The 230,686-nt window shown below is 55.9% G+C and carries 209 protein-coding genes, 3 tRNA genes and 1 other annotated feature (2 of these 213 cut by a window edge); of the genes, 125 read left to right on the top strand and 87 right to left on the bottom strand.

Annotated features, from left to right (window positions below):
- The 10 genes from hpaB to PGR10_RS18060 all read right to left on the bottom strand — a co-directional run.
- Window positions 1–17, bottom strand: partial view of a 4-hydroxyphenylacetate 3-monooxygenase, oxygenase component gene (gene hpaB, locus PGR10_RS18015; RefSeq protein ID WP_002887473.1) — the 5' end (the start) only. Its footprint begins 1,546 nt before the window's first position; only the first 17 of its 1,563 coding nucleotides appear in the window; it begins with the start codon at window positions 15–17; its stop codon lies off the left edge, out of view.
- Window positions 18–242: 225 nt separating this feature from the next.
- A complete protein-coding gene (hpaA, locus tag PGR10_RS18020; RefSeq protein WP_004182836.1) occupies window positions 243–1,133 on the bottom strand; it encodes a 4-hydroxyphenylacetate catabolism regulatory protein HpaA in 891 nt (296 codons plus the stop codon).
- Window positions 1,134–1,142: 9 nt separating this feature from the next.
- Window positions 1,143–2,501, bottom strand: coding sequence for a 4-hydroxyphenylacetate permease (gene hpaX, locus PGR10_RS18025; protein WP_430923886.1), 1,359 nt, complete (start codon window positions 2,499–2,501; stop codon window positions 1,143–1,145).
- A gap of 21 nt (window positions 2,502–2,522) precedes the next feature.
- Complete coding sequence (gene hpaI / locus PGR10_RS18030) at window positions 2,523–3,320, bottom strand: 4-hydroxy-2-oxoheptanedioate aldolase (RefSeq protein WP_430923887.1); 798 nt, start codon at window positions 3,318–3,320, stop codon at window positions 2,523–2,525.
- Between the two features lie 10 nt (window positions 3,321–3,330).
- Complete coding sequence (gene hpaH / locus PGR10_RS18035; protein ID WP_002887487.1) at window positions 3,331–4,134, bottom strand: 2-oxo-hept-4-ene-1,7-dioate hydratase; 804 nt, start codon at window positions 4,132–4,134, stop codon at window positions 3,331–3,333.
- Window positions 4,135–4,271: 137 nt separating this feature from the next.
- Entirely contained in the window at window positions 4,272–4,652 is a 381-nt protein-coding gene (locus tag PGR10_RS18040) for a 5-carboxymethyl-2-hydroxymuconate Delta-isomerase (RefSeq protein WP_015368431.1), read from the bottom strand.
- Window positions 4,653–4,661: 9 nt separating this feature from the next.
- Window positions 4,662–5,519 (bottom strand): 3,4-dihydroxyphenylacetate 2,3-dioxygenase, encoded by an 858-nt coding sequence (gene hpaD, locus PGR10_RS18045; RefSeq protein ID WP_009485358.1) that lies wholly within the window; start codon window positions 5,517–5,519, stop codon window positions 4,662–4,664.
- A gap of 1 nt (window position 5,520) precedes the next feature.
- Window positions 5,521–6,987, bottom strand: coding sequence for a 5-carboxymethyl-2-hydroxymuconate semialdehyde dehydrogenase (gene hpaE / locus PGR10_RS18050; RefSeq protein WP_009485357.1), 1,467 nt, complete (start codon window positions 6,985–6,987; stop codon window positions 5,521–5,523).
- Window positions 6,984–7,748 carry a fumarylacetoacetate hydrolase family protein gene (locus tag PGR10_RS18055; protein ID WP_009485356.1) on the bottom strand — a complete coding sequence of 255 codons (765 nt, stop codon included), beginning with the start codon at window positions 7,746–7,748 and terminating at the stop codon, window positions 6,984–6,986. Before PGR10_RS18055 ends, hpaE begins: the two co-directional genes overlap by 4 nt.
- Window positions 7,745–8,377 (bottom strand): fumarylacetoacetate hydrolase family protein, encoded by a 633-nt coding sequence (locus tag PGR10_RS18060; RefSeq protein WP_213317812.1) that lies wholly within the window; start codon window positions 8,375–8,377, stop codon window positions 7,745–7,747. The genes PGR10_RS18055 and PGR10_RS18060 overlap by 4 nt, the downstream gene beginning before the upstream one ends.
- A gap of 287 nt (window positions 8,378–8,664) precedes the next feature.
- Here PGR10_RS18060 and hpaR point away from each other — a divergent pair, with 287 nt between their 5' ends.
- On the top strand, window positions 8,665–9,105 hold the full coding sequence (gene hpaR / locus PGR10_RS18065; protein ID WP_045395485.1) for a homoprotocatechuate degradation operon regulator HpaR: 441 nt from the start codon (window positions 8,665–8,667) through the stop codon (window positions 9,103–9,105).
- Between the two features lie 3 nt (window positions 9,106–9,108).
- On the opposite strand, the gene PGR10_RS18070 is transcribed toward hpaR, so the two are convergent.
- The 4 genes from PGR10_RS18070 to PGR10_RS18085 are packed head-to-tail and all read right to left on the bottom strand — an operon-like array spanning window position 9,109 to window position 12,665.
- Complete coding sequence (locus PGR10_RS18070) at window positions 9,109–10,371, bottom strand: FAD-dependent oxidoreductase (RefSeq protein WP_430923888.1); 1,263 nt, start codon at window positions 10,369–10,371, stop codon at window positions 9,109–9,111.
- Window positions 10,352–10,615: a (2Fe-2S)-binding protein gene (locus tag PGR10_RS18075; protein ID WP_213317814.1), complete on the bottom strand. Its 264-nt coding sequence runs from the start codon at window positions 10,613–10,615 to the stop codon at window positions 10,352–10,354. Before PGR10_RS18075 ends, PGR10_RS18070 begins: the two co-directional genes overlap by 20 nt.
- Window positions 10,612–11,721, bottom strand: a complete 1,110-nt coding sequence (locus tag PGR10_RS18080) for an NAD(P)/FAD-dependent oxidoreductase (protein ID WP_430923889.1) — start codon at window positions 11,719–11,721, stop codon at window positions 10,612–10,614. Before PGR10_RS18080 ends, PGR10_RS18075 begins: the two co-directional genes overlap by 4 nt.
- Window positions 11,718–12,665 (bottom strand): 4-hydroxyproline epimerase, encoded by a 948-nt coding sequence (locus tag PGR10_RS18085; protein ID WP_430923890.1) that lies wholly within the window; start codon window positions 12,663–12,665, stop codon window positions 11,718–11,720. Before PGR10_RS18085 ends, PGR10_RS18080 begins: the two co-directional genes overlap by 4 nt.
- Before the next feature lie 310 nt (window positions 12,666–12,975).
- Here PGR10_RS18085 and PGR10_RS18090 point away from each other — a divergent pair, with 310 nt between their 5' ends.
- From PGR10_RS18090 to PGR10_RS18110, 5 genes are all read left to right on the top strand, one after another.
- Entirely contained in the window at window positions 12,976–13,800 is an 825-nt protein-coding gene (locus PGR10_RS18090; RefSeq protein WP_087858240.1) for an AraC family transcriptional regulator, read from the top strand.
- A gap of 151 nt (window positions 13,801–13,951) precedes the next feature.
- On the top strand, window positions 13,952–14,872 hold the full coding sequence (locus tag PGR10_RS18095; RefSeq protein WP_008807565.1) for a dihydrodipicolinate synthase family protein: 921 nt from the start codon (window positions 13,952–13,954) through the stop codon (window positions 14,870–14,872).
- A 14-nt stretch (window positions 14,873–14,886) separates the two neighbouring features.
- On the top strand, window positions 14,887–16,491 hold the full coding sequence (locus tag PGR10_RS18100) for an aldehyde dehydrogenase (NADP(+)) (protein ID WP_430923892.1): 1,605 nt from the start codon (window positions 14,887–14,889) through the stop codon (window positions 16,489–16,491).
- A 15-nt stretch (window positions 16,492–16,506) separates the two neighbouring features.
- On the top strand, window positions 16,507–18,108 hold the full coding sequence (locus PGR10_RS18105) for an APC family permease (RefSeq protein ID WP_430923894.1): 1,602 nt from the start codon (window positions 16,507–16,509) through the stop codon (window positions 18,106–18,108).
- 11 nt (window positions 18,109–18,119) lie between these two features.
- The gene (locus tag PGR10_RS18110; protein WP_411325762.1) at window positions 18,120–19,136 is read left to right on the top strand and encodes an Ldh family oxidoreductase; all 1,017 of its coding nucleotides are present in this window, start codon (window positions 18,120–18,122) and stop codon (window positions 19,134–19,136) included.
- Between the two features lie 112 nt (window positions 19,137–19,248).
- Here the strand turns inward: PGR10_RS18110 and PGR10_RS18115 are convergent, their stop codons facing one another.
- Window positions 19,249–20,469 (bottom strand): amino acid deaminase, encoded by a 1,221-nt coding sequence (locus PGR10_RS18115; protein WP_430923895.1) that lies wholly within the window; start codon window positions 20,467–20,469, stop codon window positions 19,249–19,251.
- A gap of 43 nt (window positions 20,470–20,512) precedes the next feature.
- A complete protein-coding gene (locus PGR10_RS18120) occupies window positions 20,513–20,692 on the bottom strand; it encodes a hypothetical protein (RefSeq protein WP_430923896.1) in 180 nt (59 codons plus the stop codon).
- Here PGR10_RS18120 and PGR10_RS18125 point away from each other — a divergent pair.
- The 5 genes from PGR10_RS18125 (at window position 20,670) to PGR10_RS18145 (ending at window position 25,653) form a co-directional block, all read left to right on the top strand.
- The gene (locus tag PGR10_RS18125; protein WP_271031598.1) at window positions 20,670–22,109 is read left to right on the top strand and encodes an N-acyl-D-amino-acid deacylase family protein; all 1,440 of its coding nucleotides are present in this window, start codon (window positions 20,670–20,672) and stop codon (window positions 22,107–22,109) included. The two genes, PGR10_RS18120 and PGR10_RS18125, sit on opposite strands and share 23 nt — an antisense overlap.
- Before the next feature lie 10 nt (window positions 22,110–22,119).
- Window positions 22,120–22,512 (top strand): RidA family protein, encoded by a 393-nt coding sequence (locus tag PGR10_RS18130; protein ID WP_015368415.1) that lies wholly within the window; start codon window positions 22,120–22,122, stop codon window positions 22,510–22,512.
- Between the two features lie 185 nt (window positions 22,513–22,697).
- Complete coding sequence (locus PGR10_RS18135; protein WP_015368414.1) at window positions 22,698–24,185, top strand: sodium:solute symporter family protein; 1,488 nt, start codon at window positions 22,698–22,700, stop codon at window positions 24,183–24,185.
- 9 nt (window positions 24,186–24,194) lie between these two features.
- Window positions 24,195–25,067, top strand: a complete 873-nt coding sequence (locus PGR10_RS18140) for a 2-dehydro-3-deoxygalactonokinase (protein ID WP_430923897.1) — start codon at window positions 24,195–24,197, stop codon at window positions 25,065–25,067.
- Complete coding sequence (locus tag PGR10_RS18145; protein WP_032713256.1) at window positions 25,054–25,653, top strand: 2-dehydro-3-deoxy-6-phosphogalactonate aldolase; 600 nt, start codon at window positions 25,054–25,056, stop codon at window positions 25,651–25,653. Before PGR10_RS18140 ends, PGR10_RS18145 begins: the two co-directional genes overlap by 14 nt.
- Here the strand turns inward: PGR10_RS18145 and PGR10_RS18150 are convergent.
- Window positions 25,650–26,513 (bottom strand): MurR/RpiR family transcriptional regulator, encoded by an 864-nt coding sequence (locus tag PGR10_RS18150; RefSeq protein WP_430923898.1) that lies wholly within the window; start codon window positions 26,511–26,513, stop codon window positions 25,650–25,652. The two genes, PGR10_RS18145 and PGR10_RS18150, sit on opposite strands and share 4 nt — an antisense overlap.
- An 81-nt stretch (window positions 26,514–26,594) precedes the next feature.
- Complete coding sequence (locus tag PGR10_RS18155; protein ID WP_430923899.1) at window positions 26,595–27,128, bottom strand: GNAT family N-acetyltransferase; 534 nt, start codon at window positions 27,126–27,128, stop codon at window positions 26,595–26,597.
- Between the two features lie 32 nt (window positions 27,129–27,160).
- Here PGR10_RS18155 and PGR10_RS18160 point away from each other — a divergent pair, with 32 nt between their 5' ends.
- Window positions 27,161–27,976, top strand: a complete 816-nt coding sequence (locus tag PGR10_RS18160) for a GNAT family N-acetyltransferase (protein WP_213317825.1) — start codon at window positions 27,161–27,163, stop codon at window positions 27,974–27,976.
- Between the two features lie 27 nt (window positions 27,977–28,003).
- On the opposite strand, the gene opgB is transcribed toward PGR10_RS18160, so the two are convergent.
- The 6 genes from opgB to PGR10_RS18190 form a co-directional block, all read right to left on the bottom strand.
- A complete protein-coding gene (gene opgB, locus PGR10_RS18165) occupies window positions 28,004–30,295 on the bottom strand; it encodes a phosphatidylglycerol--membrane-oligosaccharide glycerophosphotransferase (protein WP_213317826.1) in 2,292 nt (763 codons plus the stop codon).
- Between the two features lie 256 nt (window positions 30,296–30,551).
- The gene (locus tag PGR10_RS18170) at window positions 30,552–31,043 is read right to left on the bottom strand and encodes a DUF2501 domain-containing protein (RefSeq protein WP_430923900.1); all 492 of its coding nucleotides are present in this window, start codon (window positions 31,041–31,043) and stop codon (window positions 30,552–30,554) included.
- A 65-nt stretch (window positions 31,044–31,108) separates the two neighbouring features.
- On the bottom strand, window positions 31,109–31,846 hold the full coding sequence (gene dnaC, locus PGR10_RS18175; RefSeq protein ID WP_026612409.1) for a DNA replication protein DnaC: 738 nt from the start codon (window positions 31,844–31,846) through the stop codon (window positions 31,109–31,111).
- 2 nt (window positions 31,847–31,848) lie between these two features.
- A complete protein-coding gene (gene dnaT, locus PGR10_RS18180) occupies window positions 31,849–32,388 on the bottom strand; it encodes a primosomal protein DnaT (protein WP_087858226.1) in 540 nt (179 codons plus the stop codon).
- An 85-nt stretch (window positions 32,389–32,473) separates the two neighbouring features.
- Window positions 32,474–32,947 carry a threonine/serine exporter gene (locus PGR10_RS18185; protein ID WP_348854255.1) on the bottom strand — a complete coding sequence of 158 codons (474 nt, stop codon included), beginning with the start codon at window positions 32,945–32,947 and terminating at the stop codon, window positions 32,474–32,476.
- On the bottom strand, window positions 32,938–33,714 hold the full coding sequence (locus tag PGR10_RS18190) for a threonine/serine ThrE exporter family protein (RefSeq protein ID WP_087858225.1): 777 nt from the start codon (window positions 33,712–33,714) through the stop codon (window positions 32,938–32,940). The genes PGR10_RS18185 and PGR10_RS18190 overlap by 10 nt, the downstream gene beginning before the upstream one ends.
- Window positions 33,715–33,984: 270 nt before the next feature.
- On the opposite strand from PGR10_RS18190, the gene pobA reads away from it, so the two are divergent.
- From pobA to bglJ, 4 genes are all read left to right on the top strand, one after another.
- Entirely contained in the window at window positions 33,985–35,169 is a 1,185-nt protein-coding gene (gene pobA / locus PGR10_RS18195) for a 4-hydroxybenzoate 3-monooxygenase (protein ID WP_213794989.1), read from the top strand.
- 24 nt (window positions 35,170–35,193) lie between these two features.
- On the top strand, window positions 35,194–36,063 hold the full coding sequence (locus PGR10_RS18200; protein ID WP_087858223.1) for a helix-turn-helix domain-containing protein: 870 nt from the start codon (window positions 35,194–35,196) through the stop codon (window positions 36,061–36,063).
- Between the two features lie 259 nt (window positions 36,064–36,322).
- Window positions 36,323–37,045: a helix-turn-helix transcriptional regulator gene (locus tag PGR10_RS18205; RefSeq protein ID WP_271031590.1), complete on the top strand. Its 723-nt coding sequence runs from the start codon at window positions 36,323–36,325 to the stop codon at window positions 37,043–37,045.
- Entirely contained in the window at window positions 37,006–37,686 is a 681-nt protein-coding gene (bglJ, locus tag PGR10_RS18210; RefSeq protein ID WP_228306553.1) for a DNA-binding transcriptional activator BglJ, read from the top strand. Before PGR10_RS18205 ends, bglJ begins: the two co-directional genes overlap by 40 nt.
- A gap of 8 nt (window positions 37,687–37,694) precedes the next feature.
- Here bglJ and PGR10_RS18215 read toward each other — a convergent pair whose 3' ends face one another.
- On the bottom strand, window positions 37,695–38,153 hold the full coding sequence (locus PGR10_RS18215) for a YbaK/EbsC family protein (protein ID WP_087858220.1): 459 nt from the start codon (window positions 38,151–38,153) through the stop codon (window positions 37,695–37,697).
- Window positions 38,154–38,489: 336 nt separating this feature from the next.
- Between PGR10_RS18215 and PGR10_RS18220 the strand changes: the two genes are divergently transcribed.
- On the top strand, window positions 38,490–39,833 hold the full coding sequence (locus tag PGR10_RS18220; RefSeq protein ID WP_113374547.1) for a PTS sugar transporter subunit IIC: 1,344 nt from the start codon (window positions 38,490–38,492) through the stop codon (window positions 39,831–39,833).
- 37 nt (window positions 39,834–39,870) lie between these two features.
- On the opposite strand, the gene fhuF is transcribed toward PGR10_RS18220, so the two are convergent.
- Both fhuF and PGR10_RS18230 read right to left on the bottom strand, forming a co-directional pair.
- Complete coding sequence (fhuF, locus tag PGR10_RS18225; protein ID WP_087858218.1) at window positions 39,871–40,659, bottom strand: siderophore-iron reductase FhuF; 789 nt, start codon at window positions 40,657–40,659, stop codon at window positions 39,871–39,873.
- A 112-nt stretch (window positions 40,660–40,771) separates the two neighbouring features.
- On the bottom strand, window positions 40,772–41,818 hold the full coding sequence (locus PGR10_RS18230) for a GGDEF domain-containing protein (protein ID WP_113374549.1): 1,047 nt from the start codon (window positions 41,816–41,818) through the stop codon (window positions 40,772–40,774).
- A 265-nt stretch (window positions 41,819–42,083) separates the two neighbouring features.
- On the opposite strand from PGR10_RS18230, the gene PGR10_RS18235 reads away from it, so the two are divergent.
- Window positions 42,084–42,323: a DUF1435 domain-containing protein gene (locus tag PGR10_RS18235; RefSeq protein ID WP_123273287.1), complete on the top strand. Its 240-nt coding sequence runs from the start codon at window positions 42,084–42,086 to the stop codon at window positions 42,321–42,323.
- A gap of 21 nt (window positions 42,324–42,344) precedes the next feature.
- Here the strand turns inward: PGR10_RS18235 and PGR10_RS18240 are convergent.
- The 4 genes from PGR10_RS18240 to rsmC all read right to left on the bottom strand — a co-directional run bounded on the left by PGR10_RS18240 (window position 42,345) and on the right by rsmC (window position 43,864).
- Window positions 42,345–42,431 (bottom strand) — tRNA-Leu (locus tag PGR10_RS18240).
- Between the two features lie 29 nt (window positions 42,432–42,460).
- Window positions 42,461–42,547: transfer RNA gene (locus PGR10_RS18245), tRNA-Leu, on the bottom strand.
- A gap of 28 nt (window positions 42,548–42,575) precedes the next feature.
- Window positions 42,576–42,662 (bottom strand) — tRNA-Leu (locus PGR10_RS18250).
- Between the two features lie 173 nt (window positions 42,663–42,835).
- Window positions 42,836–43,864 (bottom strand): 16S rRNA (guanine(1207)-N(2))-methyltransferase RsmC, encoded by a 1,029-nt coding sequence (gene rsmC, locus PGR10_RS18255; protein WP_087858215.1) that lies wholly within the window; start codon window positions 43,862–43,864, stop codon window positions 42,836–42,838.
- Window positions 43,865–43,966: 102 nt separating this feature from the next.
- Between rsmC and PGR10_RS18260 the strand changes: the two genes are divergently transcribed.
- The 12 genes from PGR10_RS18260 (at window position 43,967) to deoD (ending at window position 55,106) form a co-directional block, all read left to right on the top strand.
- Complete coding sequence (locus PGR10_RS18260) at window positions 43,967–44,380, top strand: DNA polymerase III subunit psi (RefSeq protein WP_213193284.1); 414 nt, start codon at window positions 43,967–43,969, stop codon at window positions 44,378–44,380.
- A complete protein-coding gene (rimI, locus tag PGR10_RS18265; RefSeq protein ID WP_430923901.1) occupies window positions 44,349–44,795 on the top strand; it encodes a ribosomal protein S18-alanine N-acetyltransferase in 447 nt (148 codons plus the stop codon). The genes PGR10_RS18260 and rimI overlap by 32 nt, the downstream gene beginning before the upstream one ends.
- 14 nt (window positions 44,796–44,809) lie before the next feature.
- Window positions 44,810–45,487: a pyrimidine 5'-nucleotidase gene (gene yjjG, locus PGR10_RS18270; RefSeq protein ID WP_416725122.1), complete on the top strand. Its 678-nt coding sequence runs from the start codon at window positions 44,810–44,812 to the stop codon at window positions 45,485–45,487.
- Between the two features lie 91 nt (window positions 45,488–45,578).
- Window positions 45,579–47,168 carry a peptide chain release factor 3 gene (gene prfC / locus PGR10_RS18275; RefSeq protein ID WP_045395922.1) on the top strand — a complete coding sequence of 530 codons (1,590 nt, stop codon included), beginning with the start codon at window positions 45,579–45,581 and terminating at the stop codon, window positions 47,166–47,168.
- A gap of 217 nt (window positions 47,169–47,385) precedes the next feature.
- Complete coding sequence (osmY, locus tag PGR10_RS18280) at window positions 47,386–47,997, top strand: molecular chaperone OsmY (RefSeq protein ID WP_020079668.1); 612 nt, start codon at window positions 47,386–47,388, stop codon at window positions 47,995–47,997.
- Window positions 47,998–48,120: 123 nt separating this feature from the next.
- Window positions 48,121–48,282, top strand: a complete 162-nt coding sequence (locus PGR10_RS18285; protein WP_015368384.1) for a DUF1328 domain-containing protein — start codon at window positions 48,121–48,123, stop codon at window positions 48,280–48,282.
- 151 nt (window positions 48,283–48,433) lie between these two features.
- A complete protein-coding gene (locus PGR10_RS18290) occupies window positions 48,434–49,507 on the top strand; it encodes a patatin-like phospholipase family protein (RefSeq protein WP_087858213.1) in 1,074 nt (357 codons plus the stop codon).
- Window positions 49,504–50,289, top strand: coding sequence for a TatD family hydrolase (locus PGR10_RS18295; RefSeq protein WP_213795019.1), 786 nt, complete (start codon window positions 49,504–49,506; stop codon window positions 50,287–50,289). Before PGR10_RS18290 ends, PGR10_RS18295 begins: the two co-directional genes overlap by 4 nt.
- A gap of 408 nt (window positions 50,290–50,697) precedes the next feature.
- Complete coding sequence (deoC, locus tag PGR10_RS18300; RefSeq protein WP_015368381.1) at window positions 50,698–51,477, top strand: deoxyribose-phosphate aldolase; 780 nt, start codon at window positions 50,698–50,700, stop codon at window positions 51,475–51,477.
- Between the two features lie 113 nt (window positions 51,478–51,590).
- Entirely contained in the window at window positions 51,591–52,913 is a 1,323-nt protein-coding gene (gene deoA, locus PGR10_RS18305) for a thymidine phosphorylase (protein WP_430923902.1), read from the top strand.
- A gap of 52 nt (window positions 52,914–52,965) precedes the next feature.
- Window positions 52,966–54,189, top strand: coding sequence for a phosphopentomutase (gene deoB / locus PGR10_RS18310; RefSeq protein ID WP_045395913.1), 1,224 nt, complete (start codon window positions 52,966–52,968; stop codon window positions 54,187–54,189).
- Window positions 54,190–54,386: 197 nt separating this feature from the next.
- A complete protein-coding gene (gene deoD / locus PGR10_RS18315) occupies window positions 54,387–55,106 on the top strand; it encodes a purine-nucleoside phosphorylase (protein WP_002887789.1) in 720 nt (239 codons plus the stop codon).
- 79 nt (window positions 55,107–55,185) lie between these two features.
- Here the strand turns inward: deoD and lplA are convergent, their stop codons facing one another.
- Together lplA and PGR10_RS18325 are read right to left on the bottom strand one after the other, a co-directional pair.
- Entirely contained in the window at window positions 55,186–56,202 is a 1,017-nt protein-coding gene (gene lplA / locus PGR10_RS18320) for a lipoate--protein ligase LplA (protein ID WP_213795017.1), read from the bottom strand.
- 17 nt (window positions 56,203–56,219) lie between these two features.
- Window positions 56,220–56,852: a YtjB family periplasmic protein gene (locus tag PGR10_RS18325; protein ID WP_015368377.1), complete on the bottom strand. Its 633-nt coding sequence runs from the start codon at window positions 56,850–56,852 to the stop codon at window positions 56,220–56,222.
- A 104-nt stretch (window positions 56,853–56,956) separates the two neighbouring features.
- Between PGR10_RS18325 and serB the strand changes: the two genes are divergently transcribed.
- The 3 genes from serB to nadR all read left to right on the top strand — a co-directional run bounded on the left by serB (window position 56,957) and on the right by nadR (window position 60,620).
- On the top strand, window positions 56,957–57,928 hold the full coding sequence (gene serB, locus PGR10_RS18330) for a phosphoserine phosphatase (protein WP_430923903.1): 972 nt from the start codon (window positions 56,957–56,959) through the stop codon (window positions 57,926–57,928).
- 9 nt (window positions 57,929–57,937) lie between these two features.
- Window positions 57,938–59,320 (top strand): DNA repair protein RadA, encoded by a 1,383-nt coding sequence (radA, locus tag PGR10_RS18335; protein WP_015368375.1) that lies wholly within the window; start codon window positions 57,938–57,940, stop codon window positions 59,318–59,320.
- Window positions 59,321–59,387: 67 nt separating this feature from the next.
- Window positions 59,388–60,620, top strand: coding sequence for a multifunctional transcriptional regulator/nicotinamide-nucleotide adenylyltransferase/ribosylnicotinamide kinase NadR (gene nadR, locus PGR10_RS18340; protein ID WP_020079664.1), 1,233 nt, complete (start codon window positions 59,388–59,390; stop codon window positions 60,618–60,620).
- A 97-nt stretch (window positions 60,621–60,717) separates the two neighbouring features.
- Here the strand turns inward: nadR and ettA are convergent, their stop codons facing one another.
- Window positions 60,718–62,385: an energy-dependent translational throttle protein EttA gene (ettA, locus tag PGR10_RS18345; protein WP_015704325.1), complete on the bottom strand. Its 1,668-nt coding sequence runs from the start codon at window positions 62,383–62,385 to the stop codon at window positions 60,718–60,720.
- A 219-nt stretch (window positions 62,386–62,604) separates the two neighbouring features.
- Between ettA and sltY the strand changes: the two genes are divergently transcribed.
- On the top strand, window positions 62,605–64,542 hold the full coding sequence (sltY, locus tag PGR10_RS18350; protein WP_430923904.1) for a murein transglycosylase: 1,938 nt from the start codon (window positions 62,605–62,607) through the stop codon (window positions 64,540–64,542).
- 87 nt (window positions 64,543–64,629) lie between these two features.
- A complete protein-coding gene (gene trpR, locus PGR10_RS18355) occupies window positions 64,630–64,956 on the top strand; it encodes a trp operon repressor (protein ID WP_015368371.1) in 327 nt (108 codons plus the stop codon).
- Here trpR and yjjX read toward each other — a convergent pair.
- Window positions 64,943–65,458, bottom strand: a complete 516-nt coding sequence (gene yjjX / locus PGR10_RS18360) for an inosine/xanthosine triphosphatase (RefSeq protein ID WP_113374555.1) — start codon at window positions 65,456–65,458, stop codon at window positions 64,943–64,945. The genes trpR and yjjX overlap by 14 nt on opposite strands.
- A 113-nt stretch (window positions 65,459–65,571) precedes the next feature.
- Here yjjX and gpmB point away from each other — a divergent pair, with 113 nt between their 5' ends.
- A complete protein-coding gene (gene gpmB / locus PGR10_RS18365) occupies window positions 65,572–66,219 on the top strand; it encodes a 2,3-diphosphoglycerate-dependent phosphoglycerate mutase GpmB (protein WP_015368369.1) in 648 nt (215 codons plus the stop codon).
- Here gpmB and robA read toward each other — a convergent pair.
- Window positions 66,216–67,085: an MDR efflux pump AcrAB transcriptional activator RobA gene (gene robA, locus PGR10_RS18370; RefSeq protein WP_087858208.1), complete on the bottom strand. Its 870-nt coding sequence runs from the start codon at window positions 67,083–67,085 to the stop codon at window positions 66,216–66,218. The two genes, gpmB and robA, sit on opposite strands and share 4 nt — an antisense overlap.
- A gap of 208 nt (window positions 67,086–67,293) precedes the next feature.
- Here robA and creA point away from each other — a divergent pair, with 208 nt between their 5' ends.
- The 4 genes from creA (at window position 67,294) to creD (ending at window position 71,311) form a co-directional block, all read left to right on the top strand.
- Window positions 67,294–67,767: a protein CreA gene (creA, locus tag PGR10_RS18375; RefSeq protein ID WP_045378970.1), complete on the top strand. Its 474-nt coding sequence runs from the start codon at window positions 67,294–67,296 to the stop codon at window positions 67,765–67,767.
- A 12-nt stretch (window positions 67,768–67,779) separates the two neighbouring features.
- Window positions 67,780–68,469, top strand: coding sequence for a two-component system response regulator CreB (creB, locus tag PGR10_RS18380; protein ID WP_213317874.1), 690 nt, complete (start codon window positions 67,780–67,782; stop codon window positions 68,467–68,469).
- Entirely contained in the window at window positions 68,469–69,893 is a 1,425-nt protein-coding gene (gene creC, locus PGR10_RS18385; protein WP_213795013.1) for a two-component system sensor histidine kinase CreC, read from the top strand. The genes creB and creC overlap by 1 nt, the downstream gene beginning before the upstream one ends.
- A gap of 62 nt (window positions 69,894–69,955) precedes the next feature.
- The gene (gene creD, locus PGR10_RS18390) at window positions 69,956–71,311 is read left to right on the top strand and encodes a cell envelope integrity protein CreD (protein ID WP_271031583.1); all 1,356 of its coding nucleotides are present in this window, start codon (window positions 69,956–69,958) and stop codon (window positions 71,309–71,311) included.
- Window positions 71,312–71,374: 63 nt separating this feature from the next.
- Here the strand turns inward: creD and arcA are convergent, their stop codons facing one another.
- Window positions 71,375–72,091, bottom strand: a complete 717-nt coding sequence (gene arcA / locus PGR10_RS18395) for a two-component system response regulator ArcA (RefSeq protein WP_002887843.1) — start codon at window positions 72,089–72,091, stop codon at window positions 71,375–71,377.
- Window positions 72,092–72,186: 95 nt separating this feature from the next.
- On the opposite strand from arcA, the gene yjjY reads away from it, so the two are divergent.
- From yjjY to PGR10_RS18430, 7 genes are all read left to right on the top strand, one after another.
- Window positions 72,187–72,327 carry a protein YjjY gene (gene yjjY, locus PGR10_RS18400; RefSeq protein ID WP_001541509.1) on the top strand — a complete coding sequence of 47 codons (141 nt, stop codon included), beginning with the start codon at window positions 72,187–72,189 and terminating at the stop codon, window positions 72,325–72,327.
- A gap of 395 nt (window positions 72,328–72,722) precedes the next feature.
- Window positions 72,723–73,409: a tRNA/rRNA methyltransferase gene (locus PGR10_RS18405; RefSeq protein WP_430923905.1), complete on the top strand. Its 687-nt coding sequence runs from the start codon at window positions 72,723–72,725 to the stop codon at window positions 73,407–73,409.
- 210 nt (window positions 73,410–73,619) lie between these two features.
- The gene (gene thrL / locus PGR10_RS18410; protein WP_004222578.1) at window positions 73,620–73,688 is read left to right on the top strand and encodes a thr operon leader peptide; all 69 of its coding nucleotides are present in this window, start codon (window positions 73,620–73,622) and stop codon (window positions 73,686–73,688) included.
- Window positions 73,627–73,745, top strand: a sequence feature (Thr leader region). (Overlaps the previous gene by 62 nt.)
- Before the next feature lie 25 nt (window positions 73,746–73,770).
- Window positions 73,771–76,233 carry a bifunctional aspartate kinase/homoserine dehydrogenase I gene (thrA, locus tag PGR10_RS18415; RefSeq protein WP_430923906.1) on the top strand — a complete coding sequence of 821 codons (2,463 nt, stop codon included), beginning with the start codon at window positions 73,771–73,773 and terminating at the stop codon, window positions 76,231–76,233.
- Between the two features lies 1 nt (window position 76,234).
- Window positions 76,235–77,164, top strand: coding sequence for a homoserine kinase (thrB, locus tag PGR10_RS18420; RefSeq protein ID WP_430923907.1), 930 nt, complete (start codon window positions 76,235–76,237; stop codon window positions 77,162–77,164).
- Window positions 77,165–77,167: 3 nt separating this feature from the next.
- Window positions 77,168–78,448: a threonine synthase gene (gene thrC, locus PGR10_RS18425; RefSeq protein WP_430923908.1), complete on the top strand. Its 1,281-nt coding sequence runs from the start codon at window positions 77,168–77,170 to the stop codon at window positions 78,446–78,448.
- A gap of 194 nt (window positions 78,449–78,642) precedes the next feature.
- The gene (locus PGR10_RS18430) at window positions 78,643–78,942 is read left to right on the top strand and encodes a DUF2502 domain-containing protein (protein ID WP_087858200.1); all 300 of its coding nucleotides are present in this window, start codon (window positions 78,643–78,645) and stop codon (window positions 78,940–78,942) included.
- Window positions 78,943–78,981: 39 nt separating this feature from the next.
- Here the strand turns inward: PGR10_RS18430 and yaaA are convergent, their stop codons facing one another.
- Window positions 78,982–79,755: a peroxide stress protein YaaA gene (yaaA, locus tag PGR10_RS18435; RefSeq protein WP_430923909.1), complete on the bottom strand. Its 774-nt coding sequence runs from the start codon at window positions 79,753–79,755 to the stop codon at window positions 78,982–78,984.
- Window positions 79,756–79,832: 77 nt separating this feature from the next.
- On the bottom strand, window positions 79,833–81,263 hold the full coding sequence (locus PGR10_RS18440; RefSeq protein ID WP_213317881.1) for an alanine/glycine:cation symporter family protein: 1,431 nt from the start codon (window positions 81,261–81,263) through the stop codon (window positions 79,833–79,835).
- A 202-nt stretch (window positions 81,264–81,465) separates the two neighbouring features.
- Here PGR10_RS18440 and tal point away from each other — a divergent pair, with 202 nt between their 5' ends.
- The 3 genes from tal to PGR10_RS18455 all read left to right on the top strand — a co-directional run bounded on the left by tal (window position 81,466) and on the right by PGR10_RS18455 (window position 84,535).
- Window positions 81,466–82,419 (top strand): transaldolase, encoded by a 954-nt coding sequence (gene tal, locus PGR10_RS18445; RefSeq protein WP_015368356.1) that lies wholly within the window; start codon window positions 81,466–81,468, stop codon window positions 82,417–82,419.
- 110 nt (window positions 82,420–82,529) lie between these two features.
- Window positions 82,530–83,099 carry a molybdopterin adenylyltransferase gene (mog, locus tag PGR10_RS18450; RefSeq protein WP_430923910.1) on the top strand — a complete coding sequence of 190 codons (570 nt, stop codon included), beginning with the start codon at window positions 82,530–82,532 and terminating at the stop codon, window positions 83,097–83,099.
- 131 nt (window positions 83,100–83,230) lie between these two features.
- Window positions 83,231–84,535, top strand: coding sequence for an MFS transporter (locus PGR10_RS18455; RefSeq protein WP_087858197.1), 1,305 nt, complete (start codon window positions 83,231–83,233; stop codon window positions 84,533–84,535).
- Window positions 84,536–84,575: 40 nt separating this feature from the next.
- On the opposite strand, the gene satP is transcribed toward PGR10_RS18455, so the two are convergent.
- Entirely contained in the window at window positions 84,576–85,142 is a 567-nt protein-coding gene (gene satP, locus PGR10_RS18460; protein ID WP_430923912.1) for an acetate uptake transporter, read from the bottom strand.
- Between the two features lie 442 nt (window positions 85,143–85,584).
- Between satP and dnaK the strand changes: the two genes are divergently transcribed.
- The 4 genes from dnaK (at window position 85,585) to PGR10_RS18480 (ending at window position 90,314) form a co-directional block, all read left to right on the top strand.
- Entirely contained in the window at window positions 85,585–87,501 is a 1,917-nt protein-coding gene (gene dnaK, locus PGR10_RS18465; protein WP_045395850.1) for a molecular chaperone DnaK, read from the top strand.
- An 87-nt stretch (window positions 87,502–87,588) separates the two neighbouring features.
- Window positions 87,589–88,731 (top strand): molecular chaperone DnaJ, encoded by a 1,143-nt coding sequence (dnaJ, locus tag PGR10_RS18470; RefSeq protein ID WP_020079653.1) that lies wholly within the window; start codon window positions 87,589–87,591, stop codon window positions 88,729–88,731.
- 168 nt (window positions 88,732–88,899) lie between these two features.
- Window positions 88,900–89,844 (top strand): LysR family transcriptional regulator, encoded by a 945-nt coding sequence (locus tag PGR10_RS18475; RefSeq protein ID WP_430923913.1) that lies wholly within the window; start codon window positions 88,900–88,902, stop codon window positions 89,842–89,844.
- A 125-nt stretch (window positions 89,845–89,969) separates the two neighbouring features.
- Window positions 89,970–90,314, top strand: coding sequence for a phage holin family protein (locus PGR10_RS18480; protein ID WP_087858195.1), 345 nt, complete (start codon window positions 89,970–89,972; stop codon window positions 90,312–90,314).
- 60 nt (window positions 90,315–90,374) lie between these two features.
- Here PGR10_RS18480 and PGR10_RS18485 read toward each other — a convergent pair whose 3' ends face one another.
- Window positions 90,375–90,908 (bottom strand): glycoside hydrolase family 108 protein, encoded by a 534-nt coding sequence (locus PGR10_RS18485; RefSeq protein ID WP_087858194.1) that lies wholly within the window; start codon window positions 90,906–90,908, stop codon window positions 90,375–90,377.
- A 15-nt stretch (window positions 90,909–90,923) separates the two neighbouring features.
- Window positions 90,924–91,367: a winged helix-turn-helix domain-containing protein gene (locus tag PGR10_RS18490; RefSeq protein ID WP_087858193.1), complete on the bottom strand. Its 444-nt coding sequence runs from the start codon at window positions 91,365–91,367 to the stop codon at window positions 90,924–90,926.
- 390 nt (window positions 91,368–91,757) lie between these two features.
- On the opposite strand from PGR10_RS18490, the gene PGR10_RS18495 reads away from it, so the two are divergent.
- The 14 genes from PGR10_RS18495 (at window position 91,758) to nhaR (ending at window position 108,543) form a co-directional block, all read left to right on the top strand.
- Window positions 91,758–93,869, top strand: a complete 2,112-nt coding sequence (locus PGR10_RS18495) for a glycosyl hydrolase family 18 protein (protein WP_430923914.1) — start codon at window positions 91,758–91,760, stop codon at window positions 93,867–93,869.
- Between the two features lie 90 nt (window positions 93,870–93,959).
- Window positions 93,960–97,043: a chitinase gene (locus PGR10_RS18500; RefSeq protein WP_430923915.1), complete on the top strand. Its 3,084-nt coding sequence runs from the start codon at window positions 93,960–93,962 to the stop codon at window positions 97,041–97,043.
- Window positions 97,044–97,362: 319 nt separating this feature from the next.
- A complete protein-coding gene (locus tag PGR10_RS18505; protein ID WP_087858190.1) occupies window positions 97,363–98,055 on the top strand; it encodes a winged helix-turn-helix transcriptional regulator in 693 nt (230 codons plus the stop codon).
- A gap of 316 nt (window positions 98,056–98,371) precedes the next feature.
- Window positions 98,372–98,914, top strand: a complete 543-nt coding sequence (locus PGR10_RS18510; protein ID WP_087858189.1) for a fimbrial protein BcfA — start codon at window positions 98,372–98,374, stop codon at window positions 98,912–98,914.
- A gap of 71 nt (window positions 98,915–98,985) precedes the next feature.
- Window positions 98,986–99,672: a fimbria/pilus periplasmic chaperone gene (locus tag PGR10_RS18515; RefSeq protein WP_183269095.1), complete on the top strand. Its 687-nt coding sequence runs from the start codon at window positions 98,986–98,988 to the stop codon at window positions 99,670–99,672.
- A 7-nt stretch (window positions 99,673–99,679) separates the two neighbouring features.
- Window positions 99,680–102,283: a fimbrial biogenesis usher protein gene (locus PGR10_RS18520; protein WP_430923966.1), complete on the top strand. Its 2,604-nt coding sequence runs from the start codon at window positions 99,680–99,682 to the stop codon at window positions 102,281–102,283.
- Window positions 102,284–103,291 (top strand): fimbrial protein BcfD, encoded by a 1,008-nt coding sequence (locus PGR10_RS18525; RefSeq protein ID WP_430923916.1) that lies wholly within the window; start codon window positions 102,284–102,286, stop codon window positions 103,289–103,291. It abuts the gene before it with no gap.
- The gene (locus PGR10_RS18530; protein WP_087858186.1) at window positions 103,291–103,827 is read left to right on the top strand and encodes a fimbrial protein BcfE; all 537 of its coding nucleotides are present in this window, start codon (window positions 103,291–103,293) and stop codon (window positions 103,825–103,827) included. Before PGR10_RS18525 ends, PGR10_RS18530 begins: the two co-directional genes overlap by 1 nt.
- 10 nt (window positions 103,828–103,837) lie before the next feature.
- Entirely contained in the window at window positions 103,838–104,356 is a 519-nt protein-coding gene (locus PGR10_RS18535; protein ID WP_113374579.1) for a fimbrial protein BcfF, read from the top strand.
- Window positions 104,349–105,050, top strand: a complete 702-nt coding sequence (locus tag PGR10_RS18540) for a pili/flagellar-assembly chaperone (RefSeq protein ID WP_430923917.1) — start codon at window positions 104,349–104,351, stop codon at window positions 105,048–105,050. Before PGR10_RS18535 ends, PGR10_RS18540 begins: the two co-directional genes overlap by 8 nt.
- A 55-nt stretch (window positions 105,051–105,105) precedes the next feature.
- Window positions 105,106–105,945: a DsbA family protein gene (locus PGR10_RS18545; RefSeq protein WP_430923918.1), complete on the top strand. Its 840-nt coding sequence runs from the start codon at window positions 105,106–105,108 to the stop codon at window positions 105,943–105,945.
- A gap of 60 nt (window positions 105,946–106,005) precedes the next feature.
- On the top strand, window positions 106,006–106,296 hold the full coding sequence (locus tag PGR10_RS18550) for a hypothetical protein (RefSeq protein WP_087858183.1): 291 nt from the start codon (window positions 106,006–106,008) through the stop codon (window positions 106,294–106,296).
- 121 nt (window positions 106,297–106,417) lie between these two features.
- Window positions 106,418–107,593, top strand: a complete 1,176-nt coding sequence (gene nhaA / locus PGR10_RS18555) for a Na+/H+ antiporter NhaA (protein WP_087858182.1) — start codon at window positions 106,418–106,420, stop codon at window positions 107,591–107,593.
- 50 nt (window positions 107,594–107,643) lie between these two features.
- On the top strand, window positions 107,644–108,543 hold the full coding sequence (nhaR, locus tag PGR10_RS18560) for a transcriptional activator NhaR (protein WP_045395806.1): 900 nt from the start codon (window positions 107,644–107,646) through the stop codon (window positions 108,541–108,543).
- 72 nt (window positions 108,544–108,615) lie between these two features.
- On the opposite strand, the gene rpsT is transcribed toward nhaR, so the two are convergent.
- On the bottom strand, window positions 108,616–108,879 hold the full coding sequence (rpsT, locus tag PGR10_RS18565) for a 30S ribosomal protein S20 (RefSeq protein WP_001518655.1): 264 nt from the start codon (window positions 108,877–108,879) through the stop codon (window positions 108,616–108,618).
- A 330-nt stretch (window positions 108,880–109,209) separates the two neighbouring features.
- Here rpsT and ribF point away from each other — a divergent pair, with 330 nt between their 5' ends.
- The 6 genes from ribF to rihC all read left to right on the top strand — a co-directional run bounded on the left by ribF (window position 109,210) and on the right by rihC (window position 116,015).
- Complete coding sequence (gene ribF, locus PGR10_RS18570; protein ID WP_087858180.1) at window positions 109,210–110,148, top strand: bifunctional riboflavin kinase/FAD synthetase; 939 nt, start codon at window positions 109,210–109,212, stop codon at window positions 110,146–110,148.
- A 45-nt stretch (window positions 110,149–110,193) separates the two neighbouring features.
- Complete coding sequence (ileS, locus tag PGR10_RS18575) at window positions 110,194–113,010, top strand: isoleucine--tRNA ligase (RefSeq protein WP_087858179.1); 2,817 nt, start codon at window positions 110,194–110,196, stop codon at window positions 113,008–113,010.
- The gene (gene lspA / locus PGR10_RS18580) at window positions 113,010–113,507 is read left to right on the top strand and encodes a signal peptidase II (RefSeq protein ID WP_087858178.1); all 498 of its coding nucleotides are present in this window, start codon (window positions 113,010–113,012) and stop codon (window positions 113,505–113,507) included. The genes ileS and lspA overlap by 1 nt, the downstream gene beginning before the upstream one ends.
- Before the next feature lie 124 nt (window positions 113,508–113,631).
- The gene (fkpB, locus tag PGR10_RS18585; RefSeq protein ID WP_047043962.1) at window positions 113,632–114,081 is read left to right on the top strand and encodes an FKBP-type peptidyl-prolyl cis-trans isomerase; all 450 of its coding nucleotides are present in this window, start codon (window positions 113,632–113,634) and stop codon (window positions 114,079–114,081) included.
- Between the two features lies 1 nt (window position 114,082).
- Complete coding sequence (gene ispH, locus PGR10_RS18590) at window positions 114,083–115,033, top strand: 4-hydroxy-3-methylbut-2-enyl diphosphate reductase (protein ID WP_015368325.1); 951 nt, start codon at window positions 114,083–114,085, stop codon at window positions 115,031–115,033.
- Between the two features lie 67 nt (window positions 115,034–115,100).
- Window positions 115,101–116,015 carry a ribonucleoside hydrolase RihC gene (rihC, locus tag PGR10_RS18595; protein WP_348854267.1) on the top strand — a complete coding sequence of 305 codons (915 nt, stop codon included), beginning with the start codon at window positions 115,101–115,103 and terminating at the stop codon, window positions 116,013–116,015.
- A gap of 3 nt (window positions 116,016–116,018) precedes the next feature.
- On the opposite strand, the gene PGR10_RS18600 is transcribed toward rihC, so the two are convergent.
- Complete coding sequence (locus PGR10_RS18600) at window positions 116,019–116,957, bottom strand: LysR family transcriptional regulator (RefSeq protein ID WP_087858176.1); 939 nt, start codon at window positions 116,955–116,957, stop codon at window positions 116,019–116,021.
- Window positions 116,958–117,229: 272 nt separating this feature from the next.
- On the opposite strand from PGR10_RS18600, the gene PGR10_RS18605 reads away from it, so the two are divergent.
- The 4 genes from PGR10_RS18605 to PGR10_RS18620 all read left to right on the top strand — a co-directional run bounded on the left by PGR10_RS18605 (window position 117,230) and on the right by PGR10_RS18620 (window position 123,449).
- A complete protein-coding gene (locus PGR10_RS18605) occupies window positions 117,230–118,285 on the top strand; it encodes a 4-oxalomesaconate tautomerase (protein ID WP_430923919.1) in 1,056 nt (351 codons plus the stop codon).
- 44 nt (window positions 118,286–118,329) lie between these two features.
- Window positions 118,330–119,763 carry an anion permease gene (locus tag PGR10_RS18610; protein ID WP_113374572.1) on the top strand — a complete coding sequence of 478 codons (1,434 nt, stop codon included), beginning with the start codon at window positions 118,330–118,332 and terminating at the stop codon, window positions 119,761–119,763.
- A gap of 83 nt (window positions 119,764–119,846) precedes the next feature.
- The gene (locus PGR10_RS18615; protein ID WP_348854270.1) at window positions 119,847–121,106 is read left to right on the top strand and encodes an SLC13 family permease; all 1,260 of its coding nucleotides are present in this window, start codon (window positions 119,847–119,849) and stop codon (window positions 121,104–121,106) included.
- Window positions 121,107–121,163: 57 nt separating this feature from the next.
- Complete coding sequence (locus PGR10_RS18620; protein ID WP_087858172.1) at window positions 121,164–123,449, top strand: hydratase; 2,286 nt, start codon at window positions 121,164–121,166, stop codon at window positions 123,447–123,449.
- Window positions 123,450–123,496: 47 nt separating this feature from the next.
- On the opposite strand, the gene PGR10_RS18625 is transcribed toward PGR10_RS18620, so the two are convergent.
- Entirely contained in the window at window positions 123,497–124,429 is a 933-nt protein-coding gene (locus tag PGR10_RS18625; RefSeq protein WP_087858171.1) for a LysR family transcriptional regulator, read from the bottom strand.
- Window positions 124,430–124,521: 92 nt separating this feature from the next.
- Between PGR10_RS18625 and PGR10_RS18630 the strand changes: the two genes are divergently transcribed.
- The gene (locus tag PGR10_RS18630; protein WP_430923920.1) at window positions 124,522–125,151 is read left to right on the top strand and encodes an alanyl-tRNA editing protein; all 630 of its coding nucleotides are present in this window, start codon (window positions 124,522–124,524) and stop codon (window positions 125,149–125,151) included.
- A 5-nt stretch (window positions 125,152–125,156) separates the two neighbouring features.
- On the opposite strand, the gene citB is transcribed toward PGR10_RS18630, so the two are convergent.
- The 6 genes from citB to citS form a co-directional block, all read right to left on the bottom strand.
- Window positions 125,157–125,861 carry a citrate response regulator transcription factor CitB gene (gene citB, locus PGR10_RS18635; RefSeq protein ID WP_087858169.1) on the bottom strand — a complete coding sequence of 235 codons (705 nt, stop codon included), beginning with the start codon at window positions 125,859–125,861 and terminating at the stop codon, window positions 125,157–125,159.
- A complete protein-coding gene (citA, locus tag PGR10_RS18640; RefSeq protein WP_430923967.1) occupies window positions 125,854–127,482 on the bottom strand; it encodes a citrate sensor histidine kinase CitA in 1,629 nt (542 codons plus the stop codon). Before citA ends, citB begins: the two co-directional genes overlap by 8 nt.
- Before the next feature lie 169 nt (window positions 127,483–127,651).
- Window positions 127,652–128,953, bottom strand: coding sequence for an oxaloacetate decarboxylase subunit beta (locus PGR10_RS18645; protein WP_290346594.1), 1,302 nt, complete (start codon window positions 128,951–128,953; stop codon window positions 127,652–127,654).
- A 15-nt stretch (window positions 128,954–128,968) separates the two neighbouring features.
- The gene (gene oadA / locus PGR10_RS18650; RefSeq protein WP_430923921.1) at window positions 128,969–130,735 is read right to left on the bottom strand and encodes a sodium-extruding oxaloacetate decarboxylase subunit alpha; all 1,767 of its coding nucleotides are present in this window, start codon (window positions 130,733–130,735) and stop codon (window positions 128,969–128,971) included.
- Between the two features lie 15 nt (window positions 130,736–130,750).
- Window positions 130,751–130,999 carry an oxaloacetate decarboxylase subunit gamma gene (locus PGR10_RS18655; protein ID WP_411326075.1) on the bottom strand — a complete coding sequence of 83 codons (249 nt, stop codon included), beginning with the start codon at window positions 130,997–130,999 and terminating at the stop codon, window positions 130,751–130,753.
- A 157-nt stretch (window positions 131,000–131,156) separates the two neighbouring features.
- Entirely contained in the window at window positions 131,157–132,497 is a 1,341-nt protein-coding gene (gene citS / locus PGR10_RS18660) for a citrate/sodium symporter CitS (RefSeq protein WP_430923922.1), read from the bottom strand.
- Between the two features lie 256 nt (window positions 132,498–132,753).
- On the opposite strand from citS, the gene citC reads away from it, so the two are divergent.
- The 9 genes from citC to PGR10_RS18705 all read left to right on the top strand — a co-directional run bounded on the left by citC (window position 132,754) and on the right by PGR10_RS18705 (window position 143,733).
- Complete coding sequence (gene citC / locus PGR10_RS18665) at window positions 132,754–133,782, top strand: [citrate (pro-3S)-lyase] ligase (RefSeq protein ID WP_430923923.1); 1,029 nt, start codon at window positions 132,754–132,756, stop codon at window positions 133,780–133,782.
- Window positions 133,783–133,812: 30 nt separating this feature from the next.
- Window positions 133,813–134,106: a citrate lyase acyl carrier protein gene (gene citD, locus PGR10_RS18670; protein WP_012542888.1), complete on the top strand. Its 294-nt coding sequence runs from the start codon at window positions 133,813–133,815 to the stop codon at window positions 134,104–134,106.
- On the top strand, window positions 134,103–134,972 hold the full coding sequence (gene citE / locus PGR10_RS18675; RefSeq protein WP_430923924.1) for a citrate (pro-3S)-lyase subunit beta: 870 nt from the start codon (window positions 134,103–134,105) through the stop codon (window positions 134,970–134,972). Before citD ends, citE begins: the two co-directional genes overlap by 4 nt.
- Window positions 134,973–134,982: 10 nt before the next feature.
- Complete coding sequence (gene citF, locus PGR10_RS18680; protein WP_430923925.1) at window positions 134,983–136,509, top strand: citrate lyase subunit alpha; 1,527 nt, start codon at window positions 134,983–134,985, stop codon at window positions 136,507–136,509.
- 19 nt (window positions 136,510–136,528) lie between these two features.
- Window positions 136,529–137,437 carry a triphosphoribosyl-dephospho-CoA synthase CitG gene (citG, locus tag PGR10_RS18685; protein ID WP_087860921.1) on the top strand — a complete coding sequence of 303 codons (909 nt, stop codon included), beginning with the start codon at window positions 136,529–136,531 and terminating at the stop codon, window positions 137,435–137,437.
- A 225-nt stretch (window positions 137,438–137,662) separates the two neighbouring features.
- Complete coding sequence (gene dapB, locus PGR10_RS18690; RefSeq protein WP_087860920.1) at window positions 137,663–138,484, top strand: 4-hydroxy-tetrahydrodipicolinate reductase; 822 nt, start codon at window positions 137,663–137,665, stop codon at window positions 138,482–138,484.
- 456 nt (window positions 138,485–138,940) lie between these two features.
- Window positions 138,941–140,089 (top strand): glutamine-hydrolyzing carbamoyl-phosphate synthase small subunit, encoded by a 1,149-nt coding sequence (gene carA / locus PGR10_RS18695; protein ID WP_430923926.1) that lies wholly within the window; start codon window positions 138,941–138,943, stop codon window positions 140,087–140,089.
- A 17-nt stretch (window positions 140,090–140,106) separates the two neighbouring features.
- Window positions 140,107–143,331 carry a carbamoyl-phosphate synthase large subunit gene (gene carB, locus PGR10_RS18700; RefSeq protein WP_087860917.1) on the top strand — a complete coding sequence of 1,075 codons (3,225 nt, stop codon included), beginning with the start codon at window positions 140,107–140,109 and terminating at the stop codon, window positions 143,329–143,331.
- Between the two features lie 168 nt (window positions 143,332–143,499).
- Window positions 143,500–143,733 carry a YgdI/YgdR family lipoprotein gene (locus PGR10_RS18705; RefSeq protein WP_015704368.1) on the top strand — a complete coding sequence of 78 codons (234 nt, stop codon included), beginning with the start codon at window positions 143,500–143,502 and terminating at the stop codon, window positions 143,731–143,733.
- A gap of 50 nt (window positions 143,734–143,783) precedes the next feature.
- Here PGR10_RS18705 and PGR10_RS18710 read toward each other — a convergent pair whose 3' ends face one another.
- On the bottom strand, window positions 143,784–146,672 hold the full coding sequence (locus PGR10_RS18710) for an autotransporter outer membrane beta-barrel domain-containing protein (RefSeq protein ID WP_430923927.1): 2,889 nt from the start codon (window positions 146,670–146,672) through the stop codon (window positions 143,784–143,786).
- A gap of 375 nt (window positions 146,673–147,047) precedes the next feature.
- Here PGR10_RS18710 and kefF point away from each other — a divergent pair, with 375 nt between their 5' ends.
- From kefF to folA, 3 genes are all read left to right on the top strand, one after another.
- Complete coding sequence (gene kefF, locus PGR10_RS18715) at window positions 147,048–147,581, top strand: glutathione-regulated potassium-efflux system oxidoreductase KefF (protein WP_087860915.1); 534 nt, start codon at window positions 147,048–147,050, stop codon at window positions 147,579–147,581.
- A complete protein-coding gene (gene kefC / locus PGR10_RS18720; protein ID WP_015368295.1) occupies window positions 147,574–149,439 on the top strand; it encodes a glutathione-regulated potassium-efflux system protein KefC in 1,866 nt (621 codons plus the stop codon). The genes kefF and kefC overlap by 8 nt, the downstream gene beginning before the upstream one ends.
- A 197-nt stretch (window positions 149,440–149,636) precedes the next feature.
- Window positions 149,637–150,116, top strand: a complete 480-nt coding sequence (gene folA, locus PGR10_RS18725) for a type 3 dihydrofolate reductase (RefSeq protein ID WP_015368294.1) — start codon at window positions 149,637–149,639, stop codon at window positions 150,114–150,116.
- 125 nt (window positions 150,117–150,241) lie between these two features.
- Here the strand turns inward: folA and apaH are convergent, their stop codons facing one another.
- The 6 genes from apaH to lptD form a co-directional block, all read right to left on the bottom strand.
- Window positions 150,242–151,090, bottom strand: coding sequence for a bis(5'-nucleosyl)-tetraphosphatase (symmetrical) ApaH (apaH, locus tag PGR10_RS18730; RefSeq protein WP_015368293.1), 849 nt, complete (start codon window positions 151,088–151,090; stop codon window positions 150,242–150,244).
- Window positions 151,091–151,094: 4 nt separating this feature from the next.
- Window positions 151,095–151,472, bottom strand: a complete 378-nt coding sequence (gene apaG, locus PGR10_RS18735) for a Co2+/Mg2+ efflux protein ApaG (protein ID WP_087860914.1) — start codon at window positions 151,470–151,472, stop codon at window positions 151,095–151,097.
- A 2-nt stretch (window positions 151,473–151,474) separates the two neighbouring features.
- The gene (gene rsmA, locus PGR10_RS18740; protein ID WP_015368291.1) at window positions 151,475–152,296 is read right to left on the bottom strand and encodes a 16S rRNA (adenine(1518)-N(6)/adenine(1519)-N(6))-dimethyltransferase RsmA; all 822 of its coding nucleotides are present in this window, start codon (window positions 152,294–152,296) and stop codon (window positions 151,475–151,477) included.
- A complete protein-coding gene (gene pdxA / locus PGR10_RS18745) occupies window positions 152,293–153,273 on the bottom strand; it encodes a 4-hydroxythreonine-4-phosphate dehydrogenase PdxA (RefSeq protein WP_113374396.1) in 981 nt (326 codons plus the stop codon). Before pdxA ends, rsmA begins: the two co-directional genes overlap by 4 nt.
- A 112-nt stretch (window positions 153,274–153,385) precedes the next feature.
- Entirely contained in the window at window positions 153,386–154,672 is a 1,287-nt protein-coding gene (gene surA, locus PGR10_RS18750; RefSeq protein ID WP_045397288.1) for a peptidylprolyl isomerase SurA, read from the bottom strand.
- A gap of 54 nt (window positions 154,673–154,726) precedes the next feature.
- The gene (lptD, locus tag PGR10_RS18755; protein ID WP_032713339.1) at window positions 154,727–157,072 is read right to left on the bottom strand and encodes an LPS assembly protein LptD; all 2,346 of its coding nucleotides are present in this window, start codon (window positions 157,070–157,072) and stop codon (window positions 154,727–154,729) included.
- 241 nt (window positions 157,073–157,313) lie between these two features.
- On the opposite strand from lptD, the gene djlA reads away from it, so the two are divergent.
- Entirely contained in the window at window positions 157,314–158,141 is an 828-nt protein-coding gene (gene djlA, locus PGR10_RS18760; RefSeq protein WP_015704375.1) for a co-chaperone DjlA, read from the top strand.
- A 32-nt stretch (window positions 158,142–158,173) separates the two neighbouring features.
- Here djlA and PGR10_RS18765 read toward each other — a convergent pair whose 3' ends face one another.
- On the bottom strand, window positions 158,174–158,872 hold the full coding sequence (locus PGR10_RS18765) for a response regulator (protein ID WP_045397296.1): 699 nt from the start codon (window positions 158,870–158,872) through the stop codon (window positions 158,174–158,176).
- On the bottom strand, window positions 158,862–160,487 hold the full coding sequence (locus PGR10_RS18770) for an ATP-binding protein (RefSeq protein ID WP_213317247.1): 1,626 nt from the start codon (window positions 160,485–160,487) through the stop codon (window positions 158,862–158,864). The genes PGR10_RS18765 and PGR10_RS18770 overlap by 11 nt, the downstream gene beginning before the upstream one ends.
- Before the next feature lie 275 nt (window positions 160,488–160,762).
- Here PGR10_RS18770 and PGR10_RS18775 point away from each other — a divergent pair, with 275 nt between their 5' ends.
- Together PGR10_RS18775 and citX are read left to right on the top strand one after the other, a co-directional pair.
- Window positions 160,763–162,127 carry a 2-hydroxycarboxylate transporter family protein gene (locus PGR10_RS18775; RefSeq protein WP_015368284.1) on the top strand — a complete coding sequence of 455 codons (1,365 nt, stop codon included), beginning with the start codon at window positions 160,763–160,765 and terminating at the stop codon, window positions 162,125–162,127.
- Between the two features lie 169 nt (window positions 162,128–162,296).
- Window positions 162,297–162,836 (top strand): citrate lyase holo-[acyl-carrier protein] synthase, encoded by a 540-nt coding sequence (gene citX / locus PGR10_RS18780; RefSeq protein ID WP_430923928.1) that lies wholly within the window; start codon window positions 162,297–162,299, stop codon window positions 162,834–162,836.
- Between the two features lie 62 nt (window positions 162,837–162,898).
- Here the strand turns inward: citX and rluA are convergent, their stop codons facing one another.
- The 6 genes from rluA to araB form a co-directional block, all read right to left on the bottom strand.
- A complete protein-coding gene (gene rluA, locus PGR10_RS18785) occupies window positions 162,899–163,558 on the bottom strand; it encodes a bifunctional tRNA pseudouridine(32) synthase/23S rRNA pseudouridine(746) synthase RluA (RefSeq protein ID WP_002888348.1) in 660 nt (219 codons plus the stop codon).
- A gap of 12 nt (window positions 163,559–163,570) precedes the next feature.
- Window positions 163,571–166,477: an RNA polymerase-associated protein RapA gene (rapA, locus tag PGR10_RS18790; RefSeq protein WP_087860909.1), complete on the bottom strand. Its 2,907-nt coding sequence runs from the start codon at window positions 166,475–166,477 to the stop codon at window positions 163,571–163,573.
- Window positions 166,478–166,608: 131 nt separating this feature from the next.
- Window positions 166,609–168,966 carry a DNA polymerase II gene (gene polB / locus PGR10_RS18795; RefSeq protein ID WP_430923929.1) on the bottom strand — a complete coding sequence of 786 codons (2,358 nt, stop codon included), beginning with the start codon at window positions 168,964–168,966 and terminating at the stop codon, window positions 166,609–166,611.
- 79 nt (window positions 168,967–169,045) lie between these two features.
- Window positions 169,046–169,741 carry an L-ribulose-5-phosphate 4-epimerase gene (araD, locus tag PGR10_RS18800; protein ID WP_045376414.1) on the bottom strand — a complete coding sequence of 232 codons (696 nt, stop codon included), beginning with the start codon at window positions 169,739–169,741 and terminating at the stop codon, window positions 169,046–169,048.
- Between the two features lie 53 nt (window positions 169,742–169,794).
- Window positions 169,795–171,297 (bottom strand): L-arabinose isomerase, encoded by a 1,503-nt coding sequence (gene araA / locus PGR10_RS18805; RefSeq protein ID WP_047037966.1) that lies wholly within the window; start codon window positions 171,295–171,297, stop codon window positions 169,795–169,797.
- 10 nt (window positions 171,298–171,307) lie between these two features.
- Complete coding sequence (gene araB / locus PGR10_RS18810) at window positions 171,308–173,017, bottom strand: ribulokinase (protein ID WP_113374403.1); 1,710 nt, start codon at window positions 173,015–173,017, stop codon at window positions 171,308–171,310.
- Between the two features lie 336 nt (window positions 173,018–173,353).
- On the opposite strand from araB, the gene araC reads away from it, so the two are divergent.
- Both araC and PGR10_RS18820 read left to right on the top strand, forming a co-directional pair.
- Complete coding sequence (araC, locus tag PGR10_RS18815; RefSeq protein WP_015368277.1) at window positions 173,354–174,199, top strand: arabinose operon transcriptional regulator AraC; 846 nt, start codon at window positions 173,354–173,356, stop codon at window positions 174,197–174,199.
- Window positions 174,200–174,327: 128 nt separating this feature from the next.
- A complete protein-coding gene (locus tag PGR10_RS18820) occupies window positions 174,328–175,095 on the top strand; it encodes a DedA family protein (RefSeq protein WP_047042724.1) in 768 nt (255 codons plus the stop codon).
- Here PGR10_RS18820 and thiQ read toward each other — a convergent pair.
- The 4 genes from thiQ to sgrR form a co-directional block, all read right to left on the bottom strand.
- Window positions 175,082–175,783, bottom strand: coding sequence for a thiamine ABC transporter ATP-binding protein ThiQ (gene thiQ / locus PGR10_RS18825; protein ID WP_430923930.1), 702 nt, complete (start codon window positions 175,781–175,783; stop codon window positions 175,082–175,084). The genes PGR10_RS18820 and thiQ overlap by 14 nt on opposite strands.
- On the bottom strand, window positions 175,767–177,377 hold the full coding sequence (gene thiP, locus PGR10_RS18830; protein WP_430923932.1) for a thiamine/thiamine pyrophosphate ABC transporter permease ThiP: 1,611 nt from the start codon (window positions 177,375–177,377) through the stop codon (window positions 175,767–175,769). Before thiP ends, thiQ begins: the two co-directional genes overlap by 17 nt.
- On the bottom strand, window positions 177,353–178,336 hold the full coding sequence (gene thiB, locus PGR10_RS18835; RefSeq protein WP_430923933.1) for a thiamine ABC transporter substrate binding subunit: 984 nt from the start codon (window positions 178,334–178,336) through the stop codon (window positions 177,353–177,355). The genes thiP and thiB overlap by 25 nt, the downstream gene beginning before the upstream one ends.
- Before the next feature lie 288 nt (window positions 178,337–178,624).
- Window positions 178,625–180,280: an HTH-type transcriptional regulator SgrR gene (gene sgrR / locus PGR10_RS18840; RefSeq protein WP_316425190.1), complete on the bottom strand. Its 1,656-nt coding sequence runs from the start codon at window positions 180,278–180,280 to the stop codon at window positions 178,625–178,627.
- An 87-nt stretch (window positions 180,281–180,367) separates the two neighbouring features.
- Here sgrR and sgrT point away from each other — a divergent pair, with 87 nt between their 5' ends.
- Together sgrT and PGR10_RS18850 are read left to right on the top strand one after the other, a co-directional pair.
- Window positions 180,368–180,520: a glucose uptake inhibitor SgrT gene (gene sgrT / locus PGR10_RS18845; RefSeq protein WP_015704385.1), complete on the top strand. Its 153-nt coding sequence runs from the start codon at window positions 180,368–180,370 to the stop codon at window positions 180,518–180,520.
- A gap of 162 nt (window positions 180,521–180,682) precedes the next feature.
- Entirely contained in the window at window positions 180,683–181,867 is a 1,185-nt protein-coding gene (locus tag PGR10_RS18850) for a sugar efflux transporter (RefSeq protein ID WP_087860901.1), read from the top strand.
- A gap of 44 nt (window positions 181,868–181,911) precedes the next feature.
- Here the strand turns inward: PGR10_RS18850 and PGR10_RS18855 are convergent, their stop codons facing one another.
- Window positions 181,912–183,222: an MFS transporter gene (locus PGR10_RS18855; protein WP_213794610.1), complete on the bottom strand. Its 1,311-nt coding sequence runs from the start codon at window positions 183,220–183,222 to the stop codon at window positions 181,912–181,914.
- A 230-nt stretch (window positions 183,223–183,452) separates the two neighbouring features.
- On the opposite strand from PGR10_RS18855, the gene PGR10_RS18860 reads away from it, so the two are divergent.
- Window positions 183,453–184,349: a LysR family transcriptional regulator gene (locus PGR10_RS18860; RefSeq protein ID WP_087860899.1), complete on the top strand. Its 897-nt coding sequence runs from the start codon at window positions 183,453–183,455 to the stop codon at window positions 184,347–184,349.
- A gap of 37 nt (window positions 184,350–184,386) precedes the next feature.
- Here PGR10_RS18860 and aroD read toward each other — a convergent pair whose 3' ends face one another.
- The 9 genes from aroD to leuL form a co-directional block, all read right to left on the bottom strand.
- The gene (gene aroD / locus PGR10_RS18865) at window positions 184,387–185,142 is read right to left on the bottom strand and encodes a type I 3-dehydroquinate dehydratase (RefSeq protein WP_213794609.1); all 756 of its coding nucleotides are present in this window, start codon (window positions 185,140–185,142) and stop codon (window positions 184,387–184,389) included.
- A 29-nt stretch (window positions 185,143–185,171) separates the two neighbouring features.
- Window positions 185,172–186,386: an MFS transporter gene (locus tag PGR10_RS18870; RefSeq protein WP_430923934.1), complete on the bottom strand. Its 1,215-nt coding sequence runs from the start codon at window positions 186,384–186,386 to the stop codon at window positions 185,172–185,174.
- Between the two features lie 10 nt (window positions 186,387–186,396).
- Window positions 186,397–187,260: a shikimate dehydrogenase gene (locus PGR10_RS18875; RefSeq protein WP_045376448.1), complete on the bottom strand. Its 864-nt coding sequence runs from the start codon at window positions 187,258–187,260 to the stop codon at window positions 186,397–186,399.
- A gap of 11 nt (window positions 187,261–187,271) precedes the next feature.
- Window positions 187,272–189,305 carry an FAD-dependent oxidoreductase gene (locus tag PGR10_RS18880; RefSeq protein ID WP_430923935.1) on the bottom strand — a complete coding sequence of 678 codons (2,034 nt, stop codon included), beginning with the start codon at window positions 189,303–189,305 and terminating at the stop codon, window positions 187,272–187,274.
- Window positions 189,306–189,674: 369 nt separating this feature from the next.
- The gene (leuD, locus tag PGR10_RS18885; protein ID WP_087860895.1) at window positions 189,675–190,280 is read right to left on the bottom strand and encodes a 3-isopropylmalate dehydratase small subunit; all 606 of its coding nucleotides are present in this window, start codon (window positions 190,278–190,280) and stop codon (window positions 189,675–189,677) included.
- 10 nt (window positions 190,281–190,290) lie between these two features.
- Window positions 190,291–191,691 carry a 3-isopropylmalate dehydratase large subunit gene (leuC, locus tag PGR10_RS18890; protein WP_047065212.1) on the bottom strand — a complete coding sequence of 467 codons (1,401 nt, stop codon included), beginning with the start codon at window positions 191,689–191,691 and terminating at the stop codon, window positions 190,291–190,293.
- A gap of 2 nt (window positions 191,692–191,693) precedes the next feature.
- Window positions 191,694–192,785: a 3-isopropylmalate dehydrogenase gene (gene leuB, locus PGR10_RS18895; protein ID WP_015368262.1), complete on the bottom strand. Its 1,092-nt coding sequence runs from the start codon at window positions 192,783–192,785 to the stop codon at window positions 191,694–191,696.
- A complete protein-coding gene (leuA, locus tag PGR10_RS18900) occupies window positions 192,785–194,356 on the bottom strand; it encodes a 2-isopropylmalate synthase (RefSeq protein WP_087860894.1) in 1,572 nt (523 codons plus the stop codon). Before leuA ends, leuB begins: the two co-directional genes overlap by 1 nt.
- A gap of 93 nt (window positions 194,357–194,449) precedes the next feature.
- Window positions 194,450–194,536, bottom strand: coding sequence for a leu operon leader peptide (gene leuL, locus PGR10_RS18905; protein ID WP_020079614.1), 87 nt, complete (start codon window positions 194,534–194,536; stop codon window positions 194,450–194,452).
- Window positions 194,537–195,140: 604 nt separating this feature from the next.
- Here leuL and leuO point away from each other — a divergent pair.
- The 23 genes from leuO (at window position 195,141) to mutT (ending at window position 222,471) form a co-directional block, all read left to right on the top strand.
- Entirely contained in the window at window positions 195,141–196,109 is a 969-nt protein-coding gene (gene leuO, locus PGR10_RS18910) for a transcriptional regulator LeuO (RefSeq protein ID WP_015704394.1), read from the top strand.
- Window positions 196,110–196,499: 390 nt separating this feature from the next.
- Complete coding sequence (ilvI, locus tag PGR10_RS18915; RefSeq protein ID WP_087860893.1) at window positions 196,500–198,224, top strand: acetolactate synthase 3 large subunit; 1,725 nt, start codon at window positions 196,500–196,502, stop codon at window positions 198,222–198,224.
- A gap of 2 nt (window positions 198,225–198,226) precedes the next feature.
- Window positions 198,227–198,718: an acetolactate synthase small subunit gene (ilvN, locus tag PGR10_RS18920; RefSeq protein ID WP_015368257.1), complete on the top strand. Its 492-nt coding sequence runs from the start codon at window positions 198,227–198,229 to the stop codon at window positions 198,716–198,718.
- A 197-nt stretch (window positions 198,719–198,915) separates the two neighbouring features.
- A complete protein-coding gene (gene cra, locus PGR10_RS18925; protein WP_087860892.1) occupies window positions 198,916–199,920 on the top strand; it encodes a catabolite repressor/activator in 1,005 nt (334 codons plus the stop codon).
- A 638-nt stretch (window positions 199,921–200,558) separates the two neighbouring features.
- Entirely contained in the window at window positions 200,559–201,017 is a 459-nt protein-coding gene (gene mraZ, locus PGR10_RS18930) for a division/cell wall cluster transcriptional repressor MraZ (protein WP_015368255.1), read from the top strand.
- A gap of 1 nt (window position 201,018) precedes the next feature.
- The gene (gene rsmH / locus PGR10_RS18935; RefSeq protein WP_113374413.1) at window positions 201,019–201,960 is read left to right on the top strand and encodes a 16S rRNA (cytosine(1402)-N(4))-methyltransferase RsmH; all 942 of its coding nucleotides are present in this window, start codon (window positions 201,019–201,021) and stop codon (window positions 201,958–201,960) included.
- Window positions 201,957–202,322: a cell division protein FtsL gene (ftsL, locus tag PGR10_RS18940; RefSeq protein WP_015704398.1), complete on the top strand. Its 366-nt coding sequence runs from the start codon at window positions 201,957–201,959 to the stop codon at window positions 202,320–202,322. Before rsmH ends, ftsL begins: the two co-directional genes overlap by 4 nt.
- 15 nt (window positions 202,323–202,337) lie before the next feature.
- Entirely contained in the window at window positions 202,338–204,104 is a 1,767-nt protein-coding gene (locus tag PGR10_RS18945; RefSeq protein WP_087860891.1) for a peptidoglycan glycosyltransferase FtsI, read from the top strand.
- Complete coding sequence (gene murE, locus PGR10_RS18950) at window positions 204,091–205,578, top strand: UDP-N-acetylmuramoyl-L-alanyl-D-glutamate--2,6-diaminopimelate ligase (protein WP_430923936.1); 1,488 nt, start codon at window positions 204,091–204,093, stop codon at window positions 205,576–205,578. Before PGR10_RS18945 ends, murE begins: the two co-directional genes overlap by 14 nt.
- Window positions 205,575–206,933: a UDP-N-acetylmuramoyl-tripeptide--D-alanyl-D-alanine ligase gene (murF, locus tag PGR10_RS18955; RefSeq protein WP_087860889.1), complete on the top strand. Its 1,359-nt coding sequence runs from the start codon at window positions 205,575–205,577 to the stop codon at window positions 206,931–206,933. Before murE ends, murF begins: the two co-directional genes overlap by 4 nt.
- A complete protein-coding gene (gene mraY, locus PGR10_RS18960) occupies window positions 206,927–208,009 on the top strand; it encodes a phospho-N-acetylmuramoyl-pentapeptide-transferase (RefSeq protein ID WP_087860888.1) in 1,083 nt (360 codons plus the stop codon). Before murF ends, mraY begins: the two co-directional genes overlap by 7 nt.
- A gap of 2 nt (window positions 208,010–208,011) precedes the next feature.
- Window positions 208,012–209,328 carry a UDP-N-acetylmuramoyl-L-alanine--D-glutamate ligase gene (murD, locus tag PGR10_RS18965; protein WP_087860887.1) on the top strand — a complete coding sequence of 439 codons (1,317 nt, stop codon included), beginning with the start codon at window positions 208,012–208,014 and terminating at the stop codon, window positions 209,326–209,328.
- Window positions 209,328–210,602, top strand: a complete 1,275-nt coding sequence (ftsW, locus tag PGR10_RS18970) for a cell division protein FtsW (protein ID WP_015368247.1) — start codon at window positions 209,328–209,330, stop codon at window positions 210,600–210,602. The genes murD and ftsW overlap by 1 nt, the downstream gene beginning before the upstream one ends.
- Window positions 210,599–211,669 (top strand): undecaprenyldiphospho-muramoylpentapeptide beta-N-acetylglucosaminyltransferase, encoded by a 1,071-nt coding sequence (gene murG / locus PGR10_RS18975; RefSeq protein WP_113374414.1) that lies wholly within the window; start codon window positions 210,599–210,601, stop codon window positions 211,667–211,669. Before ftsW ends, murG begins: the two co-directional genes overlap by 4 nt.
- Before the next feature lie 47 nt (window positions 211,670–211,716).
- A complete protein-coding gene (murC, locus tag PGR10_RS18980; RefSeq protein ID WP_020079611.1) occupies window positions 211,717–213,192 on the top strand; it encodes a UDP-N-acetylmuramate--L-alanine ligase in 1,476 nt (491 codons plus the stop codon).
- Entirely contained in the window at window positions 213,185–214,105 is a 921-nt protein-coding gene (locus PGR10_RS18985; protein ID WP_045390016.1) for a D-alanine--D-alanine ligase, read from the top strand. Before murC ends, PGR10_RS18985 begins: the two co-directional genes overlap by 8 nt.
- 1 nt (window position 214,106) lies before the next feature.
- Entirely contained in the window at window positions 214,107–214,940 is an 834-nt protein-coding gene (gene ftsQ, locus PGR10_RS18990) for a cell division protein FtsQ (RefSeq protein WP_087860884.1), read from the top strand.
- Window positions 214,937–216,199, top strand: a complete 1,263-nt coding sequence (gene ftsA, locus PGR10_RS18995; RefSeq protein ID WP_002888625.1) for a cell division protein FtsA — start codon at window positions 214,937–214,939, stop codon at window positions 216,197–216,199. The genes ftsQ and ftsA overlap by 4 nt, the downstream gene beginning before the upstream one ends.
- A 62-nt stretch (window positions 216,200–216,261) precedes the next feature.
- Window positions 216,262–217,413, top strand: coding sequence for a cell division protein FtsZ (ftsZ, locus tag PGR10_RS19000; RefSeq protein ID WP_004857884.1), 1,152 nt, complete (start codon window positions 216,262–216,264; stop codon window positions 217,411–217,413).
- Between the two features lie 100 nt (window positions 217,414–217,513).
- Entirely contained in the window at window positions 217,514–218,431 is a 918-nt protein-coding gene (lpxC, locus tag PGR10_RS19005) for a UDP-3-O-acyl-N-acetylglucosamine deacetylase (RefSeq protein ID WP_015368241.1), read from the top strand.
- Window positions 218,432–218,753: 322 nt separating this feature from the next.
- Window positions 218,754–219,251: a secA translation cis-regulator SecM gene (gene secM / locus PGR10_RS19010; RefSeq protein WP_015368240.1), complete on the top strand. Its 498-nt coding sequence runs from the start codon at window positions 218,754–218,756 to the stop codon at window positions 219,249–219,251.
- A gap of 61 nt (window positions 219,252–219,312) precedes the next feature.
- Window positions 219,313–222,018 carry a preprotein translocase subunit SecA gene (gene secA / locus PGR10_RS19015; RefSeq protein WP_032709883.1) on the top strand — a complete coding sequence of 902 codons (2,706 nt, stop codon included), beginning with the start codon at window positions 219,313–219,315 and terminating at the stop codon, window positions 222,016–222,018.
- A 60-nt stretch (window positions 222,019–222,078) separates the two neighbouring features.
- Window positions 222,079–222,471, top strand: coding sequence for an 8-oxo-dGTP diphosphatase MutT (gene mutT / locus PGR10_RS19020; protein WP_087860883.1), 393 nt, complete (start codon window positions 222,079–222,081; stop codon window positions 222,469–222,471).
- A gap of 67 nt (window positions 222,472–222,538) precedes the next feature.
- On the opposite strand, the gene yacG is transcribed toward mutT, so the two are convergent.
- Genes yacG through coaE form a run of 3 tightly spaced genes read right to left on the bottom strand, consistent with a single transcriptional unit; the run spans window position 222,539 to window position 224,106 of the window.
- Window positions 222,539–222,733 carry a DNA gyrase inhibitor YacG gene (gene yacG / locus PGR10_RS19025; protein WP_015368237.1) on the bottom strand — a complete coding sequence of 65 codons (195 nt, stop codon included), beginning with the start codon at window positions 222,731–222,733 and terminating at the stop codon, window positions 222,539–222,541.
- 9 nt (window positions 222,734–222,742) lie between these two features.
- Window positions 222,743–223,486 carry a cell division protein ZapD gene (gene zapD, locus PGR10_RS19030; RefSeq protein ID WP_087860882.1) on the bottom strand — a complete coding sequence of 248 codons (744 nt, stop codon included), beginning with the start codon at window positions 223,484–223,486 and terminating at the stop codon, window positions 222,743–222,745.
- A complete protein-coding gene (gene coaE, locus PGR10_RS19035; protein ID WP_087860881.1) occupies window positions 223,486–224,106 on the bottom strand; it encodes a dephospho-CoA kinase in 621 nt (206 codons plus the stop codon). The genes zapD and coaE overlap by 1 nt, the downstream gene beginning before the upstream one ends.
- A 337-nt stretch (window positions 224,107–224,443) precedes the next feature.
- Here coaE and PGR10_RS19040 point away from each other — a divergent pair, with 337 nt between their 5' ends.
- Window positions 224,444–225,487 carry a GMP reductase gene (locus PGR10_RS19040; RefSeq protein WP_015368234.1) on the top strand — a complete coding sequence of 348 codons (1,044 nt, stop codon included), beginning with the start codon at window positions 224,444–224,446 and terminating at the stop codon, window positions 225,485–225,487.
- Window positions 225,488–225,517: 30 nt separating this feature from the next.
- Here the strand turns inward: PGR10_RS19040 and hofC are convergent, their stop codons facing one another.
- The 4 genes from hofC to nadC form a co-directional block, all read right to left on the bottom strand.
- Window positions 225,518–226,723 carry a protein transport protein HofC gene (hofC, locus tag PGR10_RS19045; RefSeq protein WP_430923938.1) on the bottom strand — a complete coding sequence of 402 codons (1,206 nt, stop codon included), beginning with the start codon at window positions 226,721–226,723 and terminating at the stop codon, window positions 225,518–225,520.
- Window positions 226,713–228,098: a type II secretion system protein GspE gene (gspE, locus tag PGR10_RS19050; protein WP_430923939.1), complete on the bottom strand. Its 1,386-nt coding sequence runs from the start codon at window positions 228,096–228,098 to the stop codon at window positions 226,713–226,715. The genes hofC and gspE overlap by 11 nt, the downstream gene beginning before the upstream one ends.
- Before the next feature lie 10 nt (window positions 228,099–228,108).
- Window positions 228,109–228,540: a prepilin peptidase-dependent pilin gene (gene ppdD / locus PGR10_RS19055; protein WP_430923940.1), complete on the bottom strand. Its 432-nt coding sequence runs from the start codon at window positions 228,538–228,540 to the stop codon at window positions 228,109–228,111.
- 180 nt (window positions 228,541–228,720) lie between these two features.
- Window positions 228,721–229,614 (bottom strand): carboxylating nicotinate-nucleotide diphosphorylase, encoded by an 894-nt coding sequence (nadC, locus tag PGR10_RS19060; protein WP_430923941.1) that lies wholly within the window; start codon window positions 229,612–229,614, stop codon window positions 228,721–228,723.
- A 137-nt stretch (window positions 229,615–229,751) separates the two neighbouring features.
- On the opposite strand from nadC, the gene ampD reads away from it, so the two are divergent.
- Complete coding sequence (gene ampD / locus PGR10_RS19065) at window positions 229,752–230,315, top strand: 1,6-anhydro-N-acetylmuramyl-L-alanine amidase AmpD (RefSeq protein ID WP_430923942.1); 564 nt, start codon at window positions 229,752–229,754, stop codon at window positions 230,313–230,315.
- On the top strand, window positions 230,312–230,686 hold the 5' portion of the coding sequence (gene ampE / locus PGR10_RS19070; RefSeq protein ID WP_087860876.1) for a beta-lactamase regulator AmpE. Its footprint extends 480 nt past the window's final position; 375 of the gene's 855 nt are visible here — the first part of the coding sequence; its start codon is at window positions 230,312–230,314; its stop codon lies off the right edge, out of view. The genes ampD and ampE overlap by 4 nt, the downstream gene beginning before the upstream one ends.

Below are 230,686 nucleotides of genomic sequence, written 5' to 3' on the forward strand. Positions count from 1 at the left end.
AAATCTTCAGGTTTCATAGGGGCCTCTTCAGTATTTATCGGAATAATAATGTTAAATATATGTTTTGTTTTTGTTGTTTAATTGAAGCGGTTATTGCGCTTGTCGTGAAGGGACGTTTGCGACAACGGCGGGTACTTTTCAGGCGGGAGTAAATTTTGTGATCTCTGCAGCTTTTGGCGGGTGGCGCGGCGCTAACTGGCCCTATGGACCGTAGCCCCGGCAAGCGCAGCGCCACCGGGGAATTACGACACCGGTACTTTTTGCGCCCGGTAGCTGCTGGGTGAGCAGCCGACCTGGCGGCTAAAAAAGCGCGCAAAATAAGCGGGATCTTTAAACCCCAGCTGCCAGGCTATCTCATTGACCGCGCTATCGGAAAACAGCAGCAGCCGCTTAGCCTCGCGTAGCTGGCGGTCGAATATCAGCCGCTTCGGCGGGCGGTTGGCGAAGCGGCGGCAGATGTCGGTCAACCGCGATTCGGTCAGATGCAGTTCGTTGGCGTAATCCGGTACAGTCCAGTGCTGATGAAAGTGGCTGTCGATCATCTGGTTAAAGCGCTGGAATAATTTCAGCTCGCCGCGCATCCCGCTGGCGGCATGATCGTCGAGCCTGGCGTTGCGCAGCAGCAGGGTAAATACCGCCTGCGCCAGCAGCGCCAGGGTATGCTCGCGCCCCGGCAGCTGAGCGGTGGATTCACGGCGAATCAGCTGCCAGTAGTGCGCCAGCGCCGCCAGCTCGTCAGGTTTATCCGCCAGCGACAGGCAGATCCCCGGCAGGCCGAAGGTCTCCCGCGTGCCGGGATAAAGCACCTCCAGCAGCGGCCAGATGAGTTCTTCGTGCACCGTCAACACGTGACCATCGCTATCGGACTCGGTAATAAAGGCGTGCGGCACCGAAGGCGGCGTTATCACAAACAGCGGCGCCTGCACCGAATAGCGGTGGTCATCAAGCTGTAGCTCAATCTGTCCGGTATCAAGAAAGTGCATCTGAAAATAACGGTCGTGGCGATGCGCCTGCATGTCGCGGCCAAAAAAGGCCGCCATGCGGGCAAACGACTGATAGTGCACCTCTTCGGTGCCCAGACTCTCGTCGTAATCTTTATTGATGTCGATGTTGGCGATTGAATGCTGGCACATACCCGCTCCTTAGTGGCCTTTTTGCGCCGCTAAGCCCGGCTCGGCGGCAGCGTCCTCACGCTGGCTCATCGGAATGCGGGTGAGCACCAGCGCGCCGACAATCAGCAGCCCGGCGACAAACCACAGCCCGGAGCTAAAGCTGCCGGTGGTATCGCGCAAAATGCCGATCAACAGCGGGCTGACGGCAGAGCCGACGTTGCCGATGGCGTTGATCACCGCCAGCGCTACCGCGCGCGACTGCAGGCTGATCACCCGATCCGGGGTGGTCCAGAAAATGGCCATCGCGGTAAAGGAGCCCACCGAAGCCATAATAATGCCGATCAGCTGGATCAGACTGTGGTGCGTTGCCGAAGCCAGCAGCCAACCCGCCGCGGCGAACAGGTAGGGCAGGATGGTATGCATCTTGCGCTCTTTTCGGCGGTCGGATCGGCGGCTCCACCAGATCATGCCGAAAATGGTGCAGAACTGCGGGATCGCCGCCAGCAGGCCAATCATGATGTTGCTACTGCCGGTGTTGAAGCTCTGCAGGATCTGCGGCGTCCAGATATTAATGGCGCTGAGGGTATTGGTCAGGCAGAAGTAGGCGAGGGTATACATCAGCACCGCTGGCGTCAGTACTTCGCGCAGCGTGGAACGCGGCGAAGCCGGGACGATCGCCGCATGTTCCCGCTCGCGATCGATCATCGCCTTCAGCGCCTGTTTCTCTTCATTATCCAGCCAGTTGGCTTTATCCGGCGTGTCGTTGAGGAAGAACCAGGTGACGACGCCGAGCACCACCGACGGCAGGCCTTCCAGCAGAAACAGCCACTGCCAGCCCTTCAGGTTCCACAGGCCGTCGAGCGCCAGAATATAGCCGGAAAGTATCGAGCCGAGCATCATGGTCACCGGCATGGCGATCATAAACAGGGCGTTGGCGCGGGCGCGATGGTAGGCCGGGAACCACCAGGTCAGATAGACGAGGATCCCCGGCAGAAAACCGGCCTCGGCGATGCCGACCAGCATGCGCAGGATGTATAGCGTATGCGGGCTGGTGGCGAACATGGTACAGGTCGAGGCGATCCCCCAGACCACCATGATCCCGGCGATCCAACGGCGCGCGCCAACTTTCGCCAGCATGATATTGCTGGGGATCCCGCACAGCACGTAGGTGACGTAGAACAGCGTCGCCGCCAGACCGAACATGGTGGAGGTCAGGCCGAGATCTTTACCCATCGTCAGGCCGGCGAAGCCGATATTAATTCGATCCAAAAATGAGAAAACAAAGAGAACAAACAGGAAGGTAATCAGGCGGCGGAACAGCTTTTTGATCACCCGGTTTTCTACTTCAATAGCTTTATTATCATTGTGTTGCAGGGTAGAGGTAGTCATGTTGCGCTCCACATTATCCGTTCAATAGACGGATTTATTGTTATCGGTTGTGGTGGTTGCGGTGTGGGTAAAACGGGCCGCCAGCGCTTCTGCGCCGCGGGCCAGCAGGGTGGTATCGACGCCGACGGCGACGAACAGCGCGCCCAGTTCAAGATAGCGTTTCGCCAGCTGTTCATTGGCCATCAGGATCCCCGGCGCCTTACCGGCCTGACGGATTTGCTGGATGGCATCTTCAATGGCGGCCTGCACTTCCGGGTGTTGTGGGTTGCCGCCGTAGCCCATATCAGCGCTCAGATCCGCCGGGCCGATAAACACGCCATCCACCCCTTCGACATCGAGGATCTGCGGCAGATTTTTCAGCGCTTCGCGGGTCTCAATCTGCACCAGTACGCACATGGCGTCATTGGCCCGGTGGATATAATCCGGGACGCGATTCCAGCGCGAGGCGCGGGCCAGCGCGCTGCCGACACCGCGGATGCCGGCAGGCGGGTAGCGGGTGGCTTTTACCGCCAGCCGCGCCTCGTCGGCATTCTGCACCATCGGCACCAGCAGGGTTTGCGCGCCGACATCCAGCAGCTGTTTGATTTGTACCGGATCGTTCCACGACGGACGCACCACCGGCTGGCTGGGGTAGGGCGCAATGGCCTGAAGCTGGGTCAGCACCGTTTGTACATTGTTGGGCGCGTGTTCGCCGTCGATTAGCAGCCAGTCGAAGCCCGCGCCGGCCAGCAGTTCGGCGCTGTAGCTGCTGCACAGCCCAAGCCACAGGCCGATTTGCGGACGCCCGGCCTTGAGCGCCTCTTTAAATGCGTTGTTCATGTTGCTCTCCTCAAACAAAGCGGCAGCTGATGGCGCCCATGTTGCCGTAGTCGACGTGGAAGGTATCGCCCTTGCGCGCCGGGACCGGGCGGGTGAAGGAGCCGCCGAGGATGATTTGCCCGGCCTCGAGCTGGACATCGTACGGCGCCAGTTTGTTGGCCAGCCAGGCCACGCCGTTGGCCGGATGATTGAGCACGCCCGCGGCGACGCCGGTCTCTTCAATCACGCCGTTGCGATACAGCAGGGCGGAGATCCAGCGCAGGTCGAGCTCGTCTGGTTTAATCGGCCGGCCGCCGAGGATCACCCCGGCGTTGGCGGCGTTGTCGGAGATAGTGTCGAACACTTTGCGCGGGCGCTGGGTTTCCGGGTCGATGTTGTGGCAACGCGCGTCGATAAGTTCCAGCGCCGGGATGACGTAGTCGGTGGCGTTGTAAACATCAAACAGCGTGCAGTTCGGGCCGCGCAGCGGTTTGGCCAGCACGAAGGCTAGCTCGACTTCAATACGCGGCACGATAAAGCGGTCGGTGGGAATATCGCTGCCGTCGTGAAAGAACATATCGTCGAGCAGCGCGCCGTAGTCCGGTTCGCTGATCTGCGAACTGGCCTGCATCGCTTTAGAGGTCAGGCCAATCTTATGACCTTTGAGCACGCGGCCTTCGGCGATCTTCATCTCGACCCACTCGCGCTGGACGGCGTAGGCGTCCTCAATGGTGATTGACGGATAATCCAGCGAGATCGCGCGGATCTGTTCACGCTGTTTTTCGGCCTGGTTCAGCCGCTGGGCAATCAGGGTACGGGTCTGTTTATCGAGCATAGAGATTCCTGTGGCATTACCGGAAATGTGCACAATCGAGTAGCCCGGGCGAGGCGTTTACGCCGACCCCGGGGTGGCCCGGAGCAAACCCCGGCGTCGCGTTGCTCGGCCGGGCTACCTGCTTGAGCCTCGATGTATTATTTAAATAACGCGTGCACGTTGTTTTGTTTGTAGTTCAGCGTCGGGTCGAGCTCTTCCATGGCGAACGACAGTGCCAGATAGCGGCTCTCCATCAGCGCGGCAAAGTGGGCTTTGATCAGCGCGAACAGCATTTCGCCCACCTCCTGACGGCTCTCAAGGCTGCGCCCGGCGCCGATCTTCAGGGTCATATGCACGAAGGCGTAATCATGCTTGCCGTCGGCCATCTGCCAGGTATCGAGCCAGTGGGCGCGGCTACGAATACCGCCAATCGGAAAGATGCCGGTGGCGGCCAGCGCCTCGTTGACTTTGGCGAACAGGCCCGGTAAATCGGCCTGTTCGCGGATATTGTCGCTACACTCGGCGATAAAATGCGGCATACGGCCTCCTTACGCCTGCGCCGGCAGCGGGAACACGGCGTTCACCTGGCCGGTACCGGAACTGGCGAATAGCTCGGTGATAAACTCCACCTTGCCGTCGTATTTATCCCAACCCAGAAGGCCGAGCAGCATCACCGTGTCGTGCATGTTGCCTTCGCCGTAGCAGTAGTCGGCGTACTCCGGCAGCATGGTGCAGAACTCTTTGAATTTGCCCTCGCGCCACAGCTTCACCACGCGCTCATCCATCTGATGATCAAACTCGCGGGTATAGCTGTTCATCCCCTCTTCGGCGCGCTGGTCGTCGATAAAGCGATGCGACAGCGAACCGCTGGCCAGCACCGCTACGGTGCCGTCATATTTGTCGATGGCCTTGAGGATGGCCTCGCCCAGCTTGCGGCTGTCGGCAAAATCGTGAACGGTACAGAAGGCGGAAATGGACACCACTTTGAAATGCTTATCGCTATTCATGTAGCGCATCGGCACCAGGGTGCCGTACTCCAGCTTCAGGCTCGGAATATTGTGCGCTTTGGCGCGTACGCCAAGCTTGACGGCCTCGTCGGCAATCAGGTGGCCCAGCTCCGGGTTGCCGTCGTAGTCGTAGGTCATGTCGCGAATAAAATGAGGCAGTTCGTTACTGGTGTAGACGCCCTGAAAATGGTCGGCACAGTTGATGTGGTAGGCGCTGTTGACCAGCCAGTGGGTATCGAACACGATGATGGTATCGACGCCCATTTCACGGCAGCGCTTGCCAATTTCTTTATGCCCGTCGATCGCGCCCTGACGGCAGCCGTGGTTTTTCCCCGGCAGCTCAGATAGATACATCGACGGCACGTGAGTGATTTTTGCTGCTAACGCTAACTTACCCATATCAGACTCCCCATTTCGGGATCGGATGGTCGCCCATCGAGATGCAGACGTTCTTCATTTCGGCGAACACTTCAAAGCTGTACTCGCCACCTTCGCGGCCGGTGCCGGAGGCCTTCACGCCGCCGAACGGCTGACGCAGGTCGCGCACGTTCTGGGTGTTGACGAACACCATTCCGGCTTCAATACCGCGCGCCAGGCGCAGCACTTTGCTGACGTCCTGGGTCCAGATGTACGACGCCAGACCGTATTCCACATCGTTGGCCAGACGCAGCCCTTCCGCTTCGTCTTTGAACGGCAGCAGGCAGGCGACCGGGCCAAAAATCTCTTCCTGGGCGACGCGCATGCGGTTGTCGACATCCGCCAGTACCGTCGGGCGCAGGAAGTTGCCGGATTTCAGATGCGCCGGCAGGTCGGACGGTTTATCCGCGCCGCCGGCCAGCAGGGTGGCGCCCTCTTCGATGCCGAGGCGAATGTAGCCGGACACTTTTTCCCAGTGCTGCTTGCTAATCAGCGCGCCGACCTGGGTATTCGGATCGGTCGGATCGCCTACGCGCAGGCGGTTGGCGCGCTCGGCGAAACGCTTAACGAACTCCGGATAAATACTCTGCTGAATGAAAATGCGCGAACCGGCGGTGCAGCGTTCGCCGTTGATCGAGAAGATAGTGAACAGCGCGGCGTCGAGCGCGCGCTCAATATCGGCGTCTTCAAAAATCAGCACCGGCGATTTTCCGCCGAGCTCCATGGAGTACTTTTTCAGGCCGGCGTTCTTCATGATGTTGCGCCCGGTAGCGGTGCCGCCGGTGAAGGAGACGGCGCGCACATCATGATGGCGTACCAGCGCGTCGCCAGCGGTGGCGCCATAGCCCTGCACCACGTTGAGCACGCCTGCCGGGATCCCGGCCTCCAGCGCCAGCTCGCCCAGACGATCGGCGGTCAGCGGCGACAGTTCGGACATTTTCAGCACCGCGGTATTCCCCAGCGCCAGGCACGGCGCCACCTTCCAGGTGGCGGTCATAAACGGCACATTCCACGGCGACACCAGTGCGCAGACGCCAACCGGCTGCACGAGGGTGTAGTTAAGCATCTTGTCGTCGACCGGATAGGTCTTGCCGTTCATCTGCTGGCACACTTCGGCGAAAAATTCGAAGTTATGCGACGCCCGCGGGATCAGCACGTTTTTGGTCTGGTGGATCGGCAGGCCGGTATCGGCGGTTTCCATCGCCGCGATCTCCGGGACGTTCTGATCGATCAGATCCCCCAGGCGGCGCATCAGGCGCGCGCGCTCTTTCATCGGCAGGTTAGCCCACTTCGGGAAGGCCTCTTTCGCCGCCGCTACCGCCTGGTTGATTTCGGCTTCACCGCCGGAGGCGACTTCAGCCAGTACCTCGCCGGTGGCCGGGTTGGTGGTATGAAAATAGTCTGCGCCGGCAACGTTTTTACCGTTGATCCAATGGTTAATCTTTTTCATGACAGTGTCTCCTCATACGCTTGCTGGCTGATGATATGGTTGACCAGGCGGCCCACGCCCTCGACTTCAACGATCACCTCGTCGCCCGGCACCACATCGGATAGCCCTTTCGGCGTGCCGGTGGCGATCATGTCGCCCGGTTGCAGGGTCATAAATTCGCTTAAATAAGCGATGAGAAACGGGATGCTGAAGATCAGATCGGCGGTGGTGCCCTGCTGGCGCAGTTCGCCGTTGACCCAGGTGCGCAGGGCCAGATTATGCGGGTCCGGGATCGCCTCTTTGGCGACGATCCACGGGCCGATCGGCGTCAGGGTATCGCGGCTTTTCACCCGCAGGTTCGGGCGGTAGTAGTTTTCCAGATAGTCGCGGATCGCGTAGTCGTTGCACACGGTATAGCCAGCGACATAATCCATAGCCTCGGCTTCGCTGACGCGGCGCGCGGTTTTCCCGATCACCACCACCAGTTCGGCTTCGTAGTGCATGTATTCGACGTTATCCGGGCGTACCGACTGCTGCTGGTGGCCAATAAAGGTGTTCGGCGCTTTGATGAACACCAAAGGTTCGGTTGGCGGTTTAAACTCCAGCTCGCTGGCGTGATCGGCGTAATTCAGCCCCAGCGCGAACAGCGTGCCGTCGGCGGGCGGCAGCCAGCGGAATTCACCTTCTTTCAATACCGTGCCATCGGGCAGGCGCACCTGGTCGCGTTCATCGACCAGCACGTCGCGTACCTGTCCTTGCCATTCAATGCGTGCCTGTTTCATGCCAGCTCTCCTTCTGCGACAACCGGGTTTTCGAGCGCCGGGAAACCGTCGGCGAGAATACGTACGCGGTCGCCGGGGCGCAGCGTAACGCGAGAGTGGGGCGTGCCGATAAGGATCGCGTCGCCGGGATTGAGGGTGGCGAACTCGCTCAAGGCGCTAAGCAGCTGTGCGGCGTTACGCTGCAGATCGCCGGTATGCCAGCTATCCGCCTCGCGGCCGTTGATTTCGGTGATGATGGTCAGGTTATCGACGTTGCGCACCGCCGACAGCGCGCCGATGGGGCAGAAGCCATCGCGGCATTTGGCTTTTATCGCCGGGCGATAAAAACTCTCTTCCGGAAGGCTAACGTCGTTAGCCAGCGCGTAGCCGGCGATATAGTTCGCCGCCTCTTCCGTCGCCACTTTACGTGCGGTTTTGCCGACAATCAGCGCCACCGTCGCGCCGCTTTGTACGGTCTCGCCCTGCGGATGGGGAATGGCTTCGCCATCGCCAATCACAGTATTACGGGGTTTGATGAACCAGACCGCGGTTTTCGGCGGCGTCTTGTAGGGGGCCTGTTGAAACGCTTCGCGCCAGGCGTCGAGCTGGCTGCGATGATTGAGCGCAACGGCGAAGATGGTACCTTTCATTCACCACTCCTCTGGTACTGATTTTGGATTCGAAGGGATTTCATTAATATGTTAATGATCATCTTTTATTCTTTGCGCGCCGGTTTGGCAAATAGAAGTGAATGTTTTGTGATCGGATTAACACAATATTTACATGTTTTTTATTTATATTTTATATATCAATTACATATATTTATTTTTGATAGCGACTGGTACTTTTCAGGTGCAGAAACCGGTTGTACATGGCAGGATTAGGGCTAATTATTAAATTGTTAATAAGTTTTGGTTAGCGTTGTTGAGGGGATACCATGCATGATTCATTAACCATTGCGCTGCTGCAGGCGCGAGAAGCGGCGATGGGCCATTTCCGGCCGATCGTTAAACGCCACAATCTGACCGAACAGCAGTGGCGTATTGTGCGTATCCTTGCGGAAAACCCATCGATGGATTTTCACGACCTGGCCTGGCGCGCCTGCATTTTGCGCCCCAGCCTGACCGGGATTCTGACGCGCATGGAGCGCGACGGTTTAGTGCTGCGCTTAAAACCGGTCAACGATCAGCGCAAGCTCTACCTGTCGCTGACGCCCGCAGGGCTGGCGCTGTATGAGAGCGCCCAGGCGCAGGTGGAAGAGGCCTACCGGCAGATAGAAGCGCAGTTTACGGCGGAGAAGATGCGCCAGTTGACCACGCTGCTGGAGGAGTTTATTGCGCTTGGCGTCCCTGCCGCGCGCGGTGATGAAGAAGAGTAGCGGTTAAGGCTCGGCGCTCGGCCGGGCGAGGGCAATAAGCGTTTCCGCGCGGGCGGGGGCCAGCGGTTCTCTTGGCTGCGGTAGCGGCCAGCCGTACAACCAGCGGGCGCTGGCGGCGCAGGTGCGCCCCTGACAGGCGCCCATTCCGCAGCGCAGGCTAAGTTTGGCCTGCGGCCAGCCTCCGGCGGCGTCAACGTCGCCGCAGCGTACATCTTCGCATCGGCACAGCAGGCTTTCCGGCGTCGCGGCGTTTTTCAAGGACTCCCTCAGCCGGAAGGTACGGTTGATTGCTTCGGCGAAGCGCTGCCAGCGGGCGCGACGGGCAAAAATCGCCTGCGCTTGATGGCTGGCCCCGGCGGTGGCAAAACCGGCGATTTCGCCCTCCAACAGCGCCAGCTCGCTGCCGCCGAAACCGGTGCACTCGCCGGCGGCGTAGATATCCGCGATGCTGGTCTGCTGCCAGCGGTTAACCTGTATCGCCTCCTGCGCCGTGGCGCAGCCGAACAGCAGCGCCGTCTCGATATTGGGTATCAGCCCGTAGCCGATAGCCAGCCGATCGCAGGCGATAGTCCGCTCGACGCCGCGCTGGCGTAACGTAATCGCTTCCAGCCGCGTTGTGCCGTGAGCGCGGATCGCCTGCGCGTTGCTGAGATAGCCTTTCGGGGCCAGCGTCGCTAACTGGCGCAGCTTCTGCGGCCAGCGCCACAGCCCGCTGGCGAAGCGCAGCAGCGCCGGGAGCGGCGCTTGCTCAATGATATTCGTCACTTCGCCTCCGGCCTTGTTCACCGTATCCGCCACCGCCAGCAGTAGCGGACCGCTGCCGGCAATCACCACTTTTTCTCCCTTCAGTGACAGGCCCTGTTTGATTTGCGCCTGCAGGCCGCCCGCGCCGGTTACGCCGGGTAAGGTCCAGCCGGGAAAGGGCAGCGACAGCTCGCGCGCGCCGCAGCAGAGGATCAGTTTCTGCCAGTGAACCACGCCGCCGCCGTCGGCGGTTTCAAACAGCACGCTGTGCGCGGAGGGGCGGGCAATCAGCCGCGCGCCGTTCACCACCAGGATGGCGGCAGATGCGGCGATGGCGTGGCGGTAGCGCCGGGCCAGGTCGGGTAGCGTCGCCTGCGGACCGGCACGCCAGATTTGCCCGCCAGGGGCGGGGTTATCGTCGAGGATGATGACCTGTTTATCGCAGGCGGCGGCGGAGAGCGCGGCCGCCATCCCTGCGGGGCCGGCGCCGAGGATTAAAATGTCACAGCGCAGCGTTTGCATAGCGGCTCCTTTCTATTTGCATACCGGCCCGGCACAAGGTCTGGCAGGCCAGCACCCGTAGGCCATCGACGGCGATCCGGCACTCCTGGCAGACGCCCATACCGCAAAATGGCGCGCGGAGCTCGCCGTTAACCGCCTGGCGGGTGGTAGGATCGCCAGTCAACGCCAGCGCCGCCGCCACGCTGATCCCTTCCGGCACCGTCAGAGGCTGGCCATCGACGGTGATGTTGAGAGTGGCATTCATGCAATCGCCTCCTGTTGAGATAAACGAGCCGGGAGCCAGGCGTCGGGAGCCAATGGGCTGCGTTCATCGAGGATCTGCGCCGCCAGCAGTTCTGCCGTGGCTGGGGCGGTGGTGACGCCCAGCCCTTCATGGCCCAGCGCTAACCATACGCCACGGCGGGTGGGGTGTGGGCCGATCAGCGGATTACCATCCTGCGAGGCGGCGCGCAGGCCGCTCCAGCAGCGGATGATATTCAATGTCGCCAGCGCCGGTACGAAATGGCGGGCGCGATCGAGCATCTGCGCCAGCAGGGGCAGATCCAACTCGCGCTCGCGATTATCAAACTGACGCGAAGAGCCAATCAGCAGCTGGCCGGTCGGTCGCGGCTGAAGATTAAACGCCACCGAGGTGCCGCCGCCGTGGGCGCTGGCGCCGTAACCCAGCTCAACCAGCTGGTGATGCACCCGCGGCCCGTAGCGATCGGTAATCGCCAGTTGGCCTTTTTTCGGTCTCAGCCAGTTTTCCGCTAACAGCACATTGGCTTCAAGGCCGCAGGCCACCACGACCGCCCGCGCCTGTAGCCGTTGGCCGCTGGCGAGCAGCACCTGTGGCTCTTCAATCGTCTGTGCGCTATCGCGCAGGCAGGTGAGATGGTCTCCGGCATCGGCTATCAGCCAGCGGGCGACGTTCGGCGCGTAGACGATACCATCGCCTGGCACCCATAGCCCGCCGGCCAGCCCGCCGCGAAGCAGCGGCTCGCGCCCGGCGATCTGCTGCGGGGTCTGGAGTTCGCTGTGGACCTGATAGCCAGCCAGCCGCCGCTGTTTGTCGTCAGCAACGGCCATCTCTTCTTCGCTTTCCGCCAGCCACAGCGTGCCGCAACCGCGCCAGGCGCAATTGTCGGGCATCCGCGGCGTGATAGCGCGCCAGCGTTCCAGCGACCACGCCGACAAGGTAAGCTCGGCGGGGTCGTCATCCATGCACACCAGATGGCCCATACCGGCCGCCGTGGCGCCGGGCTGACCGTTATCGATGAGCGTCACGCTCTGCCCCCGCTTCGCCAGCTGCCACGCGCAGGCGGCGCCGATGATCCCGGCGCCGATCACGATGACATCACACTGCTTCACGGCGCGATCCCCCAGCAGAAGGGATCGTCAGGGTTGAGGATCAATTGGTTATCGCCGCACACCCAGGCTTCGCCGCGGATCGTTGGGATGATGCCTTCAGCGGTACGCTGGTAGCTGGCGGTAAACTGGCTGCCGATGATGCTGGCCTGCCGCCAGATTTCCCCCGGCTGCAGCTTGCCATCCTGCGCCAGACAGGCCAGCTTGGCGCTGGTGCCGGTACCGCATGGCGAGCGATCCCAGGCCTTTCCCGGACAGAGCACGAAGCTGCGGCTGTCGGCGGTATCGTCATCGGCGAAGAGTTCAATATGGTCGATAACGCCGCCGTCGTCGCCGCGGATCCCCGCCGTCTCCAATCCCTCGCGCACCGCCCAGGCGTAGTCGGTGAGCTGTGGAATATGTTCGGGGGTAATGGCGAATGGATGGTCGTTAATCAGGAAAAACCAGTTACCGCCCCAGGCAATATCGCCGATGACGGGACCCAGCACGGTCTCAACGCGGATCTGTTTTTTCCAGCGGCGGGCCGGGACGTTTTGCACCGATACGCTGCCATCGTCGTGCAACGTGGCGCTTACGTCGCCGACCGGCGTTTCAATCAGATGTACGCCGGGTTGGAGACGTCCAAGCCAGGCCAACGAGGCGATAAGCCCGATGGTGCCGTGGCCGCACATATTCAGAAAACCGGCGTTGTTGAAGAAAATCACGCCAGCGGCGGCCGCTGCCGAGACCGGTTTGCACAGCAGCGCGCCGACCAGTACGTCATTGCCGCGCGGTTCGAGAATGGCCGCCTGACGCCAATGGTCGAAGTCGCGGGCGAAGCGGTCGCGGCGCTCCGCCATGCTGCCGTCGCCGAGGTCGGGGAAGCCGTCAACGATCAGGCGGGTCGGTTCGCCGCCGGTATGTGAATCGATAGCTCTCAGCGTAATAGGGGGGCGTGGCGCGGTCATCAGACTCTCCGGAAGTTAACAACATGTTTCATCATGCTGGCGCAACCTTTCCCCGCCTGCTTGAGCGCTTTCGTCAGAGAAAATGACGAAATCTGCATAGTAATGAGAGCGGTATATTTCTATTTCACATAGTTATTTCTTATTAATCATTTGCTTAATGCTGTGGTAAACCGAAAGTGACCATTGCGCCAGTGGCTAAATCAGGGGAAGGCGTAAAGCGGATCCAGGATCGCAAATCCAGCGCTTGCTGCTTGTGGTGTTAACGGAAAGTGAATAAATATCCTTCGGTCACTTACCATGAGGAGGCCTTATGATCGGTGTTTCTGATGCGGCGCCGCCGCGCGCGGTTAACCAACCTGAGCTGGCCGTCGATGAGCTAAGCCAGATCTGCGAAGGGCTGGCGCGCCAGCGGCCGGAAAATATGCCGGCGCTGCTGAATGCGCTGGCGCTGATTGCGCCCCTGCTCAATGCTATTCCTAATGTGGTATTTTTTATCAAAGATAGCCAAGCGCGTTATCTGCTGGCGAACCTGACGCTGGCCCGCCGCTGTGGTTTCAAAAGCGTCTCCTCGCTGCTGGGCAAAACCTCCGCCGATGTCTTTCCTTCCGCGCTGGGCCAGGGTTACACCGAGCAGGATCTTCGGGTGTTGCGGGAAGGCGTGACCCTGCGCGATCAGCTGGAAATGCATCTCTACAATGGCCGCGAGCGCGGCTGGTGCCTGACGCAGAAATTGGCGCTACGCGATATCAGCGGCCAGGTGATCGGCATGGCCGGGATCTCGCACGATCTGCAGGAGGCCCACGCCCGCCACCCGGCGTGGCAGCGGCTGGCGATCGTCGACGATCATATTCGCCGCCACTATCACCGGCCGATCGCCATGGAAGAGTTAACCGCCTTAAGCGGAATGTCGATTGCGCAGATCGAACGCTACTGCAAGCGGATCTTTCATCTCACCCCGCGGCAGATGATCCACAAAGTGCGGCTGGAAAAAGCCACCGAACTGCTGGCCGGCGATACGCCGATTACCGATATCGCCTTGCAGTGCGGGTATACCGATCACAGCGCATTCAGCCGCCAGTTCAAGGCCATGACCGGCTCGACGCCGCGTGATTTTCGCCTCACGCTGCTCGGATAAACGCTGGCTCACACTTTTGCCGACTGTGCTAATTTCGTCATCGTATTGAGGGAAAACCGACAAGCCGCCGGTTCCGCGACACGTCAATCTGTCAGTGAATATTCACCATTCATTCACTTTGACTTAACAAAACGACGACAAGGAACCGAGCATGAGCAAAAAAGCGATTCACTGGAGCGGCGTATTCCCGGCGGTCAGCACGCAGTTTCGTAGCGATTACTCCCTCGATTTAGACGCTACTCACGCGGTGATGAAAAACCTGGTTAAAGACGGCGTTTCCGGGCTGGTGGTGTGCGGCAGCGTAGGTGAAAACACCTCGCTGAGCACCGATGAAAAACTGCAGATTATCGAGGTGGCGAAGGATGCCGCCGGCGGCAAAATTCCGGTCATCGCCGGGGTGGCCGAGTTCACCACCGCCTTTGCCCAGAAAATGGCGAAAGAGGCGGAGCGCGTCGGCGTTGACGGGATCATGGTGATGCCGGCGCTGGTCTACTCCTCAAAACCGCATGAAACCGCGGCCCACTTCCGCAGCGTGGCGAGCGCTACCGACCTGCCGATTATGGTCTACAACAACCCGCCGATTTACAAAAACGACGTGACGCCGGACATTCTCGCCACCCTGACCGACTGCGACAATATCGTCTGCTTTAAAGACTCCTCCGGCGATACCCGCCGCTTTATCGACCTGCGTAACACCGTTGGCGACCGCTTTGTGCTGTTTGCCGGGCTGGATGATGTGGTGGTGGAAAGCATCGCCGTCGGCGCGGAAGGCTGGATCTCCGGGATGTCCAACGCCTTCCCGCGTGAAGGGGAAACGCTGTTCCGCCTGGCGCGCCAGCAGCGTTACGAAGAGGCGATGGCGCTGTACCGCTGGTTCATGCCGCTGCTGCATCTCGATGCGCGTCCGGATCTGGTGCAGTGCATCAAGCTGTGTGAAGAGTTACTGGGTCGCGGTAGCGCCATCACCCGTCCGCCGCGTCTGGCGCTGGAAGGCGAAACGCGCCAGCAGGTGGTGGCGATTGTTGAACAGGCGCTGGCGACTCGTCCGACGCTGCCGGATGTCGGCCTCTGAGCTCAGGAGTCAATATGAATGCATCTCAGACCACGGCGGGACGGCAGTTTATTGCCGGACACCGTATTGCCAGCGGTGAGGCGACGCTATTGAGCCTGCGGGCGGTGGACGGCGAAGCCACCGGCCACCGCTTTTATCCGGCTTCACGCGAGGAAGCCGCTCAGGCCGCAGAAGCCGCGCAGCAGGCCTTTGCCGTCTATTCACAAACCACGCCGCAGCAGCGGGCGCGCTTTCTCAACGCCATTGCTGATGAACTGGATGCGCTGGGCGAGGCGTTTTTTGCTATCGCCGGGCAGGAGACCGCGCTGCCGCTGGCGCGGCTGCAGGGAGAACGGGCGCGCACCAGCGGCCAGCTGCGGATGTTTGCTGGCGTGATCCAGCGCGGCGATAACTTCGCCGCCCGTATTGATACCGCCTTAGCCGATCGCCAGCCGCTGCCGCGCCCGGATCTGCGCCAGTATCAGCAGGCGTTAGGACCGGTGGCGGTGTTCGGCGCCAGCAACTTTCCGTTGGCCTTTTCCACCGCCGGCGGCGATACCGCTTCGGCGCTGGCGGCTGGCTGCCCTGTGGTGGTGAAGGCCCATCCGGGCCATATGGCCACCGCCGAGCTGACTGCTGAAGCGATCGTCCGGGCGGTAGTGCGGTGCGGTTTACCCGGCGGCGTATTCAATATGATTTTCGGGACCGATATCGGCGCCGAATTAGTCCGCCATCCGGCGATTCAGGCCGTTGGCTTTACCGGTTCTCTGGCCGGTGGTAAGGCGCTGTATCAGCTGGCGCAGCAGCGCCCGCAGCCAATCCCGCTGTTTGCTGAAATGTCGGCGATTAACCCATTGATTATTCTGCCACAGGCGCTGCAGACGCGGGCCGAGGCGCTGGCGAACGAGCTGGTGGCGTCATTCACCCTCGGCGGCGGCCAGTTCTGTACCCGTCCGGGGCTGATTCTGGCGCTGCGCGGCGCCGGGCTGGAACGCTTTAAGTCGGCGCTGTGCGAGGCGGTAGCGGGCTCTTCGCCGCAGGTGTTGCTCAATGCGCCGACCCTTCAGCACTACCGCCAGGGCGTTGCGGCGCTTGCGGCGCACCCGCGTATCGAGAAGCTGGCGAGCGGCATCGCCGCCGGCGCCGGGCAGGCGCAAACCCTGCTGTGGCAGGCTCAGGTCGAGGATCTGCTGGCGAAGGATACGCTGCTGCAGACCGAAGTTTTCGGCCCGCTATCGCTACTGGTGGAAGTGGACGACGTGGCCCAACTGCAGGCGGTGGTGAAAGCGCTGCAGGGGCAGCTCACCGCGACGCTGCATGCTGAGGCGGATGATGGCCCGCTGGCGGCGAGCCTGCTACCGCTGCTTTGCGAAAAGGCCGGACGGGTGCTGTTTAACGGTTATCCCACCGGCGTGGAAGTGTGCGATGCGATGGTCCACGGCGGCCCGTGGCCGGCGACCACCGACGCCCGCGGGACTTCGGTCGGCAGCCGGGCGATTGAGCGCTTTCTGCGCCCGGTCTGTCTGCAGAACGCGCCAGCCGCCCTGTTACCGCCGGCGCTGCAGGATGCGAACCCTTTGAACCTGCTGCGCCTGGTCAACGGCCAGTGGACCCGGGAAGCGATTTCCTCCTCTCATTGACGCAAGGGCATCACCATGACCATTCACTCTACGCATAACAGTCAAACCCGCGTTGCAGAGTCGGGTAAGTTTAAAAAACAGTTGACCCTAACCGATCTCACCTTTATCGGCCTGGGGGCGATTTTCGGCTCCGGATGGTTATTCGCCGCCAGCCACGTCGCATCCATCGCCGGTCCGGCCGGGATCGCGTCGTGGGTGATCGGCGGCTTTGCGGTATTGCTACTGGGGATTGTGTACTGCGAGCTGGGGGCGGCGCTGCCGCGCGCCGGCGGCATTATTCGCTACCCGGTCTTTTCCCATGGTGAGCTGATGGGCTATCTGCTGGGATTCATCACCCTGATCGCGTTCTCCAGCCTGATTTCGATTGAAATTGTCGCCGCCCGGCAATATGCCGCGGCCTGGTTTCCGGCGTTGACCCAGCCGGGCTCCAGTTCGCCGACGCTGCTGGGGTGGGTGGTGCAGTTCCTGCTGCTCTGTTTCTTCTTTGCGCTGAACTACTACAGCGTCAAGACCTTCGCCCGATCGAACAACTTCATCAGCGTGCTCAAGTTTCTGGTGCCGCTGCTGGTGGTGGTGACGCTGTTCACCTTCTTTAAACCGGAGAATCTGCACGCTCAGGGTATTGCGCCATTTGGCATGTCCGGGGTGGAAGCGGCGATCAGCGCGGGCGGAATTATCTTCGCTTATCTGGGATTGACGCCGATTATCTCGGTAGCCAGCGAAGTACAAAAGCCGCAGCGGACTATCCCTATTGCGTTGATTTTATCAGTGGTGCTGTCGACGATTATCTACGTGCTGCTGCAGCTGGCGTTCCTTGGCAGTATCCCCACCGAGATGCTGAACGGCGGTTGGGCCGAGGTGAGCAAACAGTTCTCGCTACCGTATCGCGATATCGCTATTACCCTCGGCATGGGCTGGCTGGCCTTTATGGTGATAAGCGATGCGATCATCTCCCCGAGCGGCACCGGCAATATCTATATGAACGCGACGCCGCGGGTGATCTACGGCTGGGCGAAGGCGGGTACCTTCTTTAAAGCCTTTACCCATATTGATAAAGCGTCCGGTATTCCGCGCCCGGCGCTATGGCTGACTTTTGGACTGTCGATTTTCTGGACGCTGCCGTTCCCCTCCTGGGAACAGCTCATTAGCGTGGTGTCGGCTGCCCTGGTGCTGAGCTACGCCATCGCCCCGGTGACTGCCGCCGGGCTGCGCCGCAACGCGCCGGATCTACCGCGGCCGTTCCGCGTGCGCGCCTTCGGCATCATCGGCCCGATATCGTTTATGATCTCGGCGCTGATAGTCTACTGGTCCGGCTGGAATACGCTCTCGTGGTTACTGGGGCTGCAAATCGTGATGTTTGTCGTCTACGTGATGTGCAAAGGTAAGGTGCCGGAACATACCGTGAGCCTGGCGCAGCAGGTTAAGTCTTCGCTGTGGCTGATCGTTTTTTATGCGTTGATTATCCTCTTTTCCTGGCTGGGCAGCTTCGGCGGGCTTAATGTTATCGGTCACCCCTGGGATACGGTGCTGGTGGCGGCGATGTCGTTGGGGATTTACTACTGGGGCGCGCGCAGCTGCCTGCCGCAGGCTAACTTTAGCGGAGACGAAGAAGAGTAAAGGAGAACAGTATGGAGTCGGTAACTCTATCGTTACCTGAAGCTTATGACCTGGCGCTGGAGGTACTCAGCGCCAATGGATTTAGCGCCGACCACGCGGCGGCCATTGCACGTAATGTGGCCGCCGGGGAGCGCGACGGCTGCGCTTCCCACGGCCTGTGGCGGCTGTTGGGCATTGTCGATACCTTGCGTAAAGGTAAGGTATCGCCTGATGCCGAGCCGCAAATCCACGATCAGGCGCCGGCGATTGCGCGGGCGGACGCCGGCGGCGCTTTTTCGCTGCTGGCCTACGAGCGCGCGCTGCCGTTACTGCTGGAGAAGGCGCGGCACAACGGCATTGCGGCGTTGGCGATTAATCGCTGCGTCCATTTTTCCGCGCTGTTTGCCGATATTGAGCCGTTGACCGAGGCAGGGCTGGTGGGGCTGGCCTGTACGCCAAGCCACGCCTGGGTAGCCCCGGCGGGCGGCACGCGTCCGCTGTTCGGCACCAACCCTATCGCTTTTGGCTGGCCGCGGCGGGATAAGCCGCCGTTTATTGTTGATATGGCGACCAGCGCCGCGGCGCGCGGCGAGATCCAACTGCATCAGCGCGCCGGTAAAGCGCTACCGCAAGGGTGGGGAATCGACAGTCAGGGACAGCCAACGACCGATGCCGCGGAGGTGCTGAACGGCGCGATGTTAACTTTCGGCGGCCATAAGGGCTCGGCGCTGGCGGCAATGGTCGAGCTGCTGGCTGGGCCGCTTATCGGCGATATGACCAGCGCCGAATCGCTGGCGTGGGATAACGGCGCGGGCGGTCTCCCCTACGGCGGTGAGCTTATCCTGGCGCTGGATCCGCAGCGCTTTCTCGGCGCGCAGGCACCAGAGCAGCTGGCGCGCGCCGAAACGTTGTTCAATGCGATGCAGGATCAGGGGGCGCGGCTGCCGGGCGAGCGGCGTTTCGCCTGCCGCCAGCAGAGTGAGCGGCAGGGGGTCGCCATCAGCCGTTCATTGCATGATGAGATTTGCGCCTTGCGCCAGGGCGGGTAAGGCGCGAAGACCCGGGACATTCCCCGGCTTGCGCTACGCTTAGCCGGGCTACCGAACGTCGCGGGTTGTGTAGCTCGGGTAAGGCGCGAAGCGCCGCTACCCGGGATGCCTGTCAAAATAGCGTGTCGAGCTCGTCCAGCACGTTGTAGTCGTCATCGACCAGCAGCAACGTCTTCCACTTATCAAAGGTCAGACACGGGTGCGAGGTGCCGAACAGCAGAATATCGCCGACCTGCACATCGCTGCCAGGCGCCAGGCGCAGCATGCAGTGTTGATCCATGATGCCGATACTGACGATCGACTCCGCGCGCAGCGCTAACTGCTGGCCGTTACGATAATGGGCGATCGGCTGCGGCAGCCCGGCGTCGAAAGCGCAGTCGCGCTTGCCGAAATTCACCACCGCGCGATCCGCCTCCGGTACCGATTGCACCATCGCCATCAGCTCCAGCGCTGAAGTGAGATCGCCGGCGAGATCGCAGGCAATTGGATCGCGGGCGATCAGCTCTTGTTGTGCGAGATCGTAGATCCCGCGATCGTGGGTGATATAACAGCCAGGGCGGATGACGATACGGCAGCGGCGCGGTTTTGCCGCCGCCAGCCAGATGTTGCACACCACGTCATACCAGACGGTGCCCGCGCCGGTGAGAATAAATTCGCCGTCAACCAGCGGCTCCATGCGGCAGGCAAGCGCCGCGGCCTGCTGTAATAGCGCTTCCACCTGCGGCTGCGGATCGTCGCCGTGCAGCACCCCTTCATACAATTCCAGCCCGCGTAGCCGTAACCCCGGCAGATCGCTTACCCGCTGCGCCAGCGCCAGCGCGTCATCGACGCTACGACAGCCGCAGCGCCCGCCCGGCACGCCAAGTTCAATCAGCACATCCAGCGTTTGTCCTTGGGCGGCGAAAAACGCGGAAAGGGCGCGCACGTTGGCCTCGCTATCGACGCAGCAGATAAAATCCACTGCCCGATAGTGGGCTTTTAGCTGCGCGACCACCTGCATATTGGCCTTGCCGACCAGCTGATTGACCATCAGGACGCGTTGGATGCCGCTGGCCATCGCCGCGCTGGCCTGCCAGGCGCTGCCCACGCCGATCCCCCACGCTCCCGCTCGCTGCTGCGCCTGAAATATCCATGGCGTCATTGTCGTTTTACCATGCGGCGCCAGCGACACGCCGCGGGCGTCGGCATAGCGCTGCATCCATGAAATATTGTTTTCCAGCGCCGGCTTTTTTAACAGCGCGGCGGGCAGACAGACCTCTTCCGCCAGCAGATTAGCCGGTGCGGACATGAGGGCGGATTTGTGCGGGATGAGCGGTGCTGAATGGTATTTCATAACACTATCCTTTCAGGGTTTATAATCGGTTAATCGCTGGGTATCAGTTATAACTATTTGATAAATATATTTTTAATATAAAAATGTTATTCTGTTTGAATAAAAGTATCACAAAATGATCTGGGTTTTGCGTAGTTTTCCACTGTTTTTTACGCTTGTAAATGGTTAACTTATCGGCATGTCGAAAGGGAGTAATTGCTATGAAAGTTGACTGGCTTTTCAAAAACGTCACGGTGATCGACGGGAGCGGCGGGCCGCAATACCGTGCCGATGTGGCGGTGAAGGGCGACCGAATAATCGCTATCGCCCCGGCGCTGGACGTCGCGGCGGAGCAGGAAATTGAAGGCCAGGGGCGGGTACTGGCGCCGGGCTTTATTGATGTGCATACCCATGATGATATCAACGTTATCCGCATGCCGGAGTACTTGCCGAAGCTCAGCCAGGGGGTGACGACGGTGATCGTCGGCAACTGCGGGATTAGCGCGGCGACCGCTACCATGCGCGGCGAAGTGCCGGACCCGATGAATCTCCTCGGCGAGCTGCAGCACTTTATCTATCCCACCGTGGAGGCTTATGCCCATGCGGTGGAAGCGGCGCGGCCGTCGCTGAATGTCGGCACGCTAATCGGTCACACCGCGCTGCGCAATAACCATATGGACGATCTGTTTCGTCCGGCGAACGAGACGGAAATCGCCGGCATGCGCGTACAGCTACGCGATGCGCTGCGCCAGGGGGCGTTAGGTCTCAGTACCGGGCTGGCCTATGCCAGCGCCTTCCAGTCGACTACCGAAGAGGTGATGGCGCTGGCGGAAGAGCTGGCAGCCGGGAAGGGCGTCTATACCACCCATTTACGCTCGGAGTTCGAGCCGATTCTCGAGGCGCTGGACGAAGCCTTCCGCATCGGCCGCCACGGCAACGTGCCGGTGGTGGTTTCGCACCACAAGTGCGCCGGGGCGAAAAACTGGGGGCGTACCAAAGAGACGCTGGCGTTTTTCGATGAGATGCGCCAGCAGCAGGATATCGCCTGCGACTGTTATCCCTACTCCGCCAGCTCGTCGACGCTGGATATGAAACAGGTGACCGACGAGTTTGATATCGTGATCACCTGGTCCGAAGCGCAGCCGGAACAGGCCGGGAAAACGTTGCAGCAGATCGCCGATGAGTGGCAGGTGAGCCTGCACGACGCCGCGGCGCGGCTGATGCCGGCGGGCGCTATCTACTACAACATGGATGAGCAGGACGTACGGCGAGTGATGCGCTATCCGGTCACCATGATTGGCTCTGACGGGCTACCGAACGATCCGATGCCGCATCCGCGCCTGTGGGGCGCCTTCCCGCGGGTACTCGGCCACTATAGCCGCGACGAGCAGCTATTCCCGCTGACTACCGCGGTACACAAGATGACCGGGCTGTCGGCGGCGCGCTTCCAGTTGGCGGATCGCGGGCTGGTGAAAATTGGCTACTTCGCCGACCTGGTGCTGTTTGACCCGCAGACGGTGCGCGATGTCGCCAGTTTCTCCGACCCGAAACGACCGGCGGACGGCATTGAGGCGGTGATGGTCAACGGCGTGATGAGCTACGGCAGTGATAAGAAAATTACCGGGCGGGCAGGGCGTTTCCTGCGCCGTCGGATGGACTAAGGAGTTGAGTATGAGTATCAAACGTTATGGCGTAGAAGGCGGTACCGGCACCGGCGGTCAGCATCTGCCGTTTGCCCGCGCGGTGGAAGCCGGCGGCTGGCTATATGTCTCCGGGCAGACGCCGATGAAAAATGGCGAAGTCGTAGAAGGCGGCATCGTCGAACAATCGCGGCTGGCGATCCAGAACTGCGTCGACATCATGAGCGAAGCCGGCTACGGCCTGGCGGACGTGGTACACGTCAAAGTGATCCTCACCGACGCGCGCTATTTCCAGTCGTTCAATAAGGTATTTCGCGAGTTCTTTGGCGATAATCCACCAGCGCGCATTTGCTGCGTGGCGGACCTGGTGGTGGATTGCAAAGTTGAAGTGGATGTGACCTGTTTTAACGCTGCGCGACAATAACGCTCGAAACCTAAAAATAAATCCCTCCCTTCCGGGAGGGAGCATCAAAAAAGTGTGATATCGGCACCAGAGTGAATAAATAAATCGGTGCCACTGGGTTCGCTATGCCTTTTTTCAGGCATGGTTCCTGTTAACTCATAATATTCAGCGGCACGAATATTATTTATTACGTCTGGATGTGAGCCATGAATAATATGTCATTTATGATTTGGTTTTCCGTTTATGCCTGCGCGATGATTACCTTAGGTTGGTACGTTTCGCGCAAACAGAAAACCGGCGAAGACTTTTTACTTGGCGGCCGTTCGCTGCCGATGATCCTCACTCTCGGCTCGACGGTCGGCACCATGGTGGGCACCGGCTCCAGCGTCGGCGCCGTCGGCTTTGGCTACAGCAACGGCTGGGCCGGGATGCTTTACGGCCTCGGCGGCGCGGTGGGGATTCTGCTGGTGGCATGGTTATTCGCTCCGGTACGCAAACTTCGCTTCATGACCATGAGTGAAGAAATGTCGTATTACACCGGCGGCAGTAAAATAATTAAAAACCTCGTCGCGATACTTATTTTTATTGCTTCTATCGGCTGGCTGGGGGCGCATATATTAGGTGGCGGATTATATCTGGCGTGGGCCAGCGGCATTGATATTAATGTCGCAAAAATTATTATTGCGCTGGCTTTTGTGGTTTATGTCGGTATTGGCGGCTATTCCGCGGTGGTGTGGATCGATACCATTCAATCGATTGTACTGTTCGTCGGCTTTATTTTAATGGCGGTGCTGGCGGTTCATCACGTTGGCGGCTGGAGCCATATTCAGCAGGCCGTCGATCCGGCGGCGCAAAGCTTGTTCGCGGTCGATAAATTAGGCGTGTTGCCGGCGCTATCATTGGCGATGGTGATCGGCGTCGGCGTGCTGGCGACGCCTTCTTATCGCCAGCGTATTTACTCGGCGAAGACCGTCTCCTCGGTGCGCCAGTCCTTTACCATTACCGGCCTGCTGTATCTGGGCTTCTCCTTCCTGCCGGCGATCATCGGTATGGCGGTATGGACCATGAACCCGCAGTTGGAAAACAGCGGCTTCGCTTTCTTGTTTGCCACTCAGGTGCTGCCGCCGGTGCTGGCGATGGCGATCCTGATTGCCGGGATGTCGGCCAATATGTCTTCCGGTAGCTCTGATGCCATCGCCGCGGTGTCCATTATGCTGCGCGACCTCTACACCCTGGTGACCGGCCATATGCCCGCGCCGGAGAAAGCGATTCGCCTGTCGCGGATCTTCCTGGTTCTGGTGATTGCGCTGGCGCTGCTGTTTGCGCTGACCTCCAACGACATCATCAGCTATATCACCAAAATGATCTCGATGATTATGTCCGGCATGTTTATCTGCACCATGCTTGGCCGCTTCTGGAAACGTTTTAACTGGCAGGGCGCGGTCGCCGCGCTGGCCGGCGGCGCCGGGGCATCGGTTGCGGTGCTGGTAGATAGCGACTGGTTGGCTTTCTGGGGCAACCCGTGTATTCCGGCGGTACTGACGAGCCTGGTGGCTTCGGTTGTGGTGACGTTACTGACCCCGGCCAGCAGCATGAGCCGCGAGCAGGCGCTGGAGATGATTACCCGCGAGCGTGAAAGCCGCCCAACGCCGCCGCCGCTGCCGATTGGCAAACGTCATACCTCACGCGGGTAAGGGGCAATCATGAACGAGTATATTGCCGTCGATTGGGGCTCTACGCAGCTGCGGGCATGGCGGATGCGTGATGGCGAATGCATCGACAAGCTGAAGCTGCCCAGCGGCGTCACGCGTCTGAACGGGCAGCGCGCCGAAGCGGTATTTCAGCAGCAGTTGGCGCCGTGGCGCGGCGACCCCGCGCTGCCGGTGGTGATGGCGGGGATGATCGGCAGCGATGCCGGTTGGCAACCGGTGCCTTATCTGGCCTGCCCGCTGGCGCTGGAGGCGCTCAACGGTCAGTTACATGAGGTGGCGGAAAACGTGTGGATCGTGCCGGGGCTGAAAGTGGCGCAGGCCGCAGATTACGATGTGATGCGCGGTGAAGAAACGCAGCTGCTGGGCGCCTGGCAACGGATGCCCGCGGAGTGTTACGTGATGCCCGGCACCCACTGTAAATGGGTGCAGGTGCAGAACGGCGTGGTGCGCCAGTTCGCCACGGCGATGACCGGCGAACTGCATCACCTGCTGCTTAATCATTCGCTGCTCGGTCAGCAACTGCCTGTACAACAACCTGATGACGCCGCTTTCGCTCTCGGTATGGAAAAAGGGCTAAATCAGCCGGCGTTATTGTCCGGGCTTTTTAGCGCCCGCGCCGCGCGGGTGTTAGGGGCGCTGGCGGCGACTTCGGTGAGCGATTATCTCTCCGGGCTGTTGATTGGCGCGGAGGTGGCGACCTTTGGCGAGCGCTATCGCGCCAGCCGCGTGGTGCTGGTTGGTGAGCACTCGCTTAGTGCCCGTTATCAGCAGGCGATGGCGGCGCGAGGGTTGACCGTTTCCTGTTGCTCCGGCGAGGCGGCGTTTCTTTCGGGTATAGCGAGGATGATTGATGGACAAGGTTAAACTGGTGGCGATTTTACGCGGTATTCAGCCCGGTGAGGCGGCGGAGCATATCGCCGCGCTTATCGATGCAGGTTTTCGCTATATTGAAATTCCGCTTAACTCGCCGGACTGGCAGCAGAGTATTCCGGCGATGGTGCGCCAGTTTGGCGAACGGTCGGTGATTGGCGCGGGGACGGTGCTGAAGGTTGAGCAGGTTGATTTTCTGGCTGAAGCCGGGGCGAAGCTTATCGTGACGCCCAATACGGCCCCGGCGGTGATCCGCCGCGCGGTAGAAAAGGGGATGCTGGTGTGCGCCGGCTGTGCCACAGCCTCTGAGGCGTTTAGCGCGCTGGATGCCGGGGCGCAATGGCTGAAAATCTTTCCGTCATCGGCATTCGGCCCGGACTATATCCGCGCGCTGAAAGCGGTGTTGCCGCCGGAGGTGCCGGTGCTGGCGGTCGGCGGCGTGACGCCGGAAAACCTGCACAGCTGGCGTCAGGCGGGCTGCGCGGGGGCGGGGTTAGGCAGCGATCTCTACCGCGCCGGGCAGCCGTTGGCGCGTACCCGCCAGCAGGCGCAACGCTTTATCGCCGCCTGCGGCGATTAATCGCCGAGCGGCAGTCGGTCGACGCCGTCGCGGTGGTCGTCGAGCGCCAGCTTAATGCGGCGCAGACGGTCTTTCGCCTGCGGTTTATTGGCCATCGCCAGCTCGGTGGCCAGCACATCCACCATCGCCAGCATCGCATAGCGTGAAGCGCTGGGCTTAAAGATATAGTCGTTTTCGCTCACCAGCAGCGGCAGCAATAAATCTGCCTGCGCCGCCAGCGGCGTTTCCGGCGGGGTAATGGCGACAATTTTCGCCCCGTATTGCCGGGCGATGGCGGCGCTTTCAATCATCTCTTTGGTATAGCCGCCGAGCGACAGCACAATCACCACATCTTTCGCCGTCACCGCCGAACTCATCATGCGTACCAGAAGGCCGTCGCTCTGGCTGACTACCGGCAACCCGAGGCGGAACAGGCGATACTGGATCTCCTGCGCGCAGATGGTCGAACCGCCGCCCATACCCAGCGCAAGCACCTGACGGGCGTCGCTAATCCATTCCACCGCGCGTTTCAGCGCCGCAAGATCCAGCGCCCGGCGGTTGGTTTCCAGCACGCTGATGATTGATTCATAAATTCCCTGTACGCCTTCCAGATCCGGCACATCGAGAATAAAGCGCTGACCAATGGCCAGCGACTGGGCGAGCTTCATTTTCAGTTCGCGTACGTCTTTACAGCCCAGCGCACGCGCAAAGCGCGTCACCGATGCCTGGCTGGTGTCGGTCAGGCGCGCCAGTTCGGCAATCGGCATTGCCGCCGCGGCGGCGACGTCGTCGAGAATAAACTGCGCAATTCGCTTTTCGGTCGCGGTCAGCGCCATAAAGCGGTCGGTGATGCAGGAGATGATATCGATCGAGTAGGCCATTCCGGGTATCAGGTTATGTATTGGGAATGGTACTTTGTACCATATACCGGTGACAAAATCAGCGCGGCGCCTCTCGCGGCGCTAAAAATCAAGGCGCATCGCGCAGCGGGTTTCCGCCGTCAGGCCATGCTCCGTTTCCAGCGCGCGTTTCGCCGCCAGCCCTTCGGGTAGGCGCAGTTCATTGAGGATGGTGAAGCCCAGTCGGGTATAAAAGGGCGCGTTCCACGGCACCTCGCGAAAGGTGGTGAGCGTCACCGCCGGGAAGCCGTCGCGGCGGGCGTTGTCGATAGTTTGGCTAAGCAGGGCGCGGCCAATACCCTGGCCCTGCCACTGCTGGTGGACGGAGATTTCTACAATAAATAGGGCATCGTCCAGCGGCTCGCTCAGCAGGAAACCAACGGGCCTGTCGTCAGCAAGCGCCAGCAGGCTATGGCCGGTTTCCAGGTATTGCCGGTGCTGTTCAACGCTCATTACCGGGCTTTCCGCCAGCCAGGCGAAAGCGGGAATGCGCGCAAAGGATTGTGCCGCCGAACACTCCAGCGCGGGCAGCAGCGGCAGATCGCCTTCTTCGGTCAGGCGAAAAGTGAAAGTGGGGTTTATAGTGTTAGTTTTCATCGCCTCAGCATAGCAGCCTCAGGGAGAAATGCATGGAGTTCACCGCCGTTCCTGCCGTCCAGTTTAGCGGCGCGCAGTTGACTACGATTTTGAATGACTGCTTTGCCGATTATCTGGTGCCGGTATCGATGTCGGTAGATCTGTTTGTACAGCGCTTTAGCGCCGAAGGGTTAAACCTGTTGCAGTCTAAGGTGTGGCTGGCAGGAGATGAACCGGCGGCTATCGGGCTCATCGCCCGCCGCGGGCGCGATGCGCGACTGGCGGCTTTTGCTATTCATCCCGGATTTCGCGGCAAAGGACGAGGGCGACAATTGATGACCTCGCTTATCGCCGATTTACGGGTTCAGGGCGTACAGCGAATGTGGCTGGAGGTAATCCGCGATAACCACCGGGCGGTGGCGCTGTATCAGTCATTGGGCTTTGCGGTGCGTCACGGGCTGTGCGGCTATCTCAGCGAGACGCAAGCGGAGCCGCGTGAGTCTCCCCTGGAGGATTACGATTTGCTGAGTCTGCTGCGTCATGCAAGCCTGGAGCAGGAAGGGCAACTGCCGTGGCTGCTGGATCCACTGACCTTTATTACCTTGCCATGTCGGGCGTTGACGCTGCAGCAGCAGGCCTTCGCCGTGCTGGCAACCACTGCCAGCAAGCCGCAGCTGCAGTTTTTATGGCTGACGCCGGCGGCGCGCGGACGCGGGCTGGGGCGGGAAATGCTGATCGCGCTGGCTCAACAGTTTCCGGGATTAAGCACTTCGGTGACCATCCCGGAAACCTTCACGCCGCTGTTTAAATCGGCGGGTTATGCGCCGCTGGCGCTGCAGCAGTACGAGATGTGCCTGCGCTTGAACTAGCCCGGCGCAGACGCCGGGCCGTAGGTGTTAACCTTCGCGACCGACGATTTTAATATCCACCATGCCAATGCCCAACTGGCGCGGCGCGTGGCCGACAATATTGCCTTCGTTGGTGGACTGCGGCTCCGGCGGAGTGATAGTTAAGGTGTTGCTGCGCGCCGGATTGTCGAAATGCAGCGTCGTCGTAGTCACTTCATTGGCTAAAGTAAGTACTTGCTCACTTTTCCCGACGCGCACCGGTATTGGCTGGTTGGCGTTCGGGCCGAAGGCCTTGGCGGTGATCACCAGATCGAATTTTTCCGGCAGCGGTTCTTTATATTCAATCTTCACTTCGTCACCGAGCTGGGCGTTGGACCAGCGTCCCCACAGCTCAGGCCGCGAGATGCCGCTGAACTGTTTGACCTCCTCCGGCGCGCCGGCGACATTAAACACAAAGCTATCGGCTTTATAGCGAATATCATTATCGACAATTTTCAACGTATCGACGTTGCCTTTGTAGCGCTCCATATCGATAACGGTATCTTTGAAGGCGGTTTTGCCCTGCCATTGCGGCTTGTCGACGTGCTGTACCTGCTGTTCGCCGCCCAGCTGACCTTGCGAGACGCACCAGTCGGTGGACAGCGCCAGTTCCGGCCGCCACAGTTGGCCCATCTTGTAGCAGCGGTCGACCCATACGAAATTGTCGCGTGGGGCGAAGTCCGCCAACTGGAAGCGCAGCGGCGCGGAATACTCGCTTTCCGGAATCGGCTCGACGCGCTGATCCGAGACCCGTAGCAGCAGCGGCAGACGGAAATGGCTACCGGAGAATGAGATCATGTTCTTCTGCGAGTCGATGCTGAAGCTCTTAATCTCCTTCGGGAAATTCCACAGACGAATGACGTCCGGTTTCCATGCCAGCACCTTCTCTTTCATGTTCATGAAGATAGTGGAGAGCGATTCTGCGGAAAGGCTGCTGCGGCCAAGGCCGATATAGTTATCGCCGCCGAGAATATCCAGCACCGTCGCGCCGTTATCCATGGTATTACGCTTCACGGCCAGCACATCCTGCTGAGGCTGGTCGCCGCGCAGGATAAAGAACAGATTACTGCGATCCTGTTTGTTCAGATAATCCCAGGCGCTGTTTTTCATCGCCAGATGATCGGACGAGACCACGATGACCGTATTTTTGAAGTACGGCGAGGCCTTAATCTTTTCAATTAGCGCGGCGATGTGCTCCTGGCTACAGGCCACGGCGCTGAAGGAGAGATTCTTTTTGCCATCCATGTCATAGCGTTTACGCTCGCAGGTGCGCGAAATAAAGCCGTCAGGATGGTGGGTATCGACGGTGAGGGCGAACAGCGAAAAGCGTTTGCCGGATTGGGAGAGCTCTTCGAACTTTTTCCACGTTTCGTCGAGCACGGTGTCGTCGTAGAAGCCCCAGTCGTTGCGGTAGGACGGGTCGGCCACCGTCGTTTTCAGCTCTTCCGCACCGTACAGGTGATCGAAACCGTGGGATTTGAGGAAAACGTCTTTACCGGCGAAGCGCAGGTTGGCGCCCTGTACAAAGTAGTTTTCGTAACCGGAATTTTTCAGGATATCGCCGAGACAGATATTTTGCGGGAAGAAGCTGGATACCGCCGCGGAAGCGTTGCCTTCGAACGGCGCGAACAGCGGAATACCACACTGGGAAGCGACCATACCGGCGATGGTGTAATCGGTGCCGGGAAGCTGTGCGGTATTGCTGAAATCCAGTCCTTCGCTTTTGATTTTACCCAGTTCCGGCGTGAGCTCCGGGAAAGCCTCGTTATTGAAATAGGTGCGCTCCAGGCTCTCGCCGTAGATATAGACCAGATTCAGCTGCGGATTGTTGATGCTTTTCGACGGCTCTTTGTAGTAAGCCGTGAAGTCCGGATCGCCGTCGCGGGACTGCGATTTCACGAGTTCGGTGATTTGGCGGAACGCCGGGCTGGCGTCGACGGAGGCCAGCGCCAGTACCAGCGCTATCAGGCTGTAGCCAAAGTGATGCGGATGGTGGCGGCGACGGCGTAATATCCAACCGAGGGCGCCAAATACGGCGACCAGCGCCAGCACCAGACCGATACCCGGCAGAATATATTTACTGACGCCCGCGCCGGTCAGGCTGTTGGTCAGGGTATAGAGTACCGCGTCGTTAATACCGTCGCCGGTGAAGTAGTCGCTGGCGTAGAGGGTGATATTGAGCACAACAAACAGCCCCAGCACCGCAAGAGTGGCAGAGAACCACCAGGTATTGCGACCGGCTTTCCAGGCATAGATCACCACCGAGGCGAGAAACAAGGCGATGGATAACAACTCTGACACAGCTAACCCTCATGTGCGCCAGCGGCGGGCTGGCCGGATAGATCGATTTTCACGCTACACTGTAATGGCAGCGTCTTTCTGCTGCAATTGTAGTGTCATGAAAGTGTGCTGTGATTCAGAATTGGTTTAGAAAGCGTCTTTTTTGTACGATGTCTCATCCTGTCGTCACGGGGAAAACAGGAGCAGAAAAGTAAAAATAGCGATTGCGGCCGCGCTGGCGACGCTAAAGCGCCAAACGCGGCATCGGCGGGGAAAATTAAGACAGGAAGTTAACGCCCTGTTTCAGTACCAGGTCACAGGCCTTAGTCTTCACTCTTTCAGCCAGCGGGCTGCTGCCCAGGGTGTTCAGATTCAACTGCTGGCCGTTATTACTGCTCAGCAATCCCTGTAGCCCTTCCAGATAACCGGTATCCTGTTTCTGTTTCTCCGGCGTGCTCAGGCCAAGCTTATCCAGTACCTGGTTTTTCACGTTGTCGGCGTTGGTGACCGAGGTCAGTTTTTTTTGCGCGCAATAAGAGAGAACGCCGGCGGCATTGTTCATGCTGCTGGAGGTGAGCGCCTGGTTGCCGCCGTTGAGCAGGCTGGTTAAGGACGACATCGACATACCGCCGCCGCTTTGCTGGGAACTGCTGCTGAGCTGGCTGGCGGCGCTATTGAGTGAGTCCTGCCAGGAGGCGGCGTAGGTGGGGGCCGCCATCAACGCGCCGGCTGCGATAGCGGCGCAAAAAGCTGTCTGCAAAGATTTCATAAACGTACTCTTCGTCGTTACTTAAGAATCTCTTCAGTATAACGCCGCTTGAGCTCGGAAATCTCTCAATACTCTTTACCGGTAACGCGATCGCGGTAGCTATCCCAGGTGAAGTTTACCCACAGGCTATTACCAAGGCGCATGCGATCCATGACGCGTTCGCCGAGCAGTTTGTTCATTTCATCCATGGTACTGTTGGTCAGCATGCCGGTCGGGCGTTTCGAGGAGGAGCGACGATCGACAATCTGGTTGATAATCACTTTCTCGTAGCGCGATTCGGTTTGCATACCGATTTCGTCGATAACCAGCAGATCGACCCGGCTCAGGTCGCTTAGCAATTGCTCTTCGCTGGTTTCCCGATTACCAAAGGTATCTTTCATCGCCGACATAATATCGGCGACGGTGATGATTAATACCGATTTACCGCGCAGCAGCAGCTCGTTGCAGATAGCGGCGGCAAGATGATTTTTACCGGTGCCCGGCTTGCCGGAGAAGATAAAGCTCGCAATATTGCCGTCAAACTCTTCAACGTACTGGCGGGCGCGGGATAGGGCTATCATCTGCCCGTCGTTTTCGACCCGGTAATTATCAAATGAACAGTTCTGATGTAATGGACGGATCCCGGAGCGATTAAAGGTGCGCTGCATTTTCATCGCCCGATTTTCCCGCTCCAGCGCCTCTGAACGCAGCTTACCTTGCTCTTTTTGCCAGGCCAACAGCTCTTCGCCGGTTTTAAACGCCGGTTGCACGTGGGCTGGCATCATTTTTTGCAGGCGCTTCATGAGATCGCCAACGTTTTTCATGCTCATCCTCGGAAACCTCGCGGGATCTGGTTATCGGGTTCGCTAATGGTGTTCACATCGCGCTTCGGCTGCCCGCCGTTGCTGGCGCGGCCGATTTGCACGCTACGCGCCAGCTTTTGCTGCCACTGCACGTGGTGGAAAACTTTGCCTTCCGCCTGCCAGTAGGCGACAAAGGCAGCCAGTTCTTCAGGGGTGACCGGCTGCGTCAGGGCGATGCCCCACAGCGCCGCCAGACGCTGAAAATCGGTATCCGGCTGCCAGCCGGCATACATGGCGAATTTCCCCATCGGCACGGCGACGGGCGCGGCGCTCGGCTCGTCAAAGAACTGCGCATCCAGCGCGATATCGCTGGTGGGGCGCGCCAGTTTCGCTTCCAGTTCCAGCAACTGCGCCAGGCGCTCCGGCGTCAGCGCGTAAAACGCCGGGGCGTTATTGGCAAACACGGCGACGGCGCCGCTGGCTGATTTTTGCAGCCTGGCCGCGTGGTTCTCGACGAAATCGTCAAGACCGCAAAAGTCGGTGGTTAAAATTCGTGAAGACATAACGCTATCTCAACTCTGAACAGCAAAGAGTGGGGGAATTGCTGACATAGTAGCATAGTGCGAGGCCAGGAAGCAGCGCTGCCGGTTATACGCGCGGGCGTTTGCGATAGAGCCACAAACCGGGAATAGATAGCCCGATAGAGAGCGCCCCGACGATGGAGGAGGCTTTTAAAAAGTTGCTCAACAGCATAATCATCATCTCTTCGGAGTAACCAAAATGGCTGATTTTAACGGCCGAGATCATCGCCGTATAAGCCGAAATCCCAGGGAACATCGGGATCACTGCGGCGACGGTAAATATCTTCGGGTGCGCCAGATACCAGCGCGACCATTGAATGCCGATACTGCCAACCAGTAACGCGGCGAGAAAGGTCGCCCATTCTATATTGAAGCCTGCGCTCATCATTATCATCCGCGAGCCGTGGCCGATAGCCCCCAGTAACGCGCACCAGCGCAGCGCGCGCTGTGGAACGTTGAAGACCATCGCAAAGCCGACGGCAGGGATGGCCGCCAGCGCCATATCCTGCGCCAGGTCGAAAAGATAAGAGATTATGCCCATCCGCGTAGCCCCCACACGGTCATTGCCATCACCACCCCAATACAGGTCGCCAGCGTCAGCAGGCTGGCGATCGCCCAGCGGGCCAGCCCGGTATTAATATGGCCCTTAAACATATCGGCCACGGCGTTAATTAACGGAAAGCCGGGAACCAGCAACAGCACGCTGGCGGCCATGGCGATAGTCGGCGTGTCGCTAAAGGCCGGCAGACGCAGCATCAGCCCGGAAATCGTGGTAGCGACGAAGGCGGTAATGCAGAAATTAATCTGCGGATGCATGGAACGGTGGGTCAGCAGCTGGCGAATATACATGGCGACGGTGCTGGCAAAGAAGGTCACCACCGCGCCATCCCAGCCGCCGTTGTTCAATTTACAAAAGCAGGCGCAGGAGAGGCCAACCATCAATACCAGCAGCCAACGCGGGTAGCGCAAGGGTTTGATCTGCGAAAAGCGCTTCTCGACATCTTTGTAATCCAACAGCTTATGTTCGGCCATGATCACGATATGCTGTACCTCCGTCACCACGTGCATGTTAATTCCGCGATCGCTGTTTTTGCGGGTGGAAGTCAGGCATTCACCATTTTTAATCGTGGTGAGCACAATCGCGTTAGAGGAGATGGCGCTCTCAACGCTATCCATACCTAACGCTCGCCCGAGGCGGGTAGAAAGCTCCTCAACCAGCGCGCTTTCCGCACCGTGCTGGAGTAAGTAAAGGGCACACTGGATGCACAACCGGGTGACGGCGCGCTGCTCTGATTTATCTGCCTGCATAAGTACCTGCTGTCCGCGTCTCTATTAATACTTGTACCTGAACTCCATCCCGTTGTGCGGCGTGCCGGATCAAACAATGTGCAAAAATTGCTCCATCAATGGCGTTGGCTGAAATTTGAACCGCGCCACACTTTCACCACTTCGTTGGAAAGTGCAATTTTTACCGCCATTCATCCCTTCTTTTTCCCGTTTGAGTTATCAAAAATGCATCTGTGAACTTTTAATAAACAAAAAACAAACAAATAATTAACTTTCGAGAGCGAGTTCCCTATGAGAACACAGGTTGCCATTATTGGCGCGGGCCCTTCGGGGCTGCTGTTAGGCCAACTGCTGCATAACGCTGGTATTCATACCGTCATCCTTGAGCGTCAGAGTGCGGAATATGTGCTGGGGCGCATCCGCGCGGGGATACTTGAAAACGGTACCGTCGAACTACTGCGTGAAGCGGGGGTAGCGAAGCGCATGGACGCGGAAGGGCTGGTTCATCATGGCGTGGAGTTTTTATTTGAAGGCCAGCGGGTACCGGTACCGCTCAGCGAGTTGACCGGCGGTAAAAGCGTGATGGTTTACGGTCAGACTGAAGTCACCCGTGACCTGATGGCGGCAAGACGCGACAGCGGCGCGGCGATTATCTATGGCGTTAGCGAGGTGGCAATCGAGGATGTTAAGAGCGACCGGCCGGTAGTCTCCTACGTGAGCGGCGGCGAAAAGTGTCGACTGGAGTGTGACTTTATTGCCGGTTGCGATGGTTTCCACGGCGTTTCGCGGCAAAGTATTCCACGTGACATTCTCAAAGAGTATGAAAGCGTGTGGCCGTTTGGTTGGTTAGGTTTGCTGGCGGATACACCGCCGGTGAATCCGGAGCTGATTTACGCTCATCACGAACGCGGATTTGTATTGTGTAGTCAGCGCTCACTCACCCGCAGCCGCTATTACCTGCAGGTGCCGCTAAGCGATAGCGTCTCGGCGTGGTCTGATGAACGCTTCTGGGATGAGCTAAAACGCCGCCTGCCGGAGGATCTTGCAAATAAGTTAGTAACTGGTCACTCACTTGAGAAGAGCATTGCGCCGCTGCGCAGTTATGTCGTTGAGCCGATGCAGTACGGCAGACTGTTTCTGGTCGGCGACGCCGCGCATATCGTGCCGCCAACCGGCGCAAAGGGGCTGAATCTGGCGGCGTCGGATGTCAATTATTTATGGCGGATCCTGCGCGAATATTATCACCATGGCCGCGCGGATCTTATTGCCAGCTATTCGCGCTTTGCTCTCGACCGCGTGTGGAAAGGAGAAAGATTCAGTTGGTTTATGACTCGCCTGTTGCACGACTTTCCTGAACAGAATGAATTCGATAAAAAAATGCAGGCCGCCGACCGCCGCTACTATCTGGGTTCTCGAGCCGGGCTAACGACCATTGCCGAAAATTATGTGGGGCTGCCGATGGAGCGCGTCACGTAACGACAAACGAAAACTGGAGAGACCATGTTAACCGCGAACACGATTCCCGTTTTTACCCTGTATGGCGAAGAGCGCGGTTGGCCGACGCCGGATCTGCTGCATTGCGAATCCATTTTGCAGCGCAGCAGCCTTTATGAGTGGCATATCCGCGTACATCAACATGCCGAAATGGTGCAGCTTTTATATCTGCATAAGGGGCGCGCTGAAATTGAAATCGAAGGCGTCACCAGGGTGATGACCGAAGCCTGTATACAGGTCGTGCCGGCATTATGTATTCATGGCTTTCGTTTCTCGCCCGGCACGCAAGGGTTTGTCCTGTCGCTGTCGCAGCCGTTGCTGAGCCGCTTTGAAAGCCAGTTTGGGCGCACGCTTGATGTGCTATCGCAGCCGCAGTGCGTGGCGGTGAAACGCTCCCGCGGCCATATTCGTTCGTTGTTTACCGCCTTACGTGAAGAATATTGCGAAGAGCATGATGCGCGCGAAATGATGCTCCATTCGCTGCTGGGAGCGCTATTAGTATGGTTAAACCGCCAGTGCCGGCCGACACCCGTGACAGAAGACAAAGCCGAACGTAAGCGCAGCGTCATGCGCCATTTTTCCCGTCTGATTGAAAGCCACTACCGGGAACATCTGCCGCTGGCTGAATATGCAAAGCTAGTGGGGCTTTCCGCAACGCATTTAAATTATTTGTGTCGTGAATTTCATGGCTGCAGCGCATTAGGCGTATTACATCAACGTTTAATGTTGGAAGCGCGGCGTAACCTGCAATATACCAGCATGACTATCACCCAACTTTCTGATTATTTGGGGTTTACTGATGCTGCTTATTTTTCGAGATTCTTTCGACGATATAGTGGGGTCTCACCGAAAGCATTTAGGAAAGAAATTAAATAAATTATTTATTTAATTCTTAAGGTAATTTTTCTAATGAGGCTTTTAATTTTTTCTAATTTATTGATGGCATCATTTTGTGTTAGGGTAAATCGTTGGTGAGAGTAATGCAAAAATATCCCTCACGGTTATGGAATTAACTTCAGGGCATACGTCATGCCCACCAGGGACGATAAAGATTCAATTGGCGAAATAATATTATAGTAGCCATTCATCCGTTATTTATTTCGGGTGTGAATCTTTGACAGGAGGTGGAGGTTTTATGTTGCCAGGACAAGGTAAATTTGGCGTCATCATTAGTAGAATACCGGTTATGCAATCGGGTTTGAAGGCTATTTTAAGGGAGCATCTCCCTGATTACGATCTGAGTTTCTGTGCTTCACAGGATGAACTCACGCTGCTTCAGCTTCGCCGCGCCGTGCTGGTTCTCGTCGACCTCTCCGGTCACATTGAACGCCCGCGAGATATTTGTGAGCATTATTATTCGTTAATGAATCAATACCGGGATATTCACTGGATCTTTATGGTTGGTCACTCCTGCTTCCCACTGGCAGTTGAGTTTCTGATGCGGCCGGAAAGTTCTCTGATTTCTGATAGCGAGCCGGTCAAACGTTTCATTGAGGTTATCCGAGCTGGTAAAGCTTCTGCCGAAAGAATTAGCCAGACACTCTTTTCACCCGAGATGGACAACTTAGGTGATGATGCTAGCGATACGGTCATCTTAACCTTTTCAGAGCGCAAAGTGTTGCGGCTACTGGCAAAAGGGTGGGGAATTAACCAGATTGCTGCCTTGTTGAAAAAAAGCAATAAAACGATAAGCGCGCAGAAAAATAGCGCCATGCGCCGACTTTCGTTACGCAGTAATGCAGAAATGTATGCCTGGATCAATAGCGCTCAAGGAATGAAGGAACTGAATCTGTATTCAGCCTATGGAGATAACACGGAATGGAAAAAAATCTCACAACACGATGTGTCGCTATCGTAGAAAAATGCGCAATGACTGAGATGGCGCTTCGTTATATTTTAGATAATGAAGCAGGCAAAAAATATAGCATTCATTTTTATAAAGATACTCAGGCCTTAAAGCGTGAATTCGCTTCCAAAAACTTTATCGCCGTTATTTTTTCTCTTTCCGGTAGCCGACGTATTCGTCTGGAAAGCCTGCTTTTTTTACATGAAATAGCGCAAACGCGACCCGAAATACAGCGAATTGTACTGGCGGATAATACGGCGGAAATGCGTCTGATCAGTCATCTGACACCTTCAAGCCCGCAAACTATTCTGAATAAATCATCTTGCCTTACTCGTCTGCAGGAACGTTTACTGCAGCTGATCGAGCAGGCGCCATTGGATAAAGAAAGCATTCTGGAGCGCAGCTACAGCTCCTGTGGGCAAATTCTTAGCCCGACGGAGCATACGATACTGCGTTATATGACCTATGGCTATTCATTGCCCGAAATTGCCACCCAGCTTGATAGAAATATCAAAACTATTCGCGCACATAAATTTAACGCGATGACCAAACTGGGCGTTAACTCTGATATTGGCCTGCTTAGCGCGGCGGACATTCTGCTGTGTCTGCCGGCGAATAACGACGATGGGCCAGGAATGTGCCTGGCGCAATAACCGGCAAGTTACAGGCAGACGTCCACCCAATCGGCTTCTGTCAGTTGTGCCATGCGCTCAGGCGAAATTCGTACCGCACTATGAATTGCCCCTGCTGCCGGTAGAACTTCGGCATACTGCTTGAGTGAAACATCGCAATAGACCGGCAGAGGGTTTTCCAGGCCAAACGGACAGACGCCGCCAACGGGGTGGCCGGTTAGCGTAACGACTTCATCACTGCTGAGCATCCGCGCTTTTGCCCCGAAGGCGTCTTTCAGCTTCTTATTATCAAGGCGAGCATCGCCTTTAGCGACGATCAATATAACCCGTTCTTTTACCTTTAAGGATAAAGTCTTAGCGATTTGCCCCGGCTCGACACGATGCGCGGCGGCGGCAAGCGCAACGGTCGCCGTACTTTGATTCAACTCGATGATTTCAATATCGGGGGCATGCTCAGCAAAAAACTGCCTCACGGACTGCAGACTCATGGGGTTCTCCTGGTAGTTATCCGCTTAAATCTGTCACAAGGCCGGAAATCTGTAAATATTGTCGATGGATAATCAGGAATTATTCTGATTTCTGGATCTTCTTCACAATCGCCGCAACCGGTTACTGTAACCGGTTGCAGGTTCGCGCTCGTCGATGAATACTGACATGGTAACTCCCTGTACCAAAGATAACTAACAGCCGCGCATGAGATGCTCCTGCTGGCATTATGGCAACCGTCAGTCCCGGTCAGCCACAATCCGTCTGCAGTTAATTTCAGCATAGCGGCAAGATTACCGTTGTTGGTCCTGTTTCGATAGCCTGTCAGGAGGGCTGCTATGTCTGCAAACCATGCTGCGTTTAATCTGATATTTCGCTTTGTAGAGAACTATATAAGTCCCGTTGCCGGGCGCATTTCATCGCAGCGCCACGTCATGGCTATTCGTGACGGATTTATCTCGGCCATGCCGTTTATGATTGTAGGCTCCTTTCTCTTGGTCTTCGCCTATCCGCCGTTTTCACCGGATACCACCTGGGGCTTCGCCCGCGCCTGGCTGGATTTGGCCAAAGAGTTCGAAGGACGCATTCTGACGCCTTTTGATATGACCATGGGCATCATGTCTATTTATATCTGCGCGGCGATTTCCTACAACCTGGGCAAACATTATGAAAAGGCGTACCAGCTCGATCCTTTCATGTGCGCCATGCTGTCGATCATGGCCTTTCTACTGATCGCTGCGCCAAAAACCAATGGCAGTCTGCCGGTTGATAGCCTGGGAGGTACCGGGATCTTTACCGCGATCCTGGTGGCGATTTACTGTGTTGAGATGATGCGTTTCTTAAGGGCGCACAACATCGGGATCCGCCTGCCGGATCAAGTGCCGCCGATGATCAAAAACTCTTTCGATCTGTTGATCCCGGTTCTGGTGGTGGTACTGACGCTCTATCCTCTGAGCTTGTTTATCCAGCATCATTTCGACCTGCTGATCCCGCAGGCCATTATGGCTATCTTTAAGCCGCTGGTATCCGCCGCGGATTCATTACCGGCTATTCTGCTGGCAGTGTTGATTGGCCACCTGCTGTGGTTCGCAGGGATTCACGGGGCGGCGATTGTTTCCGGTATGCTGCAGATGTTCTGGCTCACTAATCTGGGGATGAACCAGCAGGCTCTGGCGCAGGGCGCGCCGCTGCCGCATATTTTCATGGAAGCATTCTGGACGTTCTTTATTGTCGTAGGCGGTTCTGGCGCCACGATGGGCTTGGTGTTCTGTTATCTACGCAGTCGTTCTGCGCATTTGCGCTCTATTGGTCGTTTAAGCGTGGTGCCAAGCCTGTTTAACATTAACGAGCCGGTTATCTTCGGTACGCCTATCGTCATGAACCCGGTATTCTTTATTCCGTTCCTGCTGGCGCCGATGGTTAACGCGGTGATTGCCTGGGCGGCCATGAAGTTGGATCTGATAGGCCGAGTTATCTCTGTCGTACCGTGGACGGCGCCGGCGCCGATTGGCGGCGCATGGGCTCTGGGATGGGATTTCCGCGCGGCGATCCTGGTCGTTATTCTTGCCTGCGTATCGGCAATCATCTACTTCCCGTTCTTTAAGGTGTACGAAAAGCAACTGCTGGCGCAGGAAGCTGAAGAGGCGCAGCGCGCCGAGCAGGAGAACGAGCAGACCGCATAAAATAACAACGGGCGGCATATTGCCGCCCGTCAGATGATTACTTTAACGTGCAGTCGCCGCATTGCTGAACGTCCGGCAGGCGATAACGTTGACAGCAAGTTCGGCGTACCAGTAGCCCTTCGCGCACGACTACCGTCCGCCACAGCGGATTATCCTCGCCACTGGCCTGTTGTTTTGCAAAAAAACAGTGTTGACGTAGCGCGTTAACCTGCTCGTCGCCAAGCAGATTTTTCATTTCACCAAGATACCAGTTAATCAAATAGCCGGTATTGCTCCAGATAAGCTTACCGTTAATGTCGCCGGTAGCTTCCAGCGCTTCCACCACCGGCTTCAGGGCTTTATTGACCAACATATCCATACGCGCTTGCGCGGAAAGCATTAGCGCATCATGGTCGGCATGCACGTCAATCCAGAAGCAAGCCGCGCGCCCGCTTTCATGGAACTCAACGCGAAAATGCTCCGGTTCAAGGCTAATAGCTTGTTCTTCTGTTAGTAACGCCAGCATCAGCGGCGGTACCAGCAGGCCGATATACCACTGCGCCCACAGTGACAGCAGGGGTTTTTGTTCACGCGGCTGGCCGGGCTGATGGCGATAAATATGATCGGAATAGGTGGCCAACAACGAAATGAGGGTAGTGGGTTGCGACCATTCCGCGAGGGTCAGGGTAAGCGGCGGCGCTTCTTCATCCAGACGCAGGAAATCCAGCAGATGCGGGCGTACCGCCGCGATCTTTTCCCGTATCGCATTCGCCAAAGCGTGCTCGACGGGCGCAAGCGGCGCACGCCAAATAATATCATCGCTGAAGGAGAAGGTACGGTAAGCCATCAGATTTCCAGATACAAATCTAAATGATAATGATTGCTGATACTAGTTGTTCACCGCAGGGAGCGCAAGCGATTTGTCAGCGCTGCGTATCCCTCGCGGCGGGCTGGAAGCATTAGTTGACGAGAATGATATTACGCCCCTGATTTTTGGCTTCATATAGCGCGCTATCGGCGCGTTTTATCGCACTGTCGATATCGCCATCCACCAGCGGGGTCATACCGATACTGATGGTGACATTGGTAGCGACGCTCTCGTTAAAACGATGCGCGATTTTTAAATCGTAAACCCGCTGGCGAATGCGTTCTGCCGTCTGGAAGGCGGTTTCCGCCGTGCTACTGGTCAGCACGACCATGAACTCTTCACCGCCAAAGCGAGCGACGATATCGCGTGAGCGCACGGAATTACGAATCGCCGCCGATACCTGGATTAACGCCTGGTCGCCCATCATATGGCCATAGTTATCGTTGTAGGCTTTGAAATGGTCAATATCCAACAGCAGGATGAAATGTTCGCGCGAATCCACTGCCAGGATGTTATCCATCCGGTTTTGCAAGCCGCGACGGTTATAAAGACCGGTCAAAGGATCAAGCATACTGAGATCGTTCAGGGTGTTACGCTCTTGCAGCAATTTATCCATTAGCCCTTGGGTAAAATTATCGCTGCGCTTTTGCATAATGTTTTGCAACGTAATCCCGGCAACAGGCAGGACAAAGCAGTAAAACATCCGCAGCCATTGCTCACCGCCAGCCAGCGCCAGACACACCATAAAAGTCGGTAGAGAATGTAGAGTAAAGGCGATGATATTGTTAGAAAAAGCGATAGTTCCAATAAACAGGATGCTTAATAAGGCAATAACCAGAAAGTTAAAATGCGGAGGGGGTAACAATGAGGATTTTATTACGATGTGCCAGGCCCATAGCACGCCAAATAACAGAGAAATAACAGGAATATTTATTTTCTGTTTTGGGAATTTCCAATTCCATAACAATAAGCCCAGGCTGGCCGCACAGATCAGAGCACTCGGCAATGTGACGGTGACAATGGTAAACAGCGGGCTGAACAGCGCCAGAGCAGCAGAAACACAATTAAGTAATAAAAAAAGTCGTAAGGAATACTGATATTTTTGCTCATAATGAGCCCGCCAGGTTTGTGCAGTCATATAGGTACTATCATTATTAGTAGTTAAGTTTCAAGATGATGGCTGCCAAAGGGGGAAAATATAAAACAATGCATAATATAAGGATATCTGCGCAAATGATCAGACAATTTAATATATAGATTTAATTTGCTTAATTTATCATCCCAATGAATGTATGTCATTACCCCTGAGTGCAAGAGTAATAAAAGTTGAACGCCCTGAGATGACAAATGATAAAAATTATCATATGGTATTGGTTATCATTATCGTTGTAAGAGGCAAAACCATGTTGCAGCGAGCTTTAGGGAGTGGTTGGGGAATTCTGCTGCCGGGCGTTCTGGTGATGGTGTTAGGCATGATTGGTCTGCCGGTGGAAGCCTGGCGCGTGATGATTGCTTTGGGGTTATTACTATCGGCGGCTATGATCTGGCACCGTCAGTTGCGTCATTTCGTACTGTTGCCGTCAAGCGTAGCGTTGGTTAGTGGAATAATGCTGATAATGTTGAATTTGAAGCTGATGGGATAAAACAGAGAAGGGTAAGAATATTGGTGCGAGGGGGGGGACTTGAACCCCCACGTCCGTAAGGACACTAACACCTGAAGCTAGCGCGTCTACCAATTCCGCCACCTTCGCACAGTATTCTTAATCTGATATCGCCTCGTTGGTGCGAGGGGGGGGACTTGAACCCCCACGTCCGTAAGAACACTAACACCTGAAGCTAGCGCGTCTACCAATTCCGCCACCTTCGCACAGTGCGAGCGATATCAACGTGGATTATGGTGCGAGGGGGGGGACTTGAACCCCCACGTCCGTAAGGACACTAACACCTGAAGCTAGCGCGTCTACCAATTCCGCCACCTTCGCATACCATCGACACTATAAAAAGTATCGTTACCACGGAGGCGCATTCTAGTGGTTTTCGGCGACACGTCAATAGTTAATTATGCAGGTTTTATCGATTGCTGCAAAAATCGGCTATTCAGAGCGAAGGAAAGTTCCGGCGGCGCATTGGGAGCGCCGCCGGCAAGGATCAATGATTATTTCTTCGCCTGGCGAGTCATCACCGTGCGGTAAACTTTGAAACGGCCGGTTTGGGCGATCACTTCGTGGAAGCCAAACGTCTCATCCAGGACCTGCGGATACGGCAGGAAGGCGTTGGCGACGATACGCAGCTCGCCGCCGCTGTTCAGATGGCGGACCGCGCCGCGGATCAGCGCCTGCGCCGCTTCCAGGCTGGTTTGCAGGCCGTCGTGGAATGGCGGATTTGAGATGATCATGTCAAAACGGCCGCTGACCTCAGAGAAGACGTTGCTGGCAAAGACCTCGCCTTCAAAACCATTCGCGGCAAGCGTCGCGCGGCTGGCTTCAACCGCCGGTGCGCTGACGTCGCATAGCGTCAGGCGTACCTTCGGCGAATGGCTGGCCAGTACCGCGGCCAGCACCCCAGCGCCGCAGCCGACATCAAGCACTTTACCTTTGGTATGCGGTTGCAGGGTTGACAGCAGCAGTTGGCTGCCAACATCAAGGCCGTCGCGGCTGAACACGCCCGGCAGCGTTTTAATGGTCAGGTTATCAAGCGCGTACTCGTTCCAGTACTGTTCGGCGTTGAAGGAGGGCTGTTTTTCCAGACGGCCGTGGTAGAGACCGCAGCGGCGGGCGCTATCCACTTTATTCAGCGGCGCGTATTCGGCGAGCATTTGCTCGGCGCTACGTACGCCGCTGCGGTTTTCGCCGATCACGAAAATATCGATCCCTACCGGCAGCAAAGAGAGCAGGTTCATCAGTTGGAACTGCGCTTCCGGCTTGTTCTTCGGCCAGTAGTAGATCAGGGTGTCGCAATCGGCGACGTCGGCGGCCTCGGCCACTAAGCTAAAGCGAACGTTGTCGCCCATCTGGCGATTCAGGACCTGCCAGTGGTGGAATTGTTGGGTGTGAGCGCGGCTGGCCGCGGTATCCAGACGTGCAGGCAGGTCATCCTGCAGGTCACCGGCAAACAGAACGCGGGCGGACTCGAAATCATCACTGTGGCGCAGCAAGACTTCACTTGCCGGGGTAAAAGCTGACATGAAACACTCCTTCAATAAGACTGGCGCCGATTATAGTAGTTTGTTGGCGCAGATACGACGGATTTGCTATATTGCGCGCTTGTTTAACAGGAGTGTTTCGCTATGACTTCCCGACGAGACTGGCAATTACAGCAACTGGGAATTACCCAGTGGTCGCTGCGTCGCCCGGGGGCGTTGCAGGGCGAAATCGCTATCTCGCTTCCTGAACATATTCGTCTGGTGATGGTGGCGGAAACCCCGCCGTCGCTGACTGAACCGCTCATTAGCGATATTCTGCGCGCGCTCTCGATTCGCGCCGATCAGGTACTGCAGCTTACGCCGGACCGGGTAGCGATGCTGCCGCAAAATAGCCGCTGCAACAGCTGGCGACTGGGCTGCGAGACGCCGCTGTCGCTGGTGGGCGCCCAGGTCTCGACGCCCGTTTTTGATGAACTTCAGAGCAGCGCGCCGGCTCGCATCGCGCTCTGGCAACAAATCTGCGCACATGAACACGATTTCTACCCTCAGCACGGCTGATTTATCCAAAGCCTGGCAAATCGAAAAACGCGCCCACGCTTTTCCGTGGAGCGAACAAACCTTTGCCAGCAATCAGGGTGAACGTTATCTGAATTACCAACTGGCAGTGGATGGAGAAATGGCGGCATTTGCCATTACTCAGATTGTCCTTGATGAAGCGACGCTTTTTAACATCGCCGTCGACCCCGACTACCAGCGCCGCGGCCTGGGACGGGAACTGCTGGAACATGTTATTGATGAAGTAGAAAAACTCGGCGTCGTCACGCTGTGGCTGGAGGTGCGGGCATCGAATGTCGCCGCCATCGCGCTCTACGAAAGCTTAGGCTTTAACGAGGCGACTATCCGCCGCAATTACTACCCTACGGCCGACGGGCGTGAAGACGCAATTATCATGGCTCTGCCAATCAGTATGTAAGACAAGGTGAAACGATGAAATGGGACTGGATTTTCTTTGATGCCGATGAAACGTTGTTTACGTTTGACTCTTTCAGCGGTTTACAGCGGATGTTTCTCGACTATAGCGTGACATTTACCGCCAAAGATTTTCAGGACTATCAGGCCGTTAATAAGCCGCTGTGGGTGGATTATCAAAACGGCGCCATCACCTCGCTACAATTACAGCATCAGCGTTTTGATAGCTGGGCGGAACGGTTGAACGTCCCCCCGGGCGAACTGAACGACGCTTTCATGAATGCGATGGCAGAAATCTGCGCGCCGCTGCCGGGCGCCGTATCGTTGCTGGATGCGCTGCAGGGCAAGGTAAAAATGGGCATCATCACCAACGGTTTTACCTCGTTGCAGCAGACTCGTCTGGAGCGTACCGGCCTGCGCGATCATTTTGATTTGCTGATTATTTCTGAGGAAGTCGGCGTCGCGAAGCCGGATGCGCGTATCTTCGACTATGCGCTGGCGCAGGCGGGTAATCCGTCGCGCGACAGGGTATTGATGGTCGGCGATACCGCCGAGTCGGATATCCGCGGCGGCGTCAATGCCGGGCTTGCCACCTGTTGGCTGAATGCGCACCAGCAAACGCTGCCGGCAGACCTGCAGCCCGACTGGACGGTGACCTCTTTAAGCGAACTGGAGCAACTCCTGTGTAAACACTAATTGCCTCCCCCCCATTGATGGGTAAAATAGCCGCAATTTTTCGTATTCCACATGCGCGGCCCGTTGCCGCGTTTACTTAGAAGATTGAATTATGACGTTGTCTCCTTATCTGCAAGAGGTGGCCAAACGCCGCACTTTTGCCATTATTTCTCACCCGGATGCCGGTAAGACCACCATCACTGAAAAAGTGCTGCTGTTCGGACAGGCGATTCAGACCGCCGGTACCGTGAAGGGCCGCGGCTCCAGCCAGCATGCTAAATCCGACTGGATGGAGATGGAAAAGCAGCGTGGGATCTCAATTACCACCTCGGTGATGCAGTTCCCGTACCATGACTGCCTGGTTAACCTGCTGGATACCCCGGGGCACGAAGACTTCTCCGAAGATACCTACCGTACCCTGACGGCGGTTGACTGCTGTCTGATGGTTATCGATGCGGCGAAAGGCGTCGAAGATCGTACCCGCAAGCTGATGGAAGTTACCCGTCTGCGCGATACGCCGATCCTCACCTTTATGAACAAACTCGACCGTGATATCCGCGATCCGATGGAATTGCTGGATGAAGTCGAAAATGAGCTGAAAATCGGCTGTGCGCCGATTACCTGGCCTATCGGCTGCGGCAAGCTGTTTAAAGGGGTTTATCATCTTTATAAAGATGAAACTTACCTCTATCAGACCGGTAAAGGACACACCATTCAGGAAGTGCGCGTTGTTAAGGGGCTGAATAACCCTGAGCTGGATGCCGCGGTGGGCGACGATCTGGCGCAGCAGCTGCGCGATGAACTGGAACTGGTACAGGGCGCTTCGAACGAGTTCGATAAAGATCTGTTCCTGGCGGGCGAAATTACTCCGGTGTTCTTCGGCACCGCATTAGGCAACTTCGGCGTGGATCATATGCTGGATGGCCTGGTGGAATGGGCGCCAGCGCCGATGCCGCGTAACACTGATACCCGTGAAGTGACGGCCGCAGAAGAGAAATTCACCGGCTTCGTGTTTAAGATTCAGGCCAACATGGACCCGAAACACCGCGACCGCGTGGCCTTTATGCGCGTGGTATCCGGCAAATACGAGAAAGGCATGAAGCTGCGTCAGGTGCGTATCGGCAAGGACGTGGTGATTTCCGACGCGCTGACCTTTATGGCGGGCGACCGTTCGCACGTTGAAGAAGCCTACCCGGGCGATATCATTGGTCTGCATAACCACGGCACCATTCAGATTGGCGACACCTTTACCCAGGGCGAAATGATGAAGTTCACCGGTATTCCGAACTTCGCGCCGGAACTGTTCCGTCGTATTCGCCTCAAGGATCCGCTGAAGCAGAAACAGCTGCTGAAAGGGCTGGTACAGCTCTCTGAAGAGGGCGCGGTACAGGTCTTCCGCCCTATCGCTAATAACGATCTGATCGTTGGCGCCGTCGGCGTGCTGCAGTTTGACGTGGTAGTAGCGCGTCTGAAAAGTGAATACAACGTTGAAGCGATTTACGAATCTGTCAACGTGGCCACCGCGCGTTGGGTTGAATCAACAGACGTGAAGAAATTCGAAGAGTTCAAGCGTAAGAACGAAGTTCAACTGGCGCTGGATGGCGGCGATAATCTGACCTATATCGCCCCGACGATGGTGAACCTGAACCTGACGCAAGAGCGTTATCCTGATGTGGTGTTCCGCAAAACGCGCGAACACTAATACCTCTCTGGAGCGCGGCGATGCTGCGCTCCAGCCTGTTTTGCTCGTCTTCCTCCTTACCATAGAAAGTTCTTAAATCTGCGCAAATCGTAGCTTTTTTATTCAAACCCTCCGCCGCATCTCCGCTCATCTACTATATTTATTAAGCACTTTTCAGAAACTTGGCTGAATAAATAGCCATTTGTTTTACCAAAGCAGACATCGTGAGGGCATACCAATGACCAGACTAAAGAGCGCCAGGCTATTGCTGCCTCTCTTCTTAGGCTCAGCGTTGATAAGCGCCTCGACCTATGCGGAAACCACCGCAACCGATAGCGCGAAGGCCGCCGCGACCAGCGCGGGAGAAAGCGTCGATAAATCGATCAACAAGGTTGGCGATTTTATGGATGACAGCACGATCACCGCCCGTGTCAAAGCGGCGCTGATCGATGACAAAAGTATCCGTAGCACCGATATCTCGGTGAAAACGGAAAACAAAGTCGTGACCTTAAGCGGGACTGTTGAGAGCGCTGAGCAAAAATCACAGGCCGTTAGCGCGGCGAAAGGCGTCGAAGGGGTGAGTTCGGTAAGCGACAAGCTGACCGTGGCAGGTGAAAAATCGGCAAGCCTGAAGGGCTATGCAGGCGACACCGCTATCACCAGCGAAGTCAAAGCCAAACTGCTCGCGGACGATATCGTTCCGTCGCGTAAGGTGACGGTGGAAACCAGCAACGGAGTAGTACACCTCTCCGGAACCCTGGAATCGAGCAAGCAGGTCGATCGTGCGGCAGACATTGCCAAAGCGGTAACCGGTGTTAAGAGCGTGAAGAACGATCTTAAAGTGCAGTAAGGGTATTCATTAAAAGATATTCGCCAGCGGCGATACCGCTGAGCGAGTTGTACGCAGGGTTGATGTATGCGCGGCCTGAGCGCGCAGAAAAGCGACCGTTAATCATATGGTAAGGAGAACAGTATGTTTAGATGGGGCATTATTTTTCTGATCATCGCGTTGATTGCCGCCGCATTGGGTTTTGGTGGTCTGGCGGGTACCGCGGCGTGGGCGGCTAAAATCGTCTTTGTTGTCGGTATTATCATTTTCCTGGTCAGCCTGTTTACCGGGCGAAAACGACCCTAGAGGCCATGTGCCGAAAGGCGTGAATCAATAACCGCGCAGTGATGACATAACGTCTTACATAAAGCCAGTCAATGTGACTGGCTTTTGCGGTTTCAGGGGACGACAATTTGCGTTACTTTAATGATACAAAATAGACAAACAGGAAAGCAGGGTGGGGCAGCGCATTCCCGTGACGCTGGGCAATATCGCCCCGTTAGCGGTAAAACCCTTCCGTCCGGGCAAACTTGCTCTGGTGTGCGAAGGCGGTGGTCAGCGAGGTATTTTCACAGCCGGGGTTCTGGACGAATTCATGCGCGCCGGATTTAACCCTTTCGACCTGATGCTTGGTACTTCCGCTGGCGCGCAAAACATCTCCGCTTATATCTGTAATCAGCAGGGCTACGCCCGTAAAGTCATTACGCGTTATACCACCTCGCGGCAGTTTTTCGACCCGATGCGCTTCGTACGCGGCGGCAATCTTATCGATCTCGATTGGCTGGTCGATTCCACTGCACAACAAATGCCGCTGGCGATGAACTATGCCGAGGAGCAGTTCGCGCTGGGTAAAGAGCTGTGGATGTGCGCCTGCCGCGGTGACGATTACACGGCAAACTATTTTTCCCCCACCCGTCAGACCTGGCTTGATCTGATCCGCGCCTCCAGCGCCATTCCCGGTTTTTACCGTAGCGGTGTCCTGCTGGATGGCGTGAACTACCTCGATGGCGGCGTCAGCGATGCGATCCCGGTGCAGGAAGCGGCGCGGCGCGGCGCGCAGACTATCGTGGTGATCCGTACCGTCCCTTCGCAGATGTTCTACACTCCGCAGTGGTTTAAACGAATGGAACGTTGGCTTGGGGAGAGCAGTCTGCAGCCTTTTGTGAACCTGGTGCAGCACCACGAAACCACCTATCGCGCGACGCAGCAGTTTATTGAAAAACCGCCGGGTAAACTGCGGATATTCGAAATCTATCCGCAACGGCCGCTGCGCAGTATGGCGCTTGGCAGCCGTCTGCCGGCGCTGCTGGAAGATTATAAAACCGGGCGCCAGTGCGGCCGCTACTTCCTCGCCACGGTAGGGAAGCTGCTGACCGAACAACCGCCGCTGTTACGCCATGCGCCGCGTGTGGCAAGGCCGACCCCGGTGGTGGTGCCGCCGCTGCCGGTGGCGAATGAAGCGCCGCAACAGGCGATTATCACCGCGCCGCAGGCCAATGACCCCAGCTTTAATAACGAGGATCTGGCGTGACGTTACGCTTTATTGATACCCACTGTCACTTCGATTTTCCCCCGTTTGAAGATGATGAACCCGCGAGTATCGCGAGGGCGGCGCAGCTGGGCGTTGGGCGTATTATCGTGCCGTCAATATCCGCCGGGCGCTTTGCTCGCGTGCTGGCGCTGGCGGAGCAACACGAGCCGCTGTATGCCGCGCTAGGGATGCATCCTATTGTTATCGAACAGCATGATGACCGCGGGTTAGCGCAACTGGAAAGTTATCTTGCACAGCGTCATCCAAAACTCGTGGCCATCGGAGAGATTGGTCTCGATCTCTACCGCGACGATCCACAATTCGACCGCCAGCAGGCGCTGCTGGAAGCGCAGCTGCGGCTGGCGAAGCGTTACGATTTACCGGTGATCCTGCATTCGCGGCGCACGCACGATAAGCTGGCGATGATGCTAAAAAAACATAACCTGCCGCGTGCCGGGGTGGTGCATGGTTTTTCCGGCAGTCTGCAGCAGGCGGAGCGTTTTGTACAACTGGGCTATAAGATTGGCGTTGGCGGCACCATTACTTATCCCCGCGCCAGCAAAACTCGCGATGTCATGGCGCGCCTGCCGCTTTCTTCACTGCTGCTGGAAACCGATGCTCCGGATATGCCGCTGAATGGTTTTCAGGGGCAGCCAAACCGTCCGGAACAGGCGGCCCGCGTCTTTGACGCGTTATGTGAACTGCGCGCGGAACCGGCGCAGGAAATTGAAGCGGCACTACTGGCGAATACCAAAAGCCTCTTTACCGCGCTCACTCTCTAACGGCCCACCTTCTGGGCAAAGTCGTCCCCGGCTCTGGCAGGGTGTGATAATCCCATCATTTTTTGTAAATCTAAAATCTATTACATTTCAATTAGAAAGTATATTTGTGGCCAGTGGTTGCACAATTTGTGCGCCATAACGTCGAGATAATTCGTTTTGATATGTTAGAATAATAACATCGATAAGAACTTAGGTTTGCCGATTATGCTTAAACAGGACATGACCGGTAGATTGGCGGTAATCGATGGTTAATTGTGAGTTATGTCGCATTACAGTAGTGCAAATTAGTAATTAGTTTTCATTAACTGTGATGAATGTCGAAGTGTAATGGCGAGCGGTTGTTACAATAGTAACAGGCTCGCAAGGTGAACAAACTATTGAACCGGCAATACGCCGTCGGAGTATGAAATGACTGATTTGAAAGCAAGCAGCCTGCGCGCGTTGAAACTGATGGATCTGACCACCCTGAATGATGACGACACCAATGAGAAGGTGATCGCGCTGTGTCATCAGGCGAAAACCCCGGTGGGTAATACCGCCGCTGTCTGTATCTACCCGCGTTTTATCCCGATTGCCCGTAAGACGCTGAACGAACAAGGAACGCCGGACATCCGTATCGCGACGGTGACTAACTTCCCGCATGGTAATGACGATATTGATATCGCGCTGGCGGAAACCCGCGCGGCAATCGCCTATGGCGCGGATGAAGTGGATGTGGTTTTCCCGTACCGCGCGCTGATCGCTGGTAACGAGCAGGTTGGTTTTGATCTGGTGAAAGCCTGTAAAGAAGCTTGTGCGGCGGCGAATGTGCTGCTGAAAGTGATCATCGAAACCGGCGAACTGAAAGAAGAAGCGTTGATTCGTAAAGCGTCTGAAATCTCTATTAAAGCGGGCGCGGATTTCATCAAAACTTCGACCGGTAAAGTGCCGGTAAATGCGACGCCGGAAAGCGCGCGCATCATGATGGAAGTCATCCGCGATATGGGCGTTGAGAAAACCGTTGGCTTCAAACCTGCCGGCGGCGTGCGCAGCGCGGAAGACGCGCAGCAGTTCCTGGCGATTGCCGATGAACTGTTCGGCGCCGATTGGGCTGATTCCCGTCACTACCGTTTCGGCGCATCAAGCCTGTTGGCTAGCCTGCTGAAAGCCCTGGGTCACGGCGACGGTAAGAGCGCCAGCAGCTACTAATCCCTTGATATGCCGGATGGTGCTTCGCTTATCCGGCCTACGAATTGATGCCTGTAGGCCGGATAAGGCGCTCGCGCCGCCATCCGGCGATTTATACCATTTGGGAGGTTACCGTGTTTCTCGCACAAGAAATTATTCGTAAAAAACGTGATGGTCATGCATTAAGCGATGAGGAGATTCGCTTTTTCATCAACGGCATCCGCGATAATACTATCTCTGAAGGACAGATCGCCGCGCTGGCGATGACCATCTTCTTCCATGATATGTCTATGCCGGAACGTGTTTCGCTGACCATGGCGATGCGGGATTCAGGAACCGTTCTCGACTGGAAAAGCCTTAACCTCAACGGCCCAATCGTCGATAAACACTCGACCGGCGGCGTGGGTGACGTCACCTCGCTGATGCTGGGGCCAATGGTTGCCGCCTGCGGCGGTTACGTACCGATGATCTCCGGGCGCGGTCTCGGCCATACCGGCGGTACGCTTGATAAACTGGAAGCGATCCCGGGCTTCGATATCTTCCCGGACGACGCGCGTTTCCGCGAAATTATTAAAGATGTCGGCGTGGCGATCATCGGGCAGACCAGCTCGCTCGCCCCGGCTGACAAACGTTTCTATGCCACCCGCGATATTACCGCGACGGTGGATTCCATCCCGCTGATTACCGCGTCTATTCTGGCCAAGAAACTGGCGGAAGGTCTGGATGCGCTGGTGATGGACGTCAAAGTCGGCAGCGGCGCCTTTATGCCGACGTATGAGCTTTCTGAAGCGCTTGCCGAAGCGATCGTTGGCGTCTCCAACGGCGCCGGCGTGCGCACGACCGCGCTGTTAACTGATATGAACCAGGTGCTGGCCTCCAGTGCGGGTAACGCCGTTGAAGTTCGCGAAGCGGTGCAGTTCCTGACCGGTGAATATCGTAACCCACGCCTGTACGACGTCACCATGGCGCTGTGTGTGGAAATGCTGATTTCCGGCAAGCTGGCGGCGGATAACGCCGAGGCGCGCGCGAAATTGCAGGCGGTGCTGGATAACGGTAAAGCGGCCGAAGTCTTTGGCCGTATGGTGGCGGCGCAGAAGGGGCCGAACGACTTTGTCGAAAACTATGCGAAATACCTGCCGACGGCAATGCTGAGCAAAGCCGTCTATGCTGAAGGCGCCGGATTTGTCTCTGAAATGGATACCCGCGCGCTGGGGATGGCGGTGGTGTCGATGGGCGGTGGTCGTCGTCAGGCTTCCGATACTATTGACTACAGCGTTGGCTTTACCGATATGGCGCGCCTTGGCGATAAAGTCGATGGCGAACGTCCGCTGGCGGTGATTCATGCGAAAGATGAATCCAGCTGGCAGGAAGCGGCCAAAGCCGTGAAAGCGGCAATTAAACTGGACGCTCAAGCCCCAGAAATTACACCGACGGTCTATCGCCGAATCACCAAGTAGCGATATACTGATCTGATCGCTTTTTTGCAGCGCATGATGTATGGAGAACAAGATGAAACGTGCATTTATTATGGTGCTGGACTCCTTTGGGATTGGCGCAACGGAAGATGCTGACCGCTTTGGCGATGTGGGCGCCGATACCATGGGCCACATTGCGGAAGCCTGCGCCAAAGGTGAAGCTGACAATGGTCGTAAAGGCCCGCTGAATTTACCTAACCTGACCCGTCTGGGCCTGGTGAAAGCGCATGAAGGTTCTACCGGTAAAATTGCCGCCGGTATGGACGGTAATGCCGAAGTCGTTGGCGCCTATGCCTGGGCGCATGAACTCTCTTCTGGTAAAGATACGCCGTCTGGCCACTGGGAAATCGCCGGCGTGCCGGTGCTGTTTGACTGGGGCTACTTCAGCGATCACGAGAACAGCTTCCCGCAGGAACTGCTGGATAAACTGGTTAAGCGCGCGAACCTGCCGGGCTACCTCGGCAACTGCCACTCATCCGGTACCGTGATTCTGGATCAACTGGGTGAAGAGCATATGAAAACCGGGAAACCGATTTTCTATACCTCTGCTGACTCGGTGTTCCAGATAGCCTGTCACGAAGAGACTTTCGGTCTCGACAAGCTGTATGAGCTGTGCGAAATCGCCCGTGAAGAACTGACCGAAGGCGGCTATAACATTGGCCGCGTGATTGCGCGTCCGTTTGTTGGCGACAAAGCCGGTAACTTCCAGCGTACCGGTAACCGTCACGACCTGGCGGTCGAACCGCCGGCGCCGACCGTGCTGCAAAAGCTGGTCGACGAGAAAAACGGTCACGTGGTTTCCGTGGGTAAAATCGCCGACATCTACGCCAACTGCGGTATCACTAAGAAAGTGAAAGCCACCGGGCTGGACGCGCTGTTCGACGCGACCATCAAAGAGATGAAGGAAGCGGGCGACGAGACTATCGTCTTCACTAACTTCGTCGACTTTGACTCCTCCTGGGGTCACCGTCGTGACGTCGCTGGCTACGCAGCGGGTCTGGAACTGTTTGACCGCCGTCTGCCGGAGCTGATGGAGCTGGTTGGGGAAGACGACATTCTGATCCTCACCGCCGACCACGGCTGCGACCCGACCTGGACCGGTACCGACCACACTCGCGAGCACATTCCGGTGCTGGTGTACGGTCCGAAAGTGAAGCCGGGTTCGTTAGGCCACCGCGAAACTTTCGCGGATATCGGCCAGACGCTGGCGACATACTTTGGTACGTCGCCGATGGCGTACGGTAAAAACATGCTGTAATACCCGTTGTCTTTCGCGCTGTAGATGCGTTGACTTCATTCGCTCACCCCGGTCACATAGTTAATCTATGCTCCCGGGGATTCACGAATTCGTCGCCTTCCTACAACGCGAAATCCTTAGGGTATTTGAATACGTTTTGTAGGCCTGACAAGGCGTAGCCGCCATCAGGCTCGAACAATTTATATAAGGATAAAACGATGGCTACCCCACACATTAACGCAGAAATGGGCGATTTCGCTGACGTAGTTTTGATGCCGGGCGACCCGCTGCGCGCGAAGCACATTGCAGAAACCTTCCTCGAAGACGTGCGTGAAGTAAACAACGTGCGCGGCATGCTGGGCTTCACCGGTACCTACAAAGGCCGCAAAATCTCCGTGATGGGCCACGGTATGGGTATCCCATCCTGCTCTATCTACACCAAAGAGCTGATCACCGATTTCGGCGTGAAAAAAATCATCCGTGTCGGCTCCTGCGGCGCGGTACGTGAAGATGTCAAACTGCGTGATGTGGTTATCGGCATGGGCGCGTGCACCGACTCTAAAGTCAACCGTCTGCGCTTCAAAGACCATGACTTCGCGGCGATTGCCGATTTCGGCATGGTACGTAACGCGGTAGACGCAGCCAAAGCGCTGGGCGTTGACGCGCGCGTCGGCAACATCTTCTCCGCTGACCTGTTCTATACGCCGGACCCGTCTATGTTCGACGTGATGGAAAAATACGGCATTCTGGGCGTGGAAATGGAAGCGGCCGGCATTTATGGCGTCGCGGCGGAGTTCGGCGCGAAAGCGCTGACCATCTGCACCGTTTCCGATCATATCCGTACCCATGAGCAGACCACTGCCGCTGAGCGTCAGACGACCTTCAACGATATGATCAAAATCGCGCTGGAATCCGTACTACTGGGCGATAAAGAGTAAGACCTGTTGTGCCGGGTGGCGGCTTCGCCTGACCCGGCCTACGGTTTCCCTGGCCCGCTAAGCGCAGCGGGCTTTTTTATCAGCGCACCGCGCCGGCCATCCACGCCGACAGTTCTTTCAGTTCCGCTTCCTGCTCCGGGAAATCTGCGAGTAGCGCCTCACACTGCTGCTGTAATATTTCCGCCCGATACTGACAACCGACTAATCGTGCCGCCAGCGCCTCGAGCGGCGCCGGGTTCAGGCTATCGGTAAAAGCCTGCGCGCGGGTGATATGGCCCTTCTCGACGTCAAAATGCAGCTCGACGCCGCCCCAGCGAAAGCGCTCATCCAGCAGGTGAGAGAAAGCGGGCGCCTGACCGAAGTTCCACTCCCAACTGCTCTGGCGGGCGAAGGTCTCGGCAAAATTCGGCAGATCCGGCGTGTTGTCCGGCGAAATGACTTCCGCCGCTACCCGTTCGCCGTAATGGTTGAAGAATGCCTCCTGAATGGCTTCGCAAATCTGCTGGTGGGTAATGCCCGGTAGGAGTTCAACCAGGTTCGCCACGCGCCCGCGTACCGAGGTAATGCCCTTGGCCTGCAGCTTTTTTTTGTCCGGATTAAGATAGTTGGCGAGACGGCTTAAGTCGGCGTTTAGCAGCAGAGTGCCGTGATGAAAACCGCGGTCCATCGTTTCGCGATAGGCGGAGCCAGAAACCTTGCGATCGCCGTTGTCGGTTTTGACCACCAGATCGTTGCGCCCGGAGGCCTCCGCGGTCACGCCAAGCGAATTCAACGCCGCCAGCACGATAGCGGTAGAAACGGTTTTGTCGTATTCCGGTTTGCCCGCCATAAAGGTAAAGCAGGTATTGCCGAGGTCGTGGAATACCGCGCCGCCGCCGCTGCTGCGCCGGGCCAGCCGCACGTTATCTTCTTCCATGCGCCGGGTATTGCACTCCTTCCAGGGGTTCTGCGCGCGGCCAATCACCACGGTGTCGGCGTTGCGCCACAGAAACAGCACCCGTTGGGTGGCCGGCATCTGGCGGAAAATACACTCTTCTACCGCCAGGTTAAACCAGGGGTCGTAGGAGTCGGAGAGCAACAGGCGGAGCGTCGGCATAGGATATCCTTGTCTGGTTAATCTTTATCTTCGTCCTGGACGGGCTTATTCGCGGTGAGCAGGAAGGGCGATTGCTGCCAGCGGGTACGTTTACCCTGCAGCAATGTGCGGGTCAGCACCACGCCGATTGCCAGCGACAACAGCAGCATCAGGCGTAAGATATTGGTGGTATTATCCACCTGTTTCGCCTCAGTGGCCAACGTGTGGGTATCCAGCGTCAGGCGCAGATAGCCGACCGGGCCGTTTTTGCCGAGGATCGGCTCGACGATTTGCTGGTTAAAGTAGCCGCCGGCTTTTTTGCCATCCAACGCCAGGCGGTCGCGCACGTCGACGCTTTCGCCGGAGCGAGCCACCAGATCGCCCTGTTCATCATATACTCCGGCATCGAGCACCCGGCTTTTATCCGTCAGCTGTTCCAGCAGGCGGGTAATGCGCTTTTCGTCGGGCGTTTCGCTACGCATCAGCGGCGCCAGGTTCAGCGTAACCTGCTGCGCCAGCGTTCGCGCCAGCTCTTCCAGCTGCGGATTACGCTGCTTTTGGCTATTCTGACTGAACCATGAGGCGCCTTGCATCAGCGCGACGAGAAGCGCGAGACAGATCAGAACAATGACGGCGCGATGCAGTCGGAATTTCAGTTTTGCTCGTACCATATTCCACCTTTGAAAATTTGCAGCTTAATGTTGCCAGAAGCGCTGGTTACAAGGTAGCCTCATGCGTTATTTTCCTCGCCTGAATGAAGAGATGTGGAGCCGTAATGCCTAACAGTTTGACCTGGTGCGACCTGCCCGAAGATGTTTCCTTGTGGCCTGGGTTGCCGCTTTCCCTGAGCGGCGACGAGGTCATGCCGCTGGATTATCACGCCGGGCGCAGCGGCTGGCTGCTGTATGGTCGCGGTCTCGATAAACGTCGGCTGACGGCGTGGCAGCGCGAGCTCGGCGCGGCGCTGGTCATCGTCTCTTCCTGGGTCGTGGAGGATTATCAGGTGATTCGCCTGGCGGGTTCGCTGACGCAGCGCGCCACGCGTCTGGCCCACGAGGCCGGGCTGGACGTCGCGCCGCTGGGAAAAATCCCGCATCTACGCACGCCGGGCCTGTTGGTGATGGATATGGACTCCACGGCGATTCAGATCGAATGTATCGATGAAATCGCTAAGCTTGCCGGCACCGGCGAGCTGGTCTCGGAAGTGACCGAACGCGCGATGCGCGGCGAGCTCGACTTCACCGCCAGCCTGCGCCAGCGCGTCGCCACTCTGAAAGACGCCGACGCGAACATCCTGTTGCAGGTGCGGGAAGCGCTGCCGCTGATGCCGGGGCTGACGCAACTGGTGCTGAAGCTGGAAACGCTGGGCTGGAAGGTGGCCATCGCCTCCGGCGGCTTTACCTTCTTTGCCGAATACCTGCGCGATAAGCTGCATCTCGACGCGGTATTCGCCAACGAGCTGGAAATTATAGACGGGAAGCTCACCGGCAACGTTATCGGCGACATTGTCGATGCCAAATATAAAGCCAACACTCTACGTAAACTGGCGGAAAAATATGAAATTCCGTCGGCGCAAACCGTGGCGATTGGCGATGGCGCCAACGATCTGCCGATGATCAAGGCGGCAGGTCTCGGCATTGCCTATCATGCGAAACCAAAAGTCAATGAACAGGCGGAAGTCACCATCCGCCATGCTGACCTGATGGGGGTATTCTGTATTCTCTCTGGCAGCATGAATCAAAAGTAAGAGGTTAACGTGGCGAAAGCTCCAAAACGCGCATTTGTCTGTAATGAATGTGGTGCGGATTATCCGCGCTGGCAGGGGCAGTGCAGCGCCTGTCATGCCTGGAACACCATCACCGAGATGCGCATCGCCGCCTCGCCGCAGGTGGCGAGAAACGAGCGTCTGTCAGGTTACGCTGGTAATGCCGGCGTGTCGAAGGTACAGAAGCTGTCGGAGATAAGCCTGGAGGCGCTGCCGCGTTTCTCCACCGGATTTAAAGAGTTCGACCGCGTGCTCGGCGGCGGCGTGGTTCCGGGTAGCGCGATTCTAATCGGCGGCAACCCCGGCGCCGGGAAATCGACGCTGCTGCTGCAAACCCTCTGCAAGCTGGCCGAAGGGATGAAAACGCTGTACGTCACCGGGGAAGAATCCCTGCAGCAGGTAGCGATGCGCGCGCATCGTCTCGGGCTGCCGACGGCGAACCTGAATATGCTCTCGGAGACCAGCATCGAGCAAATCTGCCAGATCGCCGATGAAGAAAAGCCGCAGCTGATGGTCATCGACTCCATCCAGGTGATGCATATGGCTGATGTCCAGTCGTCGCCGGGGAGCGTGGCCCAGGTACGTGAAACCGCGGCTTATCTGACGCGCTTTGCCAAAACTCGCGGCGTGGCGATCGTGATGGTCGGCCACGTCACCAAAGATGGCTCGCTGGCCGGGCCGAAAGTACTGGAACACTGTATTGACTGCTCGGTGCTGCTGGACGGTGATGCCGATTCCCGTTTCCGCACGTTGCGCAGCCATAAAAACCGCTTTGGCGCGGTCAACGAACTCGGCGTCTTCGCGATGACCGAGCAAGGCCTGCGCGAAGTCAGCAACCCCTCCGCCATTTTCCTCAGCCGCGGCGATGAAGTCACCTCCGGCAGCTCGGTCATGGTGGTATGGGAAGGCACCCGCCCGCTGCTGGTTGAGATCCAGGCATTGGTCGATCACTCGATGATGTCTAATCCGCGTCGCGTAGCGGTAGGCCTGGAACAGAACCGTCTGGCGATCCTGCTGGCGGTGCTGCACCGCCATGGCGGCCTGCAGATGGCCGATCAGGACGTCTTCGTTAACGTGGTTGGCGGGGTTAAGGTCACTGAAACCAGCGCCGATCTGGCGCTGCTGCTGGCGATGGTTTCGAGCCTGCGCGATCGCCCGTTGCCGCAGGATCTGGTGGTCTTTGGCGAAGTCGGATTAGCCGGTGAAATTCGCCCGGTGCCAAGCGGCCAGGAACGTATTTCCGAGGCGGCGAAGCACGGGTTCCGTCGCGCCATCGTCCCGGCGGCCAATGTGCCCAAAAAAGCGCCAGAAGGGATGCAAATCTTTGGCGTGAAAAAACTGGCCGATGCGCTGAGCGTTTTTGACGACTTATAATGATACCCGTCATACTTCAGGGTATGACGGGTATCAAACCCGAGTTTGCAGGAGGCACGCATAAACTATGTCGTCATTCGACTATCTGAAAAACGCCATTAAGCAAAAGGGTTGTACGCTGCAGCAGGTGGCGGAAGCCAGCGGGATGACCAAAGGTTATCTCAGTCAGCTATTAAACGCGAAAATCAAAAGCCCGAGCGCCCAGAAGCTTGAAGCGTTACACCGCTTCCTCGGCCTTGAATTCCCGCGCAAACAGAAAAGCGTCGGGGTGGTTTTTGGTAAATTTTATCCGCTGCATACCGGGCATATTTACCTGATTCAGCGCGCCTGTAGCCAGGTCGATGAGCTTCATATCATCATGGGCTATGACGACACTCGCGACCGCGAGCTGTTCGAAGAGAGCGCCATGTCGCAACAGCCGACGGTTCCCGATCGTCTGCGCTGGCTGCTGCAAACCTTTAAATATCAAAAAAACATTCGCATCCACGCCTTCAACGAAGAAGGGATGGAGCCGTACCCGCACGGTTGGGACGTCTGGAGCCGCGGGATCCGCGCCTTCATGAGTGAAAAGGGAATCGAGCCAAACTGGATTTATACCTCAGAAGAGGCCGATGCGCCGCAGTATCTGGAACATCTGGGGATCGAAACCGTGCTTATCGATCCGAAGCGAACCTTCATGAGTATCAGCGGCGGCCAGATCCGCGAAAACCCGTTCCGCTATTGGGAATATATTCCGACCGAAGTAAAACCGTTCTTTGTGCGTACGGTGGCGATCCTCGGCGGCGAGTCGAGCGGTAAATCGACGCTGGTGAATAAGCTCGCCAATATCTTCAATACCACCAGCGCCTGGGAATATGGCCGCGATTACGTCTTTTCACACCTCGGCGGCGATGAAATGGCGTTGCAGTATTCCGATTACGATAAAATCGCGCTGGGGCACGCACAGTACATTGATTTCGCGGTGAAATACGCCAATAAAGTGGCGTTTATCGATACTGACTTCGTCAGCACTCAGGCCTTCTGCCTGAAGTACGAAGGCCGCGAACATCCGTTCGTGCAGGCGTTAATCGATGAATACCGCTTTGATCTGGTGATCCTGCTGGAGAACAACACGCCGTGGGTGGCCGATGGGCTGCGTAGCCTCGGTAGTTCGGTAGATCGCAAAGAGTTTCAGACGCTGCTGGTATCGCTGTTGAAAGAAAACGACATTGAGTTCGTGCACGTGGAAGAGTCGGACTACGACGCCCGGTTCCTGCGCTGCGTTGAGCTGGTGAAGCAGTTGATGGGCGAGCAGGGGTAGGCTTTTTGCCGGATGGCGGCGTAAACGCCTTATCCGGCCTACAAGTGCTACACGCCTGGTAGGCCGGATAAGCGTAGCGCCACCCGGCACTTACAGATTACTTGGCAATGCGTTTGTACTTGATACGCTTCGGTTCCAGCGCATCGGCGCCGAGGGTGCGTTTCTTGTACTCTTCGTACTCGGTAAAGTTACCTTCGAAGAACTCAACCTTACCTTCATCCTGGTAATCCAGAATGTGGGTCGCGATACGGTCAAGGAACCAACGGTCGTGCGAGATAACCATGGCGCAGCCCGGGAACTCCAGCAGGGCGTTTTCTAGCGCGCGCAGGGTTTCGATATCCAGGTCGTTGGTTGGTTCATCGAGCAGCAGTACGTTACCGCCGACCTGCAGCAGCTTCGCCAGGTGCAGACGCCCACGCTCACCGCCGGACAGCTCGCCAACGCGTTTGCCCTGGTCGACGCCTTTGAAGTTAAAGCGGCCAACGTAGGCGCGGCTCGGCATCTCGGTGTTGCCGATCTTCATGATATCCAGGCCGCCGGACACTTCTTCCCAAACGGTCTTGCTGTTGTCCATCGCGTCGCGGAACTGATCGACGGAAGCAAGTTTAACGGTTTCACCCAGCGTGATGGTGCCGGAATCAGGCTGTTCCTGGCCTGACATCATGCGGAACAGGGTGGATTTACCTGCGCCGTTCGGACCGATGATACCAACGATAGCGCCTTTCGGTACGGAGAAGCTCAGATCGTCAATCAGTACGCGGTCGCCGTAAGATTTGCGCAGATTGCTGACTTCCAGAACTTTATCGCCCAGACGCGCTCCTGGCGGAATGAACAGTTCGTTGGTCTCGTTACGTTTCTGGTATTCGACGTTGTTAAGCTCTTCAAAGCGCGCCAGACGGGCTTTGCCTTTAGACTGACGGCCTTTCGCGCCCTGACGAACCCACTCGAGTTCTTTCTCGATAGATTTGCGGCGTGCGGCTTCCTGAGAAGCTTCCTGCGCCAGACGCTGATCTTTTTGCTCCAGCCAGGAGGAGTAGTTGCCTTCCCACGGAATACCTTCACCGCGGTCAAGTTCGAGGATCCAACCAGCGACGTTATCGAGGAAGTAACGGTCGTGGGTAATCGCCACCACGGTGCCTTCGAAATCGTGCAGGAAGCGTTCCAGCCAGGCGACGGATTCGGCGTCGAGGTGGTTAGTCGGTTCGTCGAGCAGCAGCATGTCTGGTTTTTCCAGCAGCAGGCGGCATAGCGCGACGCGGCGGCGTTCACCACCGGAAAGAGTGGCGATTTTCGCATCCCAGTCCGGCAGGCGCAGGGCATCGGCCGCACGCTCCAGCTGTACGTTCAGGTTATGGCCGTCGTGCGCCTGGATGATCTCTTCGAACTTGCCCTGTTGCGCGGCAAGCTTATCGAAGTCGGCATCCGGCTCGGCGTATTTGGCATAAACTTCGTCCAGGCCTTTCAGCGCGTTAACCACTTCGGCGACCGCTTCTTCAACGGATTCGCGCACGGTGTGCTCCGGATTCAGCTGCGGCTCCTGCGGCAGGTAGCCAATTTTGATACCGGGCTGCGGGCGCGCTTCACCTTCGATCTCGGTGTCGATACCGGCCATGATGCGCAGCAGGGTAGATTTACCGGCGCCGTTCAGACCGAGAACACCGATTTTCGCGCCAGGGAAGAAACTGAGGGAGATATTTTTCAAAATATGACGTTTCGGCGGAACCACTTTGCCGACACGATGCATGGTATAAACGAATTGAGCCACGTTGGACTTCGCCTCTTTCTATTCTGATAGATAGTTCAAAGGCGAAGTGTAGCCTTTTTCGCGCGGTAATCCCAGCGAGGCGACAGGATTCACAGAAGCGTAAAAAAATGTTCAGGACATGGCATGTTTTCAGTTGTCTGATTAGCATAACTAAGCAATACCTGAATTTTTTGAAGCGGCACGATGCCGCGGTGATGCACCAAACTAGAGGAAGAGCTTGTGGAAAAAGCCAAAACTACGGCATGGCGTCTTCTGGCTGCCGGCGTGAGTCTGCTGACGCTAAGCCAGCTGGCACATGCGGATTCACTGGATGAACAGCGCAGCCGCTATGCTCAAATTAAACAAGCGTGGGACAACCGCCAGATGGATGTCGTCAACCAGTTGATGCCCACGCTCAGCAGCTATCCGCTGTATCCCTACCTGCAATATCGACAAATCACCGATGACCTGATGAACCAGCCGCCGCTGGTGGTCACTAATTTCATTGCGGCGAATCCGACGCTACCGGCGGCGCGTTCGTTGAAATCTCGCTTTGTTAATGAGCTGGCGCGGCGCACCGACTGGCGCGGCTTGCTGGCGTTCAGCCCGGATAAACCGGCGACAACCGAAGCGCAGTGTAACTACTACTACGCCAAACTCAGCGTCGGCCAATCGCAGGAAGCCTGGAGCGGGGCGAAAGAGCTGTGGCTGACCGGCAAGAGCCAGCCAAATGCCTGCGATCCGCTGTTCAGCGCGTGGCGCGATTCCGGGCAGCAGGATCCGCTGGCCTATCTCGAACGAATCCGCCTGGCGATGAAGGCCGGTAATACCAGCCTGGTCCGCGTGCTTGCTCAACAGATGCCCTCAAACTATCAGAGCATCGCTTCGGCGGTGGTGGCGTTAGCCAACGATCCCAATAGCGTGATGACCTTTGCCCGTACCACCGGGGCCACTGACTTTACCCGCCAGATGGCGGCGGTCGCTTTTGCCAGCGTCGCGCGTCAGGATGTGGAAAATGCCCGTCTGATGATCCCGTCGCTGGTGCAGGCGCAGCAGTTGAATGAGGATCAAACCCAGGAGCTGCGCGATATTGTCGCCTGGCGCCTGATGGGCACCGATGTGACCGAAGCGCAGGCGGAGTGGCGCGATGACGCGATCATGCGTTCACAATCGACTTCGCTGGTGGAACGCCGGGTTCGTATGGCGCTGGGTAGCGGCGATCGTCATGGGCTGAACACCTGGCTGGCGCGTCTGCCGATGGAGGCGAAAGAGAAAGACGAGTGGCGCTACTGGCAGGCGGATCTGCTGCTGGAGCGCGGACGCGATGACGAAGCGAAAACGATCCTGCATTCGCTGATGCAGCAACGCGGCTTCTATCCGATGGTTGCCGCTCAACGTCTGGGCGAAGAGTACACCTTCCGCATTGATAAAGCCTCCGGCACTATCGATCCGGCGCTGGCCTCCGGCCCTGAGATGGCGCGCGTTCGTGAGCTGATGTACTGGAACATGGACAACACCGCGCGCAGCGAATGGGCGAATCTGGTAAGCAGCCGGACCAAATCGCAGCAGGCGCAGCTGGCGCGTTACGCTTTTGATCAACACTGGTGGGATCTCAGCGTACAGGCGACGATCGCCGGTAAATTGTGGGATCAGCTGGAAGAGCGCTTCCCGCTGGCGTACAACGATCTATTCGCGCGTTACATTAGCGGCAAAGATATTCCGCAGAGCTACGCGATGGCGATTGCGCGTCAGGAGAGCGCCTGGAACCCGAAAGTGCGTTCACCGGTCGGCGCCAGCGGCTTGATGCAGATTATGCCAGGCACCGCGACGCATACCGTTAGCATGTTCAGCATTCCTGGTTATAGCAGCCCATCGCAACTGCTGGATCCGGAAACCAATATCAACATCGGCACCAGATACCTGCAGTACGTCTACCAGCAGTTTGGTAATAACCGTATTTACGCTTCCGCCGCCTATAACGCCGGGCCAGGACGCGTACGCACCTGGCAGGGCAATAGCGCCGGGCGCATCGATGCGGTGGCATTTATCGAGAGTATTCCGTTCTCGGAAACCCGCGGGTACGTAAAAAACGTCCTCTCTTACGATGCCTATTACCGCTACTTTATGGGCAAGCAGGATAACTTGCTGAGCGACGCCGAATGGCAACAGCGTTACTGATCGTCCGGAAGTATGTTATTCTTTGTACTCGTTGAAGAGTACATTCGACGGGCAGCCTGGCTGCCCGTCTCAACATGGCGACGTAACATGACCCAACAATCTCCCTATTCAGCGGCCGTGGCCGAACAACGTCATCAGGAGTGGCTGCGCTTCGTGGCGTTGTTGCAGCAGGCCTACGCCGAGGATCTTCACCTGCCGTTACTGCAGTTGATGCTGACGCCCGACGAGCGCGAAGCGCTGGGTACCCGGGTGCGCATTATTGAAGAGCTGCTGCGCGGCGAGATGAGCCAGCGCGAACTGAAAAACGAACTCGGCGCCGGTATCGCTACGATTACTCGCGGCTCAAATAGCCTGAAATCGGCGCCGGTAGAGCTACGGCAGTGGCTGGAACAGACGCTGCTTAACGATAAATAGCGTTATGGAATGGGCTTAGCGCCAGCACTACCGCCTGATGGTAAACGCTGCTGCGCGTCAGTTTGCCGCCGGTAAAGACGCCGATAGCGCCCTCTTTGCGGCCGATCTGGTCGATCCCGGTATGCTGCGACATGACCGGCCCCAGCGCTTCCCCGGCGCGAACCTGCGCAAGGATCGCCTCCGGCAGCGGCAGGGTTGCCGAGCGCGCTTCGCCGCGCTGCTGGCGGCTCTCAATCACTACCCAACTGAAGGTGCTGCCTTCATCGATCCCGGCTTCTATCGCCACCCAAAAATCAGCCTCCGGCTGCGCGAGCCTGGCATTAGCGACGCGATTTCGTGCGCCAGCCCGCGTTTCCTCGCTGCCGAAGGGTTGTTCCGGCACGCCGCTCTCGACGGCGACGGACTCAATATGGCAGGATCCTTCGCCGAAGATCTCGTTAAAAGCCTGCAGAATTGCCTGAATTTTGGCGGGATTAGTGGTAGCTGAGACAACATGGTGCATAATCAAAACAACTCAGAATTAATTAACGTCATCGCAGTATACTCTAAATCACTCTGGCGGCAGCCGATCGCGCAGCTCGTCGAATGATGAAGGGTTCAGAACGGAAAATAAGCATGTTACAGGTATACCTTGTTCGCCATGGTGAAACGCAGTGGAACGCCGAGCGACGTATTCAAGGCCAGTCCGATAGTCCGCTGACCGCTCACGGCGAGCGCCAGGCATGGCAGGTGGGTGAGCGCGCCAGAACGCTGGGGATTACCCATATTATCGCCAGCGACCTCGGCCGTACCCGCCGCACCGCAGAAATTATCGCTGAAGCCTGCGGCTGCGGCGTCGTTACCGATCCGCGCCTGCGCGAGCTGGATATGGGGGTGCTTGAAAAGCGCCATATCGACTCGCTTAGCGAAGAAGAAGAGGGCTGGCGTCGCCAGCTGGTCAACGGTACGCCGGATGGCCGCATTCCGCAGGGCGAATCCATGCAGGAGCTGAGCGAGCGTATGCGCGCGGCGCTATCATCCTGCCTGGAATTACCGCCAGGAAGCCGACCGTTGCTGGTGAGTCATGGGATGGCGCTGGGCTGTCTGGTGAGCACGATCCTCGGGCTGCCTGCCTATGCCGAGCGCCGTCTGCGCCTGCGCAACTGTTCGATTTCACGCGTTGATTACCAGCAGAGCCCGTGGCTGGCGTCAGGGTGGGTCGTGGAGACCGCGGGGGACGTTTCGCATCTCGATGCCCCCGCGATGGATGAACTGCAGCGTTAACGACGAATCGGAATCAGGTACTCGCAGCGCAGCTGAATTGGCGTAGCCTGGTTCCGGCTTTCATCTTCCGGATAGAAGCGCTCGATATCGAGCCCTTTGCGGCGGGTGAGGTTCAGCATCGGCATACAGGTGCCGTACACCGTCAGGATAAACTCCTGTAGCCCGGTGCCTAATCCTTCGTAAGTGAACATCACATACTCGCCGCCTTCCAGAATCACCGGATGAGAGTTATGCAGGTGCCCGTTCGCCATCTCCGGCGTCAGCGCGGTGGTGTAGAACACCTCCTGTTCGTCATCTTTTTCCAGACTTGGACGCGGTTCATGCAGGCCGTACAGCGTCGGCGGAATGCTGGGCGCGTTGCCGAGGAATTCACGCCAGAACTGAACGCGCATCTGGTTACGGAATTCAGAAATCTCTTCCAGCTTACAGGTATAGCTTTGAGTCACGCCGACCAGTTGCGTGGTGCTCAGGGTGACAAACTCATGCTTCGGCATCGTAAACTCACCGAGGCGCAGCGGCGGACGCATACCAAACGAGCTCCAGTCCGGAGAACGGCGATAGAGCGCTGGGGTCAAATTAAACTGTTTTTTAAAGGCGCGGGTGAACGTCTGTTGGGAATCGAAGCGATACTGCAGCGCGATGTCGAGGATCGGGCGTGCGGTCAGCCGTAGCGCAACAGCGGATTTGGAAAGACGGCGTGCGCGAATATAGGCACCGATAGCTTGACCCGTGACGTCTTTAAACATACGTTGCAAATGCCACTTGGAATAACCTGCCTTCGCCGCCACATTATCCAACGAGAGGGGCTGATCCAGGTGACCTTCCAGCCAGCTCAGGAGATCGCGAATAATCCCAGCTTGATCCATAAAATGTCCCCATCCTTTAAACTCAGGTACCTATATTAAGGTAGCGGATAATAGCATTTTTTGATGTTTTAGCATTCAGTGTTTTTTTTGCTTATAAATGCGATTATCTGGTGGATATCGTTGGTAATTTTGTAAAGCTGTGATCTTTAAACCTTTTCCATAGCGTTTGTGATTATCACGCAGCGGAATTTTAAGAAATGGTAACAATATGAAATACAAGAAGTTAGTGGCAGGTTTGTTCTTACTGGCCGCAGGCCAACTGGCGCACGCCGAGCAAATCGGTTCCGTCGATACGGTATTTAAATGGCTGGGACCGGATCATAAAATCGTGGTCGAAGCCTTCGACGACCCCGATGTACAAAACGTCACCTGCTATATCAGCCGGGCAAAAACCGGCGGCATTAAAGGCGGGTTAGGGCTGGCGGAAGATACCTCTGACGCCGCCATCTCCTGTCAGCAGGTCGGGCCGATTGAGCTGACGGACAAAATCAAAAACGGCAAAAGCCAGGGCGATGTCGTGTTCCAGAAACGTACCTCGCTGGTGTTCAAAAAACTGCAGGTCGTTCGCTTCTACGACGCTAAACGCAATGCGCTGGTGTATCTGACCTATTCGGATAAAGTGGTCGACGGCTCGCCGAAGAATGCCATCAGCGCCGTGCCGATCATGCCGTGGAGTAAATAAACGGGAGTCACAATGCAACAGCCACGGATTTGGTTAGTTGAGGATGAACGGAGTATCGCCGATACCCTTGTTTACATGCTGCAACAGGAAGGATTTGACGTGACCGTCTTCGAGCGCGGGTTGCCCGCGCTTGATGCGGCGCTGCATCAGAGCCCGGATTTAGCGATCCTCGACGTCGGCTTGCCGGATATTAGCGGCTTTGAACTATGCCGACGACTGCTGGCGCGCCATCCGGCATTGCCGTTACTGTTTCTGACCGCACGCAGCGAAGAGGTTGATAAGCTGCTGGGGCTGGAAATTGGCGCTGACGACTACATCGCCAAACCGTTTTCGCCGCGCGAAGTCTGCGCGCGGGTGAGAACCGTGCTGCGGCGACTGCAGAAGTTTGCCGTGCCTTCGCCGGTGGTGCGCGTAGGCGAGTTTGTGTTGGATGAGCTGGCGATGGCAATTAGCTGGTGTGGCCAACCGCTGAACCTGACGCGTTACGAATTCCTGCTGTTGAAAACCCTAATCAACGCCCCCGGCCGCGTGTTCTCCCGCCAGCAGTTGATGGAGCGAGTGTGGAGCGATGCTTACGAGAGTATCGATCGCACCGTCGATACTCATATCAAGACCCTGCGCGCCAAGCTACGGGCGGTGAACCCCGATATTAACCCGATTAATACGCATCGCGGTCTGGGCTATAGCCTGGGAGGCTATTGATGCGTATCGGGATGCGTCTGCTGCTGGGGTATTTCTTGATTGTCGCCATTGCCGCGTGGTTTGTGCTCTCTATCTTCGTACAGGAAGTCAAACCGGGCGTACGTCGGGCAACGGAAGGCACGCTTAACGATACCGCAACGCTACTGGCGGCTCTGGCCCGTGAGGATCTGCTTTCGGTAAATCCACAGCAGGGGAGACTGGCGCAGGCCTTTCAGTCGCTTAATCAGCAGCCCATCAACGCCAACATCAGCGGCATCAGGAAAATGCGCAATGAGTATCGCGTCTATCTGACGGATGCGCAGGGGAAAGTGGTGTTCGATTCCAGCGGGCAGGCGGTGGGCCAGGATTATTCACGCTGGAATGACGTTTGGCTAACCCTGCGAGGCCAGTACGGCGCCCGTAGCTCGCGCAGCGACCCCGAGGATGATAATAGCTCAGTCATGTACATTGCCGCGCCGGTGATGGATAACGGCCGTATCATCGGCGTGGTGAGCGTCGGTAAACCTAATCTGGCGATGACGCCGGTGATTAAACGCAGCGAACGGCGGATCCTGTGGGCCGGTGGCGCGCTGCTGGGGATTGCTTTACTGATTGGCGGCGGGATTGTCTGGTGGATTAACTTCTCCATTGGCAAACTGGTACGTTACGCCGATTCGGTGACTGCCGATCGTCCGCTACCTCTGCCGAACGTCGGCAGTAGCGAGTTAAGCAAGCTGGCGCAGGCACTGGAGAGCATGCGCGTGAAGCTAGAAGGTAAAAACGCGATCGAAAACTATGTCTACGATCTCACCCATGAACTCAAAAGCCCGCTGGCGGCAATTCGCGGCGCGGCGGAGATCCTGCGCGAGGGGCCGCCGCCTGAGATCGCTGCGCGTTTCACCGCAAATATTCTTGCGCAGAATACGCGCATGCAGCTGTTGGTGGAAAAGTTGCTGCTGCAGGCGCGGCTGGAGAATCGGCTGGAGATAACGCCGCAGTTGGTTTCGGTTGATGCGCTTTTCCAACGTCTGGCGGAAGACCGGGACATTGCGCTGGCGGCGAAAGCCATCACCCTGCGCTGGCAGAAGAGCGGAGTAACGGTGAATGGCGATGGCGAACTACTGGCGCAGGCGTTGGGCAATCTTATCGACAATGCGATTGACTTTACCCCTCATGGCGGTGAAATCGCTCTGGCGGTGGAGATGTGCCACGAAGAAGCGCTGCTAAGCGTGACGGACAACGGTCGCGGTATTCCTGACTTTGCGCTGACGCGCGTCTTTGAACGCTTTTACTCGCTGCCGCGGGAAGACGGCCACAAGAGCAGCGGTCTGGGACTGGCGTTTGTTCGTGAGGTGGCGCGCCTGCATCAGGGCGATATCAGCCTGCGTAATCGCCCTGAAGGCGGCGTTGTCGCGACGCTACAACTTCACCGTCCCTTCACATAGCTTCAAATACACTGCACATAGCCACCCTACAGTGAACCCATCACCATTGGGAGAAGAAGGCTATGATGAAATCACCGTTATTCTGGAAAATTAGTACGCTGTTGGGCTGTATTTTGCTGTTGTCCGTACCGCTGATGATGGTCAGAGTGCTTATCGCCGAGCGCGCGGACTATCGCAGCGATGTAGTGGATGCGATAGAGCGCAGTACCAGCGGTTCACAAAAGCTGACCGGGCCGCTGGTTGCCATCCCGGTGACCGAGACGCTGACCCGCATGGAGAATCAAAAAGAGGTCGAATATCAGCGTAGTTGGATCTACTACTGGCTACCGGAATCGCTGGCGGTCAACGGCGTGCAAAATGTGGAGTCGAGAAAAGTCGGCATATACAGTGGGCAGGTCTGGCATAACGCTCTGCAAATTCAGGCGCAGTTCGATCCCGCGCGGCTTAAGGAATTGAAAAAGGCGAATACCGCTTTAGGGAAACCTTTTTTAGTGCTTAGCGTGAGCGATGCCCGCGGCATTGGCGTCATCAACGCGCCGGTAATTGATGGTACGACGCTGACCGTTGAACCAGGGGTGGGGTTGAACGGCGGCGGTATGGGCATTCATATGCCGATGCCCGCGTTAACCGCAGACAATAAACCGCTGAATATTGCATTTTCCCTCGGCCTTAACGGTACCGGCGACTTCTCCGTTGTACCGCTGGGACGTAACAGCGAGCTGCAGTTAACCAGTAACTGGCCGCATCCTGGCTTCCTTGGCAACTTCCTGCCTACAAAACGTGAAGTGAGCGCTTCGGGTTATATTGCCCACTGGCAAAGCAGTTGGTTTGCCAACAATATGGGCAACTATTTCACCGATGACACCGATATTGAGTGGTCGCGTTTACCCGCCTTTAGCGTGGAGGTGATGTCGCAGGCCGATCAATATCAGCTGACTGACCGGGCGACCAAATATGCCATCCTGCTAATCGCATTGACTTTTATGGCCTTTTTCGTCTTCGAAAGCCTGACACATCGTCGTCTGCATCCGATGCAGTATCTGCTGATAGGGTTATCGCTGGTGATGTTCTACCTGGTGTTGCTGGCGCTTTCTGAGCATATTGGCTTTACCCAAGCCTGGACAGTTGCCAGCTTGATTGGCGCGGTGATTAACGGTGTTTATTTACAGGCGGTATTGAAAGGGTGGCGTAATAGCCTGCTGTTCGTAATGGCGTTACTGCTGCTGGATGGCGTGATGTGGCTGTTACTGCGCTCAGAAGATAGCGCGCTGCTGCTTGGCTCCGGGGTGTTACTGCTGGCGTTGTGCGCGCTAATGTTCCTGACTCGCCGCGTGGACTGGTACGCCTTATCACTACCGCAGAGCAAGCCGGAAAAGCCGCAAAGCAAGGATGACGACACGTTTCGTATCTGGAAGTAAAATAGCTATAAAAAACGGCGCCAGAAGGCGCCGTTTTGCATTATGACAGCAGGAAAAGCGAAATTATTCCTGCAGGTCGCCACAGAAACGGTAACCTTCACCGTGAATTGTAGCGATGATTTCCGGGGTATCCGGCGTGGATTCGAAATGCTTACGAATGCGACGAATGGTCACGTCCACGGTACGGTCATGCGGCTTCAGCTCGCGACCGGTCATTTTCTTCAGCAGCTCTGCGCGTGACTGGATTTTGCCCGGGTTTTCGCAGAAGTGCAGCATCGCGCGGAATTCACTGCGCGGCAGCTTGTACTGCTCGCCGTTTGGGCTCACCAGCGAACGGCTGTTGATATCCAGTTCCCAACCGTTGAACTTGTAGCTCTCAACGCTGCGACGCTCTTCGCTCACGGTACCGAGGTTCATGGTACGGGAGAGCAGGTTGCGCGCGCGGATAGTCAGTTCACGCGGGTTAAACGGTTTAGTGATATAGTCATCGGCGCCGATTTCGAGGCCAAGAATTTTATCAACTTCGTTGTCGCGGCCGGTAAGGAACATCAGCGCGACGTCAGCCTGTTCACGCAGTTCACGCGCGAGCAGAAGACCATTTTTACCTGGCAGGTTGATATCCATGATCACCAGGTTGATATCATTTTCAGACAGGATCTGATGCATTTCCGCGCCATCGGTCGCTTCGAATACATCATAACCTTCTGCTTCGAAAATACTTTTTAACGTGTTGCGTGTTACCAACTCGTCTTCAACGATAAGAATGTGCGGGGTCTGCATGTTTGCTACCTAAATTGCCAACTAAATCGAAACAGGAAGTACCAAAGTCCCTGACCTGCCTGGTACATGCCACAAATTAACATGTCCGGCGTAACATGACTAAAGTACGTAATTGCGTTCTTGATGCACTTTCCATCAACGTCAACAACATCATTAGCTTGGTCGTGGGTACTTTCCCTCTGGACCCGACGGTGTCAAAAACGGCTGTCATCCTAACCATTTTAACAGCAACATAACAGGCTAAGAGAGGCCGAACACCCAATAAAACTACGCTTCGTTGACATATATCAAGTTCAATTGTAGCACGTTAACAGTCTTGTGAAATCATTGCATCGATTTGCGAATTATCGTCACATTTCTTACACAGCTCAATTAGTTGCAGCTATGAATTAATAAATGCAATGAATCCAAAGTCTGTGGACGAATGAAAACTGAAATATCATTGCCAAACATATGGATAAATGCGTTCTGTTAACATACTCCGTATTGGTGTCCAATGTGAACAGTTTAGTTTTTTTTAAGAGTAATAAAGCCCATTTTTAGTGATTTTTGTTGCAAATTTGTAAATTTTCGCCGCGTAAAATGAGGGTGACCGCAGATTAGCGCCGCGTAAGAGGATAAGAGAAGCACAATGCGTTTATCGATTATTTTGGTGGCCCCCGCGAGGGCGGAAAACGTTGGCGCGGCGGCGCGGGCGATGAAAACCATGGGATTCAGCGAATTGCGGATTGTCGATAGCGAGGCGCATCTGCAGCCCGCCGCGCGCTGGGTGGCGCATGGTTCGGGAGATATTTTAGATAATATAAAAACCTATCCGACGCTTGAGCAGGCTTTGCACGATGTCGACTTTACCATCGCTACCACCGCCCGTAACCGCGCGCGTTTTCACTACTACGCCACGCCGCAGGAGTTACTGCCGCTGCTGGAAGAAAAAGCACAATGGATGACGCATACGGCGCTGGTCTTTGGCCGTGAGGATTCCGGATTAACTAACGATGAACTGGCGCTGGCCGATGTGCTTACCGGCGTGCCGATGGTTGCCGATTATCCCTCCCTGAATCTTGGGCAATCGGTGATGGTATATTGCTATCAACTGAGCTCACTACAGCAGCAGAGTGCTGTTCAGGCGCCTGAAACCGACGAAAAACAATTGCAGGCGCTACGCCAGCGGACGCTTTCGCTACTTGGACGGTTGGGGGTGGAGGACGACATCAAACTGGCCGACTGGCTACAGCAGCGTATTGGCCTTTTACAGCAGCGCGACACCGCCATGTTGCATCGATTGCTGCATGATATTGAAAAAAATCTACCTGAATAAAATCCTGCGATAAGTTTTTTTTATAGTTGAATATACTGATTTCAACGGCAACCGTCCGGCAATGTGGCGGAATTATCGGGGCGTTGTGGCGTAATGACGGTGTTGGCTAAAAAGTCGCCATTTTAGAAATTCGTTGACTTAAGCAGGCAGATACTTTAACCAATATAGACAGGACACAAGACAGATAAAAATACAGAGTACACAACATCCATGAATCGCATCGGCATGATTACCACCATTATCACCACCACCATTACCACAGGTAACGGTGCGGGCTGACGCGTACAGGAAACAACAGAAAAAAGCCCGCACCTGAACAGTGCGGGCTTTTTTTTTGACAAGAGATCAAGGGGTAAGAACCATGCGAGTGTTGAAGTTCGGCGGTACATCAGTGGCAAATGCAGAACGTTTTCTGCGGGTTGCCGATATCCTGGAGAGCAATGCCAGGCAGGGGCAGGTTGCGACCGTGCTGTCTGCCCCGGCGAAAATCACCAACCATCTGGTCGCGATGATTGAAAAAACCATCAGCGGTCAGGACGCTCTGACCAATATCGCCGACGCCGAACGTATCTTTGCCGACCTGCTGCAGGGGCTGGCCGACATTCAGCCTGGCTTTCCGCTCGCACAACTGAAAACTTTCGTAGACCAGGAATTCGCGCAGATTAAACACGTGCTGCACGGTATCAGTCTGTTGGGCCAGTGCCCGGACGGCGTTAACGCCTCGCTGATCTGCCGCGGTGAAAAGCTCTCTATCGCTATCATGGCGGCGCTGCTGGAAGCGCGCGGTCACAAGGTCAGCGTGATTAATCCGGTCGAAAAACTGCTGGCCGTCGGCCACTACCTTGAATCCACTGTCGATATTGCTGAATCCACTCGCCGTATCGCCGCCAGCCAAATCCCGGCAGACCACATGGTGCTGATGGCCGGCTTTACCGCCGGCAACGAAAAGGGTGAACTGGTGGTGCTGGGGCGTAATGGCTCTGATTACTCCGCTGCCGTGCTGGCCGCCTGTATGCGCGCCGACTGCTGCGAAATCTGGACCGACGTCGATGGCGTCTATACCTGCGACCCGCGTCAGGTACCGGATGCGCGGCTGCTGAAATCCATGTCGTATCAGGAAGCGATGGAACTCTCCTATTTCGGCGCTAAGGTGCTGCATCCGCGCACTATCGCCCCTATCGCCCAGTTCCAGATCCCATGCCTGATTAAAAATACCGGTAATCCACAGGCGCCGGGGACGCTCATCGGCGCCAGCCTTGATGAAGACGGCCTGCCGGTAAAAGGGATCTCGAACCTCAACAATATGGCTATGTTCAACGTTTCCGGTCCGGGAATGAAAGGCATGGTCGGCATGGCTGCGCGCGTTTTCGCCACCATGTCTCGCGCCGGTATCTCTGTGGTGTTGATTACCCAATCTTCATCGGAATACAGCATCAGCTTCTGCGTGCCGCAAAGTGATTGCGCGCGGGCGAAGCGGGTGATGGAAGAAGAATTCTATCTCGAATTGAAAGAAGGACTGCTGGAGCCGCTGTCAATCATGGAGCGCCTGGCAATCATTTCCGTCGTGGGAGATGGGATGCGCACGCTGCGCGGCATCTCGGCGAAATTTTTCGCCGCGCTGGCGCGCGCCAATATTAATATCGTGGCGATTGCCCAGGGGTCTTCCGAGCGTTCAATCTCGGTGGTCGTCAGCAATGATGACGCGACCACTGGCGTGCGCGTCACGCATCAAATGCTGTTTAACACCGACCAGGTCATTGAAGTCTTCGTGATCGGCGTCGGCGGCGTGGGCGGCGCGTTAATCGAACAGATTAAACGCCAGCAGAGCTGGTTAAAGGGCAAGCATATCGATCTGCGCGTATGCGGCGTCGCCAATTCGCAGGCGCTGCTGACCAACGTCCATGGCTTGAATCTGGAAAACTGGCGTAGCGAACTCGCGGAAGCGAAAGAGCCCTTTAATCTGGGCCGTTTAATCCGCCTGGTGAAAGAGTATCACCTGCTGAACCCGGTTATCGTCGATTGTACCTCCAGCCAGGCGGTGGCCGATCAGTACGCTGACTTCCTGCGTGAAGGTTTCCATGTGGTGACGCCGAATAAAAAGGCCAATACCTCTTCGCTGGATTACTACCACCAGTTACGCCACGCCGCCAGCAGCTCACGACGTAAGTTTCTCTATGACACCAACGTTGGCGCGGGTCTGCCGGTCATTGAAAACCTGCAGAACCTGCTGAATGCCGGCGATGAACTGCTGCACTTCTCCGGTATCCTGTCTGGTTCGCTTTCATTCATTTTTGGTAAGCTGGATGAGGGTATGGGCCTCTCCGAAGCCACTAAACTGGCGCGCGAGATGGGCTATACCGAACCGGATCCGCGCGACGATCTTTCCGGCGTGGATGTGGCGCGCAAGCTGCTGATCCTTGCCCGCGAAACCGGGCGCGAGCTGGAGCTCTCGGATATTATCGTTGAGCCTGCGCTGCCTGCCGACTTCGACGCCAGCGGCGATCTCGAAAGCTTTATGGCGCGCCTGCCGACGCTTGACGATCAATTCGCCTCGCGGGTTGCTAAAGCGCGCGACGAGGGTAAAGTCTTACGTTACGTCGGCAATATTGAAGAAGATGGCGTCTGCCGGGTGAAAATCGCTGAAGTGGACGGTAACGATCCGCTGTATAAGGTGAAAAACGGCGAGAACGCGCTGGCGTTTTACAGCCACTATTATCAGCCGCTGCCGCTGGTGCTGCGCGGCTATGGCGCGGGTAACGACGTCACCGCGGCTGGCGTGTTCGCCGACCTGTTGCGTACCCTGTCATGGAAGTTAGGAGTTTAAGATGGTCAAAGTATACGCCCCGGCTTCCAGTGCCAATATGAGCGTCGGGTTTGATGTGCTGGGAGCCGCGGTGACGCCGGTCGACGGCACGTTGCTTGGGGATAACGTCTCGGTAGAGGCGGCGGCAGAGTTCAGCCTGCGTAACGTAGGCCGCTTCGCCGGCAAATTACCCTCGGCGGCGCAGGAAAATATCGTTTATCAATGCTGGGAAGCCTTTTGCCGCGAGATCGGTAAAACGGTTCCGGTGGCGATGACCCTAGAAAAAAATATGCCGATTGGCTCGGGTCTTGGCTCCAGCGCCTGTTCGGTGGTCGCCGCGCTGGTGGCGATGAACGAACACTGCGGTAAGCCGCTGAATGAAAATCGGATGCTGGCGCTGATGGGCGAGATGGAAGGGCGCATCTCCGGCAGCGTTCACTATGATAACGTGGCGCCATGCTATCTTGGCGGTATGCAACTGATGATTGAAGAGCAAGGCATCATCAGCCAGCAGATCCCGGGCTTTGATGAATGGTTGTGGGTGCTGGCCTATCCGGGCATTAAGGTCTCTACCGCCGAAGCGCGCGCGATTCTTCCGGCGCAGTATCGCCGTCAGGATTGCATCGCCCACGGTCGCCATCTGGCAGGGTTTATTCACGCCTGCTATAGCCGTCAGCCGCAGCTGGCGGCAAAGTTAATGAAAGATGTTATTGCCGAACCGTACCGTACCAAACTGCTGCCGGGCTTCAGCGAAGCGCGTCAGGCGGCGATGGAAATCGGCGCGCAGGCTTGCGGTATTTCCGGCTCCGGCCCGACGCTGTTCGCGTTGTGCGATAAACCGGACACCGCGCAGCGCGTCGCCGACTGGCTGGCCGCGCATTATCTGCAAAATCAGGAAGGCTTCGTTCATATTTGCCGGCTGGACACGGCGGGCGCTCGAGTAGTGGGATAAGTGATGAAACTGTATAACTTAAAAGATCATAACGAACAGGTCAGCTTTGCGCAGGCCGTGACGCAAGGGCTTGGCAAACAACAGGGGCTGTTCTTTCCGCACGATCTGCCGGAATTCAACCTGACCGAAATCGACGAAATGCTGGAACAGGATTTCGTAACCCGCAGCGCGAAAATCCTGTCGGCCTTTATTGGCGACGAGATCCCGCAGAATGAACTGCAATCCCGCGTTGCCGCGGCGTTCGCCTTCCCGGCGCCGGTCGCTCAAGTACAGGATGATATCGGCTGTCTGGAGCTGTTCCATGGCCCTACGCTGGCGTTTAAAGACTTTGGCGGCCGTTTTATGGCCCAGATGCTGACGCATATTGCGGGCGATAAGCCGGTGACGATTCTGACCGCGACCTCCGGCGACACCGGCGCTGCCGTGGCGCACGCCTTCTACGGTCTGCCAAACGTCAAAGTGGTGATTCTCTACCCGCGCGGTAAGATCAGCCCGCTGCAGGAGAAGCTGTTCTGTACCCTGGGCGGCAACATTGAAACCGTGGCGATTGACGGCGATTTCGACGCCTGTCAGGCGCTGGTTAAGCAGGCGTTTGATGATGAAGAGCTGAAGGTTGCGCTCGGTCTCAACTCCGCCAACTCTATTAACATCAGCCGCCTGCTGGCGCAGATCTGCTACTACTTCGAGGCGGTCGCGCAGCTGCCGCAGGAAGCCCGTAATCAGCTGGTGGTGTCGGTGCCAAGCGGCAACTTCGGCGATCTTACCGCCGGCCTGCTGGCGAAATCGCTGGGGCTGCCGATTAAGCGTTTTATTGCCGCTACCAACGCCAATGACACCGTGCCGCGCTTCCTGCAGGATGGCAACTGGGCGCCGAAGGCGACGCAGGCGACCCTGTCTAACGCGATGGACGTCAGCCAACCGAACAACTGGCCGCGCGTGGAAGAGCTGTTCCGCCGCAAAATCTGGCGTCTTAATGAGCTGGGATACGCCGCGGTTGATGATGAAACCACCAAAGCAACCATGCGTGAACTGAAGTCCATCGGCTACACCTCTGAACCGCATGCGGCAATTGCTTATCGCGCGCTGCGCGACCAACTGCAGCCGGGCGAGTACGGGTTGTTCCTTGGTACCGCGCATCCGGCTAAATTCAAAGAGAGCGTAGAAGAGATTCTGCAGGAGACGCTGCCGTTGCCGAAAGAACTGGCCGACCGCGCCGACCTGCCGCTGCTGTCGCATAATCTACCGGCCGATTTCGCCGCGCTGCGTAAGCTGATGATGGGCTAGTATTGCTATTCTACCGTTCGTTGAACCGGGCTCCGCGCCCGGTTTTTTTACGCCCGAAAATGGAGAAATTGTGTATAACCGACCAATAAATGCGGAAGGGAATAAATTCGGATTGCGGAGAATAAACAGGATAGTTTTGCGGGGTTAATATTTCGTTATCGACCCATAATGGGGGCGAATAGAAGAGGTTACTTATGACGATGCTGAAACCTGTTTTGCTGGCGCTTTCTCTGCTGCTGGTCGCTCCTGCGTTGGTTCATGCAGATGAAATTACCCTGATCCCGGCAGTGAAGCTGCAAATCGGCGACCGGGATGATTATGGCCGCTACTGGGACGGCGATCGCTGGCGCGATCATGGCTGGTGGGCGAGCCATTATGACTGGCGCGACGATCGCTGGCGCCCGCATGATGATTATCGCCGCCACGATCGTGATGACGATGACGATCAAGGCCATCATGGTCATGGCCACGAGCGGCATCACCACGACGACTGATCGTTCTTGCCCCCGGCGCCAGGCTGGGGGCATTCAGGCTTACTGCTCGTGGCGTTTAAACACCAGTTCACCTTTCTCCGATGCCTGCGCATCAAAGAAATAGCCTTCGCTATCAAACTCCTGCAGCTGTTCCGGACGGGTTAAACGATTTTCTATGATGTAGCGGCTCATCAGGCCGCGCGCTTTTTTGGCATAGAAGCTGATCACCTTGAATTTGCCGTTTTTCTCATCGAGGAATACCGGCTTAATCAACTGTCCCTGCAATTTCTTCGGTTTTACCGATTTAAAATACTCATCGGACGCCAGATTGATAACGATATCGTCGCCCTGCGCCTGCAGCGCCTGATTGATCTTATCGGTAATGACATCGCCCCAGAAATGATACAAATCCTTGCCCTGCGAATTTTCCAGCTTAATGCCCATCTCCAGACGGTAGGGCTGCATCAGATCCAGCGGGCGCAATACGCCGTAAAGCCCGGAAAGCATACGCAGATGCTGCTGGGCGAAATCGAAATCCGCTTCGCTAAAGGTTTCGGCCTGCAGGCCGGTATAAACGTCGCCTTTGAACGCCAGTATCGCCTGACGGGCATTCTGCGGGGTAAAGTCCGGATGCCAGTCGTGAAAACGGGTGGCATTGAGGTCGGCCAGCTTATCGCTGATGCTCATCAGCTTACCGATTTGCGGCGCCGTCAGCTGACGGGCGATACCGATAAGCTGTTGAGAATACTCCAGGAGTTCGGGCTGGGTATAGCGAGTCGTTGCCAGCGGGCTTTGATAATCGAGCGTTTTTGCAGGTGAAATCAGAATCAGCATATCCAGTCCTTGCAGGGAATTTCGACGAATTTTAACAAAAAAAGCGCATGGTGGGATCGATTGCTGCGATTACCGCGCTATTCGCGCGGTATCTCATCCCAGGCGCCGGGCGCCAGATGTTGCTGAATTTCCGGATAGCGAGCGGGGTCGAAGACCGGCTGCACGCCGAGTTTACGCTGGCGCAGATAATCGCTGGCGAGGATGCGTACCGTTGGCGAAAGCAGCAAAATCGCCGTTAAGTTAGTGATGGCCATTAACGCCATAATAATATCCGCCAGCTGCCAGACCACCGGCAAACTCACCAGGGTGCCTGCCATCACCATTAATACGGTGATAACCCGGAGCGTCCAGATATGCAGCGGCTTATTGAGCCGCAGGAAGATCAGATTATTTTCGGCATAAATATAATTGGCGACAATCGAACTGAAAGCGAAAAGCAGCAGCACCGTGGCGACCAGACCCGGCCCCCAGCTACCAATGAGATCGCCCATCGCGTGCTGCATGGTTTGAATACCGCTGACCACATTATCGCGGTTTTCGCGCGGCGCCAGCAGGATAATTACCGCGCTGGCTGTACAGATAACAATGGTATCTATAAAGACGCCAATCATCTGTACGATGCCCTGCGCCGCCGGATGCGGAGGCCATGAGGCCGCGGCTGCGGCGGCGTTTGGCGTTGAACCCATCCCCGCTTCGTTGGAAAACATCCCGCGCTGAAACCCGCCGGTAAGCGCCTGGCTAATGGTATAGCCCACCGCGCCCGCCGCCGCTTCCTGCCAGCCGAAAGCGCAGCGGAAGATGGTTTCAAAAACCGCCGGCAGGGCAGCGAAGTGCCAGAGGCCAATCAACAGGCTGGCGCCGACCCACAGCAGGGCCATCAGCGGGACAAACCACTGCATCAATTGCGCCACGCCGCGTAAACCGCGGACGATAATCAACAGCGTCGCGGCTGCCAGCGCGGCGCCGACGGCGACCATCGGTAAATCGAAAGCATAGGCCATAGCGTGCGCCACCGAGTTAGCCTGCACGGTATTGAAGATAACCCCATAGGCCAGCAGCAGCAGGATCGAGAAGACCACGCCCATCCAGCGCATCTCAAGTCCGCGGGCCATATACCACGCCGGGCCGCCGCGGAACTGGCCTGCGCTATCGCGCTCTTTGTACAGCTGGGCAAGCGAGCATTCGGCGAAGCTACTGGCCATGCCGAGTAGTGCGGAGACCCACATCCAGAACACGGCGCCGGGGCCGCCAGCGGCAATCGCTAACGCCACGCCTGCCAGGTTACCGCTGCCGACGCGAGCCGCCAGGCTGGTGCACAGCGCCTGAAAAGACGTTAATCCGCCGGGCTGCGGACGAAGGCTTTTTTTAAGACTTTTGCCAAACTGGCGAATATAACGGAACTGAATAAACTCCGTTCGCCAGGTGAACCAAATACCGGCGCCCAGTAACAGATAAATCATTACCGAGCCCCAGAGTATTTCATTGATAAACGAGAGAAAATCAGGCATTAAACGTCCTCTTGTCCATGCCGGCGCGCGGTGTAAGCGCTACCACTCCGGTGACAATCCTTTAGCATTCAGATAATTAATATGTCGAGTTTATCACACTCTGCGCTCTTGCATTGTCGGCGGTTGCGCTGACCCTATGGCGTGTTATCATCTTGGCAGACCGGTTACATCCCCTTAACTGCTGTTTAAGAGAAACACTATCATGACGGATAAATTGACTTCTCTGCGTCAGTACACCACTGTCGTAGCTGACACCGGAGATATCGCGGCAATGAAGCTGTATCAGCCTCAGGATGCCACCACCAACCCTTCTTTGATCCTCGGCGCGGCTCAGATCCCTGAGTACCGTAAGCTGATTGACGACGCTGTTGCCTGGGCTCGCGGCCAGAGCAGCGATCGCGCGCAGCAGATTATCGATGCTTCCGACAAACTGGCGGTGAACATCGGTCTCGAAATCCTTAAACTGATCCCGGGCCGTATTTCTACCGAAGTTGATGCCCGTCTGTCCTACGACACCGACGCCTCTATCGCGAAAGCGAAACGCCTGATCAAACTGTATAACGATGCCGGTATTGGCAACGATCGCATCCTGATCAAACTGGCTTCGACCTGGCAGGGCATTCGCGCCGCTGAGCAGCTGGAAAAAGAAGGCATCAACTGTAACCTGACCCTGCTGTTCTCCTTCGCTCAGGCTCGCGCTTGCGCTGAAGCGGGCGTCTTCCTGATTTCTCCGTTCGTTGGTCGTATCCTCGACTGGTACAAAGCGAACACGGATAAGAAAGAGTACGCGCCGGCAGAAGATCCGGGCGTGGTTTCCGTTAGCGAAATCTACGAGTACTACAAGCAGCACGGCTATGAAACCGTCGTGATGGGCGCAAGCTTCCGTAACGTTGGCGAAATCCTTGAGCTGGCCGGTTGCGACCGTCTGACCATCGCCCCTGCGCTGCTGAAAGAGCTGGCGGAAAGCGAAGGCGCTGTCGAACGTAAACTGGCGTTCAGCGGCGAAGTGAAAGCGCGTCCGGAACGCATTACTGAATCCCAGTTCCTGTGGCAGCACAACCAGGATCCGATGGCGGTAGACAAACTGGCGGAAGGTATCCGTAAGTTTGCCATCGACCAGGAAAAACTGGAAAAAATGATCGGCGACCTGCTGTAATCATCCCAGCGTGACCGGGCTACCGGTCACGCTACTTCTTTTGAATCCTGTCTGTAATTCTCTCCAGCGTGTATCATTCCGCTTAATTGCACTATTTGAACGGAATGAATATGAATAAATTACGCATCGGCTTAGTTTCTATTTCTGACCGCGCCTCCAGCGGCGTTTACCAGGACAAAGGTATTCCTGCGTTGGAAGAGTGGCTGTCGCGTGCGCTGACAACGCCCTTTGAACTACAGACACGCCTGATCCCTGATGAACAGCCCATCATTGAACAAACGCTGTGCGAGCTGGTTGACGAGATGGGCTGTCATCTGGTGTTAACCACCGGCGGCACCGGCCCGGCGCGCCGTGATGTGACTCCGGACGCAACTTTAGCGATTGCCGATCGCGTCATGCCCGGTTTCGGCGAGCAAATGCGTCAGGTTAGCCTACACTTTGTGCCGACGGCTATCCTATCCCGGCAGGTTGGCGTCATCCGCAAGCAGGCGCTGATCCTCAACCTGCCTGGCCAACCGAAAGCGATTCAGGAGACTCTTGAAGGAGTTAAAGACGCGGAAGGTAAGGTGCTGGTGCATGGTGTTTTTGCAAGTGTACCTTATTGTGTACAGTTGCTTGAGGGGCCGTATGTGGAGACGGAAGCCAGCGTTGTAGCAGCTTTTCGCCCGAAAAGCGCATGACGTGAAACTTTATCCTGAATTTAATGCATTGCTGATATAACCTGCATTGCCGGTGGTGTGCTGTTTTATTTACGGTATAGTGTTTTTTACTTTACACATTGCGTAATATTACTGCGGACGAAGCGCCAGTTATGTCACAACACACCCGAGCACTGAATCGACAGGATTATAAAACTCTGACGCTGGCCGCCCTCGGCGGGGCGCTGGAGTTTTATGACTTCATTATCTTTGTCTTCTTCGCCGCCGTCGTCGGCGAACTGTTCTTCCCCGCCGATATTCCGGAATGGCTACGTCAGGTACAGACCTTCGGTATTTTCGCCGCGGGTTATCTGGCGCGTCCTCTTGGCGGCATTATCATGGCCCATTTTGGCGACCTGGTCGGCCGCAAGAAAATGTTTACGCTTAGCATTCTGCTCATGGCGCTGCCGACGCTGGCGATCGGTCTGCTGCCGACTTATGCCTCTATGGGCATCGTTGCGCCGCTGCTATTACTGCTCATGCGTATTTTACAAGGGGCGGCGATTGGCGGCGAAGTGCCGGGCGCCTGGGTCTTTGTAGCCGAACATGTCCCGGAAAAACGCATCGGTATCGCCTGCGGCACCCTGACCGCGGGGTTGACCGTTGGGATCCTGTTAGGTTCGGTGGTGGCGACGCTTATCAACACCAGCATGACGCCGCAGGGTATCCACGACGGCGGCTGGCGTATTCCTTTCCTGCTGGGCGGCGTTTTTGGCCTGGTGGCGATGTACCTGCGTCGTTGGCTACAGGAGACGCCGATATTTCTTGAGATGCAACAGCGCAAAGCGCTGGCGCAGGAGTTGCCGGTGAAGGCGGTGGCGCTTAAGCACCAGAAGGCCGTCATCGTTTCGATGTTGCTCACCTGGCTGCTTTCCGCCGGCGTGGTGGTAGTGATCCTGATGTCGCCGGTCTGGCTGCAAAAACATTATGGCTTTGCGCCGGCGATTACCCTGCAGGCCAATAGCATCGCCACGATTATGCTGTGTATCGGCTGTTTACTCGCCGGTCTGGCGGCAGACCGATTCGGCGCCAGCCGCACTTTTATTGTCGGTAGTCTGCTGTTGGCGGCCGCCAGTTGGGCCTTTTACCACCTTTCCGGCGCCAGCCCGCAGCGATTGTTCCTGCTGTATGGCACGGTTGGATTGTGCGTCGGCGTGGTGGGGGCGGTACCTTACGTAATGGTGCGCGCCTTCCCGGCGGAAGTGCGTTTCACCGGCATCTCGTTTTCCTACAATCTGTCATACGCCATTTTCGGCGGCCTGACGCCGATTGCCGTCACCATGTTGATGGGGGTCTCGCCGATGGCGCCGGCCTGGTACGTACTGGCGCTGTCTCTGATGGGGCTGGGTTTAGGTATTTGGCTGCGTCAGGGGTTGACGACGCAGGCGGTTTTACCGCAAGGAGAACTGCAGCGTTAAATTTAACGCCGCCGCCCGGTTTGCGGGCGGCGGCAGGCCATTAGCGTGGTTCGCCAATCGGCAGAACGGTGCGCCCGAACTGCTCGTTCAACACTTCACCCATCGCCAGGTAAATAGCGCTCGCGCCGCATACCAGGCCAATCCAGCCGGCAATTTTAACAATGCCTTCGTTATCGACCAGGTGGCCAATCGCCAGCAGCGCGAACAGCACCGTCAGGCTCAGGAAGACGAACTGCAGCATGCGCGCGGCTTTCAGCGTGCCGAAGAACATGAACAACGTAAAGATACCCCACAGGCCAAGATACATGCCCAGGAAATGCGGGTTCGGCGCATCAGCCAGACCCATTTTCGGCATCAGGAGGATCGCGGCCAACGTCAGCCAGAAGGAGCCGTAGGACGTAAAAGCGGTTAAACCAAAGGTGTTGCCTTTTTTATACTCGAGCAGGCCGGCAAAAATTTGCGCAATGCCGCCGTAAAAAATGCCCATCGCCAGGATAGCTACATCGAATGCGAAAAGGCCGCTATTCGCCAGGTTAAGCAGAATAGTGGTCATGCCAAAGCCCATAAGGCCCAGCGGTGCCGGATTAGCCAACTTAGTGTTGCCCATAATTCCTCAAAATAATGATTAGAAAGGGAAGCATTACCCCGCCACTTGCGGTGGGGCGCGGCATAATAATGAGGCGCGTGGTTACTGTCTATGATCTGGCGGGGTATTTTTCAGCAATTTACCTTACGCCGCGATAATCGCGAACTCTTCGCCGAACATGTGCGATATCCGATGAATATGTTCTTATTTACTATTTATGTTTTGTATGAGTTATGGCGACTATTTTGCCCGGCTGGCGTGTTGTTTACTCTCGCGTCTGTGTTTTGCCATAAAAATTTTTTTTGGCTTGCCCCTTGATGAAAACCAGGGCGACCCCATCTTGTAGTCAACCGCAGTGAAGAACCTGAAAAAAAATGATGTCAGGGCAGTTGAAACCGCACGTTTCGCCCTTATTACAGGTTCACAACCACATGTTGATCGAATTTTTAGTGGAGACGTTTAGATGGGTAAAATTATTGGTATCGACCTGGGTACTACCAACTCTTGTGTAGCGATTATGGATGGCACTACCGCTCGCGTGCTGGAGAACGCCGAAGGCGATCGCACCACGCCTTCTATTATTGCCTATACCCAGGATGGTGAAACTCTGGTTGGTCAGCCGGCTAAACGTCAGGCAGTGACAAACCCGCAAAACACCCTGTTTGCGATTAAACGCCTGATTGGTCGCCGCTTCCAGGATGAAGAAGTTCAGCGTGACGTTTCCATCATGCCGTACAAAATCGTTGCCGCAGATAATGGCGACGCCTGGCTTGATGTGAAAGGCACCAAAACCGCACCGCCGCAGATTTCTGCTGAAGTGCTGAAGAAAATGAAGAAAACCGCTGAAGATTACCTGGGTGAGCCGGTAACTGAAGCTGTTATCACCGTACCTGCGTATTTCAACGATGCTCAGCGTCAGGCAACCAAAGATGCCGGCCGTATCGCGGGTCTGGAAGTCAAACGTATCATCAACGAACCGACTGCCGCTGCGCTGGCTTACGGTCTGGATAAAGAAGTCGGCAACCGTACTATCGCGGTATACGACCTCGGTGGCGGTACCTTCGATATCTCTATTATCGAAATCGACGAAGTTGACGGCGAAAAAACCTTCGAAGTTCTGGCAACCAACGGTGATACCCACCTGGGTGGTGAAGACTTCGATACTCGTCTGATCAACTACCTCGTTGACGAGTTTAAGAAAGAGCAGGGCATTGACCTGCGCAACGACCCGCTGGCGATGCAGCGTCTGAAAGAAGCCGCAGAAAAAGCGAAAATTGAGCTGTCTTCCGCTCAGCAGACCGACGTTAACCTGCCGTATATCACCGCAGACGCGACCGGTCCGAAACACATGAACATTAAAGTGACTCGCGCGAAACTGGAAAGCCTGGTTGAAGATCTGGTTAACCGTTCCATCGAGCCGCTGAAAGTTGCCCTGCAGGATGCCGGTCTGTCCGTTTCCGATATCAACGACGTGATCCTCGTTGGTGGTCAGACTCGTATGCCGATGGTGCAGAAGAAAGTTGCTGAGTTCTTTGGTAAAGAACCGCGTAAAGACGTTAACCCGGATGAAGCTGTGGCTATCGGCGCAGCGGTTCAGGGTGGTGTACTGACTGGTGAAGTTAAAGACGTTCTGCTGCTGGACGTTACCCCGCTGTCGCTGGGTATCGAAACCATGGGCGGCGTGATGACCGCGCTTATCAGCAAAAACACCACGATCCCGACCAAGCACAGCCAGGTGTTCTCTACTGCGGAAGACAACCAGTCCGCGGTAACCATCCATGTGCTGCAGGGTGAGCGTAAACGCGCTTCTGATAACAAATCTCTGGGTCAGTTCAACCTGGATGGTATTAACCCAGCGCCGCGCGGTATGCCGCAGATCGAAGTAACCTTCGATATCGATGCTGACGGTATCCTGCACGTTTCCGCGAAAGATAAAAACAGCGGTAAAGAGCAGAAGATCACCATCAAGGCTTCTTCCGGTCTGAATGAAGAAGAAATTCAGAAAATGGTTCGCGAAGCGGAAGCTAACGCTGAATCTGACCGTAAGTTCGAAGAGCTGGTTCAGACCCGTAACCAGGGCGACCATCTGCTGCACAGCACTCGTAAGCAGGTTGAAGAAGCAGGCGACAAACTGCCGGCTGATGACAAAACTGCAATCGAGTCTGCGCTGACCGCACTGGAAGCTTCCCTGAAAGGTGAAGACAAAGCGGACATCGAAGCGAAGATGCAGGCGCTGGCCCAGGCTTCCCAGAAGCTGATGGAAATCGCTCAGCAGCAGCACGCTCAGCAGCAGGCTGGCGGCGCTGACGCTCAAGAGAACAGCGCGAAGGACGACGATGTTGTCGACGCTGAGTTCGAAGAAGTGAAAGACAAAAAATAATCGCCCTTTGAACGGGTAAAACACTGGCACGGGCGAAGAGGTTTCCTCTCCGCCCGTGCACGCATGTTAAGGGGCTGAAAAACACCAATGGCAAAGCAAGATTATTACGAGATTTTGGGCGTTTCCAAAACAGCGGAAGAGCGTGAAATCAAAAAGGCGTATAAGCGCCTGGCCATGAAGTATCACCCGGACCGTAACCAGGGTGACAAAGAGGCCGAAGCCAAATTTAAAGAAATCAAAGAAGCGTATGAAGTCCTGACTGATGCCCAGAAACGTGCAGCCTACGATCAGTACGGCCACGCCGCGTTTGAACAAGGCGGCATGGGCGGCGGCGGTTTCGGCGGCGGCTTCGGCGGCGGCGCGGATTTCAGCGATATCTTTGGCGACGTGTTCGGCGATATCTTCGGCGGCGGTCGTGGCCGTCAACGCGCGGCGCGCGGTGCAGATTTACGTTACAACATGGAATTAACGCTGGAAGAAGCGGTCCGTGGCGTCACTAAAGAAATCCGCATCCCGACGCTGGAAGAGTGCGATGTTTGCCACGGCAGCGGCGCCAAATCCGGTACTCAGCCGCAGACCTGTCCGACCTGTCATGGTTCCGGTCAGGTTCAGATGCGCCAGGGATTCTTTGCCGTTCAGCAAACCTGTCCGCACTGTCAGGGGCGCGGTACGCTTATCAAAGATCCATGCAACAAGTGTCACGGTCACGGTCGCGTTGAAAAAACCAAAACACTGTCGGTGAAAATCCCGGCTGGCGTCGATACCGGCGATCGCATTCGTCTGGCTGGCGAGGGTGAAGCTGGCGAGCATGGCGCTCCGGCGGGCGATCTGTACGTTCAGGTTCAGGTCAAACAGCACGCGATCTTCGAGCGTGAAGGGAATAATCTGTACTGCGAAGTACCGATCAACTTCACCATGGCTGCGCTTGGCGGCGAGATTGAAGTACCGACGCTGGATGGCCGCGTTAACCTGAAAGTGCCTGGCGAAACGCAAACCGGCAAACTGTTCCGCATGCGCGGCAAGGGCGTGAAGTCCGTACGCGGCGGCGCTCAGGGCGATCTGCTGTGTCGCGTGGTGGTGGAAACGCCGGTGGGTCTTAACGATAAGCAGAAGCAATTGTTGAAAGAGCTGCAGGAAACTTTCGGTGGTCCGACGGGTGAGAAAAACAGCCCGCGTTCCAAAAGCTTCTTCGATGGCGTAAAAAAATTCTTCGATGATTTAACGCGTTAATTGCGTTAAATTACGTTATTAGCACAAGCCTGAACATCCTGTTCAGGCTTTTTTCTGCCCTAGCCTCAGCCTTGAATAGAGACGCTATACTTTGTTTAGCATGTCCGGGTTTGATTTATTTTGAGTATTATCTATATTGCTTTTTTCGATAAAAGAGGCTGACAGTGGATGGGATCGAAAGGTGCCAATAAGGGCTTTGATTATAATTTAATCAAGGTTCTTGACGCTGTCATTTCGGCAGGTAATGCCGCGAAGGCGGCGAAAAAATTGGCCATTACTCCTGCCGCGGTCTCTCTGGCATTAAGACGACTACAAAACTTCTATCATCAGGAGCTGTTTGTCAGAAGTAAAGATGGTTTACTGCCAACAGCGAAAGCACTCGAGATCCACCATAGTTTTCGCCAGGCCATGTTGCTTGTCGATAATACCTTTCTGACAGAAAACAAGGATGATGATACCCGGATTACGATCCTTGGTAGCGACTTCATCGAAAGTTATTACCTTTCCCAACTGTACGGCAGCGCGCTTTTTGAACAGGGCGTGATCAATCATTTTTCATCCCGCAATATTAGCCGCGATAAAGCTAAAGAGCTTCTACTGACGGCACAATGCGATTTATCGATTGGTTCTGAGCCGTTGGTTGAACCTGGGCTCGATAATCAAATGATTGATAGCTTCAGAAATTTCGTCTGTATTTGTGCCAAGGGCCATTTGTTCAGCGAACTGTCGCAGCTTTCTTTACATCAGTTCTACTCTTCCCGCCATGCCATGTATCAACCCGGCATTTCTTCTCCTTCCATCATCACTGATAACGGATTATTTAAAGATGATGTTTATTATGACGGTTCACGTACCATGGGCTATTGCAGCGATTCTATCACCGGACTGGTTGGCATGGTAGAAAGAACCGCGTTGATTGCATTATTGCCTTTAAAGCTGGCGCTATTTTATAAAAATCAGCGTAAATACGATATAAATTTTATCCAACCGCCACCTGAATTGATGTTTAAGTCCGTGCAGGTTTATGCTTCATGGAGCAAAAATAGTAGAAATATTTCAGCGATAAATGAAACAGTTTCCATGTTACATACGCTGTCATCATTCAGACGGTAAGTTCCATCATCTTACCGTCATTAATATGATGTGGTTAGTCTTGATATTCTTTGATTACCTTTCCCCAGTTACGCCACTTACACTCCTGATGAATCTTTTTTTACTTTAGTTATGCAGGAGCGATTATGTCTATACCTAATCATTTAGAAACAACGGAAGTTGTATTACTGGAAGTAGAGATACTTCTGACCATTATTTCTATCGGCGCCTGGGGGGGATTCGTCAGTTTCCTTCTCCGTAAAAATAAGGAAGACAGTGGCGAAGCACATCAGGGAATTATGAACTGCCTGACCCAGGTAGTGATATCTTGTTTTACCAGTTTTCTCCTTAGCGCTATCGCTATCGAAAAAGGATTTAGCTTTAATATGGTGCTGTTAGCCGCAGGATTAGGCGGTGTTTTTGCCGGTCCAATTTTAAAAATACTGGGTGAGAAAGTAAAAAATACGCTTGGCGGTACTAAGCTCAAGTAGTATTACTACGTAATAAAAGGCTCATCCTTGAGTCTTTTATTACAGATTAGTGCGCCTCAACTATGTCACCCGGTTTTTAAGCCAGCCGTAAATGAACTCTTCATTTTGTCGATGATTCTCGCTGATCTCCAGGTAATAAGCCCCTTGGCTGCAGTTTAGCGCTTTGACTAACACCTGTTCTCCTTCTTTACCTCGTCGCGTTAAATAGCAATTCAGCGCATTCAGGGTTCGCGGGCCAATGTTGCCATCTGTTTTTATATCCGGGTAGTATTGCTGCTCGCGATTCATCACGTTAAGCCAGCGCTGTAGCCACATACAGGGGTGGTGAGGACCAATATTCACTGCCGCGTCGCACAGCTCAAATGCTACTGACCAGGAGAGTTGCGATACCTGCTCAAAGCCGGGTTTGATCCAGTAATCGGTCTCCAGAATCGCATAGGCCTCGTTGTGAGAAAGTTCGCTCATCTTTCCCTGGTAACCGTGCGCTCGCGCCGTTGCTTCTGTGATGCCCCAGTTAGTCTCGCCGCCTTTATCCTTAGGATTGGCGCTATAGCCGCCTTCCAGTCCGAGGATTCCATCAATAATTGGATTCATTTTATTCTCCCTGAATTAATGAATGTGCATGTACATCATTGTACCTAGCGTGACGGAAAAGACGGTGGTTAGCGCCGCCAGCGTTTTACGGAAAAACTGCTTTCTGACTTTTGGTTTCCTGGGTTCGACTTTTTCAATGGTAATGTCTTTGTTGACCTGCAGCCCCTGGCGCGGGATGGTAATGAAAAGATCGTTTATACCGAGTGCTTTGAGATCTCGTCTGATTAAATACAGTATCTGCGTTAGATTGGCATCATTCACAAAATGACTTCTGCTACCCCATAACTCATTGGTGATTTTCTGCCGTTCGATAATCTCCAGATGAGCGTTTTCAATAATGAAACTAAGACATTTAGAACGCATTGCCGTCATTCGAATAACTTGCGAATTTGAGCTCGTTCTTAGTTCATATTTCTGTTCGTTGTAGATGCAGTTGTTATTGATGAGATAAGTTTTCATAACGTCTTCCTTTAGATTTGCACATCCTGATTGTCGTCGATGAATATATTGCACAAGAAATGGCTTAATCCATTTTTTGTCATCGGTTTTATTGTAGTGTTGTTTGTTGGGGAGACCTCTGTCACATAATCTCATGTAAGTTAAATGACAATTAATTACTACCTAAATTATATTTAATATGCTGTTTGTTTTTTATTCTTCAGGTAGGTTTGATGGCCTCTCAGACCCGATGATGTCGTGCTGATGTTCCTCATTGAGGTCTCAGTGAAATAATTATTTGGCGTTGATTAATTGCTGATGCTTTGTGATTAGCCAATTTTTCATGAGTCATGGATTATTGGTCTCGCAGAACGAACTGCGATAAATTTTAAACTTAAAAGGAAATTTAAAATGGCTACCAGCAAACTGATTAAAGGCGATACTCTTACCGAAACCAGCAACGCCGCTGATGGTTTTAACCCAGCAACTGAAGTTAGCAACTATAGCTATACATCAGCTCGTGTCGCAAAGCCGGTCTATAACAAATATAAAGCAGCAACCACTAAGCCGAAGGTATTTGGCTATTATACCGACTGGTCTCAGTATGATGGTCGCCTGCAAGGGGACGATTCTAAAGATAACCGCGGTCGCGGCTACGACCTGACCAATATCTCACCGACCGCTTACGATAAAATTATTGTCGGCTTCGTTGGCGTGACTGGTTTCCATAAAATTGATGGCCAGTATCGCGACGTGGTGGCCGAAGGCGCTGAGCAGTGCGGCAAAGTCAAATATGAACCAACCTTCCTGGATCCGTGGGGCGACTTCCAGTCCTACATTAACGTTGGTCACAGCGTCAGCGGCTGGGATGTCGATCCGAAAACCGTAACCCAGGAGAATACCAAAGGCCTGCTCGGCGGCCTGCGCGACCTGCAGGCGAAAGCCAAACAGCAGGGCCACAACCTGGTGCTGTCCATGAGCATCGGCGGCTGGACCATGAGTAACGGCTTCCATGAAACCGCGGCATCTGATTCCGCACGTAAAACCTTCGCTAAAGGCGTGGTGAAGCTGTTCAAACAGTTCCCGATGTTCAGCGAAGTGGATATCGACTGGGAATACCCGAATGCCGAAGGCGCGGGCAACCCTTGCGGCCCGGAAGATGGCGAAAACTACGCCCTGCTGATTGGCGAACTGCGTAAGCAGCTGGATTCCGCCAACCTGAGCAACGTGAAAATCTCCATTGCCAGCTCCGCGGTGGTGAAGACTTTCGATTATTCCAACGTCAAAGCGCTGATTAATGCTGGCCTGTACGGCATCAACCTGATGACCTATGACTTCTTCGGCACTCCGTGGGCGGAAACCGTTGCTCATCACACTAACCTGAAGGCGCTGGAAGAGGGCGGCTGGGGTGTAAACACTATTGTGGAACATCTGCTGTCTGAAGGTTTCCCGGCTGAAAATATCAACATTGGTTATGCCGGCTATACCCGTAACGGCCGTAACGTTGAGCTGGAGTCGCTGTCTCCGCTGAAAGGTACCTATAACCCGGGTAACGGGGATACCACGGGTACTTTCGAGTCCGGCACTAATGAATGGTATGACGTGATCTACAACTACCTGGATCTGGAAAACCAGAAGGGCCGTAACGGCTTCAACGTTTATACCGATCAGGTTGCTGACGCTGACTATCTCTACAACCCAGAATCCAAACTGTTTATGTCGCTGGATACGCCGCGCACCGTGAAAGCCAAAGGCGAATACGCGGCGAAGCTGGGTCTGGGCGGCATGTTCACCTGGACTATCGACCAGGACAACGGCGTGTTGGTCAATGCGGCGCGTGAAGGGCTGGGTTATGAAATTGAGTCAGAAACTATCGATATGGATCCGTTCTACTTCGACGGCATCAACGTTGAAAAAGATGAATCTGCTGAAGACGATAAGAAAACGGACGTCAACCATGCGCCGAAAGCGGCTATTGAGCTGCTGGTAGTGGGCGGTTCTACCGTTCAGCTGTCCGGCGCCGGTTCTTCCGATGAAGATAAAGACGAGTTGACCTTTAGCTGGGGCGTACCGTCTGAAATTAACGTCGCGGATAAAACGGCGGAAGTGATTGAGTTCGTCGTGCCTGAGGTAAGTGCGAAGACGGCGTTCCAGTTCACTCTTTTCGTACGTGACTGCTACAACGAACCTTCAACTCAACAGCGTTTTGTACTGACTGCGGTTCCGGCTGCTGCCCAGGTTGAACCAACACCGGCTGATGAAGAAGATGAAACCGACGTGATTCCGGTTCCCGACGAGGATACCAAACCGGCTGAAGATGACTCCTCTTCCGATGAGGCGGCTGACCATGATGCGCCATATGCGCTGTGGGATGCTAACACCGTATACGGCGCAAGCTGGGGTACCTTCGAAATTGTTAGCTGGAATGGTCACAACTACCAGGTGAAATGGTGGTCCCAGGGCGAACAGCCTGACCTGAACTGCGGTCAGAGCGGCACATGGACTGACTTAGGCGCCTACTAATACATCTCTCTTTTAATGGCGTATTGGGCTCTATAGCAAAGCCCCGGTTTACCGGGGCTTTTTTCCACCAGGGAATGAGGAATCGAGTTGATGACCGTTGTAATTAAAAATAGCCAGATTGATGTGAATAGTTGGTACCAGAAAGTCACGTTAACCTTCACAAACGAAAGTAATCGAACTGTTGATCTGAACCAGGCGGCGATTAGCTTTACTGCCTCCGGACATCCGGATCCGTGGGGGAATACGGGAGGCACGCTGAAAGGGGATCGTTCATTAACGTTGCGTGACACCGCCCAGGGAACCCTGGAATTCAATGAAATCATTATAAACAACAGCAGCGAGCTGCTACTGCCGGCTGGGGAAAGCGGTACTCTATTCTTTAGCCTGGCGGCCACCCAGGTACCGGTAAAATTATCTACCTTCGCTCTGACTCTGGCGGCTTCCGATAGCGATGACGCCGTTGATGAGCTTGAACCAGTCCCTGAAGCGCCCGCCGATGATTCAGCTGATGAGGCTGAACCAGAATCTGAAACGCCTGCGGATGATTCAGCTGATGAGGTTGAACCAGTCCCTGAAGCGCCTGCGGATGATTCAGCTGATGAGGTTGAACCAGAACCTGAAACGCCCGCCGCCGACGCGATTACCGGTACAGGACTGACCCTGGTTTCCGGAGAGGTGAACGCGTCCAGCTGGTATCAACGCATGGCCCTGACGTTGACGAATCAGTATTCGCAGTCTGTCGATATTAATCAGCTGAAATTAGGCTTCACCGCGACAGCGCATCCCGATCCGTACAGCCCATTTAGCGGTACCATGCTGGGTAACCAGGCGGTTACGCTGGCCAGCGACGGTGGCTGGCCGACAGAAAAAAATACCATCACCATCAATAACGACGGCGAGTATCTGTTGGCTGCTGGCAAATCGGCGGTACTGGAGTTTTATCTTTCGGCCACACAAACGCCCGTCGTGCTGAGTGACCTGACGGCGACGCTGGCGCATGACCCGGGACGCCAGGGACAAATTATTGTTCAATTCCCGGCGCAGGCGCAGAGCACCTCGCTGAAGCCGGAAATTGAGCTGCGGTACTCTGATGGCCGTCAGCAGCGCTTCGCCGGGGAATGGGGCGCGACGCTAACCATCGGCGATCTGAGCGCCGGCAGCTACGGTATTACGGTACTGGAACTGTGTAACGACGAGATGAGAATTTCGCCCGTGACAGAAAGCTATACGCTGGAACTTGCTTCAGGTAACGCCGTTGAGCGCTGTCAGATTGCTTATCAGCCAGCGGTGACCTTTGCCGCGATCGAGTTGCTGCTGGCGGACGATGAACTGGAAGGCGCGGAAGTCGTTGTTGAGCTATGGTCGGAGGCGGGCGTGTGCGAAAGAACACTGACGCTGATGGCGAATCAACCGCAGCGCGTTACCCAGCTCCTGGCGAATCATCAATATGCTATCTGCCTGCAGCCGACGACCATGAACAACCAGTTGCTCACGACCGCAGCGCAGCCTGCAACCATTGTGCCGAAGGTCGGCATGACGATGCAGGTGAACGTAGCATTACAAAAAACGCCCGTTGCGAGCGACACCTTTGTTGAGGTCGCGGTAACGGTATTAGGCTTACCACAGGGGACGGCCACGCAGCGCTATCGTTTCTGCTGCGGCGGCTATCAGTATAGTTTCGTGCTGGAAAGCGATACTCGTCAGCAGAAACTGCCGCTGCGTTTATCTGCCGGGGAATATAGCGTACAGGTAGCGGATGTATATATCGCCGGTACGCCTTGGCGTTGCGACGTCAGCGCGCCATTGCGTTTACTACAAAGCGTCAATAACGTCGCGCTTGAGTTTATCCAGGGCGTTCCGCTGCAGGTAAAAGGCTGGCCGAATTATCTGGCGCACGGCGGCGTGACGGTAAATGCGGCAGAGACGACCGATCTGTATCGCAATGTGCCTTGCAGCGCGCTGTTTAAATACGATGGGTTTGATGGCGGCGGCGATCCGATTCCGGCGGCGGAAGTGGACAGCAATGGCGATGGTTTCCTGGATTATGCTTCGCTACCGATCCACAAAACCGTGCCGCTGGTTCGCGAGATAGAAGCCGAAGCGGGTCGCGCGGTGATGCCGGTGATGGTGGTCTATACCGCCAATGCCAGCGGCGGCAGCGCGGTATCGGATCTGCAGGATGAGCAGCGTTTACGCAACCACTTTGGTAACTTCATTACCCAGTGCCTGGCGGCACAATCCTGGAAAGATGACCAGCATCCGGTTCCGGCAACCTTCGTCCTGAATCCGGACTTCCTGGGCGCTATGCAGCAGGAGCCTTATGGCTATACCGCGTTGCGTAAAGCCAATAGCGTGCAGGTGAATGTACAACTGGCGGCGGCGATCAATGCGCTCCCTGCGATTCCAGGTTTCAGCGCGCCGGCGCTGCCGACCTTCAGCAACGATTTGTATGGCTACGTACAGGCGATTAACTATATCGTTCGCCAGTTCGCGCCTGATATCGCTTTTGGCTGGCAGACCAACGTTTGGGCGACGGGCACGGCAGATTGGCTGCTGCGCGCCAACGCCGCACCGTGTGAACAAGGGGCGGCGATTGCTGAATTCATTAATGAACTGGGCGTATACAGCGGCGATTATGCGCCAGACTTTATCGCATTTGATAAATTCGAACGCGACTGCTTCAGCCCGGATGCCCTGGCCCACTACGGCTGGAACGCCAGCTGCTGGTTTAACTATCTGGGCATGGTGAAGGAGGCCGCCAGAGCGTTGCAAAAACCGGCGATGCTGTGGCAGATACCCGGCGGCCATATGCCGACGGTTGCGGAAGGGACCAGTAAAATCGCTGCGGCGCATTTTGCATCCGGCGGTACGTTCTTCATGGGGGACTCGCGGATTGGCAGCGATATCAACGCCATTACCCCGGCGCTGTTAAATACCGCGGTGAACAGCACGACGTATGGTGTTGCGACGGTGGGGGATTTTCTGCGCCAGGATGAGGGATACGATTGGAGCCAGGTGCAGGCGCTAAATCTGCCGGACTATAACGTTTTTGCCGTGCTGTGGGGCGGCGGTTCGACGGTCAGTATCACCACTATTCATTCCAATGGTGAAGATGGCGGTTGGCTGGCGGAGAAAATGGCGGAGTACTACGCGGCCCCGCGATATTTTAGTTAATTGATCTTTATTTCATGTAGCGTAAAGGCGGTGATTCAGTGGAGGTACTATTCTGGATCGCCGCCTTTTCTCTTTCTTGTTATATCATAAGAAATAATTTCATTTGTTATAGTGTGTAATGTTAAAAATGCTTAATAACATTTTGAGATCTTTGTTGGTTATTTGTTTGAGGATTATCTTATTTGATTAATGATTGATTATTTGTGCTTTCATTATACATTTATTCTATATTTAGTATTTATTTATTATTAATTGCAGGCTAACTAATGTGCGTATATCTTTATTTCTCATATGATTATGGATGTTTAATGAAGATATAATGAAATTAAATGGTTTCGAAAATGATAATGAGAATGCCTTGCACTCATATATTTTCTCCCAGCAGGCTAAACCTCATGCGGCGATTGATGCTTTATTTTCTGCACTCTTGCCCTTCGGCAAGCCTTTCGTCGTGCAACCGGGTGAAGAGTTTTCGCTGTATACGAAACAAAGTAGCCGCATTGTGTTGCTGGAGTCCGGTATCTTCTCAATTTGCCGCAGCGACAGAGGGCTGAATGTGTTGTCGGTTTTTGCCCCGTCAATCGCAGGACTGATTGATAGCTACGGTCTGACTTACGATGTTCCCACTCGCCCGGAACATTTTTTGATTGCGGAAACAGAATGCTGTGGTCGCGCGGTTTCGCTAGCGGATTTTATTAAGGTGACGGACGAATGCAATCTTTGGCACGATGTGGCTCGTTTTCTCGCCTATCGTCTGATGGTGATGAACGTTCGCGATCGGGAACTGGTTGGCGTTGACTCTTATCTCAAGGTTCGTGCGTTATTAATCGAAATTGCCGCCTACAGCGACGAATATCGCCAGAGCATTAATGTCCTGAATTTTATTCAACGACGAACCGGAATATCACGAAGCCGCACCATGAAGTTACTTTCTGAATTGAGGAAGGGCGGTTATATCAATATAGATGGTGGGCGTTTGTTAGGGGTTAAGAAACTACCGTTGGCTTACTAATTGCCGCTTTAAATAACAAAGTAAATAAATTATTTGCTGTAAAAACATGTAGTTAAGATGAGTCCTATAAAAACAGCCATTGTAGATTGCAACTCCCTGGCCAATTTATAATAATTAAATAACGGCAGAAATTTACTTCCCATTAGCGCTTATAAATCAGTGCAGGGCTTGCTATTCATTGAATATAGTATTTCTGTACGCTACAACTTTTAACGTTTTTTGCGCCCGGTACCAGCAAGAGATCTCTGTGAAGAGGGCTCGGTACTAAAATTCGTTATTAATTCTATTTTCGACTTGTGTATTTAAAAGGTTATTTATGAAAAAACATCTTTTAGCGATGGCAATAACCGCCATGGCGGCGGGCGGTATGACCTGCGCAGCTAATGCGGATACTTCGACGGTTTCCGGCGGTACGGTGAATTTTACGGGGCAGGTTGTGAATGCTGCATGCTCCGTTTCTGCTGACTCTATCGATCAGACCGTAATCCTGAGCCAGGTTCGCACCAGCAAACTGACGGCATCTGGAATGGTTGCCAATCAAAAAGAAGATTTCTCAATCAAACTGGAGGACTGCGACACCACGGTCAGCCAGAACGCGGCGGTTATTTTTAATGGTCAGCAGGACAGTACGCTCGCGGGTTCGCTGGCGAATACCGCTGGCGCGGGTGCGGCGACTAACGTTGCGCTGCAGTTATACGGCCCGGATGGACAGGTTCTGAATATCGGCGATACCTCCGGCACCATCACCCTGATTGATGGCGAAAACACCGTACCGCTGAGCGTGGATTATGTCGCTACCGGCGCGGCCACTGCAGGTAACGTTGCGGCGACCGCGACCTTCAGCATGGTCTATTCCTGATTGGTATCCGCATCTCCTCCGTTGCTGGCAGCGGAGGGATGCATTTCATCTCCTCCCTGGTTATCAAAAGAATGAGTACGCGAATTACCCCGATTTTATTTTCGTTATTGCTGCTGGCGGCGCTGGGAATGACTCAGTTGGCTCATGCTGGCGGTATCGCGCTGGGTTCGACCCGGGTTATTTATCCGCAGGGTGATAAGCAGGTCTCTCTGCCGGTAATTAACTCATCCAGCAATAATGTATTTTTAATTCAGTCGTGGGTGTCGAACGCCGATGGCGGTAGAAGCGCCGATTTTGTCGTGACGCCGCCGCTGTTCGTCATTCAGCCGGGAAAAGAAAACCTGCTGCGTATTATGTACGTTGGCCCTTCGTTGCCGGAAGATCGCGAAAGCGTGTTTTATCTCAACAGCAAAGCCATTCCCTCGGTTAATAAAAGCAAGTTGGCGGCGAATTCGCTGCAAATCGCCACGCAAAGCGTTATTAAACTGTTTATTCGCCCTAAACATTTGCCCATTGCCTCGGTGGACGCGCCGGCGATGTTACGCTGTCAGCGTGCCGGCGAGCGTCTGAGCATCGCCAATCCTTCACCGTATTATGTTTCGCTGGTTGATATTCATGTTGGCGGGCAGAAATTGGCCAATGCGATGGTGCCGCCGAAAAGCGAGATAACCTTGCACGGCGGGGCAGGACAGGTGACTTTCCAGTCGATTAACGATTTCGGCGCCACTACGCCGCAGCAAACCTGTCTGAGCCAGTAAGATTGTGTTGAAACTCGATGTCGCCGCTCGCCAGTTGACGGTGGGTAGACTGCCTGCGCTTATCAGCCTGGCTCTAATCTCGGCAAATGCGTTTATGCTGCCGCGCGGCTGGGCCGAAAACTATTTTAACCCTGCCTTTTTATCTGACGATCCGTCGAAAATCGCTGACCTTTCGCATTTTGAGGGTAACGGTCAGGCGCCGGGGGTTTATCGGGTCGATGTCTACCTTAATGGCGCATTATTGACGACGCGCGATATCGCTTTTCGCGCCAACAACCAGGCCGCCGATGGCTCAGGTCTGCGCGCCTGCGTAACGCCTGAAATGCTCAACGGCATGAACGTGAATCTCAGCGCCTTTCCACCGTTGGCGAAGGCCGGTGCCGGCGACTGCGTCGATCTTACGGCGGCTATCCCGGCAGCCTCTACCGCTTTTGACTTTAGTCAGCAGCGGCTAAATATCAGCATTCCGCAGGCGGCGCTGAACAACCAGGCTCGGGGCTATATTCCGCCACAAAACTGGGATGAAGGTATTAATGCATTGTTGCTCAACTATACGTTTACCGGCGCGAATAGCCGGGACCGTAGCGCTGGCGGCACCAATAGCGACAACGACTTCCTCGGCCTCAATAGCGGATTAAATCTCGGCGCCTGGCGTTTGCGTGATTACTCGACATGGAACTACAACAGCGATAATCAGCAACATAAAAGCGACTGGCAGCACATCAGTACCTATGTGGAGCGTGATGTGGCGGCGCTAAAAGGCGAATTGACGGCGGGCGATAGTTATACCCCTTCTGGCGTTTTCGATAGCCTGCCGTTTCGTGGGCTCCAGCTGGCGTCTGATGACAATATGCTACCGGACAGCATGAAAGGCTTCGCGCCGACTATCCACGGCATCGCCAAAAGCAATGCCCAGGTGACGATTCGCCAGAATGGCTACACCATCGACCAGCGCTATGTATCGCCTGGCGCCTTCACCATTGACGACCTCTATCCGACCTCCTCCAGCGGCGATCTCAACGTTGAGATCAAGGAGTCCGACGGCAGCGTCTCCAGCTATAGCGTGCCATATGCCGCCGTACCGGTTCTGCAACGCGAGGGGCGGGTGAAATATGCCGCCACCGCGGCGAGCTATCGCGGCGATAGCAGCCAGAAGCGGGAGATGAGTTTCGGCCAGGCGACCCTGATGTGGGGGTTGCCGCACGGCTTTACGCTGTACGGCGGAACGCAGTTTTCCTCCGATTACCGTGCGCTGGCGCTGGGAACTGGAGCTAATTTCGGTGACTGGGGGGCGATTTCCGTCGATCTTACGCAAGCCTACAGTACGCTGGCGGATGACAGCGAACACCAGGGGCAATCGCTGCGCTTTTTATATGCTAAATCGTTAAACAACCTGGGCACCCATTTTCAACTGTTGGGCTATCGCTATTCGACCTCTGGTTTTTATACGCTCGATGATACCGCGTGGAAGCAGATGTCCGGCAATAGCGGCCAGCAGGAGGATGACAGCGATCGCGATGTCGGCGATGACTACAACCTGTATTACACCAAACGCGGCAAGGTACAGATCAACCTCTCTCAGCAGTTCGGTCATTTTGGCTCACTGTACGTCACCGGTAGCCAACAGAGCTATTGGCACACCGATGAAACCAATAAATTACTGCAAATTGGCTACAGCGACACGCTGGCCGGGGTCTCGTGGAGCCTGTCATATAGCAGCAGCCGCGCCCCCGGCGAGGAGGAACGCGATCGGACGCTGGCGCTCAATATCTCACTACCGCTCAGCCAGTGGCTTAGCCACGGCGACGATATTACCCAGCGGCGTCATAACGTTTATGCGACGTTCTCCACCAGTAGCGACGGGCACGGCGGCGTGACGCAGAATAGCGGTATCAGCGGCACGTTGTTGGATCAAAACAACCTGAGCTACAGCGTGCAGCAGGGCTATCAGAATCAGGGAGTTGGTGCGAGCGGCTCCGCCAGCCTCGAATACGACGGGGCAAAGGGCAACCTGAATGTCGGCTACAACAACAGCAACCATGGCGATTATCGGCAACTGAACTATGGCCTCAGCGGCGGCATGGTCGCGCATGCCCATGGTCTCACCCTCAGCCAGCCGTTGGGCGATACCAATGTCCTTATCGCCGTGCCGGGGGCTGGCGACGTCAATATTGAAGATCAGCCGGGGATCCACACCGATGGCCGCGGCTACGCGGTGGTGCCGTACGCCACTACTTACCGCCAGAACCGCATGGCGTTGGACGTCAATTCGCTAAAAGAAGATGTCGATATTGATGATGCGGTGATCAATGTGGTTCCCACCCAAGGAGCAATGGTGCTGGCGAACTTTACCGCACGGGTCGGCGAGCGCGCGCTGTTGACGCTAAACCATGACGGAAAACCGCTACCGTTCGGCGCCACGGTCTCTATTGCAGGCGTGGCTGAAGAAGGCATCGTTGGCGACGACGGCGAAGTATATCTCTCCGGTCTTAGCCCGCAGGGCACGCTGAAAGCGCAGTGGGGGCCACGGCCAGGCCAACAATGCCTCACCCATTATCATCTCCCTGACGTGAGCCAACCGCTGGCGCGTCAGCATCTGGAATGTCGCTAAATGAAGCTTGTCTCTTTTCTTTTTCTGTTAATGGGGTTGTTGCTGGCACGCGGTGGTCTGGCGGCCGTTTGCCAGAATACCAATGGCTCGCCTGCGACGGTCGATTATGACCTGACGACGACGCTGACGGCGGCGCAGAATCAGGCCGGTTCGACCACGCAGCTCAGCAAAAACCAGGATGTAAACGTACAGGCGATTTGTCCCGCCGGTTCTTCGGATTCCGGGCGGACGTATCGTTCGTATGTCGCTTCTTCATCGATAGTGGAAACCAACGGCGACTGGAAATATATGCAGCTGGATGGCACCTATCTTGAAGGGGCGATGCGCATCGAAGACTCGGCGGCCGGGGTGTTTTATCCTCCAATGGATTATGTCTATATGGGCTATGACGCCAACGTCAACAATGGCTCACCGTTTCCGGTACATGATTCAAATCTGGTTTTTCAACTTAAGGTTGTGAAGCCATTTATTGGCACGGTAAATATCGAGCCGAAGACCATGTTTAACGTCTATGTCACCACCACCGGGAACGATCCGCTGAGTACCGTGGTATACAGCATTGTCTACAGCGGCAGCGTGACCGTGCCGCAAAGCTGCGAGATTAATGCCGGGCAAACTATCCTCGTTGATTTTGGCTCGCTGTACAGCGGCGGTTTCAATCGCGCCGGAGAAAAACCAACCGGCGTCCGCAATAAAAGATTCACCGTGCCGGTGAAGTGCAGTGGGGTGGATTCACAGGTTAACCTGAGCCTGCGGCTGATAGCCACCGCCGATAGTCACTTAAGCCAGGCCATCGCCACCGATAATCCTGATGTTGGCGTGGTGGTCGAAAGCAGCGACGGCACGGTATTAACGCCCAATGACGCCAGCAGCATCGAGCCTTTTACTACCGATCAAAACGGACAGGCGACCCTTTCCCTGCAAGCGTATCCGGTCAGCACCACCGGCCAGACGCCGACGGAAGGCGCTTTTACCGCGTTGGCTAACTTACGGGTGGATTTCGATTAATGCGCCTGTTTCAGTACTTCATCTTACTTATCCTGCTGTGCGGTAACGGCTGCTACGCCGACGATAGCGGTTACAACCTGGAATTTACCGGCACGATTGTCGCGCAAACCTGCGATGTCGAAATTTCCAGCCTTAGCCAGAGTATCGATTTAGGTCAGTTCTCGGTGGCAGATTTTCCCGCCACCGGTACGACGACGAAATTTAAACCGTTCAACATCAACCTGAAGAACTGCTCGCGCGGCATTACCGGCAGCAAAATCTGGTTTACCGGCACTGCCGACAGCGACAATCCGGCGCTGCTGGCGCTGAGCGACACCGGGATGGGTAGCGAAAAAATGCTGGCAGGCGGCGTTGGCGTGGAGATCCTTGATGAGGATCAGGATGCCGTCAGCATCAATAACACCAGTTCGGTGGTCTATCCGCTGAAAACGGGCCGCAACACCTTATCGTTTTATATTCGCTACAAATCTACCCGGCCAACCGTGACCTCCGGAAATGCGACGGCGGTGATGTATTTCGATCTGCAATATGAATAGGCGCGCGGCAATGATCAAACCACTGTTTTTCTGCTGTGGACTCCTTCTGGCGGTGAACGGCGCGCTGGCCCATGACGGTAGGGTCTATGTGACGGGCACGATTACCGACAACACCTGTACGCTGTCGCCGGATTCCGAGAATATTCAGGTCGATATGGGAACCGTCAGCAACCGCCAGTTTTATCAAGCGGGGGCCGGCGCGGAGTGGCAGCCATTTTCGATCACCCTACAAAATTGCGGCAGCACCGCCAGCGGCGTGACGGTGAGCTTTAGCGGTACCAGCGACTCGCAAAGCGGCGATCTTTTCGCTTTGGATAGCGGGGCGAACGCGGCCTCCGGTATCGGGATTGCGTTATACGACAAGAACAAACAACAGGTAGCGCCGGGGGCGCAAAGCGATGTGCTCGCGCTAACTGCGGGCGCCGCGTCCGAACGTTTACAGTTTTATGCCCGCTATGTGGCTGATGGCGCTCCGGTGGCGCCGGGTGTAGCCGATGCTTCCGCGACTTTTGTGCTGAGTTATGAATAGACGACTTTTCTGCTGGTTTTGGCTCTGGCTGTTGCCCTTTGGGATAGGCCATGCGGGCGTGGTGATTGGCGGCACGCGTTTTATTTATCACGCTGAGCGGACGACGCTGAGCGTTCCGCTGCGCAACACCTCGGAGAGTGACTGGCTGGTGGACAGCCACGTGCTGAGCGGTGGACGCTGGCCAGGCGCCGATGATTTGTCGACCCGTAAAACACCATTCGTGGTCACGCCGCCGCTCTTCTTATTACGCGCGAGCCAGGAGAACACGCTGCGCGTCGCGTGGAGCGGCGAGGCGCTGGCGCAGGATCGTGAAAGTTTGTTCACCCTGAGTATTGCCGCTATTCCATCGGGAAAAACCGGCGCCAATAGCGTGCAGATGGCTTTTCGCTCGGCGTTAAAGCTGATTTATCGGCCTGCAGGGCTAACCGGCGATCCGCAGCAGGCTTATCGCCAACTGGCCTGGAACTTAACGGCGGATGGGCTGACGGTACGCAATGCTGGACCCTACTACATCACTCTCTTTTCCACCCGCGTCAACGGTAAGCCTATAGACGCCGCGGGGGTGGTCGCGCCGTTTTCTACCCGCCGTACATCGTGGTGTCGGCAGGCGAAAAGCTGCGCCGTGCGCTGGCAAAGCCTCAACGATGCCGGGGGCGTAATGCCGGCGGTCACGGTAACGGCGCAACGGCGATGACGATTTTACTCTGCCCCTGCGGGCATCCCCTGAACTTAATAATGAGAACTCAATAATGCGCAAACTTTCCTGTAAATCGGCGGTGTGTATGGCGGTTGGCGGCGTCATCTCTTTTTCCGCGTTGGCCGTAGATACACAACCTGTTGCCAGCGATATTGGACCGAGCGCTGAGGCGTATATCGTCAGCCATCCGGATAAAGTCGGCGAAGCGGTGGCGACGTATCTGGCGGATCATCCGGAATTCCTTATCGCCGCCAGCGAAACGCTACATCAGCGTCAGCAGGTGGCCCAGAAGCAGGCTTATGCGCAACTGGCGCTGCAGTACCGCTCTGAGTTGCTGAGCGATAGCTCTCCCTCTGTTGGCCCGGCGGATGCTAAAGCGGCGGTGGTGATGTTTTTTGACTACCAGTGTTCCTGGTGCAGCAAGATGTCGCCCGTGGTGGAAGAGCTGGTGAAATCGAATCCTGATACGCGTTTTATCTTTAAAGAGTTTCCTATCTTTTCATCCCGCTGGCCGGTGTCAGGTTTGGCGGCGAGGATCGGCGAACAGGTGTGGTTGAACGATGGCGGCGCGAAGTATTTGGCCTGGCATAATGCCCTGTACGCCACCGGCAAAGTGGAGGGGCAGCTAACCGAGAAGGAGGTTTACGCGCTGGCGTCGCATTATCTCACCCAGCCGCAAATGACGGCGGTAAAAACCGCCCAGCAGAGCGGGGCGGTGCATGACGCGCTGCTAAGTAATCAGGCGCTGGCTCAACATATGAATTTTTCCGGTACTCCGGCTTTTGTGGTGATGCCACAGGCTACCGCCCCGGATGCCGGGCGTATCTCGGTCGTGCCGGGCAGTACGTCGCAGGATGCGTTGCAGATGGCGATTCAGAAAGCTAAAGGTTAAGTCTCAGCGACCGGGGCGCGGACCCCGGTTACCTGCTTCCTCCGAACGAGGGTTTCGCGTATGCAGTCCAGGCACAGATGGTTAGTGTTGGCGGCCGTTCCACTGTTCGCCATCGGCGGCGTTCAGGCGCACTCTGCCGGTAATATCCAATTTTTTGGCAATGTTGTTACTGAAAGCTGCTGGAACGAAACGGAAAGTAGCGAGATTTTGTGCCAGCGCGCCGATCGTATCGAACGCCACGTGATCGTGGAAAATATCACGACATCGCTGGCCTCGGCTTACGCGACGGTAGAGAAAAGCTATCTCGATGCTGACAAGCAGCTCACCCTGCTACGGGTGGTCTATGATTAATGAGAGGATAAGATAGCTCGGAAAAAATGAGTGTAATGGCAATTTAAATCTGATTTTTTCGATGTGTTGTCGGCTGTATCATACTTTTATCGAGTTATTGACCAACAAGGTGAGAGTAAAAGTGAAACATCTGCAACGATTTTTCAGTAGCGATGCTTCCGGGGGCATTATCTTAATCTGCGCCGCCGCGCTGGCGATGATTATGGCCAATAGCGGCGTCACCAGCGGTCTGTATCATGCCTTTTTGGAGACGCCGGTGCAGCTGCGCGTTGGCGCGCTGGAAATTAACAAAAACATGCTGTTGTGGATCAACGATGCGCTAATGGCGGTGTTTTTCCTGTTAATTGGCCTGGAAGTGAAGCGTGAGATGATCCAGGGGGCGCTTGCCAGCCGCCGTCAGGCGGTGTTCCCGGTGGTCGCCGCGATTGGCGGCATGGTGGTGCCGGCGCTTATCTATTTAGCTTTCAATGCCCAGGATCCCGTTGCGCGGGAAGGGTGGGCGATCCCGGCGGCGACTGATATCGCCTTTGCGCTTGGCGTTTTGGCGCTATTAGGCAACCGTGTACCAACAGCGCTGAAAATTTTCCTGATGGCGCTGGCTATCATTGATGACCTCGGGGCGATCGTGATTATCGCGCTCTTTTATACCAACGATCTGTCGGTGCTATCGCTGGCGGTCGCCGCTGGCGCGATTGTGGTACTGGCGGCGCTCAATCTCAGCGGCGTACGGCGCACCGGTATCTATATCCTGGTTGGCGCGGTGCTATGGACGGCGGTACTGAAATCCGGCGTACATGCGACCCTGGCGGGGGTTATCGTCGGTTTTATGATTCCTTTGAAGGAGCAGAATGGCAAATCGCCGGCGAAACAGCTTGAGCATGTGCTGCATCCGTGGGTCGCGTTTCTTATCCTACCGCTGTTTGCTTTTGCCAATGCCGGGGTTTCGCTGCAGGGCGTTACCTTCGCGGGGCTGACCTCGCTGCTGCCGCTTGGGATCATTGCCGGACTGTTTATCGGTAAGCCGCTCGGAATTAGCCTGTTCTGCTGGCTGGCGCTGAAGTTTAAGTGGGCCTCGTTGCCGCCGGGAACCCGCTTCCCGCAGATTATGGCGGTCGGCGTACTGTGCGGAATCGGCTTCACCATGTCGATTTTCATCGCCACGCTCGCTTTTAGCAGCGTGGATCCCGGATTGATCAACTGGGCTAAGCTGGGCATTCTGATAGGGTCTATCCTGTCTGCCGTCATCGGCTACATGATTCTGCGTAAGCGCGTAACGGATCTTACTCACAGCGTGTAACTTCATCGGGAGGGCCTGTGGGCCCTTCCGGACATATCAGGGAGGGATGTATGTCGCACATCAATTACAACCATCTGTACTATTTCTGGCACGTCTACCGTGAGGGCTCGGTCGTCGGCGCCGCCGAGGCGCTCTATTTGACGCCGCAGACGATCACCGGGCAGATAAAAGCGCTTGAAGAGCGCTTACAGGGGAAGCTCTTTAAACGCAAAGGACGCGGCCTGGAACCCAGCGAGCTGGGAGAGTTGGTGTTTCGCTACGCGGATCGCATGTTCACCCTGAGCCAGGAGATGCTCGATATCGTCAACTACCGCAAAGAGTCGAACCTGCTATTTGATGTCGGCGTCGCCGACGCGCTTTCCAAGCGATTAGTGAGCGGCGTTCTGGATGCGGCGGTAGTTGAAGATGAGCAAATTCACCTGCGCTGCTTTGAATCCACCCACGAGATGCTGCTGGAGCAACTGAGCCAGCATAAGCTGGATATGATTATCTCGGATTGCCCGATTGACTCCACCCAGCAAGAGGGGCTGTTTTCGGTGAAAATCGGCGAGTGCGGGGTGAGCTTCTGGTGTATGAATCCGCCGCCGGAAAAAGCGTTTCCCGCCTGTCTTGAGGAGCGTCGCCTGCTCATTCCCGGTCGCCGTTCAATGCTCGGGCGCAAGCTGCTGAACTGGTTTAATTCGCAGGGGCTGCAGGTGGAAATTCTCGGCGAGTTCGACGATGCGGCGCTTATGAAAGCCTTCGGCGCGGCGCATAATGCCATTTTTGTGGCGCCAACCCTCTATGCTCACGATTTCTATGCCGATGAGTCGATTGTCGAAATTGGCCGCATGGAGAACGTCATGGAGGAGTATCACGCTATTTTTGCCGAGCGAATGATTCAGCATCCAGCGGTACAGCGTATCTGCAATCGCGATTATTCATCGCTGTTTGCGCAACCGCAAAGTTAAGTACCGGCAAACAACAGACATAAAAAAACCCGCTTTCGCGGGTTTCTTTAACAAAGTTCAGCAAGCGGGCGATTAAGCCAGTTTGTTGATCTGTGCAGTCAGGTTTGCTTTATGACGCGCAGCTTTGTTTTTGTGGATCAGACCTTTAGCAGCCTGACGGTCCACGATTGGTTGCATTTCGTTAAATGCTTTCAGTGCAGCAGCTTTGTCGCCAGCTTCGATAGCTGCGTATACTTTCTTGATGAAAGTACGCATCATAGAGCGACGGCTTGCGTTGTGCTTGCGAGCCTTTTCAGACTGAACGGCGCGCTTCTTAGCTGATTTGATATTAGCCAAGGTCCAACTCCCAAATGTGTTCTATATGGACAATTCAAAGGCCGAGGAATATGCCCGTTTAGCCTTCTTTTGTCAATGGATTTGTGCAAATAAGCGCCGTTTAAGATAACGAGGCTTCATTACGTAGTGATGGCGCAAGATTCTACCAGCTTGTTGTAGTCGAATACAGTCTTTCCACCATAAAAATCGACGGCCGCGTATAGTTTTTCCTGCATTCTTACGCTGAGTGAATGAATTAGCAGGATCTTTCGTAATCGAGGTGCAATCGCTGGTTAACGTCGCCTGTTGTACAAGGTATACTCGGACGATTTTCACTGTTTTGAGCCAGACATGAAGCTGATACGCGGCATACATAATCTCAGTCAGGCCCCGCACGGGTGCGTGCTGACCATTGGAAATTTCGACGGCGTGCATCGCGGGCATCAGGCGCTGCTGCAGCGCCTGCGCGCAGAGGGCCGCCGGCTCGGTCTGCCGGTTGTGGTGATGATTTTTGAGCCGCAGCCGCTGGAGCTGTTTGCCGCCGATAAAGCGCCGGCGCGGATCACGCGGCTGCGTGAAAAACTGGGCTATCTGGCGGAAAGCGGCGTCGACTACGTGCTGTGTGTTCGTTTTGACCGGCGTTTCGCAGCGCTGACGGCGCAAGATTTTATTAGCGAGCTGCTGGTGCGCCAGCTGGGCGTACAGTTCCTTGCCGTGGGTGATGATTTCCGCTTTGGCGCTGGTCGTCAGGGGGATTTCTTGTTATTACAGAAGGCCGGGGCGGAGTACGGTTTTGACGTCACCAGCACCCAAACCTTCTGCGAAGGCGGCGTACGTATCAGCAGCACCGCGGTGCGTCAGGCGCTGGCGGACGATGACCTCGCGCAGGCGGAAAACCTGCTGGGGCATCCGTTTACCATTTCTGGCCGCGTCGTGCACGGCGATGAGCTGGGGCGCACCATAGGTTTCCCGACGGCGAACTTACCGCTGCGTCGTCAGGTTTCCCCGGTTAAAGGGGTCTTTGCGGTAGAAGTGGCAGGGCTCGGCGATAAGCCATTACCCGGCGTCGCCAACATTGGCACGCGTCCAACGGTCTCCGGCGTGCGACAGCAGCTGGAAGTTCACCTCCTGGACGTTGTAATGGACCTCTACGGTCGCCATATAGATGTAATACTGCGTAAAAAAATACGTAACGAGCAGCGTTTTGCGTCGCTGGATGAGCTAAAAGCGCAAATCGCACGAGATGAGTTAACGGCCCGCGAGTTCTTTGGGCTCACCAGGCAGGGATAATCCTACTGGTATTTATCAAACCGAAATAACGGAACCGAGAATCTGATGAGTGACTATAAATCCACCCTGAATTTGCCGGAAACAGGGTTCCCGATGCGTGGCGATCTCGCCAAACGCGAACCGGGAATGCTGGCGCGTTGGACCGATGATGACCTGTACGGCATCATCCGTGCGGCGAAAAAAGGCAAAAAAACCTTCATTCTGCATGATGGCCCTCCTTATGCGAATGGCAGCATTCATATTGGTCACTCGGTTAACAAGATTCTGAAAGACATTATCGTTAAGTCCAAAGGACTGACGGGCTTTGACTCGCCGTACGTTCCGGGTTGGGACTGCCACGGTTTGCCGATCGAACTGAAAGTCGAGCAACAATACGGTAAGCCGGGTGAGAAATTCACCGCTGCAGAATTCCGCGCCAAGTGCCGTGAATATGCCGCCGAGCAGATCGACGGCCAGCGTAAAGACTTTATCCGCCTGGGCGTACTGGGCGACTGGTCGCGTCCGTACCTGACCATGGACTTCAAAACTGAAGCCAATATCATCCGCGCGCTGGGTAAAATCATCGGCAACGGTCACCTGCATAAAGGCGCTAAGCCGGTGCACTGGTGCGTGGACTGCCGTTCCGCGCTGGCGGAAGCGGAAGTTGAGTATTATGACAAAACGTCTCCGTCTATCGATGTGGCGTTCCACGCGGTAGATAAAGCCGCGGTTTTGGCCAAATTCGGCGTAGCCGACGTCACTGGCCCGGTTTCGCTGGTTATCTGGACCACGACGCCGTGGACCCTGCCGGCTAACCGCGCCATCTCTCTGTCGCCTGAGTTCGACTATGCGCTGGTGCAGGTTGACGGCCAGGCGCTGATCCTGGCGAAAGACCTGGTGGAAAGCGTGATGCAGCGCATTGGCGTGGCGGATTACACCATCCTGGCGGCGGTGCAGGGTTCCGAGCTTGAACTGATGCGCTTTAAGCATCCGTTCCTCGATTTTGACGTGCCGGCTATCCTTGGCGACCACGTGACGCTGGACGCGGGTACCGGTGCGGTGCATACCGCCGGCGGCCACGGTCCGGACGACTACACGATCAGCCAGAAATACGGTCTGGAAATCGCCAATCCGGTTGGCCCGGACGGCTCTTACCTGCCAGGTACTTATCCGTCTCTGGACGGTATTAACGTCTTCAAAGCCAACGACATCATCGTTGAGATGCTGCGCGATAGCGGCGCGCTGCTGCACGTGGAAAAAATGCAGCACAGCTATCCGTGCTGCTGGCGCCACAAATCGCCGATCATCTTCCGCGCTACCCCGCAGTGGTTCGTCAGCATGGATCAGAAAGGCCTGCGTGCCCAGTCTCTGAAAGAGATCAAAGGTGTACAGTGGATCCCGGACTGGGGCCAGGCGCGTATCGAATCGATGGTGGCCAACCGTCCTGACTGGTGTATCTCCCGTCAGCGTACCTGGGGCGTGCCGATGTCGCTGTTCGTGCATAAAGAAACCCACGAGCTGCACCCGCGTACCCTCGAACTGATGGAAGAAGTGGCGAAACGCGTTGAAGTCGACGGCATCCAGGCGTGGTGGGATCTCGATTCCCGCGACATCCTTGGCGATGACGCTGACAGCTACGAAAAAGTGCCGGATACCCTCGACGTGTGGTTTGACTCCGGGTCTACCCACTCTTCTGTGGTTGATGTGCGTCCGGAATTCGCCGGTCACGCCGCGGACATGTATCTGGAAGGCTCCGATCAGCATCGCGGCTGGTTCATGTCTTCACTGATGATCTCCACGGCGATGAAAGGCAAAGCGCCATATCGTCAGGTACTGACCCACGGCTTCACCGTCGACGGCCAGGGCCGCAAAATGTCCAAGTCTATCGGTAACACCGTTAGCCCGCAGGACGTGATGAACAAACTGGGCGCCGATATTCTGCGCCTGTGGGTGGCTTCCACCGACTATACCGGCGAAATGGCGGTCTCCGATGAGATCCTCAAACGCGCCGCGGACAGCTATCGTCGTATCCGTAATACCGCGCGCTTCCTGCTGGCGAACCTTAACGGTTTCGATCCGGCAAAAGATATGGTTAAACCGGAAGAGATGGTCGTTCTGGACCGCTGGGCGGTCGGCTGCGCGCAGGCGGCTCAGGAAGATATTCTCAAAGCCTACGAATCCTACGACTTCCACGAAGTGGTGCAGCGCCTGATGCGCTTCTGCTCCATCGAAATGGGCTCGTTCTATCTCGACATCATCAAAGACCGCCAGTACACCGCGAAAGCGGACAGCGTGGCGCGTCGCAGCTGCCAGACCGCGTTGTTCCACATCGTGGAAGCGCTGGTGCGCTGGATGGCGCCGATCATGTCCTTCACCGCGGACGAAATCTGGGGCTATCTGCCGGGCGAGCGTGAAAAATACGTCTTCACCGGCGAGTGGTATGAAGGCCTGTTCGGCCTGGCCGACGACGAAGCGATGAACGACGGTTTCTGGGATGAACTGCTGAAAGTGCGCGGCGAAGTCAACAAGGTGATTGAGCAGGCGCGTGCGGATAAGAAAGTCGGCGGTTCTCTGGAAGCGGCGGTTACGCTGTATGCCGATGCTGACCTGGCGGCCAAGCTCAACGCGCTGGGCGAAGAATTACGATTTGTCCTGTTGACCTCCGGCGCTAACGTTGCCGATTATGCACAGGCGCCGGCTGATGCCTGGCAGAGCGATCTGCTGAAAGGGCTGAAAGTGGTCCTGAGCAAAGCCGAGGGCGAGAAGTGCCCACGCTGCTGGCATTACACCAGCGATGTCGGCAAGGTGGCGGAACACGCAGAAATCTGCGGTCGCTGTGTCAGTAACGTCGCCGGTGACGGCGAGCAACGTAAATTCGCCTGATGAGTAAATCGATCTGTTCAACGGGGCTACGCTGGCTGTGGGTCGTCGTAGCCGTGCTGATTATCGATCTGGGCAGCAAATTCCTGATCCTCCAGAACTTCGCTCTGGGGGAGACGGTTTCGCTGTTCCCGTCGCTTAATCTGCATTATGCGCGCAACTACGGCGCGGCCTTTAGCTTCCTCGCCGACAGCGGCGGCTGGCAGCGCTGGTTCTTCGCCGGGATTGCCGTCGGCATCTGCGTGGTGCTGGCGGTGCTGATGTACCGTTCGAAGGCGACGCAAAAGCTGAACAATATTGCCTACGCGCTGATTATTGGCGGCGCGCTGGGTAACCTGTTCGATCGTCTGTGGCACGGCTTTGTCGTCGATATGATCGACTTCTACGTCGGCGACTGGCATTTCGCCACCTTCAACCTTGCCGATAGCGCTATCTGCATCGGCGCGGCGCTGATCGTGCTGGAAGGCTTCTTGCCATCCAGCGATAAAAAAGCATCATAAAAAATTGCCGGATAAGACGCTAAAGCGTCTTATCCGGCCTACAGTATACATCGGCCTTTGTTTGCCCGGTAAGCGCAGCGCCACCGGGCAAACAAGCGGCGGTAATGTAAAAGAGCAAACCTGCATGTCTAACTCTGTACAGAGCAACAGCGCGGTGCTGGTGCACTTCACGCTGAAACTGGATGACGGCTCCACCGCCGAATCCACGCGCGGTAACGGTAAACCGGCGCTGTTTCGTCTTGGCGATGCCTCGCTTTCCGAAGGGCTGGAGCAGCATCTGCTAGGGCTGAAAGCCGGCGATAAAACCACGTTCTCGCTGGAACCTGATGCCGCGTTCGGGGTACCGACGCCGGACCTGATCCAGTATTTCTCTCGCCGCGAGTTTATCGACGCCGGCGAGCCGGAAATTGGCGCAATTATGCTCTTTACCGCAATGGATGGCAGCGAAATGCCCGGCGTGATCCGCGAAGTGAACGGCGATTCCATCACCGTCGACTTCAACCATCCGCTGGCCGGGCGCACCGTTCATTTTGATATTGAAGTGCTGGAAGTCGATCCGGCGCTGGAGGGGTAAGATGCAGATCCTGTTGGCTAACCCGCGCGGTTTTTGCGCCGGCGTTGACCGCGCTATCAGCATTGTAGAAAACGCGCTGACGTTGTACGGCGCGCCAATCTACGTTCGTCACGAAGTCGTCCATAACCGCTACGTCGTCGATAGCCTGCGCCAGCGTGGGGCGATTTTTATCGAACAGATTAGCGAAGTGCCGGACGGCGCGATCCTGATTTTCTCCGCCCACGGCGTTTCGCAGGCTGTACGCAACGAAGCGAAGAGTCGTGACCTGACGGTTTTCGACGCCACCTGTCCGCTGGTGACCAAAGTCCATATGGAAGTCGCCCGCGCCAGCCGCCGCGGCGAAGAGTCGATTCTGATTGGCCACGCCGGGCACCCGGAAGTTGAAGGCACCATGGGCCAGTACAATAACCCGGAAGGGGGTATGTACCTGGTGGAGTCGCCGGAAGACGTGCTGACGCTGGAAGTGAAAAACGATGCCCGACTGTCGTTCATGACCCAGACCACGCTCTCGGTCGATGATACGTCTGACGTTATCGACGCGCTGCGCGAGCGCTTCCCGAAAATCGTCGGCCCGCGTAAAGACGATATCTGCTACGCCACCACCAACCGTCAGGAAGCCGTACGCGCGCTGGCGGAGCAGGCTGACGTGGTGCTGGTGGTCGGTTCGAAAAACTCCTCTAACTCCAATCGCCTGGCTGAACTGGCGCAGCGGATGGGGAAAGCGGCCTATCTCATCGACGATGCCACTGATATCCAGGAACAATGGGTTAAGTCTGCGGCCTGCGTTGGCGTAACGGCGGGCGCGTCGGCCCCGGATATCCTGGTGCAGAACGTAATTGCCCGCCTGCAGGAGCTGGGCGGCGGCGAAGCGGTGCCGTTGGAAGGCCGTGAAGAGAATATCGTTTTCGAAGTGCCGAAAGAGCTGCGTGTGGATGTCCGTGAAGTAGAGTAAGTTCTTTCCCCCAGCAGTATGAGAAGATGCCAGACTTAACGTCTGGCATTTTTTTTGGGAGAAAACCATGCGCTTACCGATTATTCTCGACACCGATCCGGGTATTGACGACGCGGCGGCGATTGCTGCCGCGCTCTTCTCGCCGCAGCTGGATCTGCAACTAATGACGACGGTCGCGGGCAATGTCTCGGTAGAGAAGACGACCCGCAACGCGCTGCAGTTACTGCATTTCTGGAATGCAGATGTCCCGCTGGCGCAAGGGGCATCGATGCCGCTGGTGCGTCCGCTGCGCGATGCCGCCTCGGTGCATGGCGAATCCGGCATGGAGGGCTATGATTTCGTCGAACATAACCGCCAGCCGCTGGCTAAACCGGCTTTTCAGGCGATTCGCGATGCGCTGATGCACGCAGCGGAACCCGTGACCCTGGTGGCCATTGGCCCGCTAACCAATATTGCCCTACTGATTACGCAGTATCCTGAGTGCCTGTTTAATATTCGTCGACTGGTGCTGATGGGCGGCTCGGCCGGGCGCGGTAACTTCACCCCCAACGCCGAGTTCAATATCGCCATCGATCCGGAAGCCGCCGCGAAAGTCTTCCAGAGTGGGTTGGACATTGTGATGTGCGGGCTGGATGTCACCAATAAGGCGATGCTGAGCGCGGACTATCTGGCAACCCTACCGACGCTCAATCAAACCGGTAAAATGCTTCATGCGCTATTTAGCCACTATCGTAGCGGCAGCATGAGTAGCGGCCTGAGAATGCACGATCTCTGCGCTATCGCGTGGTTGGTTCGCCCGGATCTATTTACGCTCAAACCCTGCTTTGTGGCGGTGGAGACGCAGGGGAGCTGGACGGCTGGCACCACCGTGGTGGATATTGAAGGACGTCTGGGACAGTCGGCCAACGCGCAGGTAGCGCTGGATTTAGATGTCGCGGGTTTTCAACGTTGGGCGGCGGAAGTTTTCGCTCTCGCGCCGTGACCGTTATAGCTGCTGGTGTGAATCGACCACATTGCACCATAACTCGCTCGCTTCATCCGTCCACATGAGTAGCAATAATGAAGCGAAGCGTTCAGCCGCAGCGGAAAGCGGGCGGTTTTTAACGCGAATCATGCCAAGCGTGCGTCTGATGACCGGTTCAACCAGCGGCACGCTGACGACTGCGCTGTTGGCGTGATGCGGCATGGCCAGGCAGGGCAGAGCCGATATGCCAAGCCCCGCCTCGACCAGCCCCAGAGAAGTGGATAAATGTCTGACTTCGTAAAACCAATCCAATTTCCATGGTTTATCCTGCAGGCAACTTTCAATAAGTTGCCGATTACCGCTTGAGCGTCTGACGCCAATTAATCTCTGCGAGACGAGCTCGCGCCATTCCACTAATTTTTTACCGGCCAGCGGATGATCCTGTCGGCAAGCCAGGACGAAGGGTTCGTTGACCAGCGGGCTAAATTCGATATCGGGATGTGTGATGAAGTTCATATTTATTCCAAAATCGACTTCGCCTTTTCTCACCGAAGCCATGCAATTTTCTATACCTTGTTCATAAATTCGAACTTTGATGTGCGGGTAGCGCTGATTAAATTGAACGATGGCGCGAGGTAAAAAATAAAATACCGCCGTCGGGATACAAGAAAGCGTTACCGTATCATGCACATTAGAAGTCAGGTTGCTGAGATTAAAAATGGCGGCATCGAGGCTGGCAATCAGTGACTTTGCCTTGGGAAGGAGTATTTGTCCTGCCTGGGTGAGCATGATTTTTCGGGTGGTTCGCTCGAACAGGGGGGTATTAAGGTTACTTTCTATTTTCTGTATTTTTCGAGTTAGTGCGGGTTGCGTCAGGTTAAGTACTTCAGCGGCTTTGCTAAACGACCCCAGTTCGGCAACAGTGACGAAGGCTTTCATTCCGGATAGTTCATTGTTCATTGTTACTCCGTAATCTGAAATAAATATATTAATATGCAGAATGACCTTGTTAATTATTATTGTGCCGATAGCTATTATTAATGCTTTGTAGGTATAAGTCTTATTTTTATATTTTATCAATCACTATCCGCCTTGCAAGTAGAATCAGATGATAAACGGCTGTGCGAGCAAATGAATAATAAAGTAAATAAAAAACTTTAAATGCATTAAGTGCATTAAATTCACGCCCCGTTTATTTGTTCTTTTTCTTCTATATTTGTAAGGAGGGTATTATGAAACAAATTCCGTGTGTTCTCATGCGGGGAGGAACATCAAAAGGGGCTTTCCTTTTAGCGGAGGATCTACCTGAAGATATTCAAAAACGCGATGAAGCATTATTAACCATCATGGGTTCTGGTCATGAACTGGAAATTGATGGTATTGGCGGCGGTAGCCCGCAAACCAGTAAAGTGGCGATTGTCAGTCGCTCGGCCAGCCCACAAGCTGACATTGACTATTTATTTGTGCAGGTCATTGTCAATGAACGACGGGTTGATACCACGCCGAATTGCGGCAATATGCTGTGCGCGGTAGGTGGATTTGCTATCGAAAAAGGGCTTATCGCGGCGAATTCCCCGATAACACGGGTGCGTATCCGAAACGTCAATACCAACACCTTTGTCGATGCTGACATTCAAACGCCGGACGGCCTGGTCGTTTATGACGGGGATACCCATATTGACGGCGTTCCCGGGCATGCAGCCCCTGTTGCGCTGACGTTTTTAAACGCCGCCGGGGCGAAATCTGGCCAGCTTTTTCCAACCGGCAACCGGGTTGATTTTTTTGATGATATTCGCGTCACGTGTATCGATATGGCGATGCCAATGGTCATTATTCCAGCGCATAGCTTGGGTAAAACCGGATATGAATCGGCCGCTGAATTAGATAAGGACAGCGCATTTTTCCAGCGCCTTGAGTCTATACGTCAACAAGCCGGCGCGGCAATGGGGTTTGGCGATGTATCCAACATGGTTATCCCTAAACCAGTACTGGTTGCTCCACCGCAACACGGCGGGACAATGAGCGTGCGTTATTTCATGCCCCACAGCTGCCATAAGTCGCTAGCGATTACGGGCGCTATCGGCCTGGCGAGTTCGTGTGTTATTGCCGACACCGTGGTTAACGAGCTTACGCGAATGTCGGGTGAAGGGTTAATTAACGTTGAACACCCAAGCGGCAGCATTGAGGTGAACTTAAGTAACGCTAATGGAAATCCTGAAAATATTCGCGCATCGGTTATTCGTACCGCGCGTAAGATTCTTTCTGGCATGGTTTATCTCCCTGAATAATTTTATTACTGCTCTTATATTATTCATTCAGGTAAGGGATCAAAATGGATAAAAAAACAGTATGCAAGCTATTAGTGCTTGTAGCCATCCCATTGCTTATTAGTTTATTCCCGGCCCCGGCTGGGCTGACTAAACTGGCATGGGTGCTATCAGGAATTTATCTGGCAGCAATCGTCGGTTTGGTGATTAAACCCTTTTCAGAACCAGTAATATTGTTAGTGGCGGTTGCCACATCAATGGTCGTTATTGGTAATTTAGGTGATGGCGTAATAAAATCATCGAGCGTATTAAGTGGCTATGCGTCGGGGACGACCTGGCTGGTTTTCTCAGCGTTTACCTTAAGTGCCGCCTTTGTTATTACTGGTTTAGGTAAACGGATTGCTTATATTCTTATCGGCAAGATAGGGAGTACCACGCTTGGCTTAGGCTATGTTACCGCCTTTCTTGATCTCATCCTTTCCCCGGCGACACCGTCGAATACGGCTCGCGCCGGCGGTATCGTGTTACCTATCATCAATAGCGTGGCCGTTGCGTTAGGCTCGGAACCGGAGCATACGGCAAAACGTGTTGGCCATTATTTGATGATTAACGTCTATATGGTCACCAAAACGACCAGTTATATGTTCTTTACCGCCATGGCTGGGAATATACTGGCGCTCAAAATGATTGAAGATATTTGTCATATCAAACTGAGCTGGGGCGGATGGGCATTAGCCGGAATATTACCTGGCATTATTATGCTATTACTGACACCGCTCATTACCTATAAGTTATATCCACCTGAATTAAAAAAAGTTGATAATAAAGCGATTGCAAAGGAAGGTCTTGAGTCTTTAGGACCGATGACCTTGCGCGAAAAGATGCTCTCCTGCCTGTTTGTCATGGCATTGGCAGGTTGGGTGTTTAGTAAATCGCTTGGCGTCAACGAATCAACGGTAGCGATTTGCGTCATGGCGTTGATGCTGGTGTTAAAAATCGTCAGCTGGGATGATGTTATAAAAAATAAAGGGGGCTGGAATACCCTTATTTGGTACGGCGGTATCATTGGTTTAAGTTCTTTGCTTTCTAAAGTTGGTTTTTTCTTGTGGTTGGCCGGGTTACTGAAGGATAACATTTCATTTGGCAGTCATAGCACGCTGGCTTTCGTTGTCATCGTCGCACTGAGCATACTGGTTCGTTATTTCTTTGCCTCGGGTAGCGCCTATATTGTGGCGATGGTTCCGGTCTTTGCCATGCTGGCGAATGTTTCCGGCGCGCCGGTTATGTTAACTGCGTTAGCTCTTCTGTTTAGTAATTCCTATGGCGGCATGGTCACCCATTATGGTGGCGCGGCTGGCCCGGTTATATTTGGGGTTGGTTATAATGATATTAAATCCTGGTGGATTGTTGGCGGCATATTAGCACTGTTGACTTTTATCCTACATATCACCGTAGGAGTCTGGTGGTGGGAATTATTAATGTACTGGAAAGTTATTTAACTATAACTTGAAATTTATAAAACGCTGCATCACCTGCTTAGACTAATTATTGAACCCACACACTGAAGAGGTGTTATATATTTATGTCACCAGTAGCAATTACATTGTCACTGTTGTTATTTTCAATTGTGATGTTTGTTTGGGAAAAAATTCCTTTAGCCGCTACGGCTATGATCGTCTGTATTACTTTAGTCGTAACAGGCGTTTTTGATGTAAAAACGGCTTTCGCGGGGTTTATTAACCAGAACGTCATTTTGTTTGTCGCCATGTTTGTGGTCGGCGGCGCCTTATTTGAAACTGGCGTCACGGACAAAATTGGCGGAATAGTGACCCGTTACGCCCGCTCGGAGCGGCAACTAATCGTTATTATTATGTTGGTGTGCGGGGCCCTCTCCGGTTTTTTGTCGAATACGGGAACGGCTGCGGTACTGATTCCTGTAGTCATCGGCGCCGCTATTAAGTCGGGCTATGCGCAATCTCGTTTGCTAATGCCATTAGCGTTCGCTTCGGCGCTGGGAGGAAACTTATCGCTTATTGGTTCACCGGGTAATCTGATCGCCCAGTCGGCGCTGGAGCAAGTTGGGCAACGCTTCGGTTTTTTCGAGTATGCCAAACTGGGCATCCCCATGCTGCTTTGCGGGATCATCTACTTTTTGACCATCGGTTATAAACTACTGCCAGCGCAATCTGTCAATCTCAAAGACAAAGCTGAAAAAAGTAGCAAAAATGATTGTCCTAAATATAAGCAGGTGATTGCTGTTTTAGTGTTGGTATTTACCGTACTGGGGATGATTTTTGAGAATGTTATTGGCTTGCCGATTGCGATTATCGGTTCAATTGGCGCGTTATTTTTGGTTATTACGCGAGTGATCACAGAAAAACAGGCCTACCAGTCAATTGACTCCCAGACGATTTTTCTTTTTGGCGGCACATTAGCTTTAGCAAAAGCGCTCGAAACCACCGGCGCGGGTGCAATCATGGCCCGCTCAATTATCGATCTGCTTGGTCAACAGGCTTCACCGTTCTTATTATTAAGTGCCGTTTTAATAATTTCCTGCATATTAACCAATTTTATGTCGAATACCGCAACGGCGGCTTTACTTATTCCCATTGGCTTGTCTATTGCACATTCAATGGGCGCTGACCCGCGAGCGGTGCTGATGGCTATAGTCATTGGCTGTTCATGTGCTTATGCGACTCCGGTTGGGACGCCGGCGAATATGATGATTTTTTCCGCCGGGGGATATCGGTTTATGGATTATGTCAGAGTCGGATTACCGCTGATTATTATATCTGTGGTGGTGAGCTTTATTTTACTACCGATATTTTTTCCTTTTTATTAGTAACAAGACGGATAAAAGCATCGCCTAATTATTTAATCTATCTTAAGGACACACGTCATGATTAAATTACACGATCGTGGGATATATTTATCCCATCAGCATGGGATTATCCCAGAACAGGAATGCGCCACTCCTGTTGCCAAAGAGATTGCGCGGAAGGGAACCATCGCCTGGTCAATATTGTCATCGCATAATACTTCTGGCGATGAACGGAAATTAAAAATTAAATATGATTCCATGACCTCCCATGATATCACCTTCGTGGGCATCATCCAGACGGCCAAGGCCTCTGGAATGACGCGCTTTCCCTTGCCGTATGTTTTAACCAATTGCCACAATTCACTTTGTGCAGTGGGCGGAACCATTAACAGCGACGATCATATTTTTGGTCTTACATCAGCACAGAAATATGGCGGCATTTATGTACCGCCGCATATTTCGGTTATTCACCAGTACATGCGGGAGATGATGGCCGGCGGCGGCCAAATGATACTGGGCTCGGATAGCCATACGCGTTATGGCGCGCTGGGGACGATGGCCGTCGGCGAAGGGGGCGGTGAGCTAGTTAAACAACTATTGGGAAGCACCTGGGATATTGATTACCCCGAAGTTGTCGCCGTTTATCTAACCGGTAAACCTGCCGCTGGCGTTGGCCCTCAGGATATTGCGCTGGCATTAATTGGCGCGGTATTCAAAAACGGTTTTGTGAAGAACAAAGTGATGGAATTCGTTGGTCCCGGCGTGGCCAGTATGTCGACCGACTACAGAAACAGTATTGACGTCATGACTACTGAGACCACCTGTCTGACTTCTATCTGGCAGACCGATGAAGAGACGCGGCATTTTTTACGGCTTCATGGTAGAGAGAAAGATTATCGTGCGCTGTCAGCACAAGAGATGGCTTACTACGATGGCTGCATTGAGATCGATTTAAGCACCATCAAGCCGATGATCGCGCTACCGTTTCACCCAGCCAATGTCTATGAAATTGATACGCTTAATCAGAATTTGCCGGACATTTTACGTGAAGTTGAAATTGAATCTGAGAAAATATCGCTGGGGCGCGCGAAGCTGTCTCTGTTGGACAAAATAGAGAATGGCAAATTACGCGTTCAGCAGGGAATCATTGCGGGTTGCGCCGGGGGGAACTATGTCAACGTGGCGCAGGCGGCTAATGCCCTGCGGCATCATTCCTGTGGCGACAATATTTTCTCGCTTTCAGTTTACCCTTCCTCGCAACCGGTGCTGATGGCGTTAACGAAACAGGGAATGATCAATGATTTAATGAGCGCGGGCGCCATTATTCGTACCGCATTCTGCGGCCCTTGCTTTGGCGCCGGCGATACCCCGATGCATAACGGCTTGAGCATCCGCCATACGACGCGTAACTTTCCCAACCGTGAGGGTTCCAAGCCAGGAAATGGGCAAATGTCGGCGGTGGCATTGATGGATGCGCGTTCAATTGCCGCGACGGCCGCTAACGGGGGATTGTTAACCTCGGCGGCGGAGCTCGATTGTTGGCACGAAGCGCCGGAATATGAATTTGATGTTTCCCCCTATAAAAACCGGGTATACCAGGGGTTCGTTAAAGGCGCTACACAGCAGCCGCTAATCTATGGACCGAATATAAAAGACTGGCCGGAAATGAATGCTTTAACGGATAACATTCTGTTAGCCGTTACTTCAAAAATAATGGATCCGGTGACCACTACCGACGAACTGATACCATCAGGTGAAACATCATCGTTTCGTTCAAACCCGTTAGGCCTGGCCGAATTTACGCTCTCTCGCCGCGATCCGCAGTATGTGGAGCGGGCTAAAAAAATTGCCGCTATGGAGCAACAACGCGTTAAGGGTGAAGATCTTTGCCGTTTAAATCCACAGCTGGAAAATATATTTTCCCAGATACGGCTGCTGCCGGGTCAGGAAAATATTACCGCGGCACAGACTGAGATAGGTAGCATGATCTATGCGGTTAAACCCGGTGATGGTTCGGCGCGAGAGCAGGCCGCCAGCTGCCAGCGCGTGCTTGGCGGGCTGGCAAATATTTGCCAGGAGTTCGCGACCAAGCGTTATCGTTCTAATGTAATTAACTGGGGAATGCTGCCGCTGCAGATGAAAGAGGCGCCTGATTTTGAGGTCGGTGATTTTATCTATATCCCGGCAATAAAATCTGCGTTAGCGGGCGATCTGAGCGATATTACCGCATTTATCCTTAGCGCTAAAAAACCTATTCAGCGGATTAGCCTCTATATGGAGAAATTAACCAGCGCAGAGCAAGATATTATTAAGGCCGGGAGTCTTATTAATTATAATAAAGATCAACCAGCAGGTAGCCTTTAATTAATTTTTACTCATCTCTTGCTGGCAGTTTGAATGCTGTCAGCATTTTACCTGGTTGTTGGCAATGTGCTGCCTGCGTTCAACGCCGGCACCGTCTCGCTAAGAAAATCAATCATTGCCCGCATTCTGGCGGGCATATGCTTATGGCCTGCCCATAACAGCCACAGATTGCCGGAGTAGCTGCTGATAAACTCCCACTCCGCCAGCACCTGCACGATTTCACCCTTTGCCAGCGCTTCGCGGGCGGTAAACAGCGGCAGGCTTCCGATACCCAGATGCTGTTTAACCGCATCAAGACGCACGGCAGTGTGGTTAGCGGCGTAGCGTCCATGCGTCTGCACCGTTTCGTTTTTGCCTTCGCGACGAAATTTCCACCGCGCGTCGGCGGGCGTTTCGCCAAGGCTGATACAGCTATGCGTACGCAGATCCTGCGGAGTCCGCGGCATTCCGTGGCGCTGTAAGTACTCCTTGGTGGCGCAGATGACATGAACAATCGGCATCAGCGGTTTGCCATGCAGTCCAGGGGAAGGGGTATGGGTAATACGCAGCGCGAGATCGATGCCGTCATCAATAAAGTCGAGGTCGCGATCTTCTAAGCGTAAACAGACGTCAACCTGCGGATAACGGTTGAAAAAGTCGATCATTAGCGGATGGATGACAAAGCGCCCGACGGCTTTCGGTACGCTCAGCGTGAGTTTACCTTGCGCCACCGTCTGGGTACTTCCGGCGCAGTCCATAGCCTGGCGCGCCGCTTCCAGCATTTCCAGCGCATGTTCATACACCGCTTTCCCGGCATCGCTCAGCCGCAGCTTGCGGGTGGTTCGGTGCAACAGCTTGCAGCGCATCTCCTGTTCCAGCCGCGAGACGCTGCGACTGACGGCGGATGGCGTAATCCCGCTCTGACGGGCGACGGCGGAAAAGCTGCCTTGTTCGACAATCTGTACGAAGAGGGCGAGGTCGGGGAGAAGGTTTAGATTCATTTGTGCCCTCAAGGCAAAAGTGCATTGGTTGTGGAGGCCATTATCGCGGCCAATATTATCAATATACTGTGCTGACAGAGAGGAGAACAATCATGACTGAACGTGTTTATTACGCCAGCGACGCCACCGAAGGGCACGCACAGATTATCAGCTGCAGCGCTGAAGCCGATGGCCGTTATGCGATTGAACTGGACCGCACGTTGTTCCATCCGCAGGGCGGCGGCCAGCCCTCCGATCGCGGCTGGATCGATGAGCAGCCCGTAATGGCGGTCACGACGCGCGGCGATAGCGTGTTGCATATCGTTGCCCAGCCGCTGCCGCTTGGCGAGGTGGGGATGAGCATTGATGCGCCTGTGCGACAGTTACATGCCCGTCTGCACTCCGCCGGTCATTTGCTGGGGTTGGCCGGCGAGCAGTTCGGCTGGCGGCCGGTGAAGGCGCATCACTGGCCGGGAGAGGGGAGGATTACGTTTGCTGCCGACGCCGGCGCCGCGTTACCGGAAGCTAGCGCCCTGCTGGCGCAGGTGAAAGCGTGGCAGATGCAGGATTTACCGCGCCGCATCACCTTCGCTAATGGCTTGCGCGCCGTGGGATTTGGCGATTTGCCGGCTTATCCCTGCGGCGGTACTCATGTTGCCAGTCTGGCGATGCTGGGGAATATCGTCATCAGCCAGTTGAAAATGAAAAAAGGGCAGATGATCGTCAGCTACACCCTCGAATAAGCATTTCAGGCGTGCTCAGGGTAGGGATGTTTGCCACGATAAATGCGCTCCGGCCTACCGACTTTGCCATAACTGATCTCTGCTTCCAGAAAATCGTTTTTAACGCCTTGTTCCAGATAGCGGCGGGCGGTTGTTTTACTGCTGCCGAGGATGCGGGCCAGAGAGTCGGCGGTATGCACCACTTCCGGGTCTGAGAATAGCTGAAGCACGCGGTGAAAGGTGCTTTCATCGATCCCGCGCAGCGGCGCGTCAGCAGGCTCAGTATGCTCGCGAGCCTGGATATTAAACAGGGCGTCGACGTGGGTCTGGCTGGCCTGTTCACTCGAACGCAAGGAACTGCGGTAGCGGGCGAAACGCTCGAGCGTATGCTGTAAACGTTGATAGTGCACGGGCTTAATCAGGTAATCGAATACCCCCAGACGTAGGGCCTCGCTGATGGTCTCCATATGATTATCGGCGGTAATAAAAATGATTCGTCCTTTGTAATTCGTGCTGACAGCGTGGCGAATCAGATCCAACCCCTTGCCGTCAGGGAGAAAGTTATCCAGCAGGATCAGCTGCGGCTGGTAGAGACGCATCAGTTTTTTCGCGCTTTCCAGTTTATCCGCGATGCCGATAACGTTGAACTGGGGGAACTGTTTGATGGTATCGACCAGGATTTCCGCCAGCATAGGTTCGTCTTCAACGATTAGAGTAGTAATGCTATCCATGATGTTCATCTCGGGTCAGGGGGATATAAAGGGTAAAGATGGTGCCAAAGGGAATGTTATTTTCGACGACGATAGTGCCGCCTGCTTGTTCTACGTAACTGCGCACCAGCCAGAGCCCAATACCGTGCTCGGCGCTGGCGCTACTGGTGACGCCGCGCTCGAAGATGCGGTCGCGTAGCGTCTCGTCAATGCCGCATCCCTGATCGGCGATCTCGACGATCAGTTCATGGCCGTCGCTATTTATTAAACACTCGATCTGCTTCGATCCCAGCGGCTGGCGTAACGAGGCATTGTAGGCGTTGTCGAGAAGATTCCCCACGATCGAGATCCATTCGCTGGGAGAAAGCGCGGTGGGAAGGATATCGACGAAACAGGCGGGATCGAATACCAGTTCAAGACCGAGCTCCTTGGCCCGATAATATTTACCGATCAGTAGCCCGGCAAGGTGGTTATCCTGGAAATTACGCGCAATAAAATCGAGCACCTTCTGGTGGCTTTCGGACTGTTGCTGAATCAGATCCAGCGCGTGATCGTAGCGTTTGAGAAACAGCAGCCCGGCGATGGTTGAGATCAGATTACGATGTTCATGCTGCACGGCGCGCAGGTTATCGGCGTACTGCTGTACCTGGCTCAGCTGCAGACTGAGGGTGTTGATGTCATCTTTGCTGCGAAAACTAATCACCCACCCCTGAGGCGCATTATTTAAGATCACCGCCATTCGGCTGGCGATCACTTTGATCTGATTAAAGGTGACAATGGCGTCTTTTTTGTTTTCATGCGGGGCATCGTAGAAGAAGGTCTCTTGCGCAATGACGCTACTGATCTTTTTACCGATCAGTACGGGCTCCGGCTGGCTCAGATTAAGCAGACGACGGGCGGTCTGATTAATAGCGGTTATCTTATAATTTGAGTCGATGGCGATGAGCCCCTCAAACACCGATTCAAATAGCACGCTCTGCTGGATGAGCAGCTGCGATAGCTGCTGGGGCTCCATATTGAGCATCTGCTTTTTGATATGCAGCGAGAAGCGCCGAGCGCAGTACAGCAGCAATAGCAGGATAATCGCCATCGGGATCAGTAGCGAGCTTACCTGCAGGCTGAGCCAGTTTTCTAACTGTTCAATGGTATAACCGACCGAGACGATGCCGATGACTTTGCCGGTGGCGTCCTGCACCGGCGATTTACCCCGTAATGATGAACCTAGCGAACCTTTGCGTACCGAGACATAGCTTTTGGCGTTATACAACGCCTCATCGCTATCGCCGCCTTCCATCGATTTACCGATTTCGTCAGGATTCACATGATAGAGGCGCTGCCCGTTGGCGTCGCCGACGGTGATATAGGTAGCGTCAGAGAAGGAACGCATGGGGTCGATAAGCTCTTTAATTCTGGCGAGATCGCGTTTCTGTACCGCTTCCACCAGCTCCGGCATCGCCGAAATCTGCATCGCCTGAATTAATGCCCGCTGCCCGACCTGGTAATGAAGACGTTCCTCGGTTATGTCTGTCAGATACCAGGACATACCCAGCATGACGACAGTAGAGGTAAATAAGATCAGCAGGAAGATACGATTCTGAAAGGATCGCCTTGCAAACCAGTGGGTTATTTTTCGGGTGTACATAGGGCCGATAGACATTAAATGGCTAGTTTCCTCGTTTGGCGGTCGGTGTACCTGCAGTTGGCGCACAGAACCAAAAATTTCAGAAAAACGCCCGATCAAAAACATTGAGTCGGGCGTTGGTTTGGTAGCCCGGATAAGGCGCCAGCCGCTATCCGGGAAGGATGCCGGCTTACATCGCCAGCACGTACTTGAGCATCACCCCGGCGGCGATCGCCGAGCCGATCACCCCGGCCACGTTCGGGCCCATCGCGTGCATCAGCAGGAAGTTCTGCCCGTCCGCTTCCAGACCCACCTTGTTGGACACCCTCGCCGCCATCGGCACCGCCGACACCCCGGCGGAGCCAATCAGCGGGTTGATCTTGTGTTTACTGAACACGTTCATCAGCTTCGCCATGATCACCCCGGCCGCGGTGCCCACGCAGAAGGCGATCACCCCCAGCAGCAGGATCCCCAGCGTCTGCGGCTGCAGGAACTTGTCCGCCACCAGTTTGGCCCCCACCGACAGCCCGAGGAAGATGGTGACGATGTTGATCAGCGCGTTCTGCACCGTGTCGCTAAGACGATCCACCACCCCGCTTTCGCGCATCAGGTTGCCGAAGCAGAACATCCCCAGCAGCGGCGCGGCGTCCGGCAGCAGCAGCGCCACCAGCAGCAACAGCACCGCCGGGAAGAGGATCTTCTCGCGTTTGCTCACCGTACGCAGCTGCACCATGCGGATCTTCCGCTCTTTGTCGCTGGTCAGCGCCTTCATGATCGGCGGCTGGATCAGCGGCACCAGCGCCATGTAGGAGTAGGCGGCCACCGCGATGGCCCCCAGCAGCTCCGGCGCCAGCTTGCTCGACAGGTAGATGGCCGTCGGGCCGTCGGCGCCGCCGATGATGCCGATGGCCGCCGCCTGCGGCAGGGTGAAGTGGATGAAGCCGAAGTAGTTCAGCGTCAGCGCCCCGAGCACGGTGGCGAAGATCCCGAACTGCGCCGCCGCCCCCAGCAGCAGGGTGCGCGGGTTGGCCAGCAGCGGGCCGAAATCGGTCATCGCCCCGACGCCCATAAAGATCACCAGCGGCGCGATACCCGAGCCAATCGCCACCTTATAGAAGATGGCCAGCACCCCGGAGGAGTAGCCCATGTCCACCGCCAGCGTCTCCATCTGCCCCTGCACCGACGGCAGGGCCAGCGCCAGCGCCTCCTTGATGGCGTGGACGTCCGGCGCGCAGTTGAGCTTCGCGGCAATCACCGCCAGCTGGACCGGGTCGTGATGGGCCAGCAGGTTTTCCAGCGCGCTCAGCGCCAGCCCGGCCTCCGGAATATTGGAGAGCAGGCCGCCGAAGCCAATCGGCAGCAGCAGTAACGGCTCGAACTTTTTCGCAATCGCCAGCCACAGCAGCAGCAGGCTGACCAGCAGCATCACCGCCTGGCCGGCTCCCAGGTGCATCAGCCCCATGCCCTGAATCAGGGCGTTCAGACTTTCCATTTGCGCTCCTCGTCCTTACGCCAGCTGCAGCAGGGTGTCGCCGACCGCCACCGCATCGCCGGATTTCACCGCGATACCGCGTACGGTACCGGCCTGCGCGGCGCGGATTTCGGTTTCCATCTTCATGGCTTCCAGAATCAGCAGCACCTCGCCCTCCGCCACCGCCTGGCCTTCGCTGGCCAGCACCTTCCAGATAGTGCCCGCCAGCGGCGCGGTCACCGGGGTACCGGCGCCTGCCGGGGCCGGGGCCGGGGCGGCAGCGGCTACCGGCGCAGCGGCGCTGAGCTGGCTGACGTCGCCGCCGTCGCTGACCTTGACCACGAAGGCTTTGCCTTCCACTTCGACGGTGTAGATGCCGGAGGCGGCGGCTTTTGCCGGCGCGGCAGATTTTGCTTCTTCCACCTGCGGCACGGGCTCAAAGGCCGCCGGGTTGTAGCGGTTTTCGAGGAACTTCAGGCCGACCTGCGGGAACAGCGCCACGGTGAGCACGTCGTCGATGGCGTTATCGGCAAGCGTGATGCCCTTCTCCTGCGCCTGGCGTTTCACGTCGGCTTCAAGCTCCGCCAGCTCCGGCTTGAGTAAATCCGCCGGGCGGCAGGTGACGGCGTCGGCGCCGTTGAGCACCCGCGCCTGCAGGGCGGCGTTAACCGGCGCCGGGGTGTGGCCGTATTCGCCTTTCAGGATACCAGCGGTCTCCTTCGCAATGGTTTTGTAGCGCTCGCCGCCCAGCACGTTGAGCACCGCCTGGGTGCCGACAATCTGCGAGGTCGGGGTCACCAGCGGGATGAAGCCGAGGTCCTCGCGCACGCGGGGAATTTCCGCCAGCACCTCATCCAGCCGGTGGGCGGCGCTCTGCTGTTTCAGCTGGCCTTCGAGGTTGGTGAGCATCCCGCCCGGCACCTGGGCGACCAGGATGCGGCTGTCGGTGCCTTTCAGCTGGCCTTCGAAGGCGTGGTATTTTTTGCGTACCTCGCGGAAGTACGCGGCGATGCTCTCCAGCTTGTGGATATCGAGGCCGGTGTCGTACGGCGTGCCGGCGAGGGTGGCCACCAGCGCTTCGGTTGCCGGGTGGCCGTAGGTGGCGCTCATCGAGGAGATGGCGGTATCAACGCCGTCGACGCCGGCTTCAATGGCCTTCAGCAGCGCCATTTCCGCCATGCCGGTGGTGGCGTGGCAGTGCAGGTGCAGGGTGACGTCATAGCGTTTTTTGATTTCGCTGACCAGCTCAAAGGCGGCATGCGGGGTGAGGATGCCGGACATGTCCTTGATGGCGATGGAGTCAACGCCGGTCTCCAGCAGCTGTTCGGTGAGGTCGAGCCAGGTCTGCAGGGTGTGCGCCGGGCTGGTGGTGTAGCTGAGGGTGCCCTGGGCGTGGGCGCCGTGGCGGCGGACCGCCTGCAGGGCGGCCTGCATGTTGCGCGGGTCGTTCATGGCATCGAAGACGCGGAACACGTCCATGCCGTTTTTGACGGCGCGCTCCACAAAGCGCTCCACCACGTCGTCGGCGTAGTGGCGGTAGCCGAGCAGGTTCTGGCCGCGCAGCAGCATCTGCAGCGGGGTTTTCGGCATCGCTTTTTTCAGCTCGCGCAGGCGGACCCACGGGTCCTCGCCGAGGAAGCGGATGCAGGCGTCAAAGGTGGCGCCGCCCCAGCATTCCAGCGAGCGGTAGCCGACGTCGTCGAGCGCGGCCGCAACGGGCAACATGTCGTCGAGACGCAGACGGGTGGCGAACAGGGACTGGTGGGCGTCGCGCAGGACGACATCGGTAATGGCAACGGTCATAAATTCCTCCGTGAATTAAGGATTAAGGCGGCGATGGTGGTGAATGGCGGCGACAATCGCCGGCTTTAAACGGGCGAAGTCGTCAGCGGGCGCGACGGCGGCCGTCGCCGCTTTGGGCGCGGCAGGCGGCTCAGGAAACAGACGGGTAACGGCGACGGACATCCCCCGGATGGCGAAAATGAGCAGCAGCAGAAACAGCAGCACGAAGCCCATGCCAAGAAACATCAGGGTGAAGCCTTCGCCTAACAGCGCAGCATCAGTCATACAAAATCTCGTATAAGGGCACGATGGCGCGTTGGTTGGCGAGCTTGTCGACGCTTCCGGCTAAGGAGCAGGGTGGATTTCCCGCAGCCGCCCCCGGCGCTGGTCCCTGACTGGGTCAACTTCTTCGGCCGCTCAACGGCGCCATCGTGCGTATGGGTTAAATCATCATGCCGAACACGATGCTGGCGATGACCAGCACAATACCGCCGCCCAAACGAGAGGAGATTTGCGCATAAGAGATAAGGCTCATACGGTTACAGGCGGAAAGAACTTCCAGGTCTCCGGAACCGCCGCGGTTAGCCATACACAGGCCTGCGGTGATCGCCGATTCAATCGGGAAGAAGCCCATCATCCAGCCGCCGATCGCCGCGCCGAGCACTGCGCCGATAACGATGACGGCGGCGATAACGACGTTATAGACAGTAATGGCATTGATGATTTCCTGCAGGTCGGTGTAGCAGACGCCGACGCCGACCATCAGTACCCACAGCAGCTGTTTAGAGAAGAAATCAGACAGACGCTTGGCGCCGGCTTTGATTTCCGGTGAGCACAGGCCGGAGGCGTTCAGCGCCGCAACGATCAGTACCATCCACGCGAAGTAGTGAATCGAAACGCCGCCAATGCTTGGCAGGATTTTCTTCGCGACGACGTATGCCAGCAGGAAACAGGTCGTGGAAAGCACCAGACCGACGGCGGTTTCACGATGCGTGATTTGTCCCGCCTTCTCGTCTTCTTCGACTTTGAACGAGGCTTTACGCACCAGTTCGCCTTCGCCGCTCAGCCAGGGGTATTTTTTGCCGATGATATCGAGGACTGCGGCGAAGACGATGGCGAAAATGTTAGCGATGGTCAGAATAGCGATAGCGGTTGAGTAGTACTCATCACGCGAACGACCGGTGACGGAGTGATAAATCTCCGACAGCGGAACCGCGCCCGCGCCGTTGCCGCCGCCCATGATCGGCAGGACGTACAGCATCATGATGCGATCTACCGGAATGCCGAACACCAGACCGATAGCGATGCCGAAAATCGACGCGCCGACAATGCCCATCAGGATAGTTGGAATATAGCCGAGCAGCGATTTCAGCAGCAGACGGCGGTTTACCGACAGAATCGCCCCGGTAATGAGTACCGCGATGAATAAGTTAAGGAAGTTACTTTCATCCATAACGTTGCTGATAGCATCGATTTCTTTTTGCGTGAAAATACCGGCATAAACGAAATAAGCGGCGACCAGGAAAATCATTACCGGGGCGCCACCTATATATTTGTTGAATATCGGTAGGCGTTTACCTATTTCGCCGAATATGGCGCCGATAATAAACATGATAGCAAAGCCGCCAACGATGTCGGTGGGTAAAGCGTTATAAAAATGTGAAAGTAATAGCGTAATTAACGCAAACGCGTAAAGGGGGAGCGGCATGCCGAAGATTTTAAATCCCAGCAGGTCGCTAACGCCCTTTTTCTCCGTCGCCGGAGCCTGACTCATGTTGGTCATAAACGTTTTCCTGTTTATTGATGGAGTAGTAATACCGGCGCATAGTAATAAATAGACTTAGTGCTAAGGTGTGATTGCCTTCACTGAATACTCGTGTTTTTTATTAATTTAATTATTTTTATTATTCTGAATTAATTAACAACATAAAAACCATAAAGCTAATTAAGCCACGGGAAAAACTGTGACTTAAATACAAGTATCAATAGTCGAACGCTGGCGAAATACAGTTCGTTTTAGAATAACGAAGCGCTAAAAAATGACTCTGATATTAAAACGCGTTCAGCTATTAAAGGATCAACCGCGGCGAGAGGCGATCGATCGGTTTCTTCATCAGCATCAGTTGTCGTTAGAAGCCGATTGCGAGATGGCAATCGTGGCGGAGTATCGGCAGCGGCTGGTCGGCTGCGGCGCCATTGCCGGTAATGTACTGAAATGCATCGCCGTCGATCCCTCGCTACAGGGGGAGGGGCTGAGCCTTAAATTACTGACCGAACTCCTGACGCTGGCCTATGAACTGGGGCGCAGCGAACTGTTCTTATTTACTAAGCCGAGCAATGCCGCGCTGTTCTCCGGCGCCGGCTTCTGGCCGATAGCCCAGGCGGGCGACCGCGCCGTATTGATGGAAAACAGCCGCGAACGTCTGACTCGTTACTGCCGTCAGCTGGCAATGTACCGTCAACCGGGAAAAAAAATCGGCGCTATTGTGATGAACGCCAATCCCTTCACCCTTGGTCACCGCTGGCTGGTGGAACAGGCGGCACGGCAGTGCGACTGGCTGCATCTGTTTGTGGTCAAGGAGGATGTGTCCTGCTTTTCCTATCACGATCGCTTCACGCTGATCGAACAGGGGATTACCGGCATCGACAAAGTGACGCTGCACCCCGGTTCGGCGTATCTGATCTCGCGGGCGACGTTCCCCGGTTACTTCCTGAAAGAGCAGGGCGTGGTCGATGACTGCCACAGCCAGATTGACCTGCAGCTCTTCCGCGAACGTCTGGCCCCGGCGCTGCAGATAACCCATCGTTTTGTCGGCACCGAGCCGCTGTGTCCCCTGACCCGTAATTACAACCAGCGCATGAAGTCACTGCTGGAAGCGCCAGGCGACGCGCCGCCCATTGAAGTGGTTGAGCTGGCGCGAATCGAAAAAAATGGCGGACCCGTGTCGGCCTCGCGAGTGCGCGAACTCTATCGGCAACGCAACTGGCAGGCGGTCGCGGCGCTGGTGCCGCCGGGAACCCTCTCTTTTCTGATGCAACTGGCGGAAAGCGAACATCAAACCGCCTGATTTTTATGCCCTAACTAAGGATTTTCCCCTATGGAAATGAAGATTGACGCCCTGGCCGGCACGCTGGAATCCAGCGATGTGATGGTCAGGATTGGACCGGCGGCGCAGCCGGGCATTCAGCTGGAAATCGACAGCATTGTGAAACAACAGTTTGGCGCCGCGATTGAGCAGGTGGTCAGAGAAACGCTGGCGCAGCTTGGCGTGAAGCAGGCCAACGTGGTGGTCGATGATAAAGGCGCGCTGGAGTGCGTACTACGTGCCCGCGTACAGGCCGCGGCGCTGCGGGCGGCGCAACAGTCCCAATTACAATGGAGCCAGCTATGAAACCACGTCGCAGTATGCTGTTCATCCCTGGCGCCAATGCCGCCATGTTAAGCACTTCATTCGTTTACGGCGCCGATGCGGTGATGTTCGACCTTGAAGATGCCGTTTCGCTACGCGAAAAAGATACCGCTCGCCTGTTGGTGCATCAGGCGCTGCAGCATCCGCTGTATCAGAATATCGAAACCGTGGTGCGTATTAACCCGCTGAATACGCCATTCGGTCTTGCTGACCTGGAAGCGGTAGTCCGCGCGGGCGTGGATATGGTGCGTCTGCCGAAAACCGACAGTAAAGAAGATATCCATGAGCTGGAAGCGCATGTTGAGCGGATTGAGCGCGAATGCGGCCGGGAAGTGGGCAGCACCAAACTGATGGCGGCTATTGAGTCGGCGCTGGGGGTGGTGAACGCGGTGGAGATCGCCCGCGCCAGCCCGCGTCTGGCGGCGATTGCGCTGGCGGCCTTCGATTACGTTATGGATATGGGCACCTCCCGCGGCGACGGTACTGAACTGTTCTATGCCCGCTGCGCCGTACTGCATGCGGCGCGCGTTGCCGGCATCGCCGCTTATGACGTGGTGTGGTCGGATATCAATAACGAAGAGGGCTTCCTGGCGGAAGCGAATCTGGCCAAAAACCTCGGCTTTAACGGCAACTCGTTGGTTAACCCACGACAAATAGAGCTCCTGCATCAGGTCTATGCTCCGACGCGCAAAGAGGTCGACCACGCGCTGGAAGTGATTGCCGCGGCGGAAGAAGCCGAAACGCGCGGTCTTGGCGTGGTATCGCTGAACGGCAAGATGATCGATGGACCGATTATCGACCACGCTCGCAAAGTGGTGGCGCTCTCGGCTTCCGGTATTCGTGATTAAGGGGAATAAGATGAAAGAGACAGTAGCAATGCTTAATCAGCAGTACGTGATGCCGGAAGGGTTAGCGCCTTATGCGGGCGTGACGGCGAAAAGCCCGTGGTTGGCCAGCGAAAGCGAAAAACGTCAGCGTAAAATCTGTGATTCGCTGGAAACGGCAATCCGTCGCTCCGGCTTGCAAAACGGCATGACCATTTCGTTCCACCACGCGTTTCGCGGCGGTGACAAAGTCGTCAATATGGTGGTGGCGAAGCTGGCGGAAATGGGCTTTCGCGATCTGACGCTGGCATCCAGCTCGCTGATCGACGCCCACTGGCCGCTGATCGAGCATATTAAAAATGGCGTGATCCGCCAGATCTACACCTCCGGCCTGCGCGGTAAGCTCGGCGAGGAGATCTCCGCCGGCTTGATGGAAAACCCGGTACAGATCCACTCCCATGGCGGTCGCGTACAGCTGATTCAAAGCGGCGAGCTGTCGATTGATGTCGCGTTTCTCGGCGTCCCTTGCTGCGATGAGTTTGGCAACGCCAACGGCTTTAGCGGTAAATCACGCTGCGGTTCGCTGGGCTACGCGCGCGTTGATGCGGAACATGCCAAATGCGTAGTGCTGCTGACCGAAGAGTGGGTGGATTATCCTAACTATCCGGCCAGTATCGCCCAGGATCAGGTCGATCTGATAGTCCAGGTGGACGAAGTCGGCGATCCGGAAAAAATCACCGCTGGCGCGATCCGTCTGACCAGCAACCCGCGTGAGCTGCTAATCGCCCGTCAGGCGGCGAAAGTCGTTGAGCATTCCGGTTACTTTAAAGACGGTTTTTCGCTGCAGACCGGTACCGGCGGCGCCTCGCTGGCGGTGAGCCGCTTCCTCGAAGACAAAATGCGCCGTAACGGTATTACCGCCAGCTTTGGCCTTGGCGGGATCACCGGGACGATGGTTGACCTGCACGAAAAAGGGTTGATTAAAACGCTGCTCGATACCCAATCGTTCGATGGCGACGCGGCGCGTTCATTAGCGCAGAACCCGAACCACGTAGAGATTTCCACCAACCAGTATGCCAGCCCGGGCTCTAAAGGCGCCTCCTGCGAGCGCTTAAATGTGGTGATGCTCAGCGCGCTGGAAATTGATACCGATTTTAACGTCAACGTGATGACCGGCTCCAATGGCGTACTGCGCGGCGCATCCGGCGGCCACAGCGATACCGCCGCTGGCGCGGATCTGACCATCATTACCGCGCCGTTAGTTCGCGGCCGTATTCCCTGCGTCGTGGAAAAAGTGCTGACTCGCGTCACGCCGGGAGCCAGCATAGATGTGCTGGTCACCGACCACGGCATTGCGGTAAATCCGGCGCGCCAGGATCTGATCGACAATTTGCGCAATGCGGGCATTGCGCTGATGACTATTGAGGAACTGCAGCAGCGTGCGGAACTGTTAACCGGCAAACCGCAGCCGATCGAGTTTACCGATCGCGTGGTGGCGGTGGTGCGCTATCGCGATGGCTCCGTGCTTGATGTTATTCGTCAGGTGAAAAACAGCGACTAAACGCAGAGGGGGAAGGGCAATGAGCGAAGTGTTAATCAATCCGCACCGTTCGCTGCGCGTGAAACCGCTGAACGCTGAAGAGGTGGTCAGCGCGGTAGAGCGCGCGCTGCTGACTGAAGTTCGCCTGACCCCAAAGCCTGGGTTGGTGGATATTCGTAATGCGGGCGCCCATCACGATATGGATCTGGCTTCGTTTGAGGCCAGCACCGCGGTGGTGGCGCCGTGGATGGAGAAATTTTTCATCATGGGCCACGATACCGCGGCGATTGTCCCGGAGCAGGTACTAATGATGCTGCGTCCGGTGGGGATGGCCTGCGAAAACGATATGCTGGAGGCCACCGGCGGAGTGAATACCCATCGTGGGGCGATCTTCGCTTTTGGTTTGCTGAGCGCGGCGGCGGGAAGGCTGGTGTCGAAAGGCGAGCCGATTGAACAGCATCGGCTTTGCGACCAGGTGGCGCGATTCTGTCGCGGCATGGTTATGCAAGAACTCTCCGCTTCCAGCGGGGAACCGTTAAGCAAAGGCGAGGCCCATTTTCTACGTTACGGCCTCTCCGGCGCTCGCGGCGAGGCCGAGAGCGGCTTTCGAACCGTACGCACCCAGGCGCTGCCGGTGTTCAACCGCATGATGGAAGAGACCGGCGATAGTAACCTGGCGTTGCTGCAAACCTTGCTGCATCTGATGGCATGGAATGATGACACCAATCTGGTTTCGCGCGGCGGGCTTGCCGGCCTGAACTTTGTGCAGCAGGAGGCGCAGCGGCTGTTGTGGCAGGGCGGCGTCATGGCTGACGGTGGGCTGGAGGCGCTACGCCAACTCGACGACGAGCTGATTGCTCGCCATCTCAGCCCCGGCGGCAGCGCAGATTTATTGGCGGTAACCTGGTTTTTATCCGCTTTCCCCGCAGGCGCGCTTTTCCCCCTTTGATTGCGTACAACAACGCCTTAGCCCGCCTCGCGCGGGCGGGGCGCTACGTGCCCCTCCAGAATTTCACTACTTAAACGCCGAATCGCGGCACAATCATATAGTTTTTACTGATATCGACCGCCGTTTGTCATAAATTTCTAATTATCGGCGTTTTTGAGTAGCGGCTATGCAATGGGCTGGTTACTCTGAAAACAATTCACGTGAAGTTAACAAAAGAGAATAGCTATGCAAGATGCACAAATCCGCGTGGCCATCGCCGGCGCGGGCGGCCGGATGGGACGCCAGTTAATTCAGGCTGCGCTGCAAATGGACGGCGTGGCGCTTGGCGCTGCGCTGGAGCGCGAAGGTTCGAGCCTGGTGGGCAGCGATGCGGGCGAGCTGGCGGGCGTTGGTAAATCAGGCGTTACCGTCCAAAGCAGCCTGGCGGCGGTAAGCAATGATTTCGATGTTTTAATCGATTTTACCCGCCCAGAAGGCACGCTCAACCATCTGGCTTTCTGCCGTCAGTACGGCAAAGGGATGGTGATCGGCACTACCGGTTTTGATGATGCCGGAAAGCAGGCGATTAGCGATGCCGCACAGGAGATTGCTATCGTCTTTGCCGCTAACTTTAGCGTTGGCGTCAACGTGTTGTTAAAGCTGCTGGAGAAGGCGGCGAAGGTGATGGGCGATTATACCGATATCGAAATCATCGAAGCGCACCATAGGCATAAAGTGGACGCCCCGTCAGGCACCGCGCTGGCGATGGGTGAGGCGATCGCCGGGGCACTGAACAAAGATCTGAAGGACTGCGCCGTCTACAGCCGTGAGGGCCATACCGGTGAACGTGTTCCGGGTACTATTGGTTTCGCTACCGTTCGCGCGGGCGACATCGTCGGCGAACATACGGCGATGTTCGCTGATATCGGCGAACGTATCGAAATTACCCATAAGGCCTCCAGCCGGATGACATTTGCCAATGGCGCCGTTCGTTCTGCTTTGTGGCTGAAAGGCAAAAAAAATGGTCTATTTGACATGAAAGATGTGCTTGATCTGAATGCTTTATAATGATTATTACCCATCGTGATGTGGTTATTGCATTCAATATGTAATTGATTGCAAAGGGCAATATTTTATTGCCCTTTTTTATTTTGAGTGCTTTTGTCTTTTTTTCTTCTTAAAGCTTCAAAAAAATATATCTTACTAATGTTTTTAGTTATTGAATTGTAAATTTTGACCATCTGGTCCACTTTTTCCCCCTCCGTCGAGTGATTTTACAGTTTTCCTCGCCCGCAAGCGTTTTCTCAACCAGGTTAGTTGATCTTTTTACCGTGAAAAACGCCCGTTACGCGCCAGTGGCGTAAAATAAGATTAAAAATATCCGCTTTAAGTTGACTTTTACCCGACATCTCTCCAGAATGCCGCCGTTTGCCAAAATTCTGCGGGCAAAAATTTGCATTGATTCAGATCTACGTTCTGCATTAATATGCAAATAAAGTGAGTGAATATTCTCTGGAGGGTGTTTTGATTAAGTCAGCGCTTTTGGTTCTGGAAGACGGAACCCAGTTTCACGGTCGGGCCATTGGGGCAACCGGCACGGCGGTTGGGGAAGTCGTTTTCAATACTTCAATGACCGGTTATCAAGAAATCCTCACTGATCCTTCCTATTCCCGCCAAATCGTCACTCTTACTTATCCCCATATTGGTAATGTCGGCACCAACGCCGCCGATGAAGAATCTTCCCAGGTACACGCACAAGGTCTGGTGATCCGCGACCTGCCGCTGATTGCCAGCAACTTCCGCAATACCGAAGACCTTTCTTCTTACCTCAAGCGCCATAACATTGTGGCCATTGCCGATATCGATACCCGTAAGCTGACGCGTTTACTGCGTGAGAAAGGGGCGCAGAATGGCTGCATCATCGCGGGCGATAACCTTGATGCCCAGCTGGCGCTGGAAAAAGCTCAGGCGTTCCCTGGCCTGAACGGTATGGATCTGGCGAAAGAGGTCACTACCGCAGAAACCTACGCCTGGACCCAGGGGAGCTGGACACTGGCGGGCGACCTGCCGGAAGCGAAGGCGGAAAGCGAGCTGCCGTTCCACGTCGTGGCTTATGACTTCGGCGCCAAGCGCAACATCCTGCGGATGCTGGTTGACCGCGGTTGTCGCCTGACTATCGTTCCGGCGCAAACGTCGGCTGAAGACGTGCTTAAGCTGAATCCGGACGGTATTTTCCTCTCCAACGGCCCAGGCGACCCGGCGCCGTGCGATTACGCCATCGCGGCGATTGAAAAATTCCTCACCACCGATATTCCGGTCTTTGGCATCTGTCTCGGCCATCAGCTGCTGGCGCTGGCGAGCGGTGCGAAGACCATTAAGATGAAATTCGGCCACCACGGCGGCAACCACCCGGTTAAAGATATCGATAACAACGTCGTGATGATTACCGCCCAGAACCATGGCTTTGCCGTTGATGAAGCGACGCTGCCTGCCAACCTGCGCGTGACCCATAAGTCACTGTTCGACGGCACCCTGCAGGGGATCCATCGTACCGACAAGCCGGCGTTTAGCTTCCAGGGTCACCCTGAAGCGAGCCCGGGCCCGCACGATGCCGCGCCGCTGTTCGACCACTTTATCGAGTTAATTGAGCAATACCGTAAGTCCGCGAAATAATCAGGAGTAAAAGAGCCATGCCAAAACGTACAGACATAAAAAGTATCCTGATTCTGGGCGCGGGTCCGATTGTTATCGGTCAGGCGTGTGAGTTTGACTACTCTGGCGCCCAGGCCTGTAAAGCCCTGCGCGAAGAGGGTTACCGCGTTATTCTGGTGAACTCCAACCCGGCGACTATCATGACCGACCCGGAAATGGCCGATGCGACCTATATCGAGCCGATTCACTGGGAAGTGGTGCGTAAAATTATCGAAAAAGAGCGCCCGGACGCGGTGCTGCCGACCATGGGCGGCCAGACCGCGCTGAACTGCGCGCTGGAGCTGGAGCGTCAGGGCGTGCTGGCAGAGTTCGGCGTGACCATGATTGGCGCGACCGCCGATGCGATCGATAAAGCGGAAGATCGCCGTCGCTTCGACGTGGCGATGAAGAAAATCGGCCTCGACACCGCGCGTTCCGGCATTGCGCACACCATGGAAGAAGCGCTGGCGGTGGCCGCTGACGTTGGCTTCCCATGCATCATCCGTCCGTCCTTTACTATGGGCGGCACCGGCGGCGGTATTGCCTATAACCGCGAAGAGTTCGAAGAAATCTGCGAACGCGGCCTGGATCTCTCTCCGACCAACGAACTGCTGATTGATGAATCGCTGATCGGCTGGAAAGAGTACGAGATGGAAGTGGTGCGCGATAAGAACGATAACTGCATTATCGTCTGCTCGATTGAAAACTTCGATGCCATGGGGATTCACACCGGCGACTCCATCACCGTCGCCCCGGCGCAGACCCTGACCGACAAAGAATACCAAATCATGCGTAACGCCTCGATGGCGGTACTGCGTGAAATCGGCGTGGAAACCGGCGGCTCTAACGTACAGTTCTCGGTGAACCCGAAAGATGGTCGCCTGATCGTCATCGAAATGAACCCGCGCGTCTCCCGCTCTTCGGCGCTGGCTTCGAAAGCGACCGGCTTCCCGATTGCCAAAGTGGCGGCGAAGCTGGCGGTGGGTTACACCCTCGACGAACTGATGAACGATATCACCGGCGGCCGTACTCCGGCCTCCTTCGAACCGTCCATCGATTACGTTGTGACCAAAATTCCACGCTTTAACTTCGAAAAATTCGCTGGCGCTAACGACCGTCTGACAACGCAGATGAAATCCGTCGGCGAAGTGATGGCGATTGGCCGCACGCAGCAGGAATCGCTGCAGAAAGCACTGCGTGGCCTGGAAGTGGGCGCCACCGGCTTCGACCCGAAAGTCAGCCTCGACGATCCGGAAGCGCTGACCAAAATCCGCCGCGAGCTGAAAGACGCGGGCGCCGAGCGTATCTGGTACATCGCTGATGCCTTCCGCGCCGGTCTCTCCGTCGACGGCGTCTTCAACCTGACCAACATCGACCGCTGGTTCCTGGTACAAATCGAAGAACTGGTGCGCCTGGAAGAGAAAGTGGCGGCAGTGGGCATCAACGGCCTCGACGCTGATTTCCTGCGTCACCTGAAGCGTAAAGGCTTTGCCGATGCGCGTCTGGCGAAGCTGGCGGGCGTGCGCGAAGCGGAAATCCGCAAGCTGCGCGACCAGTACAACCTGCACCCGGTCTACAAGCGCGTGGATACCTGCGCGGCGGAATTCGCCACCGATACCGCCTACATGTATTCCACCTATGAAGACGAGTGCGAATCCAACCCGTCCGTAGACCGCGATAAAATCATGGTGCTCGGCGGCGGCCCGAACCGTATCGGCCAGGGTATCGAATTTGACTACTGCTGCGTACACGCCTCGCTGGCGCTGCGCGAAGACGGTTACGAGACCATCATGGTTAACTGTAACCCGGAAACCGTTTCGACCGACTACGACACCTCCGACCGTCTGTACTTCGAGCCGGTAACGCTTGAGGACGTACTGGAAATCGTGCGCATCGAGAAGCCGAAAGGCGTTATCGTGCAGTACGGCGGCCAGACCCCGCTGAAGCTGGCGCGTGAACTGGAAGCCGCAGGCGTACCGGTTATCGGCACCAGCCCGGATGCTATCGACCGTGCTGAAGACCGCGAGCGCTTCCAGCATGCGGTTGACCGCCTGAAGCTGAAGCAGCCGGCGAACGCCACCGTGACCGCGCTTGAGCAAGCGGTTGAGAAGGCAAAAGAGATCGGTTATCCGCTGGTGGTGCGTCCGTCCTACGTACTGGGCGGCCGCGCGATGGAAATCGTCTACGACGAGGCTGACCTGCGCCGTTACTTCCAGACCGCGGTGAGCGTCTCCAACGATGCGCCGGTACTGCTGGACCGCTTCCTCGACGACGCGGTTGAAGTTGACGTCGACGCTATCTGCGATGGCGAAATGGTGCTGATTGGCGGCATCATGGAGCACATCGAACAAGCGGGCGTACACTCCGGCGACTCCGCCTGTTCTCTGCCTGCCTACACTCTGAGCAAAGAGATTCAGGATGTGATGCGCGAGCAGGTGCAGAAGCTGGCCTTCGAGCTGCAGGTTCGCGGCTTGATGAACGTACAGTTCGCAGTGAAGAACAACGAAGTGTACCTGATTGAAGTCAACCCGCGCGCGGCGCGTACCGTACCGTTCGTGTCGAAAGCCACCGGCGTCCCGCTGGCGAAAGTGGCGGCGCGCGTGATGGCTGGTAAAACGCTGGCGCAGCAGGGCGTCACCAAAGAAATCATCCCGCCGTACTATTCGGTCAAAGAAGTGGTGCTGCCGTTCAACAAATTCCCGGGCGTTGACCCGCTGTTAGGGCCGGAAATGCGCTCTACCGGGGAAGTGATGGGCGTGGGCCGCACCTTCGCGGAAGCGTTCGCCAAAGCGCAGCTGGGCAGCAACTCCACGATGAAGAAACAGGGCCGCGCGCTGCTCTCCGTTCGCGAAGGCGACAAAGAGCGCGTTGTCGACCTGGCGGCAAAACTGCTGAAACAGGGCTTCGAGCTGGATGCAACCCACGGTACTGCGATTGTTCTGGGCGAAGCCGGTATCAACCCGCGTCTGGTGAACAAGGTGCATGAAGGTCGTCCGCACATTCAGGACCGTATCAAGAATGGCGAGTATACCTACATCATCAATACCACCGCAGGACGTCAGGCGATTGAAGACTCCAAGCTGATTCGCCGCAGCGCGCTGCAGTACAAGGTGCATTATGACACCACCCTGAACGGCGGTTTCGCCACCGCGATGGCGCTGAATGCCGATGCGACCGAGAAGGTCATTTCGGTGCAGGAAATGCACGCGCAAATCACCAAATAAGCGCACCGGCCGGGCCGGAAAGCGAAACACAGGGGCTGACGATATCGTCAGCCCCATTTTTTTACGGCACTCATCTTCGGAGAGTTCTGCTTTTATCTATCTGTCAGGTCAGGCTAACTATAGTTAGCACGATAACGATACCAATTGATGAAAAGACAGGAGGATACAATGCGGAACAAAATTCTGGTGGCATCCGCGCTGGCGGCAACGGCGATGGTATTTGTGGCAGGTTGCTCATCAAATCAGTCGCTCAAAACGACAGATGGCAAAACAATTGTGACCAGCGGTAAGCCGCAGGTCGATGATGATACTGGCCTGGTATCCTACAAAAATGCGGAAACCGGTCGCGTGGAGCAGATTAATCGCGACCAGGTGAAGTCAATGGACGAGCTGGATAACTAAAAAAAGGCAGTGGCTTCGGCCACTGCTTTTTACCTTTCATTGTACGGCGATTACCAACGGTGATTCAGCAGAATGTGGCCGCCATAAGCGGCGTAGCTGTTTTCACCCCATTCGCCGCTGGCGCGCAGCGAGATAGTGGTCGTCTCGTTCACATTGCCGGTCACGCCCAGCTCTAACTGACCGCGGTCGTCCGGCGTATCGTTGCTGACTTTTTCACCATTGAACGCCAGATCGTTTTGACCCGCGCCTTTCAACCAGTTCACCGCGATATACGGCTGCCATGCTTTAACATCGTGCTGCTCGAAGTAGCTGCTCTTCACGCCGAGACGGCCAAACAGGCTATTGTTGTCCAGGGTGGTTACCCGCACGCCATCCGGGTCGGTATGATTTTCCTGATCGAGATAGCTGTAGATCACCTGCGCCTGAGGCTCAATCTTCCACGTACGCGCGCTTTCTGAAGGGATCACCCACGCATGGCCGACTTCAACAGAGGCGGCAAAACCTTTACTGTCATACTTTTCATTGTTGCGATTGCTGGTGACGGTGTTGTTATACCAGCTGTATGACGCCCAGGTATCGATGTAGCTGCCGAGACGTAATTTCGGATCTTCCTGCCAGGTGGCGTACAGGCCAACGTTGAAACCGTCGACTTTACCCTGCGCATCACGCACGTTGTGTTTCGCATCCGAATCCGTTTTCGCCTGGCCTGCGCCAAACATGCCGCCCGCACGCAGCATTCCTTTGTCCATCGGCTTGCTCATGAAATCACTGCCGAGCTGGAGCACGGTGGTGGTGGTGTCGTAGCTGACTTTATCGCCGCCGGCGTCGTTCTCATGATAGCGGCCCTTCACGTACATCCAGGTGTTCAGATTGTCTTCGTTGCGGAAAGTGAGCTGGTCGCGATCGTCACGTTTATGCAGGAACATACTCTGTGCCGCAAGGTAGTTGCCCATATAAGCACCGACTTCCGGGGCCATTACTTCTGGCGCGGATTGATCGCCATTATCGGTATTGCTGCCGCCATCGGTATTGCTGCCGCCATCGGTGCCGCTGCCGCCATCGGTGCTGCTGCCGCCATCGGTGCTGCTGCCGCCATCGGTGCTGCTGCCACCATCGGTGCCGCTGTCATCATCGTCGGTATCATCCGACGGATCGTCAGACGGGGTCGCTTTGGATTCCAGATACCAGTTGCCGTTGTTGTGCTGATAAAGATCGTATTCATAAGCTCCGGCGACAACTGGTTTTGACAAGGTTAGCTGTGCTTCAGAACTGCCGCCGACGCTGACAATCTCCATGCCATTAACGGTTTGCGCGCCCATTCCGCCGATGTTGGCGATACTGATGCCGGATTGACCGTAGCTGCTGCCGGTGATCGACAAATGGTCGGTCGGTGAACTGTCTTCGCCAACCTGACTGTTCATCACGATTTGGCTGCCGGCAGAACCGCTATAGTCGCCGTTAATCGTAAAATTGTTGCCAACGCTATTATCCGCGGCGCTAAGCAACAGCGTGCCGCTGTTGCTCACATTGCCATTGATGGTGTCGACGCCGGATGTTCTTAGCGTTGAGTTACCGTCAACCGCATTCCACGCCGCGAGGATACCGCCGCTGAGGACATCAATGTTGTTATTGACTTCGCCTGCGCTGGCAAATTGCGCGCCATTTTCGATGGTGAGGGTGGCGTCGCTGCCGGCGACGCCGAGAGTAGCGCCTTCCGCGACCAGAGTGGTGCCGCTTTTGAGCACGGTATCGCCGGTATAGCTATTGGCGCCGGTGAGCGTCAGCGTGTTGGTATCGACTTTTTCCACGTTACCGCTACCGATGATGCTGGTGGTAAAAGTAGAGTCGCTTCCCTGATTGAAGATCAGCGTGCCGTTATTGGTCAGGCTACCGGTGAGGGTTGCGGTTTTCTGCCCGTCGCCCAACTGCAGCGTGGCCGCTTCCGCGACCAGCGTGTTACCACTATTAGCGACAGCGCCCGCCAGCGTCAACTGGCCGCTATTAACCTGGAGGGAATCGCCGCTGCCGATGATGTCGAGGTTGCCGGTGAGCGTCCAGTCTTCACCGTTCATTTTCACGGAGGCAAAACCGTCGCCGTCGTTAAGGCCGACAAAGTTACTGTCTTCCGTTCCGGTACCGACCAGCGAGACGGTGTTACCCGTTGAGCCCGTGGAGATGACATCGCCGATGAGGGAAGAGCCGGTATTGAGTACCAGGCTGTTATTTTTGCTGCTGGCAAACATAACGGCCGCATCGCCGCCGCCAAGTAAACCGCTATTGATGATATCGGCTTTCGCGCTATCAACGATGTTGATCCCGTTCTGGCTGCCCTGCACGGTGCCGCTGTTGTTAATTTTGCTGTTGCCGTTGCTTAACGCAACACCATCGCCTGCGGTACCGGTGATGGCGCCGCTGTTATCTAACCCGAGGCCAATTTGCGAACTCAGGCCGTTTTTCCCGGTGATCACGCCGGTATCGGTATTGGTGATACTAATTGCCGATGACTCTTCGCTAACGAAAATACCGTTGTTAGCGCCAGTAATGATTCCGCTATTATTAAAATCACCTGCCATTGATTGTACGTTAACGGCATTATCAGTTGCAGATGAAATAATTGCATTTTCATTATTATTAATTTCAACGGATTGACCTTCGATATTAATATCCAGTCCGATTCCCGTTCCGGCAATATTGCCTTCATTGGTGACTTTTTTGACGTTCATTCCGCTAACGGATACTGCTGGGGTGTTATCTGCGGAGGAGACGGTGACGTCTCTACTGATGGCGTATTCCGTGTCGGTGGAGAAGTTTTGCGGTACTGAAGTTGACTGGTCAATCGTGCCTGCGCTGACAACAATTGGCGTAAACATTAATAAGGCGGGAAATATTCTCGCCAGTGTTTTGGTTGTTCTGTTTAGTTCAAAGTGTTTGTTGCTCATATACACGTCCATTTGCGTAAATAGCGCTTCCGGTTAACGCTATATATTAGAATTGCGTTTTTAGATTGAAAATTTTTGGGCTCAAGATGAAGAGCGTAAAATTATTGGTTGTACATTGTGGAGTGTATAGGTTTATTTATTAAAGAATGATTTAATCTCGTCTTAAAATATGCATTGACTGTATTATTTGTAATAATAAATTCGTATGGGGAATTGAATGGGACGACGATTGCCCCCTGGAGCGTCTGCAATTCTTTCGTGATGGAAGGATTATCATTGGCTGTATTCGACTTCTCCTCAGGCATTCCCCCCTTTCAGTGAGCGAGTTAACTGTCTACACTCACTGCTACAAGAATACAAAAGACAGGCCCATTCATGATTCTGATAATTTACTCGCATCCTTATCCGCATCACTCGCATGCGAATAAGCGGATGCTTGAGCAAGCAGGGACGCTTGATGGCGTAGAGATACGCTCCCTCTATGAGCTATATCCCGACTTCAATATCGATATCGCTGCCGAGCAGGCGGCGCTGGCGCGCGCCGATCTGGTTATCTGGCAGCATCCGATGCAGTGGTACAGCGTTCCACCGCTGTTAAAACTGTGGATGGATAAAGTACTGTCCCACGGCTGGGCGTACGGCCACAACGGTATTGCGTTACACGGTAAATCGCTGATGTGGGCGGTTACCACCGGCGGCGGCGAAAGCCATTTCGATATTGGTTCATTCCCCGGCTTTGACGTGCTGGCGCAGCCTCTGCAGGCGACGGCGCTGTACTGCGGCATGAAATGGCTGCCGCCGTTTGCGATGCACTGTACCTTTATCTGCGATGACGAAACGCTGCAGGCGCAGGCCCGTCATTATCGTCAACGCTTAATCGAATGGCAGGAGACGCATAACAATGGATAGCCATACGCTAATACAGGCGCTGATTTACCTCGGCTCCGCTGCGCTTATCGTGCCGATCGCCGTGCGTCTGGGACTGGGATCGGTGCTGGGATATCTCATTGCCGGCTGCGTTATCGGCCCGTGGGGACTGCGACTGGTCACTGACGCTGAGGCGATTCTGCATTTCGCCGAAATCGGCGTGGTGCTGATGCTGTTTGTTATAGGCCTTGAGTTGGATCCGCAGCGCCTATGGAAACTGCGCGCCTCGGTATTTGGCGGCGGTGCGCTGCAAATGGTGGTGTGCGGCGCGTTTATCGGGCTGTTCTGCATGCTGCTTGGCTTGCGCTGGCAGGTGGCGGAGCTTATCGGGATGACGTTGGCGCTGTCGTCGACGGCGATTGCCATGCAGGCGATGAACGAGCGTAACCTGACGGTGACGCAACTAGGGCGGAGCGCCTTTGCCGTGCTGTTGTTCCAGGATATCGCCGCTATTCCTTTGGTCGCGATGATTCCGCTGCTGGCGGCCAGCGGCGGTTCAACGACCCTGGCCGCGTTTGCGCTGTCGGCGTTGAAAGTGGCCGGCGCGCTGGCGCTGGTGGTGCTATTAGGGCGCTATCTGACCCGCCCGGTGCTGCGCTTCGTTGCCCGTTCCGGTCTGCGCGAAGTATTCAGCGCCGTGGCCCTGTTCCTGGTCTTTGGCTTCGGATTGCTGCTTGAGGAAGTCGGGCTGTCGATGGCGATGGGCGCGTTTCTTGCCGGGGTGCTTCTGGCAAGTTCGGAATACCGCCATGCGCTGGAGAGCGATATCGAACCGTTTAAAGGGTTGCTGTTGGGGCTGTTCTTTATCGGCGTCGGTATGTCTATCGACTTCGGTACCCTCGTCACCCATCCGCTACGTATCCTGATCCTGCTGGTGGGTTTTTTGGCGATTAAAGCCTTGATGCTATGGCTGATTGCTAAACCCCTGGGTGTACCGCGCGCGCAGCGACGCTGGTTTGCCGTACTGCTGGGGCAGGGAAGTGAGTTCGCTTTCGTGGTCTTCGGCGCCGCGCAGATGGCCGATGTGCTGGATAGCGAGTGGGCGAAGGCGCTGACGCTGGCGGTGGCGCTATCAATGGCGGCAACGCCCATTCTGCTGGTGCTGCTGACGCGGATGGAGAAATCCGCCAGCGGCCAGGAGCGCGAAGCGGATGAGATTGACGAAGAGCAGCCGCGGGTGATTATCGCCGGTTTTGGCCGCTATGGGCAGATTGCCGGGCGCGTGCTGCTTTCCAGCGGCGTGAAAATGGTTATCCTCGATCACGACCCGGACCACGTTGATACCCTGCGCAAGTTCGATATGAAGGTGTTTTACGGCGATGCCACGCGGGTGGATCTGCTGGAATCGGCGGGGGCGGCAAAGGCTGAAGTGCTGATTAACGCCATCGACGATCCGCAGGCTAGCCTGCAGCTGGTGGAGTTGGCGAAAGAGCACTTCCCACATCTGCAGATCATTTCGCGCGCCCGCGATGTCGATCACTACATTCAGCTGCGCCAGGCCGGAGTGGAAGCGCCGGAGCGCGAGACCTTCGAATCGGCGCTGAAAAGCGGCCGTATGACGCTGGAGGCCTTAGGTCTGGGCGCTTATGAGGCCCGCGAGCGCGCCGATCTGTTCCGCCGTTTCAACCAGCAGATGGTGGAAGAGATGGTGGCGATGGCGGAAAATGATGCCGCCTCTCGCGTGGCGGTGTTCAAGCGAACCAGCGATATGCTTACCGGCATCATCAATGAGGACCGTAATCATCTGTCGTTGGTGCAGCGTCACGGCTGGCAAGGTACCGAAGAAGGGCGGCACACCGGAGACGTTCGCGATGAGCCGGAGAATAAGCCTTCAACCTGAGGTGGTAAGCAGATGTTGCGTTAACTTTACAGCTAACATTTTGTTTTCAATTTAGTTCCTGATCTGGCGGCTCATGAGGGTTACGTGGGCTCGCCAGCAAATCTAAAAATTTTCTTATTCTTTACTCTTCGTTCAGTCGACGAAGTATTACGCTTTCCGTATAGTGGCGGCAATTTTTTGCATTCGGGATATTTTCAATGATTAGTCTGATTGCGGCGTTAGCTGTAGATCGCGTAATTGGCATGGAGAACGCTATGCCATGGGACTTGCCTGCCGATCTCGCCTGGTTTAAACGTAATACCTTAAACAAGCCGGTGGTAATGGGGCGTTTGACCTGGGAATCCATCGGTCGCCCGTTGCCAGGACGTAAAAATATCGTTATCAGCAGCAAGCCAGGCAGCGACGATCGCGTGCAGTGGGTGAAGTCTGTTGATGAAGCGATTGCCGCCTGCGGCGACGCGGAAGAGATTATGGTGATTGGCGGTGGCCGCGTTTACGAGCAGTTCCTGCCGAAAGCGCACAAACTCTACCTGACCCATATTGATGCGGAAGTGGAAGGCGATACCCATTTCCCGGATTACGATCCGGACGAGTGGGAATCGGTGTTCAGTGAGTTCCACGATGCCGACGCGCAAAATTCCCATAGCTACTGCTTCGAGATCCTCGAGCGTCGTTAAGCTAACATAGCGTGGATTAAAAAACCCCGGTCGCGTCAGGCGTGGCCGGGGTTTTGTTTTATCAGGAATCTCCCATACCGGAGGTAGCCCGGATAAGGCGCAGCGCGCCGCCATCCGGGATCGACTCAGGAGGCGACCGCTTCGCCTTCGTCGAGGCTTTTCTGGCGGTTGGAACGCTGGGTGAAATACGTTTTATCTTCCCAGCGCAGGCAGGTCAGGTCCCCTCCCCAGCAGCAGCCGGTATCCAGCGCGTAGATGCCTTCCGGGGTACCGCGGCCTTCCAGCGACGCCCAATGACCAAAGGCGATACTGTACTCGCGGGCAACCGGGCCCGGAATGGCAAACCATGGCTTAAGCGGGGCAGGCGCGTCTTCCGGCGCCTCTTTGCTGTACATATCCAACTGGCCGTTCGGGAAGCAATAGCGCATGCGGGTGAAGGCGTTGGTGATAAAGCGCAGGCGCGCCAGACCGCTGAGCTCGTTGCTCCAGTGGTTCGGCATATCGCCATACATCGCGTCGAGGAAGAACGGATAGGAGTCGCTCGCCAGCACGGCTTCGACATCGCGCGCGCACTGTTTGGCGGTTTCCAGATCCCACTGCGGCGTGATGCCGGCATGAGCCATCACCAGCTTTTTCTCTTCGTCGACCTGCATCAGCGGCTGGCGACGCAGCCAGTTGAGCAGTTCGTCAGCGTCCGGTGCTTCCAGCAGCGGCGTCAGACGGTCTTTGGGCTTGTTGCGGCTAATGCCGGCAAACACCGCCAGCAGATGCAGGTCATGGTTGCCCAGCACGATGCGCACGCTATCGCCGAGCGTTTTCACGAACCGCAGCACTTCCAGAGAGCCGGGGCCGCGCGCGACCAGGTCGCCGGTGAGCCACAGCGTGTCCGTATCAGGGTTAAACTCCACCTGCTCCAGCAATGCGATCAGTTCATCGTAGCAACCATGAACGTCGCCAATAAGGTATGTAGCCATTGTTTTAATGTATAAGCGTTGGAACTGCGAGACGGAAGACAGGGATCTCGATAGTGAACGGTACGCCGTTGCTATCAATCATCTCATAATGACCCTGCATGGTGCCCAGCGGCGTTTCGATAACCGCGCCGCTGGTGTATTGATACTCTTCGCCGGCAGGGATGTGCGGCTGTTCGCCGACGACCCCTTCACCCTGGACTTCCGTCTCGCGACCGTGTCCATTGGTGATAAGCCAGTAGCGGCCGAGAAGCTGAACCTGACTCCGCCCCAGGTTGCGAATGGTGACGGTGTAAGCGAAGACGTAGCGCTCTTCTTCCGGAGAAGATTGCGATTCGATATAGACGCTTTGCACCTGGACGCAAACACGAGGCGAATTAATCATGGTTAGCTCTCCTTCGAAGGCAGATTGTTGGATAACCAGTTGGCCATCTTACAGTACTGCTCTACAGAAATATTTTCCGCACGTACCGCCGGGTCGACGCCCAGCTCCGTCAGCACTTCAACGCTAAACAGATTGCCGAGACTATTGCGAATGGTCTTACGGCGCTGGTTGAAGGCTTCGGTAGTGATACGGCTCAGCACGCGGACATCCTTCACCGGGTACGGCATGGTGCGATGCGGCACCAGGCGCACGACGGCGGAATCCACTTTTGGCGGCGGCGTAAAGGCGGTCGGCGGGACTTCAAGTACCGGGATCACCTGGCAGTAGTACTGCGCCATTACGCTTAATCGACCATACGCTTTACTATTCGGCCCGGCAACCAGACGATTAACCACTTCCTTCTGCAGCATAAAGTGCATATCGGCAATGGCATCAGTATAGCTGAAGAGGTGGAACATCAGCGGCGTAGAGATGTTGTACGGCAGGTTGCCGAAGACGCGCAGCGGCTGGCCCATTTTCTCCGACAGTTCGCCGAAGTTCATGGTCATCGCATCCTGCTGGTAAATGGTCAGCTTAGGTCCGAGGAACGGATGGGTCTGCAGGCGGGCCGCCAGATCGCGGTCCAGCTCGATAACGGTTAACTGGTCGAGGCGTTCGCCGACCGGTTCGGTCAGCGCGGCGAGACCCGGGCCGATTTCGACCATCGCCTGGCCTTTCTGAGGATTGATGGCCGAAACAATGCTGTCGATCACGAACTGATCGTTGAGAAAGTTTTGCCCGAAGCGTTTACGGGCTAAATGGCCCTGATGGACTCGATTATTCATTGGGTATTAACAATCATTTTGATGGCGAGATTAAGCGCCGTGATAAAACTGCCGACGTCCGCTTTCCCCTGACCGGCTAATTCCAGCGCGGTACCGTGGTCAACGGAGGTACGAATAAAAGGTAAACCGAGCGTAATATTCACGCCGCGGCCAAAGCCCTGGTATTTTAGCACGGGCAGGCCCTGATCGTGGTACATCGCGAGTACCGCATCGGCATTATCGAGATATTTTGGCTGAAAAAGGGTATCCGCAGGCAGCGGACCGCTTAAATTCATGCCCTTCGCCCGCATCTCTTCGAGCACCGGAATAATGGTATCGATCTCTTCCGTCCCCATATGACCGCCTTCGCCGGCGTGGGGATTCAGGCCGCAAACCAGCACGTGCGGCTGAGCGATACCGAATTTATGCCGCAGATCGGCATCCAGAATGGTTATCACTTCACGCAGCAGCTCCGGCGTAATCGCCTCGCTTATCGCTTTTAACGGCAGGTGGGTGGTGGCCAGTGCGACCCGCAGTTCTTCGGTCGCCAGCATCATGACCACTTTGCTGGCGTGAGCGCGTTCTTCAAAGAACTCGGTATGGCCGGTGAAGGCAATACCGGCGTCATTGATGTTGCCTTTGTGCACCGGCCCGGTAATCAACGCGGCGAATTCACCCTTAAGGCAGCCATCGCAGGCGCGCGCCAGGGTTTCCACCACATAGCTGCCGTTAGCGACATTAAGCATACCCGGCTGTACCGGCGCGTTGAGGGCAACGGGAAGTAGCGTAAGCGTGCCCGCCCGCTGCGGCTGTGGAGGACGGGTTGGATCGTAAGGGAGGAGCGATAAAGGAAGACCGAGCTGGCGGGCTCGGTCAGTTAACAGGGCGCCATCGGCGCAAATAACCAGTTCAACCGGCCAGTCGCGCTGCGCAAGCTCGGCGACAAGATCGGGACCAATCCCTGCGGGTTCGCCGGGAGTGATAACAACACGTTGCATAGAAACGTTCCTTCGGGCCAGGAAGGCCCGGCTGCGCAGTCGACCCCAGCCGTAGCTGGGGCTACCGGTCTACCCTCCCGATACGCCTTTAAGGCGTGGAGAGGGGAGAGCTTTAGTTGCTCAGAATTTTGACGTAAGCGCTGGCGCGCTGTTCCTGCATCCAGGTGGCCGCTTCTTCAGAGAATTTACGGTTCATCAGCATGCGGTAAGCACGATCTTTCTGCGCGGCGTCGGTTCTGTCGACGTTGCGGGTATCCATCAGTTGGATCAGGTGCCAGCCGAAAGAGGAGTGAACCGGGCCGCTAGTCTGGCCTTTGTTGAGGCGCATCAGCGCATCGCGGAACGCGGGATCGAAGATATCCGGCGTCGCCCAGCCTAAGTCGCCGCCCTGATTGGCGGAACCCGGATCCTGGGAAAACTCTTTCGCCGCTTTATCGAAAGTGGTCTTACCGCTCTTAATGTCAGCCGCAATCTGTTCCAGCTTCGCCTGGGCCTGCGCGTCGTTCATGATCGGCGACGGCTTCAGCAGGATGTGGCGGGCATGGACTTCGGTGACGGAGATGTTCTGGCTGCCGCCGCGCATATCGTTAACTTTCAGGATATGGAAGCCGACGCCGGAACGAATCGGACCGACAACATCGCCTTTCTTCGCGGTGCTCAGCGCCTGAGCGAAGATACCCGGCAGCTCCTGAATACGGCCCCAACCCATCTGGCCGCCTTTCAGCGCCTGCTGGTCAGCGGAATAGGTGATAGCCAGTTTGCCGAAGTTAGCGCCGTTACGGGCTTGTTCAACGACGGACTTCGCCTGCTCTTCCGCAGCCGCAACCTGATCGGAGGTCGGATTTTCCGGCAGCGCGATCAGAATGTGGCTCAGGTTCAGCTCGGTGCTGGCATCGTTCTGATCGCCAATCTGCTTGGCCAGCGCTTCAACTTCCTGCGGCAGCACGGTGATGCGGCGGCGCACTTCGTTGTTACGCACTTCCGAAATCAGCATCTCTTTACGGATCTGATTACGGTAGGTGTTGTAGTTGATGCCTTCATAGGCCAGACGGCTACGCATCTGATCCATCGACATGTTGTTCTGTTTGGCGATGTTGGCAATGGCCTGGTCAAGCTGATCGTCGCTGACTTTCACGCCCATTTTCTGACCCATTTGCAGAACGATCTGGTCCATGATCAATCTTTCGAGGATCTGATGACGCAGGGTCGCGTCATCCGGCAGCTGCTGTCCCGCCTGACCAGCGTTGAGCTTCACCGACTGCATCAGACCATCGACGTCGCTTTCCAGAACAACGCCATTATTGACGACAGCCGCTACTTTATCGACCACCTGCGGGGCGGCGAAACTGGTATTCGCGATCATGGCGATACCGAGAAGCAGCGTTTTCCAGTTCTTCATACTTTTTCCATTTCAATTAACCGCAAATGCGGATTACGTTTTAAACCAGACGCCTTACAGCGAGCTCTGGTACGGCAAAATGTTCGAGCGCAGCATCTGCTGGGTGCCAAGACCATAGTTGGAGCTCAGACCACGCAGTTCGATGTTGATACCGAAGGTGTTGTCGTATTTGCTTTCGCCGCCGTTGTTGTTATCCCAGCCGTTGATCTTACGTTCGTAGCCAAGGCGGATAGCGTAGCAGCAAGAGTTATACTGTACCCCTAACATCTGGTTAGCCGCTTTTTTGGTATTGGTATCGAAGTAGTACGCGCCGACCACTGACCAACGATCGACAATCGGCCAGCTTGCGGTCATTCCCACCTGAGAAATACCCTCTTTATACTGCTGAGCGGTGGAATACGAAGGCAGCGTCGCCTGAATATATTCCGGACTCGCGTAACGGTAGTTCAGTTGCACTAAGCGGTTTTCGTCGCGGCGGTATTCAATGGTTCCGTTGCCGGTTGCGACGTTATCCAGACGCGTATCGTACTGGATCCCCCCGCGTAAACCCCAGTTATCGGTGATGCGCCAGTAAGTATCGCCGGCCCAGACCAGTGAACCCGTGGTGTCGTTATTCTCCCAGTTGATGTTGTCCGCACCGGTACGAGACTCGGTGAAATAGTAGATTTGACCAACGGAAATATTAAAACGTTCAACGGCCGCGTCATCATATACGCGAGATGTGACGCCGGTGGTGACCTGGTTGGCTGACGCGATACGGTCAAGGCCGCTGTAGGAGCGGTCGCGGAACAGGCCGCTATAGTCGGACTGCAGCAGGGTCGAGTCGTAGACGCCAATGTGGCTCTGGTCGCGATACGGGATATACAGATACTGCATGCGCGGTTCCAGGGTCTGGGTATAACCCTCCTGCATATCGCGTTCGAAGACCATTTTGCCGTCGATTTTGAACTGCGGCATCACGCGGTTAACCGAATCTTTGTAATCGGTACCGTTAGCGGTGTTGTACTGATCGAGGTTACTCTGCTGATAGTGGGTCGCCAGCAGCTTCGCCTCGGTATTGATGCTTCCCCAGCCGTTAGACAGCGGCAGGTTGATCGTCGGCTCCATGTGCAGGCGCGTCGCTTCCGGCATATCGCCGTTGGTGTTGACGAAGTGCACCGCCTGCGCATACAGATGAGTATCGAACGGACCGACGTCATTCTGGTAGGCGTTAATATCGAGCTGAGGCTCAGCAGCGTAGGAGTTGCTTGAGCTACGGTCGAAGACCTGGAACTGCTTGGTCGACACGGTGGCGTCAAAGTTCTGGTTAACGTAACCGGCGCTGAATTTCTGCGTCGCGTAGCCGTCGGTACTGGAACCGTACTTAGAGCTGAAGTCGTTAAAGTAATCCGGGTCGCTGACTTTGGTGTAGTCGGCGTTCAGACGCCACACCTGATCGATAACCGCGTTGTGGTTCCAGTAGAACATCCAGCGGCGGCTGTTGCTGTCGTTGGAGTGATCGTCTTCGTACACTTTATCGGAAGGCAGGTAATCGAATTCGAATAAACCTGCGCCCGCCTGGGTCAGATAGCGGAATTCGTTTTCCCACATTACGCCGCCACGTTTATTCATGTAGTGCGGCGTAATGGTGGCGTCGAAGTTCGGCGCGATATTCCAGTAATAGGGCAGCGAGAACTCAACGCCATTTTTAGTGCTGTATTTGGCGTTGGGGATCAGGAAGCCGGAGCGGCGCTTATCGCCGACAGGCAGCTGCAGATACGGGCTATAAAAAATAGGGACGGAACCCAGCTTAAAGCGCGCGTTCCAGATTTCGGCAACCTGCTCTTCGCGGTCATGGATAACTTCGCTGCCGACGACGCTCCAGGTATCAGAACCCGGCAGACAGGAGGTGAAGCTGCCGTTTTCCAGAATGGTATAGCGGTTTTCGCCGCGCTGCTTCATCAGGTCGGCGGTACCGCGCCCCTGACGGCCAACCATCTGATAGTCGCCTTTCCAGACGTTGGTATCTTTGGTGTTCAGGTTCGACCACGCCTTCGGCCCCTTCAGAATGACCTGGTTGTCGTCATAGTGAACGTTGCCAAGCGCATCAACGGTACGCACCGGCTGCGGTTGGCCCGCCGGCTGCTGCTGATGCAACTGCACCTCGTCGGCCTGCAGGCGACTATTCCCCTGATTAATATCAACGTTGCCGGTAAACACGGCATTATCAGGGTAGTTGCCTTTCGCATGATCGGCGTCAATCGTTACCGGTTGATCGTTAGGCTTTCCTTCAACGAGAGGACGATTATAGCTTGGCACGCCAAGCATACATTGCGTGGCGAGATCGGCGGCCATGCCCTGTTGGCTATACAAGGCGCTGGCGATCATGGTGGCCAGGAGGCTGGGGATACGTTTTTTCATACGTTTTATTTGTTGTTCCGTCATCTTGTGGCAGCGGCTTGCAAACGGTCAGAGCCTAACGTACTCATCTTAATCGCGCTAGTCTTAATCCGCTCGTTTCGTTTCTGAGCGTTAGGCACCGTGTAGAATGGCGAGTATGATAAAGCAAATTATAGGCGATGTCCCACATGACCGTGGCGTCAACGCTTGGTAACGTGCGGTCATATATAGCTTAACTGGTAGCACAAAGATTGGGGAGTCTATGCAGTATTTGGGTAAAGTGATTGGTGTCGCGGTTGCATTATTGATGGGCGGCGGCTTCTGGGGCGTGGTGCTTGGCTTTTTAGTCGGGCATATGTTTGACCGGGCCCGTAGCCGTCGACTGAATTTATTTGCCAACCAGCAGGAACGGCAGTCGCTGTTCTTTTCCACCACGTTTGAAGTGATGGGACATTTGACCAAATCGAAAGGGCGCGTGACGGAAGCCGATATTCATGTGGCGAATGTGCTGATGGATCGTATGAACCTGCACGGCGAGTCGCGCACCGCGGCGCAGCAGGCATTTCGCGCCGGAAAGGCCGATAATTACCCGCTGCGCGAGAAAATGCGCCAGCTGCGAAGCGTCTGTTTCGGTCGCTTCGATTTAATTAGGATGTTTCTGGAAATTCAGCTGCAGGCAGCCTTCGCCGACGGCGAATTACATCCCAATGAACGCGAAGTGTTGTTTGTTATCGCCGACGAGCTTGGTATCTCGCGTGCGCAGTTTGAGCAGTTCCTGCGCATGATGCAGGGCGGCGCGCAGTTCGGCGGCGGCTCGCAGCAGCAATCCTATGGTCAGCGCGGCGGCAATGGCGGCTGGCAGCAGGCACAGCGCGGCCCGACGCTTGAAGACGCTTGTAATGTTCTCGGCGTCAAGCCGACCGATGATGCTACAACCGTCAAGCGCGCTTACCGTAAACTAATGAGCGAACATCACCCGGACAAGCTGGTGGCCAAAGGGCTGCCGCCGGAGATGATGGAAATGGCGAAACAGAAAGCGCAGGAAATCCAGAAAGCCTGGGAGCTTATCAAAGAGCAGCGCGGCTTCTGAATCCCGTAAGGCTTCTCCTTCATGGAGAAGCCTTAGTTCGCGCCCTGCGCGCGGCGATACATCCGCCGCGGGTGGCCAATTTTTCCGTACAGCATTTCCACTTCCAGAAAACTCACTTCCACGCAGTGCTCGAGATAACGACGGGCGGTGGTCTTGCTCAGTCCGGTTTCGCTGACCACTTCGTCCACTGAAAAGCAGTGCGTTTCGCGGCCATGAAATAAATTCTGCACCAGCGCCAGGGTCTTTTCCTCGATGCCTTTGCTGCCGTTATCGGCGCGAAAATTTTTAGCCTGCAGCTGATACAGGGAATCAACGTTTTGCTGATCGACGATTTTCCATTCCCGCTGCTGGTCGTAAAACTGAATAAAGCGCTCCAGCGACTGGCTCAGGCGTTTCCACGAAACCGGTTTGAGAATGTAGTCGAAGGCGCCGTTGCGTATCGCCTGGCTGCAGGTTTCCATATCGCTGGCGGCGGTGATGAAAATGACCGAACAATTGGCGTTGGCCAGAATCGGGTCGGTCATCAGCGTGACGCCTTTGCCGTCCGGCAGATAATTATCCAGCAGGACCAGCTGCGGCGGCCTGGCGTTGAGCATCTGCCGCGCCTGAGAAAGCGAGGCGGCCATCCCCGCCAGCCGCATGCGCGGGTGTTTTTGAATGAGCTCGGCGTGCAGGCGGGCCAGCTCGTTTTCATCTTCGATGATCAGCACATCGACCAGGTCATGATGCATCGTTGGTCTCCGGTTGCGGATGGGCTGGCGGGTCAGCGGGAATAAACAGGGTAAATATCGTTCCGCGCGGCGCGTTATCGGCGACTTCAATCGTGCCGCCAGCCTGAGTCACATAATGTTCAATAAGATACAGACCAATACCGTGATCGCCACGGGTTTTTGTCGTCACCCCGCGCTCAAAAATACGCTCGCGAATATCCGGGCGGATACCGACACCGCGGTCGGCCACCTCAATCATCAGCTCGCGGGCGTTGAGTTGAATCAGTACCTCGACCGGTTCGTGCGGCAGTTCGGCGCGTTGCGTGGCTTCAATGGCGTTATCCAGCAGATTGCCGATGATTGAGATAAGTTCCGACTCCATCAGCGACGACAGCGGGCGATCGATACGACAGGCCGGATCAAAGCTCAGTTCAACGCCTTTTTCATAGGCGCGAGTGGCTTTACCCAGCAGCAGGCCGCACAGCGTCGGCGAACGAAATCGCGAGGAGATGAAGTCCAGTAGCTCCTGGGCATGCTCCGATTGCGCCTGTATATAGCGAATAGCTTCGTCGTAGTGGCCCATATGCAGCAGGCCGGAGAGCGTGGTCATGCGGTTGAGCTGTTCGTGGCGCATAATGCGCAGGTTATCGACATAGCGTTTCACCTGGCTGAGCTGAGCGGTGAGGGCGTTGATTTCATCGCGGTCGCGGAAAGTGATCACCCAGCCCTGTAGCGAGTTTTCCAGCATGATGCGCACCCGGCTGGCGAGTACCGTCAGCTGGTTAAAGCGACACAGTTCATCGTGCGTATCGTTCGCCAGCATCGCGCTGCTGGCGAAAAACGGCTGCGGGGCGATCACGCTATCAATCGATTTGCCGCGCAGCAGATGCGCGGGCTGCTTAAGCCCCAGCAGGCTGCGGGCGGCGTGGTTAATCACTTCAATCCGTCGCTGGCTGTCGATAACGATAACCCCTTCGAAAATCGATTCCATCATCGCTTTTTGCTGGCGTACCAGCAGGCCAATTTCGCGCGGCTCCAGCGAAAAAATCTGCTTTTTAATGCTGCGGGTAAAATACCAGGAGAAGATAAACAGGGCGATCAGCAACAGGATGGCGGCGACAAAAATATTCACCACCTTTTGCACGGTGATGCTATCGAGATAGCTGGTCAGATAGCCAACGGAGACAATGCCGATCACCCGCCCGTTGTCATCGACAATGGGCGTTTTACTGCGAAGTGAGACGCCCAAACCGCCTTTACGGATGGTGGTGATAGTTTTGCCTTCCAGCACCGCCTGGTTATCGCCACCCACTAAGCGCGTGCCGACCCATTCCGGGTGTACGGAATGAAACAGGTGTACGCCTTTATCATCGCCGATGACGATAAAGCTGGCGTCACTGTGGGCGGCGATTTGCTTCATGAAGGCGCCGATAGCCTGCGGATCGTGCAGGCTGACCTGCTGGCGCAGATTGGGCATCAGCGCAATCTCTTCGGCCTGAATTTTCGCCCTGGCGCTCATTTCCTGATACAGCTGGCGGCTGGCGTCAAGATAATAATAAACGCCAAGCAGAGCGAATAAGATGGAGAAAAAGGCCACCAGGGAGATGAACAGCTTAAATTGAAATGAAACTTTCATAGTTATGCGCACAGTATTTGAGATGCGGTAACGATATCGTCAGCGGCCAGAAGGACAATTTATCTACTGGCGCCTATTTATAAAGGGTAATTATCCGGTTAATAAAAAAACCATAAAAACCACGCTAAGAAATTAGATATATATCACTAGAGTCAATAGAAACCATAAAAACCATAACGACCATTAAAACTTCTTTTTTAATCTGCCCCCTCTCACATTAACCGCGCGCCCGGCCCTCTACCCTGAACAGGAATAATAACTACAGGGCTGAATTTATGAGCACCACAGACAACGCATTCTCTGCAACCCTTGAACCTATTAACAAACCGAAAGCCTCGTTGAAGCAGCGCTGGTGGCACGTGATGGATAGCTGGAAAGTGGGGATTATCCCGCTGCCGCTATTTTTGCTGGCCGGTGGTCTTATCGCGCTGGATTGCCTTGGCGGCAAGCTGCCGAGCGATATCGTGGTGATGGTGGCGACGCTGGCCTTCTTCGGTTTCGCCTGCGGCGAGTTCGGCAAGCGCCTGCCGGTACTCGGCAAGCTTGGCGCGGCGGCGATTTGCGCCACCTTTATTCCTTCCGCGCTGGTCCATTACGGCCTGCTGCCGGATGTGGTGGTTGAATCCACCACCAAATTCTATAAATCGACCAATATTCTTTATCTCTACATCTGCTGCATTATCGTTGGCAGCATTATGAGCATGAACCGCACCACGCTGATTCAGGGGTTCCTGAAGATCTTCCTGCCGATGCTGTGCGGCGAGGTCGTCGGTATGTTGGTCGGCGTGGGAGTTGGCAGCCTGTTGGGGATGGATCCGTTCCAGGTCTTCTTCTTTATCGTGCTGCCGATTATGGCCGGCGGCGTGGGCGAAGGGGCGATCCCGCTGTCGATTGGCTATGCGGCGCTGATGCATATGGATCAGGGCGTTGCGCTGGGACGCGTGCTGCCGATGGTGATGCTGGGCAGCCTGACGGCGATCGTCATTGCCGGCTGTTTGAACCAGCTCGGTAAGCGCTTCCCACATTTGACCGGCGAAGGCCAGCTAATGCCTAACCGCAGTAATGAAACCCGCAGCCTGAGCGAAAGCGAAGGATTTGGCGGTAAAACGGATGTGGCGACGCTGGCCTCCGGCGCGCTGCTGGCGGTGCTGCTGTATATGATGGGCATGCTGGGACACAAATTGATTGGCCTGCCGGCGCCGGTTGGCATGCTGTTCCTCGCGGTGCTACTGAAGCTGGCGAATGTGGTTTCGCCGCGCCTGCAGGAGGGCTCGCAGGTGGTGTATAAATTCTTCCGCACCGCGGTGACTTATCCGATTCTGTTTGCCGTCGGCGTGGCGATTACCCCGTGGCAGGAGCTGGTAAACGCCTTCACGCTGACCAACCTGCTGGTCATTGTCTGCACCGTGTCGGCGTTGGTGGCCACCGGGTTCTTTGTCGGCAAGAAAATGGGGATGCATCCGGTCGACGTGGCGATTGTCTCCTGTTGCCAGAGCGGGCAGGGCGGCACCGGCGACGTCGCTATTCTGACTTCCGGCAACCGTATGAACCTGATGCCGTTTGCTCAGATAGCCACCCGTATCGGCGGCGCGATTAATGTGTCGTTAGGGCTGCTGTTCTTAAGTCATTTCTTATCGTGATTTAGTTCTGCGCTAATAGCAAAAACTGCCATTTCCCTCCGCAGGACGAAGAAAATTTCTTTGTCCTGCGTCCTAAATTCTGTGCAATTAGCGATACAATAGGCGGCGTTATCCGCGATAGCGACGGCAGCTCCGAGCTGCCTTTTTGATCATTAAAGGAGAGGAAAGAATGTCAGTGCATACTCCCGCCCGGGCGGGCGTCAGCATGGAAAATCTGCTGGCGGCGAAAGAGCAGCGCGCAGCCCGTCAACAAGACTGGCTCAACCATTATCAACAACCGGTCATTTCTCTCACCCTGGTAACGCCAGGGGCGGTAAAAGACAGTATTCGCTATCGCAATATGATGGGTGTTGCGCTGCAGGCCTGTGACCAACTTCTGTGGCAGCAGCGCTGGAAAACGCTCGACCGCCAGGTGTTGTGGCTGCCTACCGGCCCGGAAGCGATGTGGTGCGTTGAGCACTCCGCGGAAGAGATCAAAGCGCGATGCAGCGAACTGGAACAGAATCATCCGCTGGGTCGCCTGTGGGATATCGATGTCATTTGTCCGCAAGCGGGGCTGATTAGCCGCCAGGCACAGGGCGAATCGATGCGCCGCTGCCTGCTGTGCGATGAGCCGGCCCACGCTTGCGCGCGCAGCCGTCGTCACGACACCGAGCTGGTGGTCGCTCGCGTCGAGCAGATGATTGATGCGTGGTTCGCCCGCGATTAATCGCGTTTGCGTTAGAGATTTCCCCGGCGGCGAAGCGCAACCGGGGGCGTCCGGATAACGACTTAAAAGTCGATCGGCGCGCGGAAGGTCATCGCGTTGCCGTAAGCGGGATGGGTGATGGTTAACGTTTCGGCGTGCAGTAGCAGGCGCGGGGCCATCGCCAGCGCCTCCGGCGTGGCGTAAAAGCGGTCGCCGAGGATCGGATGCCCTAACGCCAGCATATGCACCCGAAGCTGATGCGAGCGCCCGGTAATCGGCTTCAGGCGCACGCGGGCGGTGTTGTCCTCCGCGTACTCCAGCACCTCATACTCGGTTTGCGCCGCTTTGCCGGTTTCATAACACACCTTCTGCTTTGGCCGGTTCGGCCAGTCGCAAATCAGCGGTAAATCCACCAAACCTTCCGCAGGCTGCGGATGGCCCCAGACGCGGGCGACGTACTGCTTCTTCGGCTCGCGCTCCCGGAACTGACGTTTCAGTTCACGCTCGGCGGCCTTATTCAGCGCCACCACAATCACGCCGCTGGTGGCCATATCCAGGCGATGCACCGATTCGGCCTGCGGGAAATCGCGCTGGATACGCGTCATCACGCTATCCTTATGCTCCTCCAGCCTGCCGGGCACGGACAACAAGCCGCTCGGCTTGTTGACCACCATAATGTGCTCATCCTGATACAGAATCACCAGCCAGGGATCCTGCGGCGGATTGTAGTTTTCCATCGCCATTTTCGCGTTCCGTTACTGGTGAGTGACGACGATCAGACGCAGCGCGTCCAGACGCCATCCTGCCTGCGCCAGCGCATCCATCACCTGCTGGCGGTTGCTTTCGATCGCCGCCAGTTCGTCGTCACGGATGTTCGGGTTCACCGCTTTCAGTGCTTCGAGACGCGACAGTTCCGCCGTCAGTTTATCATCGGCTTCGTTACGCGCCGCGTCGATCAGCGCCTGCGCCGCTTTGGCTATCTGCGCTTCGCCCTGTTGCAGAATCGCGTGAACGTCCTGCTGCACCGCATTGACCAGCTTGCTGCCAGTGTGGCGATTGACCGCGCTCAGCTGGCGGTTGAAGCTTTCGAACTCCACCTGCGCGGCGAGGTTGTTGCCGTTTTTATCCAGCAGCATGCGAACCGGGGTCGCCGGCAGGAAGCGGTTAAGCTGTAATTGCTTCGGCGCCTGCGCTTCGACGACGTAGATTAGCTCCAGCAGCAGCGTGCCGACCGGCAGGGCCTTGTTCTTCAGCAGAGAAATGGTGCTGCTGCCGGTATCGCCGGAGAGGATCAGATCCAGACCGTTGCGAATCAGCGGGTGTTCCCAGGTGATGAACTGCGCGTCTTCACGCGACAGCGCCACGTCACGCTCGAAGGTGATGGTGCAGCCATCTTCCGGCAGGCCCGGGAAATCCGGCACCAGCATATGATCGGATGGAGTCAGGACGATCAGGTTTTCGCCGCGGTCATCCTGGTTGATGCCGACGATATCGAACAGGTTCATCGAGAAGGCGATCAGGCTGGTATCGTCATCCTGCTCTTCGATGCTCTCCGCCAGGGCCTGCGCTTTTTCGCCGCCGTTGGAGTGGATCTCCAGCAGACGGTCGCGGCCCTGTTCCAGCTGCGCTTTCAGCGCTTCATGCTGCTGGCGGCAGGATTTGATCAGATCGTCAAAACCATCGGTGGATTCCGGCGCGGCAAGGTAGTTAATCAGGTCGTCGTGAACGCTATCGTAGACGGTACGACCGGTCGGGCAGGTATGTTCGAAGGCGTCGAGCCCTTCGTGATACCAGCGCACCAGCACCGACTGCGCGGTTTTTTCCAGATACGGCACGTGGATCTGGATATCGTGCGCCTGGCCGATACGGTCGAGACGGCCAATACGCTGCTCCAGCAGATCCGGGTTAAACGGCAGATCGAACATCACCAGGTTGCTGGCGAACTGGAAGTTACGCCCTTCGGAGCCGATTTCGGAACACAGCAACACCTGCGCGCCGGTGTCTTCTTCGGCAAACCACGCCGCGGCGCGGTCGCGTTCGATAATCGACATCCCTTCATGGAATACCGCGGCGCGAATACCTTCGCGCTCGCGCAGTACCTGCTCCAGCTGCAGCGCGGTGGCGGCCTTGGCGCAAATCACCAGCACCTTCTGCGAACGGTGGCTGGTCAGGTAACCCATCAGCCACTCGACGCGCGGATCGAAGTTCCACCAAGTGCCGGTATCGCCTTCAAACTCCTGATAGATCTGCTCCGGATAGAGCATGTCGCGCGCGCGCTCTTCCGCGGTTTTGCGCGCGCCCATGATGCCGGAGACCTTGATGGCCGTCTGGTACTGGGTCGGCAGCGGCAGGCGAATAGTGTGCAGCTCGCGTTTCGGGAAACCTTTCACGCCGTTACGGGTGTTACGGAACAGTACGCGGCTGGTGCCGTGGCGGTCCATCAGCATCGAAACCAGCTCCTGGCGCGCGGCCTGAGCATCTTCACGATCGCTGTTGGCGGCCTGCAGCAGCGGCTCGATGTCCTGTTCGCCGATCAGATCGCCAAGGGTGTTGAGTTCATTATCGTTCAGCTTGTTGCCTGCCAGCAGCAGGGCGACGGCGTCGGCGACCGGGCGATAGTTTTGCTGTTCTTCAACAAACTGTTCAAAATCGTGGAAGCGGTTTGGATCCAGCAGACGCAGGCGCGCAAAGTGGCTCTCCATGCCCAGCTGTTCCGGCGTCGCGGTCAGCAACAGAATGCCCGGCACGCGTTCGGCCAGCTGTTCAATAGCCTGATATTCACGGCTCGGCGCCTCTTCGCTCCACACCAGGTGGTGCGCTTCATCGACCACCATCAGGTCCCACTCGGCGTCGCACAGGTGCTCCAGGCGTTGCTTGCTGCGGCGCACGAAGTCTAAGGAACAGATAACCAGCTGTTCGGTTTCGAACGGGTTGTAGGCGTCGTGCTGCGCTTCGGCATAGCGTTCGTCGTCAAACAGCGAGAAACGCAGGTTGAAGCGGCGCAGCATTTCCACCAGCCACTGGTGCTGGAGGGTTTCCGGGACCACGATCAGCACGCGCTCGGCGGCGCCGGAGAGCAGCTGCTGGTGCAGGATCATCCCGGCTTCGATGGTTTTACCTAAGCCCACTTCATCGGCCAGCAGAACGCGCGGCGCGTGACGACGGCCTACGTCGTGGGCGATGTTCAACTGATGCGGGATCAGGCTGGTGCGCTGGCCGCGCAGGCCGCTCCACGGCATGCGGTACTGTTCGCTCTGGAACTTACGCGCGCGGTAGCGCAGGGCAAAGCGGTCCATTCGGTCGATTTGCCCTGCGAACAGGCGGTCCTGCGGCTTGCTGAAGGCCAGCTTGCTGTCGAGCAGGACTTCGCGCAGGGTAACATTTTCTTCTTGCGTATCCAGGCGGGTGCCGGTGTAGGACAGCAGCCCGTTTTCTTCATTTACTTCGTCAACGTGGAGCTGCCAGCCTTCGTGGCTGGTAATGGTATCGCCCGGGTTAAACATTACGCGGGTGATCGGGGAATCGTTGCGAGAGTACAGACGGTTTTCGCCGATGGCGGGGAAAAGGAGAGTGACCATGCGCGCATCCAGCGCTACCACTGTCCCTAGTCCTAGTTCGCTCTCTGTATCGCTAATCCAGCGTTGACCAAGTGTAAAAGGCATATGTGTTCGGCTCTTTGTTCTTTAATTGCAGGCAATAGTGCATCCTCAGCATAGTTACGCTGAGGAATCAAAATTGGGTCCAGGAATGGAAAGGGCGCTATGGTACTGGATGCCGCGGTGTTAGTCACCTGTCAAAATAGCCCCAGTTGCCCTGTCACTATTGTAGCAAAGTCGTCGTTGACGAAGGGAAGGATTCCTTCCGCCACCGGCTGCAATTGCTTTGACAGATAGTGATCGTAATCGAGCGGCGACTGCTGGTAATCCACCGGCTCCGGGCCGCCGGTAGTCCAGACGTATTTAATGGTGCCGCGCTGCTGATACTGCTGCGCCCGCCCAAGCTTCACGTTGTGTTCATCGGCAAGCCTCGCGGCGCGCACGTGCGGCGGCACGTTGCGTTGATACTCCGCCAGCGGTCGGCGCAGGCGCTTGCGATAAACCAGCTGCTCATCGAGCTCGCCGTTCATCAGCCTGGCGATAGTCTCCCGAACATAATCCTGATACGGCTGATGGCGGAAGATGCGCAGGTACAGCTCCTGTTGAAACTGCTGGGCCAGCGGCGTCCAGTCGGTGCGTACCGTCTCCAGCCCCTTGAACACCATGCGCTGGGCATCGCCTTCCTGAATCATCCCGGCATAACGCTTTTTACTGCCGGTATCGGCGCCGCGGATCGTCGGCATTAAAAAGCGGCAAAAATGGGTTTCATACTCCAGCTCCAGCGCGCTGGTCAGCTGGCTTTTGCTCAGTTCCTGCGCCCACCAGTCGTTGACATAGGCAACCAGTTTGCGGCCGATTTCCGCCGCCTGCGCTTCGCTATGCGGGCGCTTGAGCCAGACGAAGGTGGAGTCGGTATCGCCGTAGATAACGTCATAGCCCTGGGCTTCAATCAGCGCTTTGGTCTGGCGCATGATCGCGTGGCCGCGCATGGTGATCGACGACGCCAGCCGTGGATCGAAAAAGCGGCAGGCGCTGGTCCCCAGCACGCCGTAAAAGGCGTTCATGATGATCTTCAGCGCCTGCGACAGCGGCTTATTGTGCTGACGCTTGGCTTCATCGCGGCCGTGCCAGATCTGCCCGACGATGCCTGGCAGGCAGTGCTTTTCGCGCGAGAAGCGGGCGCCGAGAAACCCTTCGGTGCTGTGGCGATCATCGGGCTGCGCCAGTCCCTCAACCAGGCCGACTGGGTCGATTAAAAAGGTGCGGATGATCGACGGATACAGGCTTTTGTAGTCCAGCACCAGCACTGAGTCATACAGGCCGGGGCGGGAGTCCATGACGTAGCCGCCGGGACTGGCCTGCGGGGGAACTTCGCCGAGAATCGGCGCCACGTAGCCCAGCCGGTGCATGCGCGGGAAATAGAGATGGCTGAAGGCGGCGACCGATCCGCCGTGGCGATCGGCGGGCAGACCGTTGACCGTCGCCCGTTCGAGCAGAAACGGCATGATCTCCGTTTTGTGGAAGATCCGCGTCACCAGCTCGCAATCCTGTAGGTTATAGGTCGCCAGCGCCGGTTTATCTTCATGGAAGCGGCGATCGATTTCGTCCATCCGATCCCACGGATTGTCGATAGCTTTGCCTTCGCCCAGCAGCTCACGGGCGACGGCCTCGAGTGAAAATGAGGAGAAGTTCCAGAACGCCGATTTTAGCGCTTCGATGCCGTCGATAATCAGCCGGCCGTTGGCCTGGGCGAAAAAGACGCCGTTCTTAAAACCGTGCTCGCGCCACTCCAGCTCGCTATTGCCGCGGCCGAGCAGCAGCGGGATGCGGTAGCGCTCGGCGTGTTTTTGCAGGACCCGCAGATCGAACTGCACCACATTCCAGCCGATCAGCACGTCGGGATCGTGTTCGGCAAACCAGGCGTTGAGCTTTTCCAGCAGCAGCGGGCGGCTGGCGACATAGACCAGGCTGAAGCCCACATCCGGCGGCGTGGCGGGCTCGGGGCCTAACATGTAGACCATCCGCTGGCCGCAGCCTTCCAGGCCGATGCAGTAGAGCTCGCCGTGGCGGCTGGTTTCGATATCCAGCGAGACCCATTTCAGCGGCGGGCGGTAATCCGGATTAGGTTTCATGCGCGCGTTAACCAGCTGCGAACCGCGCGTTTCGCCTTCTACCCACACCGGGGCGGTGATAAAGCGCTCCATCAGGTAGCGCTCCGGCGGGCGGATATCGCCTTCGTAAACGGTGACGCCGTTTTCACGCAGCTTTTTTTCCAGCCGCATCAGCTGGCGATGCGCGCGGCAGTACAGGCCGAAAACCGGCTGGCGGTGGAAATCTTTTAGCGCAAGCGGGGCCAGACGGTAGCCGTTTTCACCCTGCAACAGGCTTTCAGCCTGCCGCCGCTGCGTTTCGGGGATAAACGCCACGGATTCCTGCGGCGGCAGCGTGACCTGCAGCGGGCCGTTATCGGTCGCCAGCCAGAAGGCCAGTTCCGTTCCCTGCGGGGTATCCCGCCAGTGACGGGTGAGTAAAAATCCTGCTTGCGGCTGCGTCACGCGTGCTCTCAACGATAAAAAACCAGGCCTGATTATAGCCTGGTTTCATGATGGGTGCTGGGGTTTTATACAGGGGTGATTACTGGCCGTAGTAGGCTTTGGCCCCGTGTTTACGCAGATAGTGCTTATCGAGCAGCGTCTGCTGCATATCCGGCAGTTGCGGCGCCAGCTGGCGGCAGAAAATTCCCATATAGGCGATCTCCTCCAGCACGATGGCATTGTGTACCGCGTCTTCGGCGTTTTTACCCCAGGCGAACGGGCCGTGGGAATGCACCAGCACGCCGGGCATTTGCGCCGGGTCGATGCCCTGCTGACGGAAGGTTTCGACAATCACATTGCCGGTTTCCCACTCATATTCGCCGTTGATCTCCGCATCGGTCATCAACCGGGTGCAGGGGACCGGGCCATAAAAATAGTCTGCGTGGGTAGTGCCGGTTGCCGGAATAGATTGCCCGGCCTGCGCCCAGATGGTGGCGTGGCGCGAATGGGTATGCACAATCCCCCCAAGCGACGGAAACGCCTGGTATAGCAGGCGATGGGTCGGCGTATCGGAAGAGGGCTTCTTGTTGCCTTCCACCACTTCACCGGTCTCCAGACTGACGACGACCATGTCGTCAGCGGTCATCAGGCCGTAATCCACGCCGGAGGGTTTAATAACCAATACCCCTTTGTCACGATCGACGGCGCTGACGTTACCCCAGGTTAAGGTCACCAGATTATGCTGCGGTAGCGCTAAGTTGGCCTCCAGCACCTGGCGTTTGAGATCTTCTAACATCTTGTTCTCCCTGCCCGATGAGCGGATTGTCATCGGGCGTTCTGCTTGTGCGCTTAGCGTTTTGAACCGTAATAGACTTCATTCCAGCGCAGCGCGTCTTTGAACGACGGCAGGCGGGTATCGTTGTCGATGACGGCCAGCTCAATATCCTGCAGCTCGGCAAACTGGCGCATATCGTCGAGGGTTAGCGCATGGCTGAAGACGGTATGGTGCGCGCCGCCGGCGATGATCCAGGCTTCCGACGCGGTGCGCAGATCCGGCTGCGCCTGCCACAGCGCGTTGGCCACCGGCAGCTTCGGCAGATCGTGCGGCGTCGCGACGGTTTCGATGGTGTTGACCAGCAGGCGGAAGCGATCGCCTAAATCAATCAGGCTGGCGACGATCGCCGGGCCGGTTTGGGTGTTGAAGATCAGACGGGCCGGATCGGCCTTACCGCCAATTCCCAGCGGCTGGACGTCGAGGATCGGTTTCTCGGCGGTAGCGATAGTCGGGCACACTTCCAGCATGTGCGAGCCCAGCACCAGATCGTTGCCGTTGTCGAAGTGATAGGTGTAATCCTCCATAAAGGAGGTGCCGCCCTGCAGACCGGTCGACATCACTTTCATGATGCGTAGCAGAGCGGCGGTTTTCCAGTCACCTTCGCCGGCAAAGCCGTAGCCCTGCTGCATCAGGCGCTGTACGGCGAGACCCGGCAGCTGTTTCAGGCCGTGAAGGTCTTCAAAGGTGGTGGTAAAGGCGTGGAAACCGCCTTGTTCAAGGAAGCGTTTCATCCCCAGTTCGATGCGCGCGGCGTCCAGCACATTCTGGCGCTTATCGCCGTGCACCTGCGCTGCTGGCGTCAGGCGGTAGCTGCTTTCGTATTCATCGACCAGCGCGTTGATATCGCCGTCGCTGATGCTATTCACCACCTGCACCAGATCGCCTACCGCCCAGGTGTTGACCGAGAAGCCGAACTTAATCTGCGCCGCCACTTTATCACCGTCGGTTACCGCCACTTCTCGCATGTTATCGCCGAAGCGGCACACTTTCAGATGACGGGTATCCTGCTTCGAAACCGCCTGGCGCATCCAAGCGCCGATGCGCTGGTGCGCTTCTTTATCCTGCCAGTGGCCGGTGACGACGCTGTGCTGCTGGCGCATGCGCGCGCCGATAAAGCCGAATTCGCGGCCGCCGTGCGCGGTCTGGTTAAGGTTCATAAAGTCCATATCAATGCTGTCCCACGGCAGGGAGGCGTTGAATTGGGTATGGAATTGCAGCAGCGGCTTGTTGAGGAGCGTCAGGCCGTTGATCCACATTTTCGCCGGTGAGAAGGTGTGCAACCAGACCACTAATCCGGCGCATTTATCATCGTAGTTGGCGTCGCGGCAAATATGCGTGATTTCATCCGGCGTGGTGCCGAGTGGTTTCAGCACCAGCTTGCACGGCAGTTTTGCTTCCGCATTCAGGCTATTCACCACATGTTCGGCATGTTTCGTTACCTGGCGCAGGGTCTCCTGGCCATACAGGTGCTGGCTGCCAATTACGAACCATACTTCATAGTTATCAAAAATCGTCATTTTCGTATCCTTAATGGGTGAGCGCTGCCGGAGATTGCGGGGCGTTTTCCGCCTTTGCAGCCGAAGGGAGATAGTGTTGTTCCGCGCTAGCCGACCACTGCTGGTAGCGCTGATACAGTTGTTCGAAACGCTGCGCCTGTTGCGCGCGCGGCTGCAGGGTGTTTTCCACTTCGCTTGCCATGTTGCGCTGCGCGGCGGGGATATCCGGATAGACGCCCGCGGCGACGGCGGCGAAGATGGCGGCGCCCAACGCGCAGCACTGATCGGAGGCGACAATCTGCAGCGGACGGTTCAGGACGTCGCAGCAGGCCTGCATGATGACCTGGTTCTTGCGCGCGATGCCGCCGAGCGCCATCACGTTATTCACCGGAATGCCCTGCTCGGTGAAGCACTCCATAATGGCGCGAGCGCCGAAGGCGGTGGCGGCAATCAATCCGCCGAACAATGCCGGGGCGTCGGTGGCCAGATTTAAATCGGTAATAACGCCTTTCAGCCGCTGGTTGGCGTTCGGCGTGCGGCGGCCGTTGAACCAGTCCAGCACCACCGGCAGGTGATCGAGGGACGGATTATTGGCCCAGGCTTCGGTGAGCGCCGGCAGCAGCTGTTTTTGACTGGCTTTGATAGGCTCGCGCAATTCAGGATGCTGTTGGGCAAGCTGTTCCAGCGGCCAGCCGAGAATGCGGCCAAACCAGGCATAGATATCGCCGAATGCCGACTGACCGGCCTCCATACCGATGAAATCCGGCACCACGCTGCCGTCCACCTGGCCGCAGATACCTTTTACCGTGCGGTTGCCCACGCTCTGTTTATCGGCGATCAGAATGTCGCAGGTGGAGGTGCCGATCACTTTAACCAATGCGTTAGGCTGCGCGCCGGCGCCGACCGCGCCCATATGGCAATCGAAGGCGCCGCCGGAAATGACCACCGTCTCCGGCAGGCCGAGGCGCTGCGCCCATTCGGCGGTCAGATTGCCGACGGGGAGATCCGCAGTCCAGGTGTCGCGGAACAGCGGCCAGGCAAGGTGGCGGTTAATAATCGGGTCGAGTTCGTCGAAGAAGCTGGCGGGCGGCAGTCCGCCCCAGCTCTCGTGCCACAACGATTTGTGTCCGGCGCTACAGCGACCGCGGCGGATATCCTGCGGACGGGTGGTGCCGGAAAGCAGGGCGGGCACCCAGTCACAAAGCTCAATCCACGACGCCGCGGCCTGCGCGACGGCGCTATCTTCGCGCGTGACGTGGAGGATCTTGGCCCAGAACCATTCGCTGGAGTAGATGCCGCCGATATAGCGCGAGTAATCTTCTTTACCCGGCGTGTGGCACAGGCGGGTGATGGCCTCCGCCTCTTCCACCGCGGTATGATCTTTCCACAGCACGAACATGGCGTTCGGGTTGTCAGCGAACTCTTCGCGCAGCGCCAGCACGTTTCCATCAGCATCAATCGGCGCTGGGGTTGAGCCGGTGCTGTCGACGCCGATACCGACCACCGTCGCCCGTTGTTCAGCGCTTAATGCCGCCAGTACGCTTTTCAGCGCCGATTCCATGGATTCAATGTAATCGCGCGGGTGATGGCGGAAGCGGTTATTCGGCCCATCGCAGAACAGCCCTTCCTGCCAGCGTGGATACCACTCTACGCTCGCGGCCAGTTCCGCGCCGGTAGCGCATTCCACCGCCAGCGCGCGTACTGAGTCACTACCAAAATCGAGGCCAATCGCAATTGCCATCTTGTTACTCCATGCTGAAATCATTCATGCAGCAACAGTAGATATCCCCGGATAAATCCGTCAGGCCGTATTCGCTAATCTTATGGACTATATTGCTGTCACCACGCAAAGTGTGACGCCGTGCAAATATTCGATGTGGACTTTCCTGCCGTATTTATAGACACTTTTGTTATGCGCTGGATCAACGCGAAATGCGTGCTGGTAGCGCTTTTTTCGCTCGCCGTGCGGGTTTTTGTCTAAATTCCCACCGGTATCGCAGTCGCAACGGCGCGGATGGCGATAAAATGATGAATATGGACAATTGGTGTCAAAAATACCTCGTGGAGAACGACGCTTATGGCCGAAACGCAAAACGATCCGCTGCTTCCGGGCTATTCCTTTAACGCCCATCTGGTCACCGGCCTGACGCCGATTGAGGCGCAGGGATATCTCGATTTCTTTATCGACCGTCCGCTGGGCATGAAAGGCTATATTCTCAACCTGACGATCCGCGGCGAGGGGGTGATTAACAACCACGGCGAACAGTTCGTTTGTCGCCCCGGCGATATGCTGCTGTTTCCGCCGGGGGAGATTCATCACTATGGCCGCCATCCCGACGCCAGCGAGTGGTATCACCAGTGGGTCTATTTCCGCCCACGCGCCTACTGGCATGAATGGCTCAACTGGCCGACGATCTTCGCCCATACCGGTTTCTTCCGCCCGGATGAACAATGGCAGGCGCGGTTTGGCGAACTATTCGGGCAGATTGTCGATGCCGGGCAGGGGGCGGGGCGTTATTCCGAACTGCTGGCGATTAACCTGCTGGAACAGCTGCTACTGCGGCGCATGGAGGCGATTAACGAATCGCTGCATCCGCCGCTGGATAACCGGGTGCGCGACGCCTGCCAGTACATCAGCGACCATCTGGCGGACAGCCATTTCGATATCGCCAGCGTCGCCCAGCACGTCTGTTTGTCACCTTCTCGTTTGTCGCATCTGTTTCGCCAGCAGTTGGGGATAAGCGTACTTGGCTGGCGGGAAGATCAGCGAATTAGCCAGGCCAAACTGCTGTTGAGTACTACCCGGATGCCGATTGCCAGCGTCGGCCGCAACGTTGGCTTCGAAGATCAGCTCTATTTCTCGCGGGTCTTTAAAAAATGCACCGGCGCCAGCCCCAGTGAATTCCGCGCAGGATGTGAATAAAAAGTAAAGAAAGTGAAATGATGACCCGCTTAAATGTCACAGCCAGTAAACTATTAAGACAATTGGTGGCTTGACGACGACGTGACGGCTCCGGAGAATCCGGGCTTCGTTTTTTAACCGGGTACATTATGCAGGCATTGCTGGAACACTTTATCACCCAATCCACGGTCTACTCGTTGATAGCCGTGATGCTGGTGGCATTTCTTGAGTCGCTGGCGCTGGTGGGGCTTATCTTACCCGGCACGGTTATGATGGCTGGTCTGGGGGCGCTCATCGGCAGCGGCGAAGTTAACTTCTGGCAGGCGTGGCTGGCGGGGATTGTCGGCTGCCTGTTGGGAGACTGGATCTCATTCTGGCTCGGCTGGCGCTTTAAAAAGCCGTTACACCGCTGGTCGTTTATGAAAAAAAATCGCGCGCTGCTGGAGAAAACCGAACACGCGCTGCACCAGCACAGCATGGTGACGATTCTGATTGGCCGCTTTGTCGGGCCGACGCGGCCGCTGGTGCCGATGGTGGCCGGGATGCTCGACCTGCCGGTGGCGAAGTTCGTGCTGCCGAATATTATTGGCTGCCTGCTCTGGCCGCCGCTCTATTTCCTCCCCGGTATTCTGGCGGGGGCGGCGATTGATATTCCTGCCGATGAAAACAGCGCCAGCTTCAAATGGCTGCTGCTGGGCGCGGCGCTGCTGGCGTGGCTGGCGGGCTGGCTGTGCTGGCGGCTGTGGCGGAGCGCGAAAACCTCCGGCGATCGCCTGACCCGTTGGCTACCGCGCGGACGCCTGCTGTGGCTGGCGCCGTTGATGGCGGCGCTGGCGGTAGCGGCGCTAACATTTGTTTTCCGCCATCCCCTGATGCCGGTCTATCTTGAGATCCTGCATAAGGTCATTTCGCGCTAATTCCCAACAGCGCCGAGGCACTGCTGTTGCCGCTTAACAGATCGTCAGTGGCGCCGTCCCAGGCAATGCGCCCTTCGGCGACCACGATGGAACGAGGCGCAATGCGCGACGCATCCTCCACGCTGTGCGATACCATCAACAGCGTCAACTGTTGCCGCTGACAGACATCGGCGACCAGCGTCAGCATCTCCTGACGCAGCGCCGGATCGAGCGCCGAGAAGGGTTCATCAAGCAGCAGCACCGGCTGTTGGCGTACCAGACAGCGGGCCAGCGCCGCCCGCTGCCGCTGGCCGCCGGATAGCTCGCCAGGCAAGCGATCCAGCAATGTATCCATTCCCATCTGCCCGGCTATCGCCATGACCTGCGCGTGCTGCTCGCGGTTCAGCTTAAGGCCGGGGTGGATGCCGAGGCCAATATTCTGCCGGACGGTGAGATGGTTAAACAGGTTGTTCTCCTGAAACAGCATAGAAACCGGGCGTTGCGCCGGCGGCGTGGCGTTATGCTTCTCGCCGTCGATCAGCAGGCTACCGCTGGCGGGGGGCAGAAACCCGGCAATCAGATTCAGCAGCGTGCTCTTTCCGGCGCCGCTGGGACCGAGCACGGCGATGCGCTCTCCGCGCTCGACGCTGAGCGTAAATCGCATCGGCAAATGCTGATACAGCCAGGTGACATCATTGAGTTTTAGCATCGCGTCCCGGTAGTTTCTCGATCAAAGTAAAAAGGATAAAGCACAGCAGCAGGAGCAGGAGCGCGGTGACCGCGCCGTCCTGGCTGCGGTAGGAGCCGATCTGCTGATACAGATAGAAAGGCAGCGTGCGGAAGGATTCATTGCCGAACAGCGCCACCACGCCGAAGTCGCCAATCGACAGCACGCAGGCGAAAGCCAGGGCCTGCGCCAGCGGCCGTTTCAGCGCCCGCAGCTCCACCACCCGCAGCCGGTTTAAACCTCGTAGCCCCAACGACTGACACAGGGCGCCATAGCGGGCGGCAATATCGCGCATTGGATTTTCCAGCACCTTCAGGGCATAGGGGATTGCCATCAGCGCGTTGGTAAAGATGACAATCCCGTCGGCGGATTCCGGCAGGCCGATACTGTTATTGAGCAGCAGGAAGAAACCGGTCGCCAGCACAATCCCCGGCATGGCAAGAATAAGCATACCGCTGAGCTCCAGCGTCTGCCCGGCTAGCGGCAGGTTGCGGGCGCGCAGTTCGCGGCTGCTCCACAGCAGCATCATGGTCAGGATAACGCTGAGCAGTCCGGCGGCGATAGCGATACGCAGCGAGGTCCACAGCGCCTGCCACAGTGCGGCTTGGCCGAGCACCTTCGGCAGATTGACGTTGAGCCCATCGACGATCACCGCCAGTAGCGGCGGTAGCAGCAACAGCAGAGCGACGGCGATCAGCGCGTAATCACACAGGCGACTATGCAGACGGTCGTCGGGGTCGCGCCAGCCTTGCACCTGACTGGCGCCGATCGCCACGGCTTTGCTCAGGCGCTGGCTCAGCAGCACCAGCCCAAGGCAGCAGATCATTTGAATAATCGCTAACAGCGCCGCCCGCGCCGGGTCGTAATCAAAGCTTAGCGCCTGATAGATAGCCAGCTCAATGGTGGTGGCCCGCGGCCCGCCGCCTAGTGACAGCACGGTGGCGAAACTTGCGAAGCACAGCATAAAAATCAGCGCGGCCACCGGCGGGATCTGCCGACGCAGCCACGGCCATTCCACAAGACGGAAGAAGACGAAACCGCGCATCCCGAGCTGAGCGGCGATCTGCCGCTGTTCGCCGGGAATGTTTTCCAGCGCCTGCAGCAGCAGGCGGGTCGCCATCGGCATATTAAAGAACACATGGGCCAACAGGATACCCTGTAAGCCGTATGGCGAGAAATCCCACTGCCAGCCGAGCGCGTGGAACAGCGCGGCGAGCCACCCCTGGCGGCCATAGACGCTGAGGATGCCGAACACCGCCACCAGTACCGGCAGGATCAACGTCATCGCGCACAGGCGCAGCAGCAGCGTGCGCCCCGGAAAGCGGCGGCGATACAGGGCGCGGGCGAGGAATATCGCCGGCACCACGGAAAATAGCGCCGACAAAAACGCCTGCCAGAAAGAAAAGCGTACGACGTGCCAGAGATAGCTATCGCTGAGGATCGTCTGCCAGGGCGCCTGCGGCGCTTCCAGCCACAGCGCCAGAAACGCCGCCAGCGCTACGATGACCAGTAAGAAAGCCGCCGCGGCGCCGGGGATCAGCCAGCCGAAACTTAGCGGCTGACGGCGCGTTGCCATGAACCGATCCAGTTTTGACGTTCAGCAGCGACCTGCTGCGGGGTGAACTGCAGCGTGGTTTGCGGTTTGGTTAGCGTATTGAAGCCGGCCGGCAGCGCGACCTGGGTTACCGGGTACATCCAGTTGCCGGTGGGAATGGCGTTCTGGAAGCCTGGCGAGACCATAAATTTCAGGAACTTCTCCGCCAGTTCCGGTTGCTTGCTGGCGGCGGTACGCGCGGCGACTTCAACCTGCAGATAGTGGCCTTCGGTAAAGTCCGCCGCGGCATAATTATCTTTTTTCTCTTCGATGAGGTGATAAGCCGGCGAGGTGGTGTAGCTCAACACCAGGTCGCTTTCGCCTTTCAGGAACAGGCCGTAGGCTTCGCTCCAGCCCTTGGTGACGGTGACGGTTTTGGCCGCCAGCTTCTGCCAGGCTTCCGGCGCCTTATCGCCATACACTTTTTGCATCCACAGCAGCAGACCGAGCCCCGGCGTACTGGTGCGCGGGTCTTCGTAGATCACGCGCCATTTCTGCGGGCTCTCGACCAGCTCTTTCAGGCTTTTCGGCGGGGTTTTCAGCTTGTTTTTGTCATACACGAAGGCGAAGTAGCCGTAGTCGTAAGGCACGAAGGTGTCATTATCCCAGCCGCCGGGTACGGAGACTGCGCTGGCCGGCACGCCGCTTTTGGCAAACAGTTTGCTCTGCGCCGCGGCTGCCAGCAGATTGTTATCAAGGCCGAGCACGACATCGGCTTTACTGTTTTTGCCTTCCATTCGCAGCCGGTTAAGCAGCGAGACGCCATCTTCGAGGGCGACATATTTCAGTTCGCAGCCGCAATCGGCCTCAAATGCCTTTTTAACCGCCGGGCCAGGACCCCAGTCGGCAGAGAATGAATCGTAGGTGTAAACGGTCAGGACCGGTTTAGCAAAGACCGGGGCGGCGACCAGCGCCAGCAGGGGAAGCAGTTTTTTCAACACTTTGCACCTCAATATATGGGGAGGCAAAGGATTTTGAGTAGGCCTCAAATCCCTTCGCCGGCGTTATCCGGATCAGGTTCGACGGGTATTTTCTCAGCCCATACGCTTCATCCTTCAAGCCGCATCTGCGTTAGCTTCGCGCGTTCACCCCAGTCACATAGTTATCTATGCTCCAGGGGATTCACCCGCTTGCTGCCTTGATGCAACTTGAATGATATTGCGTATGTTTATTAGCACCCCGTTGAGAACGGCGATAGTGTAATGATTTTGTTAGATGACGCAAAGCATTCAGGGCTCCGGCGGGGCGAACCACGCCGATTTAAAGTCAAACCAGCCGAGGGTGTTCATGCGCACGCCGCGCATACTGCGCTGGCCCTGAATCATAAGCCAGTGGTGAATCAGCGGAACAATATGCTGTTTCTCCAGCAGTTGCTGGCTCCAGGTCGCCGGGTTGAATTCGCCCGCGCGCCAGCGGTTGGCGTCTGCCTCCCAGTCGATGGGAATGCAGTGATGCATGAGCGGCACTTCATATAAATAGGCGAACAGGGAAAAATCGATCGGCAGCGTGAAGTTGACGCTGTTAAGCCAGATATCGCTCACCGTTTCGCCGCGATGCCAGTCATCATACTCCAGCTCCTGAATGTTCAGCTTCACCTGATGTTCCGCCAGCAGCGCCCGCATGATCCCGCCAATGACCCGATGTTCCACATGATCGCGATAGTAGGTGAGGGTGACTGACTCCAGACCGGCTGGTTTTTCGCAGGCGTGGCTGCGGGCGTGGTGCCAGCGCGGCAGCAGGCCGTAGGCCGGGAACCAGTTACCTTGATAGTGCTCGCCGGCGTGATACAGCAGATTGGCGGGCTGGAACAGATAACTTAACCAGCGGCGCACGTCATCATTGCCGCCCAGCGGGCTGCGACTATCAAAGAGCAGGTAATAGCACCCCTCTTCCAGGCGGCTCTCTACGGCTTTTTCGCTCTCGGTATTACCCTGCAGGGTTAAGCCGCCGTTGGGTTCTTCGCTAATTTCCGGCAGCACCCAGACGTTAACCTCATCGATCAGCGCCCGGTAGCCGAAGTACTCTTCAAAGGCATGGATTTTCAACTGGTTTTGATTATTGCGCGCGACCGCGTAAGGGCCGGTACCGATAGGCATACTGGAAAAGTTCTCCATCGTCCGCCATTCCCGCGGCAGCACCATTGCCGGGACCTGGCCTAACAGCCAGGGCAGCCAACGGTCCGGCTGGCTGAGGTGAATATCCAGCGTCCAGGCGGTCGGCGAGACGATGCGCTCGATATGGGAAAATAGCGGCAGTTCGCTGCTGCGCTGTAGCGAGGAGATAACGTCGGCCATCTCCAGCTCCCGGCCATGATGGAAATGAATGCCGGGACGCAGGAAAAAGCGCCAGTGGTTAGGCGAAATTTGCTGCCAGTGGTGGGCGATATCGGCCTCCAGTTCCCCATTTTCCTCATTTACCCGCGTCAGGGCGCTAAAAATTTGCCGCGCGATGTGGGTCTCCGAACGGCGCAAGGCGCTGCCGGGCAGTAGATTCTTCATCGGCCGATAGTAGAGCACGCGCAGAATGTGCCTCCCCTGGCGGAAACTGCGGCCAAGATGGGAGATCAACATTTGCCTGACCGCCGTTTTATCGCCAACCAGTTGCACCAGCTGATCGATGCGATCCTGCTCCAGTAAATCTTCGGCACGCTGCTGCTGCAGCGCCAGACCGGTATAAAGGAAGGTCAACCTGGAACGCTTGCCGCGCCCGGCTTCGGATTCCCACGCCAGCCAGCCGCGCGCTTCCATCAGGTTGAGCAAGGTGCGCATATGGCGGCGCGAACAGCTAAGCATTTCCGCCAGTTCGTTGAGGGTGGTCTGCTGCGACCTGCCGTCGCAGCATTGCCACAGGCGGATGAACTGTTGTTGCAGACGGCTGGAAGGCATAAAAGAGGAACTCCTGACGAAAACTCAGCAATTTATGAGTTCCTATATTAAGCCAATAATGAACCTCGATGAAGTAAGGAGATGAATATGACGAGGTCAACCACTAAGCAGTTCTATCAACGGTACTTTTCTGCGACGCAGGGCGCGTCCTGGCTGGCCCGCCAGTTAGCAGGAAGGCAGCAGAAAATGCTGGAGGAATTGATGCAGTGGGGAGTTACGTCGCCGACCTCCGATCGTTGACTTGCCGACATCATGTGTGACTGAGTATTGGTGTTATACTCGCCGTTTTCAGGCTGCAAGCGTATTGGCTGCAACTCGAAATCCACAGAGTATAGAATCACCCGCCAGCAGATTGCTTCTGCTGGCTTTTTTCGTTTACTTCGCGTGTGTTAAGGACATTTCATGCTGTGGTTGATGACGATGGGGCGACGGTTAAACGGCGTCTACGCCGCCTTTATGCTGGTGGCTTTTATGATGGGCGTGGCCGGGGCGCTGCAGGCGCCGACGCTTAGTCTGTTTCTCAGCCGTGAAGTCGGCGCACAGCCGTTCTGGGTCGGCCTGTTTTATACGGTGAATGCGATTGCCGGTATCCTGGTGAGCCTGGCGCTGGCCAAACGATCCGATAGCCGCGGCGATCGTCGGCGGTTAATTATGTTCTGCTGCCTGATGGCGGTGGGTAACGCGCTGTTATTCGCTTTCAACCGCCATTATCTGACGCTTATCACCTGCGGCGTCATGCTGGCGTCGGTCGCTAATGCGGCAATGCCGCAGCTGTTTGCCCTCGCCCGCGAATACGCCGATAGCTCTGCCCGCGAAGTGGTCATGTTCAGCTCGGTGATGCGCGCCCAGCTGTCGCTGGCGTGGGTCATTGGCCCACCGCTGGCTTTTATGCTGGCGTTGAATTATGGCTTTATGACCATGTTCTCCATCGCCGCCGGGATTTTTGTCATCAGCCTGGCGCTGATTGCCTTTAAGCTGCCTTCGGTGGCGCGAGTGACGCAACTGCAGGAAGGCAGCAGCCTGCCGGAGCTGGAAGGCGGCTGGCGCGATAAAAACGTGCGCATGCTGTTTATCGCCTCTACGTTGATGTGGACCTGCAACACGATGTATATCATCGATATGCCGTTGTGGATCAGTAGCGATCTTGGCCTGCCGGATAGCCTGGCGGGGATACTGATGGGAACGGCAGCCGGTCTTGAAATTCCGGCGATGATCCTGGCCGGCTACTACGTTAAGCGTTGGGGGAAACGTAAAATGATGGTGGCGGCAGTCGCCGCTGGCGTGCTGTTCTATGTGGGGCTGATTATGTTCCATGGTCGCACGGCGCTGCTGGCGCTTCAGTTATTCAACGCCATCTTCATCGGTATCATCGCCGGGATCGGCATGTTGTGGTTCCAGGACCTGATGCCGGGGCGCGCCGGGGCGGCGACCACGCTGTTTACCAACAGTATCTCCACCGGGGTGATTCTGGCCGGGGTGATTCAGGGAGCGCTGTCGCAAAGCTATGGTCACGCCAGCGTTTACTGGACAATCGCGGCGATTTCGCTGCTGACGCTGTTTTTGACCAGTAGGGTTAAAGATATTTAAGTTATTCTCCCGCGCCGGCCATGCTGGCCCGGCGCGGGATAGCGTTATTTCAGCACGATTTGCTTGATGTCGCCGATGATAAAGATGTAGGCAATCACCCCGATCAGTGCGGTCACCCCAACGTAAATGAGGGCATAAAAGAAGTTACCGGTGGCTGATATAATCACGCCAATGATGAGTGGTGCGATAATTGAGGCCAGATTGGCGCAGAAGTTAAATATACCGCCGGTCAACCCAGCCATATTATCCGGGGCAATATCAGATATTAACGTCCAGCCCAAACCGACCATTCCCTGACCAAAGAAAGCGATCGACATGATAATAATCACCGTCGAATTCGCACTGACCCAATTAGCGGCGATAATGCAGCTAGAAAGGAGCAGTCCGGAAATTATTGGAAGTTTTCGGCTAATGTTTGCCGAACCGGTACGCTTAAGTAGCTTGTCGGAAAGCCAGCCGCCGAAGATGATGCCAACCGCGGCGGCCAGGAATGGCCAGGTGGCGAAAAATCCCACGTGAAGCCACGGCAGATGGCGTTCGTTGGCCAGGTAAGTGGGGAACCAGGTAAGGAAAAAGACAAGCGTAGTGTTACCGGCAAACTGCCCCAGACTGGCGCCGATAATTTGTCGGCAGCAGAGTAGCCGTTTGGCATCGCGCCAGTTAAATGGAATATTTTCACTCGTATTGGTAATCTGGTTGGCGCCAATATAATCCAGCTCTGCTTTATTTGCCGTTTTTGATTCATGTGGCTCATGATAAAAACGCCACCATACGAAAGTGAATAAAATACCCAGTCCGCCGGTCAGGAAAAATAAGGTTCGCCAGCCGTGATGTTCAAGAATTAAATATAGCAATGGCGAGAAGGCGGCTAATCCAATATATTCCCCAACTGTATAAGTGGCGGTGGCTCTGGCGCGTTCATGCTGGGGAAACCATTTGCTGACGATGCGGCTATTGGCTGGAAAGCAGGGGGCCTCGCTGACACCTAGCCCCAGACGCAGAAGGAGCAAAGATTTCAGCCCCAGAGAGAAACTTTGCAGTAGGGTAAATAGTGACCAAAAGAAGATGGACAGGGCGTAGGTCAATTTATTACCGAAACGGTCTAAAAACATGCCGCCAGGAATTTGCGCCAGCGCATAAGTCCAGGCAAAAGCGGAAAAAACAATGCCCATCATTGCCGGGTCAATGTGGATTTCAGTGGTTAATTTTGGAGCGACGATTCCAAGAATGGTACGATCGAGATAATTAATCATCGTACCCAGCGATAACAGCGTTAAAATAAAAATACGCGTTCTGCTTCTTTTTAGCGTGCCGGGCGATGACGCCAGGCTTCCTTGAGAGCCAGGTATAGACATAAAGATTTCCTTTAAAGTTTAAAATATTTTTGCATGTATTTATTCATGCAGAAATATTCTAATGACTCATAGACTGGGTCTATGAATGGCAACGCTTTGTTACGCACAAAAGAAAATATCAAATAATATTTGATGTGAATCTGATATTGACTCGTTGTAGCGTATTATCAACCTGCCGCATGGTATATTAAGCGCAGTGATCTTATTCTTATATTATACGGACAAAAATAATGAACCTGAAGCAACTTTATTATTTTAAGCGATTGAGCGAGACGGAACATTACACCGAAGCTGCCTCCAGCCTGTTCATCACACAACCTTCGCTAAGCCACGCCATATCTGAGTTGGAGAAAGAACTTGGCGTGGCGCTGTTCGCCAGAAAAGGGCGCAACGTCAAAATTACGCAAAACGGTAAACGTTTTTTACCCTATGTGGAAGATGCGCTCGCTTCTTTAGAGAATGGGCGGCTGACGCTGCAAAACAATGATAGCGAAAAGAAAGAGAATATTCGTATCGCCTTTATTTATACGATGGGTGAATTTGTTGTTCCGCAGTTAATTAATAAATACACTAATTCACCATCCAGTCACAAGGTGACTTTTTCCTTTACGCAAGGCACTTCGCTTTCGTTATTACAAGCGTTAAAGGCAGGAAAAACCGATCTGGCGATTTGTTCATATATTGCCGATGAACCAGACATCGACTTTATTCCCATCATTCAGCAGGAACTGGTGGTGGTGACGGCGAAAGATCATCCGCTTGCCAGATTGTATGAAAATGAGGTTGATCTGGTTGAGACGATTCACTATCCCTATATCTACTTCTCGGAGAACAGCGGTTTGCGGCCTTTTATTGATAATGTCTTTATGCAGCAAAAACTGGTGCCGGATATCGCCTGCTACGTCGATGAAGATACCGCGATGGCGGGGTTGGTTAGCATCGATTATGGTATTGCGATTATGCCGAGGATCTCCGCACTGGCAAATTATAACGTGCACATTCTGAAAATAAAAAATGAGCTCCCCCCGCGTTATATCTACCTTGCAACGATGAAGGAAAGGGTACTTTCTTCAGCAATTCAATCGTTTAAAAACGTCATTATTAACGATAGCCAGAGAATCAACTGAGCAAGCGCCCGGAGAGTGGCTCCGGGCAGCCTGTTTATCAGGACAGGATGTCCATTAGCTCGCGCAGCTTAGCAATGGCAATCTGACCCGGCGCGGAGGCCTGGCCGACGGTGCCAAAGGTCATCGCTGAACCGAACAAGCGTCCGGTTACCCGGCTAACGCCGCCGGATTTGCCCATCGACATGGTGATCAGCGGGCGCGTCGCGTACTTCTCTTTCATGGTCAGCGTGGCGGAAAGCAGAGTGAGAACGTCCTGAGGTGTCTGCGGCATCACCGCGATCTTTGGTAGATCGGCACCCAGATCCTGCATTCGACGCAGTCGATAGATGATATCTTCCTGCGCCGGCGTTTTATGGAAATCATGATTGCTCATGATCACTTTTACGCCGGCTTGATGCGCATCGTTCACCAGCGCGCGGATTTGCGCTTCGTCGTTAAACAGCTCGATGTCGATAACATCGGCTAATCCGCTTAGCGCCGCCTGACGGTTAAGTTCAAAATACGCTTCGTCGCTGATTTCCGTTTCGCCGCCCTCTTTCTTACTGCGAAAGGTGAACAGCAGCGGTAGAGCCTTCAGCGTATGACGGATTTCCGCCAGCGCGGCCAGCACCTGGGGGATTTCCCGGACGTGGGTAAAATGGTCAACTCGCCATTCGATAATATCAGCGCCAGCGTCAACCAGGCCCTGCGCATTAGTCAGCAGTTCATCCAGCGTTTTCCCGATCAGCGGTACGCAAATTAAGGTTTCGCCTTCCTTGAAGGTGATGTTCTTTACGGTTACTGCAGTTGTCATGTAGGTATCCATTATTGTTGTCGTGAACCTCAGGCGGTGACGGTGGTGCGAGACACTCTTTGCGCCGCGCGCGCCTGAAGTTGACGATAGCCGATGTACAGGGCGATCACAAAGCCGATAACGGCGATCAGGAAATCAAACCACATAATGCTGGCAATACTAATCTGTGAAAGCCTGGCGGTGATAAGCGGGATCGTGAAGCTCGCGATACTGCCTGCGGTGTAGAAGATCCCGGTCGCCTTGCCTTTGCCATTCGGAAAGCTCATTGCCATGATGGTCGCTCCCAGCTGCAATACCCCGCCGGCAGCGGCAAAGCCGATGACGAAGGCGAAACCGGTAACCATCAGCGGGGTGGGGAACAGGCACACTAACAGCAGTGAGACCATCGACAGGCAGGTATAGATGATCATCGCTACCGCAGAGCTGAATACCTCTTTGACGAAAGCGGCGGTCACGAAGACGCAGACCAGCGAACCGACGGTGTAGATGCTCAGGAGCTTGATCGCCGATGCATAAGGCATACCGACCACGAACTGACCATATTGCGCCAGCCACTGACTGACCAGGTAAAAAGTTGCCATGCCGATATAGCCGTACAGGGTAAAGACAACCATATCCAGTTTGTTGGCTTGCGGTTTAGCTGAAGCCGCTGCCTGCGCCGTTGGAGTCTCTTCCTTTTTGGCCGCCTGGCTATCGGGGAACGGCATCTTGAGCAGATAGATTGCGCTCAGTACAAACAGAGCCGCCGCGATCACGAACGACCAGCCAAACCACAGATTTGCCCATATCAGCAGGCTGATAATGAACGGCAGCAGAAATTGCCCTGCGGAAACGAAGGCTTTGATGAGTACATTAGCGCGGCTGGCGGAGTGCGGGAAAGACTCCATCAGCGCCGGATAGGTTCCGGAGTCGAGGAAGCTGTTCGCCAGACCAGCCATGATGCCAAATACGTAGGCCAGATAAATATTTTTAGTCAGCAGAATGCCGACGAATAAGATCAGATAACTCAGGATCCCGAGATAAATAAAAGGCTTGCGACCAAAGCGATCCGACAAAAAACCGGTCACGATCGTCGCCAGTTTACCGATACCTAATGAGGAGATAACGATCGATACGCCAGCAGCATCTGTTCCCCACTGTTCCTGAAGATGGGCCATGTTGAGGGTGATTAAAAGCACCCCCATGCCGTGGATCAGGTAGTTGAGATACAGCCCTGCCGCAGTAGGGATGTATTTGTTTTTCATCTCTTGCCTCTTAGAACAGAATGCTCTTGACGTAGTCAACCGGCATCTCTTTGCCCGTCCAGATTTCGAACGCGCGCGCGCCTTGCCACAGCATCATTCCCAGGCCGTTGAGGGTGCGGCAGCCTTTTTTCTCCGCCACTTCCAGCAGATGGGTTTTACGCGGGTTATAGACGACGTCGGAGACAATCAGGTCCGGGCGCAGGAAGCTGTCGTTTGGCAGCAGCATCTGGCCTTCGAATGGTTTCATACCGACGCCGGTGGCGTTGGTGAGGATCACGCTGCTGTCGATTTCGGCGCGCAGCTTGTCATGATCGTCGAGATCGAAAAGGTGGATCTCGCAGTCGGTGTTATCGCGGATCTTGGCGACGGTCTGCTCGGCATTGGCGAAGAACTTGTCTTTACGGTTGAAGATCGAGATGGCCTTCACGCCGTCGAGCGCGGCCTGTACGCTGATAGCGGTAGCCGCGCCGCCCGCGCCGAGGATGGTCATCTTTTTGCCGATGATATCGATACCGGCTTCTGACAGCGCGCGCATATAGCCGGTGCCGTCGGTAATGTGACCGGTCAGGACGCCATTATCGTTGACGACGGTATTGACCGCGCCGACCAGCTGCGCCGCCGGTGAAAGCTTGTCGAGATACTGACAAATCTCGGTTTTATTCGGCATTGAGACGTTGTAACCGCGCAGTTTCAGCGCGCGGAAGCCCTGCACGACATCCTTTAGCTCCTGGTTATCGACTTCGAACGCCAGGTAGGCGTAATCGAGACCAAGATGCGCAAAGGCTTCGTTGTGCATGGTCGGCGACATGCTGTGTCTAATCGGGGTAGCGATTAAGCCAATCAGCTCGGTATGACCGGTAAGACGTTCTGCCATGATAAATATCCTCAATATGTTAAAAATGGAATCTGTTGCGTTTCGCGATTGCCGAGTACGCCCATGTCTTCGAGTATTTCCAGCACGTTGCGGCCTTCGCGCACGCCGTCAATAATTCGCCGGGCCGACAGGCTGTCGCCGATATTCATGATTTTTACGTTGTTGGCGGCGGCCCACTGGGCGATATCGTCGAGACCTGCGCGGTTGGCGCGCATTCCCAGGCACACAAAGCCGTAGTCGAAGGGAATATCGAACGTGCCGCTGGCGGTATTAACGGTGAAATGGTCTGGAGCGACGGCGGTCAATCGGGTCTGCATGTGTTGCTCCACCTGGTGTTCTTCCAGCATGGTCAACATCGCGTTTTTGGTAATAATGTCGAGGTCCTGTCCCGGCGCGTCCTGCATTTCAATCAGCACTGTTTCGGCGCCGCGCGCGGAGAAGTATTCGATGACGTCCAGGCCGACGGCGCCGCCGCCAACCACCACGATGCGTTTACCTGCGGCATCGGCAAAGGCGTCAAGGTGTTCAATCATGCCGGTTATTGAGAACAGGCAGCCACCCTTGACGTCAATGTTCTCGCGCAGGCCGTCGATCGGCGGCAGTAGGGGAACCGAGCCGGTGGCGTTAACGATGAGCTGTGGATGCAGCGCGGCGACTGAAGCGACGTCGGCGCGTTTACCGACCTGCAGCATCAGATTACTGAGCCCGGAAAGGCGGTTTTTCATAAACTGCGGGAAATCGGCGATGCGCTTTTTCTCCGGCAGCAGCGCAATGGTGCTGGCCAGTCCGCCAACGTGGCTTTTCTCTTCCAGCAGCCAGGTGTTGCAGCCGACTTCCGCGGCGGTACAGGCGGCTTCCATTCCGGCCGTGCCGGCGCCGATTACCACGACGTTGGTTTCGCGCGAAACACGCTGCTGTTTGTAAGCGTCGCCGTGGATGATGTCCGGGTTGATCGAGCAGCGCAGCGGGCGAGAGCGGGCGATGCGGTGATCCGCGCAGCCGATATTACAGGAGATGCATTTGCGCATCAGACGCTCATTGCCGCTTTGTACTTTCTGCACCCATTCAGGCTCGGCAATCAACCCACGACCAATGGCGATCAGGTCGGCATCGCCGGTCGCGAGGATATCTTCGGCGATTTTTGGCGAACGAATGTTGCCGGCGATCACCGTCGGCTTATGGAATTTGTCGCGTACCGCGCGGGAGAGATAGCGCTTCCAGCCATCTTCCAGCGACATCTGGTCGATTTGCAGGTTCAGGTTATCGTTCTGCGCGGCAGAGACGTTAATGATGTCGACTTTGTCCTGACACAGTTCGAGGATGCGCAGCGAATCTTCTAGCGTGTTGCCGCCCTTTAAGAAATCGTCGGCGCTGATGCGTAGACTTATTGGGAAACGCGGCCCGACGCAGGCGCGAACCTTATCGATAATCAGGCTTAATATGCGGGTGCGGTTTTCGATACTACCGCCGAATTCGTCGGTACGTTTATTAAATAGCGGCGATAAAAACTGGCTAATTAAATAGGAGTGGCCGCCATGAATTTCTACACAGTCAAAACCGGCGCGGCGTACGCGCTCCGCGGCGTCGCCAAATTTGTCTACCGCGTGATAAATTTCTTCATGGGTCATTGGCCGCGGAATATTACCGTGCTTTTTCGACGGCGTGCTGGAAGCGGAAAGCGGCGTCTGCCCATTCAGGCGATAAGCATAAGCCGAAGCGCCAGCGTGATTTAGCTGAATCGCTACGCAGGCGCCGTGTTTATGAAGGGTTTCGGTTAATTTAAACAGACGCGGAATATATTGATCGTTATCGATACGTAACTGCGTCGTGCCATTGGAGGCGAAGGGAAAATCGATGCAGATATTTTCCACGGTAATGAGCCCGGTACCGCCTTTCGCCCGCAGTTCGTAGTATTCAAGCTGTTCCTGCGAGACTTCGCCATTCAGGGTGGCCATATTGGTACCCATCGGCGGCATGATAATGCGATTTTTTATGGTCATCCCGTTGATAGTTAGCGGGCTGAATAGATGAGGATAGTGGCTCATTTAGGCTCTCCACAAGAACGGCAGGCGGCCCACGTTGTGAAGCAGGCGTCGTGACGTATCTAAAGTTAATATTTCTCTGTCAGGAAAGATAACGAGCCGGGGAGGGGAAAAATAATGCTTTTTTTTGTGCTGAGCTATAGGGGTTTTCTATGGAGTTAACCGTTAATTCACATATTGGACGGTTTGTTTTAAATACTTCTGCTGATTATTTACTTGTCATTGTGGATCTATACAAAAATAGCCCGGCAACGCCGGTATAAATGCACGATGAGGTACGGGAAGGATAAATTTATCTATAAATTATACGTAATAATAGGCGCCGGAGAGAAACACAAAGAGAAAGCCCGGCTTGTTCGCCGGGCTTGAAGGTTAGTTCATAAAGGCGGGCTGTTGGCGCTCGTAGGCGGAAATCGCCTCTTCATGCTGCAGCGTCAGGCCGATGCTATCCAGGCCGTTGAGCATGCAGTGGCGGCGGAAGTCGTCGATTTTAAAGCTGTAGGTTTTATCCCCGGCTTTAACCACCTGCGCTTCAAGATCCACTTCAAAGCGGATGCCCGGGCTCGCCTGTACCAGCTTGAACAGCTCATCCACCTGCTCATCGCTGAGCGTCACCGGCAGCAGTTGGTTATTGAAGCTGTTACCGTAAAAGATATCGGCAAAGCTTGGCGCAATCACCACTTTGAAACCGTAATCGGTCAACGCCCACGGCGCGTGCTCGCGCGAGGAGCCGCAGCCGAAGTTTTCACGCGCCAGCAGGATAGACGCCCCTTTATATTGCGGGAAGTTCAGTACGAACTCCGGGTTTGGTTGCTGCCCCTGGTCGTCGAGAAAACGCCAGTCGTTAAACAGGTGCGCGCCAAAGCCGGTACGCGTTACTTTCTGCAGGAACTGCTTAGGAATGATCGCATCGGTATCGACGTTTGCGGCATCCAGCGGAACCACCAGGCCAGTATGTTGGGTAAATTTTTCTGCCATGATGGTCTCCTTATTTCAAGTTACGGATATCGGCGAAATGGCCGGTCACCGCTGCCGCCGCGGCCATTGCCGGGCTGACTAAATGAGTGCGTCCGCCGCGGCCTTGACGGCCTTCAAAGTTACGGTTGCTGGTAGAGGCGCAACGTTCGCCGGGATTCAGGCGGTCGTTGTTCATCGCCAGGCACATGGAGCAGCCCGGTAAGCGCCACTCAAAACCGGCGTCGATGAAAATCTTATCCAGACCTTCGGCTTCCGCCTGCGCTTTCACCGGGCCGGAGCCGGGAACCACCAGCGCCTGTACGCCCGGCGCCACTTTACGCCCTTTGGCGATTTCCGCCGCCGCGCGTAAATCTTCGATTCGCGAGTTAGTGCAGGAACCGATAAAGACTTTATCGATCGCGACCTCGGTCAACGGCACGCCGGATTTCAGCCCCATATAGGCCAGCGCTTTTTCGGCGCTGGCGCGCTCGACCGGATCGCTGAACGATGCCGGATCCGGGATAATATCGGTGACGGAGATGACCTGGCCGGGATTGGTACCCCAGGTGACCTGCGGCGCAATCTCTTCTGCCTGCAGCGTCACCACGGTATCGAAGGTGGCGTCATCGTCGGTTTTCAGCGTTTTCCAGTATTCCACCGCGTCGGCGAAATCCTGGCCCTTCGGCGCGTGCAGGCGGCCCTGCACGTAATTGAAGGTGGTCTCGTCCGGCGCGACCAGACCCGCTTTGGCGCCCATTTCGATTGCCATATTGCACAGAGTCATACGGCCTTCCATGCTCAGGTCGCGAATGGCTTCGCCGCAGAATTCGACCACGTGACCGGTACCACCGGCGCTACCGGTTTTGCCGATGATCGCCAGCACGATGTCTTTCGCGGTAATGCCCGGCGCCGCTTTGCCACGAACTTCGATTTTCATCGTCTTCGCGCGACCCTGTTTCAGGGTCTGGGTCGCCAGTACATGTTCAACTTCAGAGGTGCCGATACCGAACGCCAGCGCGCCGAATGCGCCGTGAGTGGCGGTATGGGAATCGCCGCATACGATGGTCATCCCCGGCAGGGTGACGCCCTGTTCCGGGCCCATGACGTGTACGATGCCCTGGAATGGGTGATTTAAGTCATACAGCTCAACGCCAAACTCTTTGCAGTTCTTAATCAGCTCCTGCATCTGAATACGGGCCATTTCGCCGGAGGCGTTGATATCTTTGGTCTGCGTTGAGACGTTGTGATCCATGGTGGCGAACGTTTTGCCCGGCTGACGCACCGGACGACCGTGCGCGCGCAGCCCGTCAAACGCCTGCGGAGAGGTGACTTCGTGCACCAGATGGCGGTCGATATACAGCAGTGGGGTTTCGTTCTGCGCTTCGTACACCACGTGCGCATCAAACAATTTTTCGTATAAGGTCTTCGCCATGATTACACCCCTTCCGCGACATAGCGGGCAATGATATCGCCCATTTCATCTGTACTGACCGCCGCCGTACCGCGCGCTAAGTCGCCGGTACGAATGCCTTCTTCTAATGCGCGGTTGATAGCGCGTTCAATGGCGCTCGCCGCGTCGCCCGCATCCAGGCTGTAGCGCAGCAGCAGCGCCAGCGACAGGATTTGCGCAATCGGGTTGGCGATATTTTTGCCCGCGATGTCCGGCGCCGAGCCGCCCGCCGGTTCATACAGGCCAAAACCTTGCTCGTTGAGGCTGGCGGACGGCAACATGCCCATAGAGCCGGTGATCATCGCGCACTCGTCGGACAGGATGTCGCCAAACAGGTTGGAGCACAGCAGGACATCGAACTGCGACGGATCTTTGATGAGCTGCATAGTGGCATTATCGATATACATATGCGCCAGCTCGACGTCCGGATACTCTTTGCCAATCTCGTTGACGATTTCGCGCCACAGGATAGAAGACTGCAGGACGTTGGCTTTATCGATTGACGTCACTTTGTGACGACGCTTGCGCGCCGATTCAAAGGCAATACGCGCGATACGCTCGATTTCAAAGCGGTGGTATACCTCGGTGTCGAAGGCTTTTTCATGCTGGCCGCTGCCTTCACGGCCTTTCGGCTGACCGAAGTAAATGCCGCCGGTCAGTTCGCGCACGCACAGAATGTCGAAGCCGTTGGCGGCGATATCGGCGCGCAGCGGGCAGAACGCTTCCAGCCCCTGATACAGTTTAGCCGGGCGCAGGTTGCTGAATAATTTGAAGTGCTTACGCAGCGGCAGCAGCGCGCCGCGCTCCGGCTGCTCGGCCGGCGGCAGATGTTCCCACTTCGGGCCGCCGACGGATCCGAACAGAATCGCGTCAGCCTGCTCGCAGCCATCAACGGTGGCTTGCGGCAGCGGCATGCCCTGACGGTCGATGGCGATGCCGCCAACGTCGTACTGGCTGGTGGTGATACGCATTGAAAAACGGTTACGAACGGCTTCCAGTACTTTCATCGCCTGGTTCATCACTTCCGGGCCAATTCCATCACCCGGCAAAACGGCAATATGATAATTCTTCGACATTACACGGTTTCCTTGTTGTTCTCTTTATTCTGAGCTTGGCGTTGCAATTCTTTTTCGACTTCGGCGGCGCGCCAGATATTGTTCAGCACGTGTACCATCGCTTTTGCTGACGATTCGACGATATCGGTCGCCAGACCGACGCCATGGAAGCGGCGACCGTTGTATTCCACAACAATGTCCACCTGACCCAGCGCATCTTTGCCGTGGCCTTTGGCGCTTAAGCCATACTTCACTAAGTCGATGTTGTAGTCCGTCACGCGGTTGATCGCCTGGTAGATAGCGTCAACCGGGCCGTTGCCATTGGCGGCTTCGGTTTTGATTTCATCACCGCAGGCCAGCTTGATAGAGGCGGTAGCGATATCGCTGGAGCCAGACTGGACGCTGAAGTAGTCGAGACGGAAATGCTCTGGTTCTTCCTGCTGTTTGTTAATGAAGGCCAGCGCCTCCAGGTCGTAGTCGAAGACCTGGCCCTTTTTATCCGCCAGCTTCAGGAAGGCGTCATACAGATGATCCAGGTTGTAGTCGCTCTCTTTGTAGCCCATCTCTTCCATACGGTGTTTCACCGCCGCGCGGCCGGAGCGTGAAGTCAGGTTCAGCTGTACCTGGTTCAGGCCGATGGATTCCGGGGTCATGATTTCGTAGTTTTCGCGGTTCTTCAGCACGCCATCCTGATGAATACCGGAAGAGTGGGCGAAGGCGCCGGTACCGACGATAGCTTTGTTAGCCGGGATCGGCATATTGCAGATTTGGCTGACGGTCTGGCTGGTACGCCAGATTTCGTGGTGATTGATGTTGGTGTGCACGTTCATAATGTCTTTGCGCACTTTGATCGCCATGATCACTTCTTCCAGCGCGCAGTTACCGGCGCGTTCGCCGATACCGTTCATCGCGCCTTCTACCTGACGCGCGCCAGCGTGGACGGCGGCGAGGGCGTTGCCGACGGCGATGCCTAAATCATCATGGGTGTGGACTGAAATAATCGCTTTATCAATGTTTGGTACGCGTTCGTACAGGCCGCTGATGATGTTGGCGTATTCAAACGGCATGGTGTAGCCGACGGTATCCGGGATATTAATGGTCGTGGCGCCAGCGCGGATAGCCGCTTCGACAACGCGAGCCAGATCGTCGATCGGCGTACGGCCTGCGTCTTCACAGGAAAATTCGACGTCATCGGTATAGTTACGCGCGCGTTTCACCATGTAAATAGCGCGCTCGATGACTTCATCCAGCGTACTGCGCAACTTGGTGGCGATGTGCATCGGTGAGGTGGCGATGAAGGTGTGAATACGGAATGCTTCCGCCACTTTTAAGGATTCCGCCGCCACGTCGATATCTTTCTCAACGCAGCGCGCCAGCGCGCACACGCGGCTATTTTTGATGGTGCGAGCGATGGTCTGCACCGATTCAAAATCGCCTGGGGAAGAAACCGGGAAACCGACTTCCATCACATCGACGCCCATACGTTCAAGGGCCATGGCTATTTGCAGCTTCTCTTTCACGCTCAGGCTGGCCTGTAACGCTTGTTCCCCATCACGTAAGGTCGTATCGAAAATAATGACTTGCTGGCTCATGGTTTAGATCCTTAATCTGTTGCCTGGCGCCTTGCTTCGAGCATAAAAAAACCCGCGCAATGGCGCGGGTTTAGTGTCTTGCTGGAAGATGACTTAACGCTGAACGTCGCCCAACAGCCTACCGCGCACAATGGATGCGTTTAGTAGTAGTAGGCTGGTGAAGCGAGTAGTGCGAATCATGCGTCATACTCCAGTTGAAATCGATATGCTTTTAGAGTTACTGGATAGCGGTTTTGATGTCAACCCCAGGCAAGATAAAAACTGTTTTTCACAAGCCTGGTGAATTAGCTAATTGTGCTGGATTATCCCTTGTTTCGCCGACGATCCTATTTGAGACATTTATCTGCCTCTGGAAAAATAAAACAATTAGAAAAAATTTTTATCATAAAGGGGGGCGATAAATACAGGAGGGAGGAATGTGCTTATCTTAATGAAACATAAGGGATTAGTGGTGTTGTCCTTGCTGGTTTTGAGAGTTTTAGGCGAGAGGAAGGATAACAAAGTGTTAATTAATAGCAGAGGGAAAATAGATAGTTAATTGATACTTAAATTGCAATTAACTAATAGTGGTGTTGTTTATTCCTGTGATCTATGGGTACACTTTATATCATCAAGTAAATGATATGTTTTAGGCGGGTTCCGGTGATGTCCTGTGAGGTTTTTCGTCGCTACTCATAACCTTGATATATTCCTAAAATTCAACTTTACCCTTTTGCAGATTTAATATGCATGATAAATGATATTGTCTTAATTAATTACTGCACTTTGGTAAAAGGAATTTAGCGTGACGGTGGAGTTAGATATGTTAATTGAAAATACTGAATATAAATCAGCCCCGGGACAGGAAGTCGTTAAACCACAACTGCGGATGGTGGATCTCAACCTGCTGACCGTCTTTGATGCGGTGATGCAGGAACAAAATATTACCCGCGCGGCCCATACTCTCGGCATGTCCCAACCGGCGGTAAGTAACGCGGTATCTCGTCTTAAGGTGATGTTTAATGATGAACTGTTTGTTCGCTATGGGCGCGGCATTCAGCCAACGGCGCGGGCATATCAGCTGTTTGGCTCGGTACGCCAGGCATTGCAACTGGTGCAAAATGAGCTGCCGGGTTCCGGTTTTGAACCGCTGAGTAGCGAACGCGTATTTAACCTCTGCGTTTGTAGCCCATTGGATAATTACTTAACCTCGCTAATATTTAATAAAGTTGGTGAAATCGCGCCAAATATTCATCTGGTCTTTAAATCAGCGCTACATCAAAACACCGAACATCAGCTGCGTTATCAGGAAATTGAATTTGTTATCGGCTATGAAGAGTTTCGTCGTCCTGAGTTCGCCTGCATACCTTTATTCAAAGATGAAATGGTTCTGGTGGCCAACCGTAAACATCCGCGTATTTCCGGGCCGTTAACGGAAGCGGATATTTATCAGGAAGAGCACGCGGTCGTCGCATTGGATCGTTATGCGTCATTTAGCCAGCCGTGGTATGACTCCGTAGATAAACAATCCTGTATTGCTTATCAGGGCAATGCCATGGTCAGTGTATTAAATGTAGTTTCGCAAACCCACATGGTGGCGATAGCGCCACGCTGGTTAGCCAATGAATTCGCGGATAAATTAGACCTGCAGATATTACCGCTGCCGCTGAAGGTAAATAGCCGCACCTGCTTCCTCTCCTGGCACGAAGCGGCCGGTCGCGATAAAGGCCATCAATGGATGGAAGAGTTACTGGCAAATATCTGCCAGCGCTAATTGCCGTTATCTACAAAGGGGAGCGAAAGCTCCAGCTTATCTGAATAAATAGCCAAAAAGCAGAATATTATTCTGTTTATCACCGCGGGTTCTCGCAACCCGACGGTGAAAAATGGATGATTTTCTGCCGTAAGCCATTTTCCCCGAGTATTGGCTGTCTCATTTTGCTATTCATGAAGCAATCCTCCATATATTTCTCCAGATGCTTTCTTTTCTGCTTTTGAGACCCGCTGCAGACCCCGGCAGGCGAATTGCCTGCCTGTTGGCGAGCAGTTATGGTAATGCACAGCAAGTCGTTCACCTCAATGCGCTGCCGCTGGCGGCGCATCATACGACGCGCGCGGAAAATGACTTCCGCCGTCGTGAAAACAATAAGCCTGGAGGCAAACCATGGAGATGTTGTCAGGAGCCGAGATGGTCGTCCAATCGCTTGTCGATCAGGGCGTCAAGCAAGTATTCGGCTATCCCGGAGGCGCAGTCCTCGATATCTATGATGCATTACATACCCTCGGCGGCATTGACCATGTGCTGGTGCGCCATGAGCAGGCGGCGGTGCATATGGCCGACGGGCTGGCGCGCGCGACTGGCGAAGTCGGGGTGGTGCTGGTGACCTCCGGCCCGGGAGCGACAAACGCTATTACCGGTATTGCAACGGCTTACATGGATTCTATTCCGCTGGTCATTCTTTCCGGGCAGGTCGCGACCTCGCTGATTGGCTACGATGCCTTCCAGGAGTGCGATATGGTGGGGATCTCGCGGCCGGTGGTCAAACACAGCTTCCTGGTGAAACAGACTGAAGATATTCCAGGTATTCTAAAGAAAGCGTTCTGGCTGGCCGCCAGCGGCCGTCCAGGGCCCGTGGTGGTCGATTTGCCGAAGGATATTCTTAATCCGGCGAAGAAGCTGCCTTACGTTTGGCCGGATGCGGTTAGCATGCGTTCCTATAACCCGACGACCAGCGGCCATAAAGGGCAAATTAAACGCGCGCTGCAAACGCTGGTGGCGGCGAAAAAACCGGTCGTATACGTTGGCGGCGGGGCAATCAATTCGCAGTGTGAAGCGCAGCTGCGTACGTTGGTCGAAAAGCTGAAGCTACCGGTGGTCTCTTCATTAATGGGTTTAGGCGCTTTTCCGGCGACTCATCAGCAGGCGCTGGGGATGTTGGGGATGCACGGTACCTATGAAGCCAACATGACTATGCATCATTCTGACGTTATTTTTGCAGTTGGCGTCCGCTTTGACGATCGCACCACCAACAATTTGGCTAAGTATTGCCCGAACGCCACGGTGCTGCATATTGATATCGATCCCACGTCGATCTCCAAGACCGTCCCGGCGGATGTGCCGATCGTCGGCGACGCGCGTCAGGTGCTTGACCAGATGTTTGATCTGCTTGAACAGGAAGAGAGCCAGCAGCCGCTGGATGAGATCCGCGATTGGTGGCAGCAGATCGAACAGTGGCGTTCCCGCCATTGCCTGCAATACGACACGCAAAGCGGCAAGATCAAACCGCAGGCGGTGATTGAGGCTATCTGGCGCCTGACCAACGGCGACGCTTACGTGACTTCCGACGTCGGCCAGCATCAGATGTTCGCCGCGCTCTATTATCCATTTGATAAACCAAGACGTTGGATTAACTCCGGCGGCCTCGGCACGATGGGCTTTGGTCTGCCTGCGGCGCTGGGCGTGAAGATGGCGCTACCGCATGAAACCGTTATCTGCGTGACCGGGGACGGCAGCATCCAGATGAACATTCAGGAGCTTTCCACCGCCCTGCAGTACGAACTGCCGGTACTGGTATTGAACCTGAATAACCGTTACCTCGGGATGGTGAAGCAGTGGCAGGATATGCTCTATTCCGGCCGCCATTCGCAGTCCTATATGGAATCGCTGCCGGACTTCGTGCGCGTCGCTGAGGCTTATGGCCACGTCGGTATTCGCATCAGCGAGCCGCAAGAGCTGGAGGCTAAACTGGCGGAAGCGCTGGAGCAGGTGCGTAATAACCGTCTGGTGTTCGTTGATGTTACGGTTGATGGTAGCGAGCATGTTTACCCCATGCAGATCCGCGGCGGTGGCATGGACGAAATGTGGTTGAGCAAAACGGAGAGAACCTGATTATGCGCCGGATATTATCTGTATTACTGGAGAACGAATCGGGGGCATTATCCCGGGTGATCGGCCTGTTTTCCCAACGCGGCTACAATATTGAAAGCCTGACGGTAGCGCCAACCGACGATCCGACGTTGTCCCGCATGACCATCCAGACGGTGGGCGACGAAAAAGCCATTGAGCAGATCGAAAAGCAATTACATAAGCTGGTGGACGTGCTGCGGGTTAGCGAACTGGGCCAGGGCTCCCACGTCGAGCGTGAAATCATGCTGGTGAAAGTGCAGGCCAGCGGTTATGGCCGCGAAGAGGTGAAACGCAACACCGAGATATTTCGCGGGCAGATTATTGATGTCACGCCTTCTATCTATACCGTGCAGCTTGCCGGAACCAGCGATAAGCTGGATGCCTTCCTGGCCTCCTTGCGCGACGTCGCGCGCATTGTTGAAGTGGCGCGCTCCGGAGTGGTCGGCCTGTCGCGCGGCGATAAAATCATGCGCTAAACGCTGAAAAAATGACGTAAAAATAGCCCGACACAAACTGTCGGGTTATTTTTTTGCGAATTCCGTAGGAACTGTGGACGAAAGCGGTTGCCGCGCTAACTATTCTGCGTTTAGATGTTATAAAAATGGATCTCTATACTCTAATGAGTATATCTATTTAATGGTTGTTTTTTGTACTTCTTACCCAAGGGGCAATTGTGAAACTGGATGAAATCGCCCGGCTGGCCGGTGTTTCAAGAACCACCGCGAGCTATGTGATTAATGGCAAAGCGAAGCAGTATCGCGTCAGCGATAAAACGGTCGAGAAGGTGATGGCGGTGGTGCGCGAGCATAACTACCACCCGAATGCGGTCGCTGCTGGCCTGCGCGCAGGACGCACGCGTTCAATTGGTCTGGTGATCCCGGATCTCGAGAATACCAGTTATACCCGTATTGCGAACTATCTGGAGCGTCAGGCGCGTCAGCGCGGCTACCAGCTGCTGATCGCCTGCTCGGAAGATCAGCCGGATAACGAAATGCGCTGTATTGAGCATCTGCTGCAGCGCCAGGTGGATGCTATTATCGTTTCGACTTCACTGCCGCCGGAGCATCCATTCTATCAGCGCTGGGCGAACGATCCTTTCCCGATTGTCGCGCTCGACCGCGCGCTCGATCGTGAACACTTTACCAGCGTCGTCGGCGCGGACCAGGACGACGCTGAAATGCTCGCCGCCGAGCTGCGCAAATTCCCCGGTGACAATGTGCTGTATCTGGGAGCGCTGCCGGAGCTGTCGGTAAGCTTCCTGCGCGAGCAGGGGTTCCGTTCGGCGTGGAAGGATGACCCGCGGGAAGTGAACTTCCTCTATGCCAACAGCTATGAACGCGAAGCCGCGGCCCAGCTGTTTGAAAAGTGGCTGGAAACGCATCCGATGCCGCAACTGCTGTTCACCACCTCTTTCCCGCTGCTGCAGGGCGTGATGGACGTCACGCTGCGCCGTGAAGGCAAACTGCCATCCGAACTCGCCATCGCCACCTTCGGTGATAACGAACTGCTCGATTTCCTGCAGTGTCCGGTGCTGGCAGTTGCGCAGCGTCACCGCGACGTTGCCGAGCGTGTTTTAGAGATTGTACTGGCAAGCCTGGATGAACCGCGTAAGCCAAAACCAGGCTTAAGCCGTATTCGTCGTAACCTTTATCATCGCGGAAGTTTGAATCGCCGCTGATCCATTAGTGAAAAAAGGTTAAGATTCTTCGTAGGTTATTCGCCAGATGGATTAGCATCTGGCGATAATCCATACAATTTACGTAGAGATTCGTAAATCTATTCGCTTTCAGACAAATCCCTAAACTTCTTTACGCCTTATTTTGTTTTATTCCTGAGAAAGATTTTTTTGTATCCAAATGGTGCAAGAAAATGCGCAATGCCATCTGTTAGTATTATTTTGTTACATTCATTGGAATAATTGCTGAATTAACAATCGCTTTATCCTACCTTCATCGCCGTTGAGAGCGTCAGGCCGCGGCACAAGTGCTTCTCCGTCCACAACAGGCACTGTTAACGGACATCAGAATGGCCTAAAATGCCGCTCGCGTCGCAAACTGACACTTTATATTTTCCCGCTGAAGATATTTTGTCGCTTTTAACTGTTACGAGTTTGTTGGTTATTTTCTTACACGTATTCATAACGTTAATTTGCCTCGTTTGTTGGTGATTTATTCATCAGGGCTAATATCGGCTGTAAATAATGGGTTTTTGCGCTCCGTTGGCATTAGTGCTGGCTTGACAAGCTTTTCCTCCGCTCCGTAAACTCCTTTAGGTGGGAATTTGTGGGGTAAAGTGGCGAAAAGGGGTGAGGCTGGCATGTTCCGTGGAGCAACGTTAGTCAATCTCGACAGTAAAGGCCGTTTGGCCGTACCGACGCGCTACCGCGACGGGCTGATCGAGGATGCTTCTGGTCAAATGGTGTGCACCATTGACATTCATCACCCGTGCCTGCTGCTTTATCCTTTGCCTGAATGGGAAATCATCGAGCAAAAATTGTCGCGTTTGTCGAGCATGAATCCCGTTGAGCGGCGTGTACAGCGTCTGCTTTTGGGGCATGCCAGCGAATGTCAGATGGATAGCGCCGGACGATTGCTAATCGCGCCGGTGCTGCGGCAACATGCCGGGCTGACAAAAGAAGTGATGCTGGTCGGACAGTTTAATAAATTTGAACTGTGGGATGAAACGACCTGGTATCAACGGGTCAAGGAAGATATCGACGCTGAGCAGTCCGCTACCGGTGAACTGTCGGAGCGCCTGCAGGATTTGTCTTTATAAAATGATGGAAAATTTTAAACATACTACGGTACTTCTGGATGAAGCCGTTAACGGCCTGAATATTCGTCCAAATGGTATCTACATTGATGGAACCTTTGGCCGCGGTGGTCACTCGCGTCTGATCCTCTCCCAACTGGGGGCGGAAGGGCGCCTGCTGGCAATCGATCGCGACCCAACGGCTATTGCCGTTGCGAAAACCATCGATGACCCACGCTTTTCCATCGTACATGGTCCTTTCTCGCAGCTGGCTGACTACGTCGCCGAGCGCAATCTTACCGGCAAGATCGACGGTATTCTTCTCGATCTTGGCGTTTCTTCACCGCAGCTGGACGACGCGGAACGCGGATTCTCCTTTATGCGCGATGGTCCGCTGGACATGCGCATGGATCCGACTCGCGGTCAGTCCGCCGCCGAATGGTTACAGACCGCCGAAGAAGCCGACATCGCCTGGGTAATCAAAACCTTTGGCGAGGAGCGTTTCGGTAAACGTATCGCGCGCGCGATCGTTGAGCGTAACCGCATTGAGCCGATGACCCGTACCAAAGAGCTGGCGGAAGTTATCGCGGCGGCAACGCCGGTGAAAGATAAGCACAAACATCCCGCGACCCGTACCTTCCAGGCGGTGCGCATTTGGGTGAACAGTGAACTGGAGGAGATAGAGCAGGCGCTAAAAAGCTCGCTCGGCGTGCTGGCCCCCGGCGGTCGGCTGTCGATAATCAGTTTCCATTCGCTGGAAGACCGCATTGTGAAGCGCTTTATGCGTGAACAAAGTCGCGGTCCGCAGGTTCCAGCGGGGATCCCGATGACTGAAGAGCAGCTCAGGAAACTGGGCGGCCGTCAGTTGCGAGCACTAGGCAAGTTGATGCCGGGCGAAGAAGAGGTGGCAGAGAATCCACGCGCCCGTAGTTCAGTGCTGCGTATCGCAGAGAGGACGAACGCATGATCGGCAGAGTGACAGTAGCCTTAAGCAAAGTTAAAGGATCGTTAGGAAGCAACGAGCGCCATGCCTTGCCTGGCGTTATCGGGGACGATCTTCTGCGGTTTGGGAAGCTGCCACTCTGCCTGTTCATTTGCATCATCATAACGGCAGTGACCGTGGTGACGACGGCGCACCATACCCGTCTGTTAACCGCGCAGCGTGAACAATTAGTTCTGGAGCGTGACGCTCTGGATATTGAATGGCGCAACCTGATCCTCGAAGAGAACGCCCTTGGCGATCACAGTCGGGTTGAGCGGATCGCGACAGAGAAGTTGCAGATGCAACACGTTGATCCATCACAAGAAAATATAGTGGTACAGAAATAAGGATTATTGCGACGCATGAAAGCAGCGCCGAAAACGCCAAAAGCAAAACGTCAGGAAGAACAGGCCAACTTTATCAGTTGGCGTTTTGCGTTGCTGTGCGGATGTATTTTAATCGCTCTCGCCTTCCTGCTTGGCCGCGTCGCGTGGCTGCAGGTGGTGAGTCCGGATATGCTGGTGCGTCAGGGAGATATGCGTTCCCTGCGTGTGCAGGAAGTGTCAACCGCGCGCGGCATGATTACCGACCGCTCCGGCCGCCCGCTGGCGGTCAGCGTGCCGGTAAAAGCCATCTGGGCCGACCCGAAAGAGCTGCATGATGCGGGCGGCGTGACGCTCGATAACCGCTGGAAAGCGTTAGCCGATGCGCTGAATATGCCGCTGGACCAGCTGGCATCGCGTATCAACAGCAACCCGCGGATGCGTTTTATCTATCTGGCGCGTCAGGTGAACCCTGACATGGCCGACTACATCAAAAAACTGAAGCTGCCGGGGATACATCTGCGCGAGGAGTCTCGCCGTTATTATCCGTCAGGCGAAGTAACCGCTCACCTCATTGGCTTTACCAACGTCGATAGCCAGGGGATTGAAGGGGTTGAGAAAAGCTTCGATAAGTGGCTAACCGGCCAGCCGGGCGAGCGTATCGTGCGTAAAGACCGCTATGGCCGCGTGATTGAAGACATTTCTTCCACCGACAGCCAGGCGGCGCATAACCTCGCGCTGAGCATCGACGAGCGCCTACAGGCGCTGGTGTATCGTGAACTGAATAATGCGGTGGCGTTCAACAAAGCGGAATCAGGCACTGCCGTTTTGGTCGACGTCAACACCGGTGAAGTGCTGGCGATGGCCAACAGCCCGTCGTACAACCCAAATAATTTCGCGGGTACGTCCAAAGATACCATGCGTAACCGCGCCATCACCGACGTATTTGAACCGGGTTCAACGGTGAAGCCGATGGTGGTGATGACGGCGCTGCAGCGCGGCATCGTCAATGAAAATACCGTGCTGAATACCATTCCATATCGAATTAACGGCCACGAAATCAAAGACGTGGCGCGCTACAGCGAATTGACCCTGACCGGGGTGCTACAGAAGTCGAGTAACGTCGGCGTTTCTAAGCTGGCGTTAGCGATGCCGTCCTCAGCGTTAGTAGATACTTACTCACGTTTTGGGCTTGGAAAGGCGACCAATTTGGGGTTGGTCGGAGAACGCAGTGGCTTATATCCTCAAAAACAACGGTGGTCTGACATAGAGAGGGCCACCTTTTCTTTCGGCTACGGGCTAATGGTAACACCGTTACAGTTAGCGCGAGTCTACGCAACGATTGGCAGCTACGGCATCTATCGCCCGCTGTCGATTACCAAAGTTGATCCACCGGTGCCGGGCGAGCGCGTATTCCCGGACTCACTGGTACGTACCGTCGTTCACATGATGGAAAGCGTGGCGCTTCCCGGCGGCGGCGGCGTGAAAGCAGCGATCAAAGGCTATCGTATCGCGATTAAAACCGGTACGGCGAAAAAAGTGGGGCCGGATGGCCGCTACATCAACAAATATATTGCTTACACCGCAGGCGTTGCGCCCGCCAGCCACCCGCGTTTCGCGTTGGTGGTGGTGATCAACGACCCGCAGGCAGGTAAATACTACGGTGGCGCCGTTTCCGCGCCGGTGTTCGGTGCCATCATGGGCGGCGTATTGCGCACCATGAACATCGAACCGGATGCGCTGGCAACGGGCGAAAAAAGTGAATTTGTGATTAATCAAGGCGAGGGAACAGGTGGCAGATCGTAATTTGCGCGACCTTCTCGCTCCGTGGGTGCCAAATGCGCCGGAGCGAATTCTGCGAGAGATGACGCTGGACAGCCGCGTGGCGGCGTCCGGCGACCTCTTTGTCGCGGTACAGGGTCATCAGGCGGACGGGCGTCGTTATATCCCGCAGGCGATAGCGCAAGGTGTTGCTGCCATTATTGCTGAGGCGCAGGGCGAGGCCGCAGACGGCGAAGTTCGCGAGATGCACGGCGTGCCGGTCATCTACCTGAGCCAACTGAACGAGCGGTTATCCGCGCTGGCCGGGCGTTTTTACCAACAACCTTCGCAGCAGATGCGTCTGGTGGGCGTCACCGGTACTAACGGTAAAACCACGACTACGCAGCTGTTGGCGCAGTGGGCGAAACTGCTCGGCGAAACCAGCGCGGTGATGGGGACCGTCGGTAACGGCCTGCTGGATAAAGTAGTGCCGACCGAGAACACCACCGGCTCTGCGGTTGATGTTCAGCACGTGCTTTCCGGCCTGGTAGGGCAGGGGGCGACTTTCGGCGCGATGGAAGTCTCTTCTCACGGCCTGGTTCAGCATCGCGTGGCGGCGCTGCAGTTTGCCGCCTCGGTGTTTACCAACCTGAGCCGTGACCACCTCGACTACCATGGCGACATGGAACATTACGAAGCGGCGAAATGGCTGCTCTATTCCACCCACCATTGCGGCCAGGCCATCGTCAACGCTGACGATGAAGTCGGGCGCCGCTGGCTGGCGAAACTGCCGGATGCGGTGGCGGTGTCGATGGAAGATCATATCAATCCGAACTGCCATGGCCGCTGGCTGAAGGCGACCGCGGTCAACTATCACGACAGCGGCGCGACCATTCAGTTTGACTCGAGCTGGGGCAAAGGCGAAATCGAAAGCCGCCTGATGGGCGCCTTTAACGTCAGCAACCTGCTGCTGGCGCTGGCGACGCTGCTGGCGCTGGGCTATCCGCTGGCGGATCTGCTGAAAACCTCTTCGCGTTTACAGCCGGTGTGCGGCCGTATGGAAGTGTTCAGCGCGCCGGGCAAACCGACCGTGGTGGTCGATTACGCCCATACGCCTGACGCGCTGGAAAAAGCGCTGCAGGCCGCGCGTCTGCACTGTAGCGGCAAGCTGTGGTGCGTCTTCGGCTGCGGCGGCGACCGCGACAAGGGCAAACGCCCGCTGATGGGCGCTATCGCGGAAGAGTTTGCCGATATCGTGATCGTGACTGACGATAACCCGCGTACCGAAGAGCCGCGGGCGATTATCAACGACATTCTGGCTGGCATGCTTGATGCCGGGCAGGTGAAGGTGATGGAAGGCCGCGCGGAAGCGGTGACCGGCGCGGTGATGCAGGCGAAAGCGAACGACGTTGTGCTGGTAGCGGGCAAAGGCCACGAAGACTATCAGATCGTCGGTAACCGCCGTCTGGATTACTCCGACCGCGTGACCGTCGCGCGTCTGCTGGGAGCGGTAGCATGATTCGCTTTACATTAAGCCAGCTCGCCGATATCACCCGCGGCGAACTGCAGGGTAGCGATATCGCTATCGATGACGTGACGTCCGATACCCGCAAAGTCACGGCGGGTTGCCTGTTTGTGGCGCTGAAGGGCGAGCGATTCGACGCGCATGATTTTGCCGAACAAGCGAAAGCGGCGGGCGCAGGCGCGCTGCTGGTAAGCCGCCAACTGGCCTGCGATTTACCGCAGGTGGTAGTGAAAGATACCCGTCTGGCTTTTGGCGAGTTAGCGGCCTGGGTGCGTCAGCAGGTGCCGACCCGCGTGGTGGCGCTGACTGGTTCGTCCGGTAAGACCTCGGTCAAAGAGATGACCGCGGCGATCCTCAGCCAGTGCGGTAATACGCTGTATACCGCCGGTAACCTGAATAATGATATCGGGGTACCGATGACGCTGCTGCGTCTGAACAAAGATCACCAGTATGCGGTGATTGAACTTGGCGCCAACCACCAGGGCGAAATCGCCTGGACCGTCAGCCTGACGCGTCCGGAAGCGGCGCTGGTCAACAACCTCGCCGCCGCGCACCTCGAAGGCTTCGGCTCGCTGGCGGGCGTGGCGAAGGCCAAGGGTGAAATCTTTACCGGCCTGCCGCAAAACGGCATCGCGATTTTGAATGCCGACAACAATGACTGGCTGAACTGGCAGAGCGTGATTGGCGATCGCAAAGTGTGGCGCTTCTCGCCGAACGCGGCGAACAGCGACTTCACGGCGACCAACGTACATATCACCAGTCATGGCACCGAATTTACGCTGCAGACCCCGTTCGGCAACGTGGACGTACTGCTGCCGCTACCGGGGCGCCATAACATCGCTAACGCGCTGGCGGCAACTTCGCTGGCGATGGCGGTAGGCGCCGATCTGGCCGCGGTGAAAACCGGGCTGGCGCAGCTGCAAGCGGTGCCGGGACGTCTGTTCCCGATCCAACTGGCGGAAAACCAGCTGCTGCTGGATGACTCCTACAACGCCAACGTCGGTTCGATGACCGCCGCGGTACAGGTACTGGCGGAAATGCCGGGCTTCCGGGCGATGGTGGTCGGCGATATGGCTGAACTCGGTGCGGAAAGCGCGGCGTGTCATCGCGAAGTTGGCGAAGCGGCGAAAGCGGCGGGGCTGGATTGCGTCCTCAGCGTCGGTTCCCTGAGCGCGGATATCAGCAGCGCCAGCGGCGTGGGCGAACATTTTAACGATAAAGCCGCCGTCGTAGCTCGCCTGCGCGAGCTGCTGGCAGAGCATAAAATCATGACCATTTTAGTGAAGGGTTCACGTAGTGCCGCTATGGAAGAGGTAGTACGCGCATTACAGGAGATTGCGACATGTTAGTATGGCTGGCCGAACATCTGGTCAAATATTATTCCGGCTTTAACGTCTTTTCTTATTTGACGTTTCGCGCCATCGTCAGCCTGCTGACCGCGCTGTTCATCTCTCTGTGGATGGGCCCGCGCATGATCGCCCGTCTGCAAAAAATGTCCTTCGGCCAGGTCGTTCGTAACGACGGTCCGGAGTCCCACTTCAGCAAACGCGGTACCCCGACCATGGGCGGGATCATGATCCTCACCGCGATTACCGTTTCCGTCCTGCTGTGGGCTTATCCGTCAAATCCATACGTCTGGTGCGTACTGACGGTATTAATCGGCTACGGCATCATCGGGTTTGTTGATGATTATCGTAAAGTCGTGCGCAAAGACACCAAGGGTCTGATTGCCCGCTGGAAGTATTTCTGGATGTCGGTGATTGCGCTGGGCGTGGCGTTCGCGCTGTATCTGGCGGGGAAAGATACCCCGGCGACCGAACTGGTTGTGCCGTTCTTTAAAGACGTGATGCCGCAGTTAGGACTGTTTTACATCCTGTTGGCTTACTTCGTTATCGTTGGTACCGGCAACGCGGTCAACCTGACCGACGGCCTCGACGGCCTGGCGATTATGCCGACCGTCTTCGTCGCCGCCGGTTTTGCGCTGGTGGCGTGGGCCACCGGGAACATGAACTTCGCCAACTACCTGCACATTCCTTATCTGCGTCACGCCGGGGAACTGGTTATCGTCTGTACGGCGATTGTCGGCGCAGGTCTGGGCTTCCTGTGGTTCAACACCTACCCGGCGCAGGTCTTTATGGGCGACGTCGGTTCACTGGCGCTCGGCGGCGCGCTGGGCATTATCGCCGTACTGCTGCGCCAGGAGTTCCTGCTGGTGATTATGGGCGGCGTTTTCGTCGTGGAAACCCTGTCGGTTATCCTGCAGGTCGGCTCGTTCAAGCTGCGCGGTCAGCGCATCTTCCGTATGGCGCCGATTCACCACCACTATGAACTGAAAGGCTGGCCGGAACCGCGCGTTATCGTGCGCTTCTGGATTATTTCGCTGATGCTGGTGCTGATTGGCCTGGCGACGCTGAAGGTACGTTAATCATGGCAGATTATCAGGGTAAAAAAGTCGTCATTATTGGGCTGGGCATGACCGGCCTGTCATGCGTGGACTTTTTCATGGCGCGCGGCGTAACCCCGCGCGTGATGGATACCCGCGTCGCCCCTGCCGGGCTTGAGAAGCTACCGGAAGCCGTTGAGCGCCACGTTGGCGGCCTTAACGACGACTGGCTGCTGGCGGCGGATCTGATTGTCGCAAGCCCCGGGATTGCTCTGGCGCACCCTTCACTGAGCGCGGCGGCCGACGCTGGCGTGGAAATCGTCGGCGATATCGAGCTGTTTTGCCGCGAGGCGCAGGCGCCGATTATCGCCATTACCGGCTCTAACGGAAAAAGCACCGTCACTACCCTGGTGGGCGAGATGGCGAAGGCGGCGGGTGTGAACGTCGGCGTTGGCGGCAATATCGGCCTGCCGGCGCTGATGCTGCTGGATCCGGCGCGTGAACTGTACGTGCTTGAACTTTCCAGTTTCCAACTGGAGACCACCTCCAGTTTGAAAGCCGTCGCGGCAACCATCCTCAACGTGACTGAGGATCATATGGACCGCTATCCGCTGGGGCTGCAGCAGTACCGCGCGGCGAAGCTGCGGGTCTATGAAAATGCTAAAACCTGCGTGGTGAATGCCGATGACGCGCTGACCATGCCGGTACGCGGCGCTGACGAACGCTGCGTCAGCTTCGGCGTCGATGTTGGCGACTATCACCTTAATCGCCAGCAGGGCGAAACCTGGCTGCGGGTGAAGGGTGAGAAAGTGCTGAACGTGAAAGAAATGACCATCAGCGGCCAGCACAACTACAGCAATGCCCTGGCGGCGCTGGCGCTGGCGGATGCCGCGGGCTTACCGCGCGCCAGTAGCCTGAAGGCGCTCACCACCTTCACCGGCCTGGCGCACCGTTTCCAGCTGGCGCTGGAGCATAACGGCGTGCGTTGGATCAATGACTCCAAGGCGACCAACGTCGGCAGTACCGAGGCGGCGCTGAACGGCCTGCATCTCGACGGCACGCTGTATCTGCTGTTGGGCGGCGACGGTAAATCCGCCGACTTTACGCCGCTGAAACGCTATCTTGGCGGCGAGAACGTTCGTCTGTACTGCTTCGGCCGCGACGGCGCTCAACTGGCGGCGCTGCGTCCGGAAATTGCGGTACAAACCGAAACCATGGAACAGGCGATGCGGCAGATCGCTTCGCAGGTCAAATCAGGCGATATGGTCTTACTGTCGCCAGCCTGCGCGAGCCTGGACCAGTTTAAAAACTTTGAACAACGGGGCGATGTCTTTACCCGTCTGGCGAAGGAGTTAGGTTGATGCGTTTCTCTCTCCCACGCCTGAAAATGCCACAGCTGGGCTTGCCCCGGTTGAAGCTGCCGCGACTGCCGGGGATGTTTATTTTTGCCTGGCTCTTCGCCGCGCTGAAAGGTTGGGTGATGGGCTCGCGCCCGAAAGATAACGATAGCCTGGTCATGTATGACCGGATGCTGTTGTGGCTGACCTTCGGTCTGGCGGCGATCGGTTTTATCATGGTGACTTCGGCATCGATGCCGGTCGGACAGCGTCTGGCGAACGATCCGTTCCTGTTTGCTAAGCGTGATGGGCTGTACATTGTACTGGCCTTCGCGCTGGCGATGATTACGCTCCGTCTACCGATGGAGTTCTGGCAGCGCCACAGCACCGCAATGCTGATCGCCTCGATTGTGATGCTGCTGATCGTACTGGTGGTGGGGAGCTCGGTTAACGGCGCCTCGCGTTGGATCGCGCTCGGGCCGCTGCGCATTCAGCCAGCGGAGTTTACCAAGCTATCGCTGTTCTGCTACATCGCCAACTATCTGGTGCGTAAAGCGGATGAGGTGCGTAACAACCTGCGCGGCTTCTTAAAACCGATGGGCGTGATTTTCGTACTGGCGATTTTGCTGCTGGCGCAGCCTGACCTCGGTACGGTAGTCGTACTGTTCGTGACCACGCTGGCGATGTTGTTCCTGGCCGGCGCGAAACTCTGGCAGTTCATCGCCATTATCGGCATGGGGATCTCGGCGGTGGTGCTGCTGATCCTCGCCGAACCGTATCGTATTCGCCGCGTCACCTCCTTCTGGAACCCGTGGGAAGACCCGTTTGGCAGCGGCTATCAGCTGACCCAGTCGCTGATGGCCTTTGGCCGCGGCGAGATGTGGGGACAGGGTCTCGGCAACTCGGTACAGAAACTGGAGTATTTGCCGGAAGCGCATACCGACTTCATCTTCGCGATTATCGGCGAAGAACTCGGTTATATCGGTGTGGTACTCGCGCTTTTAATGGTATTCTTCGTCGCCTTTCGCGCCATGTCGATTGGCCGTAAAGCGCTGGAGATTGACCACCGCTTCTCCGGCTTTTTGGCCTGTGCTATCGGCGTGTGGTTTAGCTTCCAGGCGTTGGTTAACGTCGGGGCGGCGGCGGGAATGCTGCCGACCAAAGGTCTGACCCTGCCATTGATTAGTTATGGTGGCTCCAGTCTGCTGATTATGTCGACGGCCATTATGTTTTTATTGCGAATAGATTATGAAACGCGCCTCGAGAAAGCGCAGGCGTTTACACGGGGTGTTCGATGAGCGGTCAGGAAAAGCGGTTAATGGTGATGGCGGGCGGCACTGGCGGACACGTGTTCCCGGGGCTGGCGGTCGCGCACCATTTAATGGACCAGGGCTGGCAGGTTCGCTGGCTGGGCACCGCCGATCGTATGGAAGCGGATTTAGTGCCGAAACACGGCATTGATATCGATTTTATTCGCATCTCCGGCCTGCGTGGCAAAGGGATAAAAGCGCAACTGTTAGCGCCGGTGCGGATCTTCAACGCCTGGCGACAGGCGCGGACGATCATGAAGCGTTTCCAGCCGGATGTGGTGCTGGGCATGGGCGGTTATGTTTCCGGGCCTGGCGGTCTGGCGGCATGGTCGCTCGGGATCCCTGTGGTGCTGCATGAACAAAACGGGATTGCCGGCCTGACCAATAAATGGCTGGCGAAGATTGCGAAGAAAGTGATGCAGGCGTTTCCCGGCGCCTTTCCGCACGCAGATGTCGTCGGGAATCCGGTGCGTACTGACGTTCTCGCACTACCGCTGCCGGGACAGCGTCTGGTGGGGCGGCAGGGGCCGATTCGCGTGCTGGTGGTCGGCGGCTCTCAGGGCGCGCGCGTACTGAACCAGACTATGCCGCAGGTGGCCGCGAAGCTCGGCGATACGGTGACTATCTGGCATCAGAGCGGGAAAGGCGGCATGGATACCGTGCGCCAGGCGTACGCCGCCGCCGGTCAGCCGCAGCATAAAGTGACTGAGTTTATTGATGATATGGCGGCAGCCTATGCCTGGGCCGATGTGGTTGTTTGTCGTTCTGGCGCGCTGACGGTCAGCGAAATTGCCGCCGCAGGTTTACCGGCGTTGTTCGTCCCGTTCCAGCACAAAGATCGTCAGCAGTACTGGAATGCGCTGCCGCTGGAAAAAGCCGGCGCAGCGAAAATTCTCGAACAACCCGAGTTCACGGCCGATGCCGTGGCGGCCACCCTGGCCGGTTGGGATCGGGAAACCCTGATGGATATGGCGGAACGAGCGCGTGGCGCTTCGATTCCGGATGCTACCGAGCGGGTAGCGGAAGAGGTCAGCGCCGTAGCTTTGGCGCGCTAATCGCGGTGATTTTCACCGCCCGAATAAAGAAGTTGATGGCGTAAAGAATGAATACACAAGATTTGGCAAAACTGCGTTCCATAGTGCCCGAGATGCGTCGCGTTCGGCACATTCACTTTGTCGGCATCGGCGGTGCCGGTATGGGCGGTATTGCCGAAGTGTTGGCGAATGAAGGCTACCAGATTAGCGGCTCCGATCTCGCGCCGAATCCGGTGACTCAGCAATTGTCGCAGCTTGGCGCCACCATTTATTTCAACCATCGCCCGGAAAACGTGCGCGATGCCAGCGTTGTCGTGGTGTCCAGCGCGATCTCCGCGGATAACCCGGAAATCGTCGCCGCGCACGAAGCCCGCATTCCGGTGATCCGCCGCGCGGAAATGCTGGCGGAACTCATGCGTTTCCGTCACGGGATTGCGATTGCCGGTACGCACGGCAAAACCACGACCACCGCGATGGTATCCAGCATTTACGCCGAGGCCGGCCTCGATCCGACCTTCGTCAACGGCGGGCTGGTGAAGGCGGCGGGCGTGCATGCTCGTCTTGGCCATAGCCGCTATCTGATTGCGGAAGCGGATGAGAGCGATGCGTCGTTCCTGCATCTGCAGCCGATGGTCGCCATTGTGACCAACATCGAAGCTGACCATATGGATACTTACCATGGCGACTTCGAGAACCTGAAGCAGACCTTTATTAACTTCCTGCACAACCTGCCGTTCTACGGGCGCGCAGTGATGTGCGTGGATGACCCGGTGATTCGTGAACTGCTGCCGCGCGTTGGCCGCCAAATCACCACCTACGGTTTTAGCGATGACGCCGACGTACGCATTGAAGAGTATCGTCAGGTCGGCGCGCAGGGCCATTTCCGCCTGGTACGCCAGGATAAAGAGGTCATGCAGGTGACGCTGAACGCGCCGGGTCGCCATAACGCGCTCAACGCTGCCGCGGCCGTTGCCGTCGCGACGGAAGAAGGCATTGAAGATGAGGCGATTCTGCGCGCGCTGGAAAGTTTCCAGGGCACCGGCCGCCGCTTCGACTTCCTTGGCGAATATCCGCTGGCGGAAGTCAACGGCAAGAGCGGTAGCGCGATGCTAATCGACGATTACGGTCATCATCCGACGGAAGTTGACGCCACTATCAAAGCGGCGCGTGCCGGCTGGCCGGATAAAAATCTGGTGATGGTATTCCAGCCGCACCGTTATACCCGTACTCGCGATCTGTACGATGATTTCGCCAACGTGCTGACCCAGGTTGATGCGCTGCTGATGCTGGATGTGTATCCGGCGGGCGAAGCGCCGATTCCTGGCGCCGATAGCCGCTCGCTATGCCGTACGATCCGCGGTCGCGGCAAAGTTGACCCGATTCTGGTTTCCGATCCCGCGCAAGCCGCGGAGATGCTGGCGTCGGTATTGACCGGCGACGATCTGGTGCTGGTGCAGGGCGCCGGTAACATAGGAAAAATCGCACGTCACCTGGCTGAAATCAAACTGGTACCGCAAAAAACGGAGGAGGACCGACATGGCTGATAAAATCGCGGTTCTCTTCGGCGGAACCTCCGCTGAACGTGAAGTCTCGCTGAACTCAGGCGCGGCGGTGTTGGCCGGGCTGCGTGAAGGCGGGGTGGATGCCCACCCGGTCGATCCGCGCGACGTTGATATCACCCAGTTGAAAAACATGGGCTTTCAGAAAGCGTTTATTGCCCTGCACGGGCGCGGCGGCGAAGATGGCACGCTGCAAGGCCTTCTGGAACTCATTCAACTGCCGTACACCGGCAGCGGCGTAATGGCTTCCGCTATTTCGATGGATAAACTGCGCAGCAAATTACTGTGGCAGGGGGCGGGATTACCGGTCGCGCCGTGGGTTGCATTGACTCGTGCCCAGTTCAACGCAGGACTTTCTGCTGGCGTTTCTGAGCAGATTGCGGCGCTGGGGCTGCCGGTTATCATCAAGCCGAGCCGCGAAGGGTCCAGCGTCGGCATGTCGAAAGTTAGCGAAAGTTGTGCAATGCAGGATGCATTGGCGCTGGCTTTTCAGCATGATGATGAAGTTCTGATTGAGAAATGGCTCAGTGGCCCGGAATTTACCGTCGCTATCGTCGGTGAAGAAATTTTACCGTCAATTCGTATCCAGGCGGCTGGAACCTTCTATGATTATGAGGCGAAGTATCTCTCTGATGAGACGCAATATTTCTGCCCTGGTTTTGAGGAACCCGCCCGCGAGACAGAAATCCAGAGCCTGGTGCTTAAAGCCTGGAATGTTCTGGGTTGCAAAGGATGGGGACGTATTGACGTGATGCTGGACAGCGATGGCCAGTTTTATCTGCTGGAAGCGAACACCTCACCGGGCATGACTAGTCATAGTCTGGTGCCGATGGCGGCCCGCCAGGCGGGGATGAGCTTCTCGCAGCTTGTTGTACGAATTCTGGACCTGGCGGGGTGATATGTCGCAGGCGGCGCTGAATACGCGGAACCAGGAAGAAGAATCGATTGCTTCTTCGCGTCGGAATAATGGAACCCGGCTGGCAGGGATCGTTTTCCTGCTGGCGGTGTTGTGTACCGTGTTGGTCAGCGGATGGATGGTTCTTGGTTGGATGGAAGATGCGCAGCGTCTGCCGTTGTCGAAAATGGTCGTCACCGGCGAACGTCACTACACGCGTAACGATGATATCCGTCAGGCGATTCTGGCGTTGGGCTCGCCGGGCACCTTTATGACTCAGGATGTCAATATCATCCAGAGCCAAATTGAGCGCCTGCCGTGGATTAAGCAGGCGAGCGTAAGAAAACAGTGGCCCGATGAATTGAAGATTCATCTGGTTGAATATGTGCCGATTGCGCGCTGGAATGATCAACATATGGTAGACGTGGAAGGTAATTCTTTCAGCGTGCCGGCGGATCGCACCAGCAAACAGAACTTACCGATGTTATACGGTCCTGAAGGCAGCGAAAATGAAGTGCTACAGGGATACCGCAACATGGGGCAGGTGCTGGCAAAGGATAAGTTCACGTTGAAAGTGGCGGCAATGACCGCGCGTCGCTCCTGGCAGTTGACGCTTAATAACGATATTAAGCTCAACCTTGGCCGCGGCGACACCATGAAACGGCTTCAGCGCTTTATGGAACTCTACCCGGTTCTTCAGCAGCAGGCACAGACCGACGGCAAACGGATAAGCTACGTTGATTTGCGCTATGACTCGGGTGCGGCGGTAGGTTGGGTACCTGCTCCCGTAGAGGAAAATAATCAACAACAGAATCAGGCACAGGCAGAACAACGATGATCAAGGCGACGGACAGAAAACTGGTAGTTGGACTGGAGATTGGCACCGCGAAGGTTGCCGCTTTAGTAGGGGAAGTTCTGCCCGACGGTATGATTAATATCATTGGCGTGGGCAGTTGCCCATCGCGCGGCATGGATAAAGGCGGGGTGAATGACCTCGAGTCGGTAGTGAAATGCGTACAGCGCGCTATCGACCAGGCTGAACTGATGGCCGATTGCCAGATCTCATCAGTGTATCTGGCGCTTTCAGGTAAGCATATTAGCTGTCAAAATGAGATTGGCATGGTGCCTATCTCCGAAGAAGAGGTGACGCAGGATGACGTGGAAAACGTCGTTCATACCGCGAAATCGGTACGCGTACGCGACGAACATCGCGTACTGCACGTCATCCCGCAGGAATACGCCATCGACTACCAGGAAGGTATTAAAAACCCGGTAGGGTTATCCGGCGTGCGTATGCAAGCGAAGGTACATCTGATTACCTGCCATAACGATATGGCGAAAAACATTGTTAAAGCGGTTGAACGTTGTGGTCTGAAAGTTGACCAACTAATTTTCGCCGGTTTAGCGGCCAGTTATTCCGTATTAACGGAAGACGAACGTGAGCTGGGTGTCTGCGTAGTGGACATCGGCGGTGGTACAATGGATATCGCCGTGTATACCGGCGGCGCGCTGCGTCACACCAAAGTGATCCCTTACGCGGGCAACGTGGTGACCAGCGACATCGCCTATGCCTTCGGTACGCCGCCGAGCGACGCCGAAGCCATCAAGGTTCGTCACGGTTGCGCATTAGGTTCAATCGTCGGTAAAGACGAAAACGTGGAAGTACCGAGCGTGGGCGGACGTCCGCCGCGTAGCCTGCAGCGTCAGACGCTGGCAGAGGTGATTGAACCGCGTTATACCGAACTGCTCAATCTGGTTAACGAAGAAATCCTGCAGCTGCAGGAACAGCTCCGTCAGCAAGGGGTCAAACACCATCTGGCGGCGGGGATTGTATTAACCGGCGGCGCCGCGCAAATTGAAGGCCTGGCGGCCTGCGCGCAGCGCGTGTTCCATACGCAGGTGCGCATTGGCGCGCCGCTGAACATTACCGGTTTAACGGATTACGCTCAGGAGCCGTATTATTCGACGGCGGTTGGGCTGCTGCACTACGGAAAAGAGTCACATCTCAGTGGTGAAGCAGAAGTAGAAAAACGCGTGACGGCGTCGGTGGGCTCGTGGATTAAGCGGCTCAACAGCTGGCTGCGAAAAGAGTTTTAATTTTTTAAGAGAACGCAGACAATTAGCGTTCTCAGGCGACAGGCACAAGACGGAGAGAAACTATGTTTGAACCTATGGAACTGACCAACGACGCGGTGATTAAAGTCATCGGCGTCGGTGGCGGCGGCGGTAATGCCGTTGAACACATGGTGCGCGAGCGCATTGAGGGTGTTGAATTCTTCGCGGTGAACACCGATGCGCAGGCGCTGCGTAAAACGGCTGTTGGCCAGACTATCCAGATCGGTAGCGGTATTACCAAAGGTCTGGGTGCAGGCGCGAACCCGGAAGTGGGCCGTAATGCGGCTGACGAAGACCGTGAAGCGCTGCGCGCTGCGCTTGATGGCGCGGACATGGTCTTTATCGCGGCGGGTATGGGCGGCGGTACCGGTACCGGTGCGGCGCCAGTGGTCGCGGAAGTGGCGAAGGATCTGGGTATCCTGACCGTTGCGGTCGTCACTAAGCCATTTAATTTCGAAGGCAAGAAGCGCATGGCGTTTGCTGAGCAGGGGATCACCGAACTGTCCAAGCACGTTGACTCACTGATCACCATCCCGAACGACAAGCTGCTGAAAGTACTGGGCCGCGGTATCTCTCTGCTCGACGCTTTCGGCGCGGCAAACGACGTACTAAAAGGTGCGGTGCAGGGTATTGCCGAACTGATTACCCGTCCGGGTCTGATGAACGTCGACTTCGCGGACGTCCGTACCGTGATGTCGGAAATGGGCTACGCGATGATGGGCTCCGGCGTGGCGAGCGGTGAAGACCGTGCGGAAGAAGCGGCTGAAATGGCTATCTCTTCTCCGCTGCTGGAAGATATCGATCTGTCCGGCGCGCGCGGCGTACTGGTCAACATCACCGCTGGCTTCGACCTGCGTCTGGATGAGTTCGAGACCGTTGGTAACACTATCCGCGCCTTTGCTTCGGATAACGCGACCGTGGTTATCGGTACCTCTCTGGACCCGGATATGAACGACGAACTGCGTGTAACCGTTGTTGCCACCGGTATCGGTATGGACAAGCGTCCGGAAATTACCCTGGTGACCAACAAACAGGTACAGCAGCCGGTAATGGATCGCTACCAGCAGCACGGTATGGCTCCATTGACTCAAGAGCAGAAACCGGTGGCCAAAGTGGTGAACGACAATACGCCGCAAACCGCGAAAGAGCCGGATTATCTGGATATTCCAGCTTTCCTGCGTAAGCAAGCTGATTAAGAATTGGCTGGAAGTTGGGCATCTGCGCTCTTTGTGCTAAACTGCCCTGCCGAATGTATAGTACACTTCGGTTGGATAGGTAACTTGGCGAGATTATACGATGATCAAACAAAGGACTCTTAAACGTATTGTTCAGGCGACTGGTGTCGGTTTGCATACCGGCAAGAAAGTCACGCTGACTTTACGCCCTGCGCCGGCAAATACCGGGGTCATCTATCGTCGCACCGACTTGAATCCACCGGTTGATTTTCCGGCTGATGCCAAATCTGTGCGTGATACCATGCTCTGTACTTGCCTGGTGAACGAGCATGACGTGCGGATTTCTACAGTCGAGCACTTAAATGCCGCACTGGCTGGCCTGGGTATCGACAACATTATTGTTGAAGTCGATGCGCCGGAAATCCCGATTATGGACGGTAGCGCCGCTCCGTTCGTTTATCTGTTGCTGGATGCCGGCATCGATGAACTGAACAGCGCCAAGAAATTTGTGCGTATCAAAGAGACGGTTCGCGTTGAAGATGGCGACAAATGGGCTGAGTTTAAGCCGTACAATGGTTTTTCGTTGGACTTTACCATCGACTTTAACCATCCGGCGATCGACTCCAGCACCCAACGCTATGCGCTGAACTTCTCGGCCGATGCGTTCATGCGTCAGATTAGCCGTGCTCGTACTTTCGGTTTCATGCGTGATATCGAATATCTGCAGTCCCGTGGCCTGTGCCTGGGCGGCAGCTTCGATTGTGCCATCGTTGTTGACGATTATCGCGTACTGAACGAAGACGGTCTGCGCTTTGAAGATGAATTTGTTCGCCACAAAATGCTGGATGCGATCGGTGACCTGTTTATGTGTGGTCACAACATTATCGGCGCATTCACGGCGTTCAAATCCGGTCACGCGTTAAATAACAAACTGCTGCAGGCTGTTCTGGCAAAACAGGAAGCCTGGGAGTATGTGACCTTCGAAGACGACGCAAAACTGCCGCTGGCATTCCGCGCACCGTCAATGGTTCTGGCGTAAGCCTGACCATTCAGTAAATTCGACTGGTAACCTGGTACTCTCTCCGTCCAGGGAACCAGTCGTTTTTCTTTTTAGCCTCCCCAAACCGCTTTTGACTGTGTTTCGCTGGCAATAACCTGTGCGCGTTCGCTGCTTTATTAAGCGTTTTCCCGCAGCATTAGCGTTCATTCCTGCTGTCTCGGCGCGGTATTAATGTTAGTATTTGGGCGCAAAATTTTTCTCTGGGTTGCTTTATCCTGTCGATTTCAGGCTGTACTGCGAAGACCGCCAATAAAATGGACCGCCGGAAAGGACGCAGGAATACCAACTAAAGGTAAAGAAAGTGAGTGGATTGCTGACGCGTTGGCGACAGTTTGGCAGACGGTATTTTTGGCCGCATCTCCTGTTGGGGATGGTCGCGGCTAGCCTCGGCCTGCCTGCGCTTAACAACAGCCACGAAACCACTACGCCGGCGAAAGCCACGGCCAGCAACCATAACCCGAATAAAGTTAACTTCTCCCAGCTGGCGCTGCTGGAGGCCAACCGTCGGCCGAACTTTACTGTCGATTACTGGCATCAGCATGCGATTCGCACTGTCATTCGCCATCTGTCGTTTGCGATGGCGCCGCAGGCTTTGCCGGTGGCGGAAGAATCATCGCCGCTTCAGGCCCAGCATCTGGCCCTGCTCGACACGCTCAGCGCGCTGCTGACCCAGGACAGCAAACCGCCGGTGGTTATCCGCCAGGCGGCTTATATCCCTTCCTCTTATTCTGCCTTCCGCGTCAGCGCCTGGATAAGCCAGGTGGCGGGGATCCGCGCAGGGCCTCAACGTCTCAGCTGAAAATAAACACGGACCATCCTATTTTTGTGACTCCGCACCGCGGGGCGTTTGAGATTTTATTATGCTAATTAAAATGTTAACTAAAGTGTTCGGTAGCCGTAACGACCGTACGCTGCGCCGTATGCGCAAAGTCGTCAATATCATCAACGGTATGGAACCGGCGATGGAAAAGCTCTCTGATGATGAGCTGAAAGCCAAAACCGGAGAATTCCGCGCGCGTCTGGAGAAAGGTGAAAGCCTGGAAAGCCTGATCCCGGAAGCTTTTGCCGTAGTGCGCGAAGCGAGTAAACGCGTCTTCGGCATGCGCCACTTCGACGTGCAGCTGCTGGGCGGTATGGTACTGAACGACCGCTGCATCGCGGAAATGCGTACCGGTGAAGGTAAAACCTTGACCGCGACCCTGCCGGCCTACCTTAACGCGCTGACCGGTAAAGGCGTTCACGTCGTTACCGTCAACGACTATCTGGCGCAGCGTGACGCCGAAAACAACCGTCCGCTGTTCGAATTCCTCGGCATGAGCGTGGGCATCAATATGTCCGGCCTGCCTGCGCCGGCGAAGCGTGAAGCCTACGCAGCCGACATCACCTACGGTACCAACAACGAATACGGCTTCGACTATCTGCGCGATAACATGGCGTTCAGCCCGGAAGAGCGCGTACAGCGTAAACTGCACTATGCGCTGGTGGATGAGGTGGACTCCATCCTGATCGACGAAGCGCGTACGCCGCTTATCATTTCCGGCCCGGCTGAAGACAGCTCCGAAATGTATCGCAAGGTGAACAAAATTATTCCGCACCTGATCCGCCAGGAAAAGGAAGACTCCGACACCTTTACCGGTGAAGGCCACTTCTCCGTGGATGAGAAAGCTCGCCAGGTTAACCTGACCGAACGCGGTCTGGTACTGATCGAAGAGCTGCTGGTGCAGGAAGGCATCATGGAGGAAGGCGAATCGCTGTATTCTCCGACCAACATCATGCTGATGCACCACGTTACCGCCGCGCTGCGCGCCCACGCGCTGTTTACCCGCGACGTTGACTACATTGTGAAAGATGGCGAAGTCATCATCGTCGATGAACACACCGGCCGTACGATGCAGGGGCGTCGCTGGTCCGATGGCCTGCACCAGGCGGTAGAAGCTAAAGAAGGCGTGGAGATCCAGAACGAGAACCAGACTCTGGCATCCATCACCTTCCAGAACTACTTCCGCCTGTACGAGAAGCTGGCGGGGATGACCGGTACCGCGGATACCGAAGCCTTTGAATTCAGCTCCATCTATAAACTGGATACCGTTGTCGTCCCGACTAACCGTCCGATGATCCGTAAGGATATGGCGGATCTGGTCTACATGACCGAAGCGGAAAAAATTCAGGCGATTATCGAGGATATTAAAGATCGTACCGCTGCCGGTCAGCCGGTGCTGGTCGGTACTATCTCAATCGAAAAATCTGAAGTGGTTTCCCGTGAACTGACGAAAGCCGGCATCAAGCACAACGTCCTGAACGCCAAGTTCCACGCCAGCGAAGCGGATATCGTCGCCCAGGCGGGTTATCCGGCTGCGGTCACCATCGCCACCAACATGGCGGGCCGTGGTACCGATATTATGCTCGGCGGTAGCTGGCAGGCGGAAGTCGCCGCGCTGGAAAATCCAACGCCGGAGCAGATTGAAAAAATCAAAGCTGACTGGCAGGTGCGCCACGATGCGGTCCTGGCCGCAGGCGGTCTGCACATCATCGGTACCGAGCGTCATGAATCCCGCCGTATCGATAACCAGCTACGTGGCCGTGCTGGCCGTCAGGGTGATGCCGGTTCTTCCCGCTTCTACCTGTCGATGGAAGATGCCCTGATGCGTATCTTCGCCTCCGATCGCGTATCCGGCATGATGCGTAAACTGGGGATGAAGCCGGGCGAAGCTATCGAGCACCCGTGGGTGACCAAAGCGATTGCCAACGCTCAGCGTAAAGTGGAAAGCCGCAACTTCGATATTCGTAAACAGCTGCTGGAATATGATGACGTCGCCAACGATCAGCGTCGCGCTATTTACACCCAGCGTAACGAGCTGCTGGATATCTCCGACGTGAGCGAAACCATCAACAGCATCCGCGAAGATGTCTTCAAAGCCACTATCGATGCGCACATTCCGCCGCAGTCGCTGGAAGAAATGTGGGATATCGAAGGCCTGCAGGAACGTCTGAAAAACGACTTCGACCTTGATCTGCCAATCAAAGAGTGGCTGGATAAAGAGCCGGAGCTGCATGAAGAGACCCTGCGCGAACGTATTCTGCAGAGCGCGGTAGAAACCTACCAGCGTAAAGAAGAAGTGGTCGGCGCCGAAATGATGCGTCACTTCGAGAAAGGCGTCATGCTGCAAACGCTGGATTCCCTGTGGAAAGAGCACCTGGCGGCGATGGACTACCTGCGCCAGGGTATTCATCTGCGCGGCTATGCGCAGAAAGATCCGAAGCAGGAGTACAAGCGCGAATCCTTCTCAATGTTCGCAGCTATGCTCGAATCGCTGAAGTATGAAGTCATCAGCACCCTGAGCAAGGTGCAGGTGCGGATGCCGGAAGAAGTCGAAGAGATGGAACAGCAACGTCGTGAAGAGGCGGAGCGTCTCGCGCAGATGCAGCAGCTGAGCCATCAGGATGACGATACTCTGGCTGCCGCCTCGCTGGCTGAGCAGACCGGCGACCGTAAGGTTGGCCGTAACGATCCGTGCCCGTGCGGTTCCGGTAAAAAATATAAACAGTGCCACGGCCGTCTGAGCTAAGGGCTGATAAAAAGCAAACCAGGGCGCAGATTTCTGCGCCTTTTTTATGGAGCTGATTCAATGAAAAAACTGCAAATCGCCGTCGGGATAATTCGCAATCCGCAAGGCGAAATTTTTATTACCCAGCGTGCCGCAGACGCGCATATGGCCAATAAACTGGAATTCCCCGGCGGCAAAATAGAATCAGGTGAAACGCCGGAACAGGCGCTGGTACGTGAACTGCAGGAAGAGGTCGGGATTACGGTGACGACGTCTGCGTTGTTCGACAAACTGGAGTATCAGTTCCCTGACCGCCATATCACGCTATGGTTCTTCCTGGTGGAAAACTGGCAAGGCGAGCCGTGGGGTAAAGAAGGACAACCGGGGCAGTGGATGGCGCAGCAGGCGCTGGATCCGCAGGCATTTCCGCCGGCGAACGAGCCGATAATTAATAAACTTATTACGCTTGCCTGAGCGCCGGGCTACCCGGCGCCTGCCTGAAACGCTAATCCGGATCGTCCCGGGTTAGCGATAGGGAAGGTTACTGCTGCGGCTCGCTCCAGTCATCGCTGTCGGACAAGTCGCCGGAACTGGGTATACGTTTCTCTTCCGCCGCCCACTCGCCAAGATCGATAAGCTGGCAGCGTTTCGAGCAAAACGGGCGAAACGGGCTTTGCTCGCTCCAGACGACGTTTTTACCGCAGGTTGGGCAGTTAACGATAGTCTCTTCTGACATAGTATCTCCTTAGCAACAAGCCAGTTCAAAATCAAAGCGTTCCGGCACGATGCCATGCTCGCTGTCCAGTGGCAGGAAACGGATAGCAAAGCGGCTTTTATGGCCGGAAATTTGCGGATACAGCTGGCTTGCGAGATCCAGGCGCAGGCGCAGCAGATCGGCATCGTCGCCGTTATCCTGATAAAAACCATTGAGGCTGGTTTGCTTACGGAAAGGCGCGGAGTTACGAATCAAATCAAGGATCAGCTCCAGCGACTGCATCAGCGGCGTCAGGCTCGCTAACCATCTCGCCACCTGCTCATCACGATACTCTTGCGGCATATGCAGCCAGATATGCAGCGTTGGTAAATCAAAGCCGCAACAGCCTCCAGGGATGCTCAGACGCTGGCGCACCAGGCCAATCAGCCGATCTTCACGAAGAAACTGGCCAATGCGCGGAGCGGAGATCAAGGTGCTGCCGGACTGTTTAAGCTGCTGACGTAGGGCTTCAATACGCTGCTGGTCGACGCCGGGCACTTCGGCCCAGGTTTGTAATTTCCGCTGTTGTCGCTCCAGCTCTTTCAGCAGATCGGTACGCACTTCACCGCGTTCCAGCACATCCAGTAGATCGCCGGTATTGCGGAAAAAATGGAGGGCGTCCGCATAGCTGGCGATAGTGGGGCGAGAAGAGAGCTGCTGAAATAAAAATTCAATGCGCAGCCAGGTGCGCATTTTCTCATTGAGCGGGTGTTCGAAGAGAACAGGGGTATGCATTACGGTTTTTCCTGTGAGGCGGCCTGCGATGCCAGCATTAAATACTTTTCGTGCAGGCGGGCGACGTGGGATGCGACGGCATCCGCGGAGCCCATGTTTTCAATAACATCATCCGCTGCGGCAAGACGCTGTTCGCGTGTCGCCTGGGCGGCAAGAATATGTTCAGCGTGTTCGCGACTGACCCCATCGCGGCGCATGGTGCGCTCGATTTGCGTTTCTTTCGGCACATCGACAACCAGTACGCGATCGGCTTTATCGGTCAGGCGGTTTTCGACCAGCAAGGGTACGACCCAGAGGAGATAAGGTGAGGTTGAGGCCTGCATCTGACGGCGCGTTTCTTGCTGAATCAGCGGATGCAGCAGCGCGTTAAGCCAGGCCTTGTCCTCGCTATAAGCGAAAATGCGTTCGCGTAAGCGGCGGCGATTCAGGCTGCCATCGTCGTTGATCATCTGCGGACCAAATCTTTCGGCAATGGCGAGCAGGGCAGGTGTACCGGGCTCTACAACCTGACGCGCAATAATATCGGCGTCGATGACGGTTACGCCCAGGTGAGCAAACTCGTCGGCGACGGTACTTTTACCGCTACCGATGCCGCCTGTTAACGCTACCGTATACCCCATACACTTCAATCCCGATGTCACATTATTGTTCAAAACCCTGGCGATTCACCGCGCCCGTCAGGCGCCGGGGATAGCTTAATCGAGATTTTGCTAAATCGAAAAAGTATCCATTATGTGAATCGTTACTTTCTTTATATATGAAAATCAATTGGTTAAAAATGATGCACTGGTAAGGAAAGCACACGAGCGTGTTTTTCGCTATTCACCAGGTAAATTTAAACGATTGTAGCGTAAAAAAAGTGAAAATCGCAGTCTTGCGCGGCTATGATTCGTGCGTATGATAGCGTCACTGGAGTTGTGCTCTCACATTAATGCAATTAACCCCAGGAATTCGCACATGCGTATTGAAGAAGATCTGAAGCTAGGTTTTAAAGACGTTCTTATCCGCCCGAAGCGCTCTACCCTCAAAAGCCGTTCTGATGTTCAGCTGGAACGTGAATTCACCTTTAAGCATTCAGGCCAGACCTGGTCCGGCGTACCGATTATCGCTGCTAACATGGATACCGTCGGCACCTTCAGCATGGCGAAAGCCCTGTCCGCTTTTGGAATTCTGACCGCCGTGCACAAGCACTACAGCGTTGAAGAATGGCAGGCGTTTGTGCAGAGCGAATCCGCAGAAGTGCTGCAGCATGTGATGGTGTCCACCGGCACCTCTGACGCGGACTTTGAAAAAACTCAGCAGATCCTGACCCAGAATCCACAGCTGAACTTTGTCTGCATCGACGTGGCTAACGGCTACTCTGAACACTTTGTTCAGTTCGTGGCGAAAGCACGCGCCGCCTGGCCGCAAAAAACCATTATTGCCGGCAACGTAGTGACCGGTGAGATGTGTGAAGAACTGATTCTTTCCGGCGCTGATATCGTTAAAGTCGGCATCGGCCCAGGTTCCGTCTGTACTACCCGCGTGAAAACCGGCGTTGGCTATCCGCAGCTGTCTGCGGTGATTGAGTGCGCTGATGCCGCGCACGGTCTCGGCGGCCAGATCATCAGCGATGGCGGCTGCACCATGCCGGGCGATGTCGCGAAAGCTTTTGGCGGCGGCGCCGATTTCGTGATGCTCGGCGGGATGCTGGCGGGCCACGAGGAGAGCGGCGGTACCGTGGTTGAAGAGAACGGTGAAAAATTCATGCTGTTTTACGGTATGAGCTCTGAGTCGGCGATGACACGCCACGTCGGCGGCGTCGCGAAGTACCGCGCGGCGGAAGGTAAAACCGTCAAGCTGCCGCTGCGCGGCCCGGTGGATAATACCGCGCGTGATATCCTCGGCGGCCTGCGTTCAGCATGCACCTATGTCGGGGCTTCTCGCCTGAAAGAGCTGACTAAACGTACAACCTTTATCCGCGTACAGGAACAAGAGAACCGCGTGTTCAACAGCCTGTAATGACGTTGGCTGGCGCTCTGGCGCCAGCCATTAACTCCCCATTGTGCCCAGCGCATCCCCCAGATGAAAAACAGGTAGGTACATCGCTACCACCAGCACGCCGACGATCGTTCCGGTCACCACCAGCAGTATTGGCTCCAGCAGCGTCGCCAGATTATCCGCCTGTTGATGAGTTTGCTCGCTATGATGGCGCGCCAGGTTATCGAGCATCGTATCCAACACTCCCGATGCCTCGCCGGTACGAATGAGCTGCAGGCACAGCGAGGTGAATCCGCCGCAATTCGTCAGCGCCTGCCAGATTGGATTGCCGTGGATGATATCTGCGCGCGCCTGTGCAATCCGCTTCCGCCATAGCGGGCAGCTCACAGTTTCCTCGACGCTCTCCAGCCCCTGGACAAAGCTTATGCCCGCACTTTGGGTTAGTGAAAGAATGGTAAATATCTGGCTCAGTTGCTGGCCGTTGATCAGCCGACCGGCAATCGGAATCGCGTGTAATAATTTTTGCCTTAACAGCAGCCAGCGAGGCCGACGCCGGGCCAATCGGTTGAGAAATAGCGGAATAGCAAAAAGAGGCGGCAGCAACGGCCAGTAGCGGGCCAACGCATTGCCGATGTGAATGACCATTTGCGTCAGCAGAGGAAGCGGCGTGTTGAAGGTCCGATAGATGGCGGTAAATTCCGGCAGAACGAAAAACAGCATCGCCACGACCAGCGTCAGCGCTAATATCAGGATAATGAACGGATAGCGCAGCGCCTTCTTTACCTTTTCTGTCAGACGCTGCTGTTCCTGCTGCTGTCGCGCGAGCTGAAAGCAGCAGCGTTCCAGCTTACCGGTGAGCTCGCCGGTGCGGATCATCGCCAGATAGAGCGGAGGGAAGACCTGCGGCCATTGCGCCAGGGCGCTGGAAAGAGATACGCCCTGCGCCAGTTCCTGCGCCAGCATTCGCAGCAGCGCCTGCCACTGTTTGTGCGGCTGTTGTTGGGCCAGCAGCTCCAGCCCTTCGGCCAGCGGTAAACCAGCCTGCAGCAGCGTGGCAAGCTGGCGGATAACCTCACCGCTGTAGCGCGGGCGCCAGAGCGAATTCTGTACCGTTTTACGCCGTAGCGCCAGCGGCAGGATCCGCTGCTGTTCCAGTGATGCCAGCGCCTGCCCACGCGTTTCTTGCCACAGGGCGCCCTCGCACGGCATTCCTTGCTTATCCATCCCGCTCCACTGCCAAAGCTGCTTAGTCGCCATGCTGGATCCCCAGCACTCGGATAATCTCTTCAAGAGTGGTTAATCCACGCTCCACCGCTTCACAACCGCTTTCAAACAGCGTCATCATGCCGGCTTCGCGGGCCAGCGTTTCGATTTCCGCCGCGCTGAGATCGCGATTAATGGCCTGACGTAGCACGCTATCCACCGGCAGCAGTTCGAATAAGGCCAGGCGGCCGTAGTAACCGTGGTAGCACTGTGGGCAGCCAACCGCCAGCCAGCCGGGCAATGGGCGTGGCCAAAGACTGTGCGGCACCTCGGTAGGGCGGCCGCCATCGCGCCGGCAGTGGGGGCACAGTTTTCGCACCAGCCGCTGGGCGACCACCAGCGAGAGCGCCGAGGAGATCATCCAGCGCGCTACGCCCATTTGTTGCAGGCGAATCAACGTTTCGCTGGTGGAGTTAGTATGCAATGTAGAGAGCACCAGATGCCCGGTCTGTGCGGCCTTAATGGCGATTTCCGCGGTTTCGGCATCGCGAATTTCTCCGACCATGACGATGTCCGGATCCTGACGCAGCAGCGCCCGCAGGACGCTCTGGAAGGTAAGCCCGGATCGCGGGTTGATCTGCGTTTGGTTGAGCCCGGTAAGCGGGATCTCCAGCGGATCTTCCACGCTGCAGATATTGACCTCTTCGCGGTTTCGCGCCTGCAGCGCGCTATACAGAGTGACGGTTTTGCCACTCCCCGTAGGCCCGGTGACCAGTAGCAACCCCTGCGGCTGGTTCAATGCGGCGCGGAAAAAAGCAAGCTGACGAGAGGAGAGCCCCAGAGCTTCCAGATCCAGCGCCTGCTCCACCTGGTGTAATAAACGCAGGACGATTTTCTCCCCGCCGCGGCAGGGGAGGGTTGCAATGCGAAAGGAGACCGTGCGCCCGGCCAGTGTCAGAGTGAACTGTCCATCCTGCGGCAGACGATGCTCGGCAATATCAAGGTTGCCCAGCACCTTAAGCCGTGCTGTCATTGGCGCAGCCAGCGCGGCCTCAAGTCTCGGTAGGGCATGCAACACGCCATCGACGCGCAGGCGTATCCGCAGCTGATTTTCCGCCGGCTCAATATGGATATCAGAGGCACGCTGGCGCAGCGCCTGCTCCAGAATTTGATTCAGTAGATCGGTTACGCCCTGGGTGTTACCCGTGGCGGACTTTGATGCTGACTGTTGCGCCTCATGCTGACGCTTATCCATCCGCTCCTGGCTCCAGCATTCAATATCGATGCGCTTTTGGGTAGCGAAGCGCAGCGCTTCCATCAGTTCTGGCGCCGGCGCATCCACGACGGCGATAACAATGGTCTGCTCGTCGCTCTTCAACAACAGCGCGTGATGGCGCTGACAGAGTGAGAGTAGCTGTTCGGTTTTCATGGCTGTCACCTCAGTTAAAGCGGAAGACATCTTCGCAGGCCTGCTTTAACGCGCTGTCATCGCTGATGGCGCAGACGCGCTGCCAGCCGGTGATACCGTTGGCGTTATCCCAGGAAGGGGTCAGGGTGACGGCCAGGCCGTTAAGGCTCTCCTGCCCGGTCAGGGTGACCACCCCCTGGACGACGCTCATCGCCGATACATAGCGGGTAGTCGACGGTGAAGGGATTCCGTTACTGCCGCCATCGCAACTGGTTAGTCCGCCGTGGTCCAACGCGCACAGCTCTATTGCCGTGCGGTAGGGCACAAAGGTTTGCAGCATATCGGTGAGGGCGGCTTTGCGCAGGTAATTCTGGTAGGCGGGGATGCCGATGGCGCTGAGGATGGCGATAATGCCGATAACCACCATTAATTCGATCAGGGTAAAACCACGTTGCTTATCCATAAGTCACTCCTTGTTCGTTGTGGGGTGACTTTGGCGCGATTACGTCGCGGCGGCGAGGAGGAAAAATACGCTTAGGATGCAGGCATCCAGCTTTTCGGTAGCGCTTTCAAAGATGCACGGTAAGCGTGCGAGGCGTCTCGCAAAAATAGCCCCGATACCCGGCGGATATCGGGGAGAGAATTAACGAAAACGCATGGACAGGTCGAGGGCCCGTACGTGCTTAGTGAGTGCGCCGACGGAAATATAGTCAACGCCAGTTTCCGCGAATTCGCGAATGGTATCGAAGGTAACGTTGCCGGAGACTTCCAGCGCCGCCTGGCCGTTGGTACGTTTTACCGCCTCGCGCATCAGGTCGGTGGTGAAATTGTCGAGCATGATGATATCAGCGCCGGCTTTTAACGCTTCGTCCAGTTCATCCAGCGTTTCGACTTCGACTTCCACCGGTACGTCCGGGTGCAGCCAGAAGGCTTTTTCCACCGCCTGACGTACCGAACCGGAGGCAATGATGTGGTTTTCTTTGATCAGGAAGGCGTCGAAAAGGCCCAGACGGTGGTTCGCGCCGCCGCCGCACAGTACCGCGTACTTCAACGCGGTGCGCAGGCCGGGTAACGTTTTACGCGTATCAAGCAGTTGCGTTTTGGTGCCTTTGAGCAGGTCGACGTAGCGGCGCACTTCGCTTGCTACCCCGGAGAGGGTCTGCACGAAATTTAGCGCGGTGCGTTCGCCGGTTAGCAGCACCCGCGACGGCCCGTCCAGTTCGAACAGCGGCTGATCGGCTTTTACCGTATCGCCGTCAGCCACGTGCCAGGTGATGCTGACATCGTCGCCGGCAAGCTGAATGAACACTTCTTCTACCCAACGCTTACCGCAGAATACCCCATCTTCGCGGGTGATAACGATGGCGTGAGAGCGCGCGTCCGACGGCAATAGTTGCGCGCTAATATCGTTGTTAGCGTCAACTTCGCCGCCCAGATCTTCGCGTAGTGATTGCGCGACGGCGTCGGTAATATCGAGATTAATACGTTCCAGCAGCGCGTCACGGCGGCGGTCGGGGCTGTAGCGACGAGGCGTCATGATAAAGCTCCAGATAGATAAGATTCAGAAGTGGGAAACATGCTAACCTGAACCACGTTTCTGTACCACACATACCCAATGGATTTCGCGTCGCCTGTGGGGCCGCCGGGATCTACGTTTGCGAAAGGAGATTCCCCATGCAGTTGAATGGCGGATGGCTGGTGGGCGCGCGTCGGGTGCCTTCGCCGCATCACGATTGCCGCCCGGACGATGAAAACCCTTCTTTACTGGTGGTACACAATATCAGCCTGCCGCCGGGGGAGTTTGGCGGCCCGTGGATTGACGCGCTATTTACCGGTACGTTGGATGCCGACGCGCATCCTTACTTCGCCGGGATTGCTCATCTGCGCGTTTCGGCGCATTGTCTGATTTGCCGCGATGGCGAAATAGTCCAATATGTGCCCTTTGATAATCGCGCATGGCATGCGGGCGTCTCCAGCTATCACGGCCGCGAGCGCTGCAATGATTTTTCGATCGGCATTGAGCTGGAAGGGACGGATACTCAGGCCTACACCGAGGCGCAGTATCAGCAGCTAGTGGCGATTACCCAAGCGCTTATCCAGCGTTATCCTGGTATTGCTGATAATATTACCGGCCATTGCGATATCGCGCCGGTACGCAAAACGGATCCCGGCCCGGCCTTTGATTGGGCAAAATACCGCGGTATGTTGGCCGCATCGTCACATAAGGAGATACCATGACGTTGTTTACTACGCTGCTGGTTCTCATCGCCGAGCGTCTGTTCAAGCTTGGCGAGCACTGGCAGCTCGATCATCGCCTGGAGGTACTGTTCCGCCGCGTGAAGCATTTCTCGCTGTTCGGCACAGTGCTGATGACCGTCGTCGCGGTGGCGGTGGTATATGTTATTCAACGCCTGCTACAGGGGCAGCTATTTAACGTACCGCTGCTGGTGTTCTGGATTTTGCTTGGCCTGCTGTGTATCGGCGCGGGTAAGGTGCGCCTGCATTATCATGCCTATCTGAAGGCGGCGGCGAACAACGATAGCCACGCCTGCGATTCGATGGCCAGCGAGCTAACGCTTATTCACGGCGTGCCGCCGGGCTGCGATCGT

Origin of the sequence: Klebsiella sp. 141198 (assembly GCF_050600785.1) — a bacterium.
In the GTDB taxonomy this organism is placed as follows: Bacteria; Pseudomonadota; Gammaproteobacteria; order Enterobacterales; family Enterobacteriaceae; genus Klebsiella; species Klebsiella aerogenes.

Excerpts from the sequence above, each read along its gene's own strand:
- PGR10_RS18540 (WP_430923917.1), top strand. The coding sequence starts at position 104,349 with ATGAATAGACGACTTTTCTGCTGGTTTTGGCTCTGGCTGTTGCCCTTT.
- PGR10_RS18200 (WP_087858223.1), top strand. The coding sequence starts at position 35,194 with ATGTTAACCGCGAACACGATTCCCGTTTTTACCCTGTATGGCGAAGAG.
- rapA (WP_087860909.1), bottom strand. The coding sequence starts at position 166,477 with ATGCCTTTTACACTTGGTCAACGCTGGATTAGCGATACAGAGAGCGAA.
- araB (WP_113374403.1), bottom strand. The coding sequence starts at position 173,017 with ATGGCAATTGCGATTGGCCTCGATTTTGGTAGTGACTCAGTACGCGCG.
- fkpB (WP_047043962.1), top strand. The coding sequence starts at position 113,632 with ATGTCTAACTCTGTACAGAGCAACAGCGCGGTGCTGGTGCACTTCACG.
- PGR10_RS18160 (WP_213317825.1), top strand. The coding sequence starts at position 27,161 with ATGGAGTTCACCGCCGTTCCTGCCGTCCAGTTTAGCGGCGCGCAGTTG.
- creA (WP_045378970.1), top strand. The coding sequence starts at position 67,294 with ATGAAATACAAGAAGTTAGTGGCAGGTTTGTTCTTACTGGCCGCAGGC.
- PGR10_RS18235 (WP_123273287.1), top strand. The coding sequence starts at position 42,084 with ATGTTGCAGCGAGCTTTAGGGAGTGGTTGGGGAATTCTGCTGCCGGGC.
- citB (WP_087858169.1), bottom strand. The coding sequence starts at position 125,861 with ATGGATAGCATTACTACTCTAATCGTTGAAGACGAACCTATGCTGGCG.
- deoC (WP_015368381.1), top strand. The coding sequence starts at position 50,698 with ATGACTGATTTGAAAGCAAGCAGCCTGCGCGCGTTGAAACTGATGGAT.
- tal (WP_015368356.1), top strand. The coding sequence starts at position 81,466 with ATGACGGATAAATTGACTTCTCTGCGTCAGTACACCACTGTCGTAGCT.
- leuA (WP_087860894.1), bottom strand. The coding sequence starts at position 194,356 with ATGAGCCAGCAAGTCATTATTTTCGATACGACCTTACGTGATGGGGAA.
- PGR10_RS18630 (WP_430923920.1), top strand. The coding sequence starts at position 124,522 with ATGACTGAACGTGTTTATTACGCCAGCGACGCCACCGAAGGGCACGCA.
- lspA (WP_087858178.1), top strand. The coding sequence starts at position 113,010 with ATGAGTAAATCGATCTGTTCAACGGGGCTACGCTGGCTGTGGGTCGTC.
- PGR10_RS18125 (WP_271031598.1), top strand. The coding sequence starts at position 20,670 with ATGAAAGTTGACTGGCTTTTCAAAAACGTCACGGTGATCGACGGGAGC.
- djlA (WP_015704375.1), top strand. The coding sequence starts at position 157,314 with ATGCAGTATTTGGGTAAAGTGATTGGTGTCGCGGTTGCATTATTGATG.
- hpaR (WP_045395485.1), top strand. The coding sequence starts at position 8,665 with ATGCATGATTCATTAACCATTGCGCTGCTGCAGGCGCGAGAAGCGGCG.
- creD (WP_271031583.1), top strand. The coding sequence starts at position 69,956 with ATGATGAAATCACCGTTATTCTGGAAAATTAGTACGCTGTTGGGCTGT.
- satP (WP_430923912.1), bottom strand. The coding sequence starts at position 85,142 with ATGGGCAACACTAAGTTGGCTAATCCGGCACCGCTGGGCCTTATGGGC.
- PGR10_RS18600 (WP_087858176.1), bottom strand. The coding sequence starts at position 116,957 with ATGAACAATGAACTATCCGGAATGAAAGCCTTCGTCACTGTTGCCGAA.
- ilvN (WP_015368257.1), top strand. The coding sequence starts at position 198,227 with ATGCGCCGGATATTATCTGTATTACTGGAGAACGAATCGGGGGCATTA.
- PGR10_RS18070 (WP_430923888.1), bottom strand. The coding sequence starts at position 10,371 with ATGCAAACGCTGCGCTGTGACATTTTAATCCTCGGCGCCGGCCCCGCA.
- apaG (WP_087860914.1), bottom strand. The coding sequence starts at position 151,472 with ATGATTAATTCGCCTCGTGTTTGCGTCCAGGTGCAAAGCGTCTATATC.
- PGR10_RS18705 (WP_015704368.1), top strand. The coding sequence starts at position 143,500 with ATGCGGAACAAAATTCTGGTGGCATCCGCGCTGGCGGCAACGGCGATG.
- PGR10_RS18485 (WP_087858194.1), bottom strand. The coding sequence starts at position 90,908 with ATGAATCCAATTATTGATGGAATCCTCGGACTGGAAGGCGGCTATAGC.
- deoB (WP_045395913.1), top strand. The coding sequence starts at position 52,966 with ATGAAACGTGCATTTATTATGGTGCTGGACTCCTTTGGGATTGGCGCA.
- surA (WP_045397288.1), bottom strand. The coding sequence starts at position 154,672 with ATGAAGAACTGGAAAACGCTGCTTCTCGGTATCGCCATGATCGCGAAT.
- gspE (WP_430923939.1), bottom strand. The coding sequence starts at position 228,098 with ATGAAAACCGAACAGCTACTCTCACTCTGTCAGCGCCATCACGCGCTG.
- carB (WP_087860917.1), top strand. The coding sequence starts at position 140,107 with ATGCCAAAACGTACAGACATAAAAAGTATCCTGATTCTGGGCGCGGGT.
- bglJ (WP_228306553.1), top strand. The coding sequence starts at position 37,006 with ATGGAAAAAAATCTCACAACACGATGTGTCGCTATCGTAGAAAAATGC.
- sgrR (WP_316425190.1), bottom strand. The coding sequence starts at position 180,280 with ATGCCTTCCAGCCGTCTGCAACAACAGTTCATCCGCCTGTGGCAATGC.
- osmY (WP_020079668.1), top strand. The coding sequence starts at position 47,386 with ATGACCAGACTAAAGAGCGCCAGGCTATTGCTGCCTCTCTTCTTAGGC.
- PGR10_RS18135 (WP_015368414.1), top strand. The coding sequence starts at position 22,698 with ATGAATAATATGTCATTTATGATTTGGTTTTCCGTTTATGCCTGCGCG.
- PGR10_RS18105 (WP_430923894.1), top strand. The coding sequence starts at position 16,507 with ATGACCATTCACTCTACGCATAACAGTCAAACCCGCGTTGCAGAGTCG.
- lplA (WP_213795017.1), bottom strand. The coding sequence starts at position 56,202 with ATGCCGACGCTCCGCCTGTTGCTCTCCGACTCCTACGACCCCTGGTTT.
- PGR10_RS18855 (WP_213794610.1), bottom strand. The coding sequence starts at position 183,222 with ATGTCTATACCTGGCTCTCAAGGAAGCCTGGCGTCATCGCCCGGCACG.
- citE (WP_430923924.1), top strand. The coding sequence starts at position 134,103 with ATGAAACCACGTCGCAGTATGCTGTTCATCCCTGGCGCCAATGCCGCC.
- hofC (WP_430923938.1), bottom strand. The coding sequence starts at position 226,723 with ATGGCGACTAAGCAGCTTTGGCAGTGGAGCGGGATGGATAAGCAAGGA.
- PGR10_RS18860 (WP_087860899.1), top strand. The coding sequence starts at position 183,453 with ATGAACCTGAAGCAACTTTATTATTTTAAGCGATTGAGCGAGACGGAA.
- PGR10_RS18110 (WP_411325762.1), top strand. The coding sequence starts at position 18,120 with ATGGAGTCGGTAACTCTATCGTTACCTGAAGCTTATGACCTGGCGCTG.
- hpaI (WP_430923887.1), bottom strand. The coding sequence starts at position 3,320 with ATGAACAACGCATTTAAAGAGGCGCTCAAGGCCGGGCGTCCGCAAATC.
- PGR10_RS18405 (WP_430923905.1), top strand. The coding sequence starts at position 72,723 with ATGCGTTTATCGATTATTTTGGTGGCCCCCGCGAGGGCGGAAAACGTT.
- ftsQ (WP_087860884.1), top strand. The coding sequence starts at position 214,107 with ATGTCGCAGGCGGCGCTGAATACGCGGAACCAGGAAGAAGAATCGATT.
- hpaA (WP_004182836.1), bottom strand. The coding sequence starts at position 1,133 with ATGTGCCAGCATTCAATCGCCAACATCGACATCAATAAAGATTACGAC.
- PGR10_RS18880 (WP_430923935.1), bottom strand. The coding sequence starts at position 189,305 with ATGAGCCACTATCCTCATCTATTCAGCCCGCTAACTATCAACGGGATG.
- yacG (WP_015368237.1), bottom strand. The coding sequence starts at position 222,733 with ATGTCAGAAGAGACTATCGTTAACTGCCCAACCTGCGGTAAAAACGTC.
- citX (WP_430923928.1), top strand. The coding sequence starts at position 162,297 with ATGTCAGTGCATACTCCCGCCCGGGCGGGCGTCAGCATGGAAAATCTG.
- PGR10_RS18055 (WP_009485356.1), bottom strand. The coding sequence starts at position 7,748 with ATGAAACAGGCACGCATTGAATGGCAAGGACAGGTACGCGACGTGCTG.
- murD (WP_087860887.1), top strand. The coding sequence starts at position 208,012 with ATGGCAGATTATCAGGGTAAAAAAGTCGTCATTATTGGGCTGGGCATG.
- dnaK (WP_045395850.1), top strand. The coding sequence starts at position 85,585 with ATGGGTAAAATTATTGGTATCGACCTGGGTACTACCAACTCTTGTGTA.
- PGR10_RS18145 (WP_032713256.1), top strand. The coding sequence starts at position 25,054 with ATGGACAAGGTTAAACTGGTGGCGATTTTACGCGGTATTCAGCCCGGT.
- mraZ (WP_015368255.1), top strand. The coding sequence starts at position 200,559 with ATGTTCCGTGGAGCAACGTTAGTCAATCTCGACAGTAAAGGCCGTTTG.
- PGR10_RS18615 (WP_348854270.1), top strand. The coding sequence starts at position 119,847 with ATGTCACCAGTAGCAATTACATTGTCACTGTTGTTATTTTCAATTGTG.
- dapB (WP_087860920.1), top strand. The coding sequence starts at position 137,663 with ATGCAAGATGCACAAATCCGCGTGGCCATCGCCGGCGCGGGCGGCCGG.
- hpaE (WP_009485357.1), bottom strand. The coding sequence starts at position 6,987 with ATGAAAAAGATTAACCATTGGATCAACGGTAAAAACGTTGCCGGCGCA.
- trpR (WP_015368371.1), top strand. The coding sequence starts at position 64,630 with ATGACCCAACAATCTCCCTATTCAGCGGCCGTGGCCGAACAACGTCAT.
- yjjY (WP_001541509.1), top strand. The coding sequence starts at position 72,187 with ATGACTAAAGTACGTAATTGCGTTCTTGATGCACTTTCCATCAACGTC.
- PGR10_RS18765 (WP_045397296.1), bottom strand. The coding sequence starts at position 158,872 with ATGCATCATGACCTGGTCGATGTGCTGATCATCGAAGATGAAAACGAG.
- ampD (WP_430923942.1), top strand. The coding sequence starts at position 229,752 with ATGCAGTTGAATGGCGGATGGCTGGTGGGCGCGCGTCGGGTGCCTTCG.
- mraY (WP_087860888.1), top strand. The coding sequence starts at position 206,927 with ATGTTAGTATGGCTGGCCGAACATCTGGTCAAATATTATTCCGGCTTT.
- PGR10_RS18140 (WP_430923897.1), top strand. The coding sequence starts at position 24,195 with ATGAACGAGTATATTGCCGTCGATTGGGGCTCTACGCAGCTGCGGGCA.
- murC (WP_020079611.1), top strand. The coding sequence starts at position 211,717 with ATGAATACACAAGATTTGGCAAAACTGCGTTCCATAGTGCCCGAGATG.
- PGR10_RS18085 (WP_430923890.1), bottom strand. The coding sequence starts at position 12,665 with ATGACCGCGCCACGCCCCCCTATTACGCTGAGAGCTATCGATTCACAT.
- citG (WP_087860921.1), top strand. The coding sequence starts at position 136,529 with ATGAGCGAAGTGTTAATCAATCCGCACCGTTCGCTGCGCGTGAAACCG.
- citF (WP_430923925.1), top strand. The coding sequence starts at position 134,983 with ATGAAAGAGACAGTAGCAATGCTTAATCAGCAGTACGTGATGCCGGAA.
- PGR10_RS18130 (WP_015368415.1), top strand. The coding sequence starts at position 22,120 with ATGAGTATCAAACGTTATGGCGTAGAAGGCGGTACCGGCACCGGCGGT.
- PGR10_RS18535 (WP_113374579.1), top strand. The coding sequence starts at position 103,838 with ATGATCAAACCACTGTTTTTCTGCTGTGGACTCCTTCTGGCGGTGAAC.
- dnaC (WP_026612409.1), bottom strand. The coding sequence starts at position 31,846 with ATGAAAAACGTTGGCGATCTCATGAAGCGCCTGCAAAAAATGATGCCA.
- leuC (WP_047065212.1), bottom strand. The coding sequence starts at position 191,691 with ATGGCGAAGACCTTATACGAAAAATTGTTTGATGCGCACGTGGTGTAC.
- ppdD (WP_430923940.1), bottom strand. The coding sequence starts at position 228,540 with ATGGATAAGCAACGTGGTTTTACCCTGATCGAATTAATGGTGGTTATC.
- PGR10_RS18170 (WP_430923900.1), bottom strand. The coding sequence starts at position 31,043 with ATGAAATCTTTGCAGACAGCTTTTTGCGCCGCTATCGCAGCCGGCGCG.
- nadC (WP_430923941.1), bottom strand. The coding sequence starts at position 229,614 with ATGACGCCTCGTCGCTACAGCCCCGACCGCCGCCGTGACGCGCTGCTG.
- prfC (WP_045395922.1), top strand. The coding sequence starts at position 45,579 with ATGACGTTGTCTCCTTATCTGCAAGAGGTGGCCAAACGCCGCACTTTT.
- PGR10_RS18605 (WP_430923919.1), top strand. The coding sequence starts at position 117,230 with ATGAAACAAATTCCGTGTGTTCTCATGCGGGGAGGAACATCAAAAGGG.
- PGR10_RS18495 (WP_430923914.1), top strand. The coding sequence starts at position 91,758 with ATGGCTACCAGCAAACTGATTAAAGGCGATACTCTTACCGAAACCAGC.
- PGR10_RS18455 (WP_087858197.1), top strand. The coding sequence starts at position 83,231 with ATGTCACAACACACCCGAGCACTGAATCGACAGGATTATAAAACTCTG.
- sgrT (WP_015704385.1), top strand. The coding sequence starts at position 180,368 with ATGACGAGGTCAACCACTAAGCAGTTCTATCAACGGTACTTTTCTGCG.
- kefF (WP_087860915.1), top strand. The coding sequence starts at position 147,048 with ATGATTCTGATAATTTACTCGCATCCTTATCCGCATCACTCGCATGCG.
- zapD (WP_087860882.1), bottom strand. The coding sequence starts at position 223,486 with ATGCATACCCCTGTTCTCTTCGAACACCCGCTCAATGAGAAAATGCGC.
- ftsW (WP_015368247.1), top strand. The coding sequence starts at position 209,328 with ATGCGTTTCTCTCTCCCACGCCTGAAAATGCCACAGCTGGGCTTGCCC.
- citA (WP_430923967.1), bottom strand. The coding sequence starts at position 127,482 with ATGTACACCCGAAAAATAACCCACTGGTTTGCAAGGCGATCCTTTCAG.
- hpaH (WP_002887487.1), bottom strand. The coding sequence starts at position 4,134 with ATGCTCGATAAACAGACCCGTACCCTGATTGCCCAGCGGCTGAACCAG.
- robA (WP_087858208.1), bottom strand. The coding sequence starts at position 67,085 with ATGGATCAAGCTGGGATTATTCGCGATCTCCTGAGCTGGCTGGAAGGT.
- citC (WP_430923923.1), top strand. The coding sequence starts at position 132,754 with ATGACTCTGATATTAAAACGCGTTCAGCTATTAAAGGATCAACCGCGG.
- PGR10_RS18770 (WP_213317247.1), bottom strand. The coding sequence starts at position 160,487 with ATGAAAGTTTCATTTCAATTTAAGCTGTTCATCTCCCTGGTGGCCTTT.
- citD (WP_012542888.1), top strand. The coding sequence starts at position 133,813 with ATGGAAATGAAGATTGACGCCCTGGCCGGCACGCTGGAATCCAGCGAT.
- pdxA (WP_113374396.1), bottom strand. The coding sequence starts at position 153,273 with ATGCAACGTGTTGTTATCACTCCCGGCGAACCCGCAGGGATTGGTCCC.
- PGR10_RS18090 (WP_087858240.1), top strand. The coding sequence starts at position 12,976 with ATGATCGGTGTTTCTGATGCGGCGCCGCCGCGCGCGGTTAACCAACCT.
- dnaJ (WP_020079653.1), top strand. The coding sequence starts at position 87,589 with ATGGCAAAGCAAGATTATTACGAGATTTTGGGCGTTTCCAAAACAGCG.
- PGR10_RS18625 (WP_087858171.1), bottom strand. The coding sequence starts at position 124,429 with ATGAATCTAAACCTTCTCCCCGACCTCGCCCTCTTCGTACAGATTGTC.
- murF (WP_087860889.1), top strand. The coding sequence starts at position 205,575 with ATGATTCGCTTTACATTAAGCCAGCTCGCCGATATCACCCGCGGCGAA.
- apaH (WP_015368293.1), bottom strand. The coding sequence starts at position 151,090 with ATGGCTACATACCTTATTGGCGACGTTCATGGTTGCTACGATGAACTG.
- deoD (WP_002887789.1), top strand. The coding sequence starts at position 54,387 with ATGGCTACCCCACACATTAACGCAGAAATGGGCGATTTCGCTGACGTA.
- PGR10_RS18205 (WP_271031590.1), top strand. The coding sequence starts at position 36,323 with ATGTTGCCAGGACAAGGTAAATTTGGCGTCATCATTAGTAGAATACCG.
- PGR10_RS18710 (WP_430923927.1), bottom strand. The coding sequence starts at position 146,672 with ATGAGCAACAAACACTTTGAACTAAACAGAACAACCAAAACACTGGCG.
- rsmH (WP_113374413.1), top strand. The coding sequence starts at position 201,019 with ATGATGGAAAATTTTAAACATACTACGGTACTTCTGGATGAAGCCGTT.
- PGR10_RS18040 (WP_015368431.1), bottom strand. The coding sequence starts at position 4,652 with ATGCCGCATTTTATCGCCGAGTGTAGCGACAATATCCGCGAACAGGCC.
- PGR10_RS18820 (WP_047042724.1), top strand. The coding sequence starts at position 174,328 with ATGCAGGCATTGCTGGAACACTTTATCACCCAATCCACGGTCTACTCG.
- nadR (WP_020079664.1), top strand. The coding sequence starts at position 59,388 with ATGTCGTCATTCGACTATCTGAAAAACGCCATTAAGCAAAAGGGTTGT.
- yjjG (WP_416725122.1), top strand. The coding sequence starts at position 44,810 with ATGAAATGGGACTGGATTTTCTTTGATGCCGATGAAACGTTGTTTACG.
- PGR10_RS18545 (WP_430923918.1), top strand. The coding sequence starts at position 105,106 with ATGCGCAAACTTTCCTGTAAATCGGCGGTGTGTATGGCGGTTGGCGGC.
- PGR10_RS18325 (WP_015368377.1), bottom strand. The coding sequence starts at position 56,852 with ATGGTACGAGCAAAACTGAAATTCCGACTGCATCGCGCCGTCATTGTT.
- gpmB (WP_015368369.1), top strand. The coding sequence starts at position 65,572 with ATGTTACAGGTATACCTTGTTCGCCATGGTGAAACGCAGTGGAACGCC.
- thrC (WP_430923908.1), top strand. The coding sequence starts at position 77,168 with ATGAAACTGTATAACTTAAAAGATCATAACGAACAGGTCAGCTTTGCG.
- murG (WP_113374414.1), top strand. The coding sequence starts at position 210,599 with ATGAGCGGTCAGGAAAAGCGGTTAATGGTGATGGCGGGCGGCACTGGC.
- ftsA (WP_002888625.1), top strand. The coding sequence starts at position 214,937 with ATGATCAAGGCGACGGACAGAAAACTGGTAGTTGGACTGGAGATTGGC.
- PGR10_RS18230 (WP_113374549.1), bottom strand. The coding sequence starts at position 41,818 with ATGACTGCACAAACCTGGCGGGCTCATTATGAGCAAAAATATCAGTAT.
- coaE (WP_087860881.1), bottom strand. The coding sequence starts at position 224,106 with ATGGGGTATACGGTAGCGTTAACAGGCGGCATCGGTAGCGGTAAAAGT.
- ribF (WP_087858180.1), top strand. The coding sequence starts at position 109,210 with ATGAAGCTGATACGCGGCATACATAATCTCAGTCAGGCCCCGCACGGG.
- PGR10_RS18185 (WP_348854255.1), bottom strand. The coding sequence starts at position 32,947 with ATGGGCATAATCTCTTATCTTTTCGACCTGGCGCAGGATATGGCGCTG.
- secA (WP_032709883.1), top strand. The coding sequence starts at position 219,313 with ATGCTAATTAAAATGTTAACTAAAGTGTTCGGTAGCCGTAACGACCGT.
- nhaR (WP_045395806.1), top strand. The coding sequence starts at position 107,644 with ATGTCGCACATCAATTACAACCATCTGTACTATTTCTGGCACGTCTAC.
- fhuF (WP_087858218.1), bottom strand. The coding sequence starts at position 40,659 with ATGGCTTACCGTACCTTCTCCTTCAGCGATGATATTATTTGGCGTGCG.
- PGR10_RS18510 (WP_087858189.1), top strand. The coding sequence starts at position 98,372 with ATGAAAAAACATCTTTTAGCGATGGCAATAACCGCCATGGCGGCGGGC.
- yaaA (WP_430923909.1), bottom strand. The coding sequence starts at position 79,755 with ATGCTGATTCTGATTTCACCTGCAAAAACGCTCGATTATCAAAGCCCG.
- PGR10_RS18505 (WP_087858190.1), top strand. The coding sequence starts at position 97,363 with ATGAAATTAAATGGTTTCGAAAATGATAATGAGAATGCCTTGCACTCA.
- araC (WP_015368277.1), top strand. The coding sequence starts at position 173,354 with ATGGCCGAAACGCAAAACGATCCGCTGCTTCCGGGCTATTCCTTTAAC.
- leuD (WP_087860895.1), bottom strand. The coding sequence starts at position 190,280 with ATGGCAGAAAAATTTACCCAACATACTGGCCTGGTGGTTCCGCTGGAT.
- creB (WP_213317874.1), top strand. The coding sequence starts at position 67,780 with ATGCAACAGCCACGGATTTGGTTAGTTGAGGATGAACGGAGTATCGCC.
- PGR10_RS18945 (WP_087860891.1), top strand. The coding sequence starts at position 202,338 with ATGAAAGCAGCGCCGAAAACGCCAAAAGCAAAACGTCAGGAAGAACAG.
- lpxC (WP_015368241.1), top strand. The coding sequence starts at position 217,514 with ATGATCAAACAAAGGACTCTTAAACGTATTGTTCAGGCGACTGGTGTC.
- PGR10_RS18490 (WP_087858193.1), bottom strand. The coding sequence starts at position 91,367 with ATGAAAACTTATCTCATCAATAACAACTGCATCTACAACGAACAGAAA.
- rsmC (WP_087858215.1), bottom strand. The coding sequence starts at position 43,864 with ATGTCAGCTTTTACCCCGGCAAGTGAAGTCTTGCTGCGCCACAGTGAT.
- kefC (WP_015368295.1), top strand. The coding sequence starts at position 147,574 with ATGGATAGCCATACGCTAATACAGGCGCTGATTTACCTCGGCTCCGCT.
- PGR10_RS18530 (WP_087858186.1), top strand. The coding sequence starts at position 103,291 with ATGCGCCTGTTTCAGTACTTCATCTTACTTATCCTGCTGTGCGGTAAC.
- rimI (WP_430923901.1), top strand. The coding sequence starts at position 44,349 with ATGAACACGATTTCTACCCTCAGCACGGCTGATTTATCCAAAGCCTGG.
- aroD (WP_213794609.1), bottom strand. The coding sequence starts at position 185,142 with ATGACAACTGCAGTAACCGTAAAGAACATCACCTTCAAGGAAGGCGAA.
- PGR10_RS18645 (WP_290346594.1), bottom strand. The coding sequence starts at position 128,953 with ATGGAAAGTCTGAACGCCCTGATTCAGGGCATGGGGCTGATGCACCTG.
- thiP (WP_430923932.1), bottom strand. The coding sequence starts at position 177,377 with ATGGCAACGCGCCGTCAGCCGCTAAGTTTCGGCTGGCTGATCCCCGGC.
- creC (WP_213795013.1), top strand. The coding sequence starts at position 68,469 with ATGCGTATCGGGATGCGTCTGCTGCTGGGGTATTTCTTGATTGTCGCC.
- PGR10_RS18480 (WP_087858195.1), top strand. The coding sequence starts at position 89,970 with ATGTCTATACCTAATCATTTAGAAACAACGGAAGTTGTATTACTGGAA.
- yjjX (WP_113374555.1), bottom strand. The coding sequence starts at position 65,458 with ATGCACCATGTTGTCTCAGCTACCACTAATCCCGCCAAAATTCAGGCA.
- rsmA (WP_015368291.1), bottom strand. The coding sequence starts at position 152,296 with ATGAATAATCGAGTCCATCAGGGCCATTTAGCCCGTAAACGCTTCGGG.
- araD (WP_045376414.1), bottom strand. The coding sequence starts at position 169,741 with ATGTTAGAAGATCTCAAACGCCAGGTGCTGGAGGCCAACTTAGCGCTA.
- rluA (WP_002888348.1), bottom strand. The coding sequence starts at position 163,558 with ATGGCGATGGAAAACTACAATCCGCCGCAGGATCCCTGGCTGGTGATT.
- PGR10_RS18870 (WP_430923934.1), bottom strand. The coding sequence starts at position 186,386 with ATGAAAAACAAATACATCCCTACTGCGGCAGGGCTGTATCTCAACTAC.
- oadA (WP_430923921.1), bottom strand. The coding sequence starts at position 130,735 with ATGACCGTTGCCATTACCGATGTCGTCCTGCGCGACGCCCACCAGTCC.
- arcA (WP_002887843.1), bottom strand. The coding sequence starts at position 72,091 with ATGCAGACCCCGCACATTCTTATCGTTGAAGACGAGTTGGTAACACGC.
- PGR10_RS18515 (WP_183269095.1), top strand. The coding sequence starts at position 98,986 with ATGAGTACGCGAATTACCCCGATTTTATTTTCGTTATTGCTGCTGGCG.
- lptD (WP_032713339.1), bottom strand. The coding sequence starts at position 157,072 with ATGAAAAAACGTATCCCCAGCCTCCTGGCCACCATGATCGCCAGCGCC.
- folA (WP_015368294.1), top strand. The coding sequence starts at position 149,637 with ATGATTAGTCTGATTGCGGCGTTAGCTGTAGATCGCGTAATTGGCATG.
- ftsL (WP_015704398.1), top strand. The coding sequence starts at position 201,957 with ATGATCGGCAGAGTGACAGTAGCCTTAAGCAAAGTTAAAGGATCGTTA.
- PGR10_RS18850 (WP_087860901.1), top strand. The coding sequence starts at position 180,683 with ATGCTGTGGTTGATGACGATGGGGCGACGGTTAAACGGCGTCTACGCC.
- PGR10_RS18075 (WP_213317814.1), bottom strand. The coding sequence starts at position 10,615 with ATGAATGCCACTCTCAACATCACCGTCGATGGCCAGCCTCTGACGGTG.
- ftsZ (WP_004857884.1), top strand. The coding sequence starts at position 216,262 with ATGTTTGAACCTATGGAACTGACCAACGACGCGGTGATTAAAGTCATC.
- dnaT (WP_087858226.1), bottom strand. The coding sequence starts at position 32,388 with ATGTCTTCACGAATTTTAACCACCGACTTTTGCGGTCTTGACGATTTC.
- thiQ (WP_430923930.1), bottom strand. The coding sequence starts at position 175,783 with ATGCTAAAACTCAATGATGTCACCTGGCTGTATCAGCATTTGCCGATG.
- PGR10_RS18150 (WP_430923898.1), bottom strand. The coding sequence starts at position 26,513 with ATGGCCTACTCGATCGATATCATCTCCTGCATCACCGACCGCTTTATG.
- PGR10_RS18155 (WP_430923899.1), bottom strand. The coding sequence starts at position 27,128 with ATGAAAACTAACACTATAAACCCCACTTTCACTTTTCGCCTGACCGAA.
- PGR10_RS18115 (WP_430923895.1), bottom strand. The coding sequence starts at position 20,469 with ATGAAATACCATTCAGCACCGCTCATCCCGCACAAATCCGCCCTCATG.
- PGR10_RS18500 (WP_430923915.1), top strand. The coding sequence starts at position 93,960 with ATGACCGTTGTAATTAAAAATAGCCAGATTGATGTGAATAGTTGGTAC.
- PGR10_RS18260 (WP_213193284.1), top strand. The coding sequence starts at position 43,967 with ATGACTTCCCGACGAGACTGGCAATTACAGCAACTGGGAATTACCCAG.
- PGR10_RS18220 (WP_113374547.1), top strand. The coding sequence starts at position 38,490 with ATGTCTGCAAACCATGCTGCGTTTAATCTGATATTTCGCTTTGTAGAG.
- PGR10_RS18060 (WP_213317812.1), bottom strand. The coding sequence starts at position 8,377 with ATGAAAGGTACCATCTTCGCCGTTGCGCTCAATCATCGCAGCCAGCTC.
- PGR10_RS18215 (WP_087858220.1), bottom strand. The coding sequence starts at position 38,153 with ATGAGTCTGCAGTCCGTGAGGCAGTTTTTTGCTGAGCATGCCCCCGAT.
- PGR10_RS18875 (WP_045376448.1), bottom strand. The coding sequence starts at position 187,260 with ATGGCAGAACGTCTTACCGGTCATACCGAGCTGATTGGCTTAATCGCT.
- hpaD (WP_009485358.1), bottom strand. The coding sequence starts at position 5,519 with ATGGGTAAGTTAGCGTTAGCAGCAAAAATCACTCACGTGCCGTCGATG.
- PGR10_RS18655 (WP_411326075.1), bottom strand. The coding sequence starts at position 130,999 with ATGACTGATGCTGCGCTGTTAGGCGAAGGCTTCACCCTGATGTTTCTT.
- pobA (WP_213794989.1), top strand. The coding sequence starts at position 33,985 with ATGAGAACACAGGTTGCCATTATTGGCGCGGGCCCTTCGGGGCTGCTG.
- ilvI (WP_087860893.1), top strand. The coding sequence starts at position 196,500 with ATGGAGATGTTGTCAGGAGCCGAGATGGTCGTCCAATCGCTTGTCGAT.
- thrB (WP_430923907.1), top strand. The coding sequence starts at position 76,235 with ATGGTCAAAGTATACGCCCCGGCTTCCAGTGCCAATATGAGCGTCGGG.
- PGR10_RS18610 (WP_113374572.1), top strand. The coding sequence starts at position 118,330 with ATGGATAAAAAAACAGTATGCAAGCTATTAGTGCTTGTAGCCATCCCA.
- PGR10_RS18525 (WP_430923916.1), top strand. The coding sequence starts at position 102,284 with ATGAAGCTTGTCTCTTTTCTTTTTCTGTTAATGGGGTTGTTGCTGGCA.
- PGR10_RS18775 (WP_015368284.1), top strand. The coding sequence starts at position 160,763 with ATGAGCACCACAGACAACGCATTCTCTGCAACCCTTGAACCTATTAAC.
- rihC (WP_348854267.1), top strand. The coding sequence starts at position 115,101 with ATGCGCTTACCGATTATTCTCGACACCGATCCGGGTATTGACGACGCG.
- PGR10_RS18440 (WP_213317881.1), bottom strand. The coding sequence starts at position 81,263 with ATGCCTGATTTTCTCTCGTTTATCAATGAAATACTCTGGGGCTCGGTA.
- leuL (WP_020079614.1), bottom strand. The coding sequence starts at position 194,536 with ATGATTCGCACTACTCGCTTCACCAGCCTACTACTACTAAACGCATCC.
- araA (WP_047037966.1), bottom strand. The coding sequence starts at position 171,297 with ATGACGATTTTTGATAACTATGAAGTATGGTTCGTAATTGGCAGCCAG.
- PGR10_RS18430 (WP_087858200.1), top strand. The coding sequence starts at position 78,643 with ATGACGATGCTGAAACCTGTTTTGCTGGCGCTTTCTCTGCTGCTGGTC.
- thrA (WP_430923906.1), top strand. The coding sequence starts at position 73,771 with ATGCGAGTGTTGAAGTTCGGCGGTACATCAGTGGCAAATGCAGAACGT.
- PGR10_RS18550 (WP_087858183.1), top strand. The coding sequence starts at position 106,006 with ATGCAGTCCAGGCACAGATGGTTAGTGTTGGCGGCCGTTCCACTGTTC.
- PGR10_RS19040 (WP_015368234.1), top strand. The coding sequence starts at position 224,444 with ATGCGTATTGAAGAAGATCTGAAGCTAGGTTTTAAAGACGTTCTTATC.
- PGR10_RS18620 (WP_087858172.1), top strand. The coding sequence starts at position 121,164 with ATGATTAAATTACACGATCGTGGGATATATTTATCCCATCAGCATGGG.
- PGR10_RS18100 (WP_430923892.1), top strand. The coding sequence starts at position 14,887 with ATGAATGCATCTCAGACCACGGCGGGACGGCAGTTTATTGCCGGACAC.
- serB (WP_430923903.1), top strand. The coding sequence starts at position 56,957 with ATGCCTAACAGTTTGACCTGGTGCGACCTGCCCGAAGATGTTTCCTTG.
- PGR10_RS18095 (WP_008807565.1), top strand. The coding sequence starts at position 13,952 with ATGAGCAAAAAAGCGATTCACTGGAGCGGCGTATTCCCGGCGGTCAGC.
- PGR10_RS18190 (WP_087858225.1), bottom strand. The coding sequence starts at position 33,714 with ATGCAGGCAGATAAATCAGAGCAGCGCGCCGTCACCCGGTTGTGCATC.
- PGR10_RS18475 (WP_430923913.1), top strand. The coding sequence starts at position 88,900 with ATGGGATCGAAAGGTGCCAATAAGGGCTTTGATTATAATTTAATCAAG.
- citS (WP_430923922.1), bottom strand. The coding sequence starts at position 132,497 with ATGACCAACATGAGTCAGGCTCCGGCGACGGAGAAAAAGGGCGTTAGC.
- mutT (WP_087860883.1), top strand. The coding sequence starts at position 222,079 with ATGAAAAAACTGCAAATCGCCGTCGGGATAATTCGCAATCCGCAAGGC.
- PGR10_RS18285 (WP_015368384.1), top strand. The coding sequence starts at position 48,121 with ATGTTTAGATGGGGCATTATTTTTCTGATCATCGCGTTGATTGCCGCC.
- ispH (WP_015368325.1), top strand. The coding sequence starts at position 114,083 with ATGCAGATCCTGTTGGCTAACCCGCGCGGTTTTTGCGCCGGCGTTGAC.
- ileS (WP_087858179.1), top strand. The coding sequence starts at position 110,194 with ATGAGTGACTATAAATCCACCCTGAATTTGCCGGAAACAGGGTTCCCG.
- hpaX (WP_430923886.1), bottom strand. The coding sequence starts at position 2,501 with ATGACTACCTCTACCCTGCAACACAATGATAATAAAGCTATTGAAGTA.
- PGR10_RS18985 (WP_045390016.1), top strand. The coding sequence starts at position 213,185 with ATGGCTGATAAAATCGCGGTTCTCTTCGGCGGAACCTCCGCTGAACGT.
- mog (WP_430923910.1), top strand. The coding sequence starts at position 82,530 with ATGAATAAATTACGCATCGGCTTAGTTTCTATTTCTGACCGCGCCTCC.
- leuB (WP_015368262.1), bottom strand. The coding sequence starts at position 192,785 with ATGTCGAAGAATTATCATATTGCCGTTTTGCCGGGTGATGGAATTGGC.